Origin of the sequence: Microvirga lupini, from assembly GCF_014191055.1 — a bacterium.
Lineage (GTDB): Bacteria > Pseudomonadota > Alphaproteobacteria > Rhizobiales > Beijerinckiaceae > Microvirga > Microvirga lupini_A.
Window position 1 is genome coordinate 458,327 of the sequence record NZ_JACHWB010000001.1, and the last position, 220,769, is coordinate 679,095.

The window sequence follows — 220,769 nt, forward strand, 5'->3', positions numbered from 1 at the left end:
TCTTGGTCGGACAGGCGATGGCAACACAGGATGCCAGTACCAGCAGGGAGCGTCGTTTTGATGTCATCATCCCGGCTCGTCGATGGGCCGCGAAAGGCCCAGATTCCCGCAGTGGGCCCTGAACGTCCACTGAACGTTGAATAACGGTCAAAGCACCAGCTTGTTTCAAAATTGCTCAAAGTCTCTGGGTGGCCAGGAATTTTCAGTAACTGCTGGCCATAGAATGCGGTCTACACGCTGATGCAAGCTTAGGGAGGGTATGAGCGATCAAACGAAGGTGGTTTAACTCTTCTGCTTTGCTCAAAAATTCTTATGTTATTTGATGAATATTAGAGAAAAAACATGTTCATCCTGCGTTCATTATATATCGCATGCTGGCCGACAGGATGGATCCCATGTCTGCTTGGAAACTACTTCGAGACTGGCGCGTTGTCGGTTGCCGGGTGTTGATCCCGAAGCATTGTTTAGGAGTCAGATCATGTCGAAGAAGATCCTTCTCACCGGCGTCGTTCTCGCTGCTCTTGCCCCTGCCGCCGCTTTTGCTCAAGGCGGCGCAGCTGCGGGTGCCGCCACGGGTGCTGTCGGCGGCGCAGTCGTGGGTGGTCCGGTCGGTGCAGCCGTGGGTGGCGTGACGGGTGCCATCGTAGGCGGCATCGCCGACCAGCAGCAGCCGGAATTTCGCTCGTATGTGACCACTCAGAAGGTGCCGTCCTACACCTATCGCGAGGAGGTGCGCGTCGGCGCGACCCTGCCGGAAGCCGGCGTGACGTACTACGAGGTTCCGGCCGAGTACAAGGTGAAGGGCTACAAGTATACGGTGGTGAACAACACTCCCGTGCTGGTCGAGCCCGGCAGCCGCAAGATCGTGCAGGTCATCCGCTAACGATCATCGGCTCTGGTGTTGAGCATGGGCGGCCTTTGGGCCGCCCTTTTCATTTTAGGTGCCAGAGGAACCTCCTTGTTCCTTCGGCAAAGCGGCCTCCTCTTGAGGTTGGAATAAAATGACTAGCTTTCCCGTTATGGTTCTATCAGGTCGTGCGGAGCAGGAATGGCAACAGCCATAGGACAGGAACTTGTGGCGCTTCTCCCGAGGCTCCGACGCTTTGCGCTGGTTCTCTCCCGTTCGCAACCGCTAGCGGACGATCTTGTCCAAGGGGCCTGTGAGCGGGCGCTCGCCAAGGCGGACAGCTGGACGCCGGGCACCCGGTTTGATGCATGGATGTTTCGAATCCTCCGTAATCACTGGATTGATCATCTGAGACGATTGAGAACTGAGGGCATGATGGAAGACGTGGAGGCGCAGACGCACCTGATTGGTGATTCCGGCGAAGATCCGATCATCAGCAAGATCGCCTTAGCGGAGGTCCAGAGGGCGATTGACAGCTTGCCGCAGGAGCAGCGAGAGGTACTTGCTCTGGTGTGTGGGGAGGACCTCACCTATCGGGAGGCTGCGGAGGTGCTGAACGTTCCGATCGGAACCGTCATGAGTCGTCTGGCTCGGGCCAGAAGGCGACTAGTCGAAATGACAGCGGCTGCCTGAGAGGCGCATGAGATGAGAGCGGAGTAGGAAGATGTCGGAGCTGCATCTCACCGATGAAATCCTCATGGCCTTTGCAGACGGAGAGCTAGACCAGCCCGTGGCCGCCGCCGTCGCCAGGGTCATGGCACAGGATCCAGCGGTCGCAAGGAAGATCGTCGAGTTTCAGCAGAGTCGCCGTCTGACACGCTCAGTTTTTGCCAACAATCTCGCTCCAGACGTTCCGAGCGAACTCCGTGCAGCCATTTCAGCAAAAATCGAGGCCTATGAGGCAGCGGTTGAGGGTGGCGAGGGAAAGCAAGCGAAAGAGACAAAGAGCATATGGGGAGGCGGAATGTCGCCTGTGAGAATGGCTCTGGCTGCCTCCCTCGCAGCTGTCGCAGTTTCTGCGGCCTATTTCATCGGGCAGCACTCGCAGTCGGAAGTAGGTCGTCTCGCACAACTGGAGCACCCACGTGTTCTCCAGGAACTCAGTCGTCTTGAATCCGGACGGGATGCAGAGCTGCCGTTCGGGCGGCTAAGGGTGATCTCCACATACCGACTGCCAGACAACTCTTTGTGTCGGGAGTTCAGGCTTCAGTCTACCTCCACGTCAACGGATGCGGTCGCCTGCCGAACCGACGGATGGAGGGTAACCTTTGCTTTATCAGATCCTGCGAAAGGCGCTGAGTACGTACCAAGCTCAGGTGGAGACCTCTTAGAGTCTTATCTCGACAATCTTGGTGCTGGGAACCCGCTTGAGGGTGAGGCGGAAGCCAAGGCCCTCTCTGAGACCGCTCGATAATTCTCAGCCTACCTCGAAAGAGGTATGCGCTCTCTCAAAAGAGACCGGAATAAACCGCATAGCCGATTCGTTCTCTGTCCTAGCAGCCTAGTGATAGAGGGTGATTATGCGAGCCGCGTACCATCTGGCTTTAGCTATGTTCTCCATGGGGGCCGTTGCAGCGCCTTTGATAGCGCCGAACACAACCCAAGAGGCTTGGGCGCCCATGGCAGAAAGTCAGCAGCATATTCCTCCGGATTATGCGCTCAGCAACAATGTCGGCCTTTTGGGTAGGGTAAGCTCACAACAGAGTATGACTTTAGCATCTCACTTCAGTCGAGGCGCCCTGATCGGAGAGACATTGCCTGAGCAGATCGACCTCTATCCGATCCCGCGCCATGAAACCTATCGCTATGCAGTCTTGAATGACAGCCGGGTTATCGTGGACGCGGCCTCGCGCAGAATTGTGTATGTCGTTCGTTAGAGACAAGCTCCTATTCGATAGGAGCGTACACTGCTCATAACAGCGGGTTTATTTCCATGTCATTGAACCATCTAATCGGAGGCCGGCGTATTCTCCCCTTGGAGGAAAAGTCTGCAACGATGGTGTTCCCGATATGCAGTAATCCACTGCTGCGAATCGGTCTCGAAACGGTTCTCCTCGGCGGAGCATTTAACATCTGGCCCGAAGCCGTCGATGACATATCAGTCCTGCCGAGAACTCTGGGCGGGGAGAATGTTCTTTTCATTATTGACGGACAGAACTACAGCGATGACGCTGTCAGCATCATCAATCAAATCAAGACGCGCTTCCCTGATGCGAGGATTGTGATCCTGTCAGAGAAGTTTGAGCCCGATGCAGTATGCGCAGCTTGGCAGGCGGGGGCGCACGGCTTTTGCCTCTCCAATAGCCAAAGAGAAATCATCGTCGGATCGCTCGACCTCGTCATGCTCGGTGAAATCGTTCTGCCTTCAGCCTTCATATTGTCGCTAACAGCGTCCAATGCAGGTCATACGGCGTCTGCGACGGTCCAGAGTTCAGAGAGTAGTGAGGATTATCCGTCCCTAGGTCGAAAACTCTCGATACGAGAGGCGCAAATCCTAGACTACTTAAGACAGGGAGCGCCGAACAAGGTGATTGCTCGGAAACTCAGCTTGTCCGAGTCGACTGTTAAGGTGCATGTCAAGGCTATCCTGAAGAAGATTGGCGCCTGCAATCGAACTCAGGCTGCGCTTTGGGCGACGCGTCGATTCTCGTCGGATGCCGAGGTTTAAACTCTTCTGATTTATCATGACAGAAACATTGCTTCAGAAGAAGGGGTTATGCCGCCCCTCCATCACATTCATTCTGCTCTCGGCGGCAGCTTCGACTTAGCGAAACTCTCATGTCTTCCAGCAATGGCTGCGGTCAATGATCCGTCCAATCCCAGCTCGGTGATCATTCGGCTCGCCTCACGCATTTCCGCAGCGCGCCGAAGGCCGTGCTGCGCTACGCGGGCCATCATTACTTTTGCGAGATTTTCCCAATCCATGCCCGGATAGGACGCCTTTAGGCTTGCCAGAACGGCTGGCATGACACCCGCCTTTTCGGAAGCCAGCGTGAAGTCTACCATCAGTGCCTCCATGCCTTTGATCACAATGCTGCGGCACAGCTTTGTGGCAGAGGCCGTTCCGATCTCCGGGCTGACCGGCGTAATCCTCATCCCAAGTTCGTTGAGCTGTGCCGAGATCGGTCCGGCCTTCTCACCGCCACTCAGAATAGGGACCTCGATCCCCACACCGCTCACCGGGGCCATGACGGCGAACTCGATGAAAGCTGCGCCTCCTTGACGGATTTGGTCGGCCACAACTCTCTTGGTAGCCGGAGAGACGGAGTTCAGATCGATATAGGTTTGCCGCGGCGTCAGATGAGGCGCGGCTTGCCGGGCGGCGGTGACCGTGGAGTCCGCCGTGACAGCCGAGATGACGATCTCTGCCGTCGCGCAGACTTCCGCTACGCTGCCAGCGACACGAACCTTGTCATTTATAGCACGCTGCTTCAGCGCGGGGTATCGGTTTGGATCGTCGAAGAGGATGTCATAGACAGCCACATGCACACCGGGCTTGGCTGCAAGCTGGTGTGAGAAGAGTTGCCCGACTTCTCCATAGCCGATGAAGGCGATCTCAAGACTCATATGTTCTCACCATCCTGCACGAAATAAGGGCTCCGCCCTTATTCCGCATCCTTGTATTCGACATAAACGAGACCCGCGTTCGCGAGCGGCTCACGCATTTTGTAGAGGTCAAGGCCAAGAACGCCGGAGGCGAGCTGCTCGCGCTTCGAGCCCTCGTTGGCGACACGCGTTTCACCGGCAAGTGCTACGGCTTCAGCTTCCCGCCGCGGCACGACCAGAACACCATCGTCATCGGCGACGATCACATCACCTGGCTTCACTAGAGCACCTGCGCAGACAACGGGAACATTGACGGAGCCGAGCGTCGCCTTCACCGTTCCTTTGGCGGAGACCGACCGCGACCAGACGGGGAAGCCCATCTCAGTCAGGGTCTTCACATCTCGGACGCCGGCATCAATGACGAGGCCGACGACGCCACGAGCTTTTAGTGATGTTGCCAGCAGATCGCCGAACATGCCGTCAGTGTTGTCGGTCGTTACGCCGACGACGAGGACATCGCCCGGCTTACACTGCTCGACAGCTACGTGGATCATCCAATTGTCACCCGGCTGAGCCAACACGGTGACGGCGCTGCCGGCCACTTGGGCGCCCGCCCAGATCGGCCGCATATAGGGCTTCAAAAGTCCTGAGCGACCCAAGGCTTCATGGGCGGTCGCGACGCCGAGTTTTGCGAGCCGGTCGACGATTCCCTGCTCAATTCGCGGCGTGTTGGTGATGACGACGGGCTTCATGCGAGTTCCTCGACGATCTCGGGGAAAATACGCTGATAAGCTTCGCCATAGGTCATTGCACGCCCGGAGTTGCGCCCGCCCTGCATGCCGCGGTTCAGCGCGACGCGGGTGTAGTATTCCCACAGATGCTTCTGAGCGGCGAGGATTTCGAAGGCCTTGCGTTTCGTCTCCCAGACGTCATCGATGTTGAGGATCACGTTGGGCTTATAGTTACACTGCTCCGGCTGGTGCGGCTCGAACAGAAAGACCGGCGGCGCATTATAGGTCAGGTCCAGGTTCGGCTTATGCCCGGCCGCCTGGGCGATGATGCGGGCTTCCTGCGCAAAGCGCGTCGCCTCGGGATGATCAACGTTGTAGGGATCTTCGAGGGAGTGCGTGAGAACGAAGGAGGGCTTAAGCTCTCGGTAAATATCGACCAGACGCTCCAGCATCTCAGGAGTAGTGTGAAGCGGGTAATCGCCCGCATCGAAGAATTCGATCTCGGCGCCCAATGTCTCAGCTGCTCGTTCGGCTTCCTCACGCCGCTGCCCCTTCACCTCGGCGAGTGAAACGTCGCCCCTCTTCCAGGCCCATTGGCTTTCACCGCGCTCGCCAAACGAAAGGCAGACGATCTTCATGCGGAAGCCTTTCTTCGTATGAAGGGCGATGGCGCCGCCCGCCCGCCATACGAAATCGCCAGGATGGGCGGTAACGACAAGTCCGGTCTTTCCAATAGTCATAGAAGCCTCGAGAGAACGAGTTGCAATATTCTAAGCGGCGTCGCGGCCAGCGTCGAAGGACTGAGCGAGCGATTCATGTGCGAATACATGACCTTCGAAGAGCAGGCGGGCGGTGCGAAGCAGCCCGGCCTTCTCGACGATAGGGTTTTCCTCTGTTCCGCCAACTTCGATCACGACGCTGAATTCGCCAGTGGGATGCTCGACCGAGAGAGTCTTCTCGCGCCCCGCTGGAATCTGAGCCACCCGCGATGCGGGAGAGCCCGGCAATATGCAGGCGGTGGCGACGGTCACGGCGGCAAAAACACCGATGGATGCATGGCATTCGTGGGGAATGAAGCTGCGGGTGCAGACATGGCCACCGGCCGCGGGAGGCGATACCAGGGCCATCTTTGGGACGACCTTCGACGAAACATCGCCAAGGCCCATGAGCTTGCCCGCCTCTAGGCGGATCTCCTCCAGGCGTGCCTTTAACTCCGTGTCCCTGTCGAGCACTTCGCGCGGCTCATATCCTGTTCGCCCAACAGCGGAGGCCTCAAGCACGACCACAGGCATGCCGTTATCGATCAGGGTCACGTCCACACCGGCAACGCGATCCACCACATTGCCGGTCGGCAGCAGCGAGCCGCAGACGGATCCGGCAGCATCGAGGAACTCGACAGCGATAGGCGCTGCCGTTCCCGGTACGCCGTCGATGCGGGCATCGCCGCCATAGATCACATGACCATCGCGGGTCTGCACCGTCAGCTCGGCGATCGTTCCCGTATTGACCGTATGCACCCTGACCCTGGTGACTGGATCGGCGGCTTTCACGAGGCCGCGCTCGATGGAGAAAGGCGCAACGCCTGCAAGGATGTTCCCGCAATTCGGCGTCACATCCACCTTCGGCTTGTCGATTCCGACCTGGCCGAACAGGAAGTCGATATCGCAATCGGGGCGCTTTGACCTGGACACGATGGCAATCTTGCTCGTCAGCGGGTGAGCGCCGCCGATGCCATCGATCTGGCGCGGATCCGGCGAGCCCATGACCGACAAAAGCAGGGCATCGCGATGCGCCGGATCGGACGGAAGATCGTCAGCCAGGAAATAGGCGCCCTTCGAGGTGCCCCCCCGAAGAATCATACAAGGAATGCGCGGCTGAATGGTCTTTCTCCCGAAACTGGTGAACGGTTCCGGGAGCGTGCATCAGCGGTCTTTATGCAACAAATGGTTTATTTATGGGTTTTGATGAATTTTTTTCACACTCGGCGCCGGCTTCTGGCTGTGCGCTTCTGAGGAAAGTGTTCTTCGCCGGCAAAGACGTCGACGATAATTTTGCGGAGCTCGTCGGCTAGTGGCGATAGAGGCGTCCCTCGCCGTGAAACGATGCCGAGCTGGCGGCTGATGCTCGGATTGCGCAGAGGGACGAGTTTGAGGCCGCGCTCGTCGACAGAATCGAATGCGCGGCTGGGAATGACAGTCAGCGCGACCCCGGCTTTGACCAAGGCAACAGCCGTCTGAATATGCTGAACTTCGAAGCGCCAGGTCAGGCCTTCCCGGCGGCTCCCCAGAGCATCGTCGATGATCATCCGGTTGCCCGTCTGCGGGCTGATGCGGATCAAAGGCTCCTCCGTGAGGTCGGACCAGCTCACGGAGGATTGGGAGGCCAGGGGGTGGTCCTCCGGGCACACGAGGGTGAAGGGGTCCTTGATCAGCATCTCGATGTCGAAGTCCCACCGGTGGGCCGCCACCAGAGTGATCCCAAAGGCGATCGTGCCGTCCTGAACCAGATTGCTGATCTCGGTGGCGGAGTTGTCGTAGATCCGCAGCACCACGTCCGGGTGCCGTTCCTGGAAACGGCGCAGGGCAGAAGGCAGGCGACCGGATGCGATCGTGGGCAGGCATCCGATGGACAATGTTTCCTGACGGCTGCGCCCCTCGTCACGGAGACCATCCAGGGAGACCGAGAGACTCTCGATGGTACCTTTCACCTTCGGCAGCAGGTTGAGGCCAGCCTGAGTGAGCGACACCTCCCGGGTAGTCCGGGACAGGAGCTTCACCCCGAGATCCTCCTCCAGCTTGCGAATCCTGTGACTGAGTGCCGTCTGCGACAGGTTGAGATGCGCTGCCGCCAGCTGGAAGCTGCCGCGTTCTGCAATAGCCACGAAGGCATGGAGGCCCAGGAAGTCGATGCGCATGGAGAATCCGTCTGTGACTTCTGTCACTATATATGAAGTATATTCATCAATCCCTAAAAACAAACCATTTGCTTCATTGTGGTCCTGTCGCGTCTCTTGGGATGCATAATTCCATGAATGAGGGCCGATCCGCCGAATGACGTCAGTGCCTACGATCCCGCCGCCGCATCTTGATCCGCGGGTCCCTTCGTTCAAGCTTCCGCCCGGAAGCTGCGACACGCATTGTCATATCTTCGGGCCTGCCCGCATTTACCCCTATGTGCCGGAGCGCCCCTACACGCCGCCGGATGCGCCGCTGGAGATGTTCCGCGCCTTGCACGATCGTCTTGGCGTCGAGCGCGCAGTGATCGTCAACGCCACGCCCCATGGGCGCGACAACCGGGTCGTCACCGATGCGATCGCGCAGAGCGGCGGACGCTACAAAGGCATCGCCAATGTCGATGAGACATTCGACGACCGGCAACTGAGGGATCTGGCGGAAGCAGGAATCGAGGGTTGCCGGTTCACCTTCCTGCCGCGGCTCGGGAAGATACCCGACATGAGCGCCTTCGATCGAATTGTCGAGCGCATTGCGGATCTCGGATGGCATGTTGATCTCTATCTCCCGGCGAATCTCATCCCCGAGTTCCGGCCCCGGTTGATGAGCCTCCCCGTGCCGTATGTGATCGACCACATGGGTGTCGTCGATGCGAGCCAAGGACTTGAACAGCCAGGGTTCACGGCGTTGCTCGATCTCCTACGGGATGACGAAAAGTGCTGGGTGAAGGTCTCCTGTCCGGAGCGCATCTCGCGCGCAGGTCCGCCGTTTCACGACGTGGCCTCCTTCGGGCGCGCGTTGGTCGAGGCTGCCCCGGACCGCGTTCTGTGGGGGACCGACTGGCCGCATCCGAACGTGCCGGTGATGCCCGACGACGGCGATCTGGTGGATCTCGTGCCGCTCTACGCGCCGGATCCAGGCATTCGGCAGAAGCTCCTCATCGATAATCCGACGCGCCTGTTTCGCTTTGAGCAACGCTAAAACAAGATCAAGAGCAGGGAGGAAACACGAGCATGTTCCGGACGACCACCAGGCGAGCCATGCTGCTGGGGCTGACAATGGGCGTGGGGCTGACTTTATCCGGATCCGCCTCGGCGCAGACGGATTATCCCGCGCGGCCCGTCAAGATCATCGTGCCTTTCGGCGCCGGCGGCGTGGCTGACGTCACCATTCGGATCGTCGCCGAGAAGCTCAGCGAGAAGATGGGGCAGCGCTTCATCGTCGAGAACATGCCGGGTGCTGGAGGTATTACGGCTGCGCGTGCGGCCTTGTCGAGCGAGCCGGATGGGCAAACCTTGACAATGCTCACCAACGGAACGGCTGTGAGCGTACCGCTCTTCGCCAACCTGCCGTTCGATCCCTTGACCGATTTCGCTCCCATCTCGACACTTGGTACTTTCGATTTTCTGTTCGTGGTGAACGCCAACTCCGAGCACAGGACCTTCAAAGAGCTCATCCAGACTGCCAAGAACAAGCCAGGTGAGATGAACGTTGCGACCATTGCGGTCGGCAGCACGCAGCATCTCACCTCAGTCCTGTTCAAAGGCGAGGCGGGTGTCGATTTCCGGCACGTCCCCTTCCGCAACACGCCGGATGCGCTCGTGTCGCTGATCCGGAATGACACCCATCTCCTCATCGACTCCCAGGCCGCACTGAAATCGGCTCTGGAAGGGCAGCAGGTGCGTGCGCTGGCTACATCGGGGCCTCGCCGTTCGCCTGCAATGCCTGACGTGCCGACTGTTCAGGAAGCGGGCATATCGGGCTTTGACGTGACGTCCTGGAATGCACTTTTCGCCCCGAAGGGAACTCCGGAGCCCATCATTCAGAAGCTGAATGCCACTCTCAAGGAGATCCTCGCAACAGAAGAAATCAAGGCTCGTCTGCTGGATCTCGGGATCGAGGCGCGCAGCGAGACGCCGGCGGAATTGACGGCACGTCTCAGGTCCGACATCGAGAAGTGGCGCGCGGTGATCGAGAAAGCCGGCATTCCGAAGCAGTGAGAAAAAGCCCTTGATCGCAGTTCACCCAGCGATTGTCTATGGAGCGTAACAATGACGACAACGAACGAACGCCCGACAATTCTGCTCCTGCCGGGACTTTTATGCGACGCGAGCGTGTGGACAGCGCAGGCCGAAGCCCTTCGCCCCCATGCGCAAGTTCTCGTCGCGGATTTCTCGCAGAACGAATCCCTGGAGGCCATGGCCCACTCGGCGTTGGCAATAGTGGAGGGGCCGATCATCGCCATCGGTCATTCCATGGGCGCCCGGGTTGCCATGGAGATGGTGCGTCTCGCGCCCGAACGCATCCAGAAGCTGGCTTTGATCGATACGGGCATCGACTCCCGCAAGGAAGGAGAAGAAGCCAAGCGACAGGTGCTGGTGGATCTCGCGTTTGCGGAGGGCATGGGAGCCCTCGCAGAACGATGGCTCCCACCCATGGTCCATATGGACCGCGTCGCTGATCAGGCGCTGCTTGTTCCCTTGAAAGAGATGGTGATGCGGGCAACGCCTGAGCAGCACCAGCGGCAGATCCGGGCGCTCCTCAATCGCCCAAACCTGGTGCCTCGCCTGGCAGACATTACCTGCCCAACCCTGGTCATGGTCGGACGCCAGGATCGATGGAGTCCTCTCGCGCAACATGAGGAGATGGCTGCTCGAATCCCGAACGCGGAACTCGTAGTGATCGAAGACAGCGGTCACATGACGCTGCTCGAGCAGCCGGAGCAGGTGTCAGACGCTTTGCTGCGTTGGTTGGGATTTGAGAACAAGCTTGCGAGCGCCTCTGGCGCTGCAGCGATGAGGAACTAGCATCATGGATGAGAAGCCAGAGCAGGATCGCATCCCCGACACGCCGCTCTTCGACCGCAAGCGTTCGCTCGACGGCTACCGCATCAACAAGATGGCGATGGGCTTGAGCAAACCTGAGAATCGAGAGGCCTTCAGGCAGGATGAGAGCGCTTATCTCGACCGCTTCGGACTGACACCAGAAGAGAAGGAGGCTGTCATGACGCGCAACTGGCGCGAAATGGTACGGCTCGGCGGGAACCTCTTCTTCATCCTCAAGATCTCCGCCGTGGACCCGGTGCGCATCACCGAGATCGGCGCCCATCAGGCGGGCATGGAGCACGATGATTTCCTGCGCAACCGTTTAGGAAAGAAAGTATAATGGCGAAGCTCATTGGAGGATTGGGGACATCCCACGTTCCCTCGATCGGCGCAGCGATCGACAAAGGTCTACGCGACACGCCGGACTGGAAGCCGTTCTTCGATGGATACATTCCTGGACAGGATTGGGTGAAGGAGCACAAGCCCGACGTGGCGGTCGTGATCTTCAACGATCACGGAAATTCCTTCTTCCTCGACAAGGTGCCGACCTTCGCGGTGGGCTGTGCCGAGGAATACCGCCCGGTCGACGAGGGCTGGGGGCCTCGCGCCATCCCGCCCTTCAGGGGGGCTGTCGATTTTTCCTGGCACTTCATTGATACCCTGATCGAGAACCGCTTCGACCCGATGATCTGCCAGGAAATCGAGGTGGATCACGGCATCCAGGTGCCCATGGAGCTGTTCTGGGGCCGCCCTGCCGAGTGGCCGGTGCGGGTGGTGCCGATCTTCGTCAACGTGATCCAATATCCCATTCCGCTTCCGAGCCGCTGCTACGAGATGGGCCGTGTTCTGCGCCGAGCGATCGAGAACTATCCGACTGACGAGCGTTTCGTCGTTCTCGGCACGGGCGGCCTGTCTCACCAGCTTCAGGGCGCTCGTGCGGGATTCGTGAACCCGGAGGCGGATCGAGCCTTTCTGAATGACATCGCCACCGACCCTGACAAGCTCGCTAGGATGTCCCGGGAACAATACGTGGAGATGTTCGGCAGCGAGGGGGCGGAGCTGATGATGTGGCTCGTCATGCGCGGCGCCATGGACCGTGACGTGGTGGTCCGCCACAAGCACTACTTCGTTCCCGCTTCCATGACGGGCGCCGGCATGATCGTGATGGAGAACGAGAAAACTCCTTCTCCGGCCGTGGCGGCATAGCATCATGTATTGGCTCATGATCTGCCGTCACAAGTCGGGCATGGAGGAACAGCGCGAGCAGCACCGGGATGCGCATCGCCAGCACGTTGCCACGGGCGGAGGAGGCATCGCAAAGGTACTGATCGGCAGTGCTCTGACCGAGGATGATGCGGAGAGCCCGCTGGGAAATTTCGGGATTCTTGAGGCGCCCACGCGGGAGGCTGCTCAGGCTTTCGCGGAAAACGATCCCTTCGCCCGTGCGGGCCTTGTCGAGGCTATCGAAATCACGGCGCTGTCCTCACGGTTCCAGGCTCAACGCATCGATCCCATGACCGCGTAGGCTGCGGCGCACCGGTTATTGATGAATTTCTTTAAGCAATGCGGCCGAAAAACTAATTTGTTTCAGGAGCGGTTTGCTGGCGTCTTATTGGCACGACTGCTCGGCATGAACCGAGCGGCGCCCTGGGAGGAGATTTCGCATGACAAAAGGCACGTCCGCAGAGACGGTTCGTTCCAGCATCACCCGCCGCCATGTTCTCATGGGAGCGGCGGCCCTGACGACAGCCGCGACGTTGACCACACGAGTTGCGGCACAGACATATCCCAGCCAGAACATTCTTCTGGTCGTGCCTTTCACGCCCGGCGGATCGACGGACATTCTGGCCCGCCTGCTCGGGCAGAGGCTCGAGGCGGCTCTTAAGAACCCAGTGATCGTTGAGTCTCGTCCGGGTGCGGGAGGGTCGGTGGGCGTAGGCTCCGTGGCCCGTGCAGTAGCAGACGGCCACACTCTGGTGATGGGCCATATCGGCACATTCGCGGTCAATCCCGCGCTTTATCCAAAGCTGCAATATGACCCGATGAAGAGCTTCGAGCCTGTGAGCGGTATCGCAAACGTGCACAACATGCTCGTCGTTCACCCGGATGTGCCGGCTAAGACACTCCAAGAACTGGTCGATTATGCCAAGCAGAACCCCGGCAAGTTGAATTACGCCTCAGGCGGGATCGGAAGTGCAGCCCACATAGCCATGGTGGCGCTTGCCGATCGCGCTGGGATTTCCATGACCCACGTTCCCTACCGGGGTACGGCGCCTGCGGTAACGGATCTGCTTGGCGGGCGCGTGCAACTCACGTTCACCGGCGCTCCCAACCTGCTCCAGCATGTAGAGGCCGGCACGATGCGGGCACTTGCAGTCTCCGGGCTCTCGCGTCTCAAGGGAGCGCCTACGGTCCCGACGGTGGCGGAGTCAGGCTATCCGGGATTCGAGGCATCGCAATGGTACGGTATCCTGGTTCCAGCCGGCACACCGAAAACGGTGGTGGATCGGCTCAACACCGAGATCAGAGCGGCCATGGCCGCTCCAGAGATTGCGGAGCGGTTGTCGCTCGAAGGCGCCGAGGTCTGGACCAACACGCCGGATGAATTCCGCAGCCATATTGCCACGGAAATGGTGCGTTGGGGCGATCTGGTGAAGCGCACGGGAATCAAGCCTGAATAAGTTAAGGAGCGCCTGAAGGGCGCTCTTTTCCTATCCCTATGAAGAGACCGCGAGTGTCTCACTGGGGAAGCTGAGGAAGTAACAAGGGAGGGAGAAAAGCATGCGACGTCGGACATTCTTAGGGGCTGCAGGTGCTGTTGCCGTAACGCTGACACTCAGCGGCGCAGCGCTGGCGCAGGAGGCGGTGAAGATCGGGCTCATTCTGCCGATGACGGGGCCGTTCGCCTCGACGGGCCGGCAGATCGAGGCGGCGGCCCGGCTGTACATGCAGCAGCAGGGCGACACCGTGGCGGGCAGGAAGATCCAGCTGATCGTGAAGGACGACACGGGCGTGGCGGACGTGACCAAGCGCCTGGCCCAGGAGCTGATCGTCAACGACAAGATCAGCGTCATGGCAGGCTTCGGCCTTACCCCGCTGGCGCTCGCCTCAGGTCCGTTGGCGACGCAGGGCAAGGTTCCTGCCGTGGTGATGGCGGCAGCGACCTCGACGATTACCGAGGCTTCGCCGTTCATCGTGCGCACGAGCTTTACGGCCGCTCAAGCTACCGTTCCTCTTGCCGACTGGGCCGCCAAGAACGGGCTCAAGAAGGTCGTAACGCTGGTCTCCGACTACGGCCCCGGTATCGATGTGGAGAAGGCGTTCACGGAAGTTTTCACCAAAGCCGGCGGTCAGGTTGAGAACCTGCGGGTGCCGCTGGCGAACCCCGACTTCTCGCCCTTCCTGCAGAAGGTGGCCGATGCCAAGCCGGATGCTCTCCTGGCCTTCGTGCCCTCAGGAGTGGGCGCGCAGTTCATGAAGCAGTTCGTGGAGCGCGGCCTCGACAAAAGCGGGATCCGCCTGCTCGCCGAAGGAAGCGTGACGGACGACGATCTGCTCAACAATATCGGGGACGTGGCACTGGGCGCGATCACCACGCACCATTACTCAGTGGCCCACGACAGCCCTGAGAACAAGGCGTTCGTGGAAGCGTTCAAGAAGGCGAACCCGAACATGCGCCCGAACTTCATGGCGGTGGGCGGCTATGACGGCATGCACCTGATCTACGAGGGTCTGAAGAAGACCAACGGTCAGGGCGGTCAGGTGCTGATCGACGCCATGAAGGGCATGAGCTGGACCAGCCCGCGCGGGCCGGTGTCGATCGACCCGCAGACCCGCGACATCATCCAGAACATCTATGTGCGCAAGGTCGAGCGCCGGGACGGGGAACTCTACAACGTGGAGTTCGCCACGATCCCGAACGTCAAGGATCCGGTCAAGGCCGCCAAGGCCAACTGATCACGGCAACAGCAAGAGAGGCGCCGCGCTGACACGCGGCGCTTTTCTTTGGTGTATACACAGAGCTCGATTGAGACCGGGTTGCTGCTGTGCAGCAACGGAAAATCGCCACAATAGCCCTTCGTATAGTTGTCTCATTGCTGGACCTGTATACATTCTGCATCCGTGGAGGAAGACGATGACAGAAGCGCGCCCATTCCCTGTGAATGCCTGGTATGCCGCCGCCTGGGCCCATGAGATCAAGCATGAGCTCGCGGCTCGGACAATCTGCAACAAGGATATGGTGCTCTACCGCCGCTCCGATGGTCAGGTAACTGCGCTTGATGATGCCTGCTGGCATCGCTTGCTGCCGCTCTCCATGGGCCACCTCAAGGGGGACGAGGTCGTCTGCGGCTACCATGGTCTCGTCTTCAATGCAGCGGGCCGCTGCACCTACATGCCAGCCCAGAAGACCATCAATCCATCGGCCTGCGTGCGCGCCTATCCCGTCGCCGAACGTCACCGCCTCGTCTGGGTCTGGCCCGGCGATCCTGCGCTTGCCGATCCCGGCAAAATTCCCGACTTCCATTGGAACGACGGCACCGACTGGGTTGGCGAAGGCGGCACCTTCTACAGCCTGAAATGCGACTACCGGCTCGTGATCGACAACCTCATGGACCTGACGCATGAGACCTATGTCCATGCGGGCAGCATCGGCGACGAGGCGATCACCAGCGCGCCCTTCGATGTCACCCATACGGACCGCACAGCGACCGTGACCCGCTGGATGACCAATATCGAGCCGCCGCCGTTCTGGGCCAAGCAGCTTAACCGACCGGGCGAGCATGTGGATCGGTGGCAGATCATCTACTTCCAGGCACCTTCCACAGTGGTGGGTGACGTCGGTGTGGCCGTGACCGGAACCGGTGCGCCGCAAGGCGACCGTTCGCAGGGCGTCAATGGTGCCTTTCTGGCAGCTATTACCCCCGAGACTGACAGGAGCTGCCACTACTTCTGGAACTTTGTGCGAACCTTCAGAACAGATGACGAGCAACTCACGAAGGATATCAACAAGGCGCATGTCAACGAGGGCAAAGGCGTCTACGATCAGGACCATGTGGTGCTCGAAGCCCAGCAGGTGGCCATCGACAAGAACCCGCGGATGCCGTTCTACAACCTCAACATCGATGCCGGGGCGCTTTGGGCCCGCAAGCTGATCGACCGGATGCTGGAAGCCGAGGGCGGGCATCCGGTTCACATTCCGAGCGAGGCAGCCGAGTAGGTTCGCCATGAGCAAGCAAGTCGAGTGGCGAAAAGGCACCTTGCGATCGGTGCGGGACCTCACCCCCGACATCCGGCTCTTTGAGATTGAGCCGGACGGGGAGTTCGTCGCTCCGACGCCGGGCAGCCATATCAATGTTGGAGTGCAGATCGGCGAGCGACCGGATGTTCGATCCTATTCGGTTGTCGGACCCTGCACGGATGGGCTTTACCGGATCGCCGTAAAGCGCCTTCCCGACAGCCGCGGCGGGTCGCTCTACATGTGGAGCCTCTCGCCCGGTGCTCATCTCAGCATCTCGACTCCCGGCAATCACTTCGATCTCAGCCTGGGGCGGCCGGAATACCTCCTGCTCGCCGGCGGGATCGGCATCACGCCGATCTACACCATGGCTCTTGCCTTGACTCACGCTGGGGCGAATTTCCGCGTGCTCTATGCCTGCCGGACCCGGCAGGACACGGCCCTTGCTGATGAGATGCAGGCAGAGGTCGGTGATCGTCTGCAGATCTTCCTCGACGAGGAGGGCGCCCGCGTAGACCTGGACGCGGAGATCGCCCGGCTTTCTCTGCGGGGAGAACTTTATGTCTGCGGTCCCATCGGCATGCTGGAGGCAGCCAAGCGGGCTTGGCAGAGGAGTGGCCGGCCCGTGGACCAGCTGCGGTTCGAAACCTTCGGCAACAGCGGCCGCTTCGCGACTGAGCCCTTCAAGGTGAAGATCCCGCGGCTCGGCATGGAGCTTGAGGTTCCGCAGAACAAGACCATGCTGGAGGCCCTGGAGGCAGCAGGTGTCGCGATGATCTCGGACTGCCGACGGGGCGAGTGCGGTCTCTGCGCCTTGTACATCATCGAGGCGACCGGGACGGTGGATCACCGGGACGTGTTCTTCAGCGACGAGGAGAAGGCCGAGAACAGGAAGCTCTGCACCTGCGTATCCAGGGTCGCAGGAGGAGATATCACCATCGACACGGCTGACAGGGCCGCATGAACGGCTTAGCTTGAGCGCAGAAAGAGATCGAGAGGACCATGATCAAGGCCGGGGAAAATGGCAACGACCGCTCGGTGACGCAGACCGTGAGGGCCCAGCTGGCCCTGCGCGACCTCGTCCTGCGGGGCGAGCTCAATCCTGGCGAGCGGGTGTCCGAACTACAGATGGTCGAGCGTCTTGGCGTCTCCCGAACACCTGTCCGCATGGCGCTCGTGCGCCTGGAAGAGGAAGGTTTGCTGGAGGCGATCCCGTCCGGCGGCTTTTCCGTCAAGACCTTCTCCGAGAAAGAGGTTTTCGAAGCCATCGAGATCCGCGGAACGCTCGAAGGGCTGGCCGCGCGCCTGGCGGCGGAGCGCGGCGTCAGCCGAACGGATCTTCGCAACGCCGCCGACTGCCTGGATGCAATCGATGATGTTATGCGACGCAATCCGGCCGACATCGACCTCCTGCGCTACGTCGAGCTGAACGCCCGCTTTCACGACATCCTGATTGGCATGGCCGACAGTCAGGCGCTCGCCCGCCAGCTCGAAAGGGTCAACGCATTGCCGTTCGCCTCGCCCAGCGCCCTTGTCCCGGTTCAGTCCCGCTCTCCGGAGATGAATTACATCCTCAGCGTGGCCCAGGATCAGCATCACTGCGTTCTCTCCGCTATTGAGCGGCGGGAAGGTGCCCGCGCGGAGGCCATCATGCGAGAGCATGCCCGCATCGCTCACCGCAATCTGGAACGTGCACTGACAAACCAGAGGGACATGGATCTCGTGCCGGGTTCGGTGCTCATCAAGAGGCGCATCCGCGCCTGACACGCAAAGGCGAATACGCCAAAGGGTAGAAAGAGGGAGAAGAGTATGCGACGTCGGACATTCATGAGGGCTGCGGGGGCTGCGGCGGTGACGCTGGCCCTGAGCGGGGCGGCCCTGGCGCAGGAGACGGTGAAGATCGGGCTCATTCTGCCGATGACGGGGCCGTTCGCCTCGACGGGCCGGCAGATCGAGGCGGCGGCCCGGCTGTACATGCAGCAGCAGGGCGACACGGTGGCGGGCAAGAAGATCCAGCTGATCGTGAAGGACGACACGGGCGTGGCGGACGTGACCAAGCGCCTGGCCCAGGAGCTGATCGTCAACGACAAGATCAGCGTCATGGCAGGTTTCGGCCTCACACCCCTGGCGCTTGCCCCGGCGCCGCTCGCCACCCAGGCCAAAGTTCCAGCTGTCGTCATGGCTGCCGCCACGGCCACGATCACGGAGGCTTCGCCCTTCATCGTGCGCACCAGCTTCACCCTGCCGCAAGCCACCGTGCCAATGGCGGAGTGGGCCGCACAGAACGGCATCAAGAAGGTCGTGACGCTGGTCTCGGATTACGGACCGGGCATCGATGCGGAGAAAGCCTTCACCGGCGCCTTCACGGCCAAGGGCGGTCAGGTTGAGAACCTGCGGGTGCCACTGGCGAACCCCGACTTCTCGCCCTTCCTGCAGAAGGTGGCCGACGCCAAGCCCGACGCGCTGTTCGTGTTCGTGCCCTCCGGCATCGGTGCGCAGTTCATGAAGCAGTTCGTGGAGCGCGGTCTCGATAAGAGCGGCGTCAAGCTCATCGGTCCTGGCGACGTCACCGATGACGACATCCTGAACGGCATGGGCGATGTCGCGCTCGGCGCCATTACCACCCAGCACTATTCGGCGGCCCACGACAGCCCTGAGAACAAGGCGTTCGTGGAGGCGTTCAAGAAGGCGAACCCGAACATGCGCCCCAACTTCATGGCGGTGGGCGGCTATGACGGCATGCACCTGATCTACGAGGGTCTGAAGAAGACCAACGGCCAGGGCGGCCAGGCACTGATCGACGCCATGAAGGGCACGAGCTGGACCAGCCCGCGCGGGCCGGTGTCGATCGACCCGCAGACCCGCGACATCATCCAGAACATCTATGTGCGGAAAGTCGAGCGGGTGAACGGGGAGCTCTACAACGTAGAGTTCGCCACGATCCCGAACGTCAAGGATCCGGTCAAGGCCGCCAAGGCCAATTGATCTCACCAGTCCAGGAAGCGCCGCCAAAGGGCGGCGCTTCTCATGAGTTTTTCCCGGAGAACACGGTGCTCACCATTCTCTTCGATGGCATTGCCTACGGCATGCTGCTGTTCGTGCTGGCGTGCGGATTGGCTGTCACGCTCGGCCTGATGAACTTCGTCAATCTCGCCCATGGCGCCTTTGCCATGGCAGGTGGATACATCACGGCCGTGCTGATGAACCGAATGGGCGTGCCTTTCCTGGCGACCCTGCCGCTCGCCTTCATCGGACCGGCCATCCTCGGTCTGGTGCTTGAGAGAACCCTCTACAAACGGCTCTACACCCGCAGCCACCTCGATCAGGTGCTGTTCTCCATTGGGCTCGTCTTCATGGCCGTGGCTGCCATCGACTACAGCTTCGGCTCGCAGCAGCAGCTGATCCAGCTGCCGAGCTGGCTCCAGGGGCGTGTCGATATTCTGGGGGTGCAGGTCGGCCTCTACCGCAGCTTCATCATCGTCATTTGCGGCGCCCTCGTCGTGGCCCTGCAGCTGATCCTCACCAAGACGCGCTTCGGCAGCCGCCTGAGGGCTGCGGTGGACGATCCCCGCGTCGCACGTGGGCTCGGCATCAATGTGAGCCTGATCTTCGCCACGACCTTCGCGTTCGGGTCCGGGCTCGCAGGCCTGGGTGGTGCACTCGGAGCGGAAATCCTCGGGCTCGATCCGACCTTCCCGCTCAAGTTCATGATCTACTTCCTGATCGTCGTCACGGTCGGTGGCACGACCAGCATCACCGGGCCGTTCCTGGCCTCGCTCCTCCTCGGCATCGCTGATGTGGCCGGCAAGTACTACGTGCCGAGCGTCGGCGCCTTCGTCATCTACACGCTGATGATCGTCGTTCTCGTTCTGCGCCCTCAAGGGCTTTTCGAACGTGCGCGCTGATCCAACAGGACCTGAACCCATGTCGACGAACATCGCCGATCACGTCAGAAGCTCCCTGGTCCGAAGAGGGCGATGGGGAATCGGCGAGATCCTCTTCTGGCTGATCGCCGCCGCGACTCTGTATTTCCTGCCTGAGAGGCATCTGATTCTGAATGAGATCGCAATTATTGGTCTCTTTGCGCTCTCTCTCGATCTGATCCTCGGTTATGCCGGCATCGTCTCGCTTGGCCATGCGGCTTTCTTCGGGCTTGGGGCATACACGGCCGGAATCCTGGCGAGAGATGGATTGGCGGATCCGCTGCTGGGGTTGGGAGCCGCTGCCATCGCCGCGGCGATCCTGGGTTTCGTGACAAGCTTCCTCGTGCTGCGCGGCTCGGATCTGACCAAGCTGATGGTGACCCTGGGCGTGGCGCTCGTGCTCGGTGAGATCGCCAACCAGGCCTCCTGGCTCACGGGTGGTGCGGACGGTCTCCAGGGCATCACCATGGGGCCTATCCTCGGCCTGTTTGAATTCGACATATTCGGCACAACGGCCTATGCCTACAGCCTCACGGTGACCTTCCTGCTCTTTATCGTCGCGCGCAGGATCGTCGTCTCGCCCTATGGGCTCTCGCTGCGTTCGATCCGCGACAATCCCTTGAAGGCCCGTGCCGTCGGTATCCCGGTCAATCGCCGTCTTGTCGCGGTCTATACACTTGCGGCCGCTTATGCAGGCGTGGCAGGCGCCCTGCTGGCTCAGACCACGCAATTCGTCTCTCTCGACGTCCTCGCCTTCCATCGCTCTGCGGACGTGATGCTCGTGCTCGTGATCGGCGGTGTCGGATATCTCTACGGTGGTCTCATTGGAGCCATCGTGTTCAAGGTATTGCAGGACGTCATCTCGGCCTGGACACCGCAATACTGGCAGTTCTGGATCGGCTTGATCCTGGTCATCATCGTGCTCGCAGGCCGCGAGCGCCTGACGGAGCGGGTGAGGACGCTTTGGAAGGGCGTAGCCGGGCGCACGGCCAAGAGCCCTGAGACGCTACCGAAAACGTCCACCAGGGAGGTATGACATGACAATCGCTCTCGAAACGAAAGGTCTCGTCAAGCGCTTCGGCGGCCTCGTGGCGACGGACAATGTGTCGTTCAAGCTGGAGCATGGCGCCCGGCACGCCTTGATCGGCCCCAACGGTGCCGGCAAGACGACCTTCATCAACCTGCTCACCGGCGTCATCAAACCGACGGCGGGGCAGATCTTCCTGGAGGGGCAGGAGATCACGGGTTTGCGTCCCGAGTTGCGGGTGCAGCGCGGGCTCGCCCGCACCTTCCAGATCAACCAGCTCTTCCCGGCCATGACCCCGCTTGAGACCATCGGCCTTGCTGTGTCCGAGCGCCTGGGTGGGGGACGGGACTGGTGGCGTGTGACGGGGAGCAAGCGGGAGATCATCGACGAAATCGTCGAGATTGCCCAGCGCTTCCGACTCACGGATGTGCTCGATGAGCGAACCTCAAATCTCGCTTATGGCAAGCAGCGCCTTTTGGAGATTGCCGTGGCCTTCGCCTGCAGGCCGCGTGTGCTTCTTCTCGACGAGCCGGCCGCTGGCGTACCGGAGGCGGAGAGGCACGAACTGCTTGCGACGGTGGCGGCACTCCCGCGGGACGTCTCCGTTCTCCTGATCGAGCACGACATGGATCTGGTCTTCAGCTTCGCCGACCGCATCTCGGTGCTGGTCAACGGTGCGCTGTTCACGGAAGGGACGGTCGAGGAGGTGTCGACGGACCCCCGTGTGCGGGCTGTCTATCTTGGGGAGAGCGTCGATGAGTGATCTTCTCACCCTGCAGAAAGTCTCGGCAGGTTACGGTGACGCCATCGTCATCTCGAACATCGACCTGCACCTCAGGCCCGGCGAATCCCTCGCTGTGCTCGGCCGCAACGGCACGGGCAAGACGACGCTTCTCAACACCATTATCGGTGTAACCCGTCACCGCAGCGGCTCGATCGTGCTGGATGGCCAGAACCTGACGACAGCCCGCCCTGACAAGCGCGCCCATGCGGGCATCGGCTGGGTTCCGCAGGAGCGCAACATCTTCAAGTCTCTTACCGTGGAAGAGAACCTCACGGCGGTGGCGCGTCCGGGACCCTGGAACGTGAACCGCGTGTACGATATGTTCCCCCGCCTCAGGGAGCGCCGGTCCAACATGGGCAACCAGCTCTCCGGCGGGGAGCAGCAGATGCTGGCGGTGGCCCGCGCACTCGTGCTTAACCCCAAGCTGCTGCTGCTGGACGAGCCGACGGAAGGGCTCGCACCCATCATCATCGAGGAGCTGCTTGCGGCTCTGACCCGCATCATCCGCGGGGAGGGCATGTCGGCCATCGTTGTCGAGCAGCATGCGCAGAAGATCTTGGGCGTAACCGACAGCGCGCTCATCCTCGATCGCGGCACCATCGTTCATGCGAGCTCAAGCCGGGCTCTCATCGATGACCCGGCTGCTCTCGAACAGCACCTCGGCGTGACGGCGAAGAAGAAGCCGCTGCGCGCCGCATCCCATTGAACTCAGAACTGGAGGATCATTCATGCAACGCACCAAGCCACCTTTCCGCGCCGATATGGTCGGCAGCCTTCTGCGTACGGCTGCGCTCAAAGAAGCCCGCCACAAGCACCATGACGGAGAGATCACGGACGAAGCCCTGAAGGATATCGAGGATCGTGAGATCCGGGCCCTCATCAAGCGCCAGGAAGAGATCGGCCTGCAGGCCGTAACCGACGGCGAGTTCCGTCGCGCCTATTGGCACTTCGACTTCTTGGAGCATCTCGATGGTGTCACCTCGGTCGAGGCCGATTCCGGCATGAACTTCAAGGGCGGTGTCGGCATCGCGAAGGCTTTGCGCGTGACCGGCAAGGTCGGCTTCTCTGGCCAGCACCCGATGATCGACCATTTCCGCTTCGTGAAGGACAACACGGATCGGGTGGCGAAGATGACGATCCCCGGCCCGAGCATGCTGCACTATCGCGGCGGGCGGAAGATGATGAATATGGGCGTCTATCCGAACATGGACGACTTCTATGCCGATGTGGGCAAGGCCTACAACAAGGCCGTGCATGCCTTCTACGATGCCGGCTGCCGTTACCTTCAGCTCGACGACATCTCCTTCGCCTATCTCTGCGATCCGGACCAGCGCGAGATGCTGCGCCAGCGTGGCGACGATCCTGAGAAGCAGCCCGAGATCTATGCCGGCATGGTGCGCGAGGCGCTCAAGGACAAGCCGGACGATCTGACGATCACGATGCATCTCTGCCGCGGCAATTTCCGCTCCACCTTCATCGCATCTGGCGGCTATGAGCCGGTAGCCGACGTGCTGTTCAACCGCATGCCGGTCGACGGCTACTTCATGGAATGGGACACGGACCGCGCCGGCGGCTTCGAGCCCCTGCGCTTCCTGCCGAAGGGGAAATCCGTTGTCCTCGGTCTCGTGACCTCCAAGACCGGCGTGCTCGAAAAGAAGGACGACATCAAACGCCGCATCGACGAGGCGTCCAAGTATGTCGACCTCGATCAGCTCTGCCTCTCTCCGCAATGCGGCTTCGCCTCGACGGAAGAGGGCAACACGCTCGCCGAAGAGGAGCAATGGGCGAAGCTGCGCATGATCGTCGAGATCGCCGAAGAAGTCTGGGGCAGCCCCGGCTCCGGCGCCAAGAAGGCAGCCTGATCTGCAACGGGAGCCCGGAACGTCAAGCGGCTGGGCTCCCGCTCTCTAAGAGTGCTGAAGCGAAAGACATCACGATGCAGGACGAACCGGTTCTCGATCTCGCCCATCTGGGGCATCTGGAACTGCTCACGCCGAAGCCGGATGAAAGTCTGCGCTTCTTCATCGATGTGCTCGGCATGACCGAGAGCGGCCGGCAGGGCGAATCCGTCTATCTTCGCGCCTGGGACGATTACGAGCGGCACTCGCTCAAGCTGACCGCCTCTAGGAAGCCTGGCATGGGGCACATGGCCTTCCGCGCTCGTAGCCGGCAGGCGCTCGAGCGGCGGGTCGCTGCTCTCAAGGATTCCGGTTACGACATCGGTTGGACGGATGGCGATCTCGGTCACGGCCCGGCTTTCCTGTGCCGTGACCCCGACGGACACACGATCGAGCTTTATTACGAGACCGAATGGTATGTGGCGCCATCTGAGCTGAAACCGGCTCTGAAGAACCAGGCCCAGCGCTTTCCGGCGCGCGGCGTGAGCGTGCGCCGGCTCGACCATCTGAACTGTCTGGCGTCGGACATTCGTGCCAACCGCATCTTTTATGAGGATTATCTCGGCTGCCGTCTGACGGAGCAGATCATTCAGAATGACGGGGTCGAGGCCGGCATGTGGATGACGCTCACCAACAAGAGCTACGACTTCGCTTTCACCCGTGACCACACAGGGACGAAGGGGCGCTTCCACCACCTGACCTATGCCCTCGACAGCCGGGAGGATGTTCTGAGGGCTGCCGACATCTTCCTGGAAGCGGGCGTGCCCATCGAGTCCGGGCCGCACAAGCACGCGGTCCAGCAGACCTTCTTCCTTTATGTCTATGAGCCGGGCGGCAACCGCGTCGAGGTCTGCAATGCCGGCGCCCGTCTCATCCTCGCTCCGGACTGGAAGCCGATCGTCTGGACCGAGGAGGAGCGCAAGAAGGGGCAGGCCTGGGGCATGAAGACGGTCGAGTCGTTCCACACCTATGGAACACCGCCTGTCGATGCCGTGGACTGATCCTCGATGAGATCTAGGCCCCCGCTCATGCGGAGGCCAGGCTGTTATCAGCCTTTACTGCCCCCAGCGAAGGACGATTGGATCGAGGCGGCGGGCAATCTCGATGAGACCTTTTCTGGTCTCGGGATGCAGCGGCTGCAGCGGGTGGCGGACCGCTTCCGAGCGGATCACGCCGCCTTCCTTCATCAACACCTTGGCGGCCGAGAGCCCGCACTGCCGGTTCTCGTAATTGATCAGCGGCAGCCAGCGCTCATAAGCTACGGCGGCGGTCTCACGGTCACCAGCGAAGTAGGGATCGATGATCTGGCGGATGCCGTCCGGGTAAGCGCCGCCCGTCATAGCGCCTGTGGCGCCGGCATCGAGGTCGGCCATCAGCGTGATGGCCTCTTCGCCGTCCCACGGTCCCTCGATAGCGTCGCCCCCGAGCGCGATGAGGTCGCGGAGCTTGCCCGCTGTGCCGGCCACCTCGATCTTGAAGTAGGACACATTGGCGATCTCCTGCGCCATGCGCGCCAGAAAGGGCGCCGACAGGGACGTGCCGGCCATCGGCGCGTCCTGGATCATGATCGGGATGCTGATCGCATCCGAGACCCGGCGGAAGAACTCGTAGATGCCGGGTTCCGACACCCGCAGGGTCGCGCCGAAGAAGGGCGGCATGATCATGACCATGGCGGCGCCGGCATCCTGCGCGCGCCGGCTGCGCTCGGCGCAGATCTCAGTCGAGAAGTGGCTGGTGGTGACGATGACCGGGACGCGGCCCGCCACATGCTCGAGCACAGTCGTCATCACGGCTTCGCGCTCCTCGTCGCGCAGCAGGAACTGCTCGGAGAAGTTCGCCAGGATGCAGAGGCCATCCGAGCCCGCGTCGATCATGAAATCGACGGCGCGCTTCTGGCCTTCCAAGTCGAGCTGGCCGCTGTCATCGAAAATGGTAGGCGCTACCGGAAAAACACCACGATAGGGGCGGGTGGAACTGCTGCCGGCTGCGGGCATGATCTCTTCCTTCATGATGGCTGAATCGTCTTCTAGTGGTTGTCGCGCGGAACAGGCGAGCCGGTGCGACCCACCAGGAAGTCCAGGTCGACGCCTTTGTCGGCTTGTAGGACGTGATCGACATAAAGTTTGGCCCAGCCGCGGGTCGCATGCGGCTCCGGCGCCACCCATGCCGCACGCCGTCGCTCCATCTCCAGCGCTTCCACATGAAGATGCAGGCTGCGGGCCGGCACATCAAGGGTGATGAGGTCGCCGTTCTGAACCAGCGCCAGCGGTCCGCCGGCGGCGGCCTCCGGCGCCACGTGCAGCACCACGGTGCCGTAGGCGGTGCCCGACATGCGCGCATCCGAGATGCGGATCATGTCGCGAACCCCTCTCTTGAGCAGCTTCTGCGGCAGGGGCATGTTGCCGACCTCGGCCATGCCTGGGTATCCCTTCGGGCCGCAATTCTTGAGCACCATGATGCAGGTCTCGTCGATGTCGAGATCCTCATCGTCGATACGGTGGTGCAGGTCCTCGATGGTCTCGAACACCACCGCACGGCCCGTGTGCTGCATCAGCTCGGGCGAGGCGGCCGAGGGCTTGATGACGGCGCCGTTAGGCGCGAGGTTGCCCTTGAGGATCGCGATGCCAGCCTCCGGCTTGAACGGTTCCTCGAAGGAGGTGATCACCTCGCGGTTCCAGCACGGCGCATCCTTGACGTTGTCCCAGATCGACTTGCCGTTGATGGTGGGCGCATCCTTGTGCAGCAGGCCGCGCTCGCCCAGTGTGCGCAGCACGACCGGCAGGCCTCCGGCATAGTAGAAGTCCTCCATCAGGAAACGGCCGGAAGGCATCAGGTCGACAAGGCAGTGAATGTCGCGCCCAAGCCGGTCGAAGTCGTCGAGGGTGAGGTCAACGCCACAGCGGCCCGCAATCGCCAGCAGATGCACCACGGCGTTGGTCGAGCCGCCGATGGCAGCGAGCGTGCGGATGGCATTCTCGAAGGCTTGACGGGTCAAGATCTTCGAGAGCACCAGATCCTCGTGCACCATCTCGACGATGCGGCGCCCGGCGATGCGGGCAAGCTGATTGCGACGGGCATCGCTGGCCGGGATGGCGGCGTTCTCCGGCAGCCCGACGCCGAGCGCTTCCACCATGGACGCCATGGTGGAGCCGGTGCCCATAGTCATGCAGTGACCGGCCGAGCGGTTCATGCCGCCTTCCGCCTCATGGAACTCCTGGAGCGTCACCTCCCCGGCGCGCAGCTGCTCGCTCATGGAAATGATGTTGGTGCCGGATCCGATATACTTGCCGCGATAGACGCCGCGCAGCTGTGGCCCGCCAGAGACACCGACGGTGGGTAGGTCCGCGGAAGCCGCGCCCATGAGCAGCGCCGGAGTGGTCTTGTCGCAGCCCATGAGCAGGACGACGCCGTCGAGGGGATGGGCGCGGATCGCCTCCTCCACGTCCATGGCGGCGAGATTGCGAAACAGCATGGCGGTGGGGCGCATGGTCACCTCGCCGAGCGAGGAGACGGGAAACTCCAGCGGAAAGCCGCCGGCATCAAGCACGCCGTACTTCACGTGTTCTGCGATAGTCCGGAAATGGGCGTTGCAGGGGGTAAGCTCGGACCAAGTGTTGCAGATCCCGATCACGGGGCGGCCATCGAACTGGTCCTGGGGAAAGCCGCTGTTCTTGAGGAAGGAGCGGTAATAGAACCCCATCTTGTCCTGGCGTCCAAACCAGGCCTGACTCCGGAGCTGGCGCTTCTTTTCTTCGCTCATCGTGCTCGCCTTCAATCTCTTATCGCGCCACCTGGACAGGGCTGTGACCCCACGACTTTGGTCGTATAGGCGCTCTCTTCAATTCATATAATACTACTAATAGGCAACTGTTAAGGCTGCTAAAGTCGAAGAGCAACGACAAATTGAGGGAGAAAACGCATGAAGGCCCGTCATCTTCTGACGACAATCGGCATGGCTGCACTGATGCTGTCCTCAGGCGCCGCTTACGCCCAATCCAAAATGACCATCGGGTTCTCGCAGGTTGGATCGGAGTCCGGCTGGCGCGCTGCCGAGACCAAGGTCTCGAAGATCGAGGCCGACAAGCGGGGCGTCGACCTGAAGATCTCCGATGCACAGCAGAAGCAGGAGAACCAGATCCGCGCCGTCCGGTCCTTCATCGCACAGGGTGTCGACGGGATCTTCATCGCACCGGTCGTGTCTACGGGCTGGGATGCGGTTCTCAAAGAGGCCAAGGATGCCAAGATCCCCGTGGTTCTGCTCGACCGCTCCATCGACACCAAGGACGAGTCGCTCTACCTCACCGCGGTGACCTCCGACACCGTCTACGAAGGAAAGGTCGCCGGCGAATGGCTGGCGAAGGAGACCGGCGGCAAGTGCAATGTGGTGGAACTTCAGGGCACGGTCGGATCGAGCCCGGCGATCAACCGCAAGAAGGGATTTGATCAGGTCATGGCCGCCAATCCCGGCATGAAGATCATCCGCACTCAGTCCGGCGACTTCACCCGCACCAAGGGCAAGGAAGTCATGGAAAGCTTCATCAAGGCCGAAGGCGGCGGCAAGAACATCTGCGCCGTCTATGCTCACAATGATGACATGGCGATCGGCGCTATCCAGGCCATCAAGGAAGCGGGCCTGAAGCCCGGAAAGGACATCAAGGTCGTCTCCATCGATGCCGTTCCGGATATATTCAAGGCCATGGCCGACGGCGAGGCCAACGTGACGGTCGAGTTGACGCCGAACATGGCGGGGCCGGCTCTCGATGCGCTCATGGCTTTCAAGAAAGACGGTACGGTGCCCAAGAAGTGGATCCAGACGGAGTCCAAGGTCTATACACCCGAGACGGCAAAGGCTGAATACGACAGGCGCAAGGATCTCTACTGAGACCATCAAGCACAAATGGCAGCGGGCGGGTTTCGCCTGCTGCCTGTTTGACCCCGCCGGTCTTCGGCGGATTTGCGTTGGGCGGGCGAGGGTGTAATGCAGCCGATGACAGAGCAGCCTCAACTCCTTGAGATAAGAGGCCTCACAAAGGGCTTTCCGGGAGTGCAGGCACTCGATCATGTGGATTTCACCCTGCATGCGGGAGAGATCCATGGTCTCCTGGGCGAGAACGGCGCTGGAAAGTCGACCTTGATCAAGGTGCTGACAGGCGTGTTCAGGCGCGATGCCGGCACCATCAACCTCGAGGGGCAGGAGATCGCTGCGCGAGATCCTGCGGATGCGCTCTCTTTGGGAATCGGCACCGTCTATCAGGAGGTCAACCTCCTGCCGAATCTCTCTGTGGCGGAAAACCTCTTCATTGGTCGCCAACCGCACCACTTCGGCCTCGTGCGTACCGGCGAGATGAGGCGCCGCGCGTCGGAGCTGCTGGCAGGCTATGGCCTCGACATCAACGTCGCCAATCCTCTGAGCAGCTATTCGGTTGCCGTCCAGCAGATTGTCGCGATTGCCCGCGCCGTTGACCTCTCCGCCAAGGTGCTGATCCTGGATGAGCCGACGGCAAGCCTCGATGCTCAGGAGGTCGAGACGCTCTTCGGGATCTTGAGGCGCCTGAAGAGCCGCGGCATCGGCATCGTGTTCGTCACGCATTTCCTCGATCAGGTCTACGCTGTCTGCGACCGCATCACCGTGCTGCGCAACGGGCGGCTTGTCGGGTCACGTCCTATCGCCGAACTGCCGCGGATCGAGCTTGTGTCCATGATGCTGGGACGCGAACTCGCCGCAGAGGCGCTGCACCGCAATCAGCGCCCCCCCGTGTCAGGGGAGCCGCTCGTCGCTTTTAAGGATTACGGCAAGAGCCGCCTGATCGAGCCGTTCGATCTGGCTCTGCGACCCGGCGAGGTGGTGGGCCTAGCTGGTCTTCTCGGCTCCGGGCGCACGGAGACCGCCAAGCTGGTTTTCGGCATTGAACGAGCTGACAGCGGACAGGCTTTTGTCGACGGGAAGCCTGTTCGCATCGCGACCCCGCGCGACGCGGCCCACCTGCGCTTCGGCTTCACACCCGAGGATCGCAAAACCGAAGGCATCGTCGCGGAACTGTCCATCCGCGAGAACATCATTCTGGCACTCCAGGCGCAGCGGGGCTGGCTGCACAAGATCCCGCGCGCAAAGCAGGATGAGATCGCAAGCCGCTTCATCAAGCTTCTCGACATCCGCACGCCGGATGCGGAGAAACCCATAGGTCTTCTTTCCGGCGGCAACCAGCAGAAGGCACTGTTGGCCCGCTGGCTTGCCACCGAACCCCGTTTCCTCATCCTTGACGAGCCAACCCGCGGAATCGACGTCGGTGCCCACGCCGAGATCATTCGCCTGATCGAACGGCTATGCGAGGAAGGGCTTGCGCTTCTTGTGATCTCTTCGGAACTCGAAGAAATTGCCTCCTACAGCGACCGCGTGGTTGTGCTGCGGGATCGCCGGCATGTGCGCGAGCTTTCCGGGGACGAGGTGAGTGCCGATACCATCATGACAACCATCGCGAGCCACTCATGAGCGGCATGATCCAGGCCATTGCTCCACGTAGCTTACCTAAGGGGCTGCCACAGGTTGCGGCGCTCCTGATCGTCCTTATTGTCAATTGGCTCGTCTTCCGCGACTTCTTCGCTTTGCGCCTGCAGGACGGGCGCCTGTTCGGCAGTCTCATCGACGTGCTGAACAGGGGCGCGCCCGTCGCTATTCTCGCCCTGGGCATGACGCTCGTTATTGCCACCCGCGGCATTGATCTCTCCGTCGGGGCCGTCATGGCAATTGCAGGCGCGGTGGCCGCGACTCTGACAGCGCAGGGCTATCCGCTTCCTGCCGCATTCGCGGCGGCCGCCGGTGTCGGGCTCCTTTGTGGCCTGTGGAATGGCATCCTCGTCGCCGTGCTCGAAATCCAGCCCTTCGTGGCGACCCTGATCCTGATGGTGGCCGGGCGGGGCTTTGCGCAACTGATCACGGAAGGGCAGATCATTACCTTCGTGAGCGAAGCTTTTGCCGTGATCGGTGGAGGATCCTTCCTGATGTTGCCGATGCCGGTGGTGATCGCCATCGTGATGCTCCTCATCACTCATCTTGTGGTCCGGTATACGGCGCTCGGGCTCTTCATCGAGGCTATCGGGGCCAATATTCGATCCAGTGCCTATGCGGGGATCGGCACCAAGGCTGTCACCATTGCAGTCTACATGTGGTGCAGCCTCTGTGCAGCCATCGCAGGCCTCATCGTCACGGCCGACATCCGTGGAGCGGATGCTAACAATGCCGGACTTTGGCTCGAACTCGACGCCATTCTGGCCGTGGTGATCGGCGGCACATCCCTGTTCGGCGGGCGTTTCAGCCTCGGTCTCTCAATCGTCGGCGCGCTTATCATCCAAGCTATGAACACCGGCATCCTGTTGAGCGGCTACCCGCCCGAATACAACCTCATCGTGAAGGCGGTCGTCGTGCTCGCTGTGCTCCTGGCCCAGTCCCCCGTCCTGTCGGCTGTTCGCGCGATCTGGAGGGCAAAGGCATGATCCGTCGGCACCTTCCGGTTCTCATCACGCTGGCCGTCTTTATCGTCGGCTATCTGATCTGCCTCGCCCAGTTCCCGAGCTTTGCGTCCACACGGGTCATCGGCAATCTCCTGACGGACAACGCGTTTCTGGGGATTGTCGCGGTCGGGATGACCTTCGTGATCCTGTCCGGCGGCATCGATCTGTCGGTTGGTTCAGTGATCGCGTTCACGGGTGTGTTCCTGGCGGTGACTATCGAGAGATACGGCCTCAATCCGTACCTAGCCTTCGTCCTGATCCTCGGTTTGGCGGCCCTGTTCGGAGCCGGTATGGGTTTCCTGATCCATGCCTTCCAGATCCCGGCCTTCATCGTGACATTGGCGGGCATGTTCCTGGCCCGCGGCCTCTGCTTCGTGCTCACCACGGACTCGATCCCGATCAATGCTCCGGCCTACGGCCAGATCACCGACATTGCTTTCGCCCTCCCGGGCGGGGGCAGGCTGACCTTCATTGCCATCGTCATGCTTCTGACCTTCGCGGCCGGAATCGTCCTGGCTCATTTCACACGGTTCGGTGCCAATGTTTATGCTCTGGGCGGCAACAGAACCTCGGCCGAGCTGATGGGGGTGCCGGTCGGGAAGACGACGATCCGGATCTATATGCTGTCGAGCCTCCTTGCTGCCCTGGCGGGAATTGTCTTTTCCTTCTACACATCCGCCGGCTACTCCCTGGCGGCGACCGGGGTGGAACTCGACACCATTGCGGCAGTGGTGATCGGCGGCACGCTGCTGACAGGTGGCTACGGAACAATCATCGGCACGCTTGTCGGCGTGCTGATCCAGGGATTGATCCAGACGTACATTACTTTCGAGGGAACCCTGAGTTCCTGGTGGACGAAAATTGCCATCGGTGCTCTCCTGTTCGCATTCATTGTCTTGCAACGGGGATTGTCGGCGGCCTCTGTTCGATCCCAGGCAAAGTGAGAGAACAGAACCATGACGTTGGCGAACAGTTTCCAGAGGTCCTCACGAACGCGATCGGCCCATGATCTCGTCGCCCATGGGATTGGCCAGAACATCATGCAAGGGCGCTTCCCTATCGGCAGCATCTTGCCGGGCGACGTGGAGCTTATGGAGCTTTTTGGGGTCTCGCGTACGGCGCTCCGGGAGGCCTTGAAGACCTTGGCCGCGAAGGGATTGATCGAGTCCAAAACGAAGGTCGGCACCAAGGTTCTGGATCGCAACAACTGGAACATGTTCGATTCCGACATCCTCGAATGGCATCTTGAAATGGGCGTCGATGCCCGCTTCCTCGGATGGCTGTTCGAGATCCGGCAGATGCTCGAGCCGCTCGCCTGCGCGACGGCGGCTCTGCGCCGGACACCTGAGCAGCTCAAGGCCATGCACAAGGCCCTTCAGGGCATGTATGGCTGCGAGAGCAACCGGCAGGGATTTACAAAGGCTGATCTCGCCTTTCATCAGGCCATTCTGGAGGCTTCCGGTAATCCCTTCCTGCAGTCGATCGGCTCCGTCATCGGAGCAGCGCTGGCGACATCGTTCACCATCAGCTCTCCGGTATCGAGCGACGATCGATTCAAGGAGGTGATGCGTCAGCACCAATCCGTGTTCGACGCGATTGAGCAGCGAAATCCATCTGCCGCGAGCGAAGCCATGGCCACGCTTATCCTGCAGGCGGCGGAGAGGGTTCAGATCAAGCACGCCGAGAGCTCGCTCGCCAAGATCCAGATCCACGCCTTTTCAGAAGCGGAATAAGTCAAGCAGGAGCGGGCTTGCTGCACGAAATAGTAGTATAGTACGATTTATTATTCTTGAGACAGACCTAAATTTTCGTAAGCAACAGAGAAGTAGGCTGCTCCAATAGGCGACCTACCAGAAAGATCAGAGAACTGCTTGCGGCGCGGGCCGAAGCTGGAGCTGACAAAGAGTCCTTGAGTGAAGGGTGCCGATATGTGCCGGGCATCACCAACGAAGGCCTGGGCATGGACAAGAGGGAGAACGACCTTGAAGACATTGACGACCACATTGGCGGCTGTGGCTCTTGGAGCCTTTGGTCTGCTTCATGCCGCACAGGCGCAGGATAAGGGTACCGTCGGCGTGGCCATGCCCACGAAGTCGTCCGCACGTTGGATCGACGACGGCAACAACATGGTCAAGGTGCTGAAAGAGAAGGGCTACAATGTCGATCTGCAGTATGCGGAAGACGATATCCCGAACCAGCTCTCCCAGATCGAGAACATGATCACCAAGGGCTCCAAGGTGCTGGTGATCGCGGCCATCGACGGAACGACTCTCTCGGATGCTCTGCAACAGGCTGCGGACAAGGGCATCAAGGTTATCGCCTATGACCGCCTTATCCGCAATTCGAAGAACGTCGACTACTATGCCACGTTCGACAACTTCCAGGTCGGTGTACTTCAAGGTGGCTACATCGAAAAGGCGCTTGGTCTGAAGGAAGGCAAGGGACCATTCAACGTTGAGCTGTTCGGTGGTTCGCCTGACGACAATAACGCCTATTTCTTCTACAACGGAGCCATGTCGGTTCTCGACCCTTACATCAAGAGCGGCAAGCTTAAGGTTCAGAGTGGCCAGACAGGCATGGACAAAGTCTCGACCTTGCGCTGGGACGGTGCTGTAGCCCAGGCGCGCATGGATAACCTGCTCAGTGCCTTCTACACCGACAAGCGCGTCGATGCTGTTCTCTCGCCTTATGACGGCCTGAGCATCGGCATCATCTCCTCTCTCAAAGGCGTGGGCTATGGCACGGCTCAGCAGCCGATGCCGGTCATCACCGGCCAAGACGCGGAGGTGCCGTCCGTGAAGTCGATTTTGGCCAAGGAGCAGACCCAGACGGTATTCAAGGATACCCGCGAACTTGCCAAGGTCGCAGCTAACATGGTTGACGCTGTGCTTTCGGGCAAGCAGCCCGAGGTGAATGACACGAAGACCTATGAGAACGGCGTCAAGACTGTGCCGTCCTATCTTCTGAAGCCGGTCAGCGTCGATGCGTCGAACTGGAAGGAAGTTCTAGTCGGCAGCGGCTACTACAAGGAAGACCAGTTCAAGTAATCGGCTTGATGCAACTGGATCCCGCGCAACCGTGCGGGATCCTTAGTAATTTATGAAGCGCTTGCCGCCTTCGTGCGGCTTGAGGTTATGTGATGAACGCAATCCTTGAGATGCGGGGGATCACCAAGACATTTCCGGGCGTGAAAGCACTCGATGATGTCAACATCACCGTTCAGGCTGGTGAGATCCATGCGCTGGTGGGCGAGAACGGCGCAGGCAAGTCCACGCTCATGAAGGTCCTGAGCGGCGTCTATCCGCACGGTTCCTATTCCGGTTCAATTATTTACGAGGGCGAGGAGCGCCGCTTCAGAGGCATTGCCGACAGCGAGGCGCTCGGCATCATCATCATTCATCAGGAGCTGGCGCTGGTGCCGCTCCTGTCGATTGCGGAAAATATCTTTCTCGGCAACGAACAGGCGAAGTACGGCGTCATCGATTGGTCAGCCGCCTTCGCGCGGACAAAGGAACTTCTCAAGGTCGTTGGTCTCAACGAGTCTCCAGAAACTCTTGTGACCAACCTTGGTGTCGGAAAGCAACAGCTTGTGGAGATTGCAAAAGCGCTCTCCAAAAAGGTCAAGCTTCTGATCCTCGATGAGCCCACCGCCAGCCTGAATGAGAAAGACAGCGATGCGCTGCTGAACCTTCTGCTCCAGTTCAAAGCTCAAGGCATCTCCTCAATCCTGATCTCGCATAAGCTCAACGAGATCTCGAAGGTTGCCGATTCCATTACCGTCCTCCGGGATGGCGGCACCGTCGAGACGCTGGATTGCCGGGCGGAGCCTGTCGGCGAAGACCGCATCATCCGCGGCATGGTGGGACGCACCATGGAGGACCGCTACCCTCAGCGAAACCCGAAGATCGGGGAGACAATTTTTCAGGTCGAGAACTGGTCCGCGTACCACCCGATCCACGCCCATGTGCAGGTGGTCAAGAACGTCAACCTGAACATCCGGCGCGGCGAGATCGTCGGCATTGCCGGCCTGATGGGGGCTGGGCGCACCGAGTTCGCCATGAGCCTGTTCGGACGCAGCTACGGTCAGAACATCTCCGGCCGCGTGTTGCTTCACGGCCGGGAGATCGATGTGAGCACGGTGGAGAAGGCGGTGTCGAACGGAATCGCCTATGCCACGGAGGACCGGAAGACCTATGGTCTGGTCCTTGCCGAGGATATCCGCAAAAATGTAACTCTTGCCAACCTCGACGGTGTCTCCAAGCGTCTCGTCATTGACGACATGCGGGAACTGTCGGTTGCCAACGACTATCGCGCCAAGATGCGCATTCGCAGCCCCAGCGTCTTTCAGGAGACTGTTAATCTGTCGGGCGGCAACCAGCAGAAGGTCGTGTTGAGCAAATGGCTCTTCTCCGACCCGGAAATTCTTATCCTGGACGAGCCAACCCGGGGCATCGACGTGGGCGCTAAGTACGAGATCTATACAATCATCAACAGGCTGGCCGATGCCGGCAAGGGTGTCCTCATGATATCGTCCGAGATGCCGGAACTGCTCGGCATGTGCGACCGGATCTATGTGATGAACGAAGGTGCTCTCATTGCCGAGCTTGGCGTTGCCGAGGCATCCCAGGAAAAGATCATGCATGCTATCGTGAAGTCCGGGAGGCGCTGAGATGGACACGAGAACCGCTGACGAGCTTCCGCTTTCCCAGCAAAAGACATCGTGGATGGAGTTCATCAAGACCCATTTCCGCGACTACGGCATGCTTCTGTCGCTCCTGGCCATCATGCTGTTCTTCCAGGTGGTCACCAACGGTACCCTGCTGCGGCCTCTCAACCTCACCAACCTTGTGCTGCAGAACAGCTACATCGTCATCATGGCGCTTGGCATGCTGCTCGTCATTGTGGCCGGGCACATCGACCTCTCGGTCGGTTCCATCGTTGGCTTCGTCGGCGGCTTGGCCGCCATGATGATGGTCAGATGGGGCTTCGATCCGGTGACAACCACCATTGCCTGTCTGATCGTGGGCGGCCTCATCGGTGCCGCCCAGGGTTACTGGGTGGCTTATTTCAAGGTTCCATCCTTCATCGTGACGCTTGCCGGCATGCTCGTCTTCAAGGGTCTGACCCTGGCGCTCCTCGGCGGCATGTCGGTCGGTCCCTTTCCGGTGGTGTTCCAGCGCCTGAGCTCAGGCTTCATCCCCGACGTTTTCGGCGGACAGGGATTCAACTATACGGCTCTATTCCTAGGCGCTGCCAGCGTCGCCGCCATCATCTACTTCAGCTTCCGCAGCCGTGCTAACCAGCTCAAGCACGCCGTCGAGACTGCGCCCTTCGGCCTCTTCCTGTTTAAGAACGGCCTGCTTGCCGTGCTGGTGATCGCGTTCTGCTACCTGATGGCAACGTACCGCGGCCTGCCGAATGTCCTTGTCATCATGGCAGTGTTGATTGCGCTTTATGCCTTTGTGACCAACCGTACCACGATCGGTCGGCGGATTTACGCCCTGGGTGGCAACGAGAAGGCGGCGAAGCTGTCAGGCATCAAGACTGAGCGCCTGACCTTTCTCACCTTCGTCAACATGGGCGTGCTGGCAGGCCTCGCCGGGCTCATTTTCGCGGCCCGTCTCAACACGGCCACTCCAAAGGCTGGCCTGGGCTTCGAGCTCGATGTGATCGCGGCTGTGTTCATCGGCGGCGCCTCGGCCACCGGCGGCGTCGGCAAGGTGACCGGTGCCGTCATCGGTGCTTTTGTCATGGGCGTTATGAACAACGGCATGTCGATCCTCGGAATCGGTATCGACTACCAGCAGGTTATCAAAGGTATCGTGCTGCTCGCGGCTGTTTCTCTCGACGTTTACAACAGAAAGAAGTGAGCCTGAGGAGTACCAAGGCGGATCAAAGCAGGAATTATTTGGTCATCTGGCCAGCACCCTCGGTGTCGCCCATGGGCGTCGTAACGAGTCCTGCTCTCTGAATTGCTCGATCGCATCGGCCTGACTGAGCGTGATGTCAATGTCGTCCCAGCCGTTCAGGAGCTTCGTACGCCAAACGGGATCAATGGCGAATGGGGCCGACATCGCTTTCGCAGAGATCGTCTGCTCCTCAAGATCGATGGTCAGTTCCGTATGGGTCTCAAGAAGTTTGATCAGTGCCTCAGCGTCTCGTTCATCCACCCTTGCGGGAAGAAGTCCGTTATTGACGGCATTGGACGCGAAGATGTCACCGAAGCTCGGGGCGATCACGCAACGGATTCCATAGTCCGCGAGCGCGTATACAGCGGCCTCACGCGATGAGCCTGCCCCGAAGTTGCGCCTCGCCACGATGATCTGAGAATTGCGATAGATCGGCTTGTTGAGGGGGAAATCGGCAATGTCCGTGCCGTCCTCCGAGAAGCGCATGTCGTGAAGCAGGTACCCGCCATAGCCTTCAGCCCTTGAGCGCTTCATGAATCGGGCTGGGATGAGTTGGTCCGTGTCGATATTGGCATAGGGCAGGGGGCAGGCGGGGGCCGTCAGGCGATGAAAAGGCTGCATCAGGTGCGCTCCTCGATCAGCGGGCGGACGTCGGCGAGGTGTCCGGTCACGGCAGCGGCGGCAACCATGGCAGGCGACATGAGGTGGGTCCGCGCACCTGGTCCCTGGCGCCCCTTGAAGTTGCGGTTGGTGGTTGAAGCGCAACGCTCCCCCGGCTGCACGATGTCGCCATTCATGCCTACGCACATGGAGCAGCCTGAATCGACCCATTCGAGGCCGGCTTCCTTGAAGATCTGATCGAGCCCCTCCGCTTCCGCCTGTTGCTTCACCAGGGATGATCCGGGCGAGACGAGGCCGGGTACCTTGGCTTTGCGACCGGCTAGCACCTTGGCGGCCGCACGGAGATCCTCGATGCGACTGTTGGTGCACGAGCCGATGAAGACGCGGTCGATGTGAACTTCGGTCAGCTTCTGTCCCGGCTTGAGATCCATATAGGTCAGTGCGTCACGGATCTGCGCTGCCTTGCCTGAATCCGGGATTGAATCGGGATCCGGCACCGCCATCGTGATCGGCAGCGCATCCTCGGGGCTGACACCCCAGGTCACAACAGGGACGATTTCGGATCCGGCGAGAACGATCTCACGGTCGAACTGCGCGTCTTTATCGGTCTGTAAACTCAGCCAGTCCTCCGCCGCACGCTTGAAGCCGTCGCCTGTGGGTGCAAAGGGGCGGTTGCGCAGGTACGCAATCGTCGTCTCGTCGGGGGCGACCATGCCGCAACGCGCGCCGGCTTCGATGGAGAGGTTGCACAGGGTGAGCCGCCCCTCCATCGAAAGAGCACGGATGGCAGAACCCACATACTCGACTGCATGCCCCTGCGCACCGTCGGCACCGATGCGCGCTATGATGGAGAGCGCTATATCCGTGGCGCCGACTCCCGGCGTCAACGTTCCATCGACTGTGATGCGCATCCGCTTGGGCTTTCGCTGCCAAAGCGTCTGCGTCATCAGCACGTGCGCAACCTCGGATGCGCCGATGCCAAAGCCCCATGCTCCAAAGGCGCCATGCGTGGAGGTGTGGCTGTCGCCACAGACGATGAGAAGGCCCGGAAGCGTCAAACCCTGTTCGGGGCCGACCACGTGAACAATTCCCTGGCGTGGGTCGTTGAGGCCGAACAGCATCACATCGTTCTCCGACGTGTTCTGTTCCAGCTGATCGATCATGTTCTGGATGGCCGGGTCCACATTGCGCCCAGATCGGCGTGTCGGCACATAGTGGTCAGCGATCCCGAAGGTGAGCTCCGGGTGTGCGACTTTAGCACTGCGCTCCTTCAGCTTGTTGAAGGCATGGAACGAGCCTTCGTGCACGAAGTGTCGGTCGACCCAGAGCAAAGTCTGGCCGTCTTCCCGCGTCACAATCGCGTGGCTATCCCAAAGCTTATCGATCAGGGTCCGCGGGCCGGAGGGGCTCTGCGCCATATCGCTCTCCCGAATGCGCTCTCATGGCTCATGTCGGAGCCGCTGCCAGTATTTCCAAAGAGGCGGCTTGACGCAAGTGAAATGTATTATAAGGTAGACAGGTATCTGTCCTCTACATCAGTCAACACTGTTTCAGTTTGGAGCGGGCGGCCTTGGTGGACGCAGTCGAACCTCTTAAAGCGCGGCGCATCTATCTCCTTCTGCGTGAGCGCATTCTGAACGGTGCGTTAGAGCCCGGCTCACGCCTGCCGGGGGAGCTGTCGATCGCGGCCGAGTACGGAGTGTCGCGCGTAACGGTGCGGCGTGCGCTCGATACCCTGGCGATCGATGGTCTCATTGATCGGCGCCCCGGTTCGGGAACCTTTGTCCGCGAGGGGAATTCGGTGCAGCCAATTGTGGCGGATCTCTCGAATGTGCTGTCCCATCTGGTCGAGATGGGGCGTAGGACTAGCGTGCGACTTCTGTCGTTTGCCTATGTGAATCCGTCTGAAAGCGTTGCCGGAGCGCTCGGGCTTGAACCGGGGGAGCGGGCGCAGCGCTCGATACGCGTGCGTCTCATCGACGGCGCGCCTTTCTCCTATCTCGTGACTCATGTGCCGGAGCGTATCGGCGTCACCTACTCCGAGGCCGATCTGGCATCAATGCCGCTCCTCGGACTGCTGGAGCGGTCGGGAATCGTGGTCGATGAGGCAAGTCAGAGCATCGGCGCTACCTTGGCTGGACCAGATGTGGCGGACGCTCTGGGGCTGGAGATCGGCTCTCCTCTTCTTTCGCTCACACGTGTCGTGTGGGATCCGTCGGGCCAGGGAGTCGAGCATCTCCATGCCCTGTATAGGCCGGATCGCTATTCATTCCACATGGATCTTGTGCGGACCGGCGCCGTCGGTGCCCGCCGATGGAATCCGGTGGTTAAGCCAACCACCGCAAGACCTGAGCTGCAAAAGTACAAAGCCAAGGGGCCGAAGAGCCTCAAGCCAAAGCCCCGCCCGGTGCGGGTGTCCACCCAGAGGAGAACATCGACATGAAGAACATCATGCGTCCAACGCGTCGCTCAATCCTGCGGGCAGGTGCTGCTTCGGCGGCTGTCCTGGCCATGCCGGCTTACCTGCGCGCACAATCGCAATCCGTGAAGATCGGTATCCTGCAGCCCGTCACCGGGGCGCTCGCCCAGGACGGTGAATTCGGCCGCATGGGCGCCGAAATGGCCATCAAGGAAATCAACGATTCCGGCGGTCTCAAGGGCCTTGGCGGTGCCAAGCTCGAGATGGTGTTCGGCGATGCTCGTTCGAACCCGGAGGCAGGCACCCAGGAGGTCGAGAAGATGCAGGCCGACGGCGTTGCCGCCATCGTCGGCGGGTTCGCAAGTCCCATTTGCCTTGCGGCCACCCAGGCTGCGGCTCGCTATGACCTGCCTTACATCGTCGATGTCGGTGTCAGCGACCCAATTGTGCAGCGCGGCCTTAAGAATACCTTCCGCTTCGCCCCGGGTTTCGGCATCGTGACCGGATTTGCGCTCGACAACTTGGTCAAGCTGAACGATGGCGCTGGAAAGCCCGCCAAGACGGTCGTGCTCGTGCATGAGGATGGGCTGTTCGGCTCGGGCCTGGCCAAGCTCATGCAGACGGAACTGCCGAAGCGCGGCTTCGAAATCCTTGAGACCATCGCGCATCCCACGCCCGCGCGCGATATGTCGAACGTCGCCCTCCGTATCCGCTCTCTCAACCCGGATCTCGTGATCCCGTCGAGCTATTACGGTGAATTCGTGCTGCTCGCCCGCACGATGCAGCAGCAGCGCATTCGGCCCAAGGGCGTCTATGCCGTCCTCAATGGCGCAGCCTCGAACTACCGTTTCGTGAAGGAGTTTCCGGAGGCCGCCAACGGTATCATGGATTGCAATCATTGGTACGATCCGCGCAATCCAAAGGCCTTGGAGCTCAAGAAGCAGGTCGAGGCACAGGGCAAGGTCTTCGCCTACAATGTACCGCTGAACTATTCCTGCGTGAAGCTACTGGCTGACGCCATTAATCGTGCCGGTTCGGCTGATCGCGCGAAGATCATCGAGGCACTGAATACCTCGACCTTCAAGGATCACATCATGCCCTATGGCGAGACCAAGTTCGTCAATGGACAGAACATGGGCGCCGCGCCCGTCAACACGCAGGTTCAGGGCAACGACATCAAGGTGATCTTCCCCGACACCTTCGCGGATGCGAAGCCGCAATTCCCGGTGACCGGCTGATCCTGAGCAATGGCTCTGGGGCGCACATTCGCTCCCCAGAGCCTCTGAGGAGTGATTTAGACGATGTATTCACCCGCCATCATAGCGGAGGCCATCGTAAACGGGCTGATGACGGGTACCGTCTATGCGCTGATCGCGCTCGGCCTTACCCTGGTTTACGGTGTCCTTCACATCATCAACTTCGCCCATGGCGCGCTGCTCACTGCGGCAATGTTCGCCGTATGGGTTGTGTATGAGACCGTCGGGCTTGATCCTTATCTCGCCATCCTGCCACTGACGCCTCTTTTTTTCGGCATGGGCTATGCCGTTCAGCGCTTCGTGATCGGCCCAGCCAGCCATGGCAACGACAGCAACATCCTGCTCGTGACTCTCGGGCTTTCGATTGCGATTGAGAACGCCTTGCTGGCCGGGTTTCGCTCTGATACGCGCACGCTCAACACTGACTACGGCTTTCAGGTCGTGGAGTTCGGGTCACTCCTTCTCTCCAAACCTCGTCTGATCGGCTTCGGGGCTGCAATATTGGTCACCGTGCTCCTGTGGCTTCTGCTCTCGCGCACCGATACGGGCAAGGCCATCCGGGCCGTTGCCAAGGAAAAGTTCGGCGCGAGCCTCGTCGGCATCGATGTCGCTCATGTCTATGCCGTGACGTTCGGGCTTGGCTGCGCCTGCCTGGCTGTAGCGGCCTGCCTGCTCATGCCCACCTTCTACGTCAACCCGCGCATCGGGCAGGCCTTCGTGCTAGTCGCTTTCACGATTGTTGTCCTAGGAGGCATGGGTTCGATCCCCGGCGCGCTCCTCGGAGGCTTGTTCATTGGGGTTGTCGAGAGCCTTTGCGGTCTCTTTCTCGGGGACTCGCTCGGACAGATCGGAATTTTCCTCATCTTCATCCTGGTGCTGCTTGTGCGGCCGACGGGAATGTTCGGAGCGAAGGCATGACATTTCGTGACATCGTTCCGATTGCCGTCGTGATCGCGCTCCTGGCTTTCGTGCCAGCCTTCGTTACGGCGAACACGGTTCTCAATTTCCTCGTTTTCACCCTTATCATCGCGCTTGCCGCTCAGGGTTGGAACATTCTCGGCGGCTTCGGCGGACAGTTCTCATTCGGCCACGCCGCCTTCTTCGGAACAGGTGCCTACGCGGCAGCGCTGCTTCAGGTCCGCTTTGGAATGAACCCCTGGGTTGCCTTCGTCATTGGCGCCGTGGCGGGCGCGGCGGTCGGCTGGATGATCGGGTATCTAAGCTTCCGGTCGGGCCTCCGCGGTTCCTACTTCGCGCTAGTCACGCTCGCTTTCGCCGAGGTGCTGCGCATTCTCGCCAACGCGGCGACCTTCACAGGCGGGGCTGCGGGCGTCCTGATCAAGCTGGATGTGCGGCCTGACAATTTCCAGTTTGAGAGCAGGGGCGCCTTCTTCTGGATCGCGCTGGCCCTCGTCGGCGCCGTGCTCGTCCTGACCCGCTGGATCGAGCGCTCGCGATTCGGCGCTCAGCTCGTAGCTGTGCGGGAGAACGAAGCGGCTGCCAAGGCGCTCGGCGTCGATACGCTGCGGGTGAAACTCGGAGCGATCACGGCCTCCGGGGCTGTGACGGCGGCGGCCGGCGGCCTCTACGCCCAGTACTTTCTCTATGTGGATGCCAATATCGCATACGGCACCTGGATCTCGGTCGAGGCGATCCTCGCCCCCATCGTTGGGGGGCTTGGAACCGTGTTCGGTCCTTTGGTCGGTGCAGTGGCCCTGCATGGGCTAGGCGAGATCACCAAGCTTGCAGCCGGCAGCGTTCCAGGGATCGATCTCATGGTCTTCGGCGGCCTTCTGGTTGCGGCCGTTGCCTTTGCTCCTCAGGGCATACTCGGTCTCCTTCGCCGACCGGGTCAATCGAAGGGGGCTGCTCGCCATGCTTGAGGTGCAGAATGCGACCAAGCGCTTCGGTGGTCTCGTCGCTGTCAACCAAGCATCCCTCAAGGTGGCGGCAGGATCAATCACCGGCCTGATCGGCCCAAACGGTGCTGGAAAGACAACGCTTTTCACGCTGATCTCCGGCTTTGAGAAACCAACCGAGGGACGCGTCCTGTTCGAGGGACAGGATATCAGCCACGATGAACCGCATGTCCGGGCCCGTCGTGGCATCGCCCGCACATTCCAGATCGTGCAGCCGTTCGCAGGCCTCTCCGTTCTTGAAAATATCGCCGTCGGCGCGCACCTGCGCCACGCGAAGCGCAGAGACGCGATGGCCCGTGCCGAGGAGGTGGGCCGTCGCGTTGGGCTCGGTCCCGAACTCGACAAATCAGCCTCCAGCCTGACGGTAGCGGGCCGAAAGCGGCTTGAACTCGCCCGCGCTCTCGCAACGGAGCCGAAGCTGCTGCTGCTCGACGAAGTGCTGGCAGGCCTGAATCCCTCCGAGATCCGCGACATCATCCCTGTCATTCGGACAATCCGCGACGAGGGGACTACGATCCTGATGATAGAGCATGTCATGCAGGCTGTAATGAATCTCTGCGAGCAGGTCTATGTTCTTGCGCAAGGGCGCATCATCGCCGAAGGGCCTCCCGCCGATGTCTGCGACGATGCGAAGGTCATCGAAGCCTATCTCGGGGCCGGCGCGGCCGAACGCCTGAAGCGGGAGAAGGTCCATGCTTGAGGTGAGCGGATTGAGAGCAGGGTATGGCGGCACGGAAGTGCTGCGCGGCCTCGATCTGTCCGTCGGCACCGGCGAGATCGTCGCGGTGCTCGGCTCCAACGGCGTCGGCAAGACCACGCTGAACAAAGTCCTGTCCGGTGTTCTGCGCGCAAATGAGGGCGAGATCCGGTTCGATGGAAAGGTGCTCACCGGAGCATCCTCGGCGGATATTGTGAGGGCCGGCCTCATCCAAGTTCCGGAAGGCCGCAAGATCTTCCCGAACATGTCGGTGCGGGAGAACCTCGAACTCGGCAGCTATCGGCGCGGGCGCGACCGGCGATCCAGCAATCTGGAGCGAGTCTTCGACACCTTCCCCCGCCTGCGGGAGCGTAGCAGCCAAGCGGCCGGCACCTTGTCGGGCGGTGAGCAGCAGATGCTGGCCATCGGGCGCGGGATGATGGCGGAACCGCGCCTGCTAATCCTCGATGAACCGTCGCTCGGCCTGTCGCCGCTGCTCGTGGAGGAAATGTTCGCTCTGATCCGGCGCCTCAATGGCAATGGGCTGCCGATCCTCCTCGTCGAGCAGAACGTGGTTCAGTCACTTGAATGCGCATCGCGCGCCTACATTCTGGAGAATGGAACCATCGCCCTGTCGGGATCGGCCGAACAGGTCCGCAATGACCCAGAACTCAAGCGCGCCTATCTCGGTATGTGACGGAGAAGACTTCATGACGATCGTCACACAGAATGTCATTCCCGCATCCGTTCTGTTGCAGGACGGGCAGCCCCAATGGCTCCGGCAATGGGGCAGCTTCGCGGCCCGGACCCAGTTCGCGGATCTGCCTTTACCCGTGGTCGAGCGCACGAAGCTCGTGCTTCTCGACTGCATCGGCGCCATGGCTGCCGGAATGCAGGAACCGGAGATGCGCAGCCTCGTCTCGCGACTTGGACAACGCGAGAGGATGGAGGGGCAGGTTCCGGTGATCGGGGCAGGCCGCCGCATGAGCGCGCTGCTTGCAAGCCTGCTCAACGGCACGGCAGGCACGATGCTGGAACTCGACGAGGGCAATCAATATGCGCGCGGCCACCCCGGAATCCACGTGGTCCCGGCCGCCCTGGCGGCGGGCGAGCGCTGCGCAGCTTCGGGCGCGGACCTGATCCTGGCGATCGCACTTGGCTATGAAATTGGGTCTCGTGTCGGCATCGGATCGAAACTGCGGGTGACCATGCATCCCCATGGCACCTGGGGCACGATCGGCGCTGCAATGGCGGCTGCAAGGCTTGAGGCGGCTACGCCGGACCAGATCATAGAGACTATCAATCTCGCTTCGAGCTTTGGCCTGTCGACGAGCCGGCGCACGATGCTGGAAGGCGGAACCGTGCGCAACACGTATGCGGGTTTTTCAAACCAGCTTGGCCTCATGGCATGGGAGCTGCAGGCATCCGGCTTCGTCGGAGAGACCGATGGCGTCGGGACCGTCTATGGAACCGTGATCGCCGAGAACTTTCAGCCGGACGAGATGGTGCTGGAACTCGGCGAACGCTGGGAAATCGCCCGCAACTATTTCAAGAGGCATGCGGCTTGCCGCTACACTCACGGCGCTCTCGACGCCCTTGGCGAAATTGTGCGTCAGCTGGGAGGCCCGATTGATCCTGCGTCTATCGAAGCGATCGAAGTCGATACCTATGTTTGGGCGGCGCAGCTCGACTCGGCCGACCCCAGAAACATGCTGGCTGCAAAATTCTCCCTGCCCTTTGCATTGGCAACCTACATCGTCAATGGCGCCGCCGATGTGCCGGCTTTCCGCGAGGAGGCCCAGGCGAATCCGATTGCCCGCGATCTCGCGCGTCGCGTCACGGTGCGTGAGGATGCAGCACTAACAGCGATGCTTCCGGGCCTACGCCCGGCTCGGGTTCGGGTTCGCTTGAGAGACGGCCGGCAATTGGCGGCCGAGGTGCTCACCAACAAGGGTGACACCGAAGATCCGTACTCGCCCGAAGATGTGCATGCCAAGTTCCGGGAGCTGACAGAGCCCGTCTGGGGCGGCCCGCATGCGGAGCTCATCATGGCCGAGGTCGACACCATCAATGGCGCATCTAACATCCGTGAGCTGCTGGATCTTCTTGCCCGCTCTCCCCAACACGGTTGGTCACAATGAATTTCAAGGAACGAATTCTTCAGAACAAGGTCATCGTTGCGCCCGGCGTCTTTGACCCATTGACCGCATCGATTGCAACGGAGACCGGCTTCGAGGCTCTCTACCTGTCCGGTGCGGCGATGGCCTATACACGACTTGGGCGTCCCGATATTGGCTTGGTCTCCATGAGCGAGGTCGCTGAAACCATCGCGCTGGTGCGCGACCGGGTATCGACGCCGCTCGTGGTGGACGCGGATAACGGCTACGGCAATGCGCTGAACGTTCAGCGCACGGTCCGGATCTTCGAGCGCGCCGGCGCAACTGCGATTCAGCTCGAGGACCAAAGCTTTCCCAAGCGTTGCGGTCATCTGCAGGACAAGTCGATCATTCCGGCCGACGAAATGGCCGGCAAGATCAAGGCCGCAGTAGATGCACGCGCATCCGAAGAGACCGTGATCATCGCTCGCACCGACGCGGTCGCCGTCGAAGGCTTCGAGCCGGCGATCGAGCGGGCGCGGCTTTATGCGGAGGCTGGAGCTGACGTGCTTTTCGTGGAAGCTCCTAAGTCCCGCGAGCAGCTCGCCGCCGTGACGTCTGCCATCGGGTCGTTGCGCCCACTCCTCGCCAATATGGTCGAGGGCGGTGAGACGCCTTTGTCCTCTGCGCATGACCTTGGCGCAATCGGTTTCCGGCTCGTTATCTTCCCGGGCGGCATCGTGCGTGCTCTGGCCCGCACTGCGCAGGATTATTACCGCTCGCTCCATGCCCACGGCACAAACGAACCCTTTCGTGATCACATGTTCGACTTCACGGCGCTGAACCGACTCATCGGCACCCCTGAAATGCTGGCGCTCGGCGAACGCTATGAATCTTTCGATCGGGAGACTGGCCAATGAGCGGTATCGATCCCGTCACCTTGGCTGTCCTGAAAGGCCGACTCGAGCAGATCGCGGACGAGATGGACGCGACTCTCTACCGCTCCGCATTCAATCCGATCATTGCGGAAGCTCGCGATGCCTGTCATGGGCTTTACCACCCCGTCACCGGTGCAACCCTCGTACAGGGTACGAACGGGTTGCCCATTTTCGTCGGCGCGATGGCGTTTGCCGTGAAAGCTGTGATCGATAAGGTCGAGAGGGAAGGGGGGCTGGAGCCGGGCGATACCTTCCTGTTCAACGATCCCTATGACGGCGGCACGCACCTGAACGACTTTCGTCTCGTACGACCAATCTTTCGGGACGACAGGCTCTATTGCTGGCTCGCATCCGTTGGTCACTGGCTCGACATTGGCGGCAATGTGCCAGGTGGCTTCAACGCCCAAGCGACTGAAAGCTTCCAGGAGGGCGTCCGCTTTCCACCTGTCAAACTCATTCGGGCAGGGTTGATGAACGAAGACATCGTGGCAATTCTTTCCGCAAACGCCCGGGTACCGGTGTCGAACTTCGGCGATCTCAACGGCCAGCTCAATGCTCTGGATCTCGGCGAGAGGCGCCTGACGGAGCTTCTCGACGAATATGGCGATGCGACCGTTGCAACGGCTTTCGACGCGTTCTCGGATCGCGCGGAGGCGATGATGCGCGCAGCCGTCAGCGCGCTGCCGGATGGCACCTATTCGTTTGAAGATTACCTCGACAACGATGGCATCACCGATCATCGGCTCACGATTGCCCTGGACCTCACAGTTGCAGGTGATGTGATGACGCTGGACTTTTCGCGCTCGTCCGCGCCCTGCGCCGGGCCGCTCAATATCGCCTATTCGACGGCCGTTGCCTGTTGCTACGTAGCCCTCAAGCACGTCTTTACCGACGTTCCAGCCAATGCCGGCTGCCTGCGGCCGATCACCTTCGTGATCCCCAGTACGACGCTCCTCGGTGTCAAGGCACCGAAGCCTGTCGGGGGGTATACGGAGACGATCCTCCGTGTCATCGGGGTTGTCTTCGGCGCTTTGGCAAAGGCCGACCCGAGCCGTGCGACGGCTGGCCCGTTCGGCACGATCAATGCTCTGTCGCTGGCGGGGCATCGTCCCGATGGCTCGCGCTGGGTGATGTTTTCGTTCTTCGGTGGCGGCCTCGGCGGCAATCCGGAGAGCGATGGGCTGAACCATGCCAACAATCCGATCTCGACAGCCACGATTCCTCCGGCGGAAATCCTGGAGGCCGCCTATCCGGTCATGTTCACCCAATGGGCATTGCGGCCGGATTCTGCGGGGGCAGGAACTCATCGCGGCGGTGTCGGGGCGATCTACGAGATCGAATCTTTGACTGATGCGGATGTGTTCCTTCTGGGCGAGCGCGGCAGGTTCGCACCGTTCGGCGTGTCAGGCGGTCTGCCCGCGTCCCTGAACAAGTTTTTCTGGCAGACGGATAAAGGCGAGTTTTCACCGCCGATGGCATCCAAGGTCGCGAACGTGAAGATCCGCGCAGGTCAGCGCGTGCGTCTGGAGTCGCCCGGGGGCGGCGGATGGGGCGATCCTCTGCAGCGTGACCCACAGCGCGTCGCCCGTGACGTGCGGCTGGGCTATGTCAATTCCGAGACGGCGGCGCGCGATTACGGCGTCGTTGTCATGGAGAATGGCGAATTAGACGAGAGCGCAACCGTCGCTCTGAGAAAGGGTGCAGCCGCATGAACGCCCTCGTGGGAAAGATCGTCGGTGTGGACGTGGGCGGGACCTTCACGGACCTGTTCTATTACGACGAGGACGCAGCCCGGTTCCGCACGGCAAAGGTCCCGTCGAACCGCGGTGACGAAGCGATTGGGTTTCTCGAGGGTCTGAAGACCTTCGGGCCGCTTGCGCAACTCGGCTCCATCGTGCACGGCACGACAGTGGGCACCAATGCCCTGCTCGAGCGCAAGGGCGCTCGGATCGGCCTCATCACCACCCGCGGGTTCCGGGACGTGCTTGAGATGCGCCGTCGGGATCGCCGGCACACCTGGGGGCTCTGGGGCGATTTCGTGCCGGTCGTCGACCGGGACCTGCGCCTCGAAGTCGTCGAGCGCACCATGGCTGATGGGACCATCCGGGAGGAGATCGATCCGGACGAGGTCAAAAACATTGCCCAGGTACTCCTAGCACGCGGCGCCGAGGCTCTCGCGATCGTTTTCATTAACGCTTATGCCAATCCTGCGAACGAACTAAAGGCGCTTGCCGCAGCCCGGGAGGTATGGCCGAACGAGAACATCGAGTGCTCGGCTCAGATCCTGCCTGAAATCCGTGAATTCGAGCGCACCTCGACCACGGCGCTCAACGCCTACCTCCAGCCGGTCGTGGGCAGTTACCTGGGCAAGTTGAATCAGGCTCTGGCCCACGAGAAGTTCTCGGGAAGGTTCCACATCGTTCAGTCGAATGGTGGCGTCATGTCGACCGCCACGGCCCGGCGACTGCCTGTGCGCACAGCTCTGTCCGGGCCTGCCGCAGGCGTGATCGCTGCTGCTGCCATCGCGAAAGCCGCAGGCTTTCCTGATGTGATCACGGGGGATCTTGGCGGAACCTCCTTCGATGTGTCGATCGTGGTCGAGGGCGAGACGGCACTGGCGGCCCAGACCACCATCGATTTCGGCCTCGTCATCCGCACTCCGATGATCGAGATCACCACGATTGGTGCTGGCGGCGGCTCGATTGCCCATGTGGATGCGGGCGGGCTGCTTCAGGTCGGGCCTGAGAGCGCAGGATCGCGCCCAGGGCCGGTAGCCTATGGGCAAGGCAACACGCGTCCGACGCTCACCGATGCCAATGTGGTGCTGGGTCGCATCAATGCCGAGCGTCCCATAGGCGGCAAGCTCGCGCGTCTGGACGTCGAGGCAGCGAAGGCTGCCATCACGAAATACGTAGCGGAGCCGCTCGGGATCGACCCCATGCAGGCGGCGGAGGCCATCGTGCGGGTCGCCAACGGCAAGATGGCTGGCGCCATCCGCCTCGTCTCCATTGAGCGCGGGCATGACCCTGGTCGCTTCGCCGCCGTCCCGTTCGGCGGCGGAGGAGCTCTGCATGTGGGAGCGCTGATCAAGGATGTGGGCCTGAAGGCCGCTCTCGTGCCACGCTATCCGGGCGTGACCTCCGCGTTGGGCTGTGTCATCGCGGACATCCGACACGATCAGGTACAAACGGTGAATCTGCTCCTCGACCAACTCGATGCCGCGGCTCTCGATCAGCGTATGGTCGAGGAGGCAGAAGCGTCCCGCGTGGTCGTGGAGGAGGCTGGTCTTTCGGTCGAGCGGATCGACATCCTGTTCGAGCTCGACATGCACTATGTGGGCCAGACCCACACGGTCAGTGTTCCGCTCCCCGTCTCGCTTCAGAGCGGAACGACAGGGGTCGATGCGTCCATCGTCAGGGAAGCCTTCGAGCGGGCGTACCAAGCCTCGTTCAGCCGCCTCTTGCCCAGTGTACCGGCAAAGATCGTCAACCTGCGTACGGCCGCGGTGGGACGCAGGCCTCATTTCGATCTCGCATCTCTCGCGCCTGAGGCTTCCGCGACTATCGAGCAGGCAAGGCTCGGCAGCCGTCCGGTCTGGTTCGATGGCGATTGGCATGACACCGCGATTTATGCGAGGCTGGACCTGCCGATCGGTGCGGTCGTGCATGGGCCAGCCATTCTCGAACAGCCGGACGCGACCACCGTCATCGATCCGGATCTCATTGCGCGTGTGGATGATTTCGGCAACATCATCGTGGAGCGCGCCACATGATCGGGTCTGCCACCCCGGTAGAGCGCACTGCGCTCCTCATTATCGATCTTCAGAACGACTTCCTCCATCCAAAGGGCGCTTATGGTCGGGCGGGGCAGGGAGCACCTGAAATCGCTGCTCTTCCAGAGCGACTGAAACCGCTTGCCGACCTGTTGCGCGCCAAGGGCGGCTATGTCGTCTCAACGCAGTTCACCCTAGTGCCCGCAAGAGGAGGCGAGCCGCTGATCTCTCCGCATCTCAAGCAACTCAGGCCCTTTCTCGAGAAGGGGGATTTTCAGCCTGGTGCTTGGGGGCATCAGCTCGTGGACATGTTGCAGCCAGCAGATCTGAGCATCGAGAAGATCGCGTACTCAGCCTTCTACATGACCCGCCTTGAATGGGTGCTGCGCAAGTGCGGCATCGAGAGACTTCTCGTCTGCGGCATTGTCACCAATGGCGGCGTCGCATCGACCGTGCGTGATGCACATGTGCGCGACTTCGACACCATTGTTCTCGAAGACGGCTGCGCAGCCTTCTCGCCTGCCGTGCATGACACGGCCATTGAAGCATTGCGGCCAGTCTGCCGAATCGCTTCCATTTCCGAGATCATGAGAGAGATCGAAGGCGCATGAGCATTCTTTCGGCGGAAGGATTTGCCTTCGACGCGAAGGCTCCAGTAATCATCATCGGTGCTGGTGCAGCGGGCCTTGTTGCGGCCCTGTCGGCATGCGAGGCCGGACAGGATGTCCTGGTTCTCGAACGTGATTCCGTGCCGCGCGGCTCGACGGCTCTCTCAGCCGGATTGATTCCCGCTCCTGGCACACGGTGGCAGAAAGCGGCCGGCATCGTCGACAGCCCGGAATTGTTCGGCAGCGATATCGGCGCCAAGGCGAGTGGTGAGCCGGATCCCTTGCTCGTGAAGACAGTGACGAAGGCGATAGGCCCGACGATCGAGTGGCTTGCGGATCGCTACGGCCTGCCATTCTCACTGATTGAGGACTTTCGCTATCCCGGACATTCCGTCTGCCGTATGCACGGCCTGCCAAGCCGATCCGGCGGGGAGCTGGTCGACCGCCTACGGGAGGCAGTAGCTTATGCGGGCGTTGAGCTTCTCTGCGACGCCCGTGTCACATCCTTGTTCGCAGAGCCAGACGGCAGGATCGCCGGAGTGGAAGTTAAGCGCCCCGATGGATCGAAGGAACTGATCGGGTGTGTGACGCTTATCCTCGCCTGCAATGGTTATGGCGGTAACAAGGATCTCGTACAGCGTCACATTCCTGAACTCGGAACCGCCCTTTACTTCGGCCACGAGGGCAATCAGGGCGATGCCCTGCTCTGGGGGCAGGCGCTAGGGGCTGGCACACGGCACCTGTCGGGACACCAGGGACATGGGTCGGTCGCGCATCCTCATGGCATCCTCATCACATGGGCGACGATCACAGAAGGTGGGTTTCAGGTGAACCTACGCGGCGAGCGCTTCTCCGACGAAAGCCACGGCTATTCCGAGCAGGCGGCTGTCGTGCTGCGGCAACCGCAGGGACTTGCCTGGACGATCTTCGATGAGCGCATCGCTGGCATCGCCCGTCAGTTCGAGGATTTTCGACAGGCGGAAGCGCTTGGCGCCATTCTGACAGCAGAAACCGTCAAGGATCTCGCGAGCCAGATGAGCATCCCGGTCGAAAACCTCAAGGCAACCTTCGCGGAGGTCGATGCGCTGAAGCACGCCGAGACATCAGATCGCTTCGGGCGCAGATTCTCCGGCGCGCCATCTCTGCAAACCCCATATCATGCCGTGAAAGTCACCGGAGCACTGTTCCATACCCAAGGAGGACTCGTGGTCGATGGCGACGCCCGCGTCATGCGCGAGAACGGAACGGCACTGCCCAACCTCTTCGCTGTCGGCGGAGCGGCCTGCGGTGTTTCAGGCTCCAAAGCAGAAGGCTATCTGTCCGGCAATGGACTTCTTTCAGCCGTCGCCCTAGGCCGGGTGGCTGGCATCGCGGCCGCCCGATCAGGGCCAATGCGGCAAGAACACAGCTGAGAGTTGCCGCACATGCGTGTCGGCGCCGCTCAGCTGCCATTTTAGGCGACACGCCGGGCCAGGAGAGCCGGGCTACGCTGGTAAGCGCTGCCGGATAATGGCGACATGAAAGCGTGCGCCATGGAGCAACCCGTCATCGTTGAAGTCATAGGCCGGGTTGTGCAGAGGTGCGGAGTCCTTGCCGTTGCCGACGAAGGCGAAGCAGCCTGGCACGTGCTCCAGAAAGCGGGCAAAGTCCTCCGAGCCGGTCATCGGCTCGCAGGCAGTCGAGACGTGCTCCGGTTCGAACACCGTCCGGGCAGCCGCGAGAGCTTCGTTCACCAGGGCGGCATCGTTCAGGAGCGGCACAAACTCACGCGTGTAGGTCACCTCGACTGCAACGTTGTAGGACAGGGCCGTTCCTTGAGCGATGATGCGCATCTGCTTCTCGATCTCGGCACTGACCTCCGGCTGGAAGCTGCGGGCATCGCCGAGAATGCGAGCAAGCCTGGGCAGTGCGTTGCGGGTACCGTCCGTGGTCAACTCGGTCACCGACACGACGCCGATATCAGTCGGGCTGAGGCGTCGCGAGACGATGGTCTGGAGGTTCATCACCGTGGCACAGGCGGCAACCAGAACCTCGCTGCCCCAGTGCGGCCGGGCGGCATGCCCGCCGATGCCTTTCAAGACAATCTCGAAGTTGTCCTCCGCCGACATGATCGGTCCCACGCGGGTCTGGAAATGCCCGACCGGAAGGCCTGGCATATTGTGCAGGCCGTAGATCTCCTCGAACGGGAAACACTCCATCAGCCCGTCGGCCAGCATGGCGAGCGCGCCCTTGCCCCATTCCTCGGCGGGCTGGAAGATGAAGCGCACGGTGCCGTCGAATCCGCCTTCCTCGGCGAGGAGCTTGGCTGCCCCGAGAAGCATGGCGGTGTGGCCGTCATGACCGCAGGCGTGCATCGTACCGGGGTTCTGCGAGCGATAGTCCTGCGTGCCCTGCTCGCCGATGCGCAGGGCATCCATGTCGGCCCGGAGCGCGATGGCCCGGTTGCCGCTGCCGCGCTTGAGCGTGCCGACAACCCCGGTGCGGCCCACGCCCTCGGCGACCTCGTCGAAGCCGAACTCCCGCAACTTTGCGGCCACGAAGGCACTGGTGCGCTTCTCCTCGAAGCCGAACTCGGGATGTGCGTGCAGGTCACGCCGCCAGGCAGTCATGTCTCGTGCGAGGGCATCCAGATCCATGGCCATAGTGTCTCTCCTGGTTCGGCTATTCGGCTGCGAGGCGGGTAACCACGTCGAGCAGGATATTGGCGCCCGCGACGAGATCGGCTTCCGGGGTATGCTCGTGCGGATTGTGGCTGATGCCACCGGTGCTCGGCACGAAGATCATGGCTGAGGGCGCCACTCGGGCGATCATCTGCGCATCGTGGCCGGCCCCGGAGGTCATGCGCTTCGAGGCCAGTCCGCGCTTGCGGGCGGCATCCTCCACCAGCTCCACGATCCTGCGATCGAAGGCCACCGGTTCAAACCGCGCCAGCCGCTCGACCGAGATCGTCACCTCCTCGGTGGCCGCGAGCCCCTTCAGGTAGGACGCAAGAGCCGCTTCCTCTGCCTGGAGGCGCCCTTCGTCGGGATCGCGCAGATCAACCGTGAAGGTGGCGCGGGAGGGAATGACGTTGATCGCATTCGGCTCGAAGCTCATGCAGCCCACCGTCGCCACGGTGGGTGTGTTCGCGTTGCGGGCCCGGTCGCGCAGGAAGGTGACCACGCGGGCTGCGGCATGACCGGCATCCCGGCGCATCGACATCGGCGTCGTGCCGGCATGGTTGGCTTCATCCTCGACGGTGATCCTCTGCCATGAGATGCCCTGGAGGTTCTCGACCGCGCCGATGGGCACACCCTCGCGTTCGAGCACGGGTCCCTGTTCGATATGCAGCTCGACATAGGCATACGGCTTGAGGAACCCTGGCTCTTCCGATCCGGCATAGCCGATCCGCTCAAGCTCTGCCCCGAGCATCGTGCCATCGGTGCCGGCCGTCGCCAGCGCCTCCTCGACCGGGAGCCCGCCGGCATAGACGAGTGAACCCATCATGTCGGGCGCATAGCGCACGCCCTCCTCGTTGGTGAAGGCAGCGACAGCAATGGGCCGTGCGGGAACGAAGCCAGCAGCCTTCAGGGCCTCGATTACAGCCAGCCCTGAGAGCACGCCATAGCAGCCGTCGTAGATACCGGCATTGATGACAGTGTCGATGTGCGAGCCGAGCAGGACAGGAGCGTCGTCGGCATTCTTATGATCCTTCCAGATCCCGAAGATGTTGCCGATGCGGTCAACGGCGACCTCCAGGCCTGCGCTGCGGATCCAGGCCACAAAGGCGTCACGTCCGGCCTTGTCGGCGTCGGAGCCGGCGAGCCGGACCAACATGCCGTTGTCGTCGCGGCCGATCTGTCCGAGTTCCCGGAGCCGTTCAAGCAGTCGCGCTGCGTCGATGGAAAACGTTGTCATGCGTCTGCCCCTCTGGTGGTTGCGACGGCGTCAGGCCGCATCCCGACCAGTTCCGCGTAGCGCACCGGATCGGTTGCGCCTTCGGTGTTGATGACGAAGACCCGCGACATTTCGCTGAGGTGAAGCGCTGCTTGGATTTCAGGGGCCGCAGCGGCGCGAATGAGACCGGCAAGGCCTGCCCCACCGCTCTCGCCCGCCACGATGGTCGGGTCATCCCCGACGGGACGGGCGAGGCGGTTCATCACCGCGATCGCATCCCTCTCGTCGACGGTCATGAAGGCATCAGCAACGCGGGACAGTATCCGCCAAGCGACGAGAGACGGCTCGTAGCATTCGAGCATCGCCATGACGGTGGGTTCACCGTGCTCGATCTTGACCGGGTGCCCCGCCCGTGCGCTCTCGTAAAGGCAGGCGGCGCGGGCGGGATCGACCACGATGAAGGTCGGCCGCAGGTCCCCAAAGGCGAGAGCGAGATGCCCTGCGACCGCAGCCGCGACGCCGCCGACGCCTGCCTGCACGAACACATGGGTCGGGGGGGTGGGAAGCTGGCGCAGGGCCTCGCGCACCATGGCGGTGTAGCCCTGCATGACCAGACCAGGAATGCGCTCATACCCCGGCCACGAGGTATCCGAGACGACGGTCCAGCCCTTCTCTGTCGCGACACGTGCCGCCTCTGCGACCGAGTCGTCATAGGTGCCTTCGACCCGGATCATCCGGGCGCCAAAGCGGGCGATGGCCGCCACACGCTCGTCGCTGACGCCGGAATGCACGAAGATGGTGGCCCTGGCGCCAACCAGTTGCGCACCTTGAGCGACCGAGCGCCCGTGATTGCCGTCCGTGGCACAGGCAACCGTCATTCCGGACGCGATGGCGTGAACTTCGGTTGTGTGCAACTCGGCGACATCGACCGCGCGTTTCAGTCGACGACTGGCCTCCTCCAGCACGAGACGGATAACCGCGTAGGAGCCACCCAGCGCTTTGAAGCTACCGAGGCCAAGCCGGAAGCCCTCGTCCTTGATGTGGACCGTGCTCACACCGAGTTCGGCGGCCAGGCCGGGAAGAGCGTGTAGAGGTGTCGGGACATGGTTGTGACGATAGCTGAGGTAGCGTTCGACCTCTTTGGCCGCGGTTACACCCAGGATCTCGGCATCCGCCGGATCGAGTGGCTTGCGGTAGTCGGGGTGCTGGTTGGGCAGGAACATCGCCGTCCTTCATCACTGAGATGGCGAGAAGATATTGCACTTGGTACGAGAAAGGCGCTCTATTTATGCCCGCAGAATGAAAGATTTTTTCGCGTCAATGGAGCGGTGGTGTCCAAATCCTTGTCATCGATCACCCTCGACAGCTTCGATCTCGCGATCCTGAATATCCTTCAGCGGGACAACTCGACCCCGCAGCGGATGATCGGCGAGGCTGTCAACCTATCAGCGCCTGCCGTGCAGCGCCGCATCCGGCGGATGGAGGAGGCCGGGGTCATCCAAGCCAATGTCGCAGTTGTCGATCCAGCCCAAGTTGGGCAATCCATCACCATCTTCGTCGAGGTCGAGGTGATCAGTGAGACTGCGGAGTTGATCGATGCCGCCAAGCGGGAGTTCGCTTCGATTTCGGAGGTGCAGCAGTGTTACTACGTCACCGGAGAGGCGGACTTCGTTCTGGTGGTCGTGGTCCCGACGATGAACGCCTACGAGGCCCTGACGCGGCGCCTGTTCTTCGGCAACAACAACGTGAAGCGGTTCCGCACCTTCGTGACCATGGACCGCGTCAAGGTCGGATTGGCGGTTCCGCTCCCAGGATGAATCATTGCATCGAGGCCTGTGGGCTCTCGAGCAAAGGAATGACGGCTCCTGTCACATTTCGGATCTTGGCCCAAGTTCTGCTTTCACATCGAATGCGGTCATTGATCCAATCAGCGCGACGTGTCCGTTTGTTACAAACAGGCAATTCAATCTAATATTCACGCTATACGCATCCGGTATACCGCCACCTGCAATGCTTCCGATAAACCCTCCTTCCAACTTCACGACACAAAATCCTCCGGCGGCGGGTTCGGTAGCGGTGGCGGTCTTGGAGAGTATCGACCTTCTATAGGGTGGCCTCAATCGCGGCGTTGGTCGGCGTTTACCCGTTGTACGGACCCGGCTTGTTATCCTTAACTGAAGGGAAGGGGCGGCCGATAATTTACAGAGTTCTTGGGCTTTGAGTATACCCCTTGCTTGGGTAGGGGGCAGATACTCAGATCATGCTGACTTGGTTCGTAGGTTTCCTGAAGAGGTTCGGTGCAAGCTTAATAAAGACGGCCAGAGGAGATTGGTCTCAGTTAAGCATCTTCGATAAGTGTTCGATGGGCATAACGTGTGTAAGTACGTGCTTAGGGCTCTATGCCATATCTCCAGAGCTTGAGGTCCTTCAGCAGATTCGGGATCGTTTGGCGCCGCCCATCAGGAAAGAAGACGTCGTTTATGTAAGACGAGCGGCTCGCGACGGCGAGGCCGTTGCGATCGAACTTCAGAAGACGCGCACGGACGAACCAGTAAGCTACGAGGTTTGGATGTGCAGCGGGGAGGGTGGTCGTGAATTGATCTTCTTCGGCTCTGGTCGATTTGGGCGAGAAGAAAATTCTGTCACGCTGCGGAATGTCTTGTCAGAGAACCCCTCACAAGTACTCCTCAAAGTCGCTGATGCCGATCGGGTTTATGCCCGTCATGAGGAGTGGGATCTGTACCGATCGGTGAAGGAGACGGATACGAAGATTCTGCACGGCGATGTGCAATGCGGGGAGATATAGCATGCAAACGAGGAGAAACTTACTGGCTAGCATGCTGGTTTCGGCCGCAAGCCCTCTGTTGCCTACGGTCGCCTTTGGACAAAGCCTTTGCGAAGTTTGGGACAAGACGTTGGTCTGGGATGTCAAGCATTCGCTGTGGGGCACATCCGGAGCCTCGTCGCAGGGCAAAGTGGTATATCTGATCGGCGCCCCTTGGTGCCCGTTCTGCCGCCGACTGGTGAACGAGTATCTTGAAGGACGCCACAATTTCGAGCTGCGCTTCATTCCAATCGACGTTGTTCAGCGCAAACATCGTGAGCAGCAAGCTGATATTGTGATTAACAAGCTGGACGGCTTGAAGCGGACATTCGTTAAGGGTGACAAGGTGCCAGGTATCTCTCCTGCCATGGAGAAGCTCATTCATGATGCCAACTTCATTGCACAGGAAGGATTGAAGGTTCGCTTCACGATGGGTAAGGGCTTGGTCTCTCCGACAGTCGTTTATGAAAAGACGGAAGGCACCTCAACGATCACAGGTTACAAGCCGTTGACTGAATTCGCATCGTCGATACGGCCGATGAAAGATCCGGGAAAGGATCTTAGTACTGATCTTGAGCAACTCCTTGCTCAGGAGAAGCAAATTGCTCCAGGCAGAATGGCAAACTTACGTCGGAAGACAGCAATTCATGCCTTGCCAAACGATGCTTCCGCTTCAGTCGGGTGTGTCGCGTCACGCAGCCTGAAGGCCATTGCAGAATGCAATATGAATGGCCAAGACTGGCTCAAGGTCGAAGCATTGGTTTCGCTCGAACATGAGCCGATCTATGGTTATATCGCTTTGCAGGATGCCGCCCTCTCCTGAGTGCTTCCGAGCCGTGTAGCTCACCCCATTGCTTCTAGAGGGGCCCTGAACCAGTCGGCACCTAACATCCACCCGGCTCATACCTGTAGTTCTGACCAAAGCACTCCATCACTCACAGCCGACGAGGACACTCATAAGCGTGGCTTGGTCCGCGAGATCGGCTGACGGAAGCGGCTGCATGGTCGTACCCTGCGCCAATGGTACATGATCGCTTTCCAAGAAACCTCGCAGCGATGGCCCCTTTGATGGCGAAGTTCACATTCTGTGGGATGTTGCCGTTCGGGGATGACCATAAGATTGAGAGGATTCAATTTCGCGGATACGACACCGACAATGTTGCCAGTCCGGTCGAGGAGTGGCCCACCGGAATTGCCAGCTCGGACCGGAGCTGAGATTTGGAAGGATCGACTGACATCCCGTATCCTTGAGAGAGCCGTCACCTGCCCTGGCATAGAATAGCCGTGCCATAGAGCAGGGCGCGGAATCCATAGGAGAGCTAGTCTATTCGGTCAGACATTAAGGTGCTGCGACCCGGTACCAATCCGAGAAAGATGGGTTCTTTGGTCCCCAATTGGGAACGAACCGCCTTGAGGCTTGTCCGGTAACCAAGTGTTCAACACGGTCTATGAGCGACCACGTTGAGCCAAAGCTTGTTGTGGGCTGAATTGTGGGACGAAGCCGGGTATTTTGGCATAATGCCAAAAGTCTCAGGCGCTTAGATGTGGGATGTGGCGGAGGGAGCGGGATTCGAACCCGCGATACGGTTTCCCGTATACACACTTTCCAGGCGTGCGCCTTCAACCACTCGGCCACCCCTCCAGCATGAGCCTTGCTCGGCTCAAGAACCCTCGCCGGCCGGTCGGGCAGGCTGGTCAGGTTCTCCGCGTTCATCTGCGGAGCGCCCGTGTATCGCCAAATTGGGGCGAAAGGCAAGACCGAACTTGTGACAAATCATCCTGAATCGCCTTTTCCATTGCGACAAAAGAGATTAGATAATTCCCCCTCTGTTCGGAGAGGTATCCTCCCTTGAAGTTTTTAGCGCGTAGCCTCGGCCTCCTGTTGATCGCAGCGGGATTTGTTGGGTTGGTGATCGATGGGACCCGCTCCATCGTCAACAATGCTGTATCGTTCGCTCCCATTGGGAAAGTGGCAGGCGTTCTCTTTCCGGGAAGCATGGCCGGAATGGAAGGGGGCCTTGCCCAACGCGCCTATCCTTGGCTGTGGGAGCCGATCGCCACCTATGGTCTTCAGTTGCCTGCTTCCGTTACCGGCTTCGTCATCGGGGCCATTCTGCTGTGGCTCGGTCAGAAGCCCCTGGAGCCCATCGGCTACTTGGCCGAGCGCTGACGCTTTCACGGCAAGGTGACGCAAGCGTCCCCTCCCATAAGAGCGGAGCGATGATTACATGAGCGGGGTCACGCGAGGGATCCCCATGTTCAGCTTCCGCAAACGCACCGATCTGCCGAACGCCGCCGAGGCCCTGCCGGGGCGGCCCAGCCCCATTCCCACTGCTGACCGGCACTTCATCAGCGGCCGCCCGCTGCTGCCGCCTTACCCGGATGGTATGGAGAAGGCCCTGTTCGGCCTCGGCTGCTTCTGGGGGGCCGAACGCAAGTTCTGGCAGATGGGCGACGGCATCTGGATTACCGCAGCCGGTTATGCTGCCGGCATCACGCCGAACCCGACCTATGAGGAGGTCTGTTCAGGCCTCACCGGCCACAACGAGGTCGTGCTGGTGGTTTTCGACCCGAAGGCGGTCTCCTATGAGGCCCTGCTGAAGACCTTTTGGGAGAACCACGACCCAACCCAAGGCATGCGCCAGGGCAACGATGTCGGCACCCAGTACCGGTCCGGGATCTACGTGTTCAACGAGGACCAGCGCAGAGCTGCCGAGGCCTCCAAGGCCGCCTTTGCCCAGGCGCTGGCCGCCAAGGGCTATGGTCCGGTCACGACCGAGATCCTGGAAGCAGGCCCGTTCTACTTCGCCGAGGATTACCATCAGCAATACCTGGCCAAGAACCCGAACGGCTATTGCGGCCTGGGCGGCACCGGCGTGTCCTGCCCCATCGGCGTGGGCGTCGCGGCCGAATAGGCCTGTCGCCCCATTCCCAGGGCATGAGAGAGCGGCTCGCCTTGCAGGGGTGAGCCGCTCTCTTTTTGTTAAGGCCCGTCAGGCGCCGTGAGAACGCCGCGGCACTCATTGGGCAGCTGCGCCATGGTCAGGGGCGGGCGAGGCTTGCCCGGCTTCGGGTGCAGCATCTCGGGCGTGAACCAGGCTGCAAGCTCCGCGCCGCAGCCGTCGCCGCCGGGCGGCGGATCCTGGTCCGAGCACCCGGCATTGCCGGCCGGGCAGGCCAGCCGAATGTGGAAGTGATAATTGTGGCCCCAGGTCGGCCGCACCTTGCTCAGCCATCCGCGATCCGCGCCCGCCTCGCGGCAGAGAGCTTTCTTGATGGCGGGATTCACGAAGATCCGGGCGACGCCGCGTTCCTGCGCGGCGGCGCGGATGAGAGCGGTGTGCTGGGGCGTCCAGCGGCTCGGATCCACGTCGAGCCAGTCGTCGCGCACCATGTTGGTGGCCGACATCTCCTCCCGCTCGGCCCGGCTCAGGCGTCGATCCGGCATGGGGGTCAGCCAGATATCAGCGTCGAGGCCGATCTGGTGCGAGGCGTGGCCCGTGATCATGGGGCCGCCGCGCGGCTGCGAGATATCGCCGACGAGGAGCCCCGGCCATCCATTGACGGAGGGAAGCCGCGTGGCAAACCTCTGCAAGAGGTCGATCAGCTGCGGGTGGCCCCAATTGCGGTTGCGGGACAGGCGCATGACCTGCCAGTTCTCGCCATCCACCGGAATGGCTGCCGCGCCTGCAACACAGCCGCGGGCATAGCCGCCGATGGAACGCGGCCGCAGATCGGCGGGCGTGGTGCGCCGGCCGAAGAGTTCCTTGGCGGCGAGCTTCGGATCGTCCGGATTGGCCAGCGGCGGCAGGGGCTTCGGATTGAGGGTGCCCTTGTCCTGCGCGGCGGCGGAGCCGCCGATGACGAGAGCAAGGGCGATGGCGAAGAAACGAATCGGATTCATGCAGGAAGGCTAACCCGCATCTCTTCACTTCGGAACGTGTGGGCTGCGGCCATCTTGTCGCTCTTCAAGAAGAGGGCCGGATGTGAGGTCCGGCCCCTTGTATCGTTTAGTGCCGCGGCTGCGGGCGGCCCTCATAGGGCCCGCGCTGGCTCACATGGCCCGGCCCGAGAATGCGCTTGTCGTGGCCATTGCCGGTGCGCCGCATGGTGGGCTGGTAGCGCGGTGTCGGGCGCTTGGCTTGGCGTTGCCGCCGGCCTCCGGTCAGCGGCGGCATGAACAGCGCCGCGATGCCGGCGGCAACGCCGGCCAGAACGGCCGCCGTCACGAAGGGGTGAAGCTGTGCCTCGAGCAGGAAACTCGTCTTGCGCGGCTCGCCGGGAAGGGACGAGTACATGTCGCCGTCCTCGCGGGCCTGATAAAGATTGTCGCGCATGCCGGGACGTTCCGGCTGGTCCGTGGTCTGCGACCCGTAACCTGTCCACTCCATCGCCTTGTCCACCAGGCGCGGGGCCACCTTGCCCATGGCGCCGATGACCCAGCCGCCGAACCCGACGGTGATCTCACGCCGCTGGTGCTCGGCTGCAAAGGCGATGGCTTTGCCAACCAGATGAGGGTCATAGGCCGGCGGAGGAACGGCGTTGTTGTGATCGAGATAGTTGCGGGCGTGTTCGACATAAGGCGTGTCGATGGAGGAGGGCTTGATCAGCGTCACGGCAATTGGAGCACCCTGATTTTCCAGCTCCATGCGCAGACCGTCGGTGAACGCCTTCACGGCATGCTTGGAGGCGGAATACTGGGTCTGCAGGATCATGGTCCGCTCGGACAGGACGCTGCCCACATTGATGATGGTGCCGCCGCGGCGGCGCATGTGGTCGGCAGCGATCATGGAGCCGTTGACGACGCCCCAATAGTTCACATCGAAGAGCTGCCGCTGATCCTCCATGGGGATCTCGTCGAGGTTTCCATACAGGGCAACCGCCGCATCGTTCACCCAGGTGTCAAAGCCGCCGAAGGTGTCGATGGCCGTGCGCGCTACGCGCTCCAGATCCTCGCGCTTGCTGACATCCGCCGCCACCGCGATGGCCCGGGTGCCGCCATGGCTGAGCTCTTCGGCGATTTTGCGCAAGGCCTCCTCGTTGCGGGCCACGAGGACGAGGCCCCGGGCGCCGCGCTCGGCCAACAGGTGCGCTGTTGCAAGTCCGATGCCGCTGGATGCGCCGGTGATGACGATGACCTGTTCCTCGACCGGCTTCTGGCGAACCGCCATGGCAATCTCCCTCATATCCTCACACTCTGGAAACGTTGATCAACGTAAGGGCGATGAGGGGGTTCCTACGGCAGCGCTTCGCCCGGGAGCAAAGCCTTGGAAAGCCTGGAGAAGCGCGGCACGGAACCGGGTTTTCAACCCGAGCGTTGCCTTAGGATCTCACACATGAAGGAGCGAGATGATGCAGACGACGGCACAGAGCGGTGACGTTCGCGAAACCCATAGCCTGATCGCCAGCGACAAGGTTGAGGGAACGCCCGTCCGCCGCTCGGACGGTGAGAAGATCGGAACGATCGAGCGCGTGATGATCGAGAAGCGATCCGGCAAGGTGGCCTATGCGGTCATGAGCTTTGGCGGCTTCATGGGTCTCGGCGAGGAATACTACACGCTTCCCTGGGGCGTCCTGAAGTACAATACCGAGCTCGATGCCTACGAGCTGAACCTCAACGAGGATCAGCTGCGCGGCGCCCCCCGGCGCAGTGCGGAAGGGCACGATGCTTCTTACGACCGGGAGTGGGAGGAGCATGTCCACCGCTACTACAATGCCACTCCCTATTGGGGCGCCAGCGACCCGATGAGCACAGGCCGATAACCGGCCTTCAATCGGATTTGAAACCACGACCCCGAACGAAAAAATCGCCCGGCTTTCACCGGGCGATTTTTATGCACATGCGCCGGAGGATGGGGGCCATCCCGGCGCGTGTGGCATGGGTCTCTTAGCGCTTGCGCGACTTCGAGGGGCTCTTGCGAGCGCTCGATGACCGCTTGGCGACCTTGGCCGACTTCTTCGTGGAAGAGGTGCGGCTCGAAGCGGCGGCGGCGCGCTTGGGAGCGGAGCTGCGCGACTTGGAGGCCGAGCTGCGCGAAGCGGACTTCACTGCGCCGCGGCTGGAGCTGCGGGACGCAGTCTTCTTGGCCGAAGAGCGAGCCGACGAAGCCGAACGAGCCGAGGTCTTCTTGGCGGCGGTCTTGCGAGCCGTCGTCTTCTTGGCTGCCGTCTTGCGAGCGGTGGTCTTCTTTGCAGCCGACTTCTTCACGGCCGATTTGGCGGTCGTCTTCTTGGCTGCGGTTTTCTTGGCGGTGGCTTTCTTGGCGACCGTCTTCTTGGCCGTGGTCTTCTTCACGGCCGACTTCTTCACGCCGGACTTGGCCGAGGACTTGGCTGCCGTCTTCTTGGCAGCGGTCTTCTTCGGGGCAGCCTTCTTGGCGCTGGTCTTCTTGGCGCTGGACGAGCTGCTGCGCGAGCTGCTCTTCTTCGCGGTCTTCTTCTTGGTGCTGGTCGCACCGGTGTCACCCGTGAACAGCATCGTCAGCGGGTTCTTGGTATCTGTCGGCATTGCCGCCTCCTTCAAGGGCCTTCGCGTGCAACCGTCACGCTTGCAAGGCAACGTCGTTATACCAAGGGGGTTCCGAATAACGGAAAGTGTAGACAGTAGAAGCCTCACTTTTTCTGTGGATATGTTGTCGAGGATTGCGCTCTGCACTTGCGGATCCAAGACTCAATATCGGGTTCAAGATGAGGCAGTTAGAGCCGCTCCCTTAGTCGTGCCGACATCGCATGCCGACACTGCTCGCGCTTTCGGTAGTGCGGAAATCACTTTTTAAAACAATGCCTTATGCCATATGTAAAGAAGATGTTAAACGTCATCAGAGTATTCGTCCGTGTTTGAGAGCGTTCAACATTGAAGCCGAAATCCTCTTCACTCGGAGAGGATCGAGGAGGGGTTTTACGACCGCGCGAGTCATCGCGAGCGATCGGCAAAAAATTTTGTCGATCGGAGTCGAAAATCGCTCGGTGCGTCGCTTCATCGAGTCGAGAATCAGAATCACGAGTCATGCGTGGGCGGATAATCGGCACCTCGTGCGAGACACATCGAGCGGTGCCCTCCGGTCGTGCGCGCCTTGGTCGCTGCACGCCGCATGACGATGGAGGCTTCACGCCACGGAAGCGGCAGGGTAATCGGAGGAGGTCTTCACATCGTCCGGTTCGTCGTGCCCCAACGTAGCATCCTTGCCGTCGTCCTCTGGATGAGCGGCGCGCTCCTCGCCTTCTCGGCAACAGCCATTGCCGTGCGCGCACTCGCGCCCACCTTCTCGATCTTCGAGATGCTGGCGGTCCGCAACGCCGCCGGCGTCCTGATCCTGCTCGCTCTTGCACTCGTCAGGCCGGAGCTCAGACCGGGCCTGACGCCGCGCCGCTTCGGTCTCCATCTTGCGCGCAACGTTCTGCATTTCGCCGGCACGGATGGATGGGCTTTCGGCCTCACGCTTCTGCCGCTCGCGACCGTCTTCGCGCTTGAGTTCACCACGCCGGCCTGGGTGGCATTGCTGGCGATCCCGCTGCTGAAGGAGACCATGACGCGGGGCCGGTTGGTCGCCGTGATTCTCGGCTTCATCGGCATTCTCGTGATCCTGCGGCCGGGGCTGGAAACCTTGCAGCCGGCCAGTTTCCTGATGCTCGGAGTAGCCTTCAGCTTCGCTCTCGTGGCGATCATGACCAAGCGCCTTACGATGACCGAGAGCACCTTCTCGATCCTCTTCTTCATGAACCTGCTTCAGCTGCCGATGAACCTTGCGGGCGTGCGCCGGGCCTTCTGGCTTGAGGTGCAGCCGTCCCATGCTCTGCCCTTCGCCGGCATCTGCCTAGGCGGCCTGCTCGCCCATTACTGCCTGACCAACGCTTATCGTCAGGGCGATGCCACGATGGTCGTGCCCCTGGACTTCATGCGCATCCCGCTGATCGCCTTCGTCGGCTGGCAGTTCTATGGCGAGCCGCTCGATCCTTATGTCTTCCTCGGCAGCTTCTGCATCATCGTGGGTCTGCTCTATTCCCTGCATCGCGAGGCACGCTCCGCATGACCTGGTCGCCCCAACAGGATGCTGCCCTGAAAGCCGTCGCCGAATGGCTTCGCCGCGGCGACCGCCCGGTGTTTCGGCTGTTCGGTTATGCCGGCACCGGCAAGACGACTCTCGCCAAGCACATTGCCGAGCACGTGGACGGCGAAGTGGCCTTCGGGGCCTACACGGGCAAGGCAGCGCTCGTGCTGCGCACGAAGGGCTGTACGGACGCCTCCACCATCCATTCCATGATCTACCGCTCGCGGGAATCGGACGAGAACGGTCCGCAATTCGTGCTCAACCGCCAAAGCCCGGCGTCCAAAGCGGATCTCATCATCATCGATGAATGCTCCATGGTGGACGAGGAACTGGGACGCGATCTCCTGTCCTTCGGTCAGCCGGTTCTCGTGCTCGGCGATCCGGCGCAGTTGCCGCCGGTCAAGGGCGGCGGCTTCTTCACGGAGGGCGAGCCCGACGTGATGCTCACCGAGGTGCATCGCCAGGCCAAGGACAACCCGATCATCCATCTCTCGATGCAGGTTCGGGAGGGCGGGCGCCTCGAGCCGGGCAGCTATGGCGACAGCCGCATCATCCGTCGGCGCGAGATCGATGCCGCCGCCGTCATGGCGGCCGACCAGGTGCTGGTCGGTCTCAACAAGACGCGGCGCCTCTACAACACCCGCCTGCGTGAGTTGAACGGCTACCGTGACCCCATGCCGGCCGCGGGCGAGAAGCTCGTCTGTCTGCGCAACGACAAGACCAAGGGCCTGCTCAACGGCGGCACCTGGAGCATCCAGGCCCTGCGCGGCGTCCGCAACGACTTCATCCGCATGGATGTGCTGCCCGACGACGATGCCCGCCGCCGGTCCGTGGAAGTGGCCGTGCACAAGGCTTTCTTCGAGGGCACGGAGGAGGAGGTGCCGTTCGTGCTGCGCAAGGAATCGGACGAGTTCACCTACGGCTACGCGCTGACCGTGCACAAGGCCCAGGGCTCGCAATGGGACGATCTCGTCCTGTTCGATGAATCATATGCCTTCCGCGAGCATCGCAGCCGCTGGCTCTACACCGCCCTGACCCGGGCCGCCGAGAAGATCACCGTCGTCGTCTAGGATCGGGCAAGGCCCCGACATTGCACCGCCTTCGGGAACCCGATCAAGCTTGAGCTCTTATGCCTGCAGCTGAACAATAAGCTGAAGGGTTGCCGACATGCTCAAATGGGCTCTGATCTTCCTCGTCATCTCCCTCGTGGCCGGTGCCCTGGGCTTCACGGGCATCGCCTCCGGGGCGCGGAGCATCGCCAAGGTCCTGTTCGGCATCTTCCTGCTGATCTTCGTGATCTTCATCCTCCTGGCCTGGGGAGCGGGCGAGCTGATCTTCTAGGCCTGCGTCCCTCGACCATGCATGCGCCGGGTGCATGAAGTCCCTGCTTTGAAAGCTCTGCCTTCTTTCCCAAGGCTCGCTATAGGGGCTGTTCAACTTTTTACGTTTGGGCGTGCCTGAGAGAAACTTTCTGTCTCGTGGGCGCCTTGAAGCGTAAACGAACGAAAGGGACGCCCATGAAACGTCGTGCATTCCTCCAAGCTGCAACGGTCGGTTCCGCATCGACCGCCATTGCCGCTCCGGCCATCGCCCAGTCGAGCCCGGAGATCCGCTGGCGGCTGACCTCAGCCTTCCCGAAGTCCCTGGACACCCTGTTCGGCGGCGGCGAGACGCTCGCCAAGCTCGTCTCTGAGGCGACCGATGGCAAGTTCCAGATTCAACCTTTCGCACCGGGTGAAATCGTCGGCGCGCCTCAGGCGCTCGATGCCATCGCGGGCGGAACGGTGGAGATGGGCCACACCTGTTCCTATTATTATGTCGGCAAGGACCCGACCTTTGCCATTGGCACGACCTTACCCTTCGGTCTCAACTCGCGCCAGACCAATGCGTGGCTCTACCACGGCAATGGCAATGCGCTCCTGAACGAGTTCTATGCCAAGCACAATGTGTATGCTCTGCCCGCCGGCAACACCGGGGTGCAGATGGGCGGCTGGTTCCGCAAGGAGATCAAGACCGTCCAGGACCTGCAGGGCCTGAAGATGCGCATCGCCGGTCTGGCGGGACAGATCATGGGCAAGCTCGGTGTGGTGCCGCAGCAGATCGCGGGCGGCGATCTCTATCCGTCGCTCGAGCGCGGCACCATCGATGCCGCCGAGTGGGTGGCGCCTTACGACGACGAGAAGCTCGGCCTCAACAAGGTCGCGCCGTACTACTACTACCCGGGCTTCTGGGAGGGCGGTCCTGCCATCCACTTCTACATCAACCTGCAGAAGTGGAACGAGCTGCCGAAGACCTACCAGGCAGCCCTCCAGGCAGCGGCCGGCTATGTGAACGTGGACACGCAGGCGAAGTACGATGCCAAGAACCCGGCAGCCCTTCGCAGCCTCATCGGGGCCGGGGCGCAGCTGCGTCCGTTCTCGCAGGAGATCATGGATGCGGCCTACAAAGCGGCCAACGAGGTCTATGATGAGATCTCGGCCAAGAACGCCGACTTCAAGAAGCTCTATGACAGCTACAAGGCTTTCCGTGGCGAGGAATATCTCTGGTTCCAGGTGGCGGAATATGCCTTCGACACCTTCATGATCCGCGCCCGCGCACGCGGCTGATCGAACAAACGAAAAAGGCGGGCTTCAAGCCCGCCTTTTTCGGCAGATCATTGGGTCGCGAAGGCCGAAGTGTCTTCGCCTGCAAGCTTCTTCGCATAATAGGCGATCGTCTTCGAGTAGACCTGCGACTTGTTCCAAGCCCTGATCGCCTCGAAGTTGGGCGTGCCTGGCTCCCAGTTGGCGCCTTTCACCCAGCCATGACCGCGCAGATAATTCGCCGTCGAGGCGAGCACATCCGCCGGGCTGTGCAGGAGGTCGGCGCGCCCGTCGCCGTCGAAATCGATTGCGTACTTCACGTAGTTCGAAGGCATGAACTGGGTCTGCCCCATCTCCCCCGCCCAGGCGCCGCGCATCTCGGCCGGGGATAGGTCGCCCCTGTCGACGATCCTCAGCGCATCGAACAGATGAGCCTTGAAGAAGTCGGAACGGCGGCAGTCATAGGCCAGCGTTGCAACCGAGCGGATGACCGGCAGCTTGCCCTTCACGGCGCCGAAATCGGTCTCGAGTCCCCAGATCGCCACCAGCACCGGAGCCGGCACGCCGAAGCGTTGTTCGATGCGCTGGAGGGTGCTGGCATGGCGCTGCAGCATGTTGGCCCCACCCCTGAGCCGGGATTGAGACACCATGCGTCCGGCGAACTGCTCGAAGCTCTGCTTGAACACGCCTTGGCCACGATCCTTATTGATAATGCTCTGATCGAAGGTGACGCCGGACAGGCCCTGCCTCACGGCCTGGGCCGAGATGCCCTGCGCCACGGCTTCCTGTGCGATGTCGTCGAGCCATTTGTCGAAACCTGCCGGATCCCGGCAGGTGGCGGCGGTCGCCTGGCCTGCCGCAAGCAGGGTGGCCGCAATGAGCGAGGCGCGTATGAAAGCCTGCATGAAATCTCTCCAGGTTCATTCCGTTCCTGAGCGAGGTAGGGCCCATCTGCCGCAACTCAAGATCAGGCCTTTGAGGCAACCGGAGCAGTGCCGGCGCGTTGCCATGAGGAAGAGGAACGATTCCGGCGGGAGGATCGAGTGCGCAGCGTCAAATCCTGGCGAGCAGGGGCATTCCAAGCCGCAACCCTGGTCCTCCTTTCCGTCACTTCCGGTGCGCAGGCCGTCAACGGGCCACTCGACAGGCCGATGAGCAGCGAGGCGGTTCAGGTGCGCTTCGATCCCATGATCCGGCAGACCTCGGTGAGAGGTGCAGCCCCGTCCGGCCTCTGCTTCTCCTTCTCGCTCCCAGGGGAATGGCGTCCCACCACCCAGGGGCTGAAGTCCGCCCTTTCAGATGTGGAGATCGGCATCGGTCTTCGCTCCGCCGGAGAGCTTCGCGACATGCCGCAGCCCGATCTCGCGAGCCGCGATGCGGCCTTCCTGCAGAAGGATTATGAGGAGCTTCTTGGACGCCCCGCACAATCGGTTTCCCTATCCTCCCACGGGAGCGCCGCGCGCTGGTCAGCAACCTGGGTCGACTCCAACCTGCCGAGCTCCTCGCAAAGCATGACGGTCGAGACGCTGATCGTGCCGCTCTCGGGAGAATGGGTTCTCGAGCTTTCCCTGAGCGGAGTTGAGTCTCAGGCGGCTCATGATGTACTCGCGCAGCGTCTGCTGACGCGATTGCAGGTGCAGGGCAGGGCAGCCTGCCGGGACTGAGGTCTCCAGGGCCCTTGCACGCTTCTCATCCGCCCGTTAGCCATCCATCTTAATTGGAACGAAGCCGTTATCGCGCAGGGACGGGTCTCAAACCATGGACGTGATCATCTACCACAATCCTCAATGCGGCACCTCCCGCAACACGCTTGCGATGATCCGCAATGCAGGCATTGAGCCGCATATCATCGAGTACCTGAAGTGCCCGCCCACGCGCCTGCTCCTGCGCCAGCTCATCGGGCGCATGGGGGTGAGCGTGCGCGACGTGATCCGCGAGAAAGGAACTCCGTTTCAGGAGCTCGGCCTCGACGATCCATCCCTCACCGACGATCAGCTGCTCGATGCCATGATCGAGCACCCGATCCTGATCGAGCGTCCCATCGTGGTCACGCCGCTCGGCGTCAGGCTCTGCCGCCCGTCGGAGATGGTGCTCGACATCCTGCCGCCGCAGCAGGGCGAGTTCGTCAAGGAAGACGGCGAGCCGGTGGTAGATGCCGCGGGGCGGCGCGTCGGCATCGCCTGAAGCGCCGGGAACAAGCCGGCGCTCCTCTGGTTCAGGACAGGACTATCCCGTTACCGGAGGAAGGACACATGGAGCTTCAAGGCAAGGTCGCGCTCGTCACGGGCGCAGGGTCCGGCATCGGCAAGGCGGCGGCTCTGCGCTTGGCCCGTGAAGGCGCCATGGTGGGTGTGCTCAGCCACACCGACGACGAAATCCGCAAGACGACGCAGGAGATCGAGCAGGCTGGAGGTAAGGCCATTCCGCTTGTCGCCGACGTAGCAGATGAAAACCAGATGCAGAAGGCTATGGCCGATCTCGTCCAGGCCTATGGACGGCTCGACATCGTCTTCGCCAATGCGGGTATCAACGGTGTCTGGGCGCCTATCGACGAACTCCAGCCGTCAGAATGGGACCGCACCATCAACACGAACCTGCGCGGCACCTATCTCACCATTCACTATGCGGTGCCGCACCTGAAGAAGGCAGGCGGCTCCATCGTCATCACCGCTTCCATCAACGGCACGCGCACCTTCACGAGCGCCGGCGCCACGGCCTATTCCGCCACCAAGGCCGCCCAGGTGGCGATGGCGCAGATGCTGGCCGTGGAACTCGCCAAGCACAAGATCCGTGTGAACGTGGTCTGTCCCGGCAAGATCGACACGGAAATCACGGAGAACACCGACAAGCGGAACACGGAGGAGGCGGAAGTTCCCGCTGAGTTTCCCGCCGGTCGGATCCCGCTCACCGGCAAGGAGCCAGGCACGAGCGACGAGGTGGCGGAACTCGTTCTCTTCCTTGTTTCCGATCGCGCCCGCCATATCACCGGCACGCCGGTCTGGATCGACGGCGCGCAGTCGCTGCTCGTATGAGCCGAGTAAGTTGCAGGCGTTAATGCGCCTCCAACCGTGTTCCCACGGGCACGGGAGGCTCCGGCACGAAGGTGTCTTTATCCTCCGTGGCCGGTGCGGCACGCTGTATGCTGCGATAGGCGCCCCAGATCGCCATGAGCAGCTGGGCGGTCACAAACACATAGACGAGTCCCAGGCGTCCGAACTCCGTCATGGCCGCGCCCGCGATCACAGGCCCGATGGCGGCGCCTGCTCCCAGCAGGATCAGGAGGCCGCCGGCCGCCGCCACGAACTCGCCGGGCTGCACCATGTCGTTCACATGCGCCGTGACGATGCTGTAGGTCGGGATCACGCTGCCGCCGAAAATCGCCACATAGATGAAGAGCAGCCAGGCCGGCACGGTGAGCGGCACCGAATGAATGAGCACGAGCAGGATCGACGCCGCCATGGCGGCTGTTCCCATGATCACATGGCGGCGGTCCATTCGGTCCGAGAGCCAGCCAATGGGGTAGGTGGTGATGAAGCCTCCAAGTGTGCCGCAAGCCATGAAGATCGCGATCTCCGCGGTGCTGAGGCCCCGCTCCTGCGCCCAGACCGGCCCGAGCGCGAAGAATGAGCTGGTGGTGATGCCGCACAGAACCGCCGCCACCACGCCGAAGGGCGATTGCCGGTAGAGCTGCACCAGGTTGATCTTCGTGTCGCTCACCGCATGGGCCGGAGCGGTCGCCCGCGAGAGGGCTGTGGGAACAAGCGCGAGCGAGATCAGAATGGCCACGAAGCAGAACAGCCGGAACCCGTGCGGGTCGCCCGCAGGCAGAAGCATCTGCCCGCCGATGCCGGCCACGAGACCCGTCATGCTGTAGAGGCTCAACACCTGCCCGCGGGTCTGCGCCGTCACGGAGGCATTGAGCCAGCTTTCCACTACGATGAAAAGCCCTGCGAAGCAGAAGCCGGTCACGGCTCGGGCAGCGATCCATACGGCCGGGCTGATCACGAGGAGATGCAGGAGTGCGGTCGATGCCGCTACTGCCGCCAGGGCCGAGAACGCGCGCGTGTGCCCGACCTGATGGATCACGCGACCGGCCCAGAGGGATCCAAGAACGATGCCGACCCAGAAGGCCGCGCCCACGGCTCCGATGACCGTCGGTGTGAACTGCTCGATGCTTCCGCGCACGCTGAGCAGCGTGCCCTGCAGGGTATTGCCGACCTGCATAAGCGCATAGCCGAGGAGGAGAGCGAAGAGCGTTGGCAGGGTGGTCCGCAGGGACGAAGTCATGGGCTCTCCTCGTGACGCGAGATCCTGTGGCTCGGATGTGCGGGTTGCGGGAGCTGGGCCTCACTGCAGGCGTGCCGAATCCCGGCGTCGCAAGACCCCGTTCATGGCCAATGACAGTGGAGAGACCAAGCCTCGTGTCTGGGTTGAACTCAGGCTGCTGGATCGGGTTCCCGGTTCATGCCGTAACCTGAGGGGGAACGCCTAGCTCAGAATCCCTTGCAGAAGGTTCGCCGCCGCAATCCCCCGGGCAAGAACATACACGCCGACCCCTATCACGAAAAAGGCGAAGATCTTTCCGAGGAGTTGCTTACGCTGCGCGAAGAAGCGCCCGATCCACAGACCGACAAGGCCGCCGAGAAAACCGCCTCCGGTGAACAGGGCTGCGACCTGCCAGTCGACAAGGCCTGAAGAGGCATAGCTTACGGCGGTGGCCGCGCCGAAGGCCGTGACAGCTACGAGCGAACTGCCAATGGCGAACGACAGTGGCATGCCCGTGGCGATCATCAGGCCAGGCACGACGAGAAAGCCGCCCCCAATGCCGAAGAAGCCCGAGAGAAGACCAACGCCAAATCCGGTCCCCACAAGCGCGGGAAGGAGCACGCGTGCATTGGTTCGCGACAGACGCACGGACTCATCGCCGCCACCATCTTTGCGGCGCAGCATCGTCGCGCCGACCACGATCATCAGCAGGCCAAAGAGGGCGAGCAGTCGCTGGCCATCGATCCTCTGAGCGATGTCGGCTCCCGTGATGGCGCCGACGACTCCGGCCGCTGCGAAGACCAGACCGCAGCGCCATTTCACATTGCCGGCGCGCCCATGGGCGATCAGGTTGGCGAAGGCGCTTGCCGAGACCGCAAGCGCGCTCGTGCCGATCGCCACATGCGGCGAGGCGATGCCGACGCCATAGACGAGGAGAGGAACGGCGAGGATCGAGCCCCCGCCGCCTACGAGCCCGAGCACCAGCCCGACCAGGGCACCGGAACCCAGAGCGGCTCCTTGGGTGAACAGTAAAGGCATGCTGCCCTCCGGCTATGCGGCAGCCCTGCGGTTCCAGGGAGCGAGTTTGAGAACTCGCGCCATGCCGCAGGTTCCGCTGATTCCGGCAAAGACAAGACCCGCGCCGACAAAGCCCGCGAGGGCATAGAAGCCCGGATGGACCAATGTGCCGAGCAGCACCCCGATGCCGACCAGGGAGCCTGCCGTGATCTGCACCTGCCGCTGCAGCTCGATGGGCTGGCGCCTATCCCGGGACACCGGCAGGCCGGCTCTCTTCCAGGCTTCAATCCCGCCTTCGAGCACGTAGGCCTCGCACGGCGCGGCTGCGGCCAGTCGGTCTGCGTGGGAGGCTGTCCGATTGCCGGAGCGGCAGTGAAAGATCACGGCTTCGTTCCCAGTCGGCAGAGAGCCGTTGAGCCGAGACAGGGCCTGGTGGCGGGCGCCAGGAATCCGCTCCCGCGCATGCTCATCGGCTTCGCGCACGTCGATCAGGACCGCGCCCTGCGCGATCAGCTCCTTGGCTTTCTGGGGGGAAATGGTGGTGAGGGACATGATTAGTTTCCTTGTGCGATCAGGTGCGCCGGTCCTGGCGGCAATAGAGACGGTGAAGCTCGGCCATGAGCTGCTCGATCCGGGGATCGGCGATGCGGTACCAGAGGGTCTGGCTCTCCCGCCGGAAGGTCACGATGCCTTCATCCCGCATCTTGGCGAGGTGCTGGGAGAGGGCCGACTGGCTCAGGCCCACCACCTCGACAAGGGTTCCCGCCGTCGCCTCGCCGCATTCCACCAGTTTGCAGAGGACCATCAACCGCCGCTCGTTGCCGAGCGCGCGCAGGATGTTTGCCACCTCAAGGGCATTTGCCTCGAAGGCAGCCAGATCAAGCTGAGGGAGGGACATGAAGCACACCTATGTTTTAGATATTGCTAAATTAGATATTTCTAATATATTTGTCAACAGGAAACCCGAAATGGAGTTGAGATCATGCCATCCACTGCCAAGCCCATCATCAGGGCCTTCTTCGATGAGCCTACCAATACGGTCAGTTACCTGGTGGCAGATCCGGCGACGAAGAAGGCCGCTATTGTCGATCCGGTGCTCGACTACGACCACAAGTCCGGGAAAGCGTCCATGAAGTCAGCGGACGCGATCCTGGAAGCCGCACGACAGGAAGGATATGAGATCGAATGGGTGCTCGAGACACACGCCCATGCGGACCACCTGTCCTCCGCCCCCTACATCAAGCTGAAGGCCGGCGCTAAGGTGGGTATCGGCGAGCACATCCGCGACGTGCAGAAGATCTTCCGGCCGATCTTCGATGCCAAGGATGTTTCCGGCGATGGTACGGAGTTCGACCATCTGTTCAAAGATGGCGAGCACTTCAAGATCGGGAACCTCGACGTCGAGGTTCTCCACGTGCCCGGCCACACCCCTGCGGACATCGCCTACAAGATTGCGGATGCGCTCTTCGTCGGCGATACGCTCTTCATGCCCGATTACGGCACGGCCCGCGCTGACTTTCCCGGTGGCGACGCCCGCACGCTCTACCGCTCCATCCAGAGGCTCCTGACGCTCCCGCCCGAGACGCGGCTTTTCATGTGCCACGACTACAAGGCGCCCGGTCGCGATCATTACGCTTGGGAGACCACCGTCGCCGAGGAAAGGAACAACGTCCACCTGAAGGGCCGCGTGACGGAGGATGATTTCGTCGCCATGCGCGAGGCTCGCGACTCCAAGCTTTCCGCCCCCATGCTTCTGCTGCCGTCGATCCAGGTCAACATCCGCGCCGGTCAGTTGCCCCCGCCGGACGCGAACGGGGTTCGGTATCTGAAGATCCCGGTCAAGATCGCGGCTTAATGCAGAAGCGCGCCGGTTGTGCCGGCGCGCTTCTCCATCTGGTTTTGAAGAGGGGGATGCTCTGCTTCAGGTGTCCATCTTCAGCGCGGCGATGAAGGCCTCCTGCGGGATGTCCACCTTGCCGTACTGGCGCATCCTCTTCTTGCCTTCCTTCTGCTTGTCGAGGAGCTTGCGCTTGCGCGAGGCGTCGCCGCCGTAGCACTTGGCGGTCACGTCCTTGCGCAGGGCCCGGATGGTCTCGCGGGCGATGATCTTGCCGCCGATGGCGGCCTGCACCGGGATCTGGAACATGTGCGGCGGAATGAGTTCCTTCAGCTTCTCGCACATGGCGCGACCACGGCCCTCGGCGCGGTCGCGGTGGACCAGCATGGAGAGCGCGTCCACCGGCTCGCCGTTCACCAGCACCGACATCTTCACGAGGTCGCCCTCGCGGTAGTCGGAGATATGATAGTCGAAGGAGGCATAGCCCTTCGAGACCGATTTCAGACGGTCGTAGAAATCGAACACCACTTCATTGAGCGGCAGGTCATAGACGACCATGGCGCGCTTGCCGACATAGTTGAGGTCGATCTGCACGCCGCGCCGGTCCTGGCAGAGCTTGAGCACCGCGCCGAGATAATCGTCCGGCGTGAGGATGGTGGCGCGGATCCACGGCTCCTCAATGGTCTCGATCTTCATCACGTCCGGCATGTCGGCCGGGTTGTGCAGTTCGATGGTCGATCCGTCGCGCAGCCTCAGGTGATACACCACGGACGGCGCGGTGGAGATGAGGTCGAGGTTGAACTCGCGCTCCAGGCGCTCCTGGATGATCTCAAGGTGCAAAAGGCCGAGGAAGCCGCAGCGGAAGCCGAAGCCCAACGCCGCAGAGGTTTCCATCTCGTAGGAGAAGCTCGCGTCGTTGAGGCGGAGTTTCCCCATGGCGGCGCGCAGATTCTCGAAGTCGGCGGCATCCACCGGGAACAGGCCGCAGAACACCACCGGCTGCACGGGCTTGAAGCCGGGAAGTGCCTGCGCCGTGGGCTTGCGGTCGTCGGTGATGGTGTCGCCGACGCGGGTGTCGGCCACTTCCTTGATCGATGCGGTGAAGAAGCCGACCTCGCCGGGGCCGAGCTGGGCCATCTCGGTCATCTTTGGGTTGAAGACGCCGACGCGGTCGAGGCCGTAAGAGGCGCCGGTGCCCATCATCTTGATGGTCTGGCCCTTCTTCATGGTGCCGTCGATGATGCGCACGAGCACCACCACGCCGAGATAGGCGTCGTACCAGGAATCGACCAGGAGCGCTTTGAGCGGCGCATCCGGGTCGCCCTTGGGCGGCGGCAGCTTCTGGACGATGGCCTCCAGCACGCCCTCGATGTTGAGGCCGGTCTTGGCCGAGATCGGCACCGCCTCGGAGGCGTCGATCCCGATCACCTCCTCGATCTGCTCCTTGATCCGGTCCGGATCGGCGGCGGGCAGGTCGATCTTGTTGAGAACCGGGACGATCTCGTGGTTGGCGTCGATGGCCTGGTAGACGTTGGCGAGCGTCTGGGCCTCCACGCCTTGCGAGGCATCGACCACCAGGAGCGAGCCTTCGCAGGCGGCGAGCGAGCGCGAGACCTCGTAGGCAAAGTCCACGTGGCCAGGGGTGTCCATGAGGTTCAGGATATAGGTCTTGCCGTCCTGGGCCTTGTATTCCAGGCGCACGGTCTGCGCCTTGATGGTGATGCCGCGCTCGCGCTCGATGTCCATGTTATCGAGCACCTGCTCCGTCATCTCGCGGGCCGAGAGCGCCCCCGTGGTCTGGATCAGGCGGTCGGCCAGCGTGGACTTGCCGTGGTCGATATGGGCCACAATGGAGAAGTTGCGGATATTGTCGAAAGCGCGAGCGGTCATCAGTAAACTCTGGCGGGTGTGAAACCCTGTTGGCCGGGCAATAGCAGCCCGGCCCCCTCATGCCAAGGGAAGGCGGTGTCGCGTGGGCTCTTTCCAGGGTTTCGGGCGCCTCAGTGGCCTGCCGCGAGGCTGGCGCCCTCCTTCTGGTGGGTGCCCAGCTTCTCGACCAGGGTGGCGCTCGCCTCGTTGAGGCCCACGATCTCCACCGGGATATCGTGATGGCGGAACTTCAAAACCACCCGGTCCAGGGCATTGATGCCGGTGATGTCCCAGAAATGGGAGGCCGTCACGTCGATCACTACCCGCTTCAGGTCATCCTCCCGGAAGTCGAAGGCGCTGTGGAAGGCCTCGGCCGTGGCAAAGAAGATCTCGCCGTTCACCCGGTAGGTCCTCAGGTCACCCTCGCGCCCTGATGTCACCGTGAAGAACTTGGCGACCTTGCGGGCGAAGAAGATGCCGCTCAGGATCACGCCCACCAGCACCCCCTTGGCGAGGTCGTGGGTGAAGACTACCACCGCGACCGTGGCCACCATGACGATGCTGGAACTCTTGGGGTGGAGGCGCATGGCGAGGATCGAGCCCCATTGGAAGGTGTTGATCGACACCATGATCATCACCGCCACCAGGGCCGCCATGGGGATCTGGCGCACCCAGTCGTCGAGCACCAGGATGAGGAAGAGCAGGAAGGCACCCGCCCAGAGGGTCGAGAGCCGCCCGCGCCCGCCGGACGAGACATTGATCACCGACTGGCCGATCATGGCACAGCCTGCCATGCCGCCGAACAGGCCGGCCACGATGTTGGCGATGCCTTGACCGCCGCATTCCCGGTTCTTTGAGCTGTCCGTATCCGTCATCTCGTCGACGATGGCCGCCGTCATGAGGGATTCGAGCAGGCCCACCATGGCGAGTGTGAGCGAGTAGGGCAGGATGATCTGCAGGGTTTCCAGGGTGAGGGGCACATCGGGCAGGGCGAAGGCCGGCAGGTCGCTCGGCAACTGGCCCATATCGCCCACCGTGCGCAGATCGAAGCCGAAGGTAATCGAAACCGCCGTCAACAGGACGATGGTGACGAGCGCGGAGGGAACGGCTTTCGTCACCAGAGGCAGGAGGTAGATGATCGCGAGGCCCGCCGCGACCATGCCGTACATGAGCGGTCCCTGGCCGACGAATTCGGGCAGCTGCGCCATGAAGATCAGGATCGCGAGCGCATTCACGAAGCCAGTCACCACGGAGCGGGACACGAAGCGCATCAGGTCGCCGAGCCGCAGGAGACCGGCCACGATCTGGAGCGCGCCCGTGAGAAGCGTAGCGGCGAGCAGATATTGCAGGCCGTGCTCCTTCACGAGCGTGACCATGACAAGAGCCATGGCGCCGGTCGCGGCGGAGATCATGCCGGGGCGACCGCCCGCAACGGCTGTGACGACCGCGATGCAGAAGGAGGCGTAGAGGCCGACCTTCGGGTCGACCCCGGCGATGATCGAGAAGGCGATGGCCTCGGGGATCAGGGCCAGCGCCACCACGGTGCCGGCGAGGAGATCGCGCGGCACGTTGGGAAACCACTCGGCCTTGAGGCGGGAGAGATGGGTCATGTCGAGAATCTCGTGAGCCCTGCTGGCGAGGGCATGATGGGCCACGGGCAAGGGTGTTGCCGTAGAGCAGGTGCGGTCGTGGCGACGACGGAAATGGAACGGGTTCGGAAGCGGCAATGCGCCTGACGCGTCGCGCTACGGCGGGGTCATCCGTGAAATCTTCGCAAGGGCGATATCGTGAACCATGCTCCTCCATAACAGCATGTTCCTGCATTGCAACCGGCGGGCCTGGGATCAGGGCATGTTTCAGGTGCATGAGGCGAGGGGCATTCCACACAAACATATCTCTCCGTCTCATCATCCCTTCAGAGACGAGAGCCGTCCGAAGGACCACTCCAGAAGAGTTTTTGGAGCACGACGCGCAGGTGCGTAGGATCACCGCGGCATGGGAAGAACAGGCGTATCGATCGGCATGCGTTCATCCTGAAAGAAGGAAGACGTATATGGCCAAGGTGATTGCCACCGTGAGGCTGTTGAGATCCGGTCGGAGCCATCGCTCGATCGCCGCTGGAGCGATGCTGATCCTGCCCTTCGTCGTGCTCATGCACGCGCCGGCGGCCCCGCAATCCACAACAACGCCGCCATTAACGCTCCACGAAACCGGCCTCTATGCAGATCCCGGTACGCTGCAGGTCGATCCCGCGCATCTCGCCTTTGCGCCGCAATATCCTTTGTGGAGCGACGGCGCCATCAAGCGCCGCTGGATCTCGCTGCCGCCGGGCACCGCCATCGACGGGTCCGATCCGGAGGCCTGGATCTTCCCGGTCGGCACACGCTTCTGGAAGGAATTCTCCTTCAGCGGTGAGAGAGTCGAGACGCGCTATCTCGAACGCCGGTCTGACGGCCAATGGCTCTATGCCGCTTATGCCTGGAGCCCCGATGGCCGCGAGGCGCAGCTGGTCTCGGCCCGCGGCAAGCGCGGTGCCTATCCGCTGGCGGGCGGGCGCTCGCACACGATTCCGGGCGTCGCCGATTGCAAGGCCTGCCACCAGGGAGGTCCCTCCGAAATTCTTGGGTTCAGCGTTCTTCAGCTGTCGCCGGAGCGGGATCCAGGCGCGCTGCATGCCGAGCGCCAGCCCGAGCCGCATGTGGATCTTGCCTACCTCGTCGACAGGGGCCTGCTCGTCGGCTTGCCCAAGGCCCTGCGCGATGCACCGCCTCAGATCGAGGCGGCAACAGCGACAGAACGTGCCGCTCTCGGCTACATGCACGGCAATTGCGGCCATTGTCACAACGAGCGCGGCTCTTTGCAGAACATCGCGCTCTTCCTGCGTCACGGTGCCGACACCGCAGGTGAAAGCGTGCTGGCCAGCACCGTTGCGCAGCCTGTGAGGAAACAGGCTCCCGGGCAGTCGCCGGATGCCGTGCTGCGCGTCGAGCCGGGGCATCCGAACCGCAGCGGACTGATGCAGCGGATCTCCTCCCGCTCTCCCGCCTTGCAGATGCCGCCGCTCGGCACCGAGCTGATCGATGATGAAGCCGTGCGCCTGCTCTACCGCTGGATCGCAGAGAAAGGCGCTTTCATTCAACAAGCGCATGTAAACGCAGAAGGGAGATGACCATGCACCGCGCCCTGCCGTTGATGTCGATGATGGCCCTGCTGGTGCCCAGCACCGTGTCTTCTCAGGATGGCGCCGGCGCGCAGGTGAAGCGCGGTGAGTATCTGGTGTCGATCGCAGGTTGCCACGATTGCCATACGCCCTGGATCACAGGCTCTGCCGGTCCGGAGCCAGACATGAAGCGGGCCTTGTCGGGCCACCCGCAGGATGTGACGATTTCCGCACCCGCCACTCTCTCGCCACCTTGGAGCGGCGCCATGAATCCAACCTCGACAGGTTGGTCCGGTCCCTGGGGTGTCAGTTTCTCCGCGAACCTCACGTCCGATCCGGAAACCGGAGTACTGCGGGATTTCACCGAGCAGCAATTCATTCAGACCATGCGCACGGGGCGACATCAGGGGCAGGGCCGGCAGATCCTGCCGCCGATGCCGTGGCCGGCTTATGGAAATATGACCGATGACGATCTGAAGGCTGTCTTTGCCTATCTGCGCCAAGTCCCTCCGGTGAAGAACAAGGTGCCCGATCCGCTGCCGCCGAAGTGACGACAGCGCGGCTCGCTGCTTATTGGCTGATCCATCGTGTCTGCTTGGCTGGCAATGGCAGAGGCGTCATAGGATGCCAGCCTTCTATAGCCCGGATCTTGTCCTCGACCAGATCGGCCAGAACGCTTCTGGGGCTTGCGGCGCGCAACTCCCGCACGGCTTCCTTGATCTGTCTCAGGTCGGAAGGGGAGGGAATGGTTGTCGTCTGCTCTTGAAACGGCCGGTCTGACGTCATGCTGGTCCTCCGCTGGGCCACGCGTGGCGAAAGGGTTCAATCCGAAGCAGGAACAACCTAGGCTTGGCCGGATGCCGGGGGCATTGCGGGAGGATTACGATTCCGTAATGGAGGGCGATCACGGCGCGAAGAGGCTGCCCTTTGAAACGCAGGAAATCCTATCGCCCCTTCTCCAGAATGCGCGAGATCACCTTGGCGGTGTAGTCCACCATCGGGACGATGCGGGCGTAGTTGAGCCGTGTCGGGCCGATGACGCCCAGCACGCCGACGATCTTCTGGCTGCCGTCCCGGAACGGAGCGGCGATCATCGAGGAGCCGGAGAGCGAGAACAGCTTGTTTTCCGAGCCGATGAAGATGCGCACCCCTTCGCCGCCCTCGGCGCGGCTGAGCAGATCGATCACGTCGGTCTGCGTTTCGAGATCCGAGAACAGCAGGCGGATGCGCTCCAGGTCTTCCGCCGCCTTCAGGTCGTCCAGGAGATTGGCCTGACCGCGCACAATGAGCTGGCGGGATTCCGCCGGCCCCACGGTGGTGGCGAGCCCTGCTTCCACCAGCCGGGCGGTGAGCGCATCGAGCTCGCGCTCCATATCGCCACGGCGGGCCTGGATCTCGCGCTTGATATCGCCCAGCGTCTTGCCCTGGATGCGGGCATTGAGGAAATTCCCTGCCTCTACCAGAGCCCCGGCGGGAAGGCCCGCGGGCAGATCAAGCAGGCGGTTTTCCACCGAGCCGTCCTCGGAGACCAGCACCACGAGAGCCCGCGTCGGGTCGAGGCGCACGAATTCGATGTGCTTGAGCCGTGCATTGGACTTGGAGGTCACCACCACACCCGCGCCGCGCGAGACGCCGGACAGGAGCGCCGAGGCCTCCGCCAGCGCCGTTTCCAGGGTGTGGCCGCTGGCTGCCGCGCGCATCTGCGCCTCGATGCGCGCCCGCTCGTCGGAGGTGACGTCGCCGATCTCCATCATGGCATCGACGAAGAAGCGCAGGCCCGTTTCCGTCGGCAGGCGCCCGGCGCTGGTATGGGGGGCGAAGATCAGGCCTGCCGCCTCCAGATCCGCCATGACGTTGCGGATCGAGGCCGGCGAGAGCGTCATCGGCAGGAGGCGCGAAAGATGGCGCGAACCCACGGGCTCGCCGGTGATCAGGTAGCTTTCGACGATCTGGCGGAAGATCTCGCGGGAACGGTCGTTCAGCTCCGCGATGGCACGGGCTTCCGACAGATGGGAAAAGGGACCGGTTGCGTGCATCCGATGAGTTCTACGCTCTTTCGACAATTCGACCCTGCAGATGGCCATTATGTGCGGGTCCGAGAGCTCTTAGGCAAGGCTTGACCCTTGCACAATGCGTCCGGGGGCCTCAAACAGGCGTGAATCACGAGATCTGAAGGAGAATCCCGCCATGCGCCCGTCCAATCGTGCCCCCGACGAACTGCGTCCCGTCACTCTGGAGCGCGGGGTCGCGCGCTATGCGGAAGGCTCCTGCCTCGTCTCCTTCGGCAACACGAAGGTCATCTGCACCGCCTCCCTGGAGGAGAAGGGCCCGCCGTGGCTGCGCGGAACGGGCAAGGGCTGGGTGACGGCGGAATATTCCATGCTGCCCCGGGCCACTCATGAGCGCACCCGCCGCGAGGTCAATTCCGGCAAGCCCTCCGGCCGCACCCAGGAGATCCAGCGCCTCATCGGCCGTTCCCTTCGCGCCGTGGTCAACCTGCCGGCCATCGGCGAACGGCAGATCGTGGTCGATTGCGACGTGATCCAGGCCGATGGCGGCACCCGCACGGCGTCCATCACGGGCGCCTGGGTGGCCCTGCACGAGTGCTTCACCTGGATGCAGAACCGCTCGATCATCTCGATCAATCCCCTGCGCGAGCCCGTCGCGGCCATCTCCTGCGGCATCTACAAGGGCACTCCGGTGCTCGACCTTGATTACGCCGAGGACTCGGCGGCCGAGACGGATTCCAATTTCGTGATCACGGGCTCCGGTGGCATCGTCGAGGTCCAGGGCACGGCGGAGGGCAAGCCCTTCTCGGAGGAGGAGTTCCTGAACCTGCTGCGCCTCGCCAAGGCCGGCGTTGCGCAGCTCGTGGACCTGCAGAAGAAGGCTGTGGCATGAGCCTGCATCGCGCCCTGACCGGCAAGGTGGTCATCGCCACCCACAATGCGGGCAAGCTGCGCGAGATGCAGGAGCTGCTCGCGCCCTTCGGCATCGAAGCCGTGTCGGCCGGGGAGCTCGGCCTGCCCGTGCCCGACGAGACGGGGCACATGTTCGCCGAGAATGCCGCCATCAAGGCCCATGCGGCCGCCAAGGCCACGGGCCTGCCGGCGCTCTCCGACGATTCGGGGCTTTGCGTCCATGCGCTCGATGGCGCGCCCGGCCTGTTCACGGCCGACTGGGCGGGGCCGAAGAAGGACTTCTACGCCGCCATGGAGCGGGTCATGCGCGAGCTGGGGAAACGCGAGGCTACGGACCGCAAGGCCCATTTCGTCTCGGCCCTGGTCATCGCTTGGCCCGACGGGCACGAGGAGCTGTTCGAGGGCCGTATCTTCGGCGAAGTCGTCTGGCCGCCGCGCGGCGACAAGGGTTTTGGCTACGACCCCATGTTCCAGCCGGATGGTTTTTCCGAAACCTTCGGCGAGATCTCCTCGGAGGAAAAACACGGGATCGACTGGTCGAAGCCGCAGCCCACAGGCCTGTCCCACCGCGCCCGCGCCTTCGTGAAGCTCGCGTCGGGGTGTTTGCATAGGGTTTGACGGCCCTTCACGGGGCGAGATGCCATGCTGACGGTCGTTCACATCAACGGACCCATCAATAGCGGGAAGTCGACTCTCGGTCGCGCCTTGGCCGGTTCGCTTCCCGATGCGGCCTTCGTCGATGGCGACGATCATGAAGCTGCGGACGATGCACCTCTCGCCGTCCGGATCGAGACCGCCCTCAGCCGCATCGAAGCGGAGATCGTGAAGGCGCAAGGGCGCTACTTTGTCGTCGCATATCCCTTGGAGGAGGCCGACCATCCGTGGCTGAAACGGGTTGCCGAAAGGCGAGGGGCCCGATTGCTGGTTTTGACGCTTGCACCGCCGCTCGATGTGGCGTTGACGGAACGTGGGACGCGAAAGCTCTCATCGGAAGAGAAAAGCCGTATCGTCGAGATGTATGAGGAGGGATACCACGCCCGTTCCTTCAGCAATCTCGTCCTCGACACGTCTCTCAGCCTGTCCGAGACCCTTGAGACGGCGCGCGCGATGATCCTCCGAAGCGAGTCGTGAAACAAAAAGGAGCGCCCCGAAGGGCGCTCCTCCTAACCATTCAGGCCGGTCAGACGGCAGTGGGGCCGTTGTTGGTGCTGCGGCGCTTGGCCATGTAGGCGTCGAACTCCTCACGGTCCTTAGCGCGCTTCAGCTCCTCGACGAAGTTGCGGAAGTCGCGGGCTTCTTCGTCGAGCTTGCGGCGCTCTTCCTCAAGGCGCTCCAGCTCGCTGCGGCGGTACTCGTCGAAGGCCGCATTGCCCGTGCTGGCAAAGCCGCCGAAGCCGGCGGGGCCGCGGGAGCGGAAGAGGTCGTCCTTGGCACGGCCGAAGGTCTCGTTCAGGAAGGCCTTGGCCTCGTCATATTTCGGATATCCACACATTTTCCACACCAGATAGGCCAGCGCGAGCGGCCAGACGAAGATGAAGCCCAGGATGATGCCGGCGATCTCCAGACCGCGGCCGGGCTTGCGCCCGCAGCGGCGGTGAGTCCGGTTGTCCCACGGACCCACATGCGGGTCCGCATTCCAGGCGGCGGAGGCAGAATCTGACATCGAAAGGGGTCCTATGTTAATGCTAACAACATTAACATGCGGATCGATCTGGGCGGTTTCAAGGGAGGAAACTGGAAAATCGAGAGGGAGCTTACGATTTGCCCTTTAGGGCTCCATGGACGAGGGCGAGGACGCCGGCGCGGAGAAGCTCGTACTTGTCGGGGAGACCAGGACCCTTGGGCAGTTGCCCTGCCGCATCGAGGGTGGCGATCCCGTGGGACAAAGCCCAAACCTCAATGGCGATGAAGCGGACATCGACGCTCTGGAAGCCTTCCGGGAAGGTATCGGCCAGTGCCTTGACCAGGAAATCGAATGCGTTGCCCGAGGGCTTACCCCCGCTTTCCACAGCCTTGGCCCAGAACGGGCCACACGACGCCTCGCCCTCGGCAGGCTTGGCCGAGAACATGGCCGTATAGAAGCCGGGCTCCTGCTCCGCGAAGGCAAGATAGGCCTCGCCCATGCGGGTGAAGCGTTCGAGCGCCGTGCCTTCACTCTGCAAAGCCCGGCCGAGGCGCTTCGCGAGCTCGTCATAGCCCCGGAAAGCCACCTCGGCCACCAGGGCGTCCCGGCCCCGGAAATGCCGGTAGAGCGCCGCCGGAGTGACGCCCACGAGCTTGGCCGCGTCGGCGAGGGTAAATCCGCCGATGCCTCGTTCGGCAATGAAGCGCTGCGCCGCCTCGATCAGCGCCTCCTTCAGATTGCCGTGGTGATAGCCCTGCCGGTCGAACGGGCCGCGCCAATGCCGCATGGTGGATTCCTAACTCTCTGCCGACCACCTTAGGCTTCCGCTGCGGCGGAAGCCAGAATGGAACAGCTCATAGGGTGAACAACATTGTGGGTGGAGAGGTTCAGAAATCTTTCTATTCCCTACCCCGTGTCATTCCCGGCGAGCCGGAGGCGAGGCAAGGGGATCCGCTTGCACGCATGGCGCTATGGATTCCCTTCCCCTCCGCTCCGGCCGGGGATGACACCAAGCCTAAGCCCCGCGCGACACCGGCACCCGTGACGTTCGCCCTCCGACCTGCCATATACGCCCCATGATCGATCATCCGACGCGCGATGTGGGCTTTGGCGTCTATGTCCATTGGCCCTTCTGCGCCTCCAAATGCCCCTATTGCGACTTCAACAGCCATGTCCGCCACCAGCCGGTGGATCAGGAGCGGTTTCTCGCGGCCTTCCGGCGGGAGATCGCCCACACGGCCGCGCGTATTCCGGGCAGGACTGTCACGAGCGTGTTCTTCGGCGGCGGAACGCCCTCGCTGATGAAGCCCCAGACCGTGGGCGCGATCCTCGACGCCATCGGCGGCGCCTGGGGCATCGATCCCAAGGCCGAGGTGACGCTCGAGGCCAATCCCACCAGCGTCGAGGCGGAGCGCTTCCGCGGCTACCGGAGTGCGGGCATCAACCGGGTCTCTCTCGGCGTCCAGGCGCTGAACGATTCCGATCTCAAGCGCCTCGGGCGCATGCATTCCGTCGAGGAGGCCCTGGGCGCGGTGAAGATCGCCGCCTCCATCTTCGAGCGCTATTCCTTCGACCTGATCTATGCCCGTCCCGGCCAGACACCTCAGGCCTGGGGTGCCGAGCTGGAGCAGGCGATTAGCCATGCGGTCGAGCACCTGTCGCTCTACCAGCTCACCATCGAGCCCGGCACCTGGTTTCAGCGGCTCTACGATGCGGGTAAGATCACGGTGCCGGACGAGGAGACGGGTCGCGCGCTCTACGACATCACGCAGGAAACCTGCGAGAAGCACGGGCTGCCGGCCTACGAGATCTCGAACCATGCGCGGCCCGGCGCGGAATCGCAGCACAACCTGCTCTACTGGCGCTACGGCGAATATGCCGGCATCGGCCCCGGCGCCCATGGACGCCTGGTGACGGGCAATGCGCGGCTTGCCACCGCGACGGAGAAGCATCCCGAGACGTGGCTGGAACAGGTCGAGCACGAGGGGCATGGCGTCATCGACGAGGAGGTGCTGACCTCCGAGGCCGAGGGCGACGAGTTCCTTCTCATGGGGCTTCGCCTGAAAGAGGGCGTCGACCCGCGCCGCTTCGAGGCCTTTACGGGCAGGACGCTCAATCAGCGACGCTTGCGGATCCTGGAGGAGGAAGGCCTGATCCAGGTGGATGGCTCGCGCCTTGCCGTGACGCCGAAGGGCTTTCCGGTGCTCAATGCGGTGATTGCGGAACTGGCGGCTTGAGTTCCGATCTTACCTCGTCATGCCCGCACTTGTTGCGGGCATCCACGTTTTCACGCGCCTAAGACGTGGATGGCCGGGACAGGCCCGGCCATGACGGTGGAGTGTATACGGGGCCTACCGCCTCACCTTGCTCTCGATCACATCCCACACCGTCACCGCGAGATCCGGCCCGCCGAGGCGCTTGATGGCGCGGATGCCGGTGGGGGCCGTCACGTTGATCTCGGTGAGGTTGCCGTCGATCACGTCGATGCCGACAAGGATCAGGCCCATGCGCTTGAGGTCCGGGCCGATGGTCTCGCAGATCTCGCGCTCACGGGGCGTGAGGTCGGTGGGCTTTGCCGCCCCGCCGCGCACCATGTTGGAGCGGATGTCGTTGGCCGCCGGCACCCGGTTGATGGCGCCTGCCGCCTCGCCGTCGATGAGGATGATGCGCTTGTCGCCTTCCGTGATCTTGGGCAGGAAGCGCTGGATCACCCAGGGCTCGCGGAACAGGTTCGCGAAGAGGTCGTAGAGCGAACCGAAATTCGGGTCCTCCCGGCCGACCTTGAACACGCTGGCGCCGCCATGGCCGTAGAGCGGCTTCATCACCACGTCGCCGTGCTCGCGCCGGAACTCCTCGATCTCCTGCTTGTCGCGGGAGATCAGCGTCGGGGGCATCAGGTGCGGGAAATGGGTGACGAAGATCTTTTCCGGTGCGTTGCGCACATGGGTCGGATCGTTGACCACGAGAGTCCTGGGGTGGATGCGCTCCAGGAAATGGGTGGCGGTGATATAGGCCAGGTCGAAGGGCGGATCCTGGCGCATGAGCACCGCATCGACACTCGACAGATCGACCCGCTCGGGCGTTCCGAGGGTGAAGTGGTCGCCTTCCACGTCCCGCGCCTCGATCGTCTCGGCCATGGCAATGACCTTGCCGTCGCGCAGCGACAGGCGGTCAGGCGTGTAATGCAGGACCCGGTGACCCCGCCGCTGGGCCTCGAGCAGCAGCGCAAAGCCGGTATCGCCCGCGATCTTGATGCTGCGGATATGGTCCATCTGGAACGCGACGGTGAGGGTCATCGGTCAGGCCTCCTGGGAAGCAGGGTTATTGGGCCTAAAATGTGGGTTGGCAACTGTTCATCCTGCATGGCTTGAACGAAAGCCGGGGATGCGGGTTATCCAACGGCCCCGCTTGGCGGCTGCCCCTTGCAGATCCCCTCAAGCTTTTCCATGTGAGAGTGCATGCCCCGCCGCGCCCTTTTGATCGTCAATGCCAAGAGCCGCAGCGGCGCCGCCCAGCGTGACATCGCCGTCGAGCGCCTGAAAGATCATGGGATCGAGCCGGTTCATGTGGATTGCGGCCGCCGGGAGGACCTGTCGCCCCTCATCGTCCAGCATGCGAAAGATGTGGATTGCGCCGTGGTCGGCGGAGGAGACGGCACCCTCAACGCGGCGGCCTTCGGGGTCATCGAGGCCGGGTTGCCGCTGGGGATCCTGCCGCTCGGCACGGCCAACGATCTCGCCCGCACTCTTGAGATCCCCTTCGATCTCGATGGGGCTGCCCAGGTGATTGCCGACGGCCACATCCGCAAGATCGATCTCGGCATCGTCAATGGCGAGCCCTTCTTCAACGTGGCAAGCCTTGGGCTCTCGGCGGAGCTGGCCCAGAAGCTGACGCGGGACATCAAACGCCGCTGGGGGCGTCTCGGCTATGCCATGGTGGCCTTGAACGTTCTCCTGCACGCAAAGCCCTTCCGGGCGACGATCTACAGCGAAAACGAGGCGGCCCGCGTGCGCACGCTCCAGATCGCCGTCGGCAACGGCCGCTTCTATGGCGGCGGCAATGCGGTCGAGCAGGATGCCGCCATCGACGATCATCATCTCGATCTCTACAGCCTTGAGCTGGAGCGGGCCTGGAAGCTCGCCCTTATGGCGCGTTCGTTCCGCCATGGCCGGCATGGCGCCTGGAACGAGGTGCGGGCGGTGAGGGCCAAGGAATTCGACATCCGCACCCGCAAGCCCAGGCCCATCAATGCCGATGGCGAGATCGTCACGCAGACGCCAGCCCATTTCTCGATTCGGCCAGCGGCCGTGACGGTGTTCGCGCCGAAGATGGCTGAAGGGTGAGGTTCAATCCGTGCTGCGTCATGCCCGGGCTTGTCCAGGGCATCCTCGTCTTATGTCGTTGAAGACGTGGACGGCCGCAACAGGTGCGGCCATGACGGCTAGAGCATTTTTCGGCGAAGTGGATCCGGTTCGCCGTCAAACAATGCGACAAATCCAGAAGGAGAGATGATTCCACGCAAGTGGAAGCAGCTCTAGGATATCTCCAAATCGAACGCGTTCACGATATGCTGCGGCCACTTCTTGGGCGCGATGAAGACCGCATCCGCGCGCCATGCCTTGCCCGCCGCCCAATTGTTGCGCACGAGCCAGGCCCGCACCGCGCGGGAGAAGCGCTGGCGCTTCCTTGCCGTAATCGCCGAGAGCGCATCGTCCATAAGGCCCCGTGCTTTCACCTCGACAAACGCGATGGTGTCGCCGCGCATCACGATCAGGTCGATCTCCCCGCCGGAGGCCGCATACCGACGGGCGAGTGGGCGATAGCCCTTCGTCACGAGAAACAGCAGTGCGATCCATTCCGCTCGGTGGCCGCGCAGATATGTCGCCTCGCGATGATCGAGCGCGCTCTTCATTCGTCCTTCTTCGCCAGCGTGAGCGCGCGGGCATAGACCTCGCGCTTCGGCAAATCGAGTTCCGACGCAACGATGGCCGCCGCGTCCTTGATCGAGTGGTTCTTCAGCGCCGCCTCCAGCCTACCGTCGAGAGCCGCATCGGCTTCCGCCGCATGCATTGCCTTTGTGGCTTCGCCGATCAGCACCACGATCTCGCCCTTGGGCGGACCCTCCTCGGCGAATTGGCGGGCGAGTTCCGGCAGGGTGCCGCGCCGGATCGTCTCGAACATCTTCGTCAACTCGCGCGCCACCACGGCCTGCCGCTCCCCCAGCACCTCGGCGGCGTCCGCGAGCATTTCGGGCAGGCGATGCGGCCCCTCGAACAGCATGAGTGTGCCGGGTATGGTGCCGATCTCCGCGAGCCTCGTGCGGCGCGCGCCGCTCTTCGACGGTAGAAACCCTTCGAAGAAGAAGCGGTCCGTGGGCAGGCCCGAGGCCACGAGTGCGGTGAGAACGGCGGACGGGCCGGGAATCGGCGTGACCGGCAGGCCTTCCTCAATGGCTGCCTGCACGAGCTTGTATCCCGGATCCGACACCAGTGGCGTGCCGGCATCGGACACCAGGGCGAGGGCCTGTCCCTCGCGGATGCGGTGGACCATGCGTTCGCGCACGGCGTCGTTGGAGTGCTCGTGATAGGCCACCAGCGGCGTGGTGATGCCGTAATGGGCGAGCAGGGTCTTCGTCACCCGCGTGTCCTCTGCCAGAACCGCATCTGCGGCGGCGAGCACACTCAGTGCCCGAAAGGATACGTCCTGCAGGTTGCCGATGGGGGTCGCGACCACATAGAGGCCGGGCGAGAGGGGCTTGGCCTCGGCGGCAAGGCCGAAGGCGGTGAAGGTGGCGGGCCGCTCGCTGGGCTCGCGCCGCTTGGTCCGGTTGTCGATTCTCTGATTCATTGCTGTCACTCTCGCATGAAGGGGTGGCTTCGCGAAAGCCGGGTCGGCAGGCCTTAAATCCTCGGTTGGAAACAATGTTTACTTTTTGCCGTCACACTGCCCTCAGTGGCGAAAGCTGTTTCCAAAGGGGGTGGAGATGGCGCGTGTATCGTATGGTTCGGCTCGGCGCTTCTCGAGGCGCCCGGCCTGGGCGTTTGTCGTGGCCGGCTCATTGGCCTTGTCGGGTTGCGTCGGGTCCGAGACTCTTTTGCCGCCGCGCAAGGTAAGCCAGGCTCAGCCCGCTGCCGTCGAGCCGGCCTATGCCGCCGGGGTGACGCCACCCGCTTCTTCCATGCAGGCGCCAGGGCCGCTCGCGGGGTCCACCACGATCGGCACTGGTCCTGTGAAGGTCGCCCTGATCCTGCCCATGAGCGCTGCCGGGCAGGGGGGCGTGGTGGCGCAGAGCATGCGCAACGCCGCCGAGATGGCGGTGAGCGAATTCCAGGGCCAGGATATCACCCTTCTCGTGAAGGACGACCGCGGCACTCCCGAGGGGGCCCAAGCGGCCGCCCAGCAGGCGCTTGCGGAAGGGGCCGAATTGATCGTCGGCCCGGTCTTCTCCGGCTCCGTCCAGGCAGCCGCCCAGGTGGCCCGTGAGCGGGGGAAATCCGTCATCGGCTTCTCGTCCGATGCCAGCGTCGCCACCCGCGGGGTCTATCTCCTGAGCTTCCTCGTGCAGGAGGAGGTCGACCGCATCGTGGCCTTCGCGGCAGCGCAGGGCCGACGCTCCATTGCGGCCCTGATCCCGGAAACGCAATATGGCCGCGTGGCCGAGGCGCGGCTGCAGCAGGCAACCGCCCGGCACGGCCTGCGCATCGCCGCCCTCGAATATTATCCGCCAGGGCAGCCGCAGGTGGGCGTACAGCGCCTGTCCCGCGTGATCGGTGGTGGCGCTCCGCAGGCCGACGCCCTGTTCATTCCCGACAATGGCGATGGCATGCCCGCCGTCGCCCAGGCGCTGCAGGCAGCCGGCTTCGATTCCGCGCGGGTGAAACCGCTCGGCACCGGATTGTGGAACGAGCCCCGCATCTTCGGATTGCCGGCCCTGCAGGGCGGCTGGTTCGCAGCGCCCGACAATCGCGGCTTCGAGGCCTTTGCCGAACGCTACCGCGCGCGCTTCAGCGCCGACCCGATCCGCCTCGCGACGCTGTCCTACGACGCCGTGACCTTGGCGGCGGCGCTCTCGCGCATGCAGGGTGTGCAGGGTTTCACCGACGCGATGCTCACCAACCCGGCGGGCTTTGCCGGGGCCGACGGCGTGTTCCGCTTCAATCCGGACGGCACCAACAGACGCGCCTTGACGGTGCAGGAGATCCGCAACGGTGCCGCTGTCGCGATCAGCGCGGCGCCCAGAACACTCGTGGCCTCGGGAACCTAACGCTCCGTCGAGGTGTCATTCCCGTAGGAACTGGCCCGCTGCGCTGCTGGGCCAGAGAGGATTCCTCGCGATATGGCTCACTGGAAGCTGCTTCTCAGACGCTTGTTTCGCCAGATCTGGTTCAGGATCGCGCTCTTCTGCTTGGGCGGCTTTGCGGCGGCCTTCACGGCTCTGCTGCTGCAGCCCTACATCCCCGAGGACGTGGCTCTGAGCGTCGGGGCCGATTCCGTTGGCAACATTCTTGGCATCCTGGCCGCTAGCATGCTGACGGTGACGACCTTTTCCCTGACCACGATGGTCTCTGCCTTCGCGTCCGCCAGCACGAACCTGACGCCGCGGGCCACGCAGCTCCTCATGGAGGACACGACAGCCCAGAATGCCCTCGCCACCTTCCTGGGCGCCTTTCTCTACAGCATCGTCGGAATCATCGCCCTCTCGACAGAAACATACGGATCAACCGGACGCTTGGTCCTGCTCGCCGTCACCATCCTGGTGATCATCTTCATCGTGGTAACGCTGCTGCGCTGGATCAGCCGCCTGACCAAGCTCGGCACCGTGAGGGAGACTATCGAGCAGCTCGAATCGGCCACGTCCTCGTCGCTCAGACGATGGTGCAGGCATCCTCATCTTCGGGCCGCGCCCCGTCTGGACTGGGTCCGCATGATCCGCGCCGTCTATCCGAGCGAGATCGGCTATGTCCAGAACATCGATGTGGAGAAGCTGGCCTCCATCGTCGAGAGCAGGGATGCGCTGATCGACGTGGATGTTCTGCCCGGCGCTTTCGTCGACCCGACGCGTCCCATCGCCTATGTGGATGAGGAGATGTCGGATGAGGACATCGGCAAGGTGCGCCATGCCTTTCTCCTCGGCGACCGGCGTACTTACGAGCAGGACCCGCGCTTCGGCCTCATCGCCCTGGGCGAAGTGGCCTCGCGGGCGCTGTCGCCGGCGATCAATGACCCAGGAACCGCTATCGACGTAATTAACGCCGGCATTCGCATCCTGGCCCTCTATCGCGGTCGGAGTGACGAGGAAGAGGATGTCGCCTTTCCCAAGGTCCGGATGCCGGCTCTCTCGCCAGCGGACATGATGCAGGATTTTTTCGTGCCCATCGCGCGGGACGGGGCCGGTCTGGTCGAGGTCGGAATCAAGCTTCAGAAGGCCCTGCAATCCCTGTCGAGGCTGTCGCCTGACGTTTTCGGCAGGCTTGCCGAAGAGTATTCCAATGATGCTGTGAGGCGTGCCGCGAAAGCTCTCGACGAGGCCGATTTCGAGCGCCTCCGCTGTCACACTCTGACCCATCCGCCGGAGAAGATCGGCCAGAAGAGCGTGGCGTATCCAGGCTCGCAGGCCCGATAGATTAGCGGCGCGTCAGCGTCGCGCTCAACTCCGGCTTGTTGTTGAGGGTCTGGAACACCACGCAGTAGCGCTCCGTGAGCTTGAGCAGCTGGTCGATCTTCTCCTGCGGGGCATCCGTGTCGACCTCGAAGGAGAGGCGGATGTTCTTGAAGCCCACAGGTGCGCCCTTGTCGACGCCGAGCGTGCCGCGGAAATCGAGATCGCCTTCCGCCTTCACGGCGCCGTGGCGCAGGTCGATTTCGAGCGCGGTCGCAACCGCCTTCAGCGTCACGCCAGCGCAGGCGACAAGCGCCTCGAGCAACATGTCGCCGGAGCACAGCTCCGCGCCGGAGCCGCCGGTGGCCGGATGCAGGCCAGCAACGGCGAGCGCGCGGCCGGTCTCGACCTTGCAGGCGATGTGCTGGTCGTCGAGGGTGCCGTGTGCCTTCAGGGTGATGACGGCTGCATTCGGATCGCTGCGATACTGATCCTTCAACGGCGCCTGAAGGGCGCGGAGGGCTGTTGCGTCCATGGTCTGTCCTTGATTGTTACCACCACAGCGCGGCGGCCTGCCGGTCGCGTTCGCGCTGGGGCTGAGCTTGAGGAGCTTTGAGGGAATGATCGAGGGCCGTCAAGACACGGCGCACGGAGGTCTCGAAGGGTAGCCCCGTCCTGTCGCGCGGACGTGCCAGGGTGAGCGGCAGCTCGTCGAAGATGCGCCCCGGTTTCGGTTGCATGACGACGGCCCGGTCGGCCAGCGTCACCGCCTCCTGCACATCGTGCGTGACGAGCACCACGGTGGGGCGCGTTTCTTCCCAGAGGCTCAGGAGATGCTCGTGCAGGCTTGCACGCGTGAATGCATCGAGCGCCGAGAAGGGCTCGTCGAGGAGCAGCACCTTCGGGTTGGTGACAAACGCGCGGGCGATCGACACGCGCTGCTGCTGGCCGCCCGAGAGGTCGCGGGGCCAGCGGTCGGCGTGCTCGACAAGGCCGATCTTTTCGAGCGCATGGGATACGCGCGCTTGTCGCTCGGCGGTGCTCAACCCATCGAGACCGAAGGCGATATTGTCGGAAACCGACAGCCAGGGCAACAGGCGCGGCTCCTGGAACACAATGCCGATGGCAGGGTGCGGACCCGACAGCACTTCACCATCTAGGCGGATCTGTCCGGCGCTTTCCCGGTCAAGACCGGCGATGAGGCGCAGCAATGTCGTCTTGCCGCAGCCCGAGCCGCCGATCAGCGCGACGATCTCGCCTTCCTGCACGATGAGGTTGATGTCGGAGAGCGCCCGTGTGCCGTCGGCGTATGTCTTGGAGAGATGTTCGAAGCTCAGCATCTAATGACCCCGCGCACAATACACCGGCCTCGTCCTGAGGAGGTACGAAGCACCGTCTCGAAGGAGAAACAAGCGCACACTGGACACGCAACCCTCGTCCTTCGAGACGCCGCGATGCGGCTCCTCAGGATGAGGGTTTCTGGTCGTCCACCCACTCACGATGAGGCGCATCACAACCGCTCCCTTACCGTATCCTGCCAGCGCACCAGCGGCTTGGTTCCTGCAACGAGCAGGCTGTCGGCGAGCTTGCCGAGCAACGCAAACGCGATAATGGCGGCAAGGATCTGGTCGGGCTTGCCCATCTGCTGCCCGTCGACGAGCAGATAGCCGAGGCCCTCTGACGCACCCATGAACTCGGCCGCAACCACGAACATGAAGCCGAGGCCGAGACCCGACCGCAGCGCGATCACGGCTTCGGGCAACACCGCCGGCAACAGGATGCGGCGGGCAAGCTGCACGCGCGAGAGCCGGAACACATGGCCCACCTCCACGAGCTTGCGGTCGACGGAGAGGATCGCGCCCGCGATGCCGAGATAGACGGGGAAGAACACGCCGACCGCGATGAGCGCCACTTTCGAGGCCTCGAAGATGCCGAGCCACAGGATGAACAGAGGCACCCAGGCGATGGAGGGAATCGCCCGCAGGGCCTGCAGGGTCGGGTCGAGCAATTGCCGGAGAGTCTTGCTTGAGCCTGAGAGCGCGCCGAGCACGATGCCCGAGAACGCGCCAATGATGAAGCCGACGAGAACGCGCCAGAGCGTCATCCAGGCATGGGTCCACAATTCGCCGGTTTCGGCGAGAGCCGAGAGCGTCGCGATGATGCGGCTCGGCGGCGGCACGAGGCGGCCCTCCGCGAGGCCGAAGGTGACGGCGGCTTCCCAGAGAAGCGCAATGGCTATAGGCAAGAAAAAGCCGAGAAGGATGCGCCCGTCGAAGGCGCGTCGCTTCTCGGTGGAGGTTGGGGCCGCGAGAGCGGCGGCACCCTCATGGGAGGACCAGGCGTTGCTTGCAGCTTGGCCTGTCACGGCGCTCTCCCGTGATGAAATCATCAGCGCGACGCGGTGGCGAAGCGGCGGTCGATCAGCGAGTCGACGGCGGCTCGCACGTTGGTCTCAGGGGTGATGACGCCGGCCTGCTGCAGGGCGAGGCCTGCGGCCAGGATGGTGTCGACCTGAGGCTGACCGATGGAGGAATGTGTGAGCTCCGTGCGCTCGAGCTGGCGCTCGATCACCGCATCAGGCAGCTTGGTGTAGGCAATCAGGGACTTCTTCAACTCGTCCTTGTTGGCGAGCGCATATTTGCGCGCTTCCTCATAGGCCTTGAGCACGCGCTCCACGAGGGCCGGGTTGTCCTTGGCGAAGGCCTCGGAGACATTGAGCACGCCCCAGGTGTTGGCGCCGGCATTGCGGTAGAACAGCTGGGCGCCGGTTTCCACCTCAGACGCAGCCATCAGCGGGTCGAGGCCGGCCCAGGCATCCACGTCGCCGCGCTCGAGCGCGGTGCGGCCATCCGGATGCTGGAGCAGAACGAGCTTCACGTCCTTCTCGGTGAGCTTGGCCTCCTGCAGGGCCCGCACCAGGAAGATGTGCGGATCGGTGCCGCGGGTCACGGCCACGCGCTTGCCCTTCAGGTCTTCGACCTTGCTGATGCCCGTGTCCTTGCGGGTCACGAGCGCCGTCCATTCCGGTCGGGAATAAACATAGATCGACTTGATCGGGTTGCCGTTGATCTTGCCGATCAGGGCGGCGGCGCCAGCGGTCGAACCGAAATCAATCGAGCCGGCATTCAGGAATTCAAGCGCCTTGTTGGAGCCGAGCGACTGCACCCAGCGCACCTTGATGCCGTCCTTCTCCAGTTCCTTCTCGAGAAAGCCCTTGTCCTTGAGGACGAGGCTCACCGGGTTGTAGGTGGCGAAGTCGATCCTGATTTCCTTGGGCTGCGCAATGGCGCCGTTGGCGAGCACAGTCAGGCCCGTGGCGACGGAGGCGGCGAGAAGAAGGCGGCGGGTCAGGCTCATTGTGAAGGTCCCATGTTGGGCGCATGGGAGCTTGGGACTGAGGTCCTGAAGGCACCCGGCGCTTTAGCTGCACTTGTTTCGCGCCCGCAATCTGCATGCTTCAAATCGGCGCGTGTCCTTTTTATAGAACCCATTGTTTTTTATGTCAAACAAAATATCTTATAAAGAACATCCTATCCGGTTTTCCGAATAAGGCCAGCCGTTCGTGGGAGAAGGCTCTTTTGGGTGGTAAGCCGAACACCACCTCGTATACGGTTGCTCCATGCCATCCCTGAAGCCTCAGACCATCCTGCAAAGCCTCGGTAATCAAAAGATCCGGGATGCCGCGGAACTGCGTGCCGGGCTCGTTCCCCTGCTCAGGACCTTCCTGGATGAGGGTATGGCGGAAGCCGAGGCGAAGCTCCTGGAAACTCAGGATGGGCTCGTCTGTGCCCGCTCTCTCTGCGAGCAGATGGACCGGCTTGTGCACATCGTGCACGAGGCGATCGTCCGGCATCTCTATCCCAGTGCCAATCCATCGGCCGGCGAACGCCTCGCCGTCGTGGCGACCGGCGGCTATGGGCGCGGCACCCTGGCCCCCGGCTCCGACGTCGATCTCCTGTTCCTCCTGCCCTACAAGCAGACGGCCTGGAGCGAGAGCGTCGTCGAGGCGATGCTCTACGTGCTGTGGGATCTCAAGCTGAAGGTGGGGCATGCGACCCGCTCCGTGGAGGAATGCCTGCGCGAGGCGGGCGCCGACATGACGATCCGCACCTCCCTGCTCGAGGCGCGCTTCCTGTTCGGCGACCCGGAGCTCTTCGACGATCTGGCCAGGCGCTTCGACAAGGAAATCATCGCCACCTCGGCTCCTGCCTTCGTCGATGCCAAGCTGAAGGAACGGGATGCGCGCGTGGCCAAGGCCGGCGCCTCGCGCTACCTCGTCGAGCCCAATGTAAAGGACGGCAAGGGGGGCTTGCGTGACCTCAACACGCTGTTCTGGATTGCGAAATACGTCTACCGGGTCAAAGAGCCCGAGGAGCTGGTGGCCGCAGGCCTCTTCACGAAGGACGAGTTCAACCTGTTCGCGCGCTGCGAGGAGTTTTTGTGGCGGGTGCGCTGCCACATGCATTTCGCCACCGGCCGCGCCGAGGAGCGCCTGACCTTCGACCTGCAACGCGTACTTGCCGAGCGCATCGGCTTTGCCCCCAGGGCAGGTCTGTCGGCGGTCGAGCGCTTCATGAAGGCCTACTTTCTCATAGCCAAGGATGTGGGCGATCTTACCGCCATCGTCTGCGCCGAGCTGGAGGCACGCCAGACCAAGCGACGGCCCATGCTCGACCGCATGTTCGGTCGTTTCCGTCGCCGTCGCGGTGGTGCGCTGTTGGGGGAAGGCTTCATCATCGACAACAACCGCCTCAATGTCGAGAACGAGGAGGCGTTCGAGCGTGATCCGGTGAACCTGATCCGTCTGTTCTGGCTCGCTGACAGGCGCAATCTAGCGATCCATCCCGATGCGAAGCGTCTGGCGACCCGCTCGCTCAAGCTCATCGGTCCGAGCCTGCGCAACGATGCGGAGGCCAACAAGCTGTTTCTCGAGATCATCACGTCCAAGAATGCCCCGGAGGTGGTGCTGCGCCAGATGAACGAGGCCGGCGTGCTCGGCCGCTTCGTTCCGGATTTCGGCCGCATCGTCGCGATGATGCAGTTCAACATGTACCACCATTATACGGTGGATGAGCACCTCGTGCGCTCGGTCGGTGTGCTCACGGAAATCGAGGCGGGCCACCTCGGGGGCGAGCATCCGCTGGCGAACCGGATCTTTCCCACCATCCGCAACCGCCGTGCGCTCTACGTCGCCGTCTTCCTGCACGACATCGCCAAGGGCCGGCCGGAGGACCATTCGACCGCCGGTGCTGTGATCGCCCGCAAGCTCGGGCCCCGCTTCGGCCTTTCTGACGCGGAGACCGACACGGTCGCTTGGCTCGTCGAGCACCATCTGCTGATGTCGAACACGGCGCAGAGTCGCGACCTGTCCGATCCTGCCACCATCAAGAGCTTCGCCGAGGTGGTGCAGACCATGGAGCGCCTCAAGCTCCTGCTCGTGCTCACCATCGCGGACATCAAGGCCGTGGGGCCGGGCACCTGGACCGGCTGGAAGGGCCAGCTCCTGCGCAATCTCTATCAGGAAACGGAGGTGTTCCTCGGCGGCGGCGCGGTGGACCTCGCCCGCTCCGAGCGCGTGCGCCTGGCCCAGGAGCAGCTGCGCGCCGAACTGCCCGATTGGCCGGACGAGGAGTTCGACGCCTACGCCTCCCGCCATACGCCGGGCTACTGGATGAAGACCGACGAGACCCGGCGGGCGAAGCAGGCCCGCCTCCTGCGGGAATCGGAGAAGGGTGGCCGGACCGTGACCACGGCCTACGAGACGGACCAGTTCCGTGACGTGACCGAACTCACCATCCTGTCGCCGGACCATCCGCGCCTGCTCGCGATCATTACCGGCGCCTGCGCGGCATCCGGCGGCAACATCGTCGATGCGCAGATCTTCACCACCACGGACGGCATGGCGCTGGACACCATCGTGCTGTCCCGCGCTTTCGACCGGGACGAGGACGAGCTGCGCCGGGCCGAACGGGTTGCCAAGGCCATCGAGCGGGCCCTGAAGGGCGAGGTGAGGATCGCCGATCTCGTGGACGGCAAGCGCCCGTCGAAAGAGCGGTCACGGGCCTTCCACGTGCCCCCGGAGGTGACCATCGACAATTCCCTGTCGAACCGCCAGACGGTGATCGAGGTCTCCGGCCTCGACCGTCCGGGCCTGCTCTACGACCTCACCACGGCCCTGGGCAAACTCAACCTCAACATCGCCTCGGCCCATATCGTGACCTTCGGCGAGAAGGCCGTGGACGTGTTCTACGTGACCGACCTGACCGGCACGAAGATCACCCATGCGGGGCGCCAGGCCACCATCCGGCGGGCCCTGCTCGACGTGTTCAAGGGGGAGGAAACCGAGGCCGGCCTGCGGCGCAGCGCTTGATTTGTGGCGCCATCGACCTGATATGTGCCCCGAACCCATCCTTCTCCCACCTTCAGTTGATCGACCATGAATCCGAACGACACGGAAAACCAGAACGCGGCCCCGCAGGCCGAGCCCGCCAACGACGCTGCCCCCGAGGCTGCTTCCGCGCCCGAGGCCGACCCGATCGCCGTTCTCGAGGCCGAGAAGGCGGATCTCAAGGACAAGCTCCTGCGCCTGATGGCCGACATGGAGAACCTGCGCCGGCGCACCGAGCGCGAGATGGCCGATGCCCGCACCTATGCGGTGGCCAATTTCGCCCGCGACATGCTCAATGTGGCGGACAATATCCGCCGGGCCATCGAGAGCGTGCCGGAGGAGGCGAGCAAGAGCGCCGAGGGCGCCTTCAAGGGCCTGATCGAGGGCATCGACCTCACCGAGCGCGACCTGCTGAAGAACCTGGAGCGCCATGGGGTCAAGAAGCTCGACCCGCAGGGGCAGAAGTTCGACCCGAACCTGCACCAGGCCATGTTCGAGATCCCCAACGCCGAGGTCCCGAACGGCACGGTCCTGCAGGTGGTCCAGTCCGGCTTCGTCATCGGCGACCGCGTCCTGCGTCCGGCCCTGGTCGGCGTCTCCAAAGGTGGACCGAAGGCGGCCTCGAATGGGGCCGGCAGCGAGACGGCGGACAATTCGTCGGCGTCGTAATCGCTTACCACTGCGCTTTTCCCTCCCCCATGCGGGGAGGGGCAGGGTGGGGTCGGAAAGTAAGGCACTGCCTGTGGCGAGAAGAGCTCCACATGATTACAGTGCCTGGAACATCGATCTCTCACCCGGTCGCACCACTCCCACCCGGCCGCTTCGCGGCTGCCCCTCCCCGCAAGGGGGAGGGAAGCTGGCGGTGCCGCCGGCTCATGTAGGCCGGACGTGACCTTCCTCCAATCCATCCCCTTCGAAACCATCGGCGTCGCCGTCTTCGCGCTCTCCGGCGCTCTGATGGCGGCCCGCAAGGGCATGGATCCGTTCGGCTTCGCGCTTCTGGCGACCCTCACGGGCGTCGGCGGCGGCACCGTGCGGGACGTGCTCATCGGCATCCGGCCGGTCTTCTGGGTCGGGGATCCCGGCGACGTGCTCGTCTGCCTGATCGTGGCGGAGCTCGTCTTCATCCTCGGACCCAAGCGTGTGACCTGGATCGAGGGCGGCAGGCAGGGCCGCCTCCTGCTCTGGGCGGATGCCCTGGGCCTGGCCCTCTTCGCGGTCTCGGGGACGGCCAAGGCGCTGGGCGCCGGCGTGCCGGCCCTGTCGGCGGTGGCGCTCGGCACCATCACGGCCACCTTCGGCGGCATCATCCGTGACATCTTCGCCGGAACGACGCCCCTCGTGCTGCGCCAGGAGATCTACGTCACGGCGGCGGCCCTGGGGGCTGCCGTCATGGTGGCCCTGCAGGCTCTCGGCCTCAATCCCTTCCTCAGCGCGGCGACTGGCTTCATCGCCGCCTTCACCTTAAGGGCGCTCGCCCTCCTGCGCGGCTGGTCCCTTCCGGCTTTTCCCAAACGCGATTAGAGCATTTTTCGGCGAAGTGGATCCGGTTCGCCGTCAAAAAATGCGACAACTCCAGAAGGAGAGATGATTCCACGCAAGTGGAAGCAGCTCTAGGGCTTGATCTCCACGCCGTCGATCACCGCCCGGAAACGCCGCAGGTTCTCGTCCCGCTGCTCCACCCGTGTGAGGCCGACCATGCGCACGTAGCGGCCGGGCTCGAAGCGGAGCGTCTGCATCACCACGACCGGCTGGCCCGATTCCGCCTCCACGGCCCTGGCGACGATCTCGTGCCAGTCCTGGCCCTTGAAGCGGAAGCTCTCCGAGCGTTCGATCCTGACCTCCTTGAGGATCTGGTTGGCGTTGAGCGCCGCGCGGGCGAACTGGTTGCGCTGCTCGCCAGCAGGCGGCACGGCTCCGAGAGAAGAGGCCATGATCAGGATCGGCTGCTCCACCGCCTTGATCGTATCCTTCGGCCCGTCCGTGAACAGGACGGAATTGCCGGAGATCGCGCGAACCGGGCGGAAGCCCGCCAGGTCGCCGAGCTGGAAGGGCATGGCGGAGACCTGCTCCTCGATGGAGATCGGCCCGCGCAGGGCGACGGTTTTCAGGGCCTCCCGGATCTGGGCCTCGCTGTAGCCGTCGGTGCCGCCGCGAACCTGCGCGATGATAAGGCCTGTCACATCCTGGCCCCTGACCGCCATGACCCATTTGCGCCCTTCCACGGGCCCTGCCATGGTGCCGCCGATCAGCACCCCGGTCTTGTCGCCGAGCTTGAGGCTCTCGCGGGAGGTCTCGTTCAACCCCTGACGCTTCAGGGCATCCTTGGTGAAGCCCTTGACCAGTTGCTCATAGGCCTGCGCGGGCATCTCCACGAGGTTGATGGCGGCGGCCTTCTCCTCGTTCTCGAATCCGCTGAAGCGCCGCGACACGGTCATGTCCTGCGGCGGAACGATGCCGATCCGCGAGGCCGGCGGAAACACGGGCTCGGCCGCGAGGGCGGCCTGAAGCGACAGGGCGAAGCCCAAGGCGGCGGCTGCAAAAGCTTTCATGGATGCCCCTCCAGTTGGTGCGTGGTTACGAGGCTAGAGCGGCTTTTCCACCTTGCGCAAGGTGAGATTGAGGCGCCCGCCCTGCGGCAGCAGGTCCGAGCTGCCGGCGTTCAGCCGGTCGACGCCATGATAGATCAGCCGCGCCGGACCGCCGAACACGATCGCGTCACCGGAGCGGAGCTTGATCGATTTCGTCGGATCCTTGCGCTCCAGTCCGCCATAGCGGAACAGCGCCGTGTCGCCGAGCGATAGGGAGACGACGGGCGCGTCGAACGCCTCCTCGTCCTTGTCCTGGTGCATCCCCATGCGGGCCGTGGGCTCGTAGAAGTTGATCAGGCAGGCGTCGGGCGGATGGGGATAGAAGCTCAGTTCCTCCCAGGCGCGCAGCACCTGATCCGGCATGGCCGGCCAGGGCTCGCCGGTCTCCGGATGCGTCGGCTGGTAGCGATAACCCTGCACATCCGACACCCAGCCCAGCCGCCCGCAATTGGTCATGCGCACGGAGAACGGCTTCCCCGTATGCGGCATGCGTGGGGTAAAGAGGGGCGCTGCCTTCGTGATCTCGCGCAGCGATTGGAGCAGCCGCTCCTGCGCCGAGCGGTCGAGGTAGTCGGGATGGTAGACGAGGCCGGGGCTAAGGGTGATGGCGGACATTTCCTGTATCCTGGCACGCTCCGCTCTCTGCCGTCATCCCCGGACTTGTTCCGGGGATCCACGTCTCCGGAGCCGCACCGGTGCAAAGACGTGGATGGCCGGGACAAGCCCGGCCATGACGTAAGAGGGTGCGATACCCCTATCCGTTCCTTACCCCTCCAGCACCTTCTTGCTGGCGACCGTCGTGTCCTCGTTGAGCTTGTAGACGAGTGGGATGCCCGTCGCGAGCTCGAGGCTCGGGATCGTCTCGGAGGTGAGGCCGTCGAGCACCATCACGAGGGCGCGCAGCGAGTTGCCGTGGGCGGCGACCAGCACGCGCTCGCCGCGCATGACGCGAGGCAGGATCTCGCGGATGTAGTAGGGCAGCACGCGGGCCACCGTGTCCTTCAGGCTCTCGCCGCCGGGAGGTGGAACGTCGTAGGAGCGGCGCCAGACATGCACCTGCTCCTCGCCCCAGCGGGCGCGGGCATCGTCCTTGTTGAGGCCGGAGAGATCGCCGTAGTCGCGCTCGTTGAGAGCCATGTTCGCGATGGTCTTGAGATCCGGCTGGCCGATCTCTTCGAGGATCAGCTTGCAGGTCCGCTGGGCGCGCGACAGATCGGACGTGAAAGCCACGTCGAACTGAACGCCCATCTCCTTCAGGCGACGGCCGGCATTGCGCGCCTCCTCGATGCCGAGATCGGTCAGGCCCGGGTCCTTCCAGCCGGTGAACAGGTTCTTGAGGTTCCATTCGCTCTGGCCGTGGCGGGCGAGCACAAGAAGGCGATCCATGTCGTCGTGTCTCCGATGTCGGTGGGGTGTAGGCGTGTTTTAGAGCCGATCGAGGCCAAGCACATGGGCCATGGTGTAATAGCCCGGTTTCTTGTCGAAGCCCCACAGGGCGGCCTTCACGGCGCCGCGGGCGAAGATCCCCCGGTCCTCGGCCCGGTGGCCCAGCTCCAGGCGCTCGCCGGCACCCGCGAAGATCACCGAGTGCTCGCCGATCACGGTACCGCCGCGCAGGGTCGCGAAGCCGATATCGCCGGGTTTGCGTGCGCCGGTATGCCCGTCGCGGCTGCGCACGGAGCGCTCTTTCAGCGACACCTTCCGGCCTTCCGCCGCTGCCTCGCCGAGAAGCAGCGCTGTGCCCGAGGGCGCGTCCACCTTCATGCGGTGGTGCATTTCCAGCACTTCGATGTCGAAATCCTCGCCCAGCGTCGCGGCCACCTTGCGTACGAGGCCCGCGAGCAGGTTGACGCCGAGCGACATGTTGCCGGACTGGATGATGCGCGCGTGCCGCGCCGCCGCCTCCAGCTTGGTAAAGTCGGCTTCTGCCAAGCCGGTGGTGCCGATCACATGCACGATGCGTGCCTGGGCGGCGAGCGCCGCGAAAGCCGTGGTGGCGGCAGGCGCCGTGAAGTCGAGCACTCCGTCGGCCTGGGCGAAAACGGGCAGGGGATCGTCGGTCACATCGACGTCGAGGAGGCCGAGACCTGCGAGAAGTCCGGCATCGTGACCTAGAGCAGGCGAGCCCTCCCGCTCGATGGCGCCGACCAGCGCGCAGCCTTCGGTCTCAGCCACGGCCTTGATGAGCATGCGCCCCATGCGTCCGCCGGCACCCACCACAACAAGTCGCATCTCGCCCATGCCAGGATCTCCCTAAACTCGCTCTCGATATAGTGGGACAGCTGAACCCTGCATAGCAGCCAGCGGCTTTATCATCACGATCCGCCGCTCGGGATCGAAGCCGCCGGCGATTTCCTCGGCGATGATCCTCCTGAGGCCTGGGGAGGCCTCCGCGACCGGCACTTCCGCGAAGCCGAGCGTTGCATAGAAAGGCCCGTTAAACGGGATGAGGCGGTCCGTGGTCAGTGTGACGGCTGCGTAGCCGGTTTCCTGCGCATGATCCTCCGCCGCCCGCATCAGCTGGCGTCCCAGCCCGGCGCGCTGATGCTCGCGGGCAACGCTCATCTCCTTGACGAAGAGGGCGCCGTCGATCGCCTGCGCGGCCAGAAAGCCCACGGGCGCGTCCTGTGGGTCGGCAGCGACCCACAGAAGACCCGCCGCATGGCATTTTTCCAGCATTGCCGGCGGCGTGGTGTCAGCGATGCCGCGAGAGCTTCCGAGAGCCGCGAAATAGGTCACGGCGGCCGAGCGCTCCACATCGGCCAAGGCGGGCAGGTCACATGGTCGGGCGGGACGGATGAGATATCGATCCCGGCTCATGCGGGCTGCGGACCCTCATAGCCTTCGATGATGATGATGTCGGCGATCGCGTGGCCGTCGCGCTCGGCCTTGGCCGCCTGGTACTCGGGCGAGTCCCAGCATTCCAGGGCGGCCTCATAGGTCGGGAACTCGATCACCACGTTGCGGGCGCGTGCCTCGCCCTCGCCGACCCGGTAGGTGCCGCCGCGCACCAGAAAGCGGCCGCCGTACTTCGAAAACGCGGCGGCGTTGGCCTTCACGTAGTTCTGGTAGGGGTCCGGGTTCGTGACGTCGACGCGGCCGATCCAATAACCTTTCATCGCTTAGGCTCCTTCCACGAGAACGAACTCGGCCACGCAGGCGCCCTCGCGCTTGGCTTTGGCCGCTTGGTATTCCGGTGAATGATAATAGGTCCTGGCCTGCTCCACCGAGTCGAACTCGATCACAACGTTGCGGGCGCGCGCCTCGCCCTCGAGCGCCTCGTAGGCCCCGCCGCGCACCAAGGGGCGGCCGCCATACTGACGGATCGCCTCGGTCGCGCCCTTGGCGTATTCCGCATAGGCTTCCGGGTTGGTGACGGTCACGCGGGCAATGACATAGCCTTTAGGCATCAGGCGCTCCTTTTGAGATTTCGTGTGGTGCAGCGAACGCCAGGGCGGCCGTAGCGTCAAGCCATCGGCACGGGTTTTCCGATGGTGATCAATCGGCAAGAAGAGCCGGCAGATCCGCCAGCAGGCTGTCGCGGGCGCGGAAGCTCGCCACGGACGCCTCCTTCCGCTCGTCGCGGATCAGTCGTGCGAAGAGAATTTTGCGATTCCCCTTCTGAGCCCAGCCGACGAACCAGCCGAACTGACGGTCGCGATTGGGGCTGCCGTCCCGCGCCGGCTGAAAGCCCGCCCCCGTCTTGGCATGGGCCGTCCAGCCGTCGGGCAACGGGAATGTCGGCATGATCGCAAGGGTCATGTCATGGGCTTTTGCAGAGACCGGTAGCTCGCCCTTGAGGAGCTTGCGGAGAAAACCGATCTGCTCAACGGGCGAGATCTGCAGCGAGGAGCTGAGCCATGCATGGGTCAGGCCGTTGGCCTTGCCCTTGTCGCCGCTGATGTCGCGATTTCCGTAACCGAATGCATCGACATAACGCCGGAAACGCTCCATGCCCATCTCGCGGGTCAGAGTCTGCGAATACCAGACGACCGAGTCGCGCAGCCACGGGCGCGGCGTGATGGTCTTTCGCCAAGCCTCGTTCCACGCCTTGTATTCGGGCTTGTAGGGCCAAGCAGGCTCGTCCTCGTCCTTGAGGACACCTGCGTCGTAACCCATGACGCTCAACGGGACCTTGAACGTGGAGGCCGGGCTGTTGCGCCGCTCGCAATCGCCGTCGCGCTTCAGGACGCGGCCGGTGTCGAGTTCCGTGACAAGGGTGCAAATATCGGCCCGGGCTGCGCCGGCAAGCGCGAGCAGGCAGGAGCATGCAAGGAGCAGGCGGGCCAGCATCGTGTTTGCCTCAGGCGTCGGCGATTTCGCGCACGATGGCTTCCACTGCTGCGCGCGGATCGGCGGCCTTCACGATGGGGCGGCCCACCACGAGGTGGTTGGCGCCGAGCCTGATGCCTTCGGCCGGCGTGACGATGCGCTTCTGGTCGCCGGCTTCCGAACCGTCCGGGCGGATGCCCGGCGTCACGATGAGGCGGTTGCGGCCGACGATGCCGCGCACGGCTTGCGCTTCCGTGGCGGCGCAGACGATGCCGTCGATGCCGATATCGCGCGCCTGCTCCGCGCGGCGCGCGACGAGCTCCGCGGCCGGGACCGGAGCATAGCCTGCATCAATGAGGTCGTTGTCGTCATAGGAGGTCAGTACGGTGACGGCGAGGATCTTCAGGTCGGATCCTGCTTTTCCGGCCATGGCGGCCCGCATGGTCTGCGGATAGGCGTGCACCGTGAGGAACGTCATGCCCATGCGCGCGATGGAACGCACGCCTTCCTCCACGGTGTTGCCGATGTCATGGAGCTTGAGGTCGAGAAAGACCTTCTTGCCCTGGCCGATCAGCTCCCGGGCGAAATCGAAGCCGCCCGCATAGGCAAGCTGGTAGCCGATCTTGTAGAAGGTGCCGGCATCGCCGATGCGGTGGACGAGGGCGCGAGCCTCCTCCACGGACGGAACATCGAGACTGATGATGAGCCTGTCGCGAATGTCTCCTGCGGGAACGGAATTCGTCGGAAGAGACATCGCGGCGCTCATGGATGATTGACCTTGTTGTAGACCCAGACGCGGGCCGGGGGCAGGTTGCGCCAGATCCGGTTGGAGGCCTTGGCGCTGTAGCTTTGCGAGCGCGCCGGGATCGGCGGCACCACCGCATAGGTGAACTGGATGAAGGGAGCGCCCGGATGCATCAGCGCCTGGGCGGTCTCCAGGAGATCAAGGCGCTGGTCCATGGGTTTGGTGAAGAGCGGCAGGCTCGACACGGTGGCGGCTGCAGGCTCCGACAGGATGCCCGAGAGCGTCTCCTTGAGATCGTAGGCATCGCCCTGGATGATCGTCGCCTTGGGGAAGCGGCGCTTCAGCAGTCGGCAGAATTCGGGGTTGTATTCGATGAGGACCAGCCGGTCCTGGGCCACGCCGCGCCGGATCAGGGCATCGGTCACCGGACCGGTGCCGGGGCCGAGCTCGAGAATCGGGCCTGGAATGCGCGGATCCACGTAGGACGCCATGGTCCTGGCCAGGATCTTACCGGACGGGGTGACCGCTCCCATGACGAGGGGCCGTTCGAGCCAGGAGCGCAGGAAGCGCGCCTCATCCTGAAACCGATCCTTCTTGAGGGGCAATTTCCGGGCCGTGGGCCGTTGAAACGACTGAAGCACTAAGCTGTCCCCTCGATCCTGCAGATCATTGTGGCTGTTTAGACCCCGAAGAAAACGACCGTCAAGTTAAGTTGATCCGCCCAGGCCGTCGATAAACTCGCGGAAACGCGAGAAAAAGCCAGAGCTTTCCGGGTGGTTTTCCTTGGAGCATTCCTGGTCGAACTCCATCAGGAGCTCGCGCTGGCGCTTGGTGAGCTTCTGCGGGGTTTCCACAACAACCTGGATGTAGAGGTCGCCTACGTCGCGCGAGCGCAGCACTGGCATGCCCTTGCCGCGCAGGCGGAACTGCTTGCCGGTCTGGGTGCCCTCGGGCACCTTCACGAGAGCCTCGGAGCCACTGAGCGTCGGCACATTGAACTCGCCGCCGATGGCCGCCGTCACCATGGAGATCGGCACGCGGCAGAACAGGTCCGCGCCGTCGCGCTGGAAGAACGGATGCGGCTTGATGGACAGGAAGATGTAGAGGTCGCCCGCAGGCCCGCCGCGCAGGCCCGCCTCGCCTTCGCCCGCAAGGCGAATGCGCGTGCCGTCCTCGACGCCCGCCGGGATGTTGACCGAGAGCGTGCGCTCGCGGGTGACGCGCCCGGCGCCGCCGCAGGCCGTGCAGGGATCGTCGATGACCTCGCCGCGCCCATGGCAGTTGGGGCAGGTGCGCTCGATGGAGAAGAAGCCCTGCGTGGCCCGCACGCGTCCCGCACCGCCGCAGGTCGGGCAGGCCTTGGGCTTCGAGCCCGGCTTCGCCCCGGAGCCCGAGCAGGCCTCGCAGGTGACGGAGGTGGGGATCCTGAGTTCGGCATTCTTGCCGTGGAAGGCCTCGTCAAGGGAGATCTCGAGATTGTAGCGCATGTCGGCGCCGCGCTCGCGCCCGCCGGCACTGCGGCCGCGGCCCCGCCCGCCGGCATCGCCGAAGAAGTTCTCGAAGATGTCCGACATGAAGTCCGAGAAATCGCCGTTGAAGCCCGGTCCGCCGGCCCCGCCGCCATTGGCGAAGGCCGCATGGCCGTAGCGGTCGTAGGCCGCGCGCTTCTGGCCGTCGGACAGGGTCTGGTAGGCCTCGTTGATTTCCTTGAACTTGACCTCGGCCTCGTGATTGCCCGGGTTTCGGTCCGGGTGATACTGCATCGCGAGCTTGCGGAAGGCGGATTTCATCTCCGCCTCAGTGGCCGTCTTCGCGACGCCGAGAACCTCGTAGTAATCGCGCTTGGACATGTCAGGCGCCCCTCGGAGCGGTCAGCCGCTCCGTCTTGTTCATCGTCCGCCCAGCATGCGCTGCACAGGGAAGGACTCCGAAAGTCCTTGCCGGAGCATCGCGGGAAGCGGTCGGTTGATCGGTCATGGGTGTTTCAAGCTCGTTTCACGAAAACGGCACCCGGTCATGAAACCGGGTGCCGAATTCCTTAGAGAACGCTCATCGCTCAGGCGCGCTTTTTCTTGTCGCCTTCGTCGACTTCCTGGAAGTCGGCGTCGATGACGTCGTCCTTCTTAGGCTCTTCGCCTTCAGGCTGCTCGCCGCCTTCCGCAGCGCCGGCCTGGGCCGCGTACATGGCTTCGCCGAGTTTCATGGAGGCCTGCATCAGGTCCGTGGTGCGGGCCTTGATGACCTCGGAATCCTCGCCGGCCAGCGCCTGACGCAGGGCGTCGATGGCGGTGGTGATACCCTGCTTGTCGGACTCCGACACCTTGTCGCCGTACTCCGTCATCGACTTCTCGGTGGCGTGGATCAGGCTCTCGCCCTGGTTCTTGGCCTCGACGAGCTCGCGACGCTTCTTGTCTTCCTCGGCGTGCGCCTCGGCGTCCTTCACCATCTTCTCGATGTCGGCGTCGGAGAGACCACCAGACGCCTGGATGCGGATCTGGTGTTCCTTGCCCGTCGCCTTGTCCTTCGCCGTGACGTTCACGATGCCGTTCGCGTCGATGTCGAAGGTCACCTCGATCTGCGGCACGCCGCGGGGCGCGGGCGGAATGCCCACGAGGTCGAACTGGCCGAGCAGCTTGTTGTCCGCCGCCATCTCGCGCTCGCCCTGGAAGACCCGGATCGTCACCGCGTTCTGGTTGTCTTCCGCCGTGGAGAACACCTGGCTCTTCTTCGTCGGAATCGTCGTGTTGCGGTCGATCAGACGGGTGAACACACCGCCGAGCGTCTCGATGCCGAGCGACAGCGGGGTCACGTCGAGGAGCAGAACGTCCTTCACGTCGCCCTGGAGCACGCCGGCCTGGATGGCCGCGCCGATGGCCACGACCTCATCCGGGTTGACGCCCTTGTGGGGCTCCTTGCCGAAGAAGTTCTTCACCACTTCCTGGATCTTCGGCATGCGGGTCATGCCGCCGACCAGGACCACCTCGTCGATGTCGCCCGGCGAGATGCCGGCATCCTTGAGGGCCTTGCGGCAGGGCTCGATGGTCTTCTGCACGAGATCGTCCACGAGCTGCTCGAACTTGGCGCGCGAGAGCTTGAGGGCGAGGTGCTTGGGACCGGAGGCATCCGCCGTGATATAGGGCAGGTTGATCTCGGTCTGCTGGGCGGAGGAGAGCTCGATCTTGGCCTTCTCGGCCGCTTCCTTCAGGCGCTGAAGGGCGAGCTTGTCCTTGGTGAGGTCGATGCCCTGCTCCTTCTTGAACTCCGCCGCCAGATACTCGACGAGGCGCATGTCGAAGTCCTCGCCGCCGAGGAAGGTGTCGCCGTTGGTGGACTTCACCTCGAACACGCCGTCGCCGATCTCGAGCACGGACACGTCGAAGGTGCCGCCGCCGAGGTCATAGACCGCGATCATGCCGGTCTGCTTCTTGTCCAGGCCGTAGGCCAGGGCCGCAGCCGTCGGCTCGTTGATGATGCGCAGGACCTCGAGGCCGGCGATCTTGCCGGCGTCCTTGGTCGCCTGACGCTGGGCGTCGTTGAAATAGGCCGGAACCGTGATGACGGCCTGGGTGACGGGCTGCCCGAGATAGGACTCGGCCGTCTCCTTCATCTTCTGAAGGGTGAAGGCGGAGATCTGCGAGGGCGACATCTGCTTGCCGTCGGCCTCGACCCAGGCGTCGTTATTGCCGCCCTTCACGATGTGATAGGGGACGAGGCCCATGTCCTTCTTGGTCATGGGGTCGTCGAAGGTGCGGCCGATCAGGCGCTTGATGGCGAAGAAGGTGCGCGACGGGTTTGTGACCGCCTGGCGCTTGGCCGGCTGGCCGACGAGGCGCTCGCCTTCGTCCGTGAAGGCCACGATGGACGGGGTCGTCCGGGCGCCTTCCGCGTTTTCGATGACTTTGGGCGTCGTGCCTTCCATGACAGCGACGCAGGAATTGGTGGTGCCGAGGTCGATACCGATGACCTTACCCATGGCGGGATCCCTCACTTTCAAGCAGACCGCCGAGCCCTAAAAGCAGCTCGGCCCATGGCTTACATGTTGCTGACAAATTGCCGGAGACGCCTCAAACCGAGCCGCGCTCCGTGCTGGCCACGATATAAGAAGGGGCTTTCGGGGCTGCAAGACGATGATGAGGGCTTGTTTTGCCGGATTTTGCCGGAACGGGGGTCTGTTGCATTCCTGCACTATGGGCGGATGGTCGCCGGGCTCAGGCGGAGCGGTTATCGGGCGCGGTCTCGACGATCAGGGTGAGCGCGGCCCTTAACACCACCTGGCCGGCATCGTCCCGGACGCTGACGATGAAGCTTTTATGGTCGCCGTCGGGGAGGGCATCCCGCGCCAGGTCGGGCAGGGCCTTCTGGGCCTCGATCCTGGCCATGTCGAGGCTCTCCAGCTCGATTCCTTCGGCGTCGGAGATGAGACGGCTCCCGTCATAGGTATCGAAAAAATAGCGCGCCAACGGCATTTCCTCACAGCCTGGTAGCCTGACAACTCAAGGAAAGGCTCATTGGTTCGGTTTGTCCCAGGAAAGGCAAAAAAGCTTAAGAGTCCAAGCTCCTGGCGGCCCTTGAGCAATGGCTGGTCAAGCCGCGGACACAGACCTACCATGCAAGGCGCAGAAACGGCGTGGCCGGTTGCAGGACGCCGCGCCCGATAAGGAGCCCACCCTCATGCCCCCTTCTGCCAACACCCTGATGATCCGCAAGCTGGAGAGCATCTTCCCGCTGTCGAACGAGGAGCGGCAGGCTCTGTCGGAGCTTCCCATCCAGGTGATGGTCTCCAAGCCCGACCAGGACATCGTGCGCGTCGGCGACCGCCCGTCCCAGTGCTGCATGCTGATCCGGGGCTTCACCTGCGTCTACAAGCTCACCGCCGAGGGCAAGCGCCAGATCGTGGCCTTCCATGTGCCCGGCGACATCCCAGACCTGCAGAGCCTGCACCTGAAGGTCCTGGACAACAGCGTCGCCACGGTCAGCGCGTGCACGCTCGGCTTCATCCAGCACGAGGCCCTGCACGACCTTTGCAACCGCCATCCCCGGATCACCGCCGCCCTGTGGCGCGAAACCCTCGTCGACGCTTCGATCTTCCGGGAGTGGATGACCGGAATCGGGCGGCGTGAGGCCTATAACCGGATGGCCCATCTCCTGTGCGAGCTCAAGGTGCGCCTGGAGGCCGTGGGGCTCGCGGAGGACGGGACCTTCGACCTGCCGGTCACCCAAACCGAGCTCGCCGACGCCATCGGGGCCAGCCCGGTCCATGTCAACCGGGTCCTGCAGGAGCTGCGGGGCGACGGGCTCATCCGCAGCAAGGGAACGCAGGTGAGCATCCTGGAGTGGGAGGGGTTGAAGGCGGCAGGGGATTTCGACCCGCTCTACCTCCACCTCCGGAAGGATGGGAATGCCTGAGTCAAGGATTGGTGAGCGTTCAGGAACTTGAAACCTGCGCTCGTCACGGCGGGCTCGGCGTTCCTCCTCCGATCCCCATGACCGGCAGGAGCTGATCGCCCTTGAACCGCTCGGTCCGCTCCCGTTCCTGCGCCTCGATCTGCTCGGCAGTCGGTTCGCAGACGCCCTCGCATTCCTTGAACGTCACCGGGATCCTGTCCAGGGCAGCAGGATCCGGAGTTTCAGGCGGCCCGGGAGCTGGAGCCTGTGCCAGGAAAGCGTTCAGGAGCGGCCAATGCGAAACGTGGTGCCAGAGCCTCTGGATCGGTGCGCCCATGGCAGCCTCCTCTCATCCAAGAGCATGCTCTTCGTGGAAGGATAGCACAGGCCGGTTCGGGCTCCTATGTAAGCGAGCCGGCCTGTGCCGCTTTGGCTCATGAGACCCTTACCCTTCGCCCCCGTTCAGGCTCCGCCCCGCTTCCCATCCCAAAATCGCCTGCTTGCGGGTGAGGCCCCAATGGTAGCCGGTGAGGGCGCCGGAGCGGCCGAGCACCCGGTGGCAGGGGACCACGAAGGAGACCGGGTTCTTGCCCACTGCGGCGCCGACCGCCCGACAGGCGGCGGGCTTGCCGATGTGGCGGGCGATGTCGGAATAGGTGGTGGCCCGGTCGCGGGGGATGCGCAGCAGGGTCTGCCAGACCCGCACCTCGAAATCGGTGCCGATCAGCACCACCCGGAGGGGCTGCTCGGCCTGCCATTGCGACGGGCTGAAGATGCGCCGAGCCACCGGCGCCGTGGCGGCCGTGTCCTCCACATACTCGGCTTTCGGCCAGCGACGGGTCATGTCGGCGAGCGCCGCCTGCCGGTCCCCGTCATCCACGAAGCCAAGGCCCGCGAGTCCTCTGTCGGTGACGATCAGCAGCGCCTCGCCGAAGGGGGAGGGGTGGAAGCCGAAGCGCATGGTCAGCCCTGAGCCGCCCGCCTTGTAATCGCCCGGCGTCATGGCCTCGTGGGTCACGAACAGGTCGTGCAGCCGGGCCGGTCCCGACAGCCCGAGCTCGTAGGTGGCGTCGAGCACGCTGGCGGAATCCGCCAGCAGCGCCTTGGCATTATCGAGCGTGATCGCCTGAAGGAAGGCCTTCGGCGACAGGCCCGCCCAGCGCCGGAACAGGTGATGCACGTGGGTGGTGGACAGCCCCACATGATCGGCGATCGCCTCCAGCGAGGGCTGCTCGCGCCAGCGCTCGGAGATATACGCGATGATCCGGCGCACCCGCTCGTAATCGGAGTGGGGCTCGTCCGGCACCGTGATGGCAGACGGTTCGATGGTGATGCTGCGCAAGGTATCGAGCATAGGAGTGATCCTTCATTACGGATCATCTTAAGCGTCCTGAAGGGACGGGGACACCCGATTTCTGTGGTGTTTCCCCTTCACTGCCCCTATCGAGCCCCTGCCTTCTCTACATGACCGCGAGAATGCCGGCGGCCTTTGCAAGAGACACGAACATCTGCCGGGCATGTTCGATCGTAGCCTGATCGGGGTGCTCATGAGCGCATGCCAGGGCGGCAGCGGCGATCAGCCAGATTCCAGGGCTGCGGGCCCGCAATTCACTGAGCTGCCTGATGCCGTACCATCGCATCACGGCCAATGCTTTCGTGAGATCCTTGATGGGGTACTGCCGCCTTCCGCCGTCTGCGGCTTCGATCGTGATGAGGACAGGCGAACTGAAGGAATGTCTGTTCATGAATGAAATCCACAGATGAAGATTCGGCAGGATGGCCCATCCAGCGGGCGCTTCTGCAGTTCTGCCGACCAAGGAGCAAAAAGGCTTGGTCGCCTCCAAAGAGAAAAGAGTTCCTGCCTCGCAAGACCCAGACTCTTGTCATTATTCTCGCTGCACAATGTCTGCGACTGTGATCGCGCCCCAAGCAGTGCTTTTTCATCTGTCGTTATAGCTGACTGATACCGGACTGGAGCCGCCCCGTCAGTCGGGAAGCCGACAGATCATCAGGATTTCATAACCTATGTTAGCTTGCTGCGGCGCAGGACGCTCGAGGGTCGATGGTCTTCGCTTCCACTTTCTCAGAATGTTCTCGTTTCGTTCTTGACAATTCTCCTAACCTGGGCTATAAGGTTGCTCAGATCTGCTCCTGTCGAGGGGCGCGCTCGCGAGGCGTCGCAGTGTGGGAGCAGGCACGGTCCTGTGGTGCAGCCTCGCACGCCGCACCGACAGGTGGCCCAGGCTGTGGGCCGGTGGTCGGAATCGGTCTCAGGCCCCCGTCGAGCAGACGGACCCCGCCTGAGGCGGTCACCGGGCCGGTCTCGCCTGTCCGCCGAAACAAGCCGTGCGCGAAGAGGCATCTCGGCTCTTCCTTCCCACCATCCATCATCGAGCCGGGCTGCCCTGCGCGCCACCCTCGATCTCACCCACAGGCTCGCAGCCCACCGGCTGCGGGCCCCAAGGTGCTGGAGTTTCGATCAATAGCCCCGCTTAACATCCGCCAGTGCGCGGCCGAGCGCCTCGGCCAGGGTCTCCCGTTCCGGCGGGGAGAGGTCGCGGGCGATCTCCACATGCACGTTGCGGGAAGCAAGCGAGAGGTGCTGCATGCCGTATTCGTCGTCGATCTCCGGGTCGAGGCGGGTCCAGAGTGGGTTGAACTGCCAGTCCTTGACCTCACCCTTCGGACTCACCTTGCGGAACAGGAGGCGGATCGGGGTCAGTTCGAGCAGCTCGAAGGCATCGCCCTGCCGGTAGCTGACCCGGAAGGCGATGTAGAGGCCCAGGAAATCGAGGCCGAAGAAGCCGGCCACGGGCCAGAAGCCCATGACCACGAAGGGTACGCTCGCCACCAGGGAGGTGAGGCAGACCAGCACCATGACGGTCCTGAACCCTTGCGGGCTCAACGACCGGTGCGGACGGATGACGGCCGAGAACACCGGCTGCTCGAACCGGTCCTCGCCGCCAAATGCTGCCTTGCTGCCTGCCATGCCTTAAGTATAACGCAGGAATGTCCGATCTGAAGCAGCCCTCCCGCCGCATTTCGAAGCCAAAAGGCAAGCCCACTGTCCCGGCGAAAGCCGTGGGCAAGGCGGTGCGCGCCCGTACGCCGAAACCGGTCGACCGGGCTACGATGATCGAGATCTTCCGGCGCCTGCATGCGGCCAATCCGGAGCCCAAGGGCGAGCTCGACTACACCAATCCCTATACGCTGCTCGTCGCCGTGACGCTCTCGGCCCAGGCGACCGATGTCGGCGTCAACAAGGCGACCCGCGCGCTGTTTCCCATCGCCGACACGCCGCAGAAGATGCTGGACCTCGGCGAGGAAGGCCTGCGCCAGCACATCAGGACGCTGAACTTCTTCAACACCAAGGCGAAGAACGTCATCGCCATGGCCAAGCGCCTCGTGGAGGAGTTTGACGGCGGGGTGCCCAACTCGGTCGAGATCCTGGAGACCCTGCCGGGGGTCGGGCGCAAGACCGCGAGCGTCGTGGTCAACATCGCCTTCGGCGATCCGCGGGTGGCGGTCGACACGCATATCTTCCGCGTCACCAACCGCCTGCCGCTTGCCATCACCAAGACGCCGCTCGACACGCAGGCGGCCCTCGAAAAGCTGATCCCGGACGAATACCGGCTCCACGCCCATCACTGGCTGATCCTGCACGGCCGCTACATCTGCAAGGCCCGCAAGCCCGAATGCTGGCGCTGCCCGGTGAACGACCTGTGCCGCTACCCGGATAAGACCATCCCTTAGATCGGAACGCCGGCAGGCCTCAGACAGCGCTGTGCGCCGGGAACGCAGGCAATCCCCGGCGTCGAGCAGGCCAGGCCCTCCGGAACGCGCCGGCAGACGACGCAGCCATTGGTCCATTCAGCGCAGGATGGCCCCGGAGTTAGGTCCTGGCCTGGAGTCCGGGCCTCCATGGCTGCGCCTGCAATGATCGCGAATGTGACAACCAGCAAAGCGGTCGCGATGGAAATGACGACGGCCAGGGTCTCGTCGCGCGACAGCATGGATCAGCCGTAGACCATGAGGCCGGCGAGACCCGCGGCCCCGACGAGGATGCGCCAATAGGCGAAGGGCGTGAAGCCGTGGCGCGACACGTAGTCGAGCAGCATCTTCACCACGAGCAGGGCCGCCACGAAGGCGGAGATGAATCCCGCCACGATGATCGCAGCATCGTTGGCGGAGAGGATCTTGTAGTTCTTCAACAGGTCGTAGGCGAAAGCGCCCGCCATGGTGGGCATGGCGAGAAAGAAGGAGAACTCGGCGGCCGCGCGTTTTGATGCTCCCATCAGCATGGCGCCCACGATGGTGGCGCCTGAGCGGGAAACGCCGGGGATCATGGCCAAGCATTGAATGAGGCCGATCTTGAGGTACATCGACAGGGGAAACCGGGTTGCGTCGGTCTTCGTCGCCTCGAGCGGCATCCGGTCGATGACGAGCAGCACGAAGCCGCCGACGATCAGCGTGATGCATACGATCCAGGGGTCGAAGAGCACCTCCTTGATGAAGCCGTGCAGTACGGCGCCGATCAGGGCCGCAGGCAGGAAGGCCACCAGCACGCCGATGACGAAGTGGCGCGCCATAGGATCGTGCGGCAGGGCCTTGGCGATCGACCAGAGCTTGTTGAAGTAGACCGACAGGATCGCCAGGATCGCGCCGAGCTGGATCAGCACCTCGAAGGTCTTGCCGGTCGACTCGAAGCCGAGGAAGTGACCGACGAGGAGCAGATGGCCGGTCGAGGAGACGGGAAGAAACTCCGTCAGCCCTTCGATGAGGCCGAGAAAGAGCGCCTCGATGATTTGCGACATCGTTGAAAATCCTGAGAACGGCGCCAGATGCGGGAGCGCCTCCACCTCTGTCAAGAAAGGTTTGCGCTTGAGGCGCGTCCCTTCTGCGTCAGAGTCATGAGATTCACCATTATTCCTTACCAACCCTTAACGAAGCACGGCCTTATTCTTGCCGCCTGTTTCGCGTCAGCATCATTCATGGCCACCCTGCATTCTTATCCCTTTTGCCCGCAGTCGCGGTTCGCGCGCCTCATTGTCGCGGAACTCGGCCTTGAGCCGCACGTGGTCGAGGAAAAGCCGTGGGATCGGCGCATCCCGTATCTCGAGATCAATCCGGCCGGCAACCTGCCGCTCTTCCACGACGACAATGGGCTCGCGGTGCCGGGCCCCATGGGGATTGCGGAATATCTGGACGAGACGCGTGGGGAGGATCTTCGAGATCGTCGATTCCTGCCTGGCGATCTCAGCCACCGGGTCGAGGTGCGCCGCCTGCTCGACTGGTTCCTGGTCAAGTTTCACGCCGAGGTGTCGGACTACCTTGCCACAGAAAAGATCTATAAGCGGTTCATGCCGATTGAGCTGGGAGGCGGTCCGCCGGACATGGGTGCGATTCGCGCGGCCCAGACCAATGTGCGATACCATCTCAAATATATCGGTTTTCTGATTTCCCAGCGGAATTGGCTCGCCGGCGACCAGATGACCTATGCGGATCTGGCGGCGGCGGCCCATCTGTCGGTGGTGGATTATCTCGGCGACGTGCCATGGAACGAGGACGAGACAGCGAAGCTTTGGTACGCCAGGATCAAGTCCCGGCCGTCCTTTCGCGCGCTCCTGGCGGACCGGGTGCCGGGCATGGCGCCGGCGGATCACTACGACAATCTGGACTTTTAAACGGGGAAGCTCTCAAGCGCGCCTTCGTCGAGCGCGCCAAGGCGCTCGGCTTCGACACGATCCGTATCGCCCGGCCGGATGCGATCCCGCTCGCGCCGGAGCGTCTTCAGGCCTGGCTCGAGGCCGGTCATCACGGTTCCATGGAGTGGATGGCGGACACGGCAGAGCGCCGCGCCGACCCCCGCACCCTGTGGCCGGAGGTGCGCAGCGTTATCCTGCTCGGGCTGAACTACGGCCCTGCCGACAATCCTCTCGCGGAACTCGCGCAAAAGGATCTGGGCTACATCTCGGTCTATGCCCGCAACCGCGACTACCATGACGTGATCAAGGGCAAGTTGAAGGAGGCGGCAGGCTTCCTCGCGGCGAAGGCCTCGTCCGACGTGAAGGTCTTCGTCGATACGGCCCCGGTGATGGAGAAGCCGCTCGCGGAGGCGGCGGGCCTCGGCTTCCAGGGCAAGCACACGGTCGTGGTGTCGCGCGAGTTCGGCAACTGGCTGTTTCTCGGCGCTATCTTCACCACGGCTGAGCTGCCCGCCGACGCGCCGGAGCGTAACCATTGCGGCTCCTGCCGCCGCTGCCTCGACGTCTGCCCGACCAACGCCTTTCCGGCGCCCTACCAGCTCGATGCGCGCCGTTGCATTTCGTATCTCACCATCGAGCACAAGGGGCATATTCCTGAAGAGCTGCGTCTCGGCATCGGCAACCGCATTTTCGGCTGCGACGACTGCCTTGCGGTCTGCCCCTGGAACAAGTTCGCCCAGGCCGGCCGCGAAGCGCGGCTCGTGCAGCGGGAGGATCTCGCCGCCCTGCCGCTGGCGGATCTCGCCCGCCTCGACGATCCCGCGTTCCGCACCCGCTTTGCCGGAACGCCGATCAAGCGCACCGGCCGCGACCGCTTCATCCGCAACGTGCTGATCGCCATCGGCAACTCGGGCGATGCGAGCCTTGCCGAGGAGGCCGAGCGACTGCTGGACGATATCTCGCCGCTGGTCCGCGCCATGGCGGTCTGGGCGCTCGGGCGTTTGCTGCCGCCCGAGGTGGTGGCTCACCACGCGGTCGAGCGGCTGGAGCATGAGAGCGACTCGGATGTGCGCGAGGAGTGGCGCCGGGCTGTGGCGTTGCCAATCGTACCCTCAGCCTAGTTCCTCAAGACCTCCTCATTACACTCCCGCCTCATCCTGAGGAGGCCGTCAGGCCGTCTCGAAGGAGGATCCAGAGAGCACTGGAAGCTCCTTCGAGACGCAGACTGCGTCCGCTCCTCAGGATGAGGGCTCAGGGTGTTAGATCGATCTAACAGGACGCTAAATTCATGCCGCGTGGCGGTTCGCGGTCGGGCCGAAATGGTCGATATAGCGCGGGTTGATGGCCGAGACGGGGAGGACCACGAGCACGTCCGTTGTGCCGAACTGCCGGTCGATCACCGCGCCCGTGCCGAAGGTGGCGCCGACGCGCAAATAGCCCTTGATCAGGGGCGGCAGGGCGTGAAGGGCGGCCTTCGGATCGATGGCCTCCTTGGGCAGGAGATCCATGGGGGTGAAGCGTTCCGGCAGGGCGCTGGCCTGCCACGCGGCCGGTGCGGCAGCGTAGTGATGCAGGAAGCTTAAAGGAAGCGCCAGCGCCCGCGGATCCGTGCCCTCAAGGCTGGCGCAGCCCATCATCACGTCGATCCGGTGATGGAGCACGTAGGCCCAGATGCCGTGCCACAGCAGTTCGACCGTGCGCTTGTTGCGATAGGGCTTGAGCACGCAGGAGCGTCCGAGCTCCAGGAAGCGCAGGCCGGGATGAGCCTTCAGGAGTGGCGCGATGTCATATTCGCCCCGCGTATAGAACCCACCGTTGTGCTGGGCGACATCCTGGCGAAGCAGGCGGTAGGTGCCCACCACCTTCGGCTTGGCCGGGCGAAACGGCTTGGACTTCACGTCATGATCGAGGACGAGGATGTGGTCGCAGATCCGGTCGTACTCGTCCACATCCCGACGGGAGATCAGAGCCGTGCCGCTGGGGGAGGCCGACATCTCCTCGTAGAATACCTTGAACCGCAGGCGCTGGGCACGCCGGATGTCCTTGGCGGTGGTGGCCAGGCGAACCTCGAGGGAGCCGATCCGGCCGAGCACGGGATCGAGGCTGCCGTAGTCGCGGACGATCCTGTCGCCTCCCGGCAGGAGCTTGAGCCCGTGAGGACGCGGATCGATGGAAGCCAAGCCACTCGCGGCAGGGTTCGAAGGGAAATAACTCATCGCTGTCTCACAGAATCGTCTCTCCGGCGCCGGGTCGTCGCTGCCGCCAGGCGCCGCCACCATGACATAAAGCCCATTCCAAACTGTTTTGTGACAGAAAACATATCTGTGCCGATGGAAAATGTCGGGGCCGGTCCTGGGATTCACAAGCGAGGGTGAAGGGGCCACATTCTCCGTCACGCGGCGGCCGGACGCCGGTCCGTATGGGCCCGGTAGGAAAGAGCCTCGGCCACATGAATGCGCCGGACGCGCTCCTCCCCATCGAGGTCGGCCAGGGTCCGCCCCACTTTCAAAACGCGATGGAAGGCACGGGCGGAAAGCCGCATGGCATTGGCCGCGTCGCGGATGAGGGACAGCCCCTCCGGATCGGGCTGCGCCACATCTTCCAGGAGCGCCGACGGGCACGCGGCATTGGTCGTCACGCCGTCGAGCCCTAATGACGCATAGCGCTTCGCCTGCCGCTCGCGGGCCCGAGCCACCCGGGCTGCCACTTGCGCCGAGCCCTCGGCGGGTGCCGGCAGGATCAGGTCGGCCGCAGTGACGGCCGGCACGTCGATGGACAGATCGATACGGTCGAGGAGCGGACCGGAGAGCCGCGCCTGATACTGCGCGATGCAGCGCTCGTTCGGCTGGCGGCGGCAGACATAGCCGGGTTCGGTGGCCTGTCCGCAGCGGCACGGGTTCATGGCGGCGACGAGCTGGAAGCGGGCAGGATACGTGACCCGGTGGTTGGCCCGGGCGATCAGGATCTCTCCCGCCTCCAGCGGCTGTCTCAAAGAATCGAGTACCTGGGGCTGGAACTCCGGCAGCTCGTCGAGGAAGAGCACCCCATGATGGGCAAGCGAAGCCTCGCCTGGACGGGCGTTGAGGCCGCCGCCCACCAGCGCCGCCATGGAGGCCGAATGGTGCGGCGCCCGGAACGGGCGGCGGTTCGACAGGGCGCCCTCCGCCAGCAGCCCCGCCACGGACTGGATCATCGAGACCTCCAGCAACTCCCGCGGTGAGAGCGGCGGCAGGATCGAGGGCAGGCGCTGCGCCAGCATGGACTTGCCGGCACCGGGCGGGCCGTTCATCAGCAGGTTATGGGAGCCGGCGGCTGCGATCTCGAGGGTCCGCTTGGCGCTTTCCTGTCCCTTGATGTCCTTGAGGTCGGGCAGCATGCCGGACGCGGGCATGATTGCAGGCTCGGGACGCGCCAACACCTGGGTGCCCTTGAAATGGTTGGCGAGCTGAATCAGCGAGCGCGGCGCCAGGATCTCGATGTCGCTGCCAGCCCAGGCAGCCTCCGAACCGCAGGCAGCCGGGCAGATCAGCCCGTGCTCGCGCTCATGAGCCGCCATGGCGGCGGGAAGCGCTCCCGCCACGGCAGTGATCGACCCGTCGAGCGCCAGCTCCCCCAGCACCGTGAAGCCGCCCAAAGCGTCCGCCGGGATGGCCCCGATGGCCGCCATGACCCCGAGCGCGATGGGCAGGTCGTAATGGCTGCCTTCCTTCGGCAGATCGGCCGGGGCGAGGTTGACCGTGATGCGCTTGGCCGGAAGAGCGAGACCGGAGGCGATGAGGGCCGAGCGGACCCGCTCGCGGGATTCCGCCACCGCCTTGTCCGGCAGGCCGACGATGGTGAAGGCGACCGTTCCGGGGGAGATCTGAACCTGGACATCGACCGTGCGCGCCTCGATCCCTTCGAACGCAACAGTCGAAACGCGCGTCACCATCCGGCTTGAACCTCCCGCAAAGCCCCGATGTTAGCGTGGAGTTTTGAAACGCGATAGTGTTGCGGACTTTTTTGGGGCGAGGACTTTCTTTCATGTGGAACCCTCTCCCTGGATGAGCGTTGAGTCCCACTGCACTGAGGAAGCCAAAAGGCGGCTAAGCCTCCGTCGTGCCCGTTCGGGAGGGGCCATTGATAACACGGGTCGTTACCATTCCGCTCAAGCCGCAAGGCATCTCCCGCCCCATGAACCGTTGATGCTTCCCGGACGTCACATGCTGATCTGTCGAATAAGTGGGCGGTTGACTTGGCGCGATCGGAAGCCAGGTACAGGCGCAGAGATTGGAGTATCCGCTCTCGCGGAGGAGATTCGAGTTGAGTAGCGATAAGCCTTTGCGCATCCTCGTCGTCGAGGATGAGATCCTGATCGCGCTCGAACTCGAAAGCCTGCTCCAGGATCTGGGGCATGACGTCGTGGGGATCGCAGCCTCGTCCGAGGACGCCCTGTCCCTCGCCCGGGATCTCAAGCCCGATCTCGCTTTTGTCGACATCCATCTGTCCGACGGGCCAACCGGCGTCGACGTGGCGCGCCATCTCGGCAATGAGCACCAGGTCACGGTGCTGTTCATGACGGCCAATGCCAAGCGCATTCCGGAGGATTTCGCCGGCGCCTGGGGCGTCATCGCCAAGCCCTATACGGAGCGTGGCGTGCGTGAAGCCCTGTCTTATGTGATGGCGGGGCAGCCGCGCGAGGCTCAGGAGGCGCGAACGGTCACCTTCGTCCCTTTCGGCCGGACGACCCGCCAGCGTAGCTCCCAGGTGTCCTGACAGGCCCGCAGCTAATTCTGTGACTTGAGCCGGTAGAGCGCGTCGAGCGCCTCACGCGGGGTCATCTGGTCGGGATCGAGAGCCGCGAGCGCTTCCCGCAGCCCATCCTGCTTCGGCGCCGGTGCGGGCTCGCTGCGGGCGGGCACGGCAAAGAGCGGCAGGTCGTCGAGCAGTGCGTGCTTCGGGGCCTCCCGGTCGGATCTCTCCAGTTCGCTCAAGATGGTTTTCGCCCGCTCGACGACGGCTGTTGGCAACCCCGCCAGTCGCGCCACCTGCAGGCCATAGGAGCGGTCGGCCGCGCCGGGCACCACCTCGTGCAGGAACACCACCTCGCCGTTCCATTCTGTGACCTTGAGGGTCGCATTGGAGATGCGGGCCATGCGCTCGGCCAGCGCCGTCAGCTCGTGGAAATGGGTGGCGAACAGGGCCCGGCAGCGGTTCGTCTCGTGCAGGTGCTCAATGGCCGCCCAGGCGATGGACAAACCGTCGAAAGTGGCGGTCCCGCGACCGATCTCGTCGAGGATCACGAGGGAGCGGGCAGTCGCCTGGTTGAGGATGGCGGCGGTCTCGACCATCTCGACCATGAAGGTCGAGCGGCCCCGCGCCAGATCGTCGGCAGCGCCCACGCGCGAGAAGAGCCGGTCGACGATGCCGATATGTGCCTCCTTCGCCGGAACGTAGGAGCCCATCTGGGCCAGGACGACGATGAGGGCGTTCTGGCGCAGATAGGTGGATTTACCGCCCATGTTCGGGCCGGTGATCAGCAGGATGTGGCCTGCATCCTTGCCGGATAGATCCGAGTCGTTGGCGATGAACGGAACGCCCTCACGCTTGAGCGCCGCCTCGACCACGGGATGGCGGCCGCCCCTGATCGTGAAGGCGAGACCGGTGTCGACTACGGGGCGTGTCCAGTCGAGACGCATGGCGAGGTCCGCGAGCGCCGCGGTCACATCGATGACGGCGATGGCCTCCGCAGCCGAGGCGATGTCGGCCGTGAGATCGAGGAGCACCTGCACTATCTCGTCGAAGAGAGCGAGTTCGATCTTCAGCGCCCGGTCGGCCGCGGAGGCGATCTTCGATTCAAGTTCGCCGAGTTCCATGGTCGAAAAGCGCATGGCGCCCGCCATGGTCTGGCGGTGGACGAACGTGTCCTTCCAGGGTTCCTTCAGAAGGTCCTCGCCCACATTCTGCGGCACCTCGACGAAATAGCCGATCATGTGGTTGTGCTTGACGCGAAGCGTCCGGCAGCCCGTCTCGGTGGCGTAGCGCGCCTGGAGCGCCGCGATGAAGCGGCGCGAATCCTGCTGCAGCTCGCGCAGCTCGTCGAGGCTAGGGTCGAAGCCGGCGCGGATGAAGCCGCCGTCACGCTTGAGCAGTGGCAGTTCGTCGGCAAGAGCAGCGCTCAACCGGTCGGCCACGTCCGTGCGCAGGCCTTGGAGGACCCGGGCGGCCTCCGACAGCTCTCTCGGCAGGTTGGGTGCGATGGCGAGTTCGAGACCAAGCTCCCGCGCCGCAAACAGGCCGTCGCGGACACAGGCGAGATCCCGTGGCCCACCGCGCCCGAGGCTGAGACGCGAGAGGGCGCGGGCGAGATCCGGGGAGCGCTTGAGAATGCGCCGCAGCCGGTCGCGCAGGTCGCCGTTCTCGACCAGCGTCGTGACGGAATCCTGCCGGTCGCGGATCAGCCCCGGATGGGTGAGGGGACCGGCGAGCCGCTCAGCCAAGAGCCGCGCGCCGCCCGGCGTCACCGTGCAGTCGATGGTGGCCAGAAGGCTGCCGGCCCGCTCGCCCGACAGGGTGCGGGTCAGCTCCAGGTTGGCGCGGGTGGCCGCATCGATGGCGAGCGCCGCCCCGGAGGTGTCGCGGGAGGGCGGGTTGAGAACCGGACGGCTGTCGATCTGGGTTTTCTCGACATAGAACAGGGCGCTGCCCGCCGCCGTGATCTCGGCCGGGCTGAAGGCCCCGAAGGCATCGAGCGTCGCGACCCCGAAATAGCTTTTCAGCCGCCGCTCGGCCGAGGCCGGATCGAGGCCTTCTCGGGACAGAGGCGTGATGGAGGCCCGGGTCTCCTGCCAGAAGCTCTTCAGCTCCGGATCGTCATGGATCACATCCGGCACCAGGATCTCGCGCGGCTCGAACCGGGCAATCTCGGCCGAGAGGCCGGTGCCGTCCGTCTCGCTCAGCACGAAATGGCCTGTGGATATGTCGAGAGCGGCGAGCCCATAGCACCATTGGGTGTCGGAGGCGCGGCGTCGGGCGATGGCCAGAAGATAATTGGCCCGGCCGGGCTCCAGCAGGCGCTCCTCGGTGATCGTGCCGGGGGTGACGAGGCGCACCACGTCGCGGCGCACCACCGACTTGGAGCCCCGCTTCTTCGCCTCGGCCGGGTCCTCGGTCTGCTCGCAGACGGCGACCCGGTGGCCGAGGCCGATGAGGCGCTGGAGGTAATCGTCCGCCCGTTCCACCGGCACTCCGCACATGGGGATGTCCTGCCCCTGGTGCTTGCCGCGCTTGGTGAGCACGATGCCGAGCGCTTGGCTGGCGATCTCCGCATCCTCGAAGAACAATTCATAGAAGTCGCCCATCCGGTAGAACAGCAGGCTGTCCGGGTTGGCGGCCTTGATCTCGATATACTGCGCCATCATGGGCGTGACGCGGCTGTCCTGCGCGGGCTTGGACGCTGCGGCGGCAGTGGGTTCGAGGTCTTCGGGGGAATTGTAGGCGGCTTGGGACGACATCCGTCCTGTGTAGCAAAGCCCCGCCTCCCTTTCACCCATGTCATGGTGTCCGAAGGGCGCATGTGGACAAGTCTTGAGGAAGGCGCATCCTATGTCTTAAGGTCGCATCCCCCTTTGGAAACGCCCTGCTCACAAGAATCGGACCCTCATGACCGACGATCAGCGCCCGACCCGCCGCAAACGCCCCACCTTCACGGACCAGGAGGCGCTGCAGTTCCACGCCCAAGGCCGCCCCGGCAAGCTCGAGGTGGTCCCGACCAAGCCCATGGCCACCCAGCGCGACCTGTCGCTCGCCTATTCGCCGGGTGTTGCGGTGCCGGTTCTGGCGATTGCCGAGAACCCGTCGCTTGCCTTCGACTACACCACCCGGTCCAACATGGTGGCGGTGATCTCGAATGGCACGGCGATCCTCGGCCTCGGCAATCTCGGGGCGCTCGCCTCGAAGCCGGTGATGGAGGGCAAGTCCGTGCTCTTCAAGCGCTTCGCGGATGTGGATTCCATCGACCTCGAGGTCGACACAGAGGATGCGGACGCCTTCATCAACTGCGTGCGCTATCTCGGCCCCTCCTTCGGCGGCATCAATCTCGAGGACATCAAGGCGCCGGAATGCTTCATCATCGAGGAGCGTCTGCGGGAGCTCATGGACATTCCCGTGTTCCATGACGACCAGCACGGCACGGCGATCATCGCGGCGGCGGGCCTCATCAATGCCCTTCATCTCACCGGCCGTGACATGGCTGAGACGAAGCTTGTGGTGAACGGCGCGGGTGCTGCCGGCATCGCCTGCACCGAGCTTCTGAAGGCCATGGGCTTTGCCCCCAACAACGTCATCCTCTGCGACACCAAGGGCGTGATCTACAAGGGCCGCACCGAGGGCATGAACCAGTGGAAATCGGGCCATGCGGCGGAGACCGACGCCCGCACGCTTGCCGATGCGCTCAATGGCGCCGATGCAGTGTTCGGGTTGTCGGCCAAAGGCGCCTTCACCGATGACATGATCCGCTCCATGGCACCGAACCCGATCATCTTCGCCATGGCCAATCCCGATCCGGAAATCACCCCGGAGGAGGTGGCGCGCATCCGCGATGACGTGATCATCGCCACCGGCCGCTCCGACTACCCGAACCAGGTCAACAACGTTCTCGGTTTCCCGTACATCTTCCGCGGTGCTCTCGACGTGCAGGCGACCACGATCAACATGGAGATGAAGATCGCGGCCGCCCAGGCGCTGGCGGAGCTCGCCCGCGAGGACGTACCGGACGAGGTGGCGGCGGCCTACCAGGGCACGCGCCCGCGCTTCGGGCGCGACTACATCATCCCGGTGCCGTTCGATCCGCGCCTGATCCACACGATCCCGATGGCGGTGGCGAAGGCCGCCATGGATACGGGCGTGGCACGTCGCCCCATCGTCGATATGCGCTCCTACAAGGCGCTGCTGTCTGCCCGTCGCGATCCGGTAGCCGGCACCCTCAACCGCATCTTCGAGCGCGTGCGCAAGTTCCCCAAGCGCGTGGTCTTCGCCGAGGGCGAGGAGGAGCAGGTGATCCGCGCGGCCCTGTCCTTCGTCAACCAGGGGCTGGGCAAGGCCATTCTGGTCGGGCGCGAGGACCGCATCCACGACACGGCGGTGCAGGCCGGCATCGATCTCGAAGGCCGCGAGGGCATCGAGATCCACAACGCCCGCCTGTCCCATCGCAACGCGACTTATGCGCAGTTCCTCTACGAGCGCCTGCAGCGCAAGGGCTATCTGTTCCGCGACTGCCAGCGCATGATCAACCAGGACCGCAACCACTTCGCCGCCTCCATGGTGGCATTGGGCGATGCGGACGCCATGGTGACGGGCGCGACGCGCAACTACTCGACGGCGCTCGCCGATGTGCGGCACGTGATCGACGCCAAGCCAGGCCATCGCGTGATCGGCGTCTCGCTCTGCCTGGCACGCGGCCGCACGGTTCTGGTGGCGGACACGGCCATTCATGAGATGCCGAGCGCGCAGGAACTGGCCGAGATCGCCATCGAATCCGCCGGCGTCGCCCGCCGCCTGGGCTACGAGCCGCGCGTGGCGCTTCTCTCCTTCTCGACCTTTGGGCACCCGAAGGCGGAGCGCGCCGAAAAGATCCAGGAGGCCGTCGAGATCCTGGACGGAATGCGCGTCGATTTCGAATATGACGGCGAGATGGCGGCCGATGTGGCGCTCAACCGGGATGTCATGGCGCAATATCCCTTCAGCCGTCTGACCGATACGGCGAACGTGCTCATCATGCCGGCATTCCACTCGGCATCGATTTCCACCAAGATGCTGCAGGAGCTCGGCGGCGCGATGGTGCTGGGCCCGCTCGTCGTGGGCCTCGACAAGCCGGTTCAGATCGTGTCGCTCGGCGCCACCGACAACGACATCGTCAACATGGCGGCGCTCGCGGCCTATAACATCGGTGGATAGGGCTTGGCGCCTCCCTCAAAGCCTGTGCGTTGAGGGAGACGCGCCGCCAAATCCCTGGGCCCCTTGCTCCTGAGAGTAGCGCTGGAGCTTTCCGCGGGCTAAACGCCTGGGCGGAAACGAAGGAATCGCCTCATCATGAGCAAGCCATCAACCGTGGTGTTCGACATCGGCAACGTGCTGCTGCGCTGGGATCCGCGCAATCTCTACCGCACCATCTTCGATGACGAAGCGGAGATGGAGTGGTTTCTCGAGAATGTCTGCACCCACGATTGGAACGTGGAGCAGGATCGGGGTCGCGACTGGGACGAGGCTGTGGCCCTTCTGGTCAAGGATCATCCCAAGCACGAGCCGCATATCCGCGCCTTCCACGACCGCTGGAGCGAGACCGTATCCGGCGTTTTCGAGGACCACGTGGCTCTGCTGCTCCGTCTGCGTGAAGCAGGCGTGCCGAATTACTGCATCACGAACTTCTCTGGCCCAAAATTCGTTCTGGCGAAGGAGCGCTTTCCATTTCTGGCGGGCTTCGACGGCGTCATCGTGTCCGGCGACGAGCGTCTGCTGAAGCCGGATCCCGCCATCTATCGCCTCCTGCTCGACCGCTATGGGCTTGTCGCGGGGAATTGCGTCTTCATCGACGATTCCAAGCCGAACGTGGAGGCGGCCCGCGATGTCGGGATGCAGGCGATTCATTGCGTCGAGGATACAGATCTGGCGGGAGAACTGCGGCGGCATGGGTTTCCGGTCTGACCGCTTGCCCTTCCGCTCCTCTTGAGCCATCACGCGGCATGCGCGCTTTCGACACCTCCCTGCCCATCGATGCGGTCCTCGACGGCCTGACGGCGAGCCTGCGGGCGCGGCCGAATGCGGTGCTCGTCGCGCCGCCCGGCGCCGGCAAGACCACGCGCGTGCCGCTGGTGCTCCTCGACGAGCCTTGGGTGAACGGGGGCAAGATCATCGTGCTGGAGCCGCGCCGCCTCGCGGCCCGCGCGGCGGCCGCCCGTATGGCGCAGACCCTGGGCGAGGCGGTGGGTGACACGGTCGGTCTTCGCGTGCGCCTCGGCTCCAAGGTGAGCCGCAGGACGCGCATCGAGGTGGTGACCGAGGGCGTCTTCGCCCGCATGATCCTCGACGATCCGTCCTTGGAGGGTGTCGCGGCCATTCTCTTCGACGAGTTCCACGAGCGCTCCCTCGATGCGGATCTCGGTCTCGCGCTCGCTCTCGATGCACAAGGGGGCCTGCGCGAGGACCTTCGCCTTCTCGTCATGTCGGCAACGCTCGACGGCGCCCGTGTGGCGAAGCTCCTGAGCGAAGCGCCGGTCGTCGAATCCGAAGGCCGGGCTTATCCGGTCGAGACGCGCTATCTCGCGCGCGATCCCAACCGTCGCGTCGAGGAGCAGGTGGCGGATGCGGTCACGCGCGCCTTGAGGGCCGAGACCGGCTCCATCCTGGTGTTCCTGCCGGGCCAGGGGGAGATCCGCCGGGTCGAGACGCTTCTGCGCGAGCGGATCGCCGATCCCGCCGTCGACATCGCGCCGCTCTATGGCGCGCTGGAACGAGGCGAGCAGGATCTGGCGGTGAGCCCCGCCAAGCCCGGACGCCGCAAGGTGGTGCTCGCCACCTCCATCGCCGAGACTTCGCTCACCATTGAGGGCGTGCGCGTGGTTATCGATTCAGGGTTGGCTCGCGTGCCGGTCTACGAGCCGAATATCGGCCTCACGCGCCTTGAAACGGTGCGCGTCTCCCGTGCCGCCGCCGACCAGCGCCGGGGTCGTGCGGGCCGCACCGAGCCCGGCGTGTGCTACCGCCTGTGGGAGGAAGCCGCGACGGGCGCGCTTGAGCCCTTCGGCCGACCGGAGATTCTGTCTGCCGACCTCGCGCCGCTATTGCTCGATTGCGCGGCCTGGGGTGTGAGCGATCCGACGACGCTGGCCTTTCTCGATCCGCCGCCCGCACCGGCTCTGAAGGAGGCAAGAGCGCTGCTGCAGCAGCTCGGTGCCCTTGATGCCGAAGGGCGCATCACGGAGGTCGGGCGCAAGCTGCGCGACCTGCCGCTGCCACCGCGATTGGCCCGCATGGTGCTGATCGCCGGCGAGAGCGGGCAGGCGCAGGATGCCGCGGATGTCGCCGCCGTTCTCGTCGAGCGCGGTCTTGGCGGCGATGCGGTGGATCTCGCCGATCGTGTCGAGCGCTTCGGCCGCGACCGCTCCAGGCGGGCGGATGACATGCGGCGCATGGCCGAGGGCTGGGCGAGGGGCAGCAGCGGCAAGTCGAGAGGTGAGCCACGCTCCATCGGGGCACTTCTCACGCTCGCCTATCCCGACCGTCTCGCCAAGGCCCGCGGCAAGCCGGGTGAGTATCTCATGGCCAATGGGCGCGGCGCCTCGCTCGAAGCGCATGAGCGCCTCGCCAAGGAGCCTTATCTCACCGTCGCCGAAATCGCCGGCGGCGCAGCCTCCGCGCGCGTTCTCGCAGCAGCGGCGATTTCTCAGGAGGAGATCGAGACGCAATTCAGCAATGCCATCGAGCAGCGCGACGAGATTGCCTTCGACAGGCAGGCAAAAGCGCTGCGAGCGCGGGGCGTGCGGCGCCTGGGTGCTCTTCTGCTGAACGAGCGTCCTTTGAAGGCTCCGCAAACGGAAGAGGCAGCGCGGGCGCTCGCCGAGGGGCTCGTGTCGCTGGGGCTCGATGCTCTGCCCTGGTCGAAAGCTCTGGCGCAGTGGCGTGAGCGCGTGATGTTTCTGCGCCAAGCGGAGGGCGAGGAGTGGCCGGACCTCACCGACGAAGCGCTGACGCGCACGGCGGACGAGTGGCTGGCGCCGCATCTCGTCGGCAGGAGCAGCCTCGGCGAGATCGGGCCCGACCTGCTGAGCGAGGCCCTGCGCAGCCTCCTGCCCTGGAATCTGCAGCGTCGTCTCGATGCGGAAGCGCCCACCCATGTCGAGGTGCCGACCGGATCGCAGATCCCGGTCGATTATGGTGCGGAGGAGGGGCCTGTCCTCGCCGTGCGGGTGCAGGAACTGTTTGGTCTCGACAAGCATCCCACCATCGCGGCCGGGCGCGTGCCGCTCATCCTGCACCTGCTCTCGCCGGCGCAGCGCCCGATCCAGATCACCCGCGACCTGCCGGGCTTCTGGCGCGGATCCTGGGCGGCGGTGCGGGCCGACATGCGCGGCCAGTACCCGAAGCATCCCTGGCCCGAGGACCCGCTGTCCGCGCCGCCGACGCGTCGTGCGAAACCGCGGGGGACGTGACGCCCGATTCTGCTTTCTTTGCGGCTGTGTGCGATATGGAGGCTAGACTCCGCCTTCTGCTCCGAGCCAAAGAAGGATGCCGATCAGGATCACCACGGACAGACTGAGCAGACCGAGCCAGATCCGGGTCGTCCGTCCATGTTCACGGATCTCGTCCCTCAGGTTCAGTTCGAGCTCTTCGAGCCGCCGGTAGAGGTTCTCCTGCCGCTGATCGAACATCAGCCGTGTCTTCTCGTGCCCGTCCCGCGTTCCCTGAATCAGGACTTCCCAATACTCGCGGCGCTCTTTCTCGTTCGCTTCCCGTCGGGCCTGTTCCTGCCGCTTGCGCTCTTCTGCTGAAAGTCGGGCCATCTTGTCCATTTCCAGTTGATCGAGGAATGCGGGAAACTTGATCCACCTTCTCGCTGACGCGGCCCGCTGGTCCGCACGATGCGCTAGTCGCGAAACGACTCGATCAGCCGTCCCGCCGTGGCGCGGTTGAGCGCCATGGGAATGTCGTACACGAGGGCAAGGCGCATCAGGGCCTTCACGTCCACATCGTGCGGGTGCGGCGAGAGCGGATCGACGAAGAAGAACAGGGCGTCGATCTTCCCTTCCGCGATCATGGCGCCGATCTGCTGATCGCCGCCGAGCGGACCGCTCTTCAGTCGTGTGACCGAGAGAGAAGGGCAGCGCTCCATAACCCGGGCGCCGGTGGTGCCGGTGGCAAAAAGCGTGAAGGGATGCAGATCGTTTTCGTACAGGGCCACGAACGCGGCCATGTCGTCCTTTTTGGCGTCGTGAGCCACGAGCGCCAGGGTCAGTTGCTTCATGGGAGAGACAGCTCAGTTGCTCCAGCGGTCACGCCACTGCATTTCGCCGGCCATGCAGTTGGTGCGCGGAGGGGACTGGATGCGGCTGATCAGGGGCTGCTCGGGCATCAGATTGGCAACTTCCAGCAGGATCTTCGTTTTGATTGCCTCGATGAACTGGTCGCGCTCCAGCACCGGAACGGTGAACGAACCCTGGCCGCCGATCACGCAATCCTTGTAATAGACGTCGAGATCCGGGATGTCGAGATAACCGGGCTGGCGCAGCATGATCGGCAGGCCGTTGATGGTGATGCCCTTGGCGAGCGCAGCTTCGCGGGCCTCGATCACGAGCCGTCCCTGGTTGTTGGGGCCGTCTCCCGACACGTCGATCACCCGCCGGGTCGCGTTGAGGCCGCTTTCCTCCAGGAGCTTCACGCTGAAGTCGATGGCGCTGGAGATCGAGGTCCGCTGCGCCCGCCGCAAGGGTGTGGAGGCGATCCTGTCGGCGAAGGCCATCAGGCTCTCGGAATTGTCGAGCACCGTCCAGGGAATGATCACCTTCTGATCCGGCGAGCCCGCCCATTCCATGTAGGTCACGGCGATGCGGCCCAGCATTCCGCCCCGGATCGCATCATGAACGAGCTTGGAGCGGAAGGCCTGGGCAAACCCTTCCCGTTGCAGGGCCTGTTCGTCCGTGTCCATGGAAAAGGAGATATCCACCGCGACCACGAGAGCGAGATCGACTTCGGCCTCGGTCTGGGCCTGAGCCGGTAGGGCGAGAAGCCCCCACAGGCAGACACATGCTGCCGCAAGGCGCGTGAAGCCGGAACAAACCATCGGTATCTCCTGTGCGGGAGCCGGATTGGTCGGGAAAGTGTGCCAGCTTCTGGAAGTAAGGCAAGGCCACGCCAGGACTAGGGGCGGGTCTTACGAACCCTTGTCCTCCACAATCCTGAGGGCGGCCTGGAAGGCCGCGTCGGCATCGAGATGCGTCGTGTCGAGGGTTACCGCATCGGCGGCGGCTTTGAGCGGGGCGGTGCTGCGGTTCATGTCGCGCTCGTCCCGACGGCGGATTTCGTCGAGGATGGTCTCGTATTCGGCCTGCTCGCCGCGCCGCAGCAGTTCGAGATGCCGGCGGCGCGCCCGCTCCTCGGGAGCCGCGGTGATGAAGAGCTTCACGTCCGCGGACGGGCAGACCACGGTGCCGATGTCCCGCCCGTCGAGCACCGCGCCGGGCGGCTGCTCGCCGAACTGGCGCTGGAAGGCCAGCAGGGCATCGCGCACCGGCTGGTAGGCCGAGATCACCGAGGCAGCCTCCCCCATGGCGGCGCCCCTGAGGCGGGAATCGTCCTCCAGGTGCGAGACGTCCAGGTTCTGGGCCACCTGGGTGGCCGCATCCCGGTCGGCGAGGGGAACGTCCCTGTCCATGAGTACACGGGCAACGGCCCGATAGAGCAGGCCGGTGTCGAGATGGGCAAAGCCGTAATGCTCGGCGAGGCGCTTGCCCAAGGTGCCCTTGCCGGAAGCAGCCGGGCCGTCGATGGCGATGATCATGGGTGGCTCAATCCTGGATCGCGGCGCCGAGCTCCCGCATGAGCGGGATGAAGCTGGGGAAGCTGGTCGCGATCATGGCACCGTCATCGACCGTCATCGGCTCGGACGTCGCCAGGCCCATGACCAGGAACGCCATGGCGATGCGGTGGTCGAGATGGGTCGCCACCGGATTCCCGCCGCCCCGGACCTTGCCGCCGGAACCATGGACGATCAGGTCGTCTCCCTCGATCTCATACGCGACGCCGGCCTCCGCAAGGCCGGCCGCCACAGCCGCGAGACGGTCGGATTCCTTGACCCGCAGCTCGTGCAGGCCCTGCATCCGGGTTGTTCCTTGAGCGAACGACGCCGCGACCGCCAGAATCGGGTACTCGTCGATCATGGCAGGCGCTCGGGCATGGGGGACGGTCACGCCGGTGAGGCGGCTGTGCTGGACGCGAAGATCCGCCACCGTCTCGCCGCCCTCGTCGCGCTCGTTCAGGCGCTCGATGGAAGCGCCCATCTCGATGAGCGTGGTGATAAGGCCGGTGCGGAGCGGGTTCATCATCACGCCTTCGAGCACTACGTCCGAGCCGGGGGTGATCAGGGCCGCCACCAGGGGGAAGGCGGCCGAGGAGGGGTCGGTCGGCACCACGATGTCGGTGCCGCGCAGCTCCGGATGGCCCTGCAGGGTAATGGCGCGGCCGTCTGCACCATGAGGGGCAACGTCCACGCTCGCCCCAAAATGGCGCAGCATCCGCTCCGTATGGTCGCGGGTGGCCTCGCGCTCGATCACGGTGGTCCTGCCCGGAGAGTTGAGGCCGGCGAGCAGGATTGCCGACTTGATCTGGGCCGAGGCGGCGGGCGTCTCGTAGGTGATGGGAAGGGTCTCGCGAGGGCCGCGCAGGGTCAGGGGCACCCGCCCGCCCTCGGCCTCGCTCACCACCGTGACGCCCATCTGCGCCAGCGGATCGAGGATTCGGCGCATGGGGCGCTTGCGGAGCGAAGCGTCGCCGTCGAAGGTCGAGGTGATCGGGTGACTCCCAGCAACACCCATCATCAGGCGCGAGCCGGTGCCCGCATTGCCGAAATCGAGGATATCCTTGGGTTCCGTCAGGCCTCCGATGCCGACGCCGATGATGCGCCAGCGGCCGGGCGCCTCGCGGGTGATCGTGGCACCCAGCGCCCGGCAGGCCTCGGCCGTGCGCAGCACGTCGTCGCCCTCGAGCAGGCCCTCGACCCGGGTTTCGCCGATGGAGAGGAGGCCGAAGATCATGGAGCGATGGGAGATCGACTTGTCGCCGGGCACGCGGATGCGCCCTTTCAGGGGCGTTCCGGACCTGCTGGCGACCGGGGACGGCGTTCCGTGCGCGTGCGACATCGTGGTGAGTTCCTTGAGAGCCTTCTCGTCAGGGCGGGCTCCTAACACGGGGTTTTCCCGCCGTCACGCGCAAGCTGGGCCAAGCTTGGCCCTTGCCTCTGCAATTTCCTATTTGACAAGCCATGCCCTGCCGACTAACGGAGCCTTCCCAACCATCCACACGTATTTAAGGCAATCACCCGTGGCCAAACCGGAACTCGGCTTGAAGCGCCAGTGCATGAGCTGCGGCGCGAAATTCTACGATCTCAACAAGGACCCGGCGGTCTGCCCGAAATGCGGCACCGTGTTTCAGGCCACCGCCATGACGACCCGCGTGGCCGCTCCCGTGGCGGCCCGTGCCGCTGCAGTGGCCGATGAGGACGAGACCGAGCTCGAGGCGGCCGGTCCGGAGATGGTCTCCCTCGATGAGGTCGAGGCTGACGAGAACGAGAAGGACATCCCCACCGATGACGACATCGACGTGGGCGACGACGTGGCCGATGACGACACCTTCCTCGAGGACGAGGAAGAAGGCGACGACGACGTGTCCGATCTGATCGACAGCGATCTGGAAGACGACGAAGAGGCTTGAACCTCGCAAAAGAGGCGACTATAGAGACGCCTCTGATTTGAACAGAAACCGCCGCGGTGCCCCATACACTGCGGCTCGGATGGGGCCATAGCTCAGCTGGGAGAGCGCTTGCATGGCATGCAAGAGGTCGGCGGTTCGATCCCGCCTGGCTCCACCAAATCCTTTCAAGAAGCCGCCCTCGGGCGGCTTTTTTGTTCGCGACGTGCGTTCCATCCGCCCTTTGTCTCATGGAAAGGGCGCTCATCTTCATTTTTAGTCGCAACGCCTTAAGCTAAGGCCAGGATCTTCAAATCCACCGAAAGCGGGAACGATGACGCGCATCCAGACGAACGGCCTCCAGGTCGCCCCGGTTCTTCATGAATTCATCGAGCGGGAGGCGCTGCCCTATACCGGCGTTTCGGCCGATGCCTTCTGGAAGGGGCTGGCCGGTCTCGTGAAGGAATTCGCCCCGCGTGACCGGGAACTGCTCGCCGTCCGCGACAAGCTCCAGGCCCAGATCGACGAATATCACCGTGCCCGGAAAGGCCAGGCTTTCGACCAGGGCGGCTACGAGCAGTTCCTGCGCGAGATCGGCTACGTGCTGCCGGAGCCCGAAGATTTTTCGGTTCAGACGCAGCATGTGGACGACGAGATCGCCCGCATCGCCGGCCCTCAGCTCGTGGTGCCGGTGTCGAATGCCCGATATGCGCTCAATGCCGCCAACGCCCGCTGGGGCAGCCTCTACGACGCCCTCTACGGCACCGATGCGATCCCGGAGGACGATGGCGCCACACGCTCCGGCGGCTACAACAAGGCCCGCGGCGCCAAGGTCGTGGCCCGTGCCCGCGAGGTCCTCGACCAGGCAGCACCCCTGGCCGGTGGCAGCCACAGGGATGCAGCTTCCTACACGATCCAGGGCACCGCCCTCATCGTGAAGCTTCAGGACGGCACCGAGACCGGCCTTGCCGATCCGGCCCAGCTCGTCGGCTACCAGGGCGAGGCGGGAAGCCCGTCATCGGTGCTGCTGCGCCACAACAACCTGCATCTCGACATCCGCATCGACCGCTCGCATGCCATCGGCGCCGAGGACCCTGCGGGCGTCGCCGATGTGGTGGTGGAATCGGCCGTCTCCACCATCATGGACCTGGAGGACTCGGTCGCCGCCGTCGATGCCGACGATAAGGTCGAGGTCTACCGCACCTGGCTCGGGCTGATGAAGGGCGATCTGGTCGAGAGCTTCGAGAAGGGCGGGCGTACCGTCGAGCGCCGTCTCAACCCGGACCGGATCTATACGAGCGTGAACGGCGGCGAGATCCGCCTCCACGGGCGCAGCCTGATGCTGGTGCGCAATGTGGGCCACCACATGTTCACCGATGCGGTGCTCGACGAGACCGGCGAGGAGATCCCGGAGACCATCCTCGATGCGGCCGTGACCTCGCTCATCGCCATCCACGATCTGAAAGGGGCGGGCTCCCTGCGCAACAGCCGCGCGGGCTCGGTCTATATCGTGAAGCCCAAGATGCACGGGCCCGACGAGGTGGCCTTCGCCAGCGACCTCTTCGCCGCCGTCGAGGACATGCTGGATCTTCCCCGCAACACCCTCAAGATGGGCATCATGGACGAGGAGCGGCGCACCACCGTCAACCTCAAGGCCTGCATCCGGGCGGCAAGCGAGCGCATCGTGTTCATCAACACGGGCTTCCTCGACCGCACGGGCGACGAGATCCACACGTCGATGGAAGCAGGCCCGATGATCCGCAAGAACGACATGAAGTCGACGCCATGGATCAAGGCCTACGAGGACAACAACGTGGATGTGGGCATGCTCTGCGGGCTGCCCGGCAAGGCGCAGATCGGCAAGGGCATGTGGGCCGCGCCCGACAAGATGGCCGACATGCTCTCACAGAAGATCGGCCATCCGCAGGCCGGTGCCACCACCGCCTGGGTGCCGTCGCCGACCGCCGCGACGCTGCATGCGCTGCATTATCATCAGGTCAGCGTCCCGGCGCGCCAGGAGGAGCTGAAGACGCGTTCGCGCGCGAAACTCTCCGACATCCTGACCATCCCGGTGTCGCAGTCCAACTGGGCGCCGGATGCGGTGCAGCAGGAACTCGACAACAACTGCCAGGGCATCCTCGGCTATGTGGTGCGCTGGATCGACCAGGGCGTCGGCTGCTCCAAGGTGCCGGACATCCACGATGTCGGTCTAATGGAAGACCGGGCGACGCTTCGCATCTCCAGCCAGCACCTCGCCAACTGGCTGCGCCACGGCATCGTCAGCGAGGATCAGGTGATGCAGACCCTGCGCCGCATGGCCGAGGTGGTCGACCGGCAGAATGCCGGCGATCCGCTCTACCGGACGATGGCGCCTAACTTCGATGGCCCCGCCTTCCGGGCTGCCTGCGATCTGGTCTTCAAAGGCGCGGAACAGCCCAACGGCTACACCGAATATGTGCTGCACGAGCGCCGCCGCGAAGCCAAGGCTTCCGGCGCGCCGGACCGGATCGACGAGAGCGGTGTCAGAACACAGTAAGAGCGAAGGGCGCCGGTGCGGCGCCCTTTTCAGTCGTGCGATACAGGAGAAAGCGCGTCGACCGTGCCGCCGATGAGATTGCGGCTGAGGAGATGCTCCGTTGTCAGGGCGTAGCGCACCGGGGTGAGATGCGTCGGCAAGGAGGCGATCCAATCCCTCAGCTGCCGCGCCGCCGCCACGGCCTCGTCCCGCTCCACGGCCCTGAAGCGCACCTTCGTGCCTGACCGCATCTGCGCGAAGCGGGCGAGATCGGCGCTGATCACCGTGGCGATCTTCGGGTAGCCGCCGGCTGTTTGCCGGTCGCGCATCAGCACGATGGGCTGGCCGCTGCCCGGCACCTGGATATGGCCGTCGACAATCCCGTCCGACACGATGTTGAAGCCCTTGGCGTGCTCGAGCTTGGGTCCGGTGAGCTGAAAACCCATCCGGTCAGCCTGGGGGCTGATGGTGAATTCGCTTTCCAGAAGCAAACGAATGCTGTCCGGCGTGAAATAATCGTCCTGCGGTCCCAGCATGACGCGGAGAGGGCCGGTCTCCTCAGAGATATCGGCGGCCAGCTCCATCGGCTCGCCCGCCTGACCCTCCGGCCGGCAGGGCAGGCGATTGCCTGCTTGGAGCGACGCGCCTTTCAGGCCGCCGAGGCGCGAGCGCAGATGAAACGAGAGGCTCCCTAGCTGCGGCTCGACCGCGAGGCCGCCTGCCACCGCCAGATAGGCGAAGGTGCCTGTGCGCGGGTGCCCCACCTCAAGGGTCTGACCTTCCCGTAGAATGAAGGATGTCAGGGGCGGGACGGCTGTGCCGTCGATGCTGGCCACTGCGCCCGCACCGGCGACGGCGAGGCGCAGGTCGCCGCCGTCACAGGTGAAAGCGCCGCCGAGATTGACGAACTCGATCGCTCCCGTGTCCGGAGGATTGCCGACGAGCGCATTGGCCATCGCCAGGGCGCGGCGATCCATGGCGCCGGAGGGCGAGACGCCGAAGCCCTGATAGCCGAAGCGGCCGCGATCCTGCAGGGCGGTCATGGGTCCGCAGGATTTCACCACGAGATCGATCATGGGCGGATCTCCTCGGCCACCGGCTCGCCGGCGCGGACGGCTTTCTCCATCGCCTCCCATCGCGAGGCATCGACGGGTTCGAAGACGATCTCATCGCCGGCGGCAAACAGGAAAACCGGATCGCGCTCCGGCGCATAGGGCCGCACGGGCGTCAGGCCTAGATTGTGCCAGCCGCTCGGCATGTCCATGGGGGCGATGCCGGCCTGCTCGCCGCCGATCATGATCGTGCCGGCCGGAATCTTGGCCCGGGGATGAAGCCTGCGGGACGTGGCGATCCTCTTGTCGAGGCCGCCGAGATAGGTGAAGCCCGGCAGGAAGCCGATCATGTAGATGCGGTAGATCGCCGACGAATGGATCTCGATCACCTGGTTCGGCGTCAGGCCATGGATCTCCGCCACCTCCTCCAGGTCGCTTCCATACGCACCGCCATACACCACGGGCACGCGCCAGCGCCGGCCCACCGCGTGGCGGGGTGCGAGGTCCTTCGTCTCCTGGTCGAGAAGCCTGACCAAGGCGTCGTAATCGGTCGCCGCCGGATCGAACTGGATGGTCAGGGAGCGATAGGTGGGTACGGTCTCGATCAGCCCTGCGGGAGCGTGGGCGCGGACGATTTCGTCGAGAGCCAGAACCATGGCGTTGAGGGCTGGGTCGATCGTGCTCCCGAACTCGACCGTCAGGGCGCTGTCGCCGCAGGGAAGAATCTTAGGTGTTGGCACCACGCCCCCATTGCGTTGTCGAAAGGCATCCGATCCATCTCATATCGGCGCCTGCCAGACAACGGCAGGGAAGGGGCAATGGACATGCGCCCGGCACATGGGCGGTGCAGAGCGGAGCGTCTCCCTTCCATGCTCCTTTTTGCTAGGCTCACTTCCACCTCGTCCCTTGTGCTATGCCTGCCCTCATCTGATGCCTGAGCCCAGGCCCATGCGGAGAAGACCATGACCTTGACATCGAAGACAGCCGTCGTCACCGGCTCGACCAGCGGCATCGGCCTGGCCATTGCCCGCGCGCTCGCCAAGGAAGGCGCGAACATCGTCCTCAACGGTCTGGGAGACGAGGCCGAGATCGAGAAGACCCGCGCCGGAATCGAGAGCGAATTCGGCGTGAAGGCCCTCTATTCGCCGGCCAACATGCTGAAAAGCGATGAGATCGAGGAGATGGTCCGGCTCGGCGAGCGCAGCTTCGGCAGCGTCGATATCCTGGTCAACAATGCGGGCATCCAGTTCGTCTCGCCGGTGGAAGATTTCCCAGTCGAGAAGTGGGATCAGATCATCGCCATCAATCTGTCCTCGGCCTTCCATGCCATCCGCGCCGCTGTGCCCGGCATGAAGGCGCGCAAGTGGGGCCGCATCATCAACACGGCCTCGGCCCACTCGCTCGTGGCCTCGCCGTTCAAGTCGGCCTATGTGGCGGCCAAGCACGGCATCGCGGGCCTCACCAAGACGGTGGCCCTGGAGGTGGCGACGCATGGCATCACGGTGAACTGCATCAGCCCCGGCTATGTGTGGACGCCCCTCGTCGAGCGGCAGATTCCCGACACCATGAAGGCGCGCGGGCTCACCAAGGAGCAGGTGATCAACGACGTGCTGCTCGAGGCGCAGCCCACTAAGCAGTTCGTCACCGTCGATCAGGTGGCCGCTCTCGCCGTGTTCCTGTGCTCCGATGCGGCCAGCCAGATGTCCGGCGCCAACCTGTCGATGGATGGCGGCTGGACGGCGAAGTAATTTATACTGACCGCAATCCCGGATCGCCTGCGGCGTCCGGGATTACGGGGAGCATCACCTCCTCGCAAACGCATCCGTCGCCTCGATGAGATGATGCGTGATGCCGGGCTCGCTCACCGCGTGGCCTGCATCCGGCACCATGATGAACTGCGCCTCGGGCCAAGCCTTGTGCAGATCCCAGGCGGTCTTGGGTGGCGTGGCGATGTCGTAGCGGCCCTGGATGATCACGCCCGGAATGCCTTTCAGCCGGTGGGCGTTGCGGATGAGCTGGCCTTCCTCGAACCAGCCCTCGTTGACGAAGTAGTGGTTCTCGATCCGGGCGAAGGCGATGGCGTAATGCTCGTCGCCGAACTGGTCGCTGTAGTCTTGGTTGTGCAGGAGCGTGATCGTCTCGCCTTCCCACAGGCTCCAGGCGCGCGCAGCCGTGGCGCGGACGGCCGGATCCGGATCGATCAGGCGCTTGCGGTAGGCCGCCATGAGGTCGCCGCGCTCCTCTTCCGGAATCGGCGCGAGGAAGCCTTCCCATTTGTCGGGGAAGATCCAAGAGGCGCCCTCCTGGTAGTACCAGAGCAGCTCGGAGCGACGGAGCGTAAAGATCCCGCGCAGCACGAGCTCTGTCACACGCTCCGGGTGCGTCTCGGCATAGGCGAGTGCCAGGGTCGAACCCCAGGAGCCGCCGAACACCATCCACTTGTCCACACCGATCATGGCGCGCAGCCGCTCGATATCGGCCACCAGATGCCACGTGGTGTTGGCATCGAGATTCGCATAGGGCGTGGAGCGTCCGCAGCCGCGCTGATCGAACAGCAGGATCTTGTATTTCTCCGGATCGAAGAGCCGGCGCTGAGTCGGCGTGCAGCCGCCGCCCGGGCCGCCATGGAGGAAAACCACGGGTTTGCCGTTGGGATTGCCGCACAATTCCCAATAGACCCGGTGTCCGTCGCCGACATCGAGCATGCCGTGATCGTAGGGCTCTATTTCGGGGTAGAATGTGCGCATGGCTTAAGGGCTCCTGCAGAGGGAACCCATCCATAGCCGGGGGAAAGGCCCCTGTCAGCATGGCCCTGAATTCCTAAGCCGGCTTCATACCCCTAGACGCGTCGTGCAACTGTCATATAGTTTTGCAACTGGGGAACAAGGGCAAAGCCCAACCACACTGGAGGACGAGGATGTTGACGAAACGCACCAGCCTGAAGCTGGCAACCGCTCTGGCCGCTCTCATGGTCGTCGGATCGGCAGAAGCCGCCGAGAAGCTGCGGCTCCTGACCTGGTCGGGCTATGCACCGGCCGATGTCGTGGCGCAGTTCACGAAGGAGACGGGCATTGAGGTCGAGGTGACGACCTCGAACAACGAGGAGATGATCTCCAAGCTGCGCGCCACCCAGGGCGCCGGCTTCGACCTCGCTCAGCCGAGCCAGGACCGCATCGCCGGCCCGCAGGCGGAGTTCGGCATCTACAAGCCCCTCGATGTCTCCAAGCTCAAGTCAGACCAGTTCATCGCCTCGATGCTTGAGGCCACCAAAAAGAACACAACCGTCGACGGCAAGGTCTATGGCGTTCCCCACATCTGGGGCACGGACGGCCTCGTGGTGAACACGAAAGCCGCGTCCAAGGTCGCCGACTACAACGACCTCTGCGATCCCTCGCTGGCCGGTAAGACCAGCTTCCGCGCCAAGCGCCCCGCGCTGATCGCTTTCGCCTTCGCCAACGGCATGGATCCCTTCGCGGCCTATGGCGATGCGAAGGCCTATGCGGCCCTGATGGACAAGGTCGGTGCCAAGCTCGCCGAGTGCAAGAAGAACGTGAAGTTCTTCTGGGAAGGCTCGGACCAACTCCTCAACGCCGTGCGCTCCGGCGAGATCGTCGCCGCCATGGCCTGGGATACGGGCGGATGGAAGCTCAATGCCGAGAACCCGGACATGAAGTTCGTCGCGCCGAAGTCCGGTGCTCTCGGCTGGGTCGACACCTTCGCGATCCCCGCCAAGGGCCGCAATGACGATGCCGCCTACAAGTGGATCAACTTCAACATGCGTCCGGAAATCGCCGCGAAAGTCGCGGCCGCGGCCGGCAACTTCACGGCCTCGAATGGCGCCGACAAGCTCATGGAAGGCAAGCTGAAGGATCAGTTCGCCGAGAGCTTCCCGAAGGCCGCCATCGACAACATCCGGTGGTACCCGGCCGTGCCGGCGGGCCTCGAAGAGATCGAGGGCAAGGTTCTCGACCGCCTGAAGGCCGGTTCGTAAATCCCCCATCAAAATGTCTCGCCATCCCCCAGCTCACGCTGGGGGATGACTCTTTGTATCGGCAGCGTCATGGCCTCTTCCACCGATCTCGACATCGTCAACGTCACCAAGCGCTTCGGCTCGCATGCCGCCGTCGATGACGTGAGCTTCAGCGTCGCGCCCGGCGAGTTCTTCTCGATCCTCGGCCCTTCGGGCTGCGGCAAGACCACGCTGATGCGCATGATCGCCGGCTTCGAGCATCCGACCTCCGGCGACATCCGCATCCGTGGCAAATCGATGATCGGCGTTCCGGCCAACAAGCGTCCGGTCAACATGGTGTTCCAGAGCCTCGCGCTCTTTCCCATGATGAGCGTCGGCGAGAATGTGGCCTATGGGCTGACCTGCCGCGGTGTCTCCCGCGCGCAGGCCGAGGAACGCGCGAACCGCATGCTGGAGCGGGTGGGCCTCAAAGGCTTCGGAGAGCGCCGTGTGACCGCGCTCTCGGGCGGCCAGCGCCAGCGCGTGGCGATTGCCCGCTGCCTCGTGCTCGAACCCACCCTCGTGCTCCTCGACGAGCCGCTCGGCGCGCTTGATCTGAAACTGCGCGAGCACATGAAGATCGAGCTCAAGCAGCTCCAGGGCACCTTCAACACCACCTTCGCCTATATCACGCACGACCAGTCCGAAGCGCTCGTCATGTCCGACCGCATCGCCGTGATGAACCAGGGCCGGTTCGAGCAGGTGGGAAGTCCGCGCGAGCTCTATCACAATCCCGCAACGCCATTCGTAGCGAGCTTCGTCGGCGAGACAAACCGCCTGCAGGGTGAGGCGGCACCCGCTGCCAATGGCACCATCGCCGTGCGGCTTCCCTCCGGTGCCGTCGTGCAGGGGCAGGGGAGCGCAGCCGCGAAGGCGGCGCTCGCCTTCGTCCGCCCCGAGGCGGTTGCGCTGGCCCAGGATCCCGCACCATTAAGCAATCTGCCCAATCGCTTCGAGGGTCGCGTCTCGGCGGTGCTGTTCGACGGCGCCGCTTCGAGCCTGCTCATCGACACGACCGGCTTTGAACAGCCGGTCCGCGCCGTGCTGCCGCAGGCTGGGCCGCTCGCCGGCATCCAGGTCGGCGCGCCCATCCATGTGGGCTGGACGGCGGACGCCATGAAGGTTTTCGCCGCATGACCGGGAAGCCCGCGCAGCGTCTCACGCTCTTCCTGCTGCTCGCGCCCGCCATCCTGTGGCTCGGGCTGCTCATCGTGCTGCCGCATGTGGAGATTCTCGTCCTCTCCTTCAGCGAGCGCGTGGCGCCGCGGGTTTATGCCTTCGGGTTCGGCAATTATCTCGAGTTCTTCACCGAGCCGCTCTACTGGCGCACCTTCGCGCGCACGGCCTTCATGTCGATTCTGGTGACGGCGCTCACGCTGGTGCTCGCCTTTCCCATCGCGCTCTACATCGCCCGCGTGGCGCAGGGGCGCCTCAAGGCCATGCTGCTGCTGCTCTGCCTCTTGCCGTTCTGGGTGTCGGAACTCGTACGGACCCTCGGCTGGATGATCCTGCTCCGCGAGACCGGCGTGATCTCCTACATGCTGCGCTCCATCGGCCTCGCGGGTCAGCCGGTGGAGCTTCTCTACAATGACGGTGCGGTGATCCTCGGTCTCGTCTATGGCGGGCTGCTGTTCATGATCGTGCCGCTCGCCAACGCGCTGGAGAGCCTGGAGCCTGCCGTGGTCGAGGCCGGCTACGATCTCGGCGGCAGCCGCTGGACGGTTCTGCGTCGCATCGTCATTCCCCACGCCATGCCCGGCATCGTGGCAGGCTGCATCATCGTGTTCATGCTCACGGTGGGCAATTTCGCCACGCCGGTGCTGCTCGGGGGAAAGAACGGGTTGTGGTTCACGGAGCAGATCTACGCGCAGTTCATCACGCGCTTCAACTGGCCCCAGGGCGCGGCCTTCGGAATGCTGCTCCTGCTCTTGTCATCAGCCATCGTATGGCTGGGCCTGCGCCTCACCGGCCAAAGCCTCGGCACCACCCTGAAGCAGGCATGACGCCATGAACCGTCCGTCTCTCAGTTGGAAGCTCTACATCGCGGCGTTCTACCTGTTCCTGTTCGCGCCGCTTCTCGTTGTCGCGATCTTCGCCTTCAACGCGAGCCCGTTCCCGTCGCCACCCTGGCGCGGCTTCACGCTGGAATGGTTCACCGGCTCCGGCACCGTCGTCGGCAAGCCGGGCGTGCTGGTCGATCCCATCTGGCTCGAGAGCATCGGCAACAGTTTTCGGGTCGCCATTCCTGTGGCGCTGCTCGCCGTGCTTCTCGGCACCGTTAATGCCTGGGTGCTGGAGCGCGCCGAGTTCCGCGGCAAGACATTCGTCGCCATGATGATGCTCTGGCCACTGGTCATTCCCGGCGTGGTGCTCGGCATCTCGATCCTGGCCTTCTTCTCGCGCGTTGCGAACGGGCTTGAGGACTGGCTTCAGACGGACCTGGATTTCTTGCGCCCAGGCCTGCCGTTGGTGGTGCTGGGGCAGCTCTCCTTCATCCTCACCATCGCGACGCTCATCATCGCCGCGCGCCTGCGCAAGTTCGACCGGTCGCTGGAGGAGGCCGCCTTCGATCTCGGCGCCAGCCGCGCGCGGGTGCTGCGCACCGTCACGCTGCCTTTCTTAAGCCCCGCGCTCATCGGCGCCGGACTCGTGGCGCTGTTGATGTCGTTTGAGAACTTCAACACGACCCTGATGCTCGTCGGCTCCGAGGCGCCGCTGCCGATTGCCATGTACGGTCAAATGCGCGAGGGCGCGTCGCCCGCCATCAACGCGGTCAGCCTGCTGCTCATGCTCGGCGTCGGCGGAATTGCGAGCGTATTTGCGCTGACTTCGAAGGCGGAGCGGTAAGACAGATCGAATTCCTCTGCCCTCATCCTGAGGAGGTCGCGGAGCGACCGTCTCGAAGGAGGATCCAGAGAGCACTGGATCCTCCTTCGAGACGCAGACTTCGTCTGCTCCTCAGGATGAGGTGAGAGTAGAATGAACTAGGGTGATCACCGCCCCCAGGTGCGCTCGAGGACGTTGATCCAGTTTTCGTAGCAGAGCTTGCGCACGGTCGCTTCGTCATAGCCATGGCGGCGCATGGCCTCGACGAGGCGGGGCAGGCCGCGCACGTCGCCGATCTCGGCCGGAATCGTCGCGCCGTCGAAGTCGGAGCCGAGGCCGACGCCGTCCACGCCCACATGCTCGATCAGGTGGTCCATATGGCGGATCATCTCTTCCAGCGGCGTGTCGTCGTTGCGCATGCCGTCGGGGCGGATGAACGAGGTGGCGAAGTTTACGCCCACCATGCCGCGGCTCTCGCGGATGGCGCCGAGCTGCTTGTCGGTCAGGTTGCGCGAGTGCTTGCAGATCTCCCAAGCATTCGAGTGGGTGGCGACGAGCGGCGCATCCGAGAGCCGCGCCACGTCCCAGAAACCCTTCTCGTTCAGGTGCGAGAGGTCGATCATGATCTTAAGGCGGTTGCAGGCGCGCACCAGCTCGATGCCGCGATCGGTGAGGCCAGGGCCCGTATCGGGTGTCGACGGATAGCGGAACGGCACGCCGTGGCCAAAGATGTTCGGGCGGCTCCAGACCGGCCCGATGGAGCGCAGGCCGCTCTCGTAGAGCACGTCGAGCATGTAGAGATCCGGATCGATCCCTTCCGCGCCCTCGATATGCAGGATCGCCGCGAGCTTGCCCGCATCGATGCAGTGGCGGATGTCGGCGGCCGTGCGGCAGATCTTCACCTCACCCTTCGAGGCGCGCTCGATGCGGATTAGCAGCGCGGCCATGTGCGCCGTCACCTGCTGGCTCGTCGGGAGCGCGAGCTGCGAGGGGAGGGGCACGTCGTAGTGCGCGTGAGTCATCAGCTCATCCACGTCGAGGCCCATGCTCTCGGAGGGCACATAGACGGCGAAGAACCCGCCGACAAAGCCGCCCTGCTTCATGCGCGGCCAGTCGAGATGGCCGATATTGTCGCCTTCGAGAAAAGCCTGCTCGGGCTGGATCTTGCCGCGCATCAGGCGCAGCAGCACGTCGTTGTGACCGTCGAAAACAGGCATCAGAGAAGAGCGGGACATCGTTTCACATCAAAAATGGGTGGCGGAAAAAGGACATTTAAGCGGCCGGAGCCTGGGCCGGCTGCGTGGCAACACGCGTGAAGCCCTGGCTCGCGTGGATCAGGGAGCGCGTATATGCGTTCGAGGCGTCACCCGAGCGCAGGGCATCGGCGGTCGTCTCCTCGACGGCCTCACCATGCTGCATGACGAGCAGGCGCTCGCACAGATGGGCCACGACGGCAAGGTCGTGACTGACCAGGATATAGGTCAGGCCGAGTCTCCGGCGCAGGTCGTCGAGCAGGTTCAGGATTTCGGCCTGAACGGAGGCATCGAGCGCCGAGGTCGGCTCGTCGAGGAGCAGCACCTTCGGGCGCAGGATCAGCGCGCGGGCAATGGCAATGCGCTGGCGCTGGCCGCCGGAGAGCTGGTGCGGATAGCGGAAGCGGAAGGAGGGGCCGAGACCCACCTCGCGCAGGGCCTGCAGGATGCGTGCCTCCGCATCCTTCTTCTCGCCGTGGATGGCGAGAGGCTCGGAGAGCGTACGGTCCACCGTATGGCGTGGATGCAGGGAGGCGTAGGGGTCCTGGAAGACCATCTGCACCGTGCGATAGAAGGCCTTGCTGCGCGGCGTGGTGACTTCCTTGCCGTCGACCAGGACACGCCCGCTGGTGATCGGCGCAAGCCCGCAGATCGCCCGCAGCACCGTGGATTTGCCGGAGCCGGATTCGCCCACGAGGCCGTAGGCTGCGCCGGGCTCTACGTGGAAGCTGACGTTCTTGACGGCCTCGACCCGGAGGCGTCCAGTGCCGAACACGACGTTGAGGTTTTGAATATCGAGCATTGATCCTGCCTCCCCGGTCACAAGGCCCAGGATGGGTCGCGGTTCAGGGTGGGCAGCGGACGAACGTCGTTCGCCAGCGTCGGCAGGCAGCGCATCAGCCCTTGCGTGTAGGGATGCTGCGCCTCGCGAAGGTTCTTCGCCTCCAGTTCCTCGACCACGCGGCCGGCATACATCACCAGCACCCGGTCGCAGAAGGATGAGACGAGCTTTAGATCGTGCGAGATGAAGATGAGGCCCATGCCGCGCTCGGTGACGAGCTCGTCGAGAATGCGCAGCACCTCCATAGAGACCGTCACGTCGAGCGCCGAGGTGGGCTCGTCGGCGATGAGCAGGTCGGGCTCGGTCACGAGCATCATGGCGATCATGGCGCGCTGCCCCATGCCGCCCGACACCTCGTGCGGATAGAGGGAGAACACGCGGCCGGGATCGCGCATCTTCACGGCCTCCAGCATGGCGAGAGCCCTGTCACGAGCTTCGCCACGTCCAGCTTTGGCATGGGCCTGATAAGCCTCGATGATCTGCTCACCGATGGTCATGACCGGGTTCAGCGAATATTTCGGATCCTGCATCACCATGCTGATGCGCCCGCCGCGCAGGGTGCGCAGGGTTTTCTTCGAGGCGGTGAGCAGATCGATGCCGTCGAAGGCGAGGCGCTTGGCCTTTACCTCGCCGGGAGGCGGCGTCAGGCCGAGAATGGCGCGGCCCGTCTGCGACTTGCCGGAGCCCGACTCGCCCACGATGCCGAGGCGCTCGCGGCCGAGCTGGAAGGACACGCCGCGCACCGCTTCCACGGTGCCGGTGCGCAGATGAAAGCGGACGCGCAGGTCCTCGACGTCGAGAAGCGGCTTCGTCATTTGGCGGCCTTCGGATCGAGAACGTCGCGCAGGCCGTCGCCCAGCAGGTTGAAGCCGAGGCTCACCACGAAGATCGCGATGCCCGGCATGGCGGCGACCCACCATTGATCGATGAGGTAGTTGCGGCCCGTGGCCACCATGGCGCCCCACTCCGGCATCGGCGGCTGCGCGCCAAGACCTAGGAAGCCGAGGCCTGCTGCGGTCAGGATGATGCCCGCCATGTCGAGCGTCACGCGCACGATGAGCGAGGAGAGGCAGAGCGGCACCACATGCCCGAGGATGATGCGCGGCGTGGAGGCGCCCTGCAGTTTCACCGCCGCGATGAAATCGCTGTTGCGGATCATCAGGGTCTCGGCGCGGGCGATACGGGCGTAGGGCGGCCAGGAGGTGATCGCGATGGCGATGATGGCGTTCTCGATGCCTGGGCCCAAGGCCGCCACGAAGGCGAGCGCGAGGATCAGGCGCGGGAAGGCCAGGAAGATGTCGGTGATGCGCATCAGCACCGTGTCGACCCAGCCGCCGAGATAGCCCGAGACGGTGCCGACCAGAAGCCCGATGGGCGTTGCGATCAGGGCCACGAGAACGACGATGAAGAGCGTGACGCGGGAGCCGTGGACGATGCGTGAGAAGATGTCACGGGCCTGATCGTCCGTACCGAGCCAGTAAGTCTCGCTCGGCGGCAGAAGACGCTCAGTGCGCAGGTCTCCGCCGGTGATCGGCGAGTAGGGGGCGATCACATCGGCGAAGATCGCCACGAGGATCAGCAGAATGACGATGCCGAGTCCGATCACGGCGAGCGGGTTCCGCGAGAAGGCACGCCAGCCGAGATAGAAGCGGCCGAGCCGGGCCTGCCAGCGCGAATGCGGTTCCGGGGAGAGCAGCCAGGCCCGCATGCCGGACGACTCGGAAGCCAGTGGGAGAGGGGCGCCGGTCATCAGCGGGTCCTCGGGTCGAGCAGGCGGTAGAGCAGATCGGATACGAGATTGAGCAGCACGAAGGCGGTTCCGATTACGAGAGTTCCGCCGAGCACCGCGTTCATGTCCGCATTCTGCAGCGAGTTGGTGATGTACTGGCCCAGTCCCGGCCACGCGAAGATCGTCTCGGTGAGCACGGAGCCTTCGAGCAGGTTGGCATAGGACAGGGCGATCACGGTCACCAGCGGCACGGCGGCGTTGCGCAGCGCATGACGCCAGATCACCCGCATCTCGGACAGACCCTTCACCCGCGCGGCGATCACGTATTCCTGCGCCAGCTCATTGAGCATGAAGGAGCGCGTCATGCGGCTGATATAGGCGAGCGAGAAATAGCCGAGCAGACAGGCCGGCAGAATGATGTGCGAAACCGCATCCCAGAACGCGTCCCACTGGCCCTGCATGGCGGTGTCGAGGAGCACGATGTTGGTGACCGGCGTATAGAGGTAGGAATAGGTCACGTCGATGCGGCCCGGTCCCGCCACCCAGCCGAGCTTGGCATAGAAGACCAGCAGGCCCATGAGGCCGAGCCAGAAGATCGGGATGGAATAGCCCGCAAGACCGAGAACGCGCACGAACTGGTCGATGAAGCTGCCGCGTTTCACCGCAGCCAGGATGCCGAGCGGGATGCCGAGGATCACGCCGATCAGCGTGCCGAGGGTGGCAAGCTCCAATGTTGCCGGAAACGCGTTGGCGATATCCGTCAGCACCGGATTGGTGGTGAGCACCGAATTGCCGAAATCGCCCGTGACGGCCTTCTTCAGGTAAATCCAGAACTGCTGAATGAGAGGCAGATCGAGGCCGAGTTCCTGGCGGACGCGCTCGTAAACCTGTGGCGGAGCCCGATCGCCCACGATGGCGATCACAGGGTCGATGGGAACGACGCGGCCGATGAAGAAGGTGACGGCGGCGAGACCGAGAAGCGTCGTCATCAGGACGATGACGAACTGGGCGATGTTCTTAAGGGAGGAGCGGAGGGCACTTGCGTGCCCTCCGCCCCGATTCATGACTGCTGAGGCCATCGATGCGTCAGTTCTTCTTCGCCTGGGACACGTCGTTGTCGCTGAAGGACGGGCCGAGGATGAAGTTGTCCACGTTCTTGCGCACGGCCGCGACTTCCGTCTGCTGCAGGAAGATCACGAACGGGCCGTCGTCCAGAACCGCCTTCTGCAGCTCCTTGTACATCTGCGCGCGCTTCTCGCCGTCACGCTCCATCACGGCAGCGCGGGTCTTGGCGGTCAGCGGGCCCGGATCCCAAGCATTGCGCCACGCGAGCGGCTTCGCCTTGGCCTGGTCCGAGTTGTCGTCGTTGGCCGCAAAGGTATCGGCGTTGGAGTTCGGGTCCTGATAATCCGAGCCCCAGTTGCCGATATAGATATCGTGCTGGCGGGCGCGGTACTTGGTCAGGGCCTGCTTCGAATCCATCGGCAGGATTTCCAGCTTGATTCCGGCCTGCCCGAACGTCGACTGCATGGCCTGGGCGACGCCCATGATCTCAGGCGTGGAGCGGGTGTCCATCGTCACCGAGAAGCCGTCCTTCAGGCCGGCCTTGGCCAGAAGCTCCTTCGCCTTGGCGACATCAAGCTTGTAGGGATTGTTGGTCTCGGCGCCGAGGAAGCCCTTGGGCAGGAAGTTCTGATGAACGTCGCCCTTGTACTTCATGATGGTTTCGGCGATGGCTTGATAGTCGACAAGATATTTCAGGGCCTGACGAACTTCGGGCTTGGCCAGGTTCGGGTTCTTCTGGTTCAGGCCGAGATAATACACCGTTCCTTTCGGAGCGCTCTGAACCTTCATGTCCGGATTCTTGGACATCGCGGTGATCTCTTCCGGATTCAGGCTGCGGGCCACGTCGATGTCGCCCTTCTCCAGCAGCAGGCGCTGGCTCGCTGTTTCCTTGATATGGCGATAGATCACGCGGGCGAGAGGAGTTTTCTTCTCATAGTTGGGATTGCGCTCGAGGACGAGGACCTCGTTGGCTTTCCACTCGCGCATGACATAAGGGCCGGAGCCGGCATACTTGGTCTTGAGCCAGTTATATCCCCAGTCGCCGTCCTTTTCATTCTGCGCCACCAGCTTCTTGTCGACGACGGAGGCGACCGAGTTTCCGAGGCAGTAGAGAACGAGCGTCGGCGCGTAGGCCTTGTCGACCTCAAGGGTCATCTCGAGCGGGCCGGTCTGCTTGACCTTGTCCTTCACGTTGTCCTTCGTCAGGCCGAACTGGCCGAGGATGAAGGCCGGGGACTTGTCGAGCGCCACGGCGCGGTGAAGCGAGTAGACCACGTCTTCGGCCGTGATTGGATTGCCGGAGGCGAACTTCCTGTTCGGCTTGATCTTGAAGGTATAGGTCTTGCCATCCGGGGAGACGGTCCAGGACTCGGCGATTTGCCCAGAGATCTTGGAGACATCCTTGATATCGTAGGTGACCAGACGCTCGTAGGTGTTGCCGTTGATCTCGGACGCACTCATCTCGAAAATCTCGGCGGGATCGAGCGAGATGATGTCGTCCATCTGCCAGGCCTGGACCAGGGTGTCCGGCGGCGTGGCTGCCTGTACGGCAGAGAAGGAGGTCGCCATCACGGTGACCATGGCGGCGGATAGGATAAATTTCGGTAGTGTTCTCATAGGCCAGTTCCCTCGCAGCGCTGGGTGCGCTTCTTGTGCGCCCGTATGAATGCAAATCACACAGGTTCTGTCGAGTCTACCAACTGGTTACCAACTGGTAAACCTTGTGCAGCATGCCCAAGGGCCGGGCAGGCGTGCTTCGGGTTGGCTTGAAGGGGAAAACTGTGGCAAAGGCTCCCCGACCTTTCTTGATCGGATGAAGCCTGTGTCTGAAGAAGCCAAAAAAACCGGTGCCAACACCATGTGGGGCGGACGGTTCTCGTCCTCGCCCAGCGCGCTCATGGAAGCCATCAACGCCTCCATCGACTTCGACAAGCGACTGGCCTCCCAGGACATCCAGGGCTCGATTGCCCACAGTGCCATGCTGGCGAAGCAGGGGATCATCGCCGAGAGCGACCGGGACGCCATCCATCAGGGGCTACAGCGGGTGCTGGGCGAAATCGAGTCCGGCTCCTTCACCTTCTCCACGGCGCTCGAAGACATCCACATGAACGTGGAGAGCAGGCTTCGCGAAATCGTCGGCGATCCGGCGGCCCGCCTCCATACGGCCCGCAGCCGCAACGATCAGGTGGCGACGGACGCTCGGCTCTGGGTGCGCGAGGCCCATGACCGGACGGACGAGCAGCTCACCAGCCTGATCAAGGCGCTCCTCGACAAGGCCGAGGCCCATGCCGGCACCGTCATGCCGGGCTTCACCCATCTCCAGAGCGCCCAGCCGGTGACCTTCGGCCATCACCTGATGGCCTATGTGGAGATGTTCGGCCGCGACCGCAGCCGCATCCGCGATTCCCGCCGGCGCCTGAACGAATGTCCCCTCGGGGCCGGTGCGCTCGCCGGCACGTCCTTTCCCATCGACCGGCACATGACCGCCAAGGCGCTCGGCTTCGACGGCCCGACCCGCAACTCGCTGGATACCGTCTCCGACCGGGACAGCCTGCTCGAGTTCATGGCCGCGGCTTCCATCTGCGCCGTGCATCTGTCACGTCTGGCGGAAGAAGTTATCATTTGGATGTCAGCTCCGTTCGGCTTCGTGCGCCTGCCGGACCGCTGGACCACCGGCTCCAGCATGATGCCACAGAAGCGCAACCCCGATGCCGCCGAACTGGTGCGCGGCAAGACCGGGCGGGTCATCGGCTCCCTGGTCTCGCTCCTCACCGTCATGAAGGGCCTGCCGCTCGCCTATTCGAAGGACATGCAGGAAGACAAGGAGCAAGTCTTCGACGCGGCGGACACCATCGAAATCGTGCTTGCGGCCACGACCGGCATGATCCTGGATCTGGAGCCGGTGCCGGGGCGCATGGCCGCGGTGGCCGGAGCCGGGTTCTCCACCGCGACGGATCTTGCCGACTGGCTCGTGCGCAGCCTCGGCATCCCGTTCCGTGACGCCCACCACATTACCGGGCGCATCGTGTCCGAGGCGGAGAGCCGCGGCTGCACCCTGGAGGAACTGCCGCTCGAGGCCATGCAGGCGGTCGAGTCCAGGATCCACCAGGGCATCTACGATGTGCTGGGCGTCGAGAACTCCGTCCGCTCCCGGACGAGCTTCGGTGGCACATCTCCGGTTCGGGTGGCCGAGCAGGTCGCCTGGTGGCGGGAGCGGGTCTAGCCTGAAACGCTGCGTTTACCCTGAGATCCGACCCCTGCCGGGGCGACTTGGCCGGGGTCTTGATCGGGCGGTGTGCCATCGCCATATTGCTGGCAGCGGCTCGTTATCGAGCCACTTGAGTGCCGCATGAGCGGGCTCAAAACCCACCGAAGTGCCTCTAACCTTGGGCTTCGAATATGTCGCGTCAGTCGCCCTTCGGGCACCCGTTTCTGTTAGGCTTCGATGAGATCGAGCAGGCGCTCGATCGAGTCGCCAAGGCGGCAGGGGACGGTTATCCGCCCTACAATATCGAGCGTCTGGCCCGCACGGAAAGCGCCCCCGAGCGCCTCCGCATCACCCTGGCCGTTGCCGGTTTCACCCGGGACCAGCTGGAGGTGACTCTGGAGGAGAACCAGCTCGTCATCCGGGGACGCCAGTCCGACGACAAGACCAGGCACTTCCTTCATCGCGGCATCGCCGCCCGTCAGTTCCAGCGCACCTTCCTCCTTGTCGACGGCATGGAGGTTATGGGCGCGGACCTGTCCAACGGGTTGCTGTCGATCGATCTTGTCCGGCCCGAGCCGGAGCGGATCATCCGCAAGATCGACATCAGCGCCCCGGACAAGGTGTGACGGCGTCCGCAACAAGGAGATGTCCATGAATTTCGAGATCAAGAACCATCACGAGCCGGTGCTCGATGTGTCCGAGCTCGCTTCCCTGGGCCTCGGCCAGATGGCCTATGTGAAGCCGATCGAGGCCGACGAGGTCGCCCGGCTGTTTCCACAGGCCCCCAAGCTCCAGCCCGGCATGCGGCTGTTCGCGCTCCTGTCCGCCAGCGGCGAGCCCATCCTGCTGACCGACAACCACGATGCCGCCGTGGCCAATGCCTGGGCGCATGACCTGACGATGGTGAGCCTGCATTAAGGCTCACCATCCTCTCTATCCTTCATCCCATCGCCGCGACGGCTGCGATCAGCCGCTCGATATCCTCCGGTCGCGACAGCCGATGATCGCCGTCCTTGATCAGCGTCAGCGATACGCTGTCTCCCGGCAGGTGCTCAACCAGTTCGAGCGCATGGCTCCAAGGAACGTCGGGATCCTCCATTCCTTGCAGGATATGAACCGGGCAGCCGGTCTGGATCGTGCGGTCGAGGAGCAGATGGCGCCGACCATCCTCGATCAGGTTGAGCGTAATAGGATAGGGATCGTCGGAATAGGCGGAAGGGCGGTGGTAGACCCCCTTCTCCTGGAGACTCCGCTTTAGATCCTCGGGGAAGCGGCCCCACATCAGCCGCTCGGTCATGTCAATGGCCGGGGCGATGAGCACCATGCCCGCGGGGGCGAGGTCCGGCCGCTTCTTCATGAGATGGCGTGCCGCCAGGAGGCTGATCCAGCCGCCCATGGAGGAGCCGACGAGGATCGGTCGGTCCCGCACATAACGCTCGATAACAGCGAGCGCATCCTCCAGCCAGCGGGAGATCGTGCCCTCCTCGAAGGCGCCGCCGGACTCGCCATGGCCGCTGTAATCGAAGCGAACGAAGGCGCGGCCGTTCGTCCCCGCCCACTCGTCGAGGGCAGTGGCTTTGGTGGCCCGCATGTCCGACTTGAAGCCCCCAAGCCAGACCACGGGTGGGCCCTTGCCCTCGCGGGCGAGAACGGCGATCGGGCGGGCATCCTGGCCGACCGTGACGCTTTGCGGCATGGTTAACTCATCCTCAACTGCTTTGAAGCAAGCGTCATATAGGATTTTTTCGGACGATTCTGTCGGACGATTTTTGAGAAGGCTCTGACTTCCGTGAGTTTTTCATCGCGACCCGGCGGAGGGATGGCATTTCCGTCCTCCCACGTGCACCCGCTGGCGGGCCGGACCATTCTTCAGATTGTCCCTGAGCTCGAGGCGGGAGGGGCCGAGCGCACCACGGTCGATATCGCCGAGGGGCTGGTCCATGCCGGCGCACGGGCGCTCGTCGCCACCGAAGGCGGCCGGCTGGTGGGCGAGCTTCAGACCAAGGGCGGCATCTGGATTCCGTTTCCGGCGGCCACGAAGAACCCGTTCTCCATGCTTCTCAACGTGCGCAAGCTCGCCCGGATCTGCCACGACGAGCGGGTCTCCCTCGTTCATGCCCGCTCTCGGGCTCCGGCCTGGGTGGGCTTGGGAGCAGCACGCTCGCTCAACATCCCCTTCGTGACCACCTATCACGGCAGCTATTCCGGCCGCTCCTCGGTGAAGGTGCTTTACAATTCGGTGATGGCCCGCGGCGATGCGGTCATCGCCAATTCCCACTACACGGGCGAGCTGATCCGCACGGTCTATCCCCAGGCGGGCGAGCGCATCCGGGTGCTTCACCGGGGCACGGACTTCTCGGTCTTCTCCCCCAATGCCGTGGCCCCGGAGCGGGTCGAGGCCCTGCGCAAGGCCTGGGAGGTGGCGCCGCATGAACGGGTGGTGCTGCTCGCCGCCCGACTGACGGGCTGGAAGGGCCAGAAGGTGCTGATCGAGGCAGCCGCCAAGCTGCGCGATGCCGGCCTGACCGATGTCGCCTATATTCTTGCCGGCGATCCGCAGGGGCGGGATTCTTACGTGAAGGATCTCGACAGCCTGATCGAGGCGAAGAAGCTGAAAGGCATCGTGCGCCGGGTCGGCCATTGCACCGACATGCCGGCCGCCTTCCTGGCGGCGTCCGTCGTGACCGTGCCGTCCACCGAGCCCGAGGCCTTCGGGCGCTCGGCCGTGGAGGCGCAGGCCATGGGGACCCCCGTGGTGGTCTCAGATCTCGGGGCCGTGCCGGAGACGGTGCTGTCCCCGCCAGCCGTGCCGCCGCATGAGCGGACAGGCTGGCGCATCCCGGCCGGCGATGCGGATGCCCTGGCCGAAGCAGTCGGTGCCGCGCTCAATCTCGGGGCCAGCGCGAGAATCGCCCTTGGCGCCAGGGCCCGGTCCCATGTGGAGCGTCATTTCTCGCTCGAACGCATGGTTTCCGGCACTCTCGATGTGTATTCGGCACTCCTGGAGGGCCGTTTTACCCATAGAACAAGTTGACTTCCCGTGCATTTGCGCGAAATGTCGAATCATTCGTGGCAAGGCTGAGCATGCACAGCAGGGATCTCCCGGGATCTCCGATCCTCAACCTAGCCCTTTAACAGGAGATACGAGCCATTCGCAGACCAATGAGAGCCATGCCGGTGCCGCAGAAGGACGGACCGCGCGCCAACCGAGACATTCGCGGTGTTCGCGAAGTGCAGCTGATCGACGATGCAGGGCAGAACCGGGGCGTCATGCCTTTCTTCGATGCCCTGAAGGTTGCCGAAGAGGCAGGCCTTGATCTCGTGGAGATCTCGCCGAACGCCACCCCTCCCGTCTGCAAGATCCTCGACTACGGCAAATTCCGCTTCCTGGAGCAGAAGAAGGCCGCCGAGGCGCGCAAGAAGCAGAAGACGGTCGAGGTGAAGGAAATCAAGCTGCGTCCCGGCATCGATGACCACGATTACGAGGTCAAGATGAAGGCGATGAAGGGCTTCTTCGAGGAAGGCAACAAGGTGAAGATCACCCTGCGCTTCCGTGGCCGCGAAATGGCCCACCAGTCGCTGGGCCTGAAGGTTCTGGACCGGGTCAAGGCCGATGTGGGCGATATCGCCAAGGTCGAGATGGAGCCGAACTTCGAAGGCCGTCAGGTCGTCATGGTTCTGGCGCCGCGCTAAGGACTCTCTTTTCCCAGGCGAAATTCATGGCCGTCGGGGCTCCGGCGGCCATTGCTTTTTGGGCGTTCTTCTGTCATAAGCCGCCCTTCATTGAACCGCCCGGCTGTTAGGGCTGCCGTGGCGGTTCGTTTTGCTCATGCAGCAATGAAAAGGCCAAGGCGCGGCTTTGCCGCTCCGGACGCCTGTCCAAAGGAGAGCCAAATGCCCAAGCTGAAGACGAAGTCTGGCGCGAAAAAGCGCTTCAAGATCACTGGCACCGGCAAGGTCGTTTACGCCCAGGCTGGCAAGCGCCACGGGATGATCAAGCGGACCAAGAAGCAGATCCGCAACCTGCGCGGCACCACGACCATGTTCGAGGGCGATGCGTACAACGTGAAGAAGTACTTCCTGCCGAACGGCTGAGGCGTTTCTTCCCACATCCCGGATTTTGAAGGAGTTTTTCCATGGCCCGCGTCAAACGGGGCGTTACCGCCCACGCCAAGCACAAGAAGGTTTTCAAGGCAGCCAAGGGTTTCTACGGCCGCCGCAAGAATACGATCCGCATTGCCAAGCAGGCGGTCGAGAAGAGCATGCAGTATGCGACGCGCGACCGTCGCAACAAGAAGCGCACCTTCCGCGCTCTCTGGATCCAGCGCCTCAACGCCGCTGTCCGCATGCACGACATGACCTATTCCCGATTTATCGACGGTCTCGGCAAGGCTGGGATCGAGGTTGATCGCAAGGTCCTGTCCGAGCTGGCCATCCACGAGCCGGCGGCTTTCGCCGCCTATGTGGAGCGTGCCAAGGCCGCCCTGCCGCAGCAGGCCGCCTAAAGCCGGATAGACTGCTTCGGTGCGGCTGAACGCTCAGCCGCACCGCCTTCTCCCCCTTCTCCGAGACCACCCGCGCTGACGGCTTGAATGAAGCTGTCGGTTGCTCTTTCGCGGCTCGGACGACTTGACGGTTCCCGCGCCGCGCCTCACTCAGGGCGCCTCTCATGTGGCGCTTGCATCTGGCCAGGGACCGATGACCGATCTCAACCAACTCGAACGTGACCTGCTCACCCAGGTCGAAGCCGCCAGCGATGAAGCGGCTCTGGAATCTGTGCGCGTCTCCGCGCTCGGCAAGAAGGGTTCCGTCTCCGAACTGCTGAAGACCCTCGGGGCCATGACGCCCGAGGAGCGGAAAGAGCGCGGCCCGCTCATCAACGGCCTGCGCGACAAGGTTCAGGGCGCCATCGTGGCCAAGAAGGAGACGCTGGCCGAGGAGGCTCTCGAAGCCCGGCTCTCCGCCGAGCGCATCGACGTGACGCTGCCCGTGCCCGAGGCGCCGGAATCCCGCGGCCGCATCCACCCGATCAGCCAGGTGATCGAGGAACTGACGGCGATCTTCGCCGATATGGGCTTCTCCGTGGCCGAGGGGCCGGATATCGAGACCGATTATCTCAACTTCACCGCGCTGAACTTCCCCGAGGGCCATCCGGCCCGCGAGATGCACGACACCTTCTTCCTCGCTCCCGACGAGAAGGGCGAGCGCAAGGTGCTGCGCACCCATACCTCGCCGGTGCAGATCCGCACGATGACGTCCAAGGCGCCGCCGATCCGGGTGATCATCCCAGGCCGGACCTATCGGCACGATTCGGACCAGACCCACACGCCGATGTTCCACCAGGTGGAAGGCCTCGTCATCGACAAGCAGGCCAACATCGCTCACATGAAGTGGATCCTGGAGGAGTTCTGCAAGGCCTTCTTCGAGGTCGATCAGGTGAAGATGCGGTTCCGCCCATCCTTCTTCCCCTTCACGGAGCCATCCGCCGAGGTCGACATCCAGTGCTCGCGAAAAGGAGGCGAGATCCGCTTCGGCGAGGGCACCGACTGGCTCGAGATCCTCGGCTGCGGCATGGTCCACCCGAACGTGCTGCGCAATTGCGGGCTCGATCCGGACGAGTACCAGGGCTTCGCCTGGGGCATGGGCATCGACCGCATCGCCATGCTGAAATACGGCATGCCGGACCTGCGCCCGTTCTTCGAGGCCGATGTGCGCTGGCTGAACCATTACGGCTTCCGCCCACTCGACATCCCGAGCCTCGTCAGCGGCCTGACTTCCTAAGCGGAGAGCAAAAAATGAAATTCACCCTCTCCTGGCTGAAGGATCACCTCGAGACCTCGGCCCCCCTCGACGAGATCGTCGAGACGCTCACCCGCATCGGCCTTGAGGTCGAGGGCGTAGAGGACAAGGCGAAGGCGCTGGCGCCCTACAAGGTCGCCTATGTGGTTTCCGCCGTGCAGCACCCCAATGCCGATCGCCTGCGCGTGTGCATGGTCGATACGGGCGAGGGCGACCCGATCCAGGTGGTCTGCGGCGCCCCCAATGCCCGCACCGGCATGAAAAGCGTGTTCGCGCCGCCCGGCACCTATATCCCGGGCAAGAACATCACGCTCGGCGTCGGCACTATTCGCGGCGTCGAGAGCAAGGGCATGCTGTGCTCCGGCTCAGAGCTCGAGATCTCCGACGATCACGACGGCATCATCGATCTGCCGGAGGATGCACCGGTGGGCCAGGCTTATGCCGCCTATGCGGGCCTCGACGATCCGGTGATCGAGATCAACCTCACGCCGAACCGCCCCGACTGTACCTCGATCCACGGCATCGCCCGCGATCTCGCTGCAGCGGGACTCGGCACGCTCAAGGGCGATGCCATTGCGCCTGTTCAGGGCAAGGGCGCCTGCCCGGTCTCCGTGACGCTCGATTTCGCGCCGGGCGACGAGAAGCTCTGCCCGACTTTCGCCCTGCGTCTCGTGCGCGGCGTGAAGAACGGCCCATCGCCGGATTGGATGCAGCGCCGCCTTCTCGCCATCGGCCTTCGCCCGATCAACGCGCTGGTGGACATCACCAACTACGTCACGTTCGACCGCGGCCGTCCGCTCCATGTCTTCGACCTCAAGAAGGTGAAGGGCAACCTCACCGTTCGCCGGGCGAAGGAAGGCGAGGAAGTGCTGGCTCTCGACGGGCGCACCTACAAGCTCGATTCCGGCAACGTGGTGATCGCCGACGAGAACGGCGTGGAATCCATCGCCGGCATTATGGGCGGCGAGCATTCAGGCTCGGACGAGACCACCACGGACGTGCTGATCGAATCCGCGCTCTGGGATCCGCTCAACATTGCGCAATCGGGCCGCAAGCACGGCATCATCACCGATGCACGGTATCGCTTCGAGCGCGGCGTCGATCCGGCGTTCACCGTGCCGGGACTCGACCTCGCGACCCAGATGGTCATCGACCTCTGCGGCGGCGAGGCGAGCGAGGCTGTGGTTGCCGGGAAGGTTCCGCAGGAGACGCGCGTGATCGAGTTCCCGTGGAGCGAGGTTCCGCGCCTGTCGGGTCTCGACGTGCAGCCTGTCGAGTCCGAGAGCATCCTGAAGAAGCTTGGGTTCCGTATCGAAGGCTCGGGCGAGCGCGTCAGCGTCACGGCGCCGTCCTGGCGTCCGGACATCGAGGGCAAGGCGGATCTGGTCGAGGAGGTCATCCGCATCGCCGGGGTCGATCGCATCGAGCCCAAGCCTCTGCCGCGCCTTGAGGACGTGGTGGCCAAGCCCATTCTGACCCTGATCCAGAAGCGCACGCGCCTCGCGCGCCGCTCGCTGGCCGTGCGCGGGCTGGTGGAGGCGGTCACGTGGTCGTTCATCGCCAGGAGCGAGGCGGAGCTGTTCGGCGGCGGGGATGCGCGTCTGGCGCTCGCCAATCCGATCGCGGCCGAGCTCTCCGACATGCGTCCTAGCCTGCTGCCGGGCCTGCTCAAGGCTGCGCAGCGCAACGCGGATCGCGGCTTCGGCGACGTGGCGCTCTTCGAGGTCGGCCAGACCTTCGCGTCGGATGAGCCCGAAGGCCAGTCGATCAAGGCAGCGGCCGTCCGTCGTGGCACGGCGCGGGCGGAAGGTGTCGGCCGTCACTGGGACGGCGGCGCGCAGAGCGTCGATGCCTTCGACGCCAAGGCCGACGTGCTGGCGCTGCTGGCGGCACTCGGCATTCCGTCCGGCGGTCTCCAGATCGTGGCCGGCGGTCCGGCCTGGTTCCATCCGGGCCGCTCGGGGACCCTGCAGTTCGGGCCGAAGAACGTGGTCGGCGCGTTCGGCGAGGTGCATCCGAAGGTGCTCAAGGCTCTCGACCTGAAAGGTCCGCTGGTGGCCTTCGAGCTCAATCTCGACGCGCTGCCGCCGCCCAAGGCGAAGCCGACCAAGATGAAGCCGAAGCTCAACCTGCCCGACTTCCAGCCGCTCACCCGCGACTTCGCCTTCTTGGTCGGGCGCGACGTGGCGGCGGGCGACATCGTGAAGGCGGCTCAGGGCGCCGAGCGCCAGCTGATCGTGGCCGTCGACGTGTTCGACATCTACGAGGGCACCGGCATCGACCCGGACAAGAAGTCGGTCGCCATCGCCGTCACCCTCCAGCCTACGGAGAAGACGCTGACCGACGTGGAGATCGAGGCGGTGTCCGCCAAGATCGTCGGCGAGGTGTCCAAGAAGACCGGCGCGGTGCTGCGCGGGTAACGGGAGACTTCCCGGACGTGGCTCAAGCCACGTCCGGGCGATTTGTACCACTCAACGGGTTCGCCTCATCCCACCCGTAGCGCAGAGTTTCGAACCGCATCGAGCGCGCGTCGACCATCAGCAGCCGCCCGACGAGGCTCTCGCCAAAACCCACGATCTCCCGGATCACCTCCATGGCCATCAGGCTGCCCATGACGCCGGCGAGCGCTCCGAGGACGCCGGCTTCCGCGCAGGTTGGGATTGCTCCCGGCGGAGGCGGGGAGGGGAAGAGACAGCGATAGGTGGGGTTCGGCCGCCCGTCCGGGCCGGTCTCATGCGCCCGGATCGTGGTGAGCGAGGCATCGAACTGCCCGAGAGCCGCCGTCACCAGGGGCTTTCTCTCGAAGAAGCAGGCGTCCGAGACCGCATAGCGCGTCTCGAAATTGTCCGAGCCGTCGGCGACGATGTCGTAGTGGCGGACCAGGTCCTGTGCATTCTTCGGCGTCAGGCGAACGGTGTGAGTCTCGATCGTCACATGCGGATTGAGCCGCCTGACCGCGTCCATGGCGCTTTCCACTTTGAGGCGGCCGATATCGGGAGTTCCGTGGATCACCTGCCGCTGCAGATTCGAGAGACTTACCCTATCGTCATCCACGATCCCGATTGTGCCGATCCCGGCGGCAGTCAGATACTGGATCAGGGGCGCACCCAGGCCGCCGGCGCCGATCACGAGAACGCGAGCGCTTTTCAGCTTCTGCTGCCCCGGCCCCCCCACATCCCGTAGAACGAGGTGGCGGGCATAGCGGTCGATTTCGTCAGGGGTCAGGGACATGCTGTGACCTTAGGGGAAACGTGTGGGCTATCAACCAATTCGTGAAGGAAATAACATGCCGCCTTGACAGAGGCCTTGGCGTTGTGACCCTTGCCATGCCATCGTCATGGGGCAACCGGCAGAAAAGCCGGCGTCTAAAAGGGAACAAAGCCGATGACAGTAACCAAGTTTGGCCTCGCGCTCGCGGGCCTCGCCTTCTCCGCCTCCTTTGCCTTCGCCCAGGCTCCGGCCTTCAAGCCCGCGATCGTCTACGATCTCGGCGGCAAATTCGACAAGTCCTTCAACGAGGGCGTCCACACCGGCGCCGAGAAGTACAAGAAGGACACGGGCACCGATTACCGCGATTTCGAGCCGCAGAACGACGCCCAGCGCGAGCAGGCCCTGCGCCGCTTCGCCCGTGACGGCTTCTCGCCGATCCTGGCCGTGGGCTTCTCCCAGGAGACCGCACTGAAGAAGGTTGCCGAGGAGTTCCCGAAGACCCAGTTCGCCATCATCGACGCCGTGGTCGAGAAGCCGAACGTGCAATCCGTCGTGTTCAAGGAGCATGAGGGCTCCTTCCTGGTCGGCCTCCTGGCGGCTCAGGCCTCGAAGACCAACAAGGTCGGCTTCGTGGGCGGCATGGACATCCCGCTCATCCGCAAGTTCGCCTGCGGCTACGTCCAGGGCGTGAAGCACGCCAAGAAGGACGCCGAGGTGTTCCAGAACATGACTGGCACCACCGGTGCGGCCTGGAACGATCCGGTGAAGGGCGGCGAGCTCGCCAAGGGTCAGATCGATCGCGGCGCCGACGTGATCTACCATGCGGCCGGCGGTACCGGCGTGGGCGTGCTGCGCGCGGCCGCCGATGCGGGCAAGCTCGGCATCGGCGTCGACTCCAACCAGAACAACCTGCATCCGGGCAAGGTGCTGACCTCCATGGTCAAGCGCGTGGATGTGGCCACCTACAACGCCTTCGATCAGGCCAAGAAGGGCACCTTCAAGGCCGGCGTCTCGGTGCTCGGCCTCAAGGAGGACGGCGTGGCTTGGGCGCTCGACGACAACAACAAGTCGCTGATTACCGCCGAGATGAAGGCTGCCGCCGACAAGGCTGCCGCCGACATCAAGGCCGGCACCATCAAGGTTCACGACTACATGTCGGACTCCAAGTGCCCGATGTAATCTGACGCACCGATCCGGCCGCAGGCTTTCCTGAAGAGGGCCTGCGGCCGTTTCCGTTTTTAGGTTCGTGCGTTTTCCGCTAAGATCCCGCTGGCTTTTTTCTTTGCCAGGCAACCATCTTGAGGCCGATGTCTCCCGCCATTGAACTCATTGCCATCAACAAGAGCTTCGGCGCCGTTCATGCCAACAAGGACGTGAACCTGAGCGTGGAGCGCGGCACCATCCACGGCGTCGTCGGCGAGAACGGCGCGGGCAAGTCGACGCTCATGTCGATCCTGTACGGCTTCTACGAGGCCGATTCCGGTGAGGTCCGGGTCAACGGCAAGCCCATCGCCATCCGCTCGCCGATCGACGCGATCTGCGCCGGCATCGGCATGGTGCACCAGCATTTCATGCTGGTGGAGCCCCTGAGCGTGGTCGAGAACGTGATGCTCGGCGCCGAGGGCGGCGCCATGCTGCGGGTGGGCGAGGCCACGGTGCGCGCGGAGCTGGCGCGGCTGGCCAAGGATTACGGCCTCGAGATCGATGTCGACGCCACCGTGGGCGATCTCTCCGTCGGCCTGCAGCAGCGCGTCGAGATTCTGAAGGCCCTCTATCGCGGCGCCGATATCCTCATTCTCGACGAGCCTACCGCCGTACTGACGCCGGCCGAGGCCGATGCCTTGTTCGATCTGCTGCGTTCCTTGAAGGAGCAGGGCAAGACCGTCATCCTCATCACCCACAAGCTGCGCGAGATCATGGCAATCACCGATCGCGTCTCGGTCATGCGCCGCGGCGAGATGGTGGCAACGGTCGAGACCGCCAACACCTCGCCGCCGGAATTGGCCGAGCTGATGGTGGGGCGGCGCGTTCTCCTGCGCGTCGAGAAGGCGGAGAATACCCCCGGCGCACCTTTGCTCGAGGTCGAGAACCTCTCCGTCGTCGATAGCCGCGGCGTGCTGCGCGTGGCGAATGCCTCCTTCACCGTTCGCGCCGGCGAGATCGTCGGAATCGCGGGTGTGGCCGGCAATGGGCAGAGCGAATTGCTGGAGGCTATTGCGGGCATGCGCCAGCCGGTACTGGGCTTGCTCCGTCTGGATGGGCGCGATATCGCTTGGTCCGAGCACAACCCGCACCGCATGCGCCAGTTCGGCCTGCTGCACGTGCCGGAGGATCGGCTGCGCACGGGGCTTGTGCCTGCCTTTCCGGCCTTCGAGAGCGCCATCCTCGGCTTCAGCGACGAGCCGCATCTCGGGCGCGGCCCCATCCTCGATCACGACCGCCTCATCGCGGATCTCGCGAAGAAGATGGAGCAGTACGACGTGCGCCCGCCCGCGCCGCGGCTGAAATCGTCGAAGTTTTCGGGCGGCAACCAGCAGAAGATCGTGCTGGCGCGCGAGATCGAGCGCAACCCGAAGGTGCTGCTGGTGGGACAGCCGACCCGCGGCGTCGATATCGGGGCCATCGAGTTCATCCATCGTCGCCTGATTGCCCTGCGCGATGCGGGTGTTGCCATCCTGCTCGTGTCGGTGGAACTCGACGAGATCATGAATCTCTCTGACCGCATTCTTACCATGTGCGGCGGCAAGATCACGGGCGAGCGCAAGGCATCCCAGACCAACGAGCAGGAACTCGGCCTGCTCATGGCCGGCATCGTCGATGAGGCCGCGTGATGCAGCCGCGCTTGACCCTTGTCACTCTCGGCGTCGTGGATCTCGCACGATCCCGCGCCTTCTACGAAGCCTGGGGCTGGAAGGCTTCTTCCGCCAGTCAACCCAGCGTCGCGTTCTATCAGGCAAACGGCTTGGCCCTGGCCCTCTTCGGTCGTGCCGATCTCGCCAAGGATGCCGGCGTCGAGGACAGGCCTACCGGCTTTGCCGCCATCACGCTCGCCTACAATGCCCGCTCCAGGCAAGAAGCCGACGAGGTTTATGCGCTGGCCGTCAAGGCAGGCGCCAAGCCGGTCAAGCCGCTGCAGGATGTGTTCTGGGGCGGGTATTCGGGCTATTTCGCCGATCCTGACGGACATCTCTGGGAGATTGCCTGGAATCCGTCGTTTCCTCTCGATGAGCAGGGACACATGTTCCTGCCGGATGCTTAAGACGTGAGTGCTCCTCTCGACCTCCCCAAATGGGCCGATACAATTCTCGTGCCTGCCATCTCCGTCGTAGCGGCCTTTCTCGTTGCCGGCCTCGTGGTGCTCGCCATCGGCGAGAATCCGCTGACGGCCACCCGCTGGCTGCTCCTGGGCAGCCTCGGCACCGGGGAGGGGCTCGGCTTCACCCTGTTCTACATGACCGACTTCATCTTCGTCGGACTGGCTGTTGCGGTCGCCTATCATGCTGGCCTGTTCAACATCGGCGGTGAAGGGCAGGCGACGCTCGCGGGTCTCGGTATCGCGCTGGTGCTCAACAATCTCACCTTCCTGCCGGGCTTCCTGCTCATCCCGCTCGGCATCCTGGGTGCTGCGGCCTTCGGTGCCCTGTGGGCTGCCATTCCGGGCTACCTGCAGGCGAAGCGCGGCAGCCACATCGTGATCACCACGATCATGTTCAACTGGCTCGCCAGCGTGCTGATCGTCTACCTGCTGGTGAACGTGCTGCGCGAGCCGCAATCGATGAATCCGGAAACGCGCGCTTTTCCTGAGCAGGCGCAGATCCCGTTCATGCACGATGTCTTCGCCGCTATTGGTATCGAGATCCCGCACTCGCAGCTCAATCTCACGCTGGTGCTGGCGCTGGCTGCTGCCTATTGCGTCTGGCTCCTCATCTACCGCTCGCGCCTCGGCTATGCCATCCGTGTCGTCGGTTCGAACCCGAGTGCCGCAATCTATGCCGGCATCTCGCCGGCGCGCATCATCATCATCGCCATGGTGCTCTCCGGCGCGCTGGCGGGTGGCCTCGCGGTCAACGAGCTCATGGGCTACCAGCATCGCCTGCTGCTGGAATTCACCTCGGGCTACGGCTTCGTCGGCATCGCGGTGGCGCTCATGGGCCGCGCGCATCCGGTGGGCATCATTCTGGCCTCGCTTCTGTTCGGCATCCTCTATCAGGGCGGCGCGGAACTCGCCTTCGAACAACCGGCGATCACCCGCGACATGGTGGTGGTGATCGGCGGCATCATCATCCTGTTCGCGGGCGCGCTCGACGGGTTGTTCCGGCGTCTCGTGGCGCATCTGTTCGCGCGCCAGAAGCTGGCGAGGGCTTAAAGCCATGGATATCGGCATTCTCGTCACGATTTTCGACTCGGCGCTGCGGCTCTCGATTCCGCTCCTCGCGGCCTGCTTGGCCGGCCTCTGGTCCGAACGCTCCGGCGTGGTGGATATCGGCCTTGAGGGCAAGATGCTGGTGGCGGCTTTTGCCGGCGCTGCCGGCGCCTATGCGTTCGGCTCCGCTTGGGCCGGCCTCCTGCTTGGCATCCTGGCCTCCGTGGCCATCGGGCTCGTTCACGGCTTCGCGTCCATCAGCCAGCGCGGCAACCAGATCGTCTCGGGCGTTGCCATCAACATGCTGGCTGCAGGCCTTACGGCCATCGTGGGCAATGCTTGGTACGGACAGGGCGGGCGCACGCCGCCGCTTGAGGGCGATCAGCGCTTCGGCGGCGTGCTCTTCGGCCATTCTGCTCTCGTCTACGTGGTGCTTCTCGCCGTGCCTGTGACATGGTTCGTCCTCGGGCGCACGCGTTTCGGCCTTCGCCTGCGCGCCGTCGGGGAGAACCCGGCTGCGGTCGATACCGCCGGCATCTCGGTCACGGGGCTGCGCTATAGCGCGGTCATCATTGCGGGCGTTCTGTGCGGGTTTGCCGGCGTCTATCTGTCGGTCGGGCAGGCGGCGGGCTTCCTGCCCAACATGACGACGGGGCGCGGCTTCATCGCGCTCGCGGCGCTCATCTTCGCCAAGTGGCGCGCTTGGCCCGCTCTCGGCGCCTGCTTCCTTTTCGGCCTCCTCGATGCCAGCGCCAACCAGCTGCAGGGCCTGTCGCTGCCCGGCATCGGCGAAGTGCCCGTGCAGGCGATCCAGGCGCTGCCCTATCTCATGACGGTCATCCTGCTCGCCGGCGTGATCGGCAAGGCGATTCCGCCACGCGCCGCCGGTATCCCTTATGTGAAGGAACGCTGATCATGGCGTCTCTCGACTCTCTCTTCCAGGCCGCCAAGGCGATCCAGGCCAAGGCCTATGCACCCTATTCCCGCTTCAAGGTCGGCGCTGCCATTGTGACGGCTGACGGCCAGGTCTTCACCGGCTGCAACGTGGAGAATGCGGCCTATCCGGTGGGCTCCTGCGCGGAGGCCGGCGCCATCTCGGCCATGATCGCCGGGGGTGGACACCGCATCGCCCAGATCGTCGTGATGGGGGAGGGCGAGAACCTCGTCACGCCCTGCGGCGGCTGCCGCCAGCGCATCCGCGAGTTCGCCGGGCCCGACACTCCGATTCACATTGCCGGACCTGAAGGCATCCGGAGGAGCTTCACGCTCGACGAGCTGTTGCCCTTCTCGTTTGGACCCGACAATTTGACGGATCGGTAAAGCGTTTCGCTTTGATGAAAGGAAGGCCTGCCCGGCAGGCCTGAAATGACGATGCAGCAGATGATTCAGGAAGCGGCCGCCTTCGTGCGCAGCCGCGGCTTCGACGGCCATTTCGATGCAGCCTTCGTGCTCGGCACGGGGCTTGGCACCCTGGTCGATGAGGTGAGCGATGGGGTGAGCCTCCCTTACGCGGAGATTCCGCACTTCCCGAGAAGCGGCGTCTCGGGTCATGCGGGCAAGCTCGTGGCCGGTACGCTCGAGGGCAAGCGCGTTCTCCTATTCCAAGGCCGCGCACATTACTACGAGACCGGTGATGCTGGCGCGATGCGTATCCCCGTCGCCTTCGTGAAGGAGCTCGGGATCTCGACGTTCGTTGCCACCAACGCGGCGGGCTCGGTGCGCGCGGACATCCGTCCCGGAAGTCTTGTGGCGATCAACGATCACCTCAATCTGTCGGGCGCCAATCCGCTGCTGCGCGATCACACGGAAGGCCGCTTCGTCTCGCTCACCGGCGCGTATGACGAGGGCTTGCGCCAGACATTGCAGCGCGCTGCGAAGAAGACCGGCATAGAGCTGCCGGAGGGGGTCTATGCCTGGCTGTCAGGGCCGAGCTTCGAGACTCCGGCCGAGATCAAAATGGTGCAGATCCTCGGCGGCGATCTCGTTGGAATGTCCACGGTGCCGGAAGTGATCCTCGCGCGTTACTACGGCCTGAGGGTCGCGGCCATTTCCGTCGTCACCAATCTGGCGGCCGGCATCGAGGGTGCGTCGCCCTCACACCAGGAAACCAAGGACACGGCGGCCGAGGCTTCCGAGAAGTTCAAGCGTCTCATCCGGTCCTTCGTTGCGGAGCTCTCTCATGTCTGATGCAGAACTTGCCGTGCGCGCCCTGCGCAGTCTCGATCTCACCGACCTGACGGAGACCTGCACCGATCAAGCCATCGATGCGCTTTGCAAGAAAGCGCTCGATCCACGCGGTCCGGTGGCCGCCGTGTGCGTGTGGCCGCAATTCGTGAAGCGTGCGCAGGAGAACCTGAAAGGCTCGTCCGTGCGCATTGCCACGGTGGTCAACTTCCCGGCCGGCGGCGAGGATGTGAGCCGTGTCACGGACGACACGCAGGAGGCGCTCTCCGACGGTGCGAACGAGATCGATCTCGTGCTGCCCTACAACGCCGTGCGTCGCGCCGATCTCGGGATTGCTAAGGAAATGGTGGATGCGGTGCGCGAGCTCGTCGATGGCGACCGCCTGCTGAAGGTGATCCTGGAGACCGGAGAGCTCAAGGATCCGAAGCTCATCGAGACCGCAAGCCTCATCGCCATCGAGTCCGACGCCGACTTCATCAAGACCTCGACGGGCAAAACACCCGTGTCCGCCACGTCGGAGGCGGCCGAGATCATGCTCCGGGCTATCAAGGCATCAGGGCGTCCGGTCGGTATCAAACCTTCCGGCGGCATCCGGACTGTCGATGATGCGAGGATCTATCTCGATCTCGCCGATCGCATCATGGGACCCGGCTGGGCCACGCCCCAGACGTTTCGCATCGGCGCGAGCAGCGTCTACGACGCGCTGATTGCAGCGATCGAAGGACGAGAAGGCACCACAACCACTGGAGCCTACTGAGATGAGCCTCCTCCCGCAGGAAATCATCCGTCGCAAGCGTGACGGCGGAACGCTCGATGCGGAGCACATCGAGCACTTCATCAAGGGGCTCACCGCCGGCCATGTGACGGAAGGCCAGGCAGCGTCCTTCGCCATGGCGATCTTCTTCCGCGGCCTCTCCGTGCCGGAGCGCGTGGCGCTCACCCGCGCCATGATGAATTCGGGCACGGTGCTGACCTGGGATCTACCGGGGCCGGTGCTCGACAAGCATTCGACCGGTGGCGTGGGCGACACGGTGAGCCTCGCGCTTGGGCCAGCGGTGGCAGCCTGCGGCGGCTATGTGCCGATGATCTCCGGCCGCGGCCTTGGCCACACGGGCGGCACGCTGGACAAGTTCGATTCCATCCCGGGCTATGTCACGCAACCCGATCTCGACACGTTCCGGCGCGTCACTCGCGAAGTGGGCTGCGCCATCATCGGCCAGACGGCCGATCTCGCGCCTGCCGACAAGCGCCTTTACGCCATCCGCGACGTGACGGCGACGGTGGAGTCGATCGATCTCATCACCGCGTCCATCCTGTCGAAGAAGTTGTCCGCCGGCCTCCAGGGCCTCGTGATGGACGTGAAGTTCGGCTCCGGTGCGTTCATGGACAATGCCGACGATGCGCGGAAGTTGGCCCAGAGCCTCGTGCTCGTCGCCAACGGTGCGGGCCTTCCCACGAGCGCGCTGCTGACCGACATGAACGAGCCGCTGGCATCGGCGGCCGGCAATGCGGTCGAGATGGCCTATGCGGTCGATTACCTGACAGGGCGCCGCCGCGAGAAGCGCTTTCACGAGGTGACGGTGGAGCTCTCCTCCGAGATGCTCGTGCTCGGCAAGCTCGCGGCTGGCATCGATGAGGCACGTGCCAAGATCGAGCATGCGATTTCATCGGGCAAGGCGGCAGAGGTTTTCCAGCGCATGGTGTCCGCTCTCGGCGGCCCTGCCGATTTCCTTGAGCGCCATGACAGGCATCTGCAGAGAGCGACGGTCGTGCGTGCCATTCATGCCGAGAATAACGGCATTGTTCAGAAGGTTGCCACGCGCGACATCGGGGTCGCCGTCGTCGCTCTCGGCGGCGGCCGCACACGACCGCAGGATCCGATCGATCATGCGGTCGGCCTCACGAACCTTGCCGCCATCGGCGAGACGGTCGATGCATCGCGGCCGCTCGCCATCGTGCATGCGCGCAGCGAGGAGGCCGCCGAGGCGGCAGCGCGCGCTGTGCGTGCTGCTTATACGCTTGGTGAGAAGCCAGCTGCTTCCGGTCCAAGCATTCTCGAGCGCATCGGAGCGACAGTATGAGTCTTCTCGTCGCCGTCACTTGGCAGACGCAGCCCTGGGTCGAGCGCTTCAAACGCCTCCTGCCGGATCGCGACATCGTGGTGCTGGAGCAAGATTTCGACAGGAGCGCCATCCGCTATGTAGCAACCTGGGGTCCGAAGCCCGGCAGCCTGTCAGGCCTGCCTAATCTCGAGGCGATCTTCTCGCTCGGCGCCGGTGTCGATCACCTGATGGGCTATCCCGACCTGCCGGATGTGCCAATCGTGCGCGTGGCGCAGGACGATCTCACCCATCGCATGAGCGAGTACATGGTGCTGCATTGCCTCATGCACTTACGCGACCAACGCCGCTTCGACGAGGATCAGAAAGCGAAACGCTGGAATCCGGATCGCGCTCCGCCGATTGCCGGCGATGTGCGCGTGGGTATCATGGGTTTCGGCGTGCTGGGGCAGGATTCCGCGCGCAAGCTGAAGATGATGGGTTTCGATGTGGCCGGCTGGAGCCGCACGCCGAAGGACGTGGAGGGCTTCCAGGTCTATGCGGGCGAGGAGGGGCTGACGCCCTTCCTGAACCGCACGGACATCCTGATCGCCCTCATGCCGCTCACGCCGGAAACGCAGGGCATGCTCAACCGCTCCCTGTTCGAGAAGCTTGCGCACGACGGCAGGCTCGGCGGACCGATCCTGATCAACGCGGGGCGCGGCAAGCTGCAGGTGGAGGCTGATATCCTCGCCTGTCTCGACGACGGCACCTTGCAGGCCGCAACCCTCGACGTGTTCGAGACCGAGCCCCTGCCGGAAGATTCGCCGCTTTGGACGCACCCGCGCGTCACGGTGACGCCGCACAACTCGGCGACGAGCGAACCGGACGCGACGGCGCGCTACATCGCACAGCAGATCCGCCGCCATGAGGCGGGTGAAGCGTTCGAGGCGGTGGTGGATAAGACGCGGGGATACTAAGGCAGACTGATCGGTTTCGATGTCATTCCGGACGGCGTAGCCGATCCGGGACCGTGTGCAGCATGAGGGCTCGCTCCCTCTCCCTCAGCGAGAGGTGTTCCCGCGTTATTCTCGTCTTACGATCCCGGGTTCTGCTGCGCAGCCCCGGGGATGACGTTGATCTTCAGCCCAGCCGCTTGATCGCGCTGATCGGCCCGTAGCTCCCCAGGCGGATGCGCTCTTCGGCCACTGCGAGCGGCTCGATCATCACCGTCATGCTGTGGCCGGTGGCGTGGATGAAGTTTGTCTCGTCCATCATCAGGCCCACATGGCCCTTCCAGAACACGAGATCGCCCCGTTGCAAGCCGCTCAGGTCCGGCTTCGCCGCGACAGGCGTCCCGAGCTCGCGTTCCTGCATGTCGCTGTCGCGGGGAGCCTTGATGCCAGCCGCTGTCAATGCAGTCTGGGCCAGCCCCGAACAGTCGATGCCGAGGCTTGTCTTGCCGCCCCAGAGATAGGGCGTGTGCAGGAAGCGCTCGGCGACAGTGACGTAATCTGTTTCGAACGCACCGAGGCCGCTCAAGTGAGCGGCGAAGACCCAGCCGCCGGCGGCGAGCCGGGCGTAATCGCCTTCCGTTTCCGTCACCGCGACTTTGGAGTTCAGGGTGAGGTAGCTCTGATAGGGAAGCTTCAGGTTCGGACCCGGATACACGAAGGTGCGGATGGCCCGCACCTTGTGCGTCGGCTCCGGTCCGGCCTCGCCCAAGGCTTCACTCGGCAGGTAGCCCACATAGCCGTCATCGTGCAGCTGCACCCAGGCCCAGCCCTCGTGCTCGTCATAGACGGTCACGCCTTCCCCGAAGATTGCCTGCGTGTCCACCGGCGCCTCGCGGGAAGGGTGGCGGTGCAGGGCTGAGAAGGTCGTGGCGATGCGCTTGACCGTGCCGGTGGTGAACCGCTCGGCCTCGACTTGCCCGCGCAGGCGCTCATCGGCGAGATCCGCGCGGACAGGCGTGATGCGGCGGTCGAAACTCATCGGGACAGCTCCTTGGTCTGTAACCAAATTTCCTAGTCTCTTCGGCGCCAAAACGCCAGTGGCTCACGCGCCATAGCGCTCCTTCAGGAGAGCATACATGAGACGCGCAGCCTGAACCTCACCACCCTCGGGACGGCCCGGCTTGGTGGCGTTGTTCCAGGCGAAGATGTCGAAATGCACATAGGCCTTCGCGGTCTCGACAAAGCGGCGTAGGAAGAGAGCCGCCGTGATCGAGCCGCCCATCGGCCCGCCGGTGTTGTTCATATCGGCGAATTTCGAGTCGAGCTGGCTCTGATAGGGATACCAGAGCGGCAGGCGCCAGACGGGATCGTTCACTGCCAATCCGTGGCGGGCGATGTCGGCGGCAAGCGCGTCGTCGTCGGTATAGAAGGGCGGCAGTTCGGGGCCGAGCGCCACGCGGGCCGCACCTGTGAGCGTCGCGAAATCCACGATGAGATCCGGGCTCTCCTCATCGGCGAGCGAAAGCGCATCGGCCAGGATGAGACGACCCTCCGCATCCGTGTTGCCGATCTCGACCGAGATGCCCTTGCGGCTCGGCAGAATGTCGCCGGGGCGGAAGGCGTTGCTGGAGATCGCATTTTCGACCGCAGGGATCAGCACGCGCAGGCGTACCGGAAGTCTTGCCCCCATGATCATGTCGGCCAGCGCCAGCGTGGCTGCTGCGCCGCCCATGTCCTTGCGCATGAGCAGCATGGATGAGGCGGGCTTGATGTCGAGGCCGCCGGTGTCGAAGGCGACGCCCTTGCCGATCAGCGTCACGCGCGGCGCATCGGGCTCGCCCCAGGTGAAGTCGATGAGGCGCGGCGGCGTGATGGAGGCGCGGCCCACCGCATGGATCATCGGGAAGTTCTGCTTCAGCAGGTCGTCGTCGACGATGCTGGTGAAGGAGGCCCCATGACGTTCGGCCAATTGGCGTGCAGCCGCCTCAATGCCGTCGGGCCCGAGATCGTTGGTCGGTGTGTTGACGAGATCGCGGCTTGCCACGACGGCATTCGCGATCCGCGACACATCCTCCGCATCGACGCCGTTCGGCACGACGAGCCGAACGGCTTTCTCGCTGCGCTTGCGGTAGCGGCCGAAGCTATAGGTGCCGAGCAGCCAGGCAAGCGTGGCGAGGGTCGGGTTCGGGGCTTCGGTCTCGAAACGATAGGCGCCTTCCGGCAGCAGTGTGGAGAGCTTGCCGGGGAGGAATGGATCGCTCTGCTTGGCGTCCGTTCCATTGATGCCGAAAGCGACGCCGAGAAGATCACCATTGGCATCGGGCAGGAGACAATGGCTGCCAGTCTTGCCCGCAAATCCTTGCGCCTTCGCAAAACCCTGCGCCAGCGGCGGAAGCTGACCCGCGATGTCCGGCCATGTCTGTTCCGTCACGAGCCAGATGGGTTTCGAAGCTTCATTCGCGGAGGCGAGGAGAGCGTGGGGCATGGATGGTGACCTAGGCAGTTGAGAAGGTTGCAGGCAGTTTTAAGCGGTTGGAACGTGTGTGTCATCCCAGACGGAGCGCAGCGAAGATCCGGGATGACGATGAGAATTATCCCAATGCATGCTGGCGCACGATGCGGGCCAGTCCCGCGATCAGCGCTTGCTGCGTGTCCTTGGTCTGCGCCTCGATGCCGTGGCGCTTGAGCGCATGAACGTAGAGTTCCGCGCGCTCCGGCGCGGCCAGGATGGTCACGGAGGCAGGATGGCCGAACTGGGCCAATGCCCCGTTGATTTCGTCGCCTGTGAGAAGGCCTGATAAGTAGGGCGCAAGCAGGCTGCTGTGCATGCGGTTGGAAACGACCGATGCGCGGGCGCTGAAGAGAAGATGCAGCAGGCCGACGCGGGTGTCTCCAGCGTTGCGCTCGGCGGCCTCAAGGCCGAGGTCGAAGCCTTTCGGATCCTCGGGCTGCGTCGCCGGGCGGCCGATCATGGAATGCTCGCGCAGCAGCGCGTACATCTCGCCGGTCATGTAGGTGGCGAAGCGCTCGATGCGCCCGTTCTTCATCAGGATCCACTTGGGATGCGTGCCGGCCGAGCAGATCAGCCCGTCCTCAACGCCGGCGCCCAGAACCAGCGTCTCCTCGCCGCGCATCACGTCGGCAGCGCCGGGAGCAGGCTCGCAGAATAGGCCCGGGATGATATGGCCCTTGCGGCCGTTCTCCAGATCAACCGGCACGAGCGCCCGGGCGATTTCCGCCGGGCCCGCCGGACAGGTGGCGTAAGGCGCCTCGACCCAGCCCTCGCGGCTGCCCACCATGCCGACGAGCAGCACCGGCGCGTCGGGTTCCGCCTGCAGCCAGCGCCCGCACTGACGCAGGAACACCTCACGGTGCTGGCCCTTTTGCAGGGCCGAGACGCCTTCGTCCGAAGAGACCTGATCGAGAACGGTTTCGTTCTCGATCAGATAACCGCGAAAGCGGGTCGTTCCCCAGTCGGCGACGATGAAGCGCAAGGCCGATACCTCTTGTCAGAGTCGAGGGATAAGTCGCCCGGGCTCTAGCGCGTTCCGTACATGCGGTCGCCGGCATCGCCCAGACCCGGCACGATATAGCCGTGGTCGTTCAGGCGCTCATCGATGGCAGCGGTCCAGATATGCACGTCTGGATGAGCGCTGCGCAGCCGCTCGATGCCCTCGGGTGCCGCGAGAAGGCAGACGAAGCGCAGGTCCTTCGCGCCGCGCTCCTTCAGGCGCTCGATGGCCGCCACAGCTGAGTTGGCGGTGGCAAGCATGGGGTCGAGCACCAGCACCATGCGGTCGGCGAGATCCGATGGGGCCTTGAAGTAGTATTCCACCGCCTGGAGCGATTCCGGATCGCGGTAGAGACCGATATGGGCGACGCGCGCGGCCGGCACGAGGGTCAGCATGCCGTCGAGGAAGCCGACGCCGGCGCGCAGGATGGGGGCGAGCACCAGCTTCTTGCCGGCGATCTGTGCGCCTTCCATCTTGGTCATCGGCGTCTCGATTTCGATACGCTCGATGGGCAGATCGCGGGTCACCTCATAGCAGAGGAGCATGCCGATCTCGTTCAGGAGCTGGCGGAAGCCCTTCGTCGAACGCTGCTTGTCCCGCATCAGGGTCAGCTTGTGCTGAACCAGCGGATGATCGACCACCGTGACGCCCTGCATGTTTTTTCCCTCTTTGTTCGTCATCTGCTGATTCATCTAGAACACGGTCCCGTCACTGATCACGCTCAGCGGAGGCGAGCCGTCGCCGCGCTTTTCCTTCGCCAGTCTCCGCCCTGTCGCCCAGGTACCGCCTTCGAGCGCCTTGGCCAGGGGGAAGTCTTCTGCGGCGAATCCTAACTTCGCCCGGATCGGTTCGGCAATGCGGTCGAGGAGAGCGACCGTCAAGGCCCGCCATTCCACCACGAGCAGCGAATCCACCGCATGGGCGCGGCTGACATCTGCCTGATCCTTCAGGGCGATCACGCCCGTGTCGAGGAAGAGACCGCCGTTACGGTATTCGGGCAGGCCTGTGAGCCCATCGATCTCAACCACGGTGAATCCCGCCCATTCGAGCGGCTCGATCAGCGAATAGGAGAGCCACTGGGATAGCTTGTGGAAGGGGATGAGGCCCTTCGTGGCATCCGGCGCCTCAACCAGCGGATGGTGCCACGTGTCACCGAGATCGACGCCGCCTAACGTGATGCGGCCGGGCCAGATCGGGCCAAGGTGCGTCAGCAACGCCTCAAGGATCGCGGTTGCCTTGATGCGCTCGTCCTCAGCCGTTGCGGCGATGACGTCGAAGAGACCGCCGGGGCGCGGATCGTCCACCTGTCCGAAGATGTCCGGGTTCGTCGCAACCACGCGGCCGAGGCGGTTGAGGAGCGCAGCGCGGCCCTCCAACCCGACGAGCGGGTTGTCGCCTGAGACCTGGAAGCCTTCAGCCAAGTCTTGAGCGGTGAGCGTCATCAGCACATCGGCATCGACGCGGAACGGATCCTCAGGACGGCTGGAGAAGGCGCCGCTCACGAACATGTCGAAGCTTGCCACCGCAAGCCCTTCCGAGCGGATATAGGTCTCGCCCGTGCGTCCCTCTTCGTAGCGCCACTGCGCTCCCGCGCCTGCATCGAGCAGAACCGACACGATGGCGAGGTCGAAGGCCGAGCGGGCCATGTCGGCGGCGGTCTCCCAAGGCGCACCGTGCATCACCGCGTCCCAGCGCTCGTGCCCTCCGGCGGCAAAGTGGCGCCAGCGGGCATGGAATGGAATATCGAGGGAGGGGTAGGCCTCGCGGATCGTCCTCACGACCTCGTCGGCGCAGGGCTCAAGCCGCCCGAGATCGACCGTGAAGTGCTGGAGACGGCCTTCGAGACCCGCCCGCAGAAGCTGATGCGACCGCTCCCGTACCGCGGCGGCGGAAAGAAGGCTTCGGGCGGCTTTGGTGTCGGGCGATACGTCAGGCTGGTCAGTCACTCAGGGCTCCGATCCTTCGGGGATGCGTGCGATAGCACAGTCTTAAGCCAGCCGATCATTCCCGGGCAGGGCGGTTTGGCAAAAAGGTTAAAAACGAAGCGGGCGCCGGCGGCAAGCCGGCACCCGCTTCATGAAACGCTGCTTCAGAACCGCTCCAGATCGCGGCCCTTTACCTGATCCAGGGCCGACGCATCGGGCGCTCCCTCGGGGGTGTAGTACCCGGCGGCCTTCTTGGCCTCGATCTCGACCTGCGCATCCGGCGGCACCAGCTCTGCCGGGATCGGCACGCGCTCTACCACCTCGATGCCCGAGCCGGTGATCGCATCGTACTTCATGTTGGACATAGACATGAGCCGGTCGATGCGGCGGATGCCGAGCCAGTGCAGCACGTCGGGCATGAGCTGCTGGAAGCGGGCATCCTGCACGCCCGCCACGCATTCCGTGCGCTCGAAATACGTGGCAGCGGAGTCGCCGCCTTCCTGCCGCTTGCGCGCATTGTAGACGAGGAACTTGGTGACCTCGCCGAGCGCCCGGCCTTCCTTGCGGTTATAGGCGATCACGCCGACGCCGCCGGCTTGCGCTTCCCGCACGCATTCCTCGATCCCGTGCACGAGATAGGGCCGGCAGGTGCAGATGTCGGAGCCGAACACGTCGGAGCCGTTGCACTCGTCGTGCACGCGGCAGGCGATGCGCGTTTTCGGGTCGCTCAAGCGCGACACGTCGCCCACCACATAGACCGTGGTGTTGCCGATGGGCGGCAGGAACACGCTCATGTCGGGCCGCGTGACGAGTTCCGGGAACATGCCGCCGGTCTGCTCGAACAGGGTACGCCGCAACTCGCCTTCCGAGCAGCCGAAGCGCTCGGCGATGCCGGGCAGATACCAGACCGGATCGACCGCGATCTTGGTCACTGAGATGTCGCCGGATTCATGCAGGAAGCCGCCATCGGCCTTGAGGCGCTTGGCCCCCATGGCGCCCAGGATCTCCGGCATGTTGAGGCGGGCCTTGGTCACGGCGATGCTCGGGCGGATGTCGACGCCGCTCGCGATGTCGTCCCGGAACACCTCCCCGACCAAGTGACCCCAAGGGTCGAGAGACACGATCCTGCCCGGCTCGAACCATTGCGGATGCGGCCCGATCTCGGCGGTCGGATGCGTGTTGTGAAGGTCGGGCCGCGCCAGGGGATTCATCGCCCGGGCCGAGATGGCGAGCGCCCGGTAGAGGGAATAGGAGCCGCCATGGGCGCCGATCACGTTGCGGTCGGCCGGATTGGTCACGGTGCCGATGATCGGCCCGCGCTCCTTGGGGTCCTTGGCCCCCCACTTGATCGGATGCCTGATGGTGCCTGCGTTCGGCTCGGGATGGGAGGTGAGCCGGATATGCGTCGAGCGGTTGGGCGAGCTCATGAACAATCTTCCACGCGAGAACGGGAAGACTCCCTCGACCGATCGTCGGAGAGCCTCCATACGATCTATGGAAGACTGATCCAAAGTTGCGGGGCCGTCAATGGGACGGGTGGAGGGGTGCGGCAGCTTGGCCGGAAGCCGCCGGACATGGCGCGAGTGGAATGGCCAAGGTGGTCATCCCGGACAGAGCGTAGCGAAGATCCGGGATCGCTTTCAGGGTAAGGCGCTATTCTCGTCCTGCGATCCGGGATCAGCTTCGCCGTCCGGGATGACGGGCCTCTAAAGCCAGGAAGCCCCTTTGCCCCTATGGGCAACGCCCACATGCGCCAGCACGCTGGCCCCGATATCGGCAAAGCTCTCCCGCCGCCCGATGACGCCCTGCTGCACGCCCAGCCCGAAGCTTAGGATCGGCACATGCTCGCGGGTGTGGTCGGAGCCGCGCCAGGAGGGGTCGTTGCCGTGATCGGCGGTGATGATGACAAGGTCGCCGGCTTGGAGAGCCGCTTCGATCTCCGGTATGCGCCGGTCGAAGGCCTCAAGCGCGGCGGCATAGCCGGGGATGTCGCGGCGGTGGCCGAACTCGCTGTCGAAATCGACGAGATTCGCGAAGACGAAACCGCCATCGGGCAGATCGCCCATGGCGTCGATGGCGGCCGACAGGCAGGCATCGTTGCCGTTGGGCTTGATCTCCCGGCCCGTCGAGCGATGGGCGAAGATGTCGCCGATCTTGCCGACGGTGACGACGGAGCGGCCAGCCTTGGTCAGCGTGTCGAGGATGGTGTCGGATGGTGGCGGCGTAGCGAAGTCCTTGCGGTTGCCGGTGCGCTTGAAGCCAGCCTCGGGCGAGCCCACGAAGGGGCGGGCGATCACGCGGCCGATCTTGTATTCGTCGCAGAGTTCGCGCCCGATCCGGCACAGCTCGTAGAGCCGCTCCAGCCCGAAGCTCTCTTCGTGGGCGGCGATCTGCAGCACGCTGTCGACCGACGTGTAGACGATGGGCTCGCCCGTACGCATATGCTCCGCGCCGAACTCGTCGATCACGGCGGTGCCGGAGGCGTGCTTGTTGCCGAGGATGCCGGGCAGGTTGCCGCGCTCGATCAGCGCCGCCGTCAGTGCCTCGGGAAAGGTCGGAACGGTATTGGGGAAATAGCCCCAGTCGAAGGTCACGGGAACGCCCGCAATCTCCCAATGGCCCGAGGGCGTGTCCTTGCCCTTGGATGTCTCGACGCCGTAGCCCCATGCGCCTTTGAGCGCACCTTGCGGCGCAAGGTTCGGCGGCATGCGCCCGGTCGAGGCTTCGCAGGCAAGCCCGAGCCCTAGCGCCGTCATGTGCGGCAGATGGAGCGGCCCCTGGCGCAGGCCGGCCTGGTCGCCGCGCCCTTCGGCGCAAGCCTCCGCGATGTGCCCGAGCGTATCGGCGCCCGCATCGCCATAGGCGTCGGCATCCTCCGCGCCGCCGATACCGACGGAATCGAGCACGATGAGAAGAGCGCGAGGCATTGGTTCCAGTTCCTCAAACCACGAGAATCACGACTGATACGTCATTACGGCGAAAGATGCGATGGTCCGGGATCATGGGGGTGCCCCCCATGATTGTGCCCCTCGTGAGCATGATCGTGATGATCGAGGGGGCATTCGGAGCCGTGTTCGTGAGGCCCTGGCCTGTGGATCTCGATCTGCAGGGTCGCATGCCCGATGCCGAAATGCTCCTTCAGCTCCCGCTGCGCTTCAGCCAGGAAACGATCGCCCGGATGTCCATCCGGCATGACGAGATGGGCGGTCAGCGCCGTCTCTGTGGTGCTCACCGCCCATACATGCAGATGGTGAACGCAGGCGACGCCCGGCATCCGCTCAAGAGCTTTCCTGACATCGGGAACCGCGATGTTCCGCGGTACGCCGTGCAAGGACAGGGTCAGGGACTGCTTCAGCAGACTCCAGGTGCCCCAGACGATGACTGCAGCGATGACGAGACTGAGCACCGGATCGATCCAGTCCGCGCCTGTCCAGAGGATGGCGAGACCGCCGAGCACGACGCCGAGCGATACGGCCGCGTCCGCCACCATGTGCAGGAAGGCGCCGCGGATGTTGAGATCGTGCTGGCCGCCCATGAACAGGAAAGCCGTGAAGCCGTTCACGAGGATGCCAATACCCGCCACGATCATCATGGTGACGGCAGCGACAGGCGAGGGCTCGATCAGTCGCTGGACGGATTCCCACACGATGCCGCCGACGGCGACGAGCAGAAGCAGGGCATTGAAGAGCGCAGCCAAGATGGAGCTGGAGCGCAGGCCATAGGTGAAGCGCTCCGTCGGACCGCGCCGTGCCAGCAGGGCGGCTCCCCAGGCGATGGCAAGGCCCAGCACATCGCTCAGGTTATGCCCGGCGTCCGACAGCAGGGCCATGGAATCGGCCCAGAAGCCGTATCCGGCCTCGATGACCACGAAACCCAGGTTGAGAACGATGCCGATGGCAAAAGCGCGCCCATAGCCAGCCTGCGGAGCATGGCCATGCCCATGATGGTGATGGCCGGCGGAGTGATGATGCGCATGCATGGCCGCAGCGTCGGGTCCTATTCTCGAACGGCGTGCGAAGCCGCCGTTTCGAGGTTGAAGGCGGCTGCGAACAGCGCCTTGGTGTAGTCGGTGCGGGGGGCTGCGAAGATGCTCTCGGCCGAACCTTCCTCGACGATCTGGCCGTTCTGCATCACCACCACGTGGTTGGCGAGCGCCCGCACGACCTTCAGATCGTGGCTGATGAACATATAGGCGAGGTCACGCCGCTTTTGGAGGTCGCGCAGCAGCTCCACGATCTGAGCCTGCACCGACATGTCGAGGGCCGAGGTCGGCTCGTCGAGCATGATGAACTGTGGCTCCAGGGCCATGGCGCGGGCAATGGCGATGCGCTGGCGCTGGCCGCCGGAGAACTCGTGCGGATAGCGGTCCATGGTGGCGGGATCGAGGCCCACATCATCCAGAGCCTTGGCCACGATGTTGCGGCGCTCCCCGTATGAAAGGCCCTTGTTCTGGACGAGAAGCCCTTCCTCGACGATCTCGGCAATCGACATGCGCGGCGACAGGGAGCCGTAAGGATCCTGGAACACCACCTGCAGGTTCTTGCGCAAGGGCCGGATGTCGCTGGCGCGCATGCCGTCGATGCGGTTGCCGAGGAACACGATGGGGCCTTCCGACTGCACGAGGCGCAGAATAGCCAGGCCCAGGGTCGTCTTGCCGGAACCGGACTCGCCCACTACGCCCACCGTCTCGCCCCGGCGCACCCGCACGGAGACTCCGTCGACGGCCTTCACATGGCCGACGGTTTTCTGGAAGAAGCCGCGCTTGATCGGGAACCAGACCTTGATCGGCCCTGCCTCGACGATGACCGGTGCATCGGGCGGAACGGGATTGGCGCGGCCCTTGGGCTCCGCTGCCAGCAGCCGCTGCGTGTAGGGATGCTGCGGGTTGCCGAAGACTTCAGCCACCGTTCCCTGCTCGACGATCTTGCCCTTGAGCATCACGCAAACCCGGTCGGCAATCTTTCGCACGATGCCGAGATCGTGGGTGATGAAGAGCATGGACATGTTGAGCCTGCTCTTCAGCTCGGCGAGCAGCTTCAGGATTTGCGCCTGCACGGTCACATCGAGGGCCGTGGTCGGTTCGTCGGCGATGAAGAGATCGGGCTCGTTGGCGAGCGCCATGGCGATCATCACGCGCTGGCGCTGTCCACCGGACAGCTGGTGCGGATAGGCATCGAGTCGCGATTCCGCATCGCGGATGCCAACGAGTTGCAGAAGCTCGAGCGTGCGGGTGCGCGCTTCGCGGTCATTGAGGCCGCGATGCAGCTTCAGGATCTCGCCGATCTGCCGCTCGATGGTGTGGAGCGGATTGAGCGACGTCATCGGCTCTTGGAACACCATGGTGATGTCGTTGCCGCGAACCTTTCGCATCTCGTTCTCGTCTGCGGGCATCAAGTCCTTGCCCTTGAACAGGATGCGGCCGGATGGATGATGCGCGGACGGGTAGGGCAGGAGCTTGAGCGCCGAGAGCGCCGTGACGGATTTGCCGGAGCCGGATTCGCCCACCAGCGCCACCGTTTCGCCCGGCAGGATGTCGAAGGATACGCGGTCCACCGCCAGCATGTCGCCTCCACCCTGGCGGAAGGCGACTGAAAGATCCTGAACGGAGAGGAGGGGCTCTGTCATCGGAACGTCTTTCGCGGATCGAAGGCATCGCGCACGGCTTCGCCGACGAAGATGAGGAGGCTGAGCATGATGGCGATCACGAAGAATCCGGCGAGGCCGAGCCATGGCGCCTGAAGGTTGGCCTTGCCCTGCGCCAGCAGCTCGCCGAGCGACGGCGAGCCCGGCGGCAGGCCGAAGCCGAGGAAGTCCAGCGAGGTCAGCGTCGTGATCGAGCCATTGATGATGAAGGGCATGAAGGTGAGCGTCGCCACCATCGCGTTCGGCAGGAGGTGCTTGAACATGATGGTGCCGTTGGAGAGGCCCAGCGCGCGGGCGGCGCGCACATATTCGAAGTTGCGCGCACGCAGGAATTCCGCCCGCACCACGCCCACCAGAGACACCCAGGAGAACAGCAGCAGGATGCCGAGCAGCACGAAGAAGCTCGGCGTGATCACGGCCGAGATGATGATGAGAAGGTAGAGCGAGGGAATGGCCGTCCAGATCTCGATGAAGCGCTGGAACAGCAGATCCGTCCAGCCGCCGTAATAGCCCTGCACGGCGCCGGCCAGGATGCCGACGATGGAGGAAATGCCCGCGAGCGTCAGTCCGAACAGCACCGAGATGCGGAAGCCGTAGATCAGGCGTGCGACCACATCGCGTCCCTGATCGTCGGTGCCGAGCCAGTTCCACTCGATGTCCTTGCAGCCCGTGCCGCCATTGCGCTCCGCGATGGGGCGGCACTGCTCGTCGGTGAGCATCCAGGTGGGCGGCGCGGGGGCCGGAACCGGAAGGTCGAGGTTATGCGTGTTGTAGGAGAAGCGGACGGGCGCCCAGATGAGCCATCCGTTCTCCTGAATCTCCTTGGCGATGACGGGATCGCGATAATCCGTGACCGCCAGGAAGCCGCCGAACTTCTCTTCCGGATAATTCACGAAGGCCGGGTAGAGCAGCTCGCCCTTGTAGGAGGCGAGGATCGGCTTGTCGTTGGCGATCAGCTCCGCGAACATGCTCAGGATGAACAGGATGAGGAAGATCCAGAACGACCAGTAGCCGCGGCGGTTCGCCTTGAAGTTTTCCCATCGCCGCCGGTTGAGCGGCGAGAGCTTGATGAAGCCCTGGCGCGGCAGGGGCGGCGCGACAGGTGATGAGGCCGGGGAGACGACGGGCACGTTCTCGTTCATCTCACGCCTCCCTGGTCTCGAAATCGATCCGCGGATCGATCCAGGTGTAGGTGAGGTCGGACACGAGGTTCACCGCCAGGCCCACCAGCGAGAAGATGTAGAGGTTGGCGAAGACCACCGGATAATCGCGGTTCACGATGGACTCGAACGAGAGAAGGCCCAGCCCGTCGAGGGAAAAGATCGTTTCGATGAGGAGCGCGCCGGCGAAGAACGCCCCAATGAAGGCGCCGGGAAAGCCCGCGATTACGATGAGCATCGCATTGCGGAAGACGTGGCCGTAGAGAACCTGCCGCTCGGACAGGCCCTTCATGCGGGCGGTGAGCACGTATTGCTTGCGGATTTCATCGAGGAAGGAGTTCTTCGTCAGCAGGGTCGAGGTGGCAAAGGCCCCGAGTGCCATGGCGGTGATCGGCAGAACGAGGTGCCAGAAGTAATCCGCGATCTGCCAGTACCACGGCATGAGGGCCCAGTTCTCGGAGGTGAGCCCGCGCAGGGGGAAGACCTGCCAGAAGGAGCCGCCCGCGAATAGCACGATCAGCAGGATCGCAAAAAGAAAGCCCGGAATCGCATAGCCGATGATGACGACGGCCGATGTCCAGATGTCGAAGGAGGAGCCGTCCTGCACGGCCTTCTTGATGCCGAGCGGAATCGAGATCGCATAGGAGAGCAGCGTCATCCAGAGTCCGAGGCTGATCGAGACCGGCAGCTTTTCCTTGATGAGCTCCAGCACGGAGATGTCGCGAAAATAGCTCTTGCCGAAATCGAAGCGCGCATAATCCCAGATCATCTTCAGGAAGCGCTCATGGGCCGGCTTGTCGAAGCCGAACTGCGTCTCGAGCTGCTTGATGAACTGCGGGTCCAGCCCCTGCGCGCCGCGATAGCGCGACGAGGAGGCATCGCCTGCTCCCGCACCTCCGGGAGATTGGCCTCCGCCTGCCATATCGCCCCCGCCGCCGGAGATGCGCGAGGTCGCGCCGGAATCCTGGCCCTGGAGCTGGGCGATGATGCGCTCCACAGGGCCGCCGGGGGCGAACTGCACGAGCACGAAGGAGATGAGCATGATCCCCAGGATGGTGGGGATCATGAGGAGAACGCGGCGCGCAATATAGGCCAGCATCAAGCGCCTGCTGCTTGCCGGCCGATGCGGCCGAGATGGGTGTCGTTGAAGCCGGACGAATATTTCAAGCCGTATCCCAACATGCGGTCGAACCCGATATGCGCCGCCCAGATTGCGGCGAGCCCGAGAAGCATAGAGCTCTCCAGAAAAAGACCAAGCCCCGCCAGTATCGCAGGGCCAAGGGTGCAGTGCAGGGCATTGTAAGCCAAGGCTCCGAGCCGCGGACCGGCAAGGTAGCCTGCAAAGCTCAGGTCGGGCGTCAGGAAGAGAACCGCGTAAAGCCACCAGGAGGCGCCGGTATGGGCGAAGCCCCATGTGGCCAGGATGAAGAGAGCCAGGCCCTCGAGCCGCAGAAGCAGGCGGGGCATGTCCGCCTCGTTTCGCGTCGCCACAACTGTATCCAAGCCTTATCCTCGCCCGATCCGCTTCGCCTTCTCGGCATCGTACCACCAGGTTCCCGGAGCGCCTGAGCTGAGCTTCGGCTTCGTAGCCGGGCGCGAGAACTGGTCCCAATAGGCGAGCCATTCGCTGGCCCTGTACCACATGGGCACCCAATAATGGCCCGAACGGAGAACCCGGTCCAGGGCGCGGGCCGCGATGGTGAGCTCTTGGCGCGACTTGGCGTTGGCGATGGTCTCGATCAGGGCGTCGACGGCCGGATCGTCGATCCCGGCGATGTTCTGCGAGCCCGGCCGCTTGCCGGCCGCCGAGCCGTAGACCAGCCGCAGGCTGTCGCCCGGGGTGGAGGAACCGCTCAGGTTCCGGCTCGCCATGTCGAAATCGTATTCCTCCATGCGGCGCTGATACTGGGCCGCATCCACGATGCGCGAGACGGCATCGATGCCGAGCCGCTTCAGATTGGCCTGGAAGGGCTGGGTATGCGGCTGGAGCGAGGGCTGGAAGTCAAGGAACTCGATCCGGAACGGCTGTCCGTTCGGCAGCCTGAGCCCGCCGCCCTCGCGCTTGCAGCCGGCCTCGCGCAGAAGCTCGTCGGCGCGCCGCAGCAGTCGCCTGTCCTGGCCCGATCCGTCGGAGACGGGTGGCACGGGAGGTTCATCGAACACCGAGGCCGGCAGCTTGTTGCGGAACGGCTCGAGAAGAGCGAGCTCTTCTGGCGACGGCTTCCCGACGGCCTTCATGTCGCTGTTCTCGAAGAACGATCCTGTGCGCTTGAACAGGCCGAACATGATATTGGCATTCGTCCATTCGAAATCGAAGGCAAGCCCGATGGCTTGCCGGATGCGCGGGTCCTTGAAGGCATCCCGGCGCATGTTGAAGTACCAGCCCTGGATGGTGGAGGGAGCGCCGCTCTCGATCTCCTCCTTCTTCACGCGACCTTCGCGCACGGCCGGAAAGTCATAGCCCGTCGACCAGATGCGCGACGTGTATTCTTCGTTATAGTTCAGGGTGCCGTTCTTGAAGGCCTCGAACGCCACCGTACGGTCGCGGAAATATTCGTAGCGGACATGCTCGAAGTTGTTCTGGCCCACGTTCACGGCTAAGTCCTTGGCCCAGTAATCGGGCACGCGATCGAACTCGATGAAGCGCCCGACCTCGAAGCGCCCGACTTTGTACGGTCCTGAGCCGAGTGGTGCTTCGAGCGTCGAGGCCTCGAAATCCCTGCCCTGCCAGTAGCGCTCGGAAAGGATGGGTAATCCGGCGACGACGAGATGCAGATCGCGGCTGCGCTGCGGCGTGAACTGCACGCGCAGAACCTCGTCCGACTCCGCCTCAGCCGAGGCCATCTGCGTCAGGAGCTGCGAATAGAGCGGGTGCCCCTTGGTCTTGAGGATGTTCAGGGAAAAGGCCGCATCGCGCGCGGTCAGCTTCGAGCCGTCATGGAAGCGCGCTTCGGGCCGCAAGATGAAGCGGTAGGTCAGCTTGTCGTCTGACACGCGCACGCTCTTCGCCACGAGGCCGTAGAGCGCATCCGGCTCGTCGCCGGAGCCCACCATCAGGCTGTCGAAGGTGCTGGTCATGCCGGCGGCGCCATCGCCCCGCAGCACGAAGGTGTTCAGCGTGTTGAACGTATCGAAATTCTGGTTGCCGTAGGTCTGCTTGATCTGGATCGCCAGCGTGCCGCCTTTCGGAGCCGCCGGGTTCACGTAATCGAAATGCTTGAAGTCGGGCGGATATTTCAGCTCGCCGAAGCTGGAGAGGCCGTGAGCCTCGGTCTCGTTGCCTTCCTGCGTCGAGCCTTTCCGCGGGAGCACCGAGAGAGCAGCGGTCGCCACTCCCGTCTGAAGAATGAGACGGCGGCTGAAATCTCTCATCGCGGGGCTCCCGTCTTGCCGGCCTTGGCCTGATCGTACCACCACACGGTCGGGAAGGCGGCTCCGCCGTATCGGGGCATGTTTTCAGGATGGCTGTAGCGGTCCCAGCGGGCGGTGCGCTGCTTGAGCGACGTCCATTGCGGAACCACGTAATCGTGCGCCAGCAGCACGCGGTCGAGCGCCTTCGTGGCAGCCACGAGCTCGTCGCGGTCTTTGGCGAAGATCACGCGGTCGATGAGCGCGTCGATTGCAGGGTTCGCAATGCCGGCAAGGTTCTGCGAGCCTTCGCGGCTTGCCGCCTGGGAGCCCCAGAATTCGCGCTGCTCGTTGCCGGGCGACGAGGATTGAGGCCAGAGGCCGGTGGTGATGTCGAAATCGAACGCACGGGTGCGGTTGGTGTACTGCACGTCGTCCACGGTGCGCACGGTGGCTGCGATGCCGAGACGCTTGAGAACATCCGCATAGGGCAGGAAGATGCGCTCGTCGTTGGGGCTGCTGCCGAGAAGCTCGACGCTGAAGACCTCGCCCCTGGCGTTGACGCGGCGGCCGTTCTTGATCTCCCAGCCGGCTTCCTTCAGCAGGCGGTCGGCCTCGCGCAGGTTGCTGCGGATGGCCTCGGGGGAATCGCTCACCGGGTTCCTGTAGGGCGTCGTGAAGACCGCAGGCGGAACCTTGTCGCGCACGGATTCGAGGATCTCCAGCTCCTTGCCCTCGGGCAGTCCGGAGGATGCGAGATCGAGCCCGTAGAAATAGCTCGAGGGCCGCTCGTAGAGCCCGTAGAAGATCGTCTTGTTCAACTCCTCGAACGGGAAGGCCAGGTTGAAGGCCCGGCGGACGCGCTGGTCTTTGAACTGGTCGCGTCGGAGGTTGAGCACGAAAGCCTGCATCCGGCCGCTGGCGCGGATCGGGAATTCCTCCAGAACGACGCGCCCTTCCTGGCGCGCCGGAAAGTCGTAGCCGACGGCCCAGTTGCGGGCGCTGTTCTCATAGCGGAAGTCGATGCGGTCGCCCTTGAAGGCTTCGAGCAGCACCGTGGCGTCACGGTAATATTCGAAGCGGATCTCGTCGAAATTGTTCTGGCCCACATTCACGTTGAGGTTCGTGCCCCAATAATCCTTCACGCGCTCATAAGATGCGCTGCGGCCGGGCTCGAAGCTCTTGAGGCGATAGGGGCCTGAGCCCAGCGGCGGCTCCAAGGTCGTCTGCGTGATGTCCCGCTTGCGTCCATCCGGCGCGGTGCCTTCCCACCAGTGCTTGGGCAGGACGAGCAATTGCCCCATGATCTGCGGCAGCTCGCGGTTGCCCTTTTCGTCGAAGGTGAACTTCACCTCCCGCTCGCCGAGCTTTTCGGCCTTCGTCACATTGGCATAGTAGAAGGCGTAAGTGGGGCTGTTGGTCTTGAGGGACTCGAAGGAGAAGATCACGTCATCCGCCGTCACCGGCTTCCCGTCGTGCCAGCGCGCCTCCGGGCGCAGGCGGAAGGTGACGGAGGAATAATCGTCCGGGTAGGAGAAAGCCTCGGCCAGAAGACCATAGGACGAGTTCGGCTGGTCGAGCGCGGAGGTGGTCAGGGTCTCGTAGACGAGGCCGAGCCCTCCCTCGGGGGATCCCTTCACGCCGGCCACCACGATGTTGAAGCTGTCGAAGGTGCCCTGGGCGCCGAGGCGCACCAGCCCGCCCTTGGGGGCATCCGGATTCACGTAGTCGAAATGCCTGAAGCCCGCGGGGTATTTCGGCTCGTCGAGCAGGACCGAACCGTGCCGCCATGGGGCTTCCTTGGAGGCTTCCTTGGAGGCTTCCTGGGCTGCGAGGGGAGAGAGGGCGAGGCAGGCGGCCAGGAGGCCCGGCAGAAGGGTGCGGATCACAAGGCGTCTCCTGATGGGTGAGGCGTCTGCTATTAGCTACATTTTTGGGCGCGTCAGGGCGAGCGCAAGGGACAACGCATGAAAGGCGAGGCGGCTCAAAAGAAAAAGCCGGGCTTTCGGCCCGGCTTCACGATTGTGAGAGCGATGCGCTTTTACTGGGCCGCAGGAGCGGCAGGCGCGCCTGCAGCAGCCGGGGCAGCCGCAGGAGCGGCGCCATTGGCAGGAGCCGCGGCGGAGGCCTCGGGGAACGGGGGAGCGCTGGGGGAGATCGACTTCAGATAGGCGAGCAGATCCGCCCGGTCCTGGGCTCCGGCAAGGCCAGCGAAGGCCATGATGGTGCCGGGCGTTGCCTTCTTCGGGTTGTGAACGAAGGCGTCCAGCGCCTCATAGGTCCAGTCGCCGCCATGGGCCTTCATCCCGGCGGAATAGTTGAAGCCCTCGTGCGAGGCGACAGGGCGTCCGACGACGCCATGAAGATTCGGGCCAACCTTGTTGGGGCCGCCCTCCTCGAAGGTGTGGCAGGAGGCGCATTTGCGGGCCTGAGCCTGACCCTTGGTCGCATCGGCCTTGGCGAGAAGAACGGGGAGCGGCTCGGCCGGAGCGGCGGCAGCCCCTGCACCAGCGGCGGCGCCTTCTTCCGGCGCCGGGAGGTCATAACCGGGAACGGCGGGCTTATGGGGAGAAAACAGGCCGCCGGCGATGACGTTGACGCCGACCACGAAAAGAAGCGAGCCGAAAACGGCGCCCGCGATCTTATTGGTCTCGATATTCATGAGTGAGGCTCTCCTCGCCTTCGTACAAGCGGCGAAACCAGCGCAGCAGAAAGGATCCGCGGACGGGTGCCCGCGTCGGGGCGTTGCTTAGCCGTTGTCATGGGGGTTTGACAATGGGGTTTCCGGAGGTTTTCGCCGTTCTCGTGGTCGCAGTTCGGGGTTGCAACGCATTCTGGCGCCTCAAGGTCCTTGGATACAGTGCCGCACGCATGACAAACAGGACCCGCCTTGCTAAGGACGCTCGAACCTTTCGCCTTCGAAGATCGCGCCATGTCCGACCCCCTCGTCCTCATCCCGGCCCGCCTGGCCGCAACGCGCCTGCCGAACAAGCCCCTCGCTGACATCGCCGGCGAGCCCATGATCGTTCATGTGTGGCGCCGGGCCATGGAAGCTGGGATCGGGCCGGTGGCGGTCGCCACCGATGCGCCCGCCATCGCCGAGGCCGTGACACGGGCGGGCGGTCAGGCCGTCATGACCCGGGCCGACCACCCCTCCGGCTCGGACCGCATCTTCGAGGCTGTGGAAAAGCTCGACCCGGGGGGGCGGCATGACGTGGTCGTGAACGTCCAGGGCGACCTGCCGACGATCGATCCCCGGGCCATTGCGGCCTCCATCGCTCCGCTCTCGGACCTGCAGGTCGACCTGGCGACCCTCGTGGCCGTCATCGAGCGGGACGAGGAGAAGACCAACCCCAGCGTGGTGAAGATGGTGGGAACCCCGGTCGCTCCGGGCCGGTTCCGGGCGCTCTACTTCACCCGGGCGACCGCGCCTTACGGGGACGGCCCGCTCTATCATCACATCGGCCTCTACGCCTATCGCCGCAAGGCGCTGCAGCGTTTCGTCGGCCTGCAGCCGTCGCCGCTGGAGCTGCGCGAGAAGCTGGAGCAGCTGCGCGCCCTGGAAGCCGGCATGCGCATCGATGCCGTTGTCGTCGACGACGTGCCGTTGGGAGTCGATACTCCGCACGATCTGGAAAGGGCGCGCGACATGATCGCAGCTCGGAGGACATTATGAACAAGCTTATTTCGTTCCAGGGCGAGCTGGGCGCCAACTCGCACACCGCCTGCGCGCAGGCGCGTCCCGACTGGGAGGCGCTGCCATGCCCGACCTTCGAGGACGCCTTGGCAGCCGTGAACGAGGGAACGGCCGGTCTCGGCATGATTCCGATCGAGAATTCCATCGCCGGGCGCGTGGCCGACATTCACCACATGCTGCCGACCTCCGGGCTCCACATCGTCGGCGAGCATTTCCTGCCGATCCATTTTCACCTGATGGCCATCCCCGAGGCCAATCTCGGCACGATCAAGGACGTCTACAGCCACGTCCATGCGCTCGGCCAGTGCCGCAAGATTATCCGCAAGCTGGGCCTGAAAGCCCATGTGGCCGGCGATACCGCAGGCTCTGCCCGCGAAGTCTCCGAATGGAAGGACCCGACCCGCGCGTCGCTCTCGCCGCGCATGGCGGCCGATATCTACGGCCTGAAAATCCTGGCGGAGAATGTGGAGGACGAGGCGCACAATACCACCCGCTTCGTCATCCTGTCCAAGACGCCGCAATGGGCCCCTGCCGGTAACGGGCCCACTGTCACCTCCTTCGTGTTCCGCGTCCGCAACCTGCCGGCCGCGCTCTACAAGGCGCTCGGGGGCTTTGCCACCAACGGCATCAACATGACCAAGCTCGAGAGCTACATGCTCGAAGGCGAGTTCCTGGCAACCCAGTTCTATGCCGAGGTCGACGGCCACCCGGAGGACGCCAACCTCAAGCGGGCCCTGGAAGAGCTGGAATTCTTCTCCCGCGAGCTGCGGATTCTGGGTGTCTACCCGGCCGATCCGTTCCGGGAGAAGATCAAGGAAGCGGCTGAGTGACGATCCGGATTCGCGACGGCCGCGAGACGGATGTCGCGGGCATCGCCAGAGCGCACGTTCAGGGCTGGCGCGAATCCTACAAGGGTTTCCTCACGCCGGCGGCACTCGCGGGCCTCTCCGTCGAAGAGCGGGTCCAGCTATGGCAAAGGGCTCTCGCCGAGCAAGAACCTCGGGCCAAGCTTCTCGTGGCTGAAACCCGTGACGGCGAGATCGTCGGCTTCATCCGGGGCGGGCCGATCCGGGGCGAGAATGCCGACGGGCTCGGCACCGAGACCGAGATCTTCGCGATCTACCTGCTCGACAAGGTCAAACGGCAGGGCATCGGCCGCAGGCTCATGACCGGTGTTTTCGATCATCTCGCCGCTCACGGCGTTCGTTCGGTGGGCCTGTGGGTCCTGAAGGACAACCATCCGGCTCGCCGCTTCTACGAGACGCTCGGCGGGACAACCGGACCCGAGCAGTCTTTCGATGTGCGCGGCCAGATGGTCACCGAGGTGGCGTATCGGTTCGAGCTGACCCCGCAGGGCTGAACTCGCTTCGCCTGCATGTCATCCCCGGCGAGCCGCAGGCGAGGGAAGGGGCTCCCCATCTCTGCTGTCCACCTCTCCAGCCTCATCCTGAGGAGCAGCAAAGCTGCGTCTCGAAGGATCGTCCAGCACCCTCTGGAGCCTCCTTCGAGACGGTCGCTGAAGCGACCTCCTCAGGATGAGGGCTACGGGTGTGAGGTCAGGCGGTCGAGCAATGTTCTTACTTTGTTCTTGGCTTCTGTCCTAACCTTGGCTATATCATGGTTCATCCTCGTCCACAGAGGGGCGCGCTCGCGAGGCGTCGCAGATGCGGGACGAGGCGCGGTCCCGCCGCAGGTCTCGCACGCCTGTGATCGCGGGTGGCCGATCCTGGCGCAGATCCAGGTCCGCTGAAACAAACCGCGCGTGACGAGCAGATCCGGCTCTTCACTTCTCACCACACAATCGAGCCGGGCTGCCCAGCACGCCTCCCTCGATCTCACCCGACGGCTCGCAGTTCACGCTGCGGGCCCGAAGGCGCTGGCTGTTTGATATCGGCTTCCCCAATGCCGTCATGCCCGACCCTGACGAGCTTCAAAGATCGCCGAAGATATTCGCTTTGGAGATGGCGATATGCTTCAGCAGGATGATCTCGAAATCAGCATTCCCGTCACCATTCTGATCGCCGGCAACGATGGTTTTCGCCTGGGCCCCCGATCCGATGAACCGGTAATTCAGTTCGCCTGCATGGCCGGAGAAACCGGAGTTTCCGATGAAGGTGAAATCCTGATTGCCTGCGACGTTCTTGACCGCATCGATATTCTTGAGGTGGAGCGTGTCCTGCCTGGTGAAATCCGTCACGACATCCGCCGACGAACCGGGTCGCGTTTCGCGCGCATGCTTGAAGATGAAGGTATCCCGGCCTGCCCCGCCGGTCAGAATGTCCCGGCCTTCGTTGCCGTTCAGCTGATCGTTTCCGGCGTCGCCAACGAGCCTATCGTCGCCGCGGCCGCCACGCAGAAGGTCGTTCCCGAGACCTCCGAAGAGTTTGTCGTGACCTGCTCCCCCCTCCAGGACATCCGTTCCGCGAAGGCCCCTGAGAGTGTCATTGCCGCCGAGACCTTGGAGAAGGTCGCCAAGGCTTGTGCCATTCAGAATGTTGGCGAGCCCCGATCCGACAATCCTTGCCATTTTCACCTCCCTGTCGCTCTGTCGTGCTGGGAGGCCGGATGCATGGGTGGCATCGGGTTTTGTCAGGCCTCACCATGGCAATGGAGCCTAGCTTGGTTCAGGGCCGTTTCGTACGGGGCAAAGGCGGTATCTCAGCGGAGTATTCTCCCCGCGGAGCGGAGCGCGGTCGCTGTGCCTCCTGCGGTGCAACCAGGGATCGGATTGCGCCCTTCGCGACAGCGTTTCTCAATCCTTCACCCATTCCCGGATGAGGTGGTTCGCAATCGCGATCGGGGCCGGGGCCAGGAACTGCTCGTGGGTGCCGTCCAGCATGCGCCGGATGTCGTCCTTGGTGAACCAGCGGGCATCCTCAAGCTCCTCGCCGTCGAAGGCAATGTCGTCGGTGAGAGCCTCACCGATGCAGCCGATCATGATGTTCGACGGGAAGGGCCAGGGCTGGGAGGCGAGGTAGCGCACGGCGCCCACCCGGATGCCGGCCTCCTCGAAGGTCTCGCGACGGACCGCGTCCTCGATGGTCTCGCCCTGCTCCAGGAAGCCGGCGAGGCAGGAATACATCTTTTCCGGAAAGCGCGGCTGGCGGCCCATGAGGCATTTGTCGCCGCGGGTCACGAGCATGATCACGACCGGATCGGTGCGCGGAAAATGCTGCGCGCCGCAAGCCGAGCAGTCGCGTCGGAACCCGGCCTGGGCGGCTTGCGTCGGCGCCCCGCAATTGGCGCAGAAGCGGTGACGCCGGTGCCAGTCGAGCAGGGACTTCGCCATGGCGAGCATCCCGAGCTCCTCCGGCGGCACGAGGCCACGCATGGCGATGGACCGCAGGTCGACGGCGGCGAAGACCGGATCGTCCTGAAACAGCTCGGCCACTTCGGGCACTGCCAGCGTCCCCACCACGGGGCGGTCGTTCAGGGTGCCGAGGAAGACCTGCTCCTGATGGGCGGGAAGGCGCCCCAGGATCGTGGCGGGCAGGAGGCTCGTTCCCGGTTCGCCGATCTGAAGGATCGGCTGGTCCCCGGCCAGGACGACCATGGCGGTCCAGGGGTTGGCAGCCGCGTTGGCGAGCGCCTCCGGATCCCGCTCCGCGCTGTGGCGGACGAGCGGGTTCGTGATGTAGGCGATGGGTCGGGTCATGAAACGATCCTGGGTCAGGCCGCCGCGAAAAGAGTGGCGGCGCGCTCGATCAGGGCGCTGGCCGCATGAGGAGGGTAGGGGGTCCGGGTGCCGTGCCCCCAGACGGGACCGGGCCAGGCCGGATCGGAGCGGAAGCGCCCGACCACATGAACATGAAGCTGCGTCACGATGTTGCCCAGCGCCCCCACATTCACCTTGTCGGGTTTCGATAGCTCCAGCATCACCCCCGTGGCGATGCGGATCTCCTGCATCAGCTGAATGGATTGCTCCTCGGACAGGTCCGTCAGCTCGCTCGCCTCCGCAACGCGGGGCACCAGCACGAACCAGGGAAAGCGTGCGTCGTTCAGCAGCAGGACCGAGGAGAGGGCGAGGTCGCCGACCGGGATCGTGTCGGCTTCGAGCCGAGAATCGAGCTGGAATGTCATGGGGCTATGTAACCGAGCCTGCGGCGCCGTGTCAGCCTGAACCTTGCTGTCATCCCCGGTGAGCCGCAGGCGAGGGAATGGGATCCACGACTGGGTGCAGCGCCATGGATTCCCTTCCCCTCCGCTGACGCTCCGGCCGGGAATGACACTGAAGCGCTGTGGAGACCGGGGACGGCAGACAAGGCGGCCGTTTCTAACTTGCGTTTCCCGCCCGATACGCCCATATAGCCGGTGGGAGGTTGGCGAGGGACGTCTCACTCGCCAACCGGGTCAGGTCCGGAAGGAAGCAGCCCTAACGAGACCGAACGGGTCTTCGTCCAGCCTCCCACCGTAAAAGTTTCTCCAAAGCCTTGCAGTCGATGGACGATACCACAGCCGGCACGCCCCTGAATGACGAGCCGGCCCTGCCGGGCTTCCCCGCCGCGCCGGCACCTGCGGCTGCGCCGTCCTCGCCCTACCGCGTTCTCGCCCGCAAATACCGCCCGCGCACCTTCGATGACCTGATCGGCCAGGAGGCGATGGTCCGCACCCTCTCGAACGCGTTCGAGACGGGCCGCATCCCGCAGGCCTGGATGCTCACCGGCGTCCGCGGCGTCGGCAAGACCACCACGGCCCGTATCCTGGCCCGCGGCCTGAACTATCAGAAGCCCGATGGCTCCGGCGCTCCCACCATCCATATGCCGGAACTCGGCGTGCATTGCGAAGCGATCATGGAATCGCGGCACGTGGACGTGCTGGAGATGGACGCGGCCTCACATACCGGCATCGACGATGTGCGCCAGATCATCGACGGCATCCGCTATTCGCCGGTCTCGGCCCGCTACAAGGTCTACATCATCGACGAGGTCCACATGCTCTCGGAGAAGGCGTTCAACGCCTTCCTGAAGACCCTGGAGGAGCCGCCGCCGCACGCGAAGTTCATCTTCGCCACCACCGAGATTCGCAAGGTTCCGGTCACCATCCTGTCCCGCTGCCAGCGCTTCGACCTGCGCCGCATCGAGGCGGACAAGCTCGTGGCCCACTTGACCCGCATCTGCGACGCCGAGGGCGTACAGGCCGACGCCGAGGCGCTTGCGGCCATCGCCCGTGCAGCCGAAGGCTCTGCGCGCGATTCCCTGTCGCTGATGGACCAGGCCATTGCCCATGGGGCCGGTGTGGTCACGCCCGACACCGTGCGCGACATGCTGGGCCTTGCCGACCGCAGCCAGGTCATCGACTTGTTCGAGGCCGTCATGCGCGGCGACGTGTCGGCGGCCTTCGCCGGTTTGCGCTCGCAATACGATGCCGGTGCGGACCCGGCCGTGATCCTGTCCGATCTCGCGGCCTTCTCGCATGTCGTCACCCGCCTCAAGCTGATCGCGGAAGCCGCCAGGGATCCCGCTCTCTCCGAGATCGAGCGCACCCGCGGCATGGACTATGCCGGGAAACTCTCGGTCCGGACCCTGTCCCGCGCCTGGCAGATCCTGCTCAAGGGCATTCCTGAGGTTCAGGCCTCGAACCGTCCGATCGCGGCCGCCGAGATGGTGCTCGTGCGCCTCGCCTATGCGGCCGACCTGCCGACACCCGACGAGGCGCTGCGCGCCCTGAAGGATGGGGCTCCGCTGCCTGCGGGCGGCCCGGCTCCCGCGCCCTCGCGGCCCTCCGGTCCCGCGACTTCCGGCACCATGGCGCTCGCCACCTCGCAGCCGAACCCCCAGCCGCGCCCTCAAGTCCCGCAGGCCGAACCGACCATGCGCCTGCGCCGCTTCGAGGACGTGGTGGCGCTCGCCGGCGAGAAGCGCGAGATCGTCCTGAAGGCAGCGCTGGAGCGCGACGTGCGCCTCGTGCGCTTCGAGGAGGGACGCATCGAGCTCAGCCTCACCGAGACCGGCAGCCGCACCATCGCCAACGACCTCACCCGCGCCCTCCAGCAATGGACAGGTGAGCGCTGGATGGTAGCGCTCTCCTCCGAGGAAGGCGCTCCGACGCTGCACGAAAAGGCAGTCGCCGCCGAGCGCGAGCGCAAGGAAGGGGCGGCCAACCATCCGCTCGTTCAGGCGGTGCTCTCCAAGTTTCCCGGCGCGCAGATCGTGAACGTCATCGAGCGTTCCGAGAAGACCGGCGAAGACGCGGAAACCGAGATCCTCGGCGAGGAGGATGCGGCGGCCGCGCACGAGGCTGAAGAAGACGACGATCTGTTTTGAAGTGAGGATGCGGTCATGAAGGACATCATGGGACTGATGAAGCAGGCGCAGGCGATGCAGCAAAAGCTGCAGGACGCCCAGGCCGAGCTCGACACCCTCGAAGTCGACGGCACGGCCGGCGGCGGCGTCGTGACCGTGAAGGTGACCGGCAAGGGCAACCTCAAGTCGATCAACATCGATCCCTCGCTCCTGAACCCGGACGAGAAGGAGATCGTCGAGGATCTCATCGTGGCCGCCATGAACGATGCCCGCGGCAAAGCGGAGCGCGCCGCCCAGGAGCGGATGGAAAGCATCACCAAGGGCCTGCCGCTGCCGCCCGGCCTGAAGCTGTTCTGAGACATCAATGGCCCAGCATGTTGCCGGTCCCGAGATCGAGCGCCTGATCCAGCTCCTTGCCCGGCTGCCGGGTTTAGGGCCGCGCTCGGCACGGCGCGCTGCGCTCCATCTCATCAAGAAGCGTGAGACCCTGCTCAACCCGTTGAGCGATGCCATGCGCATCGCCAACGAGCGCATCGTGGTGTGCTCGTCCTGCGGCAATGTCGATACGTCGGATCCCTGCACGATCTGCCGGGACGCCAAGCGCGATCCCTCGATCCTCGTGGTGGTGGAGGACGTGTCCGATCTCTGGGCGCTGGAGCGTTCGGGCGCGGTCAGCGCCAAGTACCACGTGCTCGGCGGCGTGCTCTCGCCGCTCGACGGCGTGCGTCCCGAACACCTGAACCTGGAGCGTCTCGTCGCCCGCGCGTCGGAGCCGGGCGTCTCGGAGGTGATCCTAGCGCTCAACGCGACGGTCGACGGACAGACCACGGCCCATTACATCACCGAGCTGCTCGCGCATCTGCCCGTGAAGGTGACGAAGCTCGCCCACGGCGTGCCTGTCGGCGGCGAACTCGATTATCTCGATGAAGGAACCCTGTCGGCAGCAATCCGACAGCGCACGTCGTTCTGATCACGCAGGAATATCGAGCGGGAACACCGTGCCGTCATCGGCCGTGAGGCTGAACCGGCCGCCGAGCTGCTGGGCGAAGGACCGGATGAGCTTCATGCCCAGCGACGAGTCGCTCTCCGGTGCGACTGACAGGCCCCTGCCGGTATCGCGCACGATGATTTCGATCCGGCCGTCGATGCGGCGCGCCGAGACGAGAATGCGCCCGCCTTCACCCGGTCCGAAGGCGTGCTTGAACGCGTTGGAAATCGCCTCCGTGACGGCGAGCGCCAGGGGTGCGCCGCGATCGAGGTCGATCATGAGCGGTTCGGCATCCAGATCGACGGAGATCCCACGGGCGACCGCCCCGTAGGTGGCGGACAGCTCGGGAATGAGACGACCTAGATAGTCCTGTAGGTTGATCGTGCCGCCCGTATCCTTGCGGTAGAGGATGTCATGGATCAGCCCGATGGAGCGCAGCCGATCCTGCGTCTCCTGAAAGGCCGCCTTGACCCCCGGATCCGGGAAGCGGCGGGCCTGCATCTGCAGCAGGCTCGATGTGACCTGCAGGTTGTTCTTCACCCGGTGGTGGATTTCCTGCAGCAGCATGACCTTGTCGGAAAGAGCAGTGCCTAAGTTTTCGTTGGCCTGCCGCAACTCGCTCTGGGTGGTTTCCGTCTGGTGGCTGAGTCTCACTCCGATCCAGGTGAGCCAGCAGAGCGCGATCAACACCAGCCCAGTGATGCCCGCACTCCAGTAGAACCCGGTCGTCCAGGCGGCGAGGGCCGTTGCCACCGGCACGCTCGCCGTGACCGTGACGGGCCAGCGGTCCAGGCGGCGGAAGGAAATGATCCGATCGATCCCATCGCCCATGTCGTTGGCGCGGTACGTTCCGCTGCGCTGCCCTTCCATCTCGTTGAAGAGCGCCGTGTGGCTGACGCCCGAATCCGTCTGGTTCGGCGTGAGGCCGGTGCGTGCAATCACGCGCCCATCGCGCCCCCACATGCCGAGGATCACGTTGCCCGTGTTGCTGTCGGAACGCGAAACCTCCTGCAGGAAGGCGGGGCGGAGCGCAATCTGCGCCACGCCGTCGAAATCGCCGTTCAGGTCGGGAATGCGGCGGGAATAGGTATAGATGACCTCCTGGGCGATACGCCCGAAAACCGCCCCACCCACGAAGGTTTCAGCTCCGGCGCGATGCGCCTTGAACCACGACCGGTCGGCAAAATTCACCGCCGCATTCGGCTGCAGCGTCGAAATCCCGACGGTGCTCCCGTCCTTGTCGATGATCAGGAACAGGTCGCTGGCGGAGGATCTCTGCGTCAAGCCGGCAAGGTACTGGCTGGCGTCGGTCGTTTCGCTCAAGGCGCCGACACCGCCCCTCAGGCGCACATAGGCGATGATATCGTTGAGGAGGAGGTCGCTCGTCTCGAGCGTCCGCTTGGCATACTCCTCCATCAGGAGGGCGAGATCCTGCGTTGCGGCTTCAGCGCGATGCAAAGCGCTGCGGTATTCGAGCCACAGGAACGTCCCCCTGATCCCGATCACCGCGACGGCGAACAGAATCGCCGTCGCGTACAGAACGCTGCGCATATCGCGGACGGGAATCATGCGGCGGGAACTCAGCTCCGAAGCTGTGGGCGGAACGGGTGCAGACAGGACCCTATGCTAGGCCGCTATGCCGGTCCACAACATAGATTAGGTGACAGGTCAAAGCCCCGTTGCTAATCAGACGGCAACGAAACCCTTGCTCCGAGCTGCTCATGTCCACCACTGACCTCGCCCACACGATCGATGCCGCCTGGGAAGACCGGGCCAATGTCAACGCTGCCACGACAGGGGCCGTGCGCGAGGCCGTGGAGGAGGCCATGAGCCTGCTCGATTCAGGCAAAGCCCGCGTGGCCGAGAAGGCTGCCAGCGGCGAGTGGCAGGTGCATCAGTGGCTGAAAAAGGCCGTCCTGCTCTCCTTCCGCCTCAACGACATGGAGGTGATCGGCGGCGGACCGGGCGAGGCGACCTGGTGGGACAAGGTTCCCTCGAAGTTCGCCGGCTGGGGTGAGAACCGCTTCCGCGCCGCAGGCTTCCGCGCCGTGCCGAACTGCACCGTGCGCCGCGGCGCCTATATCGCGCCGGGCGTCGTTCTGATGCCCTCCTTCGTCAATCTCGGCGCCTATGTGGACGAGAACACCATGGTCGACACCTGGGCGACGGTGGGGTCCTGCGCCCAGATCGGCAAGAACGTGCATCTCTCCGGCGGCGTCGGCATCGGCGGCGTGCTGGAGCCGCTCCAGGCCAATCCTACCATCATCGAGGACAACTGCTTCATCGGCGCCCGCTCCGAGGTGGTGGAGGGCGTGGTGGTCGGCGAAGGCTCGGTGCTCTCCATGGGGGTGTTCCTCTCGGCCTCCACCAAGATCATCGACCGCAACACCGGCGAGATCTTCATCGGCCGCGTCCCGCCGTACTCGGTCGTCGTGCCCGGCTCGCTTCCAGGAAAGCCCCTCCCGGACGGCACCCCCGGCCCGTCCCTCTACTGCGCGGTCATCGTGAAGCGCGTCGATGCCCAGACGCGGGCGAAGACGGGGATCAACGAGCTGTTGCGGGATTAATCGACAGGTTATAAACCTAACATGCGATACGTTGTATCGCATGTTAGGTGAGGCATGAGTTTTCTGGAGTTATTCTTCAGTTTTTACGGCAGGGTTGGCCGCACCGCATATTGGTGTGGCATCGCTATTTGCTTAACCTTTCTCGCTCTTGTCCCGCTAATAACCAGCGTGATCATTTATGTGCTGACTGGGGGATTCGATGCGGGTGCGATCATATCCACTGCTGTGCATATTGGCGCTGTGCCCGCAGCCGTCTCTATTATTAGCTTTCACGTAAGACGCCTTCATGATCGTGGCTTGAGCGGGTGGTGGGTCGTTCCTGCCTTTGCAGTCATTGGCTTGAGTGGAAAGTGGATTATGGGAACGATGTTGCTCCTTCTTAAAAGACCTAGCGACGGACTTCTCGCCATGAATCCTGCGCTCGCTCTACTAGGTATCACTTTCTTCCTCATCGGAGGGGTCGCAGGAACAAATGGCCCGAACCGCTACGGCCCTGATCCTCGTGACGAGGATCAGGGAGAGATGCCTGATACACTCGGAATCGATCAGACCAAGTTTTGAAGGCGATATCCTCGTCCCACGAATGGGGATTGATTTTATCAACGGACGTGCGTCATGGAGATATGCCGCACGAAACCTCTCCCCTTTCCCTCGCCCAGTCGCTTCTTCGCTGCCCCTCCGTGACGCCTGAAGAGGGCGGCGCTCTTGCCTTCATCGAAGGCGTCCTGAAGCAGGCGGGGTTCGAGGTGCACCGGCCGGTCTTCTCCGAGCCCGGCACGCCGGACGTGGAGAACCTCTATGCCCGCTACGGCTCGGGCGAGCCTTATCTGCTCTTTGCCGGCCACACCGATGTCGTTCCGCCGGGCGATGCGAGCCGCTGGACGCATGATCCGTTCAGCGGCGAGATCCACGGCGGCGAGCTCTACGGGCGCGGCGCGGTCGACATGAAGGGCGGCGTCGCCTGCATGATGGCGGCGGCGCTCGATTTCATCCGCAACACTCCCGGGTTCAAGGGGTCAATCGGGTTCCTCATCACGGGAGACGAGGAGGGGCCGGCCGTCAACGGCACGGTCAAGCTCCTCGAATGGGCGAAGGGCCGCGGCGAGCGCTTCGACCATTGCATATTGGGCGAGCCCACCAACCCGAACCAGCTCGGCGACATGATCAAGATCGGCCGGCGTGGGTCGCTCACGGGCCGGATCGTGGTCGAGGGCAAGCAGGGGCACGTGGCCTATCCGCATCTCGCCGACAATCCCATCCCAGGCATGATGCGCCTGCTCTCAGGGCTCCTGAGCGAGCCGCTCGATCACGGCACGGAGCATTTCGATGCCTCGAACCTGGAGGTCACCACGGTCGATGTGGGCAACCTGGCCTCCAACGTCATTCCGGCCGAGGTGCGGGCAACCTTCAACATCCGCTTCAACGACCTCTGGACGCCGCAAAGCCTGGAGGAGGAGATCGAAAGCCGCCTGCGCGAAGCTGCGGGCAACACGGTGCGCTACCGCCTCACGATGGACCCGACGAATGCGGTCGCGTTCCTGACGCCGCCGAACGCGTTCGTGGGCTTCATCGCCGATGCCATCAAGGCCGAGACCGGTTTTCAGCCGAAGCTCTCCACCACGGGCGGCACGTCGGATGCTCGCTTCATTGTGAAGGATTGCCCGGTGGTGGAGTTCGGCCTCGTCGGACAGACCATGCACCAGATCGACGAGCGGGTGCCGGTGGCCGATCTGGACCGCCTGACAGGGATTTACCGCAAGGTGCTCGACGCCTACTTCGCCGCGGCATCCTGACGATGCAAGCGTGACTATTTAGACTAAAGTCGAAATATGAGCGGAACGTTTTAGGACGTCCGTCCATTCTCGTGAGCAACCGTCTTCAAGGATGAGGCTGCTCATGATCGTCACGGCGGATGAGGTCAATCGCTCGTTCAAGGGAACCCTCGACCTGCTCAACAGCAGGGTGGAGGGGCTGAAAGCCTTCGACATGAGCGAACGGGGCTTCTGGCGTTCTTTCACAGCGCTCTGGCTGACCCTTCCGGCTTACGTGGTTTCCCTGGCCTTCGAGCGCCTGCGCCTCGGCCTGCTCCAGCCCGACCGGTCGCTGCTCGATAATTTCTGGGTCGATCTCGTCGTGGCCTTCGGCCATGTGGCGGGCTTCCTGGCCCTGCCGATCGCCATGATCTGGATCGCCCGCTGGCTCCGGCTCGAGAGGGCCTACGTGCCCTTCGTGATCGTCACGAACTGGATCTCGGTCATCGGGATGCTGGTCCTCTCGGTGCCGGCCATGCTCATGCTCATCGGCTGGGCGCCTCCCGGTCTCGCCAGCCTCTTCAGCCTGGCATTTGCGATCATCATCGTCCGGCTGCAATGGTTCGCCACCAAGTCGACTCTGGGCCTCTCGAGCCTGTCGGCATTGGGCATCGTTGTGCTCGGCATCGTGCTCAATTCCTTCGTGGCGAGCGCGATGCGAGGACTCCTAGGCTAATTCTGGGTAATCGACACCGATCAGGTAGAGACCGGTCGGCGGTGCCATGGGGCCGCAGCGCTTGCGGTCCTTCGCGTCCAGGGCCGCGCGCACATCCTCCACCGACCAGCGCCCGGCACCGGCCCGCTCCAGGGTTCCCGTCATCGAGCGCACCTGATGGTGCAGGAACGAGCGGGCGGAGGCATGAATGCGGATCTCGTCGCCGATCCGCTCCACGTCGAGGCGGTCGAGGGTGCGGATCGGGCTGTTGGCCTGGCATTCGGCAGCCCGGAAGGTGGTGAAGTCGTGCCGCCCGATGAGGGTCTGCGCGGCCTCGTGCATGACATCCGAATCGAGTGCCCACGCCACGTGCCAGACCCGGTTTGCCTCAAGGGTGGGGGGCGCGCGCCGATTGAGGATGCGATAAACATAATGGCGCTTCACGGCGGAGAGGCGGGCATTGAACGTCTCGGGAACGATCCGCGCCGACAGGATCGCGATAGGCGCGGGCCTCAGGTGGGAATTGGTGGCGTCCCGCACCGTATCCGGCCGCCACTCCTTCTCCAGGTCCACATGCACGACCTGGTGGGTGGCGTGAACGCCTGAATCGGTGCGGCCGGCACAGTGAATGCGCACGGGCGTGCCGGTGAAGCGCGCAATGGCATCCTCCACGGCCTGCTGCACGGAGAGGCCGTTCGTCTGATGCTGCCACCCGGTGAATGGCGTGCCGTCATATTCGACGACAAGCTTATAGCGAGGCATGTCTAGTTCAGTTCTGCAAAAGCCCTGGCATAGGATACAGGGCCGTTGGCGCCTTTACCGCGATCGGAAAGCGCAAGGGCCTGGAGATAGGGCCCGTCATAGGGTGTTTTCAGCTTTTCCGCCAGCTTCGGATCGAACCCGAACCGACCGTAATAGTGCGGTTCTCCCAGAACAACGACCAAGTCGTACCCGCTTTCGGTGAGACGCTTCAGGCTGTGCCGGACAAGAGCCGCTCCGATACCCTGCTTCTGAAAGGCGGGAGCAATCGCAAGCGGCGCCAGTACGCATGCTCTTATGCCAGGGGTTTGGTGCAGCACCAGATGAGAATAGGCAATATGCCCAGCCGGATCGTCATTGTAGGCGGTCAGGGAGAGGAGCAGATCACCATCGTTGTGCATGTTCCGCACAAGATCGGCTTCCGCCGATTGTCCGAAGGCCGCGACATAGATCGTGTAGATCGCCTGCCAGTCGGTGGATTCCTCCAGACGGATCGTCATAGGCGTCCTCACCCAAAACGGGCGCCCGGATCAAGCCTAACGCCGCGCAGGAATTCCTCGAAAGCTACGGGGCCCTTGCCGGCTCTTTGAACCTGGATGAGACGGACAGCCCCGTCACCGCAGGATATTATACCATTATTGTCCAGCATTGTCCCAGGGGAACCTGAGCCTTTCCCCAAGGCGGCCCGCAGCACCTTCACCCGCTCCGTACCCTTGCCGAAATCGGCCGTGAAATAGGCTCCCGGGAAGGGCGATAGCCCGCGGATGTGATCGTGCACCGCCTGTGACGGCTTCGACCAGTCGATCAGGGCATCTTCGTTCTTGAGCTTGTGGGCGTAGGTCACGCCCTCTTCCGGCTGAGGGGTGAAGTTCAGGCCACCGCGCGAGAGGGCGGCCAGCGCCCGCACCATGAGGTCGGCGCCGAGCACCATGAGCCTGTCGTGCAGATCGCCCGCACTCATGTCGGGCTCGATCGCGACCCGCTCGACCATGGCGACAGGACCGGTGTCGAGCCCTTCCTCCATCTTCATGACGGCAACGCCGGTCTCCCGGTCACCGGCCATGACGGCCCGCTGGATCGGCGCCGCACCGCGCCAGCGGGGGAGCAAAGAGGCGTGAAGGTTGAGGCAGCCGAGTTCCGGCGCCTCGAGAATCGCCTTCGGGAGCAGCATGCCATAGGCCACCACGACGGCCACATCGGCGTCATGGCTGCGGAAGATCTCCGCCGCTTCTTCCGTGCGCAGGGTCTTCGGAGTCAGCACGGGCAGTCCGAACCGATCGGCCATCTTGTGAACGGGCGAGGGCTTCAATTCCATGCCGCGCCCTGCAGCGGCCGGCGGACGGGTATAGACGGCCACCACATCGTGGCCCTGGCCGACGATCTCGGACAGCGTGGGCACGGCGAAATCGGGGGTGCCCATGAAGACGACGCGCAGGCTCATGCGCCGGCCTCGCGCCGGGCTGCCTTCTTGAACTTGGTCATGACCCGGTCGCGCTTGAGCTTCGACAGGTAATCGATGAACAGGACCCCGTTGAGGTGGTCGATCTCGTGCTGAACGCAGGTGGCCAGAAGACCGTCGGCATCCTGCTCGACGGTCTCGCCCTGCAGGTCCATGTAGCGGAAGCGCACCCGGTCCGGCCGCTCGACCTCCTCGTAATATTCCGGGATCGAGAGGCACCCCTCCTCGTAGATCCGCTTCTCCTCCGAGGTCCAGAGAATCTCGGGGTTGATGAGCACCATCGGCTGGCGCTCGTCCTCCGACTTCGACACGTCCATGGTCACCATGCGGACCGGTATGCCGATCTGGATGGCGGCCAACCCGACGCCGGGGGCGTCGTACATGGTTTCCAGCATGTCGTCCGCCAACTGGCGGATCTCGCTCGTGATTTCCTTAACGGGCTCGGAAATCAGCCGGAGCTTGGAATCGGGAATGATGACGAGGGGTCTGATGGTCATGATCGCGGGAGATAAGCGCTTGGGTCAGGATGGTCAAATCGTTCGTCTTATGTTCGGATGCATCCGTCAACTGGAACCTTGACCTTGATGAATGACATCGTCCTGATCTTAGGCCAAACCCACCTGACCTGGGGGCAGATCGTCATGGGGATGGCGGGGTTGAGCCTAGTCCTCCTGCTCCTCGTGACCGTGCTGCTCCTGCGGACCCGCCGGGACCGGGCCATTGAAGCGCTGATTGCCGACGAGCGGGCGCGGGAGATGGACGACAAGGTGGCGGAGCTCACCCGGATCCAATCCGAGATGACCGGCCGGATGCGGACCATGGCGGAGGTCTTCGGCTCCCGCCAGAGCGACTTCGTGCGCATGATCTCGGAGCGGATCGACGGGCTGCAGCACCGGGTCGGCCAGGGGCTGGAATCGTCCACGCGCCACCAATCCGAAAACCTGTCCAAGCTGAACGAACGCCTCGCCGTCATCGATGCTGCGCAGCAGAACCTGACGAATCTTACCGGCGAGATCGTGGGGCTCAAGGACATCCTGTCGAACAAGCAGACCCGCGGTGCCTATGGTCAGGGGCGAATGGAGGCGATCATCCGCGACGGGCTTCCGCCCAACGCTTTCGAGTTCCAGGCGACGCTCTCCAACCGCACCCGCCCGGACTGCCTCGTGCGCTTGCCGGGCGACGAGCGGGGTCTCGTGATCGATGCCAAGTTCCCCCTGGAGGGGTTCACGCTGTTCCGCGAGGCTAAGGGTGACGAGGCGCGCAGCAAGGCGGCTGCAAGAGTCCGCAACGACATGCTCATCCATGTGAAGGACATTGCGGAAAAGTACCTGATCCCTGGGGAGACCCAGGACATCGCCATGCTGTTCGTGCCGGCGGAGTCGCTGTATGCGGATCTCGCCGAGCATTTCGACGAGGTGGTGCAGAAGGCCCATCGCGCGCGCATCGTCATCGTCTCGCCCTCGCTGCTGACGCTGGCCATCCAGGTGATGCAGGCGCTCGTTCGCGATGCCCGGATCCGGGAGGAGGCGCGGGTGATCCAGGTCGAGGTGCAGAAGCTCCTGGAAGACGTGGAGCGGCTCGATTCCCGTGTGGCGAAGCTCGATGCTCATTTCCGGCAGGCGCAGGACGACGTGTCCCAGATCAGGGTGTCGGCCGACAAGATCGTGAAACGCGGTGAGCGGATCGAAGCTCTCGAATTCGACGAAGGCGAAGCGGAGGCCCGGGCCGAGCTCCTGCGTCTCCAAGGCCGCAATCTTCGGGCCGTGGATTAGGAACCGCCTTCCGCCCGCGACGTTCTTCCCACGCTGAACCAGGCGCCAGGCAGATGATGGCGCTCGCATGTTGGCATATCTCTGAACCCGGGAAGGATTGCGCTATGGGCCTTTTGTCGAAGGACATCAAGTCGTTGGATGATCTCTTCATCCATACTCTGCAGGATATCTACTACGCCGAGCAGCAGATCACGAAGGCGCTGCCTCAGATGATCGAAAAGGCCAGCGACCCGCAGCTGAAGCAGGCCTTCCAGACCCATCTCGGCGAAACCCAGCAGCAGATCCAGATGGTCGAGCAGGTGTTCCGCATGCATGGCCATGACCCCAAGGGCGTGACCTGCCCGGCCATCGACGGCATCATCGACGAAGCGCAGGATATTGCCGGCGACATTGCCGATCCGCAGGTTCTCGACGCCGCGCTGCTCGCCGCCGCTCAGGCTGTCGAGCACTATGAAATCACCCGCTATGGCACGCTCGTGGCCTGGGCCAAGCAGCTTGGTCGCGAAGACTGCGCCGGCGTCCTGCACCAGATCCTGGATCAGGAGAAGGCGACTGATCAGAAGCTCAACCGGATCGCCGAGAGCAAGATCAACACCAAGGCTGCGTAAGCTCTTCGCTTTACGGAGCCGAGAATGGCCCCCGACAGGGGGCCATTTTTGTTTCCGCTGAGCTTGTCATCCCCGGCGGCCATAGGCCGGGAAGGGGATCCATGGTTGGGAGCGTGTGAGTGGATTTCCCTCCGCTGCGCTTGGGCCGGGAACCACAAGACTATGATGGGGAGGTCTACTTCGCCGGCAGCGCATAGGCGCGCAGGAAATCCGCCAGATCGTTGGTGATGTAGTCGATATCCGGCGTCTGAACCGCTTCCTGCTCGAAGCTCTCCCGGAAGGGATCCAGGGTCTTCGGCACGATCAGGGTCGTGGTCATTCCAAGCTCATGCGGCACGGTCAGGTTCTTGGCGATATCCTCGAACATGGCCGAGCGGGAAGGCTCCACCCCGTGCCGATCGAGGAAGATCTCATAAGCACGCCGGTCGGGCTTGGGCACGAAGTTGGAAGCGGCGATGTCGAACACATCCTCGAAATGGTCGAGAATGCCGATCTTCCTGGCCACGTTCTCGGCATGCTTGCGCGACCCGTTGGTGAGGATGAGCTTGCGGCCGGGCAGACGTTCGATGGCCTCGCCCAGGCTGTAGTTCAGCTCAATGTCCGTATGGTCGATGTCGTGGGCAAAATCGAGAAAGTCGGTCGGGTCGACGTCATAATCCTCGATCAGCGCCCGCAGGGTCGTGCCATGCTTATGGTAGAAATACTTCTGCAGTGCCTTGGCCGACAGCCCGTCGAGGCCGAAGAAGTCGGCAACGTAGAGCGTGATCCGCTCATCGACTTGAGGCCAGATCCGCGAGGTGTGCGGATAGAGGGTGTTGTCCAGGTCGAAGACCCACGTGTCCACATGCGAGAAGGGACGGGAATCGGCGGAGGACAGGTGGCTCTCGATGGCTGGTTTGGCGTTCATGGATTCCAAAGACGACAATGGGGCCGTGCGGCCCCACTGATCAAAATATAAGCCTTCTCGGGCGCTTCGTGAAGAGCGAAGCCCTTACCCTCGACGGATTAGCGTGCCGGCGCCGTGGTCGGTGAACAGCTCCAGCAGCACCGCATGGGGCACCTTGCCGTCGAGGATGACCACCGCCTCCACGCCCTTTTCCAGGGCATAGATGCAGGTCTCGATCTTCGGGATCATGCCGTCCGTAATCGTGCCGTCGGCGATCAGGCGGCGGCAATCCTCGATGGTCATCTCGGGGATGAGGTTCTTGTTCTTGTCGAGAACGCCCGGAACGTCCGTGAGCAGGAGGAGACGCTTGGCCGTCAATGCACCGGCGATGGCACCGGCGAAGGTGTCGGCATTGACGTTGTAGGTCTGGCCGTCCTGGCCCGTCGCTACGGGGGCGAGAACTGGGATCAGCTCAGCCTGGAGCACCTGGTCTAGGACCTCCCGGTTCACATGCTCGGGCTCACCGACGAAGCCGAGATCCACCACCTTCTCGATGTTGGAATCGGGGTCGATGGCCGTGCGGGTGACCTTGCGGGCCATGACCATGTTGCCGTCCTTGCCCGACAGGCCGACAGCCTTACCGCCCTCGGCGCCGATCCAGCCGACGATCTGCTTGTTGATGGAGCCCGCGAGCACCATCTCGACCACCTCGACGGTGGCCTGATCCGTGACGCGAAGCCCGCCCTTGAACTCGGACTTGATGCCGAGCTTCTCAAGCATTTTCCCGATCTGCGGCCCGCCGCCGTGGACAACCACAGGCTTGATGCCCGACTGCTCGAGAAGAACCACATCCTCGGCAAAATCCTCAGCCGCCCCCCGGTCGCCCATGGCATGGCCGCCATACTTGATCACCACCACCTGCTGGTCATAGCGCTGCATGTGCGGCAGGGCCTGCACAAGCACCTCGGCCTGCACATGGACGTCGGGAAGGGGCGTGGACGGATCGGACATGAGCGGCTCCGGCGCGGTGATCGGGATCAAACGGCCTGCGTTCTAGCCCAGGTCGAGTGCGATGAAAACCGGGTAGCTTGCCTCGTTGCAAGGAACTCCCGTCCTGAGGCGCTCTGATAAGGAGGGGCCGCTCCTTTTGCAGGAGCGGCCCGTTCTTCTTAGAAGACGAGGAAGTCGCTGGCTGTCATCTTGAGCTTCTTGTCGACATCAGCGAACTTGACTGCCTTGCGGGAGCCGGAGCCGTCTGCATCGTAATACAGATCGCCAGCCTTCTTATCGTAGATGATCCGATCATCCTTGTCGTGCGCCTTCGAACCAGTCCAGAACGCTCCCTTCTTGAGTTCGCCTTTCTTAGCAATCTTCGAGAAGATGGACTTGGAAAGGCCAATCGTGTCTTTCACCTCAAAGGCGTCTAGGTCAGCCGCATTTTTCGGATTCAACTTATCGTCGAGGAGGAAGAACTCAGGCGTTTCTGCGGCAATATACTGCCCGTCCGCATAGTTTACGAAGTGAAGCACTTCGATGTTCTTGACCTTGGTGAAGTCAAACGAGCTAAGATTGGGCACATTGTACATGAGGAAGGCCGTATCGTACCCTCCGCTAGTGTCTTCCACGATGATGCTATTAGCGCTCTCGATATGGTAAGTGTCGTCACCCATTCCACCTTCAAGAGTATCGGTGCCCCCGACATCCATCAACATGTCATCGCCACCAAGACCTCTCAGATGATTATTGCCAGCATTTCCTGCAATGTAGTTATCTGAGGCATTTCCAGTGCCGTTGATATTCAAGTAGGTTTCAGCAAGAGGACGCCCGGCGCTGAGATTCAGCTTTTCTATTGTGTCTGGCAGTACATAGCTGAATGCTGAAGCAACCCAATCGGCGGTGCCACTGCCATCTTCGATAATCACATCGCCAAGATCATCTACGATGTAATAATCGTTGCCATTTCCACCTATGAGGAGATCTGCTCCTAGGTCTCCAGATAAGAAATCGTCACCTTCTCTTCCTTCAAGAGTGTCCTGGCCACTGCCGCCGAACAAGTTGTTATCCAGCGAATTGCCGATGATACGGTTTGAGAGGCTGTTTCCGAGCACGCTTGCAGTATGGAAGACTGCTTCCGCATCTCTCTCAGCTAACAGAAGTTCTTCTAGAGAGCTGAAATACCTGACATTGGTATATTCAGGAATGACGTATTCAACTTCTGTTGACTTCATGTCGTAGGATTGGCGAAGGAAAAACATTTTAATGCCCCGCTAAATAGGAATTTACCGATATAACATTGCAATTAAATCCGCAACGATGAATGCAGAATGTGTGGGCATGTCATTGTGTCACGGTTTGCTGAGTGTATTCGCTGGGAAGCTAAGAACGGTTAACGAAACTCGAGATTCCCACCAACAGCCACCCGAGCATCAGCAATATGCCACCCGTCGGTGCGGCCCTCGAAAACAGTGCCACGCCTGAGAAGGCGCGGCGGGAGAGGTCGCCGCAGAACAGGGCTAGGCCGAGCACCAGCACGTAGCCGGCGATCTGGCCGAGCATCGGGCTCACGGCGCCAGCAGCGATCAGGGCTACGAGGGCCAGCAGGGCAGGGGCGTGGAAGAGCAGGAACTGCGCGGCCGTTGCGAGGTTGCCGCCGGTGATGTGCGCGGCGGCAGCGGACAGACCGACGCCTAGCAGGCCGGACAGGGAGGCCAGAACGACAAGGATCCTGACCCCTAGGCTCATCCCGCGCCCCGCTCGCTCAGGAGCTTGGCGATCCCGGCGCGCAGCTCAGGGATTCCGAAGCCGGTGCGGCTCGAAGTCGGCAGGATTTCGGGATATGCGGCGGCGCGTTTCTCGATCCTCTGCAGGGTGTCGGCAATCCGCTGGTCGAGCTCGCCCTTCTTCAGTTCGTCCGCCTTGGTCAACACGACTTGGTAGGAGACGGCCGCCGTGCCGAGGGTCTCCAGCACCGCCTCGTCCACCGGCTTGATGCCGTGGCGGGCATCGATCAACACATAGACGCGGGCAAGGCTCGCGCGTCCCCGCAGATAATCATGGATCAGCTGCGTCCAGGCTTCGACCTTCTGCTTCTCGACGGCGGCAAAGCCGTAGCCGGGCATGTCGACGAGGTGAAAGCGGTCATTGATATTGAAGAAATTGAGCTGTTGGGTGCGGCCCGGCGTATGCGAGGTGCGGGCCAGCGTATTACGCCCGGTAAGGGCGTTCACCAGGCTCGATTTCCCCACATTGGAGCGCCCTGCAAAGGCGATCTCCACCTTGCTCATGGGCGGCAGGTTTTTAAGGGAGTTGGCGGCCCAGATGAAATCCGCCTCGCCGGCGAAGAGCTTGCGGCCGATTTCAAGGAAAGGATCAACGTCCTGGTTCGGGGGGCTTGTCTCGGTCATAGGCTCTTATCGGCGCTCAGAACGCTTTCTTCAAGAGATCCAGCTGATTTCCCTGAAGACTTCTAAGCTCAAAGCCAGAAGGGGTCAGCCTGCGAGAGCGCGCTCAAAGAGATCTCGCTCTTGTCGAGAAGCTTCTCCCGTTGCCGCTTCAGCTGCTTGGGTGGAACTTGAGGGAGATAGAGGGCAAGGGAGCCGCCAACCGCAAGATCGTTCAGGGCACCTAGGTTTTCTTGAAGATCCTCGAGCAACGAGGAAAACGTCTTGCGGCGCTTTCCCGCCTTGCCTGAGGTGAAAAGCGAGGTGAAGAACTCGGTGCCGTAGCGCAGTTTCTTGATACGGATGCGGAGTTCGTGGCGCTCCTCATCACCAACGTCCCTCAGGTGCTTTGCAAGCTTGCGGATACGCTTGAAGCGGCGCGAAAGCTCGGCCGCTGCGAAGTCCCTGGCCGAGCGCCGCTGGGCAGATTTTCGTCCCTCACCGGATACCATCCAGGCTCCGGCCTCGATCCAGGCAGCGGTCTGCAGGATCACATCCATGAAGTGGCAGGATTCGAGGGTCTCCAGCAGGTCCCTGTAGGCTTCCGTCCGGCGGCGCTCGATCTCCTCCATCTGCGACGGCTCCGGGGCGTGATCGCCCATGGAGCGGAGCCGCTCGATGAAAACGTCGAGGTCCCTGGCCGTACCCAGGGCCTGCCCGGCCCAGCGGAGATTGTCCCGGATCGCGGCGCTTTCAGAATCCGTCAGCAGCTGGTTCCTGAACAGGGAGATGGCAGCCCTCAGGCGTCGCAGGCCCACGCGCATCTGGTGCAGGGCGTCGGGATCCTGGGTGAGCCGCACTAGGGCTTCATTCTGCACCATCTGGGCGAGGCAGGAGCGGGCAATGACCTGGAAAGCCTCGGCGCAGGTCGCATCCTTCGACAGCGCAACCTTCTCGGCGCGGAAGGGGCGAAGGGCTTCCTTGTCGAGGAGGCGGTAGCCGCGCTCGGACTTCGCCACCGTGGAGAGCCTTAAGGGAGCCGCTTCGCTCAAGCGCCGGGCAAGGGCGAAGAGGGCACCGGCATCACCCTGCCGCAGTTCGAGCTCAACTTCCGAAAAGGTGACGGCCTTGTTTCCGCCAGAAGCTTTGGCCCGGTCGAGAGCCACCTCAATCAAGGCACCGTCGAGCTCGATCTCGAAGGCCTTTCGGCTCGTTTCGACGGTGAAAGCCGGCTGGATGCCGCCCAGCAGGGCCTCCTCCGCAACGAGGATCTCAAGAGGGGTGCCAGCCGCGGCGGACAGGTCGAGTTCGTCGTCGACGGGAGTCTCCCACTCACCGCGATCCATGGCAATGCCCTTGTTGGGACCTTCTGCCTTGATGGTCTGGGTGGCCTTCCCGTTCCGGCGGCGGATGCGCAGGCTGATGCCCTCCCGATGCAGGGCATGGTCATTCGTGTCGAAATAGACTGCGTGAAGCTCTCCGCTCTGTTCGGGAAGCGGACGCGCCTTGTCGAGGAGGGGATGCGCGAGCAGGTCCTCTGCCGCTCCCGAGGCGAGCTCCAGCTTCAGCTCGATCTCGCGGGGTGCAGCGGATGCTGGATCTGGCTTCGGTGTTTTCCTGGAGGCGCTCATTGCCGTCACCGGATTGTATCGACGATTGATATAGATGCGCGAGGCTTGGAAGAAATGACGGGACGCTCACCACCAAAAGAAAATCCCCGGGACAAGTCCCGGGGATGATCACATTTCAAGTCTTGCGTCATTCAGCCCTTGGCGGGACTGGCCTTGCGGCTGAAGGTCTTGCGCAGGTTGTCCCACAACTCGATCTTCACGCCGTTGCGCCGCATGATGAAACCCTGTTGGGAAACCGAGAGCAGGTTGTTCCAGGCCCAGTAGATCACGAGGCCGGCGGGGAACGAGCCCAGCATGAAGGTGAAGATCACCGGCATCCAGGCGAAGACCTGCTTCTGGACCGGATCCGGCGGCTCCGGATTCATCTTCATCTGCAGCCACATGGTGATGCCCATGAGGATCGGCCATACGCCAAGCATCAGGAAGTGCCCGATCACCGGCACCGCGCCCGGGTTGTAGGGCAGGAGGCCGAACAGGTTGAAGATCGTGGTCGGATCGGGCGCCGCGAGATCGCGGATCCAGCCGAAGAACGGCGCATGGCGCATTTCGATTGTGACGAAGAGCACCTTGTAGAGCGCGAAGAACACCGGGATCTGGATCAGCACCGGCCAGCAGCCGGCGACTGGGTTGATCTTCTCCTTGCGGTAGAGCTCCATCAGCGCCTGCTGCTGCTTCATCTTGTCGTCGGCATAGCGCTCGCGGATTGACGTCATCTCCGGCTGCACCGCCTTCATCTTCGCCATGGAGGCGTAGGACTTGTTGGCGAGCGGGAAGAACAGGATCTTCAAGAGCACCGTGACAAGCAGGATCGCGATGCCGAAGTTGCCGAAGAGGTGGAAGAAGAAATCGAGCACCTTAAAGAGCGGCTTGGTGATGAAGTAGAACCAGCCCCAGTCGATCAGGAGATCGAAATTCTTGATGTTCAGGGTGTTGTGATAGTTGTCGACGGTCGCGACTTCCTTGGCGCCGGCAAAGAAGCGCTGGGTCACTTCCGTCGTGGCACCGGGCTGGAGCGTCTGGGATGCACCGGCCACGGTGGCCTGATAGGTGCGGTCCGCCGTCTGGCCCTGCTGCGAGGTGAAGGAGCCCTGGAAGGGCTGCGTCTGGTCGGGAATGACGGCAGCGGCCCAGTACTTGTCGGTAATGCCGAGGAAGCCGCCGGTGACGGAATTCCAGAGTTCGCCGACGGCATTCGAGCCTGAAACCGGCTCTTTCTTGTCCAGGTTCGCGTAGGTGATCTCCTGCAGGCCTTCGTCGCCCACGACGCCGATCATGCCCTCGTGCAGCACGTAATAGCCGAGGGTCACTGGCTTTCCGTGGCGGGAAACGAGGCTGTAGGGTTGCAGTGTCACGGGAGCCGAGCCGCGGTTCTCGACCGCGTCCTTCACCGTGAACATGAACTTGTCGTCGACGGAGATCGTGCGGCGGAAGGCTAAGCCCTGCTCGTTCTGCCAGGTCAGGGTGACCGGGCTGCCGGGCGTCAGAGAGGCCTTGTCGGCCGTCCACACGGTGTTCTGGTTCGGCAGGTTGCCAGCCTGGGCGCCAACCCAGCCGAACTCTGCGTAATACGGGCTCTGGGTCCCGGTGGGCGACAGGAGCACGATGATCGGGCTCCTGGGATCGACGGTCTCGCGGTAGTTCTTGAGCGACACGTCGTCGATGCGGCCGCCGCGCAGGTTGATCGAGCCGGCGATGGCGGGGGTGTCAATGGTCACGCGCGGCGAGCGGGCGAGCGCCGCCTCGCGGGTCTCGACCGTGGGGGCCGTCGGGGTGCTGGGCACCGTTCCCGGCACAGTCGGGGCAGCGCCGCCGGCCTGGCTTGGGCTCGCCGGCGGGTTCGGCGCATTGGGATTGACCTGCGTGGATTGCTGCTGCTGAGCGGCCAGACGCTGCCTTTCGGCTTCTGGAGCCGCGAAGAAGTATTGCCAGCCTAGCAGGACCGCCATCGACAGCACGATGGCGACGATGAGGTTTTTGTTGTCATCACGCATGGGAATGTCCGCGACGCTCGCCGTTGGAGGGAGGTGAGGAGGAAGAGCGCTCTGCGGGAGAGGCGCTTTTCGGCTTGGTGACCGCCCGCAGCGCGCGCCGAAGATCGTCGATGAGCACGTCGAATTCGGCGGAGAGGATGTCCCGCCGTCCGATGACGACGACATCCGCATCGAGGGCGGCGTAATCCTGGCCTGCCGTGGGGATGGCGGCCCGGAGCCTGCGCTTGATGCGGTTGCGCTCGGTGGCGTGGCCGACCCGCTTCGTGACCGTGAGGCCGAAGCGCAGGCCGAGGCCGGAACCTTCGCGAAGGCGGGCCTGAACCGTCATCCGCTCGGTATGAAAGCGGCGGCCGGAGGCCGCCGCGACGAAGTCAGGTCTTTTCGTCAGACGCCCGAGGCTAGACGTTGCGCGGGCTTCGCGCATCGGGCGATCCTTGACGGCGCTTACGCCGAAAGGCGCTTGCGGCCATGGGCGCGGCGAGCGGCGATGACCTTGCGGCCACCCTTGGTCGCCATGCGCGCACGGAAGCCGTGGCGGCGCTTGCGAACCAGCTTGCTCGGTTGATAGGTCCTCTTCACGGCACTTCTCCGGTCGAATGGGGCAGCGGTGCTCGAAGGCTCGCGCCCGTCTGGTTGGGATGGGGTTGCCCCCGAAACTGTCTCGAAAAAACGATCAGCGCCCCAAGAAGAGCGCTGTCAGCTTGCGGGCTTATGAAGGAACGGAGGGGCAAAGTCAACGCCGCTTTGGCCTTCATGCGGCAATCCGGCCTGTCCTCACCAAGCTGTGACGGCCCCCTTGGCTTGACCTTATAGGTCGCTCCATATCACACCGGTTCCAGGAGGACACGTGGCCGAGACATACCCGAAGCCGGACAGCCCCGACAAGGCAGGCCGTTTCTGGCGCATCGTGCCCTTGGCGTTCGTCCTGACGGCCATAGCGTCCGTCTTTGCAACAGGTCTTCACCGCTCTCTCACTTTCGAGACCTTCCTGCGCTATCAAGCCTGGCTTCAGGATCTTGTGGCGGCTCATGGTCCGGCGATGCTCGCGCTCTACGGCCTAATCTATGTGGCGGCCGTGACCCTCTCGCTCCCGGCTTCCGCCTTTCTGACCGCCATCGGAGGCTATCTCTTCGGCTGGCCCCTGGGAGGCATCACGGCCAACCTGGCTGCAACGCTCGGCGCGACCAACATCTTCCTCATCGCACGCTCCTCCCTAGGGCGCCCTCTGCTGGAACGGGCGGGCTCCCGCATCCAGAGCCTTGCGGCAGGCTTCCGGAAGCAGTCCTTCCTCTATCTTCTTTCCCTGCGCCTGATCCCCGTGGTGCCGTTCTGGCTGACGAACCTGGCTGCAGCCTTCTTCGGCATGCACCTGAGGCCCTTTGTGCTCGCAACCCAGCTCGGGATGCTGCCGGCCTCATTCGCCTTCGCCTTGGCTGGCTCGGGTCTTGATGACATCATTGCAAAGCATGAGCGGCAGCGCGCCGAGTGCCTGGCCCTGGGGCGGAGCAATTGCGCCATCGACTTCGATGCCAAAAGCCTGTTGACGCCCGAACTGATGACTGCTCTCGCTCTGCTAGGAATTTTGGCGCTGATCCCGATTGCCCTGAAGCAATGGCGCCGTCGCAAAGCAGGCGGGAACTGATGGAGAAACTGGCAGGCCAAGAGGGCAGGGGCGTCTTGCGGCCCGATCTGTGCGTCATCGGCGCCGGTTCCGCTGGCCTGTCGGTCGCGTCGATTGCGGCGTCTCTCGGGGCCTCCGTGGTGCTGATCGAGAAGAACAGGATGGGCGGCGATTGCCTGAACGTGGGCTGCGTTCCCTCGAAAGCGCTGATTGCTGCAGCTCTCCATGCTCGCAGTATGCGCGAAGCCGGAGATTTCGGCATTGGAGCAGGGGAGCCCATCGTCGATTTCGCCAAGGTCCATGCCCATGTGAAGGGCAGCATCGCGGCCATTGCCCCGATGGACTCTGTGGAGCGTTACCGGGCCATGGGCGTGTCGGCGATCGAGGGCGAAGCCCGGTTCACGGATGCCCATACGGTTGTGGCTGGCGACCAGACCATCCGGGCCCGCCGTTTCGTCATAGCCACCGGCTCCCGCCCTGCCGTTCCGTCGATTCCCGGCCTTGAGCAGGTCCCTTACCTGACCAACGAGACGATTTTCGATCTGATCGAGAAGCCCGAGCACCTTGTCGTCATCGGCGGAGGCGCCGTGGGTGTCGAGATCGCTCAGGCCTACCGGCTTCTGGGCGTGCCGGTCACAATTCTGGAATCCGGCGAGCGCCTCCTGGCGCAGGAAGATCCCGAGATGGCAGGTGTTGTCGATCGCGCTTTGCGGTCGGACGGGATTGCTGTCAAAACCGGAGCCTCCATCGATGGGATCAAGCCGGCAGAAGGGGAGGGCGTCAGTGTTGTCCTCAGCGGCGGTGAGACAGTCGAGGGGAGCCATCTGCTCGTGGCAACGGGCCGGCAGCCTGTCGTTGACGGAATCGGCCTGGACGCTGCGGGAATTGCCTTTGACGCATCCGGAGTTCTGGTCGACAGGAGCCTTAAGACCTCGAACAGGCGCGTTTATGCCATCGGCGATTGTGCGGGCGGGGCAGCCAGTGGCGCCCGGTTCACCCATGTGGCGAACCACCATGCGGGCCTCGTGATCCGGAACGCCCTGTTCCGGCTTCCCGTCCGCGTTGGGCAAGCGCCCGTTCCCCGCGTGACCTATACAATGCCGGAGCTGGCCTCAGTCGGTCTCACGGAGGCGCAGGCACGGGAACAGCATGGTACCATCCGCATCCTGCGCTGGGCCTTCGCCGACAACGACAGGGCTCGTACGGAGAGACAAACGGAAGGTCATGTGAAAGCCGTAGTCACCCCGCGGGGCAGGATCCTGGGCTGCTCCATCGTCGGGGCGCATGCAGGGGAACTCATCATGCCGTGGGTTCTGGCCATGAGCCGCGGCATGAAGGTTTCCCATCTTGC

223 protein-coding genes, 2 tRNA genes and 1 other RNA gene (2 of these 226 running past the window's edge) are annotated in these 220,769 nt (G+C 63.5%); 119 read left to right on the forward strand and 107 right to left on the reverse strand.

The genetic code is table 11. The annotated features are described in order from the left end of the window. A protein-coding gene (locus FHR70_RS24455) for a S8 family serine peptidase (protein WP_343058703.1) crosses the window boundary here: on the reverse strand, positions 1–70 show its beginning. 1,859 nt of this gene lie to the left of the window's left edge; 70 of the gene's 1,929 nt are visible here — the first part of the coding sequence; the start codon lies at positions 68–70; its stop codon lies beyond the left edge, outside the window. Positions 71–478: 408 nt separating this feature from the next. Between FHR70_RS24455 and FHR70_RS02115 the strand changes: the two genes are divergently transcribed. The 5 genes from FHR70_RS02115 (at position 479) to FHR70_RS02135 (ending at position 3,575) form a co-directional block, all read left to right on the forward strand. Then, positions 479–883 (forward strand): DUF1236 domain-containing protein, encoded by a 405-nt coding sequence (locus FHR70_RS02115; RefSeq protein ID WP_183446625.1) that lies wholly within the window; start codon positions 479–481, stop codon positions 881–883. A 165-nt stretch (positions 884–1,048) separates the two neighbouring features. Next, positions 1,049–1,540, forward strand: coding sequence for an RNA polymerase sigma factor (locus FHR70_RS02120; protein WP_183446627.1), 492 nt, complete (start codon positions 1,049–1,051; stop codon positions 1,538–1,540). Between the two features lie 31 nt (positions 1,541–1,571). Then, positions 1,572–2,321 (forward strand): anti-sigma factor, encoded by a 750-nt coding sequence (locus FHR70_RS02125; RefSeq protein ID WP_183446629.1) that lies wholly within the window; start codon positions 1,572–1,574, stop codon positions 2,319–2,321. Between the two features lie 205 nt (positions 2,322–2,526). Continuing rightward, positions 2,527–2,784 (forward strand): DUF1236 domain-containing protein, encoded by a 258-nt coding sequence (locus FHR70_RS02130; protein WP_183446631.1) that lies wholly within the window; start codon positions 2,527–2,529, stop codon positions 2,782–2,784. A 119-nt stretch (positions 2,785–2,903) separates the two neighbouring features. Beyond that, positions 2,904–3,575 (forward strand): LuxR C-terminal-related transcriptional regulator, encoded by a 672-nt coding sequence (locus FHR70_RS02135; RefSeq protein WP_183446634.1) that lies wholly within the window; start codon positions 2,904–2,906, stop codon positions 3,573–3,575. A gap of 68 nt (positions 3,576–3,643) precedes the next feature. On the opposite strand, the gene FHR70_RS02140 is transcribed toward FHR70_RS02135, so the two are convergent. From FHR70_RS02140 to FHR70_RS02160, 5 genes are all read right to left on the reverse strand, one after another. Next, entirely contained in the window at positions 3,644–4,474 is an 831-nt protein-coding gene (locus FHR70_RS02140) for a DUF1932 domain-containing protein (protein ID WP_183446636.1), read from the reverse strand. A gap of 38 nt (positions 4,475–4,512) precedes the next feature. Beyond that, positions 4,513–5,205: a 4-carboxy-4-hydroxy-2-oxoadipate aldolase/oxaloacetate decarboxylase gene (locus FHR70_RS02145; protein ID WP_183446638.1), complete on the reverse strand. Its 693-nt coding sequence runs from the start codon at positions 5,203–5,205 to the stop codon at positions 4,513–4,515. Further along, positions 5,202–5,924, reverse strand: coding sequence for a PIG-L deacetylase family protein (locus tag FHR70_RS02150; protein WP_183446640.1), 723 nt, complete (start codon positions 5,922–5,924; stop codon positions 5,202–5,204). The genes FHR70_RS02145 and FHR70_RS02150 overlap by 4 nt, the downstream gene beginning before the upstream one ends. A 30-nt stretch (positions 5,925–5,954) precedes the next feature. Further along, positions 5,955–7,043: a 4-oxalomesaconate tautomerase gene (locus FHR70_RS02155; protein ID WP_183446642.1), complete on the reverse strand. Its 1,089-nt coding sequence runs from the start codon at positions 7,041–7,043 to the stop codon at positions 5,955–5,957. A 116-nt stretch (positions 7,044–7,159) separates the two neighbouring features. Beyond that, complete coding sequence (locus tag FHR70_RS02160) at positions 7,160–8,098, reverse strand: LysR family transcriptional regulator (protein WP_183446644.1); 939 nt, start codon at positions 8,096–8,098, stop codon at positions 7,160–7,162. Positions 8,099–8,234: 136 nt separating this feature from the next. Here FHR70_RS02160 and FHR70_RS02165 point away from each other — a divergent pair, with 136 nt between their 5' ends. From FHR70_RS02165 to FHR70_RS02250, 18 genes are all read left to right on the forward strand, one after another. Further along, positions 8,235–9,116, forward strand: coding sequence for an amidohydrolase family protein (locus tag FHR70_RS02165; RefSeq protein ID WP_183446646.1), 882 nt, complete (start codon positions 8,235–8,237; stop codon positions 9,114–9,116). A gap of 32 nt (positions 9,117–9,148) precedes the next feature. Then, the gene (locus tag FHR70_RS02170; protein ID WP_183446648.1) at positions 9,149–10,135 is read left to right on the forward strand and encodes a Bug family tripartite tricarboxylate transporter substrate binding protein; all 987 of its coding nucleotides are present in this window, start codon (positions 9,149–9,151) and stop codon (positions 10,133–10,135) included. A 51-nt stretch (positions 10,136–10,186) separates the two neighbouring features. After that, complete coding sequence (locus FHR70_RS02175) at positions 10,187–10,942, forward strand: alpha/beta fold hydrolase (RefSeq protein ID WP_183446651.1); 756 nt, start codon at positions 10,187–10,189, stop codon at positions 10,940–10,942. Positions 10,943–10,946: 4 nt separating this feature from the next. Further along, positions 10,947–11,300, forward strand: coding sequence for an extradiol ring-cleavage dioxygenase (locus tag FHR70_RS02180; RefSeq protein ID WP_183446652.1), 354 nt, complete (start codon positions 10,947–10,949; stop codon positions 11,298–11,300). Beyond that, complete coding sequence (locus tag FHR70_RS02185) at positions 11,300–12,166, forward strand: class III extradiol dioxygenase family protein (RefSeq protein ID WP_183446654.1); 867 nt, start codon at positions 11,300–11,302, stop codon at positions 12,164–12,166. The genes FHR70_RS02180 and FHR70_RS02185 overlap by 1 nt, the downstream gene beginning before the upstream one ends. Before the next feature lie 4 nt (positions 12,167–12,170). Continuing rightward, entirely contained in the window at positions 12,171–12,485 is a 315-nt protein-coding gene (locus FHR70_RS02190; RefSeq protein ID WP_183446655.1) for a YciI family protein, read from the forward strand. Positions 12,486–12,624: 139 nt separating this feature from the next. Further along, positions 12,625–13,641 (forward strand): Bug family tripartite tricarboxylate transporter substrate binding protein, encoded by a 1,017-nt coding sequence (locus tag FHR70_RS02195; protein WP_183446657.1) that lies wholly within the window; start codon positions 12,625–12,627, stop codon positions 13,639–13,641. Positions 13,642–13,741: 100 nt separating this feature from the next. After that, entirely contained in the window at positions 13,742–14,917 is a 1,176-nt protein-coding gene (locus FHR70_RS02200; RefSeq protein WP_183446659.1) for an ABC transporter substrate-binding protein, read from the forward strand. A 178-nt stretch (positions 14,918–15,095) separates the two neighbouring features. Continuing rightward, positions 15,096–16,178 carry an aromatic ring-hydroxylating dioxygenase subunit alpha gene (locus tag FHR70_RS02205; protein WP_183446661.1) on the forward strand — a complete coding sequence of 361 codons (1,083 nt, stop codon included), beginning with the start codon at positions 15,096–15,098 and terminating at the stop codon, positions 16,176–16,178. A 7-nt stretch (positions 16,179–16,185) separates the two neighbouring features. Then, a complete protein-coding gene (locus tag FHR70_RS02210) occupies positions 16,186–17,160 on the forward strand; it encodes a PDR/VanB family oxidoreductase (RefSeq protein WP_183446663.1) in 975 nt (324 codons plus the stop codon). A gap of 38 nt (positions 17,161–17,198) precedes the next feature. After that, positions 17,199–17,960 carry a GntR family transcriptional regulator gene (locus FHR70_RS02215; protein WP_183446665.1) on the forward strand — a complete coding sequence of 254 codons (762 nt, stop codon included), beginning with the start codon at positions 17,199–17,201 and terminating at the stop codon, positions 17,958–17,960. A gap of 45 nt (positions 17,961–18,005) precedes the next feature. Then, positions 18,006–19,181: an ABC transporter substrate-binding protein gene (locus FHR70_RS02220; RefSeq protein ID WP_183446667.1), complete on the forward strand. Its 1,176-nt coding sequence runs from the start codon at positions 18,006–18,008 to the stop codon at positions 19,179–19,181. A 65-nt stretch (positions 19,182–19,246) separates the two neighbouring features. Then, positions 19,247–20,101: an ABC transporter permease subunit gene (locus FHR70_RS02225; protein ID WP_183446669.1), complete on the forward strand. Its 855-nt coding sequence runs from the start codon at positions 19,247–19,249 to the stop codon at positions 20,099–20,101. A 19-nt stretch (positions 20,102–20,120) separates the two neighbouring features. Then, positions 20,121–21,155: a branched-chain amino acid ABC transporter permease gene (locus FHR70_RS02230; protein ID WP_183446671.1), complete on the forward strand. Its 1,035-nt coding sequence runs from the start codon at positions 20,121–20,123 to the stop codon at positions 21,153–21,155. Between the two features lies 1 nt (position 21,156). Then, a complete protein-coding gene (locus FHR70_RS02235) occupies positions 21,157–21,909 on the forward strand; it encodes an ABC transporter ATP-binding protein (RefSeq protein ID WP_183446673.1) in 753 nt (250 codons plus the stop codon). Further along, entirely contained in the window at positions 21,902–22,636 is a 735-nt protein-coding gene (locus FHR70_RS02240) for an ABC transporter ATP-binding protein (RefSeq protein WP_183446675.1), read from the forward strand. Before FHR70_RS02235 ends, FHR70_RS02240 begins: the two co-directional genes overlap by 8 nt. Positions 22,637–22,658: 22 nt before the next feature. Further along, a complete protein-coding gene (locus FHR70_RS02245; protein WP_183446677.1) occupies positions 22,659–23,792 on the forward strand; it encodes a 5-methyltetrahydropteroyltriglutamate--homocysteine S-methyltransferase in 1,134 nt (377 codons plus the stop codon). 74 nt (positions 23,793–23,866) lie between these two features. After that, the gene (locus FHR70_RS02250) at positions 23,867–24,829 is read left to right on the forward strand and encodes a catechol 2,3-dioxygenase (RefSeq protein ID WP_183446679.1); all 963 of its coding nucleotides are present in this window, start codon (positions 23,867–23,869) and stop codon (positions 24,827–24,829) included. Between the two features lie 54 nt (positions 24,830–24,883). Here the strand turns inward: FHR70_RS02250 and FHR70_RS02255 are convergent, their stop codons facing one another. Continuing rightward, the gene (locus FHR70_RS02255) at positions 24,884–25,837 is read right to left on the reverse strand and encodes a dihydrodipicolinate synthase family protein (protein WP_246407783.1); all 954 of its coding nucleotides are present in this window, start codon (positions 25,835–25,837) and stop codon (positions 24,884–24,886) included. A 17-nt stretch (positions 25,838–25,854) separates the two neighbouring features. Beyond that, a complete protein-coding gene (locus FHR70_RS02260) occupies positions 25,855–27,588 on the reverse strand; it encodes an IlvD/Edd family dehydratase (RefSeq protein ID WP_183446683.1) in 1,734 nt (577 codons plus the stop codon). Between the two features lie 159 nt (positions 27,589–27,747). Here FHR70_RS02260 and ytfQ point away from each other — a divergent pair, with 159 nt between their 5' ends. The 8 genes from ytfQ to mmsB all read left to right on the forward strand — a co-directional run bounded on the left by ytfQ (position 27,748) and on the right by mmsB (position 37,207). Then, positions 27,748–28,710, forward strand: a complete 963-nt coding sequence (gene ytfQ, locus FHR70_RS02265) for a galactofuranose ABC transporter, galactofuranose-binding protein YtfQ (RefSeq protein ID WP_183446685.1) — start codon at positions 27,748–27,750, stop codon at positions 28,708–28,710. Positions 28,711–28,806: 96 nt separating this feature from the next. Then, positions 28,807–30,318 carry a galactofuranose ABC transporter, ATP-binding protein YtfR gene (gene ytfR / locus FHR70_RS02270; RefSeq protein ID WP_183446687.1) on the forward strand — a complete coding sequence of 504 codons (1,512 nt, stop codon included), beginning with the start codon at positions 28,807–28,809 and terminating at the stop codon, positions 30,316–30,318. Beyond that, positions 30,315–31,319, forward strand: a complete 1,005-nt coding sequence (gene ytfT, locus FHR70_RS02275) for a galactofuranose ABC transporter, ATP-binding protein YtfT (protein WP_183446689.1) — start codon at positions 30,315–30,317, stop codon at positions 31,317–31,319. The genes ytfR and ytfT overlap by 4 nt, the downstream gene beginning before the upstream one ends. Beyond that, positions 31,316–32,281, forward strand: coding sequence for a galactofuranose ABC transporter, permease protein YjfF (gene yjfF / locus FHR70_RS02280; RefSeq protein WP_183446691.1), 966 nt, complete (start codon positions 31,316–31,318; stop codon positions 32,279–32,281). Before ytfT ends, yjfF begins: the two co-directional genes overlap by 4 nt. A 12-nt stretch (positions 32,282–32,293) precedes the next feature. Beyond that, the gene (locus tag FHR70_RS02285) at positions 32,294–33,070 is read left to right on the forward strand and encodes a FadR/GntR family transcriptional regulator (protein ID WP_183446693.1); all 777 of its coding nucleotides are present in this window, start codon (positions 32,294–32,296) and stop codon (positions 33,068–33,070) included. Between the two features lie 249 nt (positions 33,071–33,319). Next, complete coding sequence (gene chvE, locus FHR70_RS02290) at positions 33,320–34,384, forward strand: multiple monosaccharide ABC transporter substrate-binding protein (RefSeq protein ID WP_183446695.1); 1,065 nt, start codon at positions 33,320–33,322, stop codon at positions 34,382–34,384. A gap of 89 nt (positions 34,385–34,473) precedes the next feature. After that, positions 34,474–36,006, forward strand: coding sequence for a multiple monosaccharide ABC transporter ATP-binding protein (gene mmsA / locus FHR70_RS02295; protein ID WP_343058705.1), 1,533 nt, complete (start codon positions 34,474–34,476; stop codon positions 36,004–36,006). 55 nt (positions 36,007–36,061) lie between these two features. After that, positions 36,062–37,207 carry a multiple monosaccharide ABC transporter permease gene (mmsB, locus tag FHR70_RS02300; protein ID WP_425487844.1) on the forward strand — a complete coding sequence of 382 codons (1,146 nt, stop codon included), beginning with the start codon at positions 36,062–36,064 and terminating at the stop codon, positions 37,205–37,207. Between the two features lie 42 nt (positions 37,208–37,249). Here the strand turns inward: mmsB and leuD are convergent, their stop codons facing one another. Then, the gene (gene leuD, locus FHR70_RS02305; protein ID WP_183446708.1) at positions 37,250–37,867 is read right to left on the reverse strand and encodes a 3-isopropylmalate dehydratase small subunit; all 618 of its coding nucleotides are present in this window, start codon (positions 37,865–37,867) and stop codon (positions 37,250–37,252) included. Further along, positions 37,867–39,285: a 3-isopropylmalate dehydratase large subunit gene (gene leuC, locus FHR70_RS02310; protein ID WP_183446710.1), complete on the reverse strand. Its 1,419-nt coding sequence runs from the start codon at positions 39,283–39,285 to the stop codon at positions 37,867–37,869. Before leuC ends, leuD begins: the two co-directional genes overlap by 1 nt. A 152-nt stretch (positions 39,286–39,437) precedes the next feature. Between leuC and FHR70_RS02315 the strand changes: the two genes are divergently transcribed. The 12 genes from FHR70_RS02315 to FHR70_RS02370 all read left to right on the forward strand — a co-directional run bounded on the left by FHR70_RS02315 (position 39,438) and on the right by FHR70_RS02370 (position 52,984). Beyond that, positions 39,438–40,310, forward strand: a complete 873-nt coding sequence (locus tag FHR70_RS02315) for a GntR family transcriptional regulator (protein ID WP_183446712.1) — start codon at positions 39,438–39,440, stop codon at positions 40,308–40,310. After that, positions 40,307–41,524, forward strand: coding sequence for an ABC transporter substrate-binding protein (locus tag FHR70_RS02320; protein WP_183446714.1), 1,218 nt, complete (start codon positions 40,307–40,309; stop codon positions 41,522–41,524). The genes FHR70_RS02315 and FHR70_RS02320 overlap by 4 nt, the downstream gene beginning before the upstream one ends. Positions 41,525–41,587: 63 nt before the next feature. Continuing rightward, positions 41,588–42,460, forward strand: a complete 873-nt coding sequence (locus FHR70_RS02325; RefSeq protein ID WP_183446716.1) for a branched-chain amino acid ABC transporter permease — start codon at positions 41,588–41,590, stop codon at positions 42,458–42,460. Next, a complete protein-coding gene (locus FHR70_RS02330) occupies positions 42,457–43,425 on the forward strand; it encodes a branched-chain amino acid ABC transporter permease (protein ID WP_183446718.1) in 969 nt (322 codons plus the stop codon). The genes FHR70_RS02325 and FHR70_RS02330 overlap by 4 nt, the downstream gene beginning before the upstream one ends. Continuing rightward, positions 43,418–44,161, forward strand: coding sequence for an ABC transporter ATP-binding protein (locus tag FHR70_RS02335; RefSeq protein ID WP_183446720.1), 744 nt, complete (start codon positions 43,418–43,420; stop codon positions 44,159–44,161). Before FHR70_RS02330 ends, FHR70_RS02335 begins: the two co-directional genes overlap by 8 nt. Then, positions 44,154–44,855, forward strand: a complete 702-nt coding sequence (locus tag FHR70_RS02340; RefSeq protein WP_183446722.1) for an ABC transporter ATP-binding protein — start codon at positions 44,154–44,156, stop codon at positions 44,853–44,855. Before FHR70_RS02335 ends, FHR70_RS02340 begins: the two co-directional genes overlap by 8 nt. 13 nt (positions 44,856–44,868) lie before the next feature. Then, positions 44,869–46,299: an MmgE/PrpD family protein gene (locus FHR70_RS02345; RefSeq protein WP_183446724.1), complete on the forward strand. Its 1,431-nt coding sequence runs from the start codon at positions 44,869–44,871 to the stop codon at positions 46,297–46,299. After that, positions 46,296–47,174 carry an isocitrate lyase/PEP mutase family protein gene (locus FHR70_RS02350; RefSeq protein WP_183446726.1) on the forward strand — a complete coding sequence of 293 codons (879 nt, stop codon included), beginning with the start codon at positions 46,296–46,298 and terminating at the stop codon, positions 47,172–47,174. The genes FHR70_RS02345 and FHR70_RS02350 overlap by 4 nt, the downstream gene beginning before the upstream one ends. Then, a complete protein-coding gene (locus FHR70_RS02355) occupies positions 47,171–48,904 on the forward strand; it encodes a hydantoinase B/oxoprolinase family protein (protein ID WP_183446728.1) in 1,734 nt (577 codons plus the stop codon). Before FHR70_RS02350 ends, FHR70_RS02355 begins: the two co-directional genes overlap by 4 nt. Continuing rightward, on the forward strand, positions 48,901–50,964 hold the full coding sequence (locus FHR70_RS02360) for a hydantoinase/oxoprolinase family protein (protein WP_183446730.1): 2,064 nt from the start codon (positions 48,901–48,903) through the stop codon (positions 50,962–50,964). The genes FHR70_RS02355 and FHR70_RS02360 overlap by 4 nt, the downstream gene beginning before the upstream one ends. Continuing rightward, on the forward strand, positions 50,961–51,575 hold the full coding sequence (locus tag FHR70_RS02365) for a cysteine hydrolase family protein (protein WP_183446731.1): 615 nt from the start codon (positions 50,961–50,963) through the stop codon (positions 51,573–51,575). The genes FHR70_RS02360 and FHR70_RS02365 overlap by 4 nt, the downstream gene beginning before the upstream one ends. Next, a complete protein-coding gene (locus tag FHR70_RS02370) occupies positions 51,572–52,984 on the forward strand; it encodes an FAD-dependent oxidoreductase (RefSeq protein ID WP_183446733.1) in 1,413 nt (470 codons plus the stop codon). Before FHR70_RS02365 ends, FHR70_RS02370 begins: the two co-directional genes overlap by 4 nt. Before the next feature lie 72 nt (positions 52,985–53,056). On the opposite strand, the gene FHR70_RS02375 is transcribed toward FHR70_RS02370, so the two are convergent. The 3 genes from FHR70_RS02375 to FHR70_RS02385 are packed head-to-tail and all read right to left on the reverse strand — an operon-like array spanning position 53,057 to position 56,671. Continuing rightward, positions 53,057–54,214, reverse strand: a complete 1,158-nt coding sequence (locus FHR70_RS02375) for a M20 aminoacylase family protein (protein WP_183446736.1) — start codon at positions 54,212–54,214, stop codon at positions 53,057–53,059. Between the two features lie 19 nt (positions 54,215–54,233). Beyond that, the gene (locus FHR70_RS02380; protein ID WP_183446738.1) at positions 54,234–55,469 is read right to left on the reverse strand and encodes a Zn-dependent hydrolase; all 1,236 of its coding nucleotides are present in this window, start codon (positions 55,467–55,469) and stop codon (positions 54,234–54,236) included. Beyond that, a complete protein-coding gene (locus FHR70_RS02385; RefSeq protein ID WP_183446740.1) occupies positions 55,466–56,671 on the reverse strand; it encodes a diaminopropionate ammonia-lyase in 1,206 nt (401 codons plus the stop codon). Before FHR70_RS02385 ends, FHR70_RS02380 begins: the two co-directional genes overlap by 4 nt. A 105-nt stretch (positions 56,672–56,776) precedes the next feature. On the opposite strand from FHR70_RS02385, the gene FHR70_RS02390 reads away from it, so the two are divergent. From FHR70_RS02390 to FHR70_RS02400, 3 genes are all read left to right on the forward strand, one after another. Continuing rightward, the gene (locus FHR70_RS02390) at positions 56,777–57,265 is read left to right on the forward strand and encodes an Lrp/AsnC family transcriptional regulator (RefSeq protein WP_183446742.1); all 489 of its coding nucleotides are present in this window, start codon (positions 56,777–56,779) and stop codon (positions 57,263–57,265) included. A 443-nt stretch (positions 57,266–57,708) separates the two neighbouring features. After that, positions 57,709–58,254, forward strand: a complete 546-nt coding sequence (locus tag FHR70_RS02395) for a hypothetical protein (protein WP_183446745.1) — start codon at positions 57,709–57,711, stop codon at positions 58,252–58,254. A 1-nt stretch (position 58,255) separates the two neighbouring features. Continuing rightward, on the forward strand, positions 58,256–59,095 hold the full coding sequence (locus tag FHR70_RS02400) for a hypothetical protein (protein WP_183446747.1): 840 nt from the start codon (positions 58,256–58,258) through the stop codon (positions 59,093–59,095). A gap of 131 nt (positions 59,096–59,226) precedes the next feature. Here FHR70_RS02400 and FHR70_RS24565 read toward each other — a convergent pair whose 3' ends face one another. Beyond that, positions 59,227–59,547: a S1 family peptidase gene (locus FHR70_RS24565; RefSeq protein WP_425487834.1), complete on the reverse strand. Its 321-nt coding sequence runs from the start codon at positions 59,545–59,547 to the stop codon at positions 59,227–59,229. Positions 59,548–59,824: 277 nt separating this feature from the next. Next, positions 59,825–59,914 (reverse strand) — tRNA-Ser (locus FHR70_RS02405). A 267-nt stretch (positions 59,915–60,181) separates the two neighbouring features. On the opposite strand from FHR70_RS02405, the gene FHR70_RS02410 reads away from it, so the two are divergent. Continuing rightward, a complete protein-coding gene (locus tag FHR70_RS02410; RefSeq protein ID WP_210277449.1) occupies positions 60,182–60,442 on the forward strand; it encodes a PetM family of cytochrome b6f complex subunit 7 in 261 nt (86 codons plus the stop codon). Between the two features lie 85 nt (positions 60,443–60,527). Next, complete coding sequence (msrA, locus tag FHR70_RS02415) at positions 60,528–61,187, forward strand: peptide-methionine (S)-S-oxide reductase MsrA (protein ID WP_183446751.1); 660 nt, start codon at positions 60,528–60,530, stop codon at positions 61,185–61,187. Between the two features lie 68 nt (positions 61,188–61,255). Here msrA and mepA read toward each other — a convergent pair whose 3' ends face one another. Both mepA and FHR70_RS02425 read right to left on the reverse strand, forming a co-directional pair. Then, the gene (gene mepA, locus FHR70_RS02420; protein ID WP_183446753.1) at positions 61,256–62,176 is read right to left on the reverse strand and encodes a penicillin-insensitive murein endopeptidase; all 921 of its coding nucleotides are present in this window, start codon (positions 62,174–62,176) and stop codon (positions 61,256–61,258) included. A 106-nt stretch (positions 62,177–62,282) separates the two neighbouring features. After that, positions 62,283–63,443 carry an SDR family oxidoreductase gene (locus FHR70_RS02425; RefSeq protein WP_183446755.1) on the reverse strand — a complete coding sequence of 387 codons (1,161 nt, stop codon included), beginning with the start codon at positions 63,441–63,443 and terminating at the stop codon, positions 62,283–62,285. 181 nt (positions 63,444–63,624) lie between these two features. On the opposite strand from FHR70_RS02425, the gene FHR70_RS02430 reads away from it, so the two are divergent. Beyond that, positions 63,625–64,035 carry a PRC-barrel domain-containing protein gene (locus FHR70_RS02430; protein ID WP_183448450.1) on the forward strand — a complete coding sequence of 137 codons (411 nt, stop codon included), beginning with the start codon at positions 63,625–63,627 and terminating at the stop codon, positions 64,033–64,035. A gap of 124 nt (positions 64,036–64,159) precedes the next feature. On the opposite strand, the gene FHR70_RS02435 is transcribed toward FHR70_RS02430, so the two are convergent. Continuing rightward, a complete protein-coding gene (locus FHR70_RS02435; RefSeq protein ID WP_183446757.1) occupies positions 64,160–64,780 on the reverse strand; it encodes a hypothetical protein in 621 nt (206 codons plus the stop codon). Positions 64,781–65,435: 655 nt separating this feature from the next. On the opposite strand from FHR70_RS02435, the gene FHR70_RS02440 reads away from it, so the two are divergent. From FHR70_RS02440 to FHR70_RS02455, 4 genes are all read left to right on the forward strand, one after another. Beyond that, complete coding sequence (locus FHR70_RS02440; RefSeq protein WP_183446759.1) at positions 65,436–66,302, forward strand: EamA family transporter; 867 nt, start codon at positions 65,436–65,438, stop codon at positions 66,300–66,302. Next, on the forward strand, positions 66,299–67,390 hold the full coding sequence (locus tag FHR70_RS02445) for an ATP-dependent DNA helicase (RefSeq protein ID WP_183446761.1): 1,092 nt from the start codon (positions 66,299–66,301) through the stop codon (positions 67,388–67,390). The genes FHR70_RS02440 and FHR70_RS02445 overlap by 4 nt, the downstream gene beginning before the upstream one ends. Before the next feature lie 97 nt (positions 67,391–67,487). Next, a complete protein-coding gene (locus tag FHR70_RS02450) occupies positions 67,488–67,661 on the forward strand; it encodes a DUF1328 domain-containing protein (protein ID WP_036347532.1) in 174 nt (57 codons plus the stop codon). Between the two features lie 176 nt (positions 67,662–67,837). Continuing rightward, on the forward strand, positions 67,838–68,926 hold the full coding sequence (locus FHR70_RS02455; RefSeq protein ID WP_183446763.1) for a TRAP transporter substrate-binding protein: 1,089 nt from the start codon (positions 67,838–67,840) through the stop codon (positions 68,924–68,926). Positions 68,927–68,973: 47 nt separating this feature from the next. On the opposite strand, the gene FHR70_RS02460 is transcribed toward FHR70_RS02455, so the two are convergent. Further along, a complete protein-coding gene (locus tag FHR70_RS02460; RefSeq protein WP_183446765.1) occupies positions 68,974–69,807 on the reverse strand; it encodes a lytic murein transglycosylase in 834 nt (277 codons plus the stop codon). 138 nt (positions 69,808–69,945) lie between these two features. On the opposite strand from FHR70_RS02460, the gene FHR70_RS02465 reads away from it, so the two are divergent. The 3 genes from FHR70_RS02465 (at position 69,946) to FHR70_RS02475 (ending at position 71,934) form a co-directional block, all read left to right on the forward strand. Then, entirely contained in the window at positions 69,946–70,566 is a 621-nt protein-coding gene (locus FHR70_RS02465; RefSeq protein ID WP_183446767.1) for a hypothetical protein, read from the forward strand. 94 nt (positions 70,567–70,660) lie between these two features. Continuing rightward, the gene (arsC, locus tag FHR70_RS02470; RefSeq protein ID WP_183446769.1) at positions 70,661–71,086 is read left to right on the forward strand and encodes an arsenate reductase (glutaredoxin); all 426 of its coding nucleotides are present in this window, start codon (positions 70,661–70,663) and stop codon (positions 71,084–71,086) included. A gap of 68 nt (positions 71,087–71,154) precedes the next feature. Next, positions 71,155–71,934, forward strand: a complete 780-nt coding sequence (locus tag FHR70_RS02475; RefSeq protein WP_183446771.1) for an SDR family oxidoreductase — start codon at positions 71,155–71,157, stop codon at positions 71,932–71,934. 19 nt (positions 71,935–71,953) lie between these two features. Here FHR70_RS02475 and FHR70_RS02480 read toward each other — a convergent pair whose 3' ends face one another. From FHR70_RS02480 to FHR70_RS02495, 4 genes are all read right to left on the reverse strand, one after another. After that, positions 71,954–73,189, reverse strand: coding sequence for an MFS transporter (locus tag FHR70_RS02480; RefSeq protein ID WP_183446773.1), 1,236 nt, complete (start codon positions 73,187–73,189; stop codon positions 71,954–71,956). Positions 73,190–73,390: 201 nt separating this feature from the next. After that, positions 73,391–74,206 carry a sulfite exporter TauE/SafE family protein gene (locus tag FHR70_RS02485; protein ID WP_183446775.1) on the reverse strand — a complete coding sequence of 272 codons (816 nt, stop codon included), beginning with the start codon at positions 74,204–74,206 and terminating at the stop codon, positions 73,391–73,393. A gap of 12 nt (positions 74,207–74,218) precedes the next feature. Further along, positions 74,219–74,737 carry a rhodanese family protein gene (locus tag FHR70_RS02490; protein WP_183446777.1) on the reverse strand — a complete coding sequence of 173 codons (519 nt, stop codon included), beginning with the start codon at positions 74,735–74,737 and terminating at the stop codon, positions 74,219–74,221. A 19-nt stretch (positions 74,738–74,756) separates the two neighbouring features. Continuing rightward, entirely contained in the window at positions 74,757–75,083 is a 327-nt protein-coding gene (locus tag FHR70_RS02495) for an ArsR/SmtB family transcription factor (protein ID WP_183446779.1), read from the reverse strand. 84 nt (positions 75,084–75,167) lie between these two features. On the opposite strand from FHR70_RS02495, the gene FHR70_RS02500 reads away from it, so the two are divergent. Beyond that, on the forward strand, positions 75,168–76,040 hold the full coding sequence (locus FHR70_RS02500) for an MBL fold metallo-hydrolase (RefSeq protein WP_183446781.1): 873 nt from the start codon (positions 75,168–75,170) through the stop codon (positions 76,038–76,040). A gap of 66 nt (positions 76,041–76,106) precedes the next feature. Here FHR70_RS02500 and lepA read toward each other — a convergent pair whose 3' ends face one another. Then, positions 76,107–77,912 (reverse strand): translation elongation factor 4, encoded by a 1,806-nt coding sequence (lepA, locus tag FHR70_RS02505; RefSeq protein ID WP_183446783.1) that lies wholly within the window; start codon positions 77,910–77,912, stop codon positions 76,107–76,109. 110 nt (positions 77,913–78,022) lie between these two features. Then, on the reverse strand, positions 78,023–79,501 hold the full coding sequence (locus tag FHR70_RS02510; RefSeq protein WP_183446785.1) for a SulP family inorganic anion transporter: 1,479 nt from the start codon (positions 79,499–79,501) through the stop codon (positions 78,023–78,025). A gap of 443 nt (positions 79,502–79,944) precedes the next feature. Between FHR70_RS02510 and FHR70_RS02515 the strand changes: the two genes are divergently transcribed. After that, positions 79,945–81,060, forward strand: a complete 1,116-nt coding sequence (locus tag FHR70_RS02515) for a hypothetical protein (RefSeq protein WP_183446787.1) — start codon at positions 79,945–79,947, stop codon at positions 81,058–81,060. Positions 81,061–81,062: 2 nt separating this feature from the next. Further along, positions 81,063–81,602 (forward strand): c-type cytochrome, encoded by a 540-nt coding sequence (locus tag FHR70_RS02520; RefSeq protein WP_183446789.1) that lies wholly within the window; start codon positions 81,063–81,065, stop codon positions 81,600–81,602. Between the two features lie 19 nt (positions 81,603–81,621). On the opposite strand, the gene FHR70_RS02525 is transcribed toward FHR70_RS02520, so the two are convergent. Both FHR70_RS02525 and hrcA read right to left on the reverse strand, forming a co-directional pair. Beyond that, the gene (locus FHR70_RS02525) at positions 81,622–81,837 is read right to left on the reverse strand and encodes a hypothetical protein (protein WP_183446791.1); all 216 of its coding nucleotides are present in this window, start codon (positions 81,835–81,837) and stop codon (positions 81,622–81,624) included. Positions 81,838–81,995: 158 nt separating this feature from the next. Next, on the reverse strand, positions 81,996–83,087 hold the full coding sequence (hrcA, locus tag FHR70_RS02530; protein ID WP_183446794.1) for a heat-inducible transcriptional repressor HrcA: 1,092 nt from the start codon (positions 83,085–83,087) through the stop codon (positions 81,996–81,998). A 151-nt stretch (positions 83,088–83,238) separates the two neighbouring features. Between hrcA and rph the strand changes: the two genes are divergently transcribed. The 3 genes from rph to FHR70_RS02545 are packed head-to-tail and all read left to right on the forward strand — an operon-like array spanning position 83,239 to position 85,103. Then, complete coding sequence (rph, locus tag FHR70_RS02535) at positions 83,239–83,952, forward strand: ribonuclease PH (RefSeq protein WP_183446796.1); 714 nt, start codon at positions 83,239–83,241, stop codon at positions 83,950–83,952. Continuing rightward, positions 83,949–84,590 carry an RdgB/HAM1 family non-canonical purine NTP pyrophosphatase gene (rdgB, locus tag FHR70_RS02540; protein WP_183446798.1) on the forward strand — a complete coding sequence of 214 codons (642 nt, stop codon included), beginning with the start codon at positions 83,949–83,951 and terminating at the stop codon, positions 84,588–84,590. Before rph ends, rdgB begins: the two co-directional genes overlap by 4 nt. Positions 84,591–84,614: 24 nt before the next feature. Continuing rightward, entirely contained in the window at positions 84,615–85,103 is a 489-nt protein-coding gene (locus FHR70_RS02545) for a shikimate kinase (RefSeq protein ID WP_183446800.1), read from the forward strand. Between the two features lie 49 nt (positions 85,104–85,152). Here FHR70_RS02545 and FHR70_RS02550 read toward each other — a convergent pair whose 3' ends face one another. Further along, entirely contained in the window at positions 85,153–85,635 is a 483-nt protein-coding gene (locus FHR70_RS02550; RefSeq protein WP_183446802.1) for a DUF2852 domain-containing protein, read from the reverse strand. A 91-nt stretch (positions 85,636–85,726) separates the two neighbouring features. Beyond that, on the reverse strand, positions 85,727–86,383 hold the full coding sequence (locus FHR70_RS02555; protein WP_183446804.1) for a TetR/AcrR family transcriptional regulator: 657 nt from the start codon (positions 86,381–86,383) through the stop codon (positions 85,727–85,729). 289 nt (positions 86,384–86,672) lie between these two features. Between FHR70_RS02555 and hemW the strand changes: the two genes are divergently transcribed. Then, a complete protein-coding gene (gene hemW, locus FHR70_RS02560) occupies positions 86,673–87,833 on the forward strand; it encodes a radical SAM family heme chaperone HemW (protein ID WP_183446806.1) in 1,161 nt (386 codons plus the stop codon). A 114-nt stretch (positions 87,834–87,947) separates the two neighbouring features. Here hemW and gshB read toward each other — a convergent pair whose 3' ends face one another. After that, the gene (gene gshB, locus FHR70_RS02565) at positions 87,948–88,892 is read right to left on the reverse strand and encodes a glutathione synthase (RefSeq protein ID WP_183446808.1); all 945 of its coding nucleotides are present in this window, start codon (positions 88,890–88,892) and stop codon (positions 87,948–87,950) included. A gap of 162 nt (positions 88,893–89,054) precedes the next feature. Here gshB and FHR70_RS02570 point away from each other — a divergent pair, with 162 nt between their 5' ends. Beyond that, entirely contained in the window at positions 89,055–89,939 is an 885-nt protein-coding gene (locus tag FHR70_RS02570; protein WP_183446810.1) for a lipid kinase, read from the forward strand. 191 nt (positions 89,940–90,130) lie between these two features. Here the strand turns inward: FHR70_RS02570 and FHR70_RS02575 are convergent, their stop codons facing one another. Together FHR70_RS02575 and rsmI are read right to left on the reverse strand one after the other, a co-directional pair. Beyond that, a complete protein-coding gene (locus FHR70_RS02575) occupies positions 90,131–90,508 on the reverse strand; it encodes a YraN family protein (RefSeq protein WP_183446812.1) in 378 nt (125 codons plus the stop codon). Further along, a complete protein-coding gene (gene rsmI / locus FHR70_RS02580; RefSeq protein WP_183446814.1) occupies positions 90,505–91,443 on the reverse strand; it encodes a 16S rRNA (cytidine(1402)-2'-O)-methyltransferase in 939 nt (312 codons plus the stop codon). Before rsmI ends, FHR70_RS02575 begins: the two co-directional genes overlap by 4 nt. Positions 91,444–91,579: 136 nt before the next feature. Here rsmI and FHR70_RS02585 point away from each other — a divergent pair, with 136 nt between their 5' ends. Together FHR70_RS02585 and FHR70_RS02590 are read left to right on the forward strand one after the other, a co-directional pair. After that, positions 91,580–92,860, forward strand: coding sequence for a penicillin-binding protein activator (locus FHR70_RS02585; protein WP_183446816.1), 1,281 nt, complete (start codon positions 91,580–91,582; stop codon positions 92,858–92,860). A 72-nt stretch (positions 92,861–92,932) separates the two neighbouring features. Next, positions 92,933–94,219 carry a DUF2254 domain-containing protein gene (locus FHR70_RS02590; protein WP_183446818.1) on the forward strand — a complete coding sequence of 429 codons (1,287 nt, stop codon included), beginning with the start codon at positions 92,933–92,935 and terminating at the stop codon, positions 94,217–94,219. A gap of 1 nt (position 94,220) precedes the next feature. On the opposite strand, the gene FHR70_RS02595 is transcribed toward FHR70_RS02590, so the two are convergent. From FHR70_RS02595 to FHR70_RS02610, 4 genes are all read right to left on the reverse strand, one after another. Further along, positions 94,221–94,730, reverse strand: coding sequence for an OsmC family protein (locus FHR70_RS02595; RefSeq protein WP_183446820.1), 510 nt, complete (start codon positions 94,728–94,730; stop codon positions 94,221–94,223). Between the two features lie 16 nt (positions 94,731–94,746). Beyond that, positions 94,747–95,535 carry an ABC transporter ATP-binding protein gene (locus FHR70_RS02600; RefSeq protein ID WP_183446823.1) on the reverse strand — a complete coding sequence of 263 codons (789 nt, stop codon included), beginning with the start codon at positions 95,533–95,535 and terminating at the stop codon, positions 94,747–94,749. A 170-nt stretch (positions 95,536–95,705) separates the two neighbouring features. Continuing rightward, positions 95,706–96,560, reverse strand: a complete 855-nt coding sequence (locus tag FHR70_RS02605) for an ABC transporter permease (RefSeq protein ID WP_183446825.1) — start codon at positions 96,558–96,560, stop codon at positions 95,706–95,708. Positions 96,561–96,583: 23 nt separating this feature from the next. Continuing rightward, positions 96,584–97,552, reverse strand: coding sequence for an aliphatic sulfonate ABC transporter substrate-binding protein (locus tag FHR70_RS02610; protein ID WP_183446827.1), 969 nt, complete (start codon positions 97,550–97,552; stop codon positions 96,584–96,586). Between the two features lie 262 nt (positions 97,553–97,814). Here FHR70_RS02610 and FHR70_RS02615 point away from each other — a divergent pair, with 262 nt between their 5' ends. The 3 genes from FHR70_RS02615 (at position 97,815) to FHR70_RS02625 (ending at position 102,107) form a co-directional block, all read left to right on the forward strand. Beyond that, complete coding sequence (locus tag FHR70_RS02615) at positions 97,815–100,565, forward strand: [protein-PII] uridylyltransferase (protein ID WP_183446829.1); 2,751 nt, start codon at positions 97,815–97,817, stop codon at positions 100,563–100,565. 66 nt (positions 100,566–100,631) lie between these two features. After that, positions 100,632–101,252: a nucleotide exchange factor GrpE gene (grpE, locus tag FHR70_RS02620; protein WP_183446831.1), complete on the forward strand. Its 621-nt coding sequence runs from the start codon at positions 100,632–100,634 to the stop codon at positions 101,250–101,252. A 219-nt stretch (positions 101,253–101,471) separates the two neighbouring features. Next, positions 101,472–102,107 (forward strand): trimeric intracellular cation channel family protein, encoded by a 636-nt coding sequence (locus FHR70_RS02625; protein WP_343058711.1) that lies wholly within the window; start codon positions 101,472–101,474, stop codon positions 102,105–102,107. An 89-nt stretch (positions 102,108–102,196) separates the two neighbouring features. Here the strand turns inward: FHR70_RS02625 and FHR70_RS02630 are convergent, their stop codons facing one another. The 13 genes from FHR70_RS02630 to FHR70_RS02690 all read right to left on the reverse strand — a co-directional run bounded on the left by FHR70_RS02630 (position 102,197) and on the right by FHR70_RS02690 (position 112,651). After that, complete coding sequence (locus FHR70_RS02630; RefSeq protein ID WP_183446833.1) at positions 102,197–103,135, reverse strand: hypothetical protein; 939 nt, start codon at positions 103,133–103,135, stop codon at positions 102,197–102,199. Between the two features lie 33 nt (positions 103,136–103,168). Continuing rightward, a complete protein-coding gene (locus FHR70_RS02635; RefSeq protein WP_183446835.1) occupies positions 103,169–103,789 on the reverse strand; it encodes an alpha-ketoglutarate-dependent dioxygenase AlkB family protein in 621 nt (206 codons plus the stop codon). Between the two features lie 150 nt (positions 103,790–103,939). Next, entirely contained in the window at positions 103,940–104,560 is a 621-nt protein-coding gene (locus tag FHR70_RS02640) for a 2,3-bisphosphoglycerate-dependent phosphoglycerate mutase (protein WP_183446837.1), read from the reverse strand. A gap of 39 nt (positions 104,561–104,599) precedes the next feature. Further along, positions 104,600–105,406 carry a 4-hydroxy-tetrahydrodipicolinate reductase gene (dapB, locus tag FHR70_RS02645; protein WP_183448454.1) on the reverse strand — a complete coding sequence of 269 codons (807 nt, stop codon included), beginning with the start codon at positions 105,404–105,406 and terminating at the stop codon, positions 104,600–104,602. Between the two features lie 21 nt (positions 105,407–105,427). Continuing rightward, the gene (locus FHR70_RS02650) at positions 105,428–105,994 is read right to left on the reverse strand and encodes a GNAT family N-acetyltransferase (RefSeq protein WP_183446839.1); all 567 of its coding nucleotides are present in this window, start codon (positions 105,992–105,994) and stop codon (positions 105,428–105,430) included. Further along, entirely contained in the window at positions 105,991–106,293 is a 303-nt protein-coding gene (locus FHR70_RS02655) for a DUF1330 domain-containing protein (RefSeq protein ID WP_183446841.1), read from the reverse strand. The genes FHR70_RS02650 and FHR70_RS02655 overlap by 4 nt, the downstream gene beginning before the upstream one ends. Before the next feature lie 3 nt (positions 106,294–106,296). After that, entirely contained in the window at positions 106,297–106,584 is a 288-nt protein-coding gene (locus tag FHR70_RS02660; RefSeq protein WP_183446843.1) for a DUF1330 domain-containing protein, read from the reverse strand. Between the two features lie 88 nt (positions 106,585–106,672). Continuing rightward, positions 106,673–107,467, reverse strand: coding sequence for a class D beta-lactamase (gene blaOXA, locus FHR70_RS02665; protein WP_183446845.1), 795 nt, complete (start codon positions 107,465–107,467; stop codon positions 106,673–106,675). A gap of 10 nt (positions 107,468–107,477) precedes the next feature. After that, positions 107,478–108,200: an orotidine-5'-phosphate decarboxylase gene (gene pyrF, locus FHR70_RS02670; protein WP_246407784.1), complete on the reverse strand. Its 723-nt coding sequence runs from the start codon at positions 108,198–108,200 to the stop codon at positions 107,478–107,480. An 8-nt stretch (positions 108,201–108,208) separates the two neighbouring features. Then, the gene (locus FHR70_RS02675; protein WP_183446849.1) at positions 108,209–108,832 is read right to left on the reverse strand and encodes a methyltransferase domain-containing protein; all 624 of its coding nucleotides are present in this window, start codon (positions 108,830–108,832) and stop codon (positions 108,209–108,211) included. Positions 108,833–108,898: 66 nt separating this feature from the next. Next, positions 108,899–110,041 carry a molecular chaperone DnaJ gene (dnaJ, locus tag FHR70_RS02680; RefSeq protein WP_183446851.1) on the reverse strand — a complete coding sequence of 381 codons (1,143 nt, stop codon included), beginning with the start codon at positions 110,039–110,041 and terminating at the stop codon, positions 108,899–108,901. A gap of 206 nt (positions 110,042–110,247) precedes the next feature. After that, positions 110,248–112,164 carry a molecular chaperone DnaK gene (dnaK, locus tag FHR70_RS02685; RefSeq protein ID WP_183446853.1) on the reverse strand — a complete coding sequence of 639 codons (1,917 nt, stop codon included), beginning with the start codon at positions 112,162–112,164 and terminating at the stop codon, positions 110,248–110,250. Between the two features lie 235 nt (positions 112,165–112,399). Then, the gene (locus tag FHR70_RS02690; protein WP_183446855.1) at positions 112,400–112,651 is read right to left on the reverse strand and encodes a DUF6894 family protein; all 252 of its coding nucleotides are present in this window, start codon (positions 112,649–112,651) and stop codon (positions 112,400–112,402) included. 211 nt (positions 112,652–112,862) lie between these two features. Between FHR70_RS02690 and FHR70_RS02695 the strand changes: the two genes are divergently transcribed. Beyond that, positions 112,863–113,597 carry a Crp/Fnr family transcriptional regulator gene (locus tag FHR70_RS02695; protein ID WP_183446857.1) on the forward strand — a complete coding sequence of 245 codons (735 nt, stop codon included), beginning with the start codon at positions 112,863–112,865 and terminating at the stop codon, positions 113,595–113,597. Between the two features lie 43 nt (positions 113,598–113,640). On the opposite strand, the gene FHR70_RS02700 is transcribed toward FHR70_RS02695, so the two are convergent. The 4 genes from FHR70_RS02700 to FHR70_RS02715 all read right to left on the reverse strand — a co-directional run bounded on the left by FHR70_RS02700 (position 113,641) and on the right by FHR70_RS02715 (position 116,565). Further along, positions 113,641–113,913, reverse strand: a complete 273-nt coding sequence (locus tag FHR70_RS02700) for a hypothetical protein (RefSeq protein WP_183446859.1) — start codon at positions 113,911–113,913, stop codon at positions 113,641–113,643. Positions 113,914–114,021: 108 nt separating this feature from the next. After that, a complete protein-coding gene (locus FHR70_RS02705; RefSeq protein WP_183446861.1) occupies positions 114,022–114,930 on the reverse strand; it encodes a methylated-DNA--[protein]-cysteine S-methyltransferase in 909 nt (302 codons plus the stop codon). Positions 114,931–115,036: 106 nt separating this feature from the next. Next, positions 115,037–115,321, reverse strand: a complete 285-nt coding sequence (locus tag FHR70_RS02710) for a hypothetical protein (RefSeq protein ID WP_183446863.1) — start codon at positions 115,319–115,321, stop codon at positions 115,037–115,039. Positions 115,322–116,055: 734 nt separating this feature from the next. After that, positions 116,056–116,565, reverse strand: a complete 510-nt coding sequence (locus FHR70_RS02715; RefSeq protein ID WP_183446865.1) for a DUF2244 domain-containing protein — start codon at positions 116,563–116,565, stop codon at positions 116,056–116,058. Between the two features lie 20 nt (positions 116,566–116,585). On the opposite strand from FHR70_RS02715, the gene nth reads away from it, so the two are divergent. Continuing rightward, positions 116,586–117,329, forward strand: coding sequence for an endonuclease III (nth, locus tag FHR70_RS02720; protein ID WP_183446867.1), 744 nt, complete (start codon positions 116,586–116,588; stop codon positions 117,327–117,329). On the opposite strand, the gene FHR70_RS02725 is transcribed toward nth, so the two are convergent. Next, entirely contained in the window at positions 117,326–117,589 is a 264-nt protein-coding gene (locus tag FHR70_RS02725; protein WP_183446868.1) for a hypothetical protein, read from the reverse strand. The genes nth and FHR70_RS02725 overlap by 4 nt on opposite strands. Before the next feature lie 3 nt (positions 117,590–117,592). Next, positions 117,593–118,390 carry an undecaprenyl-diphosphate phosphatase gene (locus FHR70_RS02730; protein ID WP_183446869.1) on the reverse strand — a complete coding sequence of 266 codons (798 nt, stop codon included), beginning with the start codon at positions 118,388–118,390 and terminating at the stop codon, positions 117,593–117,595. A gap of 177 nt (positions 118,391–118,567) precedes the next feature. On the opposite strand from FHR70_RS02730, the gene FHR70_RS23805 reads away from it, so the two are divergent. Beyond that, a complete protein-coding gene (locus FHR70_RS23805) occupies positions 118,568–119,260 on the forward strand; it encodes a glutathione S-transferase family protein (protein WP_246407785.1) in 693 nt (230 codons plus the stop codon). Here FHR70_RS23805 and FHR70_RS24460 read toward each other — a convergent pair. Beyond that, complete coding sequence (locus FHR70_RS24460; RefSeq protein WP_343058751.1) at positions 119,257–119,391, reverse strand: hypothetical protein; 135 nt, start codon at positions 119,389–119,391, stop codon at positions 119,257–119,259. The two genes, FHR70_RS23805 and FHR70_RS24460, sit on opposite strands and share 4 nt — an antisense overlap. On the opposite strand from FHR70_RS24460, the gene queG reads away from it, so the two are divergent. Next, entirely contained in the window at positions 119,344–120,402 is a 1,059-nt protein-coding gene (gene queG, locus FHR70_RS02735; RefSeq protein WP_343058746.1) for a tRNA epoxyqueuosine(34) reductase QueG, read from the forward strand. The two genes, FHR70_RS24460 and queG, sit on opposite strands and share 48 nt — an antisense overlap. A 165-nt stretch (positions 120,403–120,567) precedes the next feature. On the opposite strand, the gene olsB is transcribed toward queG, so the two are convergent. Then, positions 120,568–121,497: a l-ornithine N(alpha)-acyltransferase gene (olsB, locus tag FHR70_RS02740; RefSeq protein WP_183446871.1), complete on the reverse strand. Its 930-nt coding sequence runs from the start codon at positions 121,495–121,497 to the stop codon at positions 120,568–120,570. A 176-nt stretch (positions 121,498–121,673) separates the two neighbouring features. Further along, a complete protein-coding gene (locus tag FHR70_RS02745) occupies positions 121,674–123,212 on the reverse strand; it encodes a YifB family Mg chelatase-like AAA ATPase (RefSeq protein WP_183446872.1) in 1,539 nt (512 codons plus the stop codon). Between the two features lie 371 nt (positions 123,213–123,583). On the opposite strand from FHR70_RS02745, the gene FHR70_RS02750 reads away from it, so the two are divergent. Continuing rightward, positions 123,584–124,036, forward strand: a complete 453-nt coding sequence (locus FHR70_RS02750; protein ID WP_183446873.1) for a response regulator — start codon at positions 123,584–123,586, stop codon at positions 124,034–124,036. Positions 124,037–124,047: 11 nt separating this feature from the next. Here the strand turns inward: FHR70_RS02750 and mutS are convergent, their stop codons facing one another. Then, positions 124,048–126,774, reverse strand: coding sequence for a DNA mismatch repair protein MutS (gene mutS / locus FHR70_RS02755; protein ID WP_183446875.1), 2,727 nt, complete (start codon positions 126,772–126,774; stop codon positions 124,048–124,050). A 148-nt stretch (positions 126,775–126,922) separates the two neighbouring features. Here mutS and FHR70_RS02760 point away from each other — a divergent pair, with 148 nt between their 5' ends. The 3 genes from FHR70_RS02760 (at position 126,923) to hrpB (ending at position 132,465) form a co-directional block, all read left to right on the forward strand. Next, complete coding sequence (locus tag FHR70_RS02760) at positions 126,923–129,214, forward strand: NADP-dependent malic enzyme (protein WP_183446877.1); 2,292 nt, start codon at positions 126,923–126,925, stop codon at positions 129,212–129,214. A 135-nt stretch (positions 129,215–129,349) separates the two neighbouring features. Further along, positions 129,350–129,961: an HAD family hydrolase gene (locus tag FHR70_RS02765; protein ID WP_183446879.1), complete on the forward strand. Its 612-nt coding sequence runs from the start codon at positions 129,350–129,352 to the stop codon at positions 129,959–129,961. A gap of 38 nt (positions 129,962–129,999) precedes the next feature. Next, positions 130,000–132,465: an ATP-dependent helicase HrpB gene (hrpB, locus tag FHR70_RS02770; protein ID WP_183446881.1), complete on the forward strand. Its 2,466-nt coding sequence runs from the start codon at positions 130,000–130,002 to the stop codon at positions 132,463–132,465. A 42-nt stretch (positions 132,466–132,507) separates the two neighbouring features. Here the strand turns inward: hrpB and FHR70_RS02775 are convergent, their stop codons facing one another. From FHR70_RS02775 to aroA, 5 genes are all read right to left on the reverse strand, one after another. Next, a complete protein-coding gene (locus FHR70_RS02775) occupies positions 132,508–132,816 on the reverse strand; it encodes a hypothetical protein (RefSeq protein ID WP_183446883.1) in 309 nt (102 codons plus the stop codon). 83 nt (positions 132,817–132,899) lie between these two features. Beyond that, positions 132,900–133,277, reverse strand: coding sequence for a methylglyoxal synthase (locus tag FHR70_RS02780; RefSeq protein WP_183446885.1), 378 nt, complete (start codon positions 133,275–133,277; stop codon positions 132,900–132,902). A 12-nt stretch (positions 133,278–133,289) separates the two neighbouring features. After that, the gene (locus FHR70_RS02785; RefSeq protein WP_183446887.1) at positions 133,290–134,093 is read right to left on the reverse strand and encodes a DUF1194 domain-containing protein; all 804 of its coding nucleotides are present in this window, start codon (positions 134,091–134,093) and stop codon (positions 133,290–133,292) included. A gap of 90 nt (positions 134,094–134,183) precedes the next feature. Further along, positions 134,184–134,810: a (d)CMP kinase gene (cmk, locus tag FHR70_RS02790; RefSeq protein ID WP_183446889.1), complete on the reverse strand. Its 627-nt coding sequence runs from the start codon at positions 134,808–134,810 to the stop codon at positions 134,184–134,186. A gap of 7 nt (positions 134,811–134,817) precedes the next feature. Beyond that, positions 134,818–136,167, reverse strand: coding sequence for a 3-phosphoshikimate 1-carboxyvinyltransferase (gene aroA / locus FHR70_RS02795; RefSeq protein ID WP_183448456.1), 1,350 nt, complete (start codon positions 136,165–136,167; stop codon positions 134,818–134,820). A 181-nt stretch (positions 136,168–136,348) separates the two neighbouring features. Here aroA and FHR70_RS02800 point away from each other — a divergent pair, with 181 nt between their 5' ends. The 3 genes from FHR70_RS02800 to FHR70_RS02810 all read left to right on the forward strand — a co-directional run bounded on the left by FHR70_RS02800 (position 136,349) and on the right by FHR70_RS02810 (position 139,250). Continuing rightward, positions 136,349–136,738 (forward strand): TIGR02300 family protein, encoded by a 390-nt coding sequence (locus FHR70_RS02800; protein WP_183446892.1) that lies wholly within the window; start codon positions 136,349–136,351, stop codon positions 136,736–136,738. An 81-nt stretch (positions 136,739–136,819) separates the two neighbouring features. Further along, positions 136,820–136,895, forward strand: a tRNA-Ala gene (locus tag FHR70_RS02805). Between the two features lie 153 nt (positions 136,896–137,048). Beyond that, positions 137,049–139,250: a malate synthase G gene (locus FHR70_RS02810; RefSeq protein WP_183446894.1), complete on the forward strand. Its 2,202-nt coding sequence runs from the start codon at positions 137,049–137,051 to the stop codon at positions 139,248–139,250. Positions 139,251–139,279: 29 nt separating this feature from the next. Here FHR70_RS02810 and FHR70_RS02815 read toward each other — a convergent pair whose 3' ends face one another. After that, positions 139,280–140,305 carry a 5-oxoprolinase subunit C family protein gene (locus FHR70_RS02815; protein ID WP_183446896.1) on the reverse strand — a complete coding sequence of 342 codons (1,026 nt, stop codon included), beginning with the start codon at positions 140,303–140,305 and terminating at the stop codon, positions 139,280–139,282. Beyond that, entirely contained in the window at positions 140,302–141,021 is a 720-nt protein-coding gene (gene pxpB / locus FHR70_RS02820) for a 5-oxoprolinase subunit PxpB (protein WP_183446903.1), read from the reverse strand. Before pxpB ends, FHR70_RS02815 begins: the two co-directional genes overlap by 4 nt. A gap of 222 nt (positions 141,022–141,243) precedes the next feature. Between pxpB and FHR70_RS02825 the strand changes: the two genes are divergently transcribed. Further along, entirely contained in the window at positions 141,244–142,029 is a 786-nt protein-coding gene (locus FHR70_RS02825; protein ID WP_183446905.1) for a 3-hydroxybutyrate dehydrogenase, read from the forward strand. A gap of 54 nt (positions 142,030–142,083) precedes the next feature. Here FHR70_RS02825 and pip read toward each other — a convergent pair whose 3' ends face one another. Further along, complete coding sequence (gene pip, locus FHR70_RS02830) at positions 142,084–143,028, reverse strand: prolyl aminopeptidase (RefSeq protein WP_183446907.1); 945 nt, start codon at positions 143,026–143,028, stop codon at positions 142,084–142,086. A gap of 170 nt (positions 143,029–143,198) precedes the next feature. Between pip and FHR70_RS02835 the strand changes: the two genes are divergently transcribed. The 4 genes from FHR70_RS02835 to FHR70_RS02850 all read left to right on the forward strand — a co-directional run bounded on the left by FHR70_RS02835 (position 143,199) and on the right by FHR70_RS02850 (position 147,137). Beyond that, positions 143,199–144,272, forward strand: a complete 1,074-nt coding sequence (locus tag FHR70_RS02835; RefSeq protein WP_183446909.1) for an extracellular solute-binding protein — start codon at positions 143,199–143,201, stop codon at positions 144,270–144,272. Positions 144,273–144,341: 69 nt separating this feature from the next. Continuing rightward, positions 144,342–145,427: an ABC transporter ATP-binding protein gene (locus FHR70_RS02840; protein WP_183446911.1), complete on the forward strand. Its 1,086-nt coding sequence runs from the start codon at positions 144,342–144,344 to the stop codon at positions 145,425–145,427. Further along, complete coding sequence (locus FHR70_RS02845; RefSeq protein ID WP_183446913.1) at positions 145,424–146,293, forward strand: ABC transporter permease; 870 nt, start codon at positions 145,424–145,426, stop codon at positions 146,291–146,293. The genes FHR70_RS02840 and FHR70_RS02845 overlap by 4 nt, the downstream gene beginning before the upstream one ends. 4 nt (positions 146,294–146,297) lie before the next feature. Continuing rightward, positions 146,298–147,137 (forward strand): ABC transporter permease, encoded by an 840-nt coding sequence (locus FHR70_RS02850; protein WP_183446915.1) that lies wholly within the window; start codon positions 146,298–146,300, stop codon positions 147,135–147,137. A 146-nt stretch (positions 147,138–147,283) separates the two neighbouring features. On the opposite strand, the gene FHR70_RS02855 is transcribed toward FHR70_RS02850, so the two are convergent. From FHR70_RS02855 to FHR70_RS02880, 6 genes are read right to left on the reverse strand one after another with little or no spacing between them, the layout of a single operon-like run. Next, the gene (locus FHR70_RS02855) at positions 147,284–148,351 is read right to left on the reverse strand and encodes a dipeptidase (protein ID WP_183446917.1); all 1,068 of its coding nucleotides are present in this window, start codon (positions 148,349–148,351) and stop codon (positions 147,284–147,286) included. 37 nt (positions 148,352–148,388) lie between these two features. Beyond that, positions 148,389–149,171: an ABC transporter ATP-binding protein gene (locus tag FHR70_RS02860; RefSeq protein WP_183446918.1), complete on the reverse strand. Its 783-nt coding sequence runs from the start codon at positions 149,169–149,171 to the stop codon at positions 148,389–148,391. A 17-nt stretch (positions 149,172–149,188) separates the two neighbouring features. Next, positions 149,189–150,025, reverse strand: coding sequence for an ABC transporter ATP-binding protein (locus tag FHR70_RS02865; RefSeq protein ID WP_183446920.1), 837 nt, complete (start codon positions 150,023–150,025; stop codon positions 149,189–149,191). After that, positions 150,022–150,960, reverse strand: a complete 939-nt coding sequence (locus tag FHR70_RS02870) for an ABC transporter permease (protein WP_183446922.1) — start codon at positions 150,958–150,960, stop codon at positions 150,022–150,024. The genes FHR70_RS02865 and FHR70_RS02870 overlap by 4 nt, the downstream gene beginning before the upstream one ends. Continuing rightward, complete coding sequence (locus FHR70_RS02875) at positions 150,960–152,018, reverse strand: ABC transporter permease (RefSeq protein ID WP_425487835.1); 1,059 nt, start codon at positions 152,016–152,018, stop codon at positions 150,960–150,962. Before FHR70_RS02875 ends, FHR70_RS02870 begins: the two co-directional genes overlap by 1 nt. 7 nt (positions 152,019–152,025) lie before the next feature. Beyond that, positions 152,026–153,621, reverse strand: a complete 1,596-nt coding sequence (locus tag FHR70_RS02880) for an ABC transporter substrate-binding protein (protein WP_183446924.1) — start codon at positions 153,619–153,621, stop codon at positions 152,026–152,028. A 205-nt stretch (positions 153,622–153,826) separates the two neighbouring features. On the opposite strand from FHR70_RS02880, the gene argH reads away from it, so the two are divergent. The 3 genes from argH (at position 153,827) to FHR70_RS02895 (ending at position 156,130) form a co-directional block, all read left to right on the forward strand. Next, positions 153,827–155,227, forward strand: a complete 1,401-nt coding sequence (gene argH / locus FHR70_RS02885; RefSeq protein ID WP_343058715.1) for an argininosuccinate lyase — start codon at positions 153,827–153,829, stop codon at positions 155,225–155,227. A 176-nt stretch (positions 155,228–155,403) separates the two neighbouring features. Beyond that, a complete protein-coding gene (locus FHR70_RS02890; RefSeq protein ID WP_183446928.1) occupies positions 155,404–155,838 on the forward strand; it encodes an Hsp20 family protein in 435 nt (144 codons plus the stop codon). A 25-nt stretch (positions 155,839–155,863) separates the two neighbouring features. Next, on the forward strand, positions 155,864–156,130 hold the full coding sequence (locus FHR70_RS02895; protein WP_183446930.1) for a BQ00720 family protein: 267 nt from the start codon (positions 155,864–155,866) through the stop codon (positions 156,128–156,130). 22 nt (positions 156,131–156,152) lie between these two features. On the opposite strand, the gene FHR70_RS02900 is transcribed toward FHR70_RS02895, so the two are convergent. Further along, complete coding sequence (locus FHR70_RS02900) at positions 156,153–156,908, reverse strand: alpha/beta hydrolase (RefSeq protein WP_183446932.1); 756 nt, start codon at positions 156,906–156,908, stop codon at positions 156,153–156,155. 123 nt (positions 156,909–157,031) lie between these two features. On the opposite strand from FHR70_RS02900, the gene FHR70_RS02905 reads away from it, so the two are divergent. From FHR70_RS02905 to pheT, 6 genes are all read left to right on the forward strand, one after another. Then, a complete protein-coding gene (locus FHR70_RS02905) occupies positions 157,032–158,246 on the forward strand; it encodes a glycosyltransferase family 4 protein (protein ID WP_183446934.1) in 1,215 nt (404 codons plus the stop codon). Positions 158,247–158,383: 137 nt separating this feature from the next. Further along, positions 158,384–158,905, forward strand: coding sequence for a translation initiation factor IF-3 (gene infC, locus FHR70_RS02910; RefSeq protein ID WP_246407787.1), 522 nt, complete (start codon positions 158,384–158,386; stop codon positions 158,903–158,905). A gap of 201 nt (positions 158,906–159,106) precedes the next feature. After that, positions 159,107–159,307: a 50S ribosomal protein L35 gene (gene rpmI, locus FHR70_RS02915; protein ID WP_109598789.1), complete on the forward strand. Its 201-nt coding sequence runs from the start codon at positions 159,107–159,109 to the stop codon at positions 159,305–159,307. A gap of 41 nt (positions 159,308–159,348) precedes the next feature. Continuing rightward, entirely contained in the window at positions 159,349–159,717 is a 369-nt protein-coding gene (gene rplT / locus FHR70_RS02920; protein ID WP_183446938.1) for a 50S ribosomal protein L20, read from the forward strand. Positions 159,718–159,910: 193 nt separating this feature from the next. Next, complete coding sequence (gene pheS, locus FHR70_RS02925) at positions 159,911–160,993, forward strand: phenylalanine--tRNA ligase subunit alpha (RefSeq protein WP_183446940.1); 1,083 nt, start codon at positions 159,911–159,913, stop codon at positions 160,991–160,993. A gap of 14 nt (positions 160,994–161,007) precedes the next feature. After that, positions 161,008–163,431: a phenylalanine--tRNA ligase subunit beta gene (gene pheT / locus FHR70_RS02930; protein ID WP_183446942.1), complete on the forward strand. Its 2,424-nt coding sequence runs from the start codon at positions 161,008–161,010 to the stop codon at positions 163,429–163,431. A 22-nt stretch (positions 163,432–163,453) separates the two neighbouring features. Here pheT and FHR70_RS02935 read toward each other — a convergent pair whose 3' ends face one another. Beyond that, positions 163,454–164,242 carry a HesA/MoeB/ThiF family protein gene (locus tag FHR70_RS02935; protein ID WP_183446944.1) on the reverse strand — a complete coding sequence of 263 codons (789 nt, stop codon included), beginning with the start codon at positions 164,240–164,242 and terminating at the stop codon, positions 163,454–163,456. A gap of 153 nt (positions 164,243–164,395) precedes the next feature. Here FHR70_RS02935 and FHR70_RS02940 point away from each other — a divergent pair, with 153 nt between their 5' ends. From FHR70_RS02940 to FHR70_RS02985, 10 genes are all read left to right on the forward strand, one after another. After that, a complete protein-coding gene (locus FHR70_RS02940) occupies positions 164,396–165,400 on the forward strand; it encodes a BMP family lipoprotein (protein ID WP_183446946.1) in 1,005 nt (334 codons plus the stop codon). A 128-nt stretch (positions 165,401–165,528) separates the two neighbouring features. Beyond that, positions 165,529–167,052 (forward strand): ABC transporter ATP-binding protein, encoded by a 1,524-nt coding sequence (locus FHR70_RS02945; protein ID WP_183446948.1) that lies wholly within the window; start codon positions 165,529–165,531, stop codon positions 167,050–167,052. After that, entirely contained in the window at positions 167,052–167,480 is a 429-nt protein-coding gene (locus FHR70_RS02950) for a VOC family protein (protein ID WP_183446950.1), read from the forward strand. Before FHR70_RS02945 ends, FHR70_RS02950 begins: the two co-directional genes overlap by 1 nt. A 3-nt stretch (positions 167,481–167,483) precedes the next feature. Then, a complete protein-coding gene (locus FHR70_RS02955) occupies positions 167,484–168,587 on the forward strand; it encodes an ABC transporter permease subunit (RefSeq protein WP_183446952.1) in 1,104 nt (367 codons plus the stop codon). Between the two features lie 4 nt (positions 168,588–168,591). Further along, entirely contained in the window at positions 168,592–169,497 is a 906-nt protein-coding gene (locus tag FHR70_RS02960) for an ABC transporter permease (protein ID WP_183446954.1), read from the forward strand. 2 nt (positions 169,498–169,499) lie between these two features. Continuing rightward, a complete protein-coding gene (locus FHR70_RS02965; RefSeq protein ID WP_183446957.1) occupies positions 169,500–169,904 on the forward strand; it encodes a cytidine deaminase in 405 nt (134 codons plus the stop codon). Between the two features lie 45 nt (positions 169,905–169,949). Then, a complete protein-coding gene (locus FHR70_RS02970) occupies positions 169,950–170,771 on the forward strand; it encodes a purine-nucleoside phosphorylase (RefSeq protein WP_281381261.1) in 822 nt (273 codons plus the stop codon). Next, a complete protein-coding gene (deoC, locus tag FHR70_RS02975; protein WP_183446958.1) occupies positions 170,764–171,525 on the forward strand; it encodes a deoxyribose-phosphate aldolase in 762 nt (253 codons plus the stop codon). The genes FHR70_RS02970 and deoC overlap by 8 nt, the downstream gene beginning before the upstream one ends. 1 nt (position 171,526) lies before the next feature. After that, positions 171,527–172,849 (forward strand): thymidine phosphorylase, encoded by a 1,323-nt coding sequence (deoA, locus tag FHR70_RS02980; RefSeq protein WP_183446960.1) that lies wholly within the window; start codon positions 171,527–171,529, stop codon positions 172,847–172,849. Further along, entirely contained in the window at positions 172,846–173,787 is a 942-nt protein-coding gene (locus FHR70_RS02985) for a 2-hydroxyacid dehydrogenase (protein ID WP_183446962.1), read from the forward strand. Before deoA ends, FHR70_RS02985 begins: the two co-directional genes overlap by 4 nt. Positions 173,788–173,950: 163 nt before the next feature. Here FHR70_RS02985 and FHR70_RS02990 read toward each other — a convergent pair whose 3' ends face one another. The 15 genes from FHR70_RS02990 to FHR70_RS03060 form a co-directional block, all read right to left on the reverse strand. Beyond that, positions 173,951–174,802, reverse strand: coding sequence for a C40 family peptidase (locus tag FHR70_RS02990; protein WP_183446964.1), 852 nt, complete (start codon positions 174,800–174,802; stop codon positions 173,951–173,953). Between the two features lie 63 nt (positions 174,803–174,865). Then, positions 174,866–176,248 (reverse strand): leucyl aminopeptidase family protein, encoded by a 1,383-nt coding sequence (locus FHR70_RS02995; protein ID WP_183446966.1) that lies wholly within the window; start codon positions 176,246–176,248, stop codon positions 174,866–174,868. Between the two features lie 106 nt (positions 176,249–176,354). Further along, positions 176,355–177,257 (reverse strand): 2-dehydro-3-deoxygalactonokinase, encoded by a 903-nt coding sequence (locus tag FHR70_RS03000; RefSeq protein WP_183446968.1) that lies wholly within the window; start codon positions 177,255–177,257, stop codon positions 176,355–176,357. Positions 177,258–177,301: 44 nt separating this feature from the next. Next, positions 177,302–177,931: a uracil phosphoribosyltransferase gene (gene upp, locus FHR70_RS03005; protein ID WP_183448461.1), complete on the reverse strand. Its 630-nt coding sequence runs from the start codon at positions 177,929–177,931 to the stop codon at positions 177,302–177,304. Between the two features lie 36 nt (positions 177,932–177,967). Further along, a complete protein-coding gene (locus FHR70_RS03010) occupies positions 177,968–179,221 on the reverse strand; it encodes a DUF1688 family protein (protein ID WP_183446970.1) in 1,254 nt (417 codons plus the stop codon). Between the two features lie 143 nt (positions 179,222–179,364). Continuing rightward, the gene (locus tag FHR70_RS03015) at positions 179,365–180,627 is read right to left on the reverse strand and encodes a GTP cyclohydrolase II (protein ID WP_183446972.1); all 1,263 of its coding nucleotides are present in this window, start codon (positions 180,625–180,627) and stop codon (positions 179,365–179,367) included. Positions 180,628–180,906: 279 nt separating this feature from the next. Further along, positions 180,907–182,127, reverse strand: coding sequence for a phosphopentomutase (locus FHR70_RS03020; RefSeq protein ID WP_183446974.1), 1,221 nt, complete (start codon positions 182,125–182,127; stop codon positions 180,907–180,909). A gap of 44 nt (positions 182,128–182,171) precedes the next feature. Next, the gene (locus FHR70_RS03025) at positions 182,172–183,179 is read right to left on the reverse strand and encodes a cation diffusion facilitator family transporter (RefSeq protein WP_183446976.1); all 1,008 of its coding nucleotides are present in this window, start codon (positions 183,177–183,179) and stop codon (positions 182,172–182,174) included. A 17-nt stretch (positions 183,180–183,196) separates the two neighbouring features. Further along, positions 183,197–184,825 carry an ABC transporter ATP-binding protein gene (locus tag FHR70_RS03030; RefSeq protein ID WP_183446978.1) on the reverse strand — a complete coding sequence of 543 codons (1,629 nt, stop codon included), beginning with the start codon at positions 184,823–184,825 and terminating at the stop codon, positions 183,197–183,199. Further along, entirely contained in the window at positions 184,822–185,985 is a 1,164-nt protein-coding gene (locus FHR70_RS03035) for an ABC transporter permease (protein WP_183446980.1), read from the reverse strand. The genes FHR70_RS03030 and FHR70_RS03035 overlap by 4 nt, the downstream gene beginning before the upstream one ends. A 1-nt stretch (position 185,986) precedes the next feature. Then, complete coding sequence (locus tag FHR70_RS03040) at positions 185,987–187,102, reverse strand: microcin C ABC transporter permease YejB (protein WP_183446982.1); 1,116 nt, start codon at positions 187,100–187,102, stop codon at positions 185,987–185,989. After that, positions 187,102–187,470, reverse strand: a complete 369-nt coding sequence (locus FHR70_RS03045; RefSeq protein ID WP_183446984.1) for a DUF4260 domain-containing protein — start codon at positions 187,468–187,470, stop codon at positions 187,102–187,104. The genes FHR70_RS03040 and FHR70_RS03045 overlap by 1 nt, the downstream gene beginning before the upstream one ends. A gap of 39 nt (positions 187,471–187,509) precedes the next feature. Continuing rightward, complete coding sequence (locus FHR70_RS03050; RefSeq protein ID WP_183446986.1) at positions 187,510–189,375, reverse strand: extracellular solute-binding protein; 1,866 nt, start codon at positions 189,373–189,375, stop codon at positions 187,510–187,512. Further along, positions 189,372–191,240, reverse strand: coding sequence for an ABC transporter substrate-binding protein (locus FHR70_RS03055; protein ID WP_183446988.1), 1,869 nt, complete (start codon positions 191,238–191,240; stop codon positions 189,372–189,374). The genes FHR70_RS03050 and FHR70_RS03055 overlap by 4 nt, the downstream gene beginning before the upstream one ends. A 152-nt stretch (positions 191,241–191,392) precedes the next feature. Next, positions 191,393–192,013 carry a c-type cytochrome gene (locus FHR70_RS03060; RefSeq protein ID WP_183446990.1) on the reverse strand — a complete coding sequence of 207 codons (621 nt, stop codon included), beginning with the start codon at positions 192,011–192,013 and terminating at the stop codon, positions 191,393–191,395. Between the two features lie 270 nt (positions 192,014–192,283). On the opposite strand from FHR70_RS03060, the gene FHR70_RS03065 reads away from it, so the two are divergent. Genes FHR70_RS03065 through FHR70_RS23810 form a run of 3 tightly spaced genes read left to right on the forward strand, consistent with a single transcriptional unit; the run spans position 192,284 to position 194,408 of the window. Further along, a complete protein-coding gene (locus tag FHR70_RS03065; RefSeq protein WP_183446991.1) occupies positions 192,284–193,027 on the forward strand; it encodes a 3-deoxy-manno-octulosonate cytidylyltransferase in 744 nt (247 codons plus the stop codon). Next, positions 193,024–193,878 (forward strand): prephenate dehydratase, encoded by an 855-nt coding sequence (locus tag FHR70_RS03070; RefSeq protein ID WP_183446993.1) that lies wholly within the window; start codon positions 193,024–193,026, stop codon positions 193,876–193,878. Before FHR70_RS03065 ends, FHR70_RS03070 begins: the two co-directional genes overlap by 4 nt. Further along, on the forward strand, positions 193,875–194,408 hold the full coding sequence (locus tag FHR70_RS23810; protein ID WP_183446995.1) for a GNAT family N-acetyltransferase: 534 nt from the start codon (positions 193,875–193,877) through the stop codon (positions 194,406–194,408). The genes FHR70_RS03070 and FHR70_RS23810 overlap by 4 nt, the downstream gene beginning before the upstream one ends. A gap of 570 nt (positions 194,409–194,978) precedes the next feature. Here FHR70_RS23810 and FHR70_RS24255 read toward each other — a convergent pair. The 3 genes from FHR70_RS24255 to FHR70_RS03090 form a co-directional block, all read right to left on the reverse strand. After that, on the reverse strand, positions 194,979–195,575 hold the full coding sequence (locus tag FHR70_RS24255) for a M10 family metallopeptidase C-terminal domain-containing protein (protein WP_183446997.1): 597 nt from the start codon (positions 195,573–195,575) through the stop codon (positions 194,979–194,981). A 225-nt stretch (positions 195,576–195,800) separates the two neighbouring features. Continuing rightward, a complete protein-coding gene (gene nudC, locus FHR70_RS03085; RefSeq protein WP_183446999.1) occupies positions 195,801–196,703 on the reverse strand; it encodes an NAD(+) diphosphatase in 903 nt (300 codons plus the stop codon). A gap of 14 nt (positions 196,704–196,717) precedes the next feature. Then, the gene (locus FHR70_RS03090; RefSeq protein ID WP_183447001.1) at positions 196,718–197,128 is read right to left on the reverse strand and encodes an HIT domain-containing protein; all 411 of its coding nucleotides are present in this window, start codon (positions 197,126–197,128) and stop codon (positions 196,718–196,720) included. Between the two features lie 233 nt (positions 197,129–197,361). On the opposite strand from FHR70_RS03090, the gene ffs reads away from it, so the two are divergent. The 4 genes from ffs (at position 197,362) to recR (ending at position 200,260) form a co-directional block, all read left to right on the forward strand. Next, an RNA gene (gene ffs / locus FHR70_RS03095) (signal recognition particle sRNA small type) lies at positions 197,362–197,458 on the forward strand. Between the two features lie 29 nt (positions 197,459–197,487). After that, the gene (locus FHR70_RS03100; protein WP_183447003.1) at positions 197,488–199,311 is read left to right on the forward strand and encodes a DNA polymerase III subunit gamma/tau; all 1,824 of its coding nucleotides are present in this window, start codon (positions 197,488–197,490) and stop codon (positions 199,309–199,311) included. 15 nt (positions 199,312–199,326) lie between these two features. Continuing rightward, positions 199,327–199,647: a YbaB/EbfC family nucleoid-associated protein gene (locus FHR70_RS03105; protein ID WP_183447005.1), complete on the forward strand. Its 321-nt coding sequence runs from the start codon at positions 199,327–199,329 to the stop codon at positions 199,645–199,647. Between the two features lie 7 nt (positions 199,648–199,654). Next, positions 199,655–200,260, forward strand: coding sequence for a recombination mediator RecR (gene recR / locus FHR70_RS03110; protein ID WP_183447007.1), 606 nt, complete (start codon positions 199,655–199,657; stop codon positions 200,258–200,260). Here the strand turns inward: recR and FHR70_RS03115 are convergent, their stop codons facing one another. Continuing rightward, positions 200,261–201,847, reverse strand: a complete 1,587-nt coding sequence (locus FHR70_RS03115) for a sensor histidine kinase (RefSeq protein ID WP_183447009.1) — start codon at positions 201,845–201,847, stop codon at positions 200,261–200,263. It abuts the gene before it with no gap. Between the two features lie 152 nt (positions 201,848–201,999). Between FHR70_RS03115 and dapD the strand changes: the two genes are divergently transcribed. The 4 genes from dapD to FHR70_RS03135 all read left to right on the forward strand — a co-directional run bounded on the left by dapD (position 202,000) and on the right by FHR70_RS03135 (position 205,332). Further along, positions 202,000–202,845, forward strand: a complete 846-nt coding sequence (dapD, locus tag FHR70_RS03120; protein ID WP_183447011.1) for a 2,3,4,5-tetrahydropyridine-2,6-dicarboxylate N-succinyltransferase — start codon at positions 202,000–202,002, stop codon at positions 202,843–202,845. A 54-nt stretch (positions 202,846–202,899) separates the two neighbouring features. Further along, positions 202,900–203,406 carry a DUF805 domain-containing protein gene (locus FHR70_RS03125; RefSeq protein WP_183447013.1) on the forward strand — a complete coding sequence of 169 codons (507 nt, stop codon included), beginning with the start codon at positions 202,900–202,902 and terminating at the stop codon, positions 203,404–203,406. Positions 203,407–203,468: 62 nt separating this feature from the next. Further along, a complete protein-coding gene (gene dapE / locus FHR70_RS03130; RefSeq protein ID WP_183447015.1) occupies positions 203,469–204,638 on the forward strand; it encodes a succinyl-diaminopimelate desuccinylase in 1,170 nt (389 codons plus the stop codon). Positions 204,639–204,741: 103 nt separating this feature from the next. Then, the gene (locus tag FHR70_RS03135) at positions 204,742–205,332 is read left to right on the forward strand and encodes a hypothetical protein (RefSeq protein ID WP_183447017.1); all 591 of its coding nucleotides are present in this window, start codon (positions 204,742–204,744) and stop codon (positions 205,330–205,332) included. Here the strand turns inward: FHR70_RS03135 and truA are convergent. Genes truA through def form a run of 4 tightly spaced genes read right to left on the reverse strand, consistent with a single transcriptional unit; the run spans position 205,324 to position 208,026 of the window. Next, positions 205,324–206,073, reverse strand: coding sequence for a tRNA pseudouridine(38-40) synthase TruA (gene truA, locus FHR70_RS03140; RefSeq protein WP_183447019.1), 750 nt, complete (start codon positions 206,071–206,073; stop codon positions 205,324–205,326). The genes FHR70_RS03135 and truA overlap by 9 nt on opposite strands. 2 nt (positions 206,074–206,075) lie before the next feature. Further along, positions 206,076–206,570, reverse strand: a complete 495-nt coding sequence (locus tag FHR70_RS03145; protein ID WP_183447021.1) for a GNAT family N-acetyltransferase — start codon at positions 206,568–206,570, stop codon at positions 206,076–206,078. 8 nt (positions 206,571–206,578) lie between these two features. Then, a complete protein-coding gene (gene fmt, locus FHR70_RS03150; RefSeq protein WP_183447023.1) occupies positions 206,579–207,511 on the reverse strand; it encodes a methionyl-tRNA formyltransferase in 933 nt (310 codons plus the stop codon). Continuing rightward, positions 207,508–208,026: a peptide deformylase gene (gene def / locus FHR70_RS03155; RefSeq protein ID WP_183447025.1), complete on the reverse strand. Its 519-nt coding sequence runs from the start codon at positions 208,024–208,026 to the stop codon at positions 207,508–207,510. The genes fmt and def overlap by 4 nt, the downstream gene beginning before the upstream one ends. An 87-nt stretch (positions 208,027–208,113) precedes the next feature. Here def and FHR70_RS03160 point away from each other — a divergent pair, with 87 nt between their 5' ends. Both FHR70_RS03160 and FHR70_RS03165 read left to right on the forward strand, forming a co-directional pair. After that, positions 208,114–209,301 carry a DNA recombination protein RmuC gene (locus FHR70_RS03160; RefSeq protein WP_183447027.1) on the forward strand — a complete coding sequence of 396 codons (1,188 nt, stop codon included), beginning with the start codon at positions 208,114–208,116 and terminating at the stop codon, positions 209,299–209,301. Positions 209,302–209,405: 104 nt separating this feature from the next. Continuing rightward, the gene (locus FHR70_RS03165; RefSeq protein WP_183447029.1) at positions 209,406–209,909 is read left to right on the forward strand and encodes a YciE/YciF ferroxidase family protein; all 504 of its coding nucleotides are present in this window, start codon (positions 209,406–209,408) and stop codon (positions 209,907–209,909) included. Between the two features lie 175 nt (positions 209,910–210,084). Here FHR70_RS03165 and FHR70_RS03170 read toward each other — a convergent pair whose 3' ends face one another. The 9 genes from FHR70_RS03170 to rpmH all read right to left on the reverse strand — a co-directional run bounded on the left by FHR70_RS03170 (position 210,085) and on the right by rpmH (position 218,376). Continuing rightward, on the reverse strand, positions 210,085–210,816 hold the full coding sequence (locus FHR70_RS03170; protein ID WP_183447031.1) for a pyrimidine 5'-nucleotidase: 732 nt from the start codon (positions 210,814–210,816) through the stop codon (positions 210,085–210,087). Between the two features lie 84 nt (positions 210,817–210,900). Continuing rightward, a complete protein-coding gene (argB, locus tag FHR70_RS03175; protein WP_183447032.1) occupies positions 210,901–211,806 on the reverse strand; it encodes an acetylglutamate kinase in 906 nt (301 codons plus the stop codon). A gap of 158 nt (positions 211,807–211,964) precedes the next feature. Then, positions 211,965–213,023: a calcium-binding protein gene (locus FHR70_RS03180; RefSeq protein WP_210277451.1), complete on the reverse strand. Its 1,059-nt coding sequence runs from the start codon at positions 213,021–213,023 to the stop codon at positions 211,965–211,967. A 148-nt stretch (positions 213,024–213,171) separates the two neighbouring features. Then, the gene (locus tag FHR70_RS03185) at positions 213,172–213,537 is read right to left on the reverse strand and encodes a DUF423 domain-containing protein (protein ID WP_183447036.1); all 366 of its coding nucleotides are present in this window, start codon (positions 213,535–213,537) and stop codon (positions 213,172–213,174) included. After that, complete coding sequence (gene yihA, locus FHR70_RS03190; RefSeq protein ID WP_183447038.1) at positions 213,534–214,199, reverse strand: ribosome biogenesis GTP-binding protein YihA/YsxC; 666 nt, start codon at positions 214,197–214,199, stop codon at positions 213,534–213,536. Before yihA ends, FHR70_RS03185 begins: the two co-directional genes overlap by 4 nt. Before the next feature lie 68 nt (positions 214,200–214,267). Further along, positions 214,268–215,806, reverse strand: a complete 1,539-nt coding sequence (locus FHR70_RS03195; protein ID WP_183447040.1) for a CYTH and CHAD domain-containing protein — start codon at positions 215,804–215,806, stop codon at positions 214,268–214,270. A 131-nt stretch (positions 215,807–215,937) separates the two neighbouring features. Next, positions 215,938–217,797 carry a membrane protein insertase YidC gene (gene yidC, locus FHR70_RS03200; RefSeq protein ID WP_183447042.1) on the reverse strand — a complete coding sequence of 620 codons (1,860 nt, stop codon included), beginning with the start codon at positions 217,795–217,797 and terminating at the stop codon, positions 215,938–215,940. After that, positions 217,790–218,221 carry a ribonuclease P protein component gene (rnpA, locus tag FHR70_RS03205; protein ID WP_183447044.1) on the reverse strand — a complete coding sequence of 144 codons (432 nt, stop codon included), beginning with the start codon at positions 218,219–218,221 and terminating at the stop codon, positions 217,790–217,792. The genes yidC and rnpA overlap by 8 nt, the downstream gene beginning before the upstream one ends. A 20-nt stretch (positions 218,222–218,241) precedes the next feature. Then, positions 218,242–218,376, reverse strand: coding sequence for a 50S ribosomal protein L34 (rpmH, locus tag FHR70_RS03210; RefSeq protein ID WP_027314822.1), 135 nt, complete (start codon positions 218,374–218,376; stop codon positions 218,242–218,244). Between the two features lie 268 nt (positions 218,377–218,644). Between rpmH and FHR70_RS03215 the strand changes: the two genes are divergently transcribed. Together FHR70_RS03215 and FHR70_RS03220 are read left to right on the forward strand one after the other, a co-directional pair. Continuing rightward, entirely contained in the window at positions 218,645–219,439 is a 795-nt protein-coding gene (locus FHR70_RS03215; RefSeq protein ID WP_183447046.1) for a VTT domain-containing protein, read from the forward strand. Beyond that, on the forward strand, positions 219,439–220,769 hold the 5' portion of the coding sequence (locus FHR70_RS03220) for a dihydrolipoyl dehydrogenase family protein (RefSeq protein ID WP_183447048.1). Its footprint extends 127 nt past the window's final position; 1,331 of the gene's 1,458 nt are visible here — the first part of the coding sequence; its start codon is at positions 219,439–219,441; its stop codon lies off the right edge, out of view. The genes FHR70_RS03215 and FHR70_RS03220 overlap by 1 nt, the downstream gene beginning before the upstream one ends.

What these genes read in the sequence shown, in the direction of transcription:
- FHR70_RS02655 (WP_183446841.1), bottom strand. Translation starts at nt 106,293, where the DNA reads ATGAAAGGTTATTGGATCGGCCGCGTCGACGTCACGAACCCGGACCCC.
- FHR70_RS02345 (WP_183446724.1), top strand. Translation starts at nt 44,869, where the DNA reads ATGACGATCGTCACACAGAATGTCATTCCCGCATCCGTTCTGTTGCAG.
- FHR70_RS02260 (WP_183446683.1), bottom strand. Translation starts at nt 27,588, where the DNA reads ATGAGCGAAGAAAAGAAGCGCCAGCTCCGGAGTCAGGCCTGGTTTGGA.
- FHR70_RS02200 (WP_183446659.1), top strand. Translation starts at nt 13,742, where the DNA reads ATGCGACGTCGGACATTCTTAGGGGCTGCAGGTGCTGTTGCCGTAACG.
- FHR70_RS02725 (WP_183446868.1), bottom strand. Translation starts at nt 117,589, where the DNA reads ATGCTGTCGCGCGACGAGACCCTGGCCGTCGTCATTTCCATCGCGACC.
- FHR70_RS02895 (WP_183446930.1), top strand. Translation starts at nt 155,864, where the DNA reads ATGAATTTCGAGATCAAGAACCATCACGAGCCGGTGCTCGATGTGTCC.
- FHR70_RS02965 (WP_183446957.1), top strand. Translation starts at nt 169,500, where the DNA reads ATGGCGTCTCTCGACTCTCTCTTCCAGGCCGCCAAGGCGATCCAGGCC.
- FHR70_RS03180 (WP_210277451.1), bottom strand. Translation starts at nt 213,023, where the DNA reads ATGAAGTCAACAGAAGTTGAATACGTCATTCCTGAATATACCAATGTC.
- FHR70_RS02370 (WP_183446733.1), top strand. Translation starts at nt 51,572, where the DNA reads ATGAGCATTCTTTCGGCGGAAGGATTTGCCTTCGACGCGAAGGCTCCA.
- FHR70_RS02710 (WP_183446863.1), bottom strand. Translation starts at nt 115,321, where the DNA reads ATGAACAGACATTCCTTCAGTTCGCCTGTCCTCATCACGATCGAAGCC.
- FHR70_RS02525 (WP_183446791.1), bottom strand. Translation starts at nt 81,837, where the DNA reads ATGACGTCAGACCGGCCGTTTCAAGAGCAGACGACAACCATTCCCTCC.
- rph (WP_183446796.1), top strand. Translation starts at nt 83,239, where the DNA reads ATGCGCCCGTCCAATCGTGCCCCCGACGAACTGCGTCCCGTCACTCTG.
- FHR70_RS02815 (WP_183446896.1), bottom strand. Translation starts at nt 140,305, where the DNA reads ATGATCGATCTCGTGGTGAAATCCTGCGGACCCATGACCGCCCTGCAG.
- FHR70_RS02330 (WP_183446718.1), top strand. Translation starts at nt 42,457, where the DNA reads ATGACATTTCGTGACATCGTTCCGATTGCCGTCGTGATCGCGCTCCTG.
- FHR70_RS02970 (WP_281381261.1), top strand. Translation starts at nt 169,950, where the DNA reads ATGACGATGCAGCAGATGATTCAGGAAGCGGCCGCCTTCGTGCGCAGC.
- FHR70_RS02140 (WP_183446636.1), bottom strand. Translation starts at nt 4,474, where the DNA reads ATGAGTCTTGAGATCGCCTTCATCGGCTATGGAGAAGTCGGGCAACTC.
- FHR70_RS03060 (WP_183446990.1), bottom strand. Translation starts at nt 192,013, where the DNA reads ATGAATATCGAGACCAATAAGATCGCGGGCGCCGTTTTCGGCTCGCTT.
- FHR70_RS02785 (WP_183446887.1), bottom strand. Translation starts at nt 134,093, where the DNA reads ATGGTTTGTTCCGGCTTCACGCGCCTTGCGGCAGCATGTGTCTGCCTG.
- yihA (WP_183447038.1), bottom strand. Translation starts at nt 214,199, where the DNA reads ATGACCGAGACAAGCCCCCCGAACCAGGACGTTGATCCTTTCCTTGAA.
- FHR70_RS02760 (WP_183446877.1), top strand. Translation starts at nt 126,923, where the DNA reads ATGACCGACGATCAGCGCCCGACCCGCCGCAAACGCCCCACCTTCACG.
- nth (WP_183446867.1), top strand. Translation starts at nt 116,586, where the DNA reads ATGTCCGATCTGAAGCAGCCCTCCCGCCGCATTTCGAAGCCAAAAGGC.
- infC (WP_246407787.1), top strand. Translation starts at nt 158,384, where the DNA reads ATGCCGGTGCCGCAGAAGGACGGACCGCGCGCCAACCGAGACATTCGC.
- FHR70_RS02875 (WP_425487835.1), bottom strand. Translation starts at nt 152,018, where the DNA reads ATGGCCTCAGCAGTCATGAATCGGGGCGGAGGGCACGCAAGTGCCCTC.
- FHR70_RS02900 (WP_183446932.1), bottom strand. Translation starts at nt 156,908, where the DNA reads ATGCCGCAAAGCGTCACGGTCGGCCAGGATGCCCGCCCGATCGCCGTT.
- FHR70_RS02360 (WP_183446730.1), top strand. Translation starts at nt 48,901, where the DNA reads ATGAACGCCCTCGTGGGAAAGATCGTCGGTGTGGACGTGGGCGGGACC.
- FHR70_RS02395 (WP_183446745.1), top strand. Translation starts at nt 57,709, where the DNA reads ATGCTGACTTGGTTCGTAGGTTTCCTGAAGAGGTTCGGTGCAAGCTTA.
- FHR70_RS03115 (WP_183447009.1), bottom strand. Translation starts at nt 201,847, where the DNA reads ATGATTCCCGTCCGCGATATGCGCAGCGTTCTGTACGCGACGGCGATT.
- FHR70_RS02905 (WP_183446934.1), top strand. Translation starts at nt 157,032, where the DNA reads ATGGCATTTCCGTCCTCCCACGTGCACCCGCTGGCGGGCCGGACCATT.
- recR (WP_183447007.1), top strand. Translation starts at nt 199,655, where the DNA reads ATGGCCCAGCATGTTGCCGGTCCCGAGATCGAGCGCCTGATCCAGCTC.
- gshB (WP_183446808.1), bottom strand. Translation starts at nt 88,892, where the DNA reads ATGACCCTCACCGTCGCGTTCCAGATGGACCATATCCGCAGCATCAAG.
- FHR70_RS24255 (WP_183446997.1), bottom strand. Translation starts at nt 195,575, where the DNA reads ATGGCAAGGATTGTCGGATCGGGGCTCGCCAACATTCTGAATGGCACA.
- truA (WP_183447019.1), bottom strand. Translation starts at nt 206,073, where the DNA reads ATGCCTCGCTATAAGCTTGTCGTCGAATATGACGGCACGCCATTCACC.
- dnaK (WP_183446853.1), bottom strand. Translation starts at nt 112,164, where the DNA reads ATGGGTAAGGTCATCGGTATCGACCTCGGCACCACCAATTCCTGCGTC.
- FHR70_RS02320 (WP_183446714.1), top strand. Translation starts at nt 40,307, where the DNA reads ATGAAGAACATCATGCGTCCAACGCGTCGCTCAATCCTGCGGGCAGGT.
- FHR70_RS03070 (WP_183446993.1), top strand. Translation starts at nt 193,024, where the DNA reads ATGAACAAGCTTATTTCGTTCCAGGGCGAGCTGGGCGCCAACTCGCAC.
- FHR70_RS02520 (WP_183446789.1), top strand. Translation starts at nt 81,063, where the DNA reads ATGCACCGCGCCCTGCCGTTGATGTCGATGATGGCCCTGCTGGTGCCC.
- FHR70_RS02125 (WP_183446629.1), top strand. Translation starts at nt 1,572, where the DNA reads ATGTCGGAGCTGCATCTCACCGATGAAATCCTCATGGCCTTTGCAGAC.
- FHR70_RS02490 (WP_183446777.1), bottom strand. Translation starts at nt 74,737, where the DNA reads ATGTCCCTCACCACCATTTCCCCCCAGAAAGCCAAGGAGCTGATCGCG.
- pheT (WP_183446942.1), top strand. Translation starts at nt 161,008, where the DNA reads ATGAAATTCACCCTCTCCTGGCTGAAGGATCACCTCGAGACCTCGGCC.
- FHR70_RS02865 (WP_183446920.1), bottom strand. Translation starts at nt 150,025, where the DNA reads ATGACGAAGCCGCTTCTCGACGTCGAGGACCTGCGCGTCCGCTTTCAT.
- FHR70_RS02660 (WP_183446843.1), bottom strand. Translation starts at nt 106,584, where the DNA reads ATGCCTAAAGGCTATGTCATTGCCCGCGTGACCGTCACCAACCCGGAA.
- FHR70_RS02120 (WP_183446627.1), top strand. Translation starts at nt 1,049, where the DNA reads ATGGCAACAGCCATAGGACAGGAACTTGTGGCGCTTCTCCCGAGGCTC.
- FHR70_RS02940 (WP_183446946.1), top strand. Translation starts at nt 164,396, where the DNA reads ATGACAGTAACCAAGTTTGGCCTCGCGCTCGCGGGCCTCGCCTTCTCC.
- FHR70_RS03160 (WP_183447027.1), top strand. Translation starts at nt 208,114, where the DNA reads ATGAATGACATCGTCCTGATCTTAGGCCAAACCCACCTGACCTGGGGG.
- FHR70_RS02160 (WP_183446644.1), bottom strand. Translation starts at nt 8,098, where the DNA reads ATGCGCATCGACTTCCTGGGCCTCCATGCCTTCGTGGCTATTGCAGAA.
- FHR70_RS02495 (WP_183446779.1), bottom strand. Translation starts at nt 75,083, where the DNA reads ATGTCCCTCCCTCAGCTTGATCTGGCTGCCTTCGAGGCAAATGCCCTT.
- FHR70_RS02650 (WP_183446839.1), bottom strand. Translation starts at nt 105,994, where the DNA reads ATGAGCCGGGATCGATATCTCATCCGTCCCGCCCGACCATGTGACCTG.
- FHR70_RS03045 (WP_183446984.1), bottom strand. Translation starts at nt 187,470, where the DNA reads ATGCCCCGCCTGCTTCTGCGGCTCGAGGGCCTGGCTCTCTTCATCCTG.
- FHR70_RS02585 (WP_183446816.1), top strand. Translation starts at nt 91,580, where the DNA reads ATGGCGCGTGTATCGTATGGTTCGGCTCGGCGCTTCTCGAGGCGCCCG.
- FHR70_RS02335 (WP_183446720.1), top strand. Translation starts at nt 43,418, where the DNA reads ATGCTTGAGGTGCAGAATGCGACCAAGCGCTTCGGTGGTCTCGTCGCT.
- FHR70_RS02245 (WP_183446677.1), top strand. Translation starts at nt 22,659, where the DNA reads ATGCAACGCACCAAGCCACCTTTCCGCGCCGATATGGTCGGCAGCCTT.
- FHR70_RS02375 (WP_183446736.1), bottom strand. Translation starts at nt 54,214, where the DNA reads ATGGCCATGGATCTGGATGCCCTCGCACGAGACATGACTGCCTGGCGG.
- FHR70_RS02400 (WP_183446747.1), top strand. Translation starts at nt 58,256, where the DNA reads ATGCAAACGAGGAGAAACTTACTGGCTAGCATGCTGGTTTCGGCCGCA.
- hemW (WP_183446806.1), top strand. Translation starts at nt 86,673, where the DNA reads ATGATCGATCATCCGACGCGCGATGTGGGCTTTGGCGTCTATGTCCAT.
- FHR70_RS02850 (WP_183446915.1), top strand. Translation starts at nt 146,298, where the DNA reads ATGAACCGTCCGTCTCTCAGTTGGAAGCTCTACATCGCGGCGTTCTAC.
- FHR70_RS02385 (WP_183446740.1), bottom strand. Translation starts at nt 56,671, where the DNA reads ATGTTCCTGCCCAACCAGCACCCCGACTACCGCAAGCCACTCGATCCG.
- lepA (WP_183446783.1), bottom strand. Translation starts at nt 77,912, where the DNA reads ATGACCGCTCGCGCTTTCGACAATATCCGCAACTTCTCCATTGTGGCC.
- FHR70_RS02250 (WP_183446679.1), top strand. Translation starts at nt 23,867, where the DNA reads ATGCAGGACGAACCGGTTCTCGATCTCGCCCATCTGGGGCATCTGGAA.
- FHR70_RS02500 (WP_183446781.1), top strand. Translation starts at nt 75,168, where the DNA reads ATGCCATCCACTGCCAAGCCCATCATCAGGGCCTTCTTCGATGAGCCT.
- rdgB (WP_183446798.1), top strand. Translation starts at nt 83,949, where the DNA reads ATGAGCCTGCATCGCGCCCTGACCGGCAAGGTGGTCATCGCCACCCAC.
- FHR70_RS02860 (WP_183446918.1), bottom strand. Translation starts at nt 149,171, where the DNA reads ATGCTCGATATTCAAAACCTCAACGTCGTGTTCGGCACTGGACGCCTC.
- upp (WP_183448461.1), bottom strand. Translation starts at nt 177,931, where the DNA reads ATGCAGGGCGTCACGGTGGTCGATCATCCGCTGGTTCAGCACAAGCTG.
- yidC (WP_183447042.1), bottom strand. Translation starts at nt 217,797, where the DNA reads ATGCGTGATGACAACAAAAACCTCATCGTCGCCATCGTGCTGTCGATG.
- FHR70_RS02855 (WP_183446917.1), bottom strand. Translation starts at nt 148,351, where the DNA reads ATGTCCCGCTCTTCTCTGATGCCTGTTTTCGACGGTCACAACGACGTG.
- FHR70_RS02435 (WP_183446757.1), bottom strand. Translation starts at nt 64,780, where the DNA reads ATGCCGACAGATACCAAGAACCCGCTGACGATGCTGTTCACGGGTGAC.
- rplT (WP_183446938.1), top strand. Translation starts at nt 159,349, where the DNA reads ATGGCCCGCGTCAAACGGGGCGTTACCGCCCACGCCAAGCACAAGAAG.
- FHR70_RS02995 (WP_183446966.1), bottom strand. Translation starts at nt 176,248, where the DNA reads ATGCCCCACGCTCTCCTCGCCTCCGCGAATGAAGCTTCGAAACCCATC.
- FHR70_RS02380 (WP_183446738.1), bottom strand. Translation starts at nt 55,469, where the DNA reads ATGACAACGTTTTCCATCGACGCAGCGCGACTGCTTGAACGGCTCCGG.
- FHR70_RS02730 (WP_183446869.1), bottom strand. Translation starts at nt 118,390, where the DNA reads ATGTCGCAAATCATCGAGGCGCTCTTTCTCGGCCTCATCGAAGGGCTG.
- FHR70_RS23805 (WP_246407785.1), top strand. Translation starts at nt 118,568, where the DNA reads ATGGCCACCCTGCATTCTTATCCCTTTTGCCCGCAGTCGCGGTTCGCG.
- FHR70_RS02115 (WP_183446625.1), top strand. Translation starts at nt 479, where the DNA reads ATGTCGAAGAAGATCCTTCTCACCGGCGTCGTTCTCGCTGCTCTTGCC.
- FHR70_RS02460 (WP_183446765.1), bottom strand. Translation starts at nt 69,807, where the DNA reads ATGCAGGCTTTCATACGCGCCTCGCTCATTGCGGCCACCCTGCTTGCG.
- mmsB (WP_425487844.1), top strand. Translation starts at nt 36,062, where the DNA reads ATGGAGTTCATCAAGACCCATTTCCGCGACTACGGCATGCTTCTGTCG.
- rnpA (WP_183447044.1), bottom strand. Translation starts at nt 218,221, where the DNA reads ATGCGCGAAGCCCGCGCAACGTCTAGCCTCGGGCGTCTGACGAAAAGA.
- FHR70_RS02640 (WP_183446837.1), bottom strand. Translation starts at nt 104,560, where the DNA reads ATGGATCGCCTTCTTGTGCTCGCCCGCCACGGCCAGAGCGAATGGAAC.
- FHR70_RS02575 (WP_183446812.1), bottom strand. Translation starts at nt 90,508, where the DNA reads ATGAAGAGCGCGCTCGATCATCGCGAGGCGACATATCTGCGCGGCCAC.
- FHR70_RS02175 (WP_183446651.1), top strand. Translation starts at nt 10,187, where the DNA reads ATGACGACAACGAACGAACGCCCGACAATTCTGCTCCTGCCGGGACTT.
- FHR70_RS02835 (WP_183446909.1), top strand. Translation starts at nt 143,199, where the DNA reads ATGTTGACGAAACGCACCAGCCTGAAGCTGGCAACCGCTCTGGCCGCT.
- FHR70_RS02230 (WP_183446671.1), top strand. Translation starts at nt 20,121, where the DNA reads ATGTCGACGAACATCGCCGATCACGTCAGAAGCTCCCTGGTCCGAAGA.
- FHR70_RS02590 (WP_183446818.1), top strand. Translation starts at nt 92,933, where the DNA reads ATGGCTCACTGGAAGCTGCTTCTCAGACGCTTGTTTCGCCAGATCTGG.
- FHR70_RS02455 (WP_183446763.1), top strand. Translation starts at nt 67,838, where the DNA reads ATGAAACGTCGTGCATTCCTCCAAGCTGCAACGGTCGGTTCCGCATCG.
- FHR70_RS02220 (WP_183446667.1), top strand. Translation starts at nt 18,006, where the DNA reads ATGCGACGTCGGACATTCATGAGGGCTGCGGGGGCTGCGGCGGTGACG.
- FHR70_RS02340 (WP_183446722.1), top strand. Translation starts at nt 44,154, where the DNA reads ATGCTTGAGGTGAGCGGATTGAGAGCAGGGTATGGCGGCACGGAAGTG.
- FHR70_RS03015 (WP_183446972.1), bottom strand. Translation starts at nt 180,627, where the DNA reads ATGAGCTCGCCCAACCGCTCGACGCATATCCGGCTCACCTCCCATCCC.
- FHR70_RS02215 (WP_183446665.1), top strand. Translation starts at nt 17,199, where the DNA reads ATGATCAAGGCCGGGGAAAATGGCAACGACCGCTCGGTGACGCAGACC.
- ytfR (WP_183446687.1), top strand. Translation starts at nt 28,807, where the DNA reads ATGCAGCCGATGACAGAGCAGCCTCAACTCCTTGAGATAAGAGGCCTC.
- FHR70_RS02775 (WP_183446883.1), bottom strand. Translation starts at nt 132,816, where the DNA reads ATGGCCCGACTTTCAGCAGAAGAGCGCAAGCGGCAGGAACAGGCCCGA.
- FHR70_RS02825 (WP_183446905.1), top strand. Translation starts at nt 141,244, where the DNA reads ATGACCTTGACATCGAAGACAGCCGTCGTCACCGGCTCGACCAGCGGC.
- dapD (WP_183447011.1), top strand. Translation starts at nt 202,000, where the DNA reads ATGTCCACCACTGACCTCGCCCACACGATCGATGCCGCCTGGGAAGAC.
- FHR70_RS02235 (WP_183446673.1), top strand. Translation starts at nt 21,157, where the DNA reads ATGACAATCGCTCTCGAAACGAAAGGTCTCGTCAAGCGCTTCGGCGGC.
- FHR70_RS02870 (WP_183446922.1), bottom strand. Translation starts at nt 150,960, where the DNA reads ATGACCGGCGCCCCTCTCCCACTGGCTTCCGAGTCGTCCGGCATGCGG.
- FHR70_RS24460 (WP_343058751.1), bottom strand. Translation starts at nt 119,391, where the DNA reads ATGACCGGCCTCGAGCCAGGCCTGAAGACGCTCCGGCGCGAGCGGGAT.
- FHR70_RS03195 (WP_183447040.1), bottom strand. Translation starts at nt 215,806, where the DNA reads ATGAGCGCCTCCAGGAAAACACCGAAGCCAGATCCAGCATCCGCTGCA.
- def (WP_183447025.1), bottom strand. Translation starts at nt 208,026, where the DNA reads ATGACCATCAGACCCCTCGTCATCATTCCCGATTCCAAGCTCCGGCTG.
- FHR70_RS02550 (WP_183446802.1), bottom strand. Translation starts at nt 85,635, where the DNA reads ATGTCAGATTCTGCCTCCGCCGCCTGGAATGCGGACCCGCATGTGGGT.
- deoA (WP_183446960.1), top strand. Translation starts at nt 171,527, where the DNA reads ATGAGCCTCCTCCCGCAGGAAATCATCCGTCGCAAGCGTGACGGCGGA.
- cmk (WP_183446889.1), bottom strand. Translation starts at nt 134,810, where the DNA reads ATGATCATCGCCATCGACGGCCCGGCTGCTTCCGGCAAGGGCACCTTG.
- yjfF (WP_183446691.1), top strand. Translation starts at nt 31,316, where the DNA reads ATGATCCGTCGGCACCTTCCGGTTCTCATCACGCTGGCCGTCTTTATC.
- FHR70_RS03105 (WP_183447005.1), top strand. Translation starts at nt 199,327, where the DNA reads ATGAAGGACATCATGGGACTGATGAAGCAGGCGCAGGCGATGCAGCAA.
- FHR70_RS03065 (WP_183446991.1), top strand. Translation starts at nt 192,284, where the DNA reads ATGTCCGACCCCCTCGTCCTCATCCCGGCCCGCCTGGCCGCAACGCGC.
- FHR70_RS02935 (WP_183446944.1), bottom strand. Translation starts at nt 164,242, where the DNA reads ATGTCCCTGACCCCTGACGAAATCGACCGCTATGCCCGCCACCTCGTT.
- dapE (WP_183447015.1), top strand. Translation starts at nt 203,469, where the DNA reads ATGCCGCACGAAACCTCTCCCCTTTCCCTCGCCCAGTCGCTTCTTCGC.
- FHR70_RS03090 (WP_183447001.1), bottom strand. Translation starts at nt 197,128, where the DNA reads ATGACATTCCAGCTCGATTCTCGGCTCGAAGCCGACACGATCCCGGTC.
- FHR70_RS02945 (WP_183446948.1), top strand. Translation starts at nt 165,529, where the DNA reads ATGTCTCCCGCCATTGAACTCATTGCCATCAACAAGAGCTTCGGCGCC.
- FHR70_RS03025 (WP_183446976.1), bottom strand. Translation starts at nt 183,179, where the DNA reads ATGCATGCGCATCATCACTCCGCCGGCCATCACCATCATGGGCATGGC.
- FHR70_RS02595 (WP_183446820.1), bottom strand. Translation starts at nt 94,730, where the DNA reads ATGGACGCAACAGCCCTCCGCGCCCTTCAGGCGCCGTTGAAGGATCAG.
- FHR70_RS02475 (WP_183446771.1), top strand. Translation starts at nt 71,155, where the DNA reads ATGGAGCTTCAAGGCAAGGTCGCGCTCGTCACGGGCGCAGGGTCCGGC.
- FHR70_RS02240 (WP_183446675.1), top strand. Translation starts at nt 21,902, where the DNA reads ATGAGTGATCTTCTCACCCTGCAGAAAGTCTCGGCAGGTTACGGTGAC.
- olsB (WP_183446871.1), bottom strand. Translation starts at nt 121,497, where the DNA reads ATGAGTTATTTCCCTTCGAACCCTGCCGCGAGTGGCTTGGCTTCCATC.
- argB (WP_183447032.1), bottom strand. Translation starts at nt 211,806, where the DNA reads ATGTCCGATCCGTCCACGCCCCTTCCCGACGTCCATGTGCAGGCCGAG.
- FHR70_RS24565 (WP_425487834.1), bottom strand. Translation starts at nt 59,547, where the DNA reads ATGCCAGGGCAGGTGACGGCTCTCTCAAGGATACGGGATGTCAGTCGA.
- FHR70_RS02630 (WP_183446833.1), bottom strand. Translation starts at nt 103,135, where the DNA reads ATGAAAGCTTTTGCAGCCGCCGCCTTGGGCTTCGCCCTGTCGCTTCAG.
- FHR70_RS02845 (WP_183446913.1), top strand. Translation starts at nt 145,424, where the DNA reads ATGACCGGGAAGCCCGCGCAGCGTCTCACGCTCTTCCTGCTGCTCGCG.
- FHR70_RS02615 (WP_183446829.1), top strand. Translation starts at nt 97,815, where the DNA reads ATGCCATCCCTGAAGCCTCAGACCATCCTGCAAAGCCTCGGTAATCAA.
- FHR70_RS02285 (WP_183446693.1), top strand. Translation starts at nt 32,294, where the DNA reads ATGACGTTGGCGAACAGTTTCCAGAGGTCCTCACGAACGCGATCGGCC.
- FHR70_RS02450 (WP_036347532.1), top strand. Translation starts at nt 67,488, where the DNA reads ATGCTCAAATGGGCTCTGATCTTCCTCGTCATCTCCCTCGTGGCCGGT.
- FHR70_RS02700 (WP_183446859.1), bottom strand. Translation starts at nt 113,913, where the DNA reads ATGGGCGCACCGATCCAGAGGCTCTGGCACCACGTTTCGCATTGGCCG.
- FHR70_RS02610 (WP_183446827.1), bottom strand. Translation starts at nt 97,552, where the DNA reads ATGAGCCTGACCCGCCGCCTTCTTCTCGCCGCCTCCGTCGCCACGGGC.
- FHR70_RS02950 (WP_183446950.1), top strand. Translation starts at nt 167,052, where the DNA reads ATGCAGCCGCGCTTGACCCTTGTCACTCTCGGCGTCGTGGATCTCGCA.
- FHR70_RS02130 (WP_183446631.1), top strand. Translation starts at nt 2,527, where the DNA reads ATGGCAGAAAGTCAGCAGCATATTCCTCCGGATTATGCGCTCAGCAAC.
- FHR70_RS02210 (WP_183446663.1), top strand. Translation starts at nt 16,186, where the DNA reads ATGAGCAAGCAAGTCGAGTGGCGAAAAGGCACCTTGCGATCGGTGCGG.
- FHR70_RS03030 (WP_183446978.1), bottom strand. Translation starts at nt 184,825, where the DNA reads ATGACAGAGCCCCTCCTCTCCGTTCAGGATCTTTCAGTCGCCTTCCGC.
- pheS (WP_183446940.1), top strand. Translation starts at nt 159,911, where the DNA reads ATGACCGATCTCAACCAACTCGAACGTGACCTGCTCACCCAGGTCGAA.
- FHR70_RS02780 (WP_183446885.1), bottom strand. Translation starts at nt 133,277, where the DNA reads ATGAAGCAACTGACCCTGGCGCTCGTGGCTCACGACGCCAAAAAGGAC.
- FHR70_RS02840 (WP_183446911.1), top strand. Translation starts at nt 144,342, where the DNA reads ATGGCCTCTTCCACCGATCTCGACATCGTCAACGTCACCAAGCGCTTC.
- FHR70_RS02190 (WP_183446655.1), top strand. Translation starts at nt 12,171, where the DNA reads ATGTATTGGCTCATGATCTGCCGTCACAAGTCGGGCATGGAGGAACAG.
- FHR70_RS02990 (WP_183446964.1), bottom strand. Translation starts at nt 174,802, where the DNA reads ATGAGTTTCGACCGCCGCATCACGCCTGTCCGCGCGGATCTCGCCGAT.
- FHR70_RS02155 (WP_183446642.1), bottom strand. Translation starts at nt 7,043, where the DNA reads ATGATTCTTCGGGGGGGCACCTCGAAGGGCGCCTATTTCCTGGCTGAC.
- FHR70_RS02480 (WP_183446773.1), bottom strand. Translation starts at nt 73,189, where the DNA reads ATGACTTCGTCCCTGCGGACCACCCTGCCAACGCTCTTCGCTCTCCTC.
- FHR70_RS02255 (WP_246407783.1), bottom strand. Translation starts at nt 25,837, where the DNA reads ATGAAGGAAGAGATCATGCCCGCAGCCGGCAGCAGTTCCACCCGCCCC.
- FHR70_RS02195 (WP_183446657.1), top strand. Translation starts at nt 12,625, where the DNA reads ATGACAAAAGGCACGTCCGCAGAGACGGTTCGTTCCAGCATCACCCGC.
- FHR70_RS02960 (WP_183446954.1), top strand. Translation starts at nt 168,592, where the DNA reads ATGGATATCGGCATTCTCGTCACGATTTTCGACTCGGCGCTGCGGCTC.
- blaOXA (WP_183446845.1), bottom strand. Translation starts at nt 107,467, where the DNA reads ATGCTGGCCCGCCTGCTCCTTGCATGCTCCTGCCTGCTCGCGCTTGCC.
- FHR70_RS02425 (WP_183446755.1), bottom strand. Translation starts at nt 63,443, where the DNA reads ATGGCGGTTCGCCAGAAGCCGGTCGAGGAACAGGTCATCGTCATCACC.
- FHR70_RS02185 (WP_183446654.1), top strand. Translation starts at nt 11,300, where the DNA reads ATGGCGAAGCTCATTGGAGGATTGGGGACATCCCACGTTCCCTCGATC.
- nudC (WP_183446999.1), bottom strand. Translation starts at nt 196,703, where the DNA reads ATGACCCGACCCATCGCCTACATCACGAACCCGCTCGTCCGCCACAGC.
- aroA (WP_183448456.1), bottom strand. Translation starts at nt 136,167, where the DNA reads ATGTCGCACGCGCACGGAACGCCGTCCCCGGTCGCCAGCAGGTCCGGA.
- FHR70_RS02165 (WP_183446646.1), top strand. Translation starts at nt 8,235, where the DNA reads ATGACGTCAGTGCCTACGATCCCGCCGCCGCATCTTGATCCGCGGGTC.
- FHR70_RS02445 (WP_183446761.1), top strand. Translation starts at nt 66,299, where the DNA reads ATGACCTGGTCGCCCCAACAGGATGCTGCCCTGAAAGCCGTCGCCGAA.
- FHR70_RS03170 (WP_183447031.1), bottom strand. Translation starts at nt 210,816, where the DNA reads ATGAACGCCAAACCAGCCATCGAGAGCCACCTGTCCTCCGCCGATTCC.
- FHR70_RS02810 (WP_183446894.1), top strand. Translation starts at nt 137,049, where the DNA reads ATGACGCGCATCCAGACGAACGGCCTCCAGGTCGCCCCGGTTCTTCAT.
- FHR70_RS02430 (WP_183448450.1), top strand. Translation starts at nt 63,625, where the DNA reads ATGCAGACGACGGCACAGAGCGGTGACGTTCGCGAAACCCATAGCCTG.
- fmt (WP_183447023.1), bottom strand. Translation starts at nt 207,511, where the DNA reads ATGAGCCTGCGCGTCGTCTTCATGGGCACCCCCGATTTCGCCGTGCCC.
- FHR70_RS02600 (WP_183446823.1), bottom strand. Translation starts at nt 95,535, where the DNA reads ATGCTGAGCTTCGAACATCTCTCCAAGACATACGCCGACGGCACACGG.
- FHR70_RS03035 (WP_183446980.1), bottom strand. Translation starts at nt 185,985, where the DNA reads ATGAACGAGAACGTGCCCGTCGTCTCCCCGGCCTCATCACCTGTCGCG.
- FHR70_RS03145 (WP_183447021.1), bottom strand. Translation starts at nt 206,570, where the DNA reads ATGACGATCCGTCTGGAGGAATCCACCGACTGGCAGGCGATCTACACG.
- dapB (WP_183448454.1), bottom strand. Translation starts at nt 105,406, where the DNA reads ATGCGACTTGTTGTGGTGGGTGCCGGCGGACGCATGGGGCGCATGCTC.
- FHR70_RS02555 (WP_183446804.1), bottom strand. Translation starts at nt 86,383, where the DNA reads ATGCGGCATTGGCGCGGCCCGTTCGACCGGCAGGGCTATCACCACGGC.
- FHR70_RS03040 (WP_183446982.1), bottom strand. Translation starts at nt 187,102, where the DNA reads ATGCTGGCCTATATTGCGCGCCGCGTTCTCCTCATGATCCCCACCATC.
- FHR70_RS02705 (WP_183446861.1), bottom strand. Translation starts at nt 114,930, where the DNA reads ATGCTCGATACCTTGCGCAGCATCACCATCGAACCGTCTGCCATCACG.
- pyrF (WP_246407784.1), bottom strand. Translation starts at nt 108,200, where the DNA reads ATGTCTCTTCCGACGAATTCCGTTCCCGCAGGAGACATTCGCGACAGG.
- mepA (WP_183446753.1), bottom strand. Translation starts at nt 62,176, where the DNA reads ATGAATCCGATTCGTTTCTTCGCCATCGCCCTTGCTCTCGTCATCGGC.
- ytfQ (WP_183446685.1), top strand. Translation starts at nt 27,748, where the DNA reads ATGAAGGCCCGTCATCTTCTGACGACAATCGGCATGGCTGCACTGATG.
- arsC (WP_183446769.1), top strand. Translation starts at nt 70,661, where the DNA reads ATGGACGTGATCATCTACCACAATCCTCAATGCGGCACCTCCCGCAAC.
- FHR70_RS02180 (WP_183446652.1), top strand. Translation starts at nt 10,947, where the DNA reads ATGGATGAGAAGCCAGAGCAGGATCGCATCCCCGACACGCCGCTCTTC.
- FHR70_RS02135 (WP_183446634.1), top strand. Translation starts at nt 2,904, where the DNA reads ATGGTGTTCCCGATATGCAGTAATCCACTGCTGCGAATCGGTCTCGAA.
- FHR70_RS02355 (WP_183446728.1), top strand. Translation starts at nt 47,171, where the DNA reads ATGAGCGGTATCGATCCCGTCACCTTGGCTGTCCTGAAAGGCCGACTC.
- FHR70_RS02695 (WP_183446857.1), top strand. Translation starts at nt 112,863, where the DNA reads ATGCCCCCTTCTGCCAACACCCTGATGATCCGCAAGCTGGAGAGCATC.
- FHR70_RS02325 (WP_183446716.1), top strand. Translation starts at nt 41,588, where the DNA reads ATGTATTCACCCGCCATCATAGCGGAGGCCATCGTAAACGGGCTGATG.
- FHR70_RS02350 (WP_183446726.1), top strand. Translation starts at nt 46,296, where the DNA reads ATGAATTTCAAGGAACGAATTCTTCAGAACAAGGTCATCGTTGCGCCC.
- dnaJ (WP_183446851.1), bottom strand. Translation starts at nt 110,041, where the DNA reads ATGTCCAAGCGCGATTACTACGAGGTTCTCGGCGTCGCGAAGACGGCC.
- FHR70_RS02485 (WP_183446775.1), bottom strand. Translation starts at nt 74,206, where the DNA reads ATGCCTTTACTGTTCACCCAAGGAGCCGCTCTGGGTTCCGGTGCCCTG.
- FHR70_RS02170 (WP_183446648.1), top strand. Translation starts at nt 9,149, where the DNA reads ATGTTCCGGACGACCACCAGGCGAGCCATGCTGCTGGGGCTGACAATG.
- FHR70_RS02985 (WP_183446962.1), top strand. Translation starts at nt 172,846, where the DNA reads ATGAGTCTTCTCGTCGCCGTCACTTGGCAGACGCAGCCCTGGGTCGAG.
- FHR70_RS02150 (WP_183446640.1), bottom strand. Translation starts at nt 5,924, where the DNA reads ATGACTATTGGAAAGACCGGACTTGTCGTTACCGCCCATCCTGGCGAT.
- FHR70_RS03125 (WP_183447013.1), top strand. Translation starts at nt 202,900, where the DNA reads ATGAGTTTTCTGGAGTTATTCTTCAGTTTTTACGGCAGGGTTGGCCGC.
- FHR70_RS02145 (WP_183446638.1), bottom strand. Translation starts at nt 5,205, where the DNA reads ATGAAGCCCGTCGTCATCACCAACACGCCGCGAATTGAGCAGGGAATC.
- FHR70_RS02880 (WP_183446924.1), bottom strand. Translation starts at nt 153,621, where the DNA reads ATGAGAACACTACCGAAATTTATCCTATCCGCCGCCATGGTCACCGTG.
- FHR70_RS02365 (WP_183446731.1), top strand. Translation starts at nt 50,961, where the DNA reads ATGATCGGGTCTGCCACCCCGGTAGAGCGCACTGCGCTCCTCATTATC.
- FHR70_RS02205 (WP_183446661.1), top strand. Translation starts at nt 15,096, where the DNA reads ATGACAGAAGCGCGCCCATTCCCTGTGAATGCCTGGTATGCCGCCGCC.
- FHR70_RS03185 (WP_183447036.1), bottom strand. Translation starts at nt 213,537, where the DNA reads ATGAGCCTAGGGGTCAGGATCCTTGTCGTTCTGGCCTCCCTGTCCGGC.
- deoC (WP_183446958.1), top strand. Translation starts at nt 170,764, where the DNA reads ATGTCTGATGCAGAACTTGCCGTGCGCGCCCTGCGCAGTCTCGATCTC.
- FHR70_RS03020 (WP_183446974.1), bottom strand. Translation starts at nt 182,127, where the DNA reads ATGCCTCGCGCTCTTCTCATCGTGCTCGATTCCGTCGGTATCGGCGGC.
- hrpB (WP_183446881.1), top strand. Translation starts at nt 130,000, where the DNA reads ATGCGCGCTTTCGACACCTCCCTGCCCATCGATGCGGTCCTCGACGGC.
- FHR70_RS02635 (WP_183446835.1), bottom strand. Translation starts at nt 103,789, where the DNA reads ATGTCCGCCATCACCCTTAGCCCCGGCCTCGTCTACCATCCCGACTAC.
- rsmI (WP_183446814.1), bottom strand. Translation starts at nt 91,443, where the DNA reads ATGAATCAGAGAATCGACAACCGGACCAAGCGGCGCGAGCCCAGCGAG.
- FHR70_RS02715 (WP_183446865.1), bottom strand. Translation starts at nt 116,565, where the DNA reads ATGGCAGGCAGCAAGGCAGCATTTGGCGGCGAGGACCGGTTCGAGCAG.
- ytfT (WP_183446689.1), top strand. Translation starts at nt 30,315, where the DNA reads ATGAGCGGCATGATCCAGGCCATTGCTCCACGTAGCTTACCTAAGGGG.
- grpE (WP_183446831.1), top strand. Translation starts at nt 100,632, where the DNA reads ATGAATCCGAACGACACGGAAAACCAGAACGCGGCCCCGCAGGCCGAG.
- leuC (WP_183446710.1), bottom strand. Translation starts at nt 39,285, where the DNA reads ATGGCGCAGAGCCCCTCCGGCCCGCGGACCCTGATCGATAAGCTTTGG.
- FHR70_RS02510 (WP_183446785.1), bottom strand. Translation starts at nt 79,501, where the DNA reads ATGACCCATCTCTCCCGCCTCAAGGCCGAGTGGTTTCCCAACGTGCCG.
- msrA (WP_183446751.1), top strand. Translation starts at nt 60,528, where the DNA reads ATGTTCAGCTTCCGCAAACGCACCGATCTGCCGAACGCCGCCGAGGCC.
- pip (WP_183446907.1), bottom strand. Translation starts at nt 143,028, where the DNA reads ATGCGCACATTCTACCCCGAAATAGAGCCCTACGATCACGGCATGCTC.
- mutS (WP_183446875.1), bottom strand. Translation starts at nt 126,774, where the DNA reads ATGTCGTCCCAAGCCGCCTACAATTCCCCCGAAGACCTCGAACCCACT.
- leuD (WP_183446708.1), bottom strand. Translation starts at nt 37,867, where the DNA reads ATGCAGCCTTTTCATCGCCTGACGGCCCCCGCCTGCCCCCTGCCCTAT.
- hrcA (WP_183446794.1), bottom strand. Translation starts at nt 83,087, where the DNA reads ATGCACGCAACCGGTCCCTTTTCCCATCTGTCGGAAGCCCGTGCCATC.
- FHR70_RS02890 (WP_183446928.1), top strand. Translation starts at nt 155,404, where the DNA reads ATGTCGCGTCAGTCGCCCTTCGGGCACCCGTTTCTGTTAGGCTTCGAT.
- FHR70_RS03050 (WP_183446986.1), bottom strand. Translation starts at nt 189,375, where the DNA reads ATGAGAGATTTCAGCCGCCGTCTCATTCTTCAGACGGGAGTGGCGACC.
- FHR70_RS02570 (WP_183446810.1), top strand. Translation starts at nt 89,055, where the DNA reads ATGCCCCGCCGCGCCCTTTTGATCGTCAATGCCAAGAGCCGCAGCGGC.
- FHR70_RS02515 (WP_183446787.1), top strand. Translation starts at nt 79,945, where the DNA reads ATGGCCAAGGTGATTGCCACCGTGAGGCTGTTGAGATCCGGTCGGAGC.
- rpmI (WP_109598789.1), top strand. Translation starts at nt 159,107, where the DNA reads ATGCCCAAGCTGAAGACGAAGTCTGGCGCGAAAAAGCGCTTCAAGATC.
- FHR70_RS02545 (WP_183446800.1), top strand. Translation starts at nt 84,615, where the DNA reads ATGCTGACGGTCGTTCACATCAACGGACCCATCAATAGCGGGAAGTCG.
- FHR70_RS03100 (WP_183447003.1), top strand. Translation starts at nt 197,488, where the DNA reads ATGGACGATACCACAGCCGGCACGCCCCTGAATGACGAGCCGGCCCTG.
- FHR70_RS03165 (WP_183447029.1), top strand. Translation starts at nt 209,406, where the DNA reads ATGGGCCTTTTGTCGAAGGACATCAAGTCGTTGGATGATCTCTTCATC.
- FHR70_RS02745 (WP_183446872.1), bottom strand. Translation starts at nt 123,212, where the DNA reads ATGGTGACGCGCGTTTCGACTGTTGCGTTCGAAGGGATCGAGGCGCGC.
- FHR70_RS03135 (WP_183447017.1), top strand. Translation starts at nt 204,742, where the DNA reads ATGATCGTCACGGCGGATGAGGTCAATCGCTCGTTCAAGGGAACCCTC.
- FHR70_RS02765 (WP_183446879.1), top strand. Translation starts at nt 129,350, where the DNA reads ATGAGCAAGCCATCAACCGTGGTGTTCGACATCGGCAACGTGCTGCTG.